This window comes from Puribacter membranae (assembly GCF_055380425.1).
The window spans coordinates 229,214-459,899 of sequence record NZ_AP040167.1; the positions used below are offsets into that span (position 1 = coordinate 229,214).

At 51.9% G+C, this 230,686-nt stretch carries 215 protein-coding genes, 2 tRNA genes and 2 pseudogenes (2 of these 219 cut by a window edge); 123 read left to right on the top strand and 96 right to left on the bottom strand.

All coding sequences use genetic code 11. The annotated features are described in order from the left end of the window. The 4 genes from dnaG to ACZ41M_RS01075 form a co-directional block, all read right to left on the bottom strand. Positions 1-985, bottom strand: the 5' portion of a protein-coding gene (gene dnaG, locus ACZ41M_RS01060; protein ID WP_464730699.1) for a DNA primase. 770 nt of this gene lie to the left of the window's left edge; only the first 985 of its 1,755 coding nucleotides appear in the window; its start codon is at positions 983-985; its stop codon lies beyond the left edge, outside the window. Positions 986-1,003: 18 nt separating this feature from the next. After that, on the bottom strand, positions 1,004-1,447 hold the full coding sequence (locus ACZ41M_RS01065) for a GatB/YqeY domain-containing protein (protein WP_464730698.1): 444 nt from the start codon (positions 1,445-1,447) through the stop codon (positions 1,004-1,006). 240 nt (positions 1,448-1,687) lie between these two features. Continuing rightward, positions 1,688-1,900, bottom strand: coding sequence for a 30S ribosomal protein S21 (gene rpsU, locus ACZ41M_RS01070; RefSeq protein WP_464730697.1), 213 nt, complete (start codon positions 1,898-1,900; stop codon positions 1,688-1,690). A gap of 54 nt (positions 1,901-1,954) precedes the next feature. Further along, a tRNA-Arg gene (locus ACZ41M_RS01075) sits at positions 1,955-2,031 on the bottom strand. Between the two features lie 317 nt (positions 2,032-2,348). On the opposite strand from ACZ41M_RS01075, the gene dapA reads away from it, so the two are divergent. The 3 genes from dapA (at position 2,349) to ACZ41M_RS01090 (ending at position 5,207) form a co-directional block, all read left to right on the top strand. Continuing rightward, entirely contained in the window at positions 2,349-3,224 is an 876-nt protein-coding gene (dapA, locus tag ACZ41M_RS01080; RefSeq protein WP_464730696.1) for a 4-hydroxy-tetrahydrodipicolinate synthase, read from the top strand. 113 nt (positions 3,225-3,337) lie between these two features. Further along, positions 3,338-4,399, top strand: coding sequence for an outer membrane protein assembly factor BamC (gene bamC / locus ACZ41M_RS01085; RefSeq protein ID WP_464730695.1), 1,062 nt, complete (start codon positions 3,338-3,340; stop codon positions 4,397-4,399). Between the two features lies 1 nt (position 4,400). Beyond that, on the top strand, positions 4,401-5,207 hold the full coding sequence (locus tag ACZ41M_RS01090) for an MBL fold metallo-hydrolase (protein ID WP_464730694.1): 807 nt from the start codon (positions 4,401-4,403) through the stop codon (positions 5,205-5,207). Between the two features lie 176 nt (positions 5,208-5,383). Here the strand turns inward: ACZ41M_RS01090 and ACZ41M_RS01095 are convergent, their stop codons facing one another. The 7 genes from ACZ41M_RS01095 to ACZ41M_RS01125 all read right to left on the bottom strand — a co-directional run bounded on the left by ACZ41M_RS01095 (position 5,384) and on the right by ACZ41M_RS01125 (position 12,968). Next, the gene (locus ACZ41M_RS01095) at positions 5,384-6,901 is read right to left on the bottom strand and encodes a fumarate hydratase (protein WP_464730693.1); all 1,518 of its coding nucleotides are present in this window, start codon (positions 6,899-6,901) and stop codon (positions 5,384-5,386) included. 15 nt (positions 6,902-6,916) lie between these two features. Further along, positions 6,917-7,420: a TIGR00645 family protein gene (locus ACZ41M_RS01100; protein WP_464730692.1), complete on the bottom strand. Its 504-nt coding sequence runs from the start codon at positions 7,418-7,420 to the stop codon at positions 6,917-6,919. 147 nt (positions 7,421-7,567) lie between these two features. Continuing rightward, on the bottom strand, positions 7,568-9,307 hold the full coding sequence (locus ACZ41M_RS01105; protein ID WP_464730691.1) for an ArnT family glycosyltransferase: 1,740 nt from the start codon (positions 9,305-9,307) through the stop codon (positions 7,568-7,570). Between the two features lie 267 nt (positions 9,308-9,574). Next, on the bottom strand, positions 9,575-9,838 hold the full coding sequence (locus ACZ41M_RS01110; RefSeq protein WP_464730690.1) for a type B 50S ribosomal protein L31: 264 nt from the start codon (positions 9,836-9,838) through the stop codon (positions 9,575-9,577). A gap of 225 nt (positions 9,839-10,063) precedes the next feature. Then, positions 10,064-10,312, bottom strand: coding sequence for a GlsB/YeaQ/YmgE family stress response membrane protein (locus ACZ41M_RS01115; protein WP_464730689.1), 249 nt, complete (start codon positions 10,310-10,312; stop codon positions 10,064-10,066). Positions 10,313-10,425: 113 nt separating this feature from the next. Then, on the bottom strand, positions 10,426-11,883 hold the full coding sequence (locus tag ACZ41M_RS01120; RefSeq protein WP_464730688.1) for a catalase: 1,458 nt from the start codon (positions 11,881-11,883) through the stop codon (positions 10,426-10,428). 203 nt (positions 11,884-12,086) lie between these two features. Then, positions 12,087-12,968 (bottom strand): ion transporter, encoded by an 882-nt coding sequence (locus ACZ41M_RS01125; protein WP_464730687.1) that lies wholly within the window; start codon positions 12,966-12,968, stop codon positions 12,087-12,089. Positions 12,969-13,129: 161 nt separating this feature from the next. Between ACZ41M_RS01125 and queA the strand changes: the two genes are divergently transcribed. From queA to ACZ41M_RS01165, 8 genes are all read left to right on the top strand, one after another. Then, positions 13,130-14,230, top strand: coding sequence for a tRNA preQ1(34) S-adenosylmethionine ribosyltransferase-isomerase QueA (gene queA / locus ACZ41M_RS01130; RefSeq protein ID WP_464730686.1), 1,101 nt, complete (start codon positions 13,130-13,132; stop codon positions 14,228-14,230). A 5-nt stretch (positions 14,231-14,235) separates the two neighbouring features. Next, on the top strand, positions 14,236-15,351 hold the full coding sequence (gene tgt / locus ACZ41M_RS01135) for a tRNA guanosine(34) transglycosylase Tgt (protein WP_464730685.1): 1,116 nt from the start codon (positions 14,236-14,238) through the stop codon (positions 15,349-15,351). A gap of 109 nt (positions 15,352-15,460) precedes the next feature. Then, entirely contained in the window at positions 15,461-15,799 is a 339-nt protein-coding gene (yajC, locus tag ACZ41M_RS01140) for a preprotein translocase subunit YajC (RefSeq protein ID WP_464730684.1), read from the top strand. A gap of 160 nt (positions 15,800-15,959) precedes the next feature. Next, complete coding sequence (gene secD, locus ACZ41M_RS01145; RefSeq protein ID WP_464730683.1) at positions 15,960-17,840, top strand: protein translocase subunit SecD; 1,881 nt, start codon at positions 15,960-15,962, stop codon at positions 17,838-17,840. A gap of 31 nt (positions 17,841-17,871) precedes the next feature. Beyond that, positions 17,872-18,840, top strand: a complete 969-nt coding sequence (gene secF, locus ACZ41M_RS01150; protein ID WP_464730682.1) for a protein translocase subunit SecF — start codon at positions 17,872-17,874, stop codon at positions 18,838-18,840. 134 nt (positions 18,841-18,974) lie between these two features. Continuing rightward, entirely contained in the window at positions 18,975-19,646 is a 672-nt protein-coding gene (locus ACZ41M_RS01155; protein WP_464730681.1) for a DUF4126 domain-containing protein, read from the top strand. 13 nt (positions 19,647-19,659) lie between these two features. After that, entirely contained in the window at positions 19,660-20,136 is a 477-nt protein-coding gene (locus tag ACZ41M_RS01160; RefSeq protein WP_464730680.1) for an ASCH domain-containing protein, read from the top strand. A gap of 16 nt (positions 20,137-20,152) precedes the next feature. Beyond that, entirely contained in the window at positions 20,153-20,485 is a 333-nt protein-coding gene (locus ACZ41M_RS01165; RefSeq protein ID WP_464730679.1) for a YkvA family protein, read from the top strand. 66 nt (positions 20,486-20,551) lie between these two features. On the opposite strand, the gene serB is transcribed toward ACZ41M_RS01165, so the two are convergent. Together serB and ppsR are read right to left on the bottom strand one after the other, a co-directional pair. Continuing rightward, complete coding sequence (gene serB / locus ACZ41M_RS01170; protein ID WP_464730678.1) at positions 20,552-21,400, bottom strand: phosphoserine phosphatase SerB; 849 nt, start codon at positions 21,398-21,400, stop codon at positions 20,552-20,554. 60 nt (positions 21,401-21,460) lie between these two features. Further along, on the bottom strand, positions 21,461-22,288 hold the full coding sequence (ppsR, locus tag ACZ41M_RS01175; protein ID WP_464730677.1) for a posphoenolpyruvate synthetase regulatory kinase/phosphorylase PpsR: 828 nt from the start codon (positions 22,286-22,288) through the stop codon (positions 21,461-21,463). Positions 22,289-22,603: 315 nt separating this feature from the next. Between ppsR and ppsA the strand changes: the two genes are divergently transcribed. The 4 genes from ppsA (at position 22,604) to ACZ41M_RS01195 (ending at position 27,366) form a co-directional block, all read left to right on the top strand. After that, positions 22,604-24,982: a phosphoenolpyruvate synthase gene (gene ppsA / locus ACZ41M_RS01180; protein WP_464730676.1), complete on the top strand. Its 2,379-nt coding sequence runs from the start codon at positions 22,604-22,606 to the stop codon at positions 24,980-24,982. A gap of 285 nt (positions 24,983-25,267) precedes the next feature. Then, positions 25,268-26,092: a peptide chain release factor N(5)-glutamine methyltransferase gene (prmC, locus tag ACZ41M_RS01185; protein WP_464730675.1), complete on the top strand. Its 825-nt coding sequence runs from the start codon at positions 25,268-25,270 to the stop codon at positions 26,090-26,092. 2 nt (positions 26,093-26,094) lie between these two features. After that, complete coding sequence (locus tag ACZ41M_RS01190) at positions 26,095-26,757, top strand: transposase (RefSeq protein WP_464730674.1); 663 nt, start codon at positions 26,095-26,097, stop codon at positions 26,755-26,757. A gap of 195 nt (positions 26,758-26,952) precedes the next feature. After that, positions 26,953-27,366, top strand: coding sequence for a DUF2513 domain-containing protein (locus tag ACZ41M_RS01195; RefSeq protein WP_464730673.1), 414 nt, complete (start codon positions 26,953-26,955; stop codon positions 27,364-27,366). Between the two features lie 183 nt (positions 27,367-27,549). Here ACZ41M_RS01195 and ACZ41M_RS01200 read toward each other — a convergent pair whose 3' ends face one another. The 7 genes from ACZ41M_RS01200 to ACZ41M_RS01230 all read right to left on the bottom strand — a co-directional run bounded on the left by ACZ41M_RS01200 (position 27,550) and on the right by ACZ41M_RS01230 (position 35,757). Continuing rightward, the gene (locus tag ACZ41M_RS01200; RefSeq protein WP_464730672.1) at positions 27,550-28,506 is read right to left on the bottom strand and encodes a nucleoside hydrolase; all 957 of its coding nucleotides are present in this window, start codon (positions 28,504-28,506) and stop codon (positions 27,550-27,552) included. Positions 28,507-28,597: 91 nt separating this feature from the next. Next, the gene (locus ACZ41M_RS01205; protein ID WP_464730671.1) at positions 28,598-29,473 is read right to left on the bottom strand and encodes a ribokinase; all 876 of its coding nucleotides are present in this window, start codon (positions 29,471-29,473) and stop codon (positions 28,598-28,600) included. A 25-nt stretch (positions 29,474-29,498) separates the two neighbouring features. Beyond that, positions 29,499-30,488 carry an ABC transporter permease gene (locus ACZ41M_RS01210; protein WP_464730670.1) on the bottom strand — a complete coding sequence of 330 codons (990 nt, stop codon included), beginning with the start codon at positions 30,486-30,488 and terminating at the stop codon, positions 29,499-29,501. Between the two features lie 5 nt (positions 30,489-30,493). After that, positions 30,494-31,636, bottom strand: a complete 1,143-nt coding sequence (locus ACZ41M_RS01215) for an ABC transporter permease (RefSeq protein WP_464730669.1) — start codon at positions 31,634-31,636, stop codon at positions 30,494-30,496. Between the two features lies 1 nt (position 31,637). Continuing rightward, positions 31,638-33,260, bottom strand: a complete 1,623-nt coding sequence (locus ACZ41M_RS01220; RefSeq protein ID WP_464730668.1) for an ABC transporter ATP-binding protein — start codon at positions 33,258-33,260, stop codon at positions 31,638-31,640. A gap of 153 nt (positions 33,261-33,413) precedes the next feature. Then, positions 33,414-34,442: a BMP family lipoprotein gene (locus tag ACZ41M_RS01225; protein WP_464730667.1), complete on the bottom strand. Its 1,029-nt coding sequence runs from the start codon at positions 34,440-34,442 to the stop codon at positions 33,414-33,416. 169 nt (positions 34,443-34,611) lie between these two features. Beyond that, entirely contained in the window at positions 34,612-35,757 is a 1,146-nt protein-coding gene (locus ACZ41M_RS01230) for a CaiB/BaiF CoA transferase family protein (protein ID WP_464730666.1), read from the bottom strand. Positions 35,758-35,873: 116 nt separating this feature from the next. Here ACZ41M_RS01230 and ACZ41M_RS01235 point away from each other — a divergent pair. From ACZ41M_RS01235 to msrB, 5 genes and pseudogenes are all read left to right on the top strand, one after another. Continuing rightward, positions 35,874-36,278, top strand: a pseudogene (locus tag ACZ41M_RS01235) (group II truncated hemoglobin); the annotation flags it as partial. A gap of 122 nt (positions 36,279-36,400) precedes the next feature. Continuing rightward, on the top strand, positions 36,401-37,882 hold the full coding sequence (locus ACZ41M_RS01240) for a DNA recombination protein RmuC (RefSeq protein ID WP_464732137.1): 1,482 nt from the start codon (positions 36,401-36,403) through the stop codon (positions 37,880-37,882). Positions 37,883-38,079: 197 nt separating this feature from the next. After that, positions 38,080-39,252: an aminotransferase-like domain-containing protein gene (locus tag ACZ41M_RS01245; RefSeq protein WP_464730665.1), complete on the top strand. Its 1,173-nt coding sequence runs from the start codon at positions 38,080-38,082 to the stop codon at positions 39,250-39,252. An 856-nt stretch (positions 39,253-40,108) separates the two neighbouring features. After that, entirely contained in the window at positions 40,109-40,759 is a 651-nt protein-coding gene (gene pdxH, locus ACZ41M_RS01250; RefSeq protein ID WP_464730664.1) for a pyridoxamine 5'-phosphate oxidase, read from the top strand. Positions 40,760-40,773: 14 nt separating this feature from the next. Next, entirely contained in the window at positions 40,774-41,160 is a 387-nt protein-coding gene (gene msrB / locus ACZ41M_RS01255; RefSeq protein ID WP_464730663.1) for a peptide-methionine (R)-S-oxide reductase MsrB, read from the top strand. Between the two features lie 379 nt (positions 41,161-41,539). On the opposite strand, the gene ACZ41M_RS01260 is transcribed toward msrB, so the two are convergent. The 6 genes from ACZ41M_RS01260 to ACZ41M_RS01285 all read right to left on the bottom strand — a co-directional run bounded on the left by ACZ41M_RS01260 (position 41,540) and on the right by ACZ41M_RS01285 (position 45,585). After that, the gene (locus ACZ41M_RS01260; protein WP_464730662.1) at positions 41,540-42,556 is read right to left on the bottom strand and encodes a quinone-dependent dihydroorotate dehydrogenase; all 1,017 of its coding nucleotides are present in this window, start codon (positions 42,554-42,556) and stop codon (positions 41,540-41,542) included. A 19-nt stretch (positions 42,557-42,575) separates the two neighbouring features. Beyond that, positions 42,576-43,316: an arginyltransferase gene (locus ACZ41M_RS01265; protein WP_464730661.1), complete on the bottom strand. Its 741-nt coding sequence runs from the start codon at positions 43,314-43,316 to the stop codon at positions 42,576-42,578. Continuing rightward, entirely contained in the window at positions 43,313-44,089 is a 777-nt protein-coding gene (aat, locus tag ACZ41M_RS01270; RefSeq protein ID WP_464730660.1) for a leucyl/phenylalanyl-tRNA--protein transferase, read from the bottom strand. Before aat ends, ACZ41M_RS01265 begins: the two co-directional genes overlap by 4 nt. 17 nt (positions 44,090-44,106) lie before the next feature. Continuing rightward, positions 44,107-44,709 (bottom strand): NUDIX hydrolase, encoded by a 603-nt coding sequence (locus ACZ41M_RS01275; protein ID WP_464730659.1) that lies wholly within the window; start codon positions 44,707-44,709, stop codon positions 44,107-44,109. A 129-nt stretch (positions 44,710-44,838) separates the two neighbouring features. Then, on the bottom strand, positions 44,839-45,156 hold the full coding sequence (locus ACZ41M_RS01280) for a c-type cytochrome (RefSeq protein WP_464730658.1): 318 nt from the start codon (positions 45,154-45,156) through the stop codon (positions 44,839-44,841). Between the two features lie 114 nt (positions 45,157-45,270). Continuing rightward, positions 45,271-45,585 carry a c-type cytochrome gene (locus tag ACZ41M_RS01285; protein WP_464730657.1) on the bottom strand — a complete coding sequence of 105 codons (315 nt, stop codon included), beginning with the start codon at positions 45,583-45,585 and terminating at the stop codon, positions 45,271-45,273. A gap of 277 nt (positions 45,586-45,862) precedes the next feature. Between ACZ41M_RS01285 and lgt the strand changes: the two genes are divergently transcribed. The 6 genes from lgt to ACZ41M_RS01315 all read left to right on the top strand — a co-directional run bounded on the left by lgt (position 45,863) and on the right by ACZ41M_RS01315 (position 50,534). Then, entirely contained in the window at positions 45,863-46,747 is an 885-nt protein-coding gene (gene lgt, locus ACZ41M_RS01290; RefSeq protein WP_464730656.1) for a prolipoprotein diacylglyceryl transferase, read from the top strand. A 10-nt stretch (positions 46,748-46,757) separates the two neighbouring features. Then, positions 46,758-47,903, top strand: coding sequence for a DUF1615 family protein (locus ACZ41M_RS01295; protein ID WP_464730655.1), 1,146 nt, complete (start codon positions 46,758-46,760; stop codon positions 47,901-47,903). A 31-nt stretch (positions 47,904-47,934) separates the two neighbouring features. Continuing rightward, positions 47,935-48,723: a peroxide stress protein YaaA gene (gene yaaA, locus ACZ41M_RS01300; protein ID WP_464730654.1), complete on the top strand. Its 789-nt coding sequence runs from the start codon at positions 47,935-47,937 to the stop codon at positions 48,721-48,723. Positions 48,724-48,833: 110 nt separating this feature from the next. Continuing rightward, on the top strand, positions 48,834-49,499 hold the full coding sequence (locus ACZ41M_RS01305) for a CsgG/HfaB family protein (protein WP_464730653.1): 666 nt from the start codon (positions 48,834-48,836) through the stop codon (positions 49,497-49,499). A gap of 5 nt (positions 49,500-49,504) precedes the next feature. Continuing rightward, a complete protein-coding gene (locus ACZ41M_RS01310; protein WP_464730652.1) occupies positions 49,505-49,858 on the top strand; it encodes a DUF4810 domain-containing protein in 354 nt (117 codons plus the stop codon). Between the two features lies 1 nt (position 49,859). Then, positions 49,860-50,534, top strand: coding sequence for a DUF799 domain-containing protein (locus ACZ41M_RS01315; protein ID WP_464730651.1), 675 nt, complete (start codon positions 49,860-49,862; stop codon positions 50,532-50,534). A 97-nt stretch (positions 50,535-50,631) separates the two neighbouring features. Here ACZ41M_RS01315 and ACZ41M_RS01320 read toward each other — a convergent pair whose 3' ends face one another. Next, positions 50,632-52,437, bottom strand: coding sequence for a M61 family metallopeptidase (locus ACZ41M_RS01320; protein ID WP_464730650.1), 1,806 nt, complete (start codon positions 52,435-52,437; stop codon positions 50,632-50,634). 182 nt (positions 52,438-52,619) lie between these two features. Here ACZ41M_RS01320 and ACZ41M_RS01325 point away from each other — a divergent pair, with 182 nt between their 5' ends. Continuing rightward, entirely contained in the window at positions 52,620-53,390 is a 771-nt protein-coding gene (locus tag ACZ41M_RS01325) for an enoyl-CoA hydratase (protein WP_464730649.1), read from the top strand. A 41-nt stretch (positions 53,391-53,431) separates the two neighbouring features. On the opposite strand, the gene ACZ41M_RS01330 is transcribed toward ACZ41M_RS01325, so the two are convergent. After that, a complete protein-coding gene (locus ACZ41M_RS01330; protein ID WP_464730648.1) occupies positions 53,432-53,980 on the bottom strand; it encodes a DUF1003 domain-containing protein in 549 nt (182 codons plus the stop codon). 327 nt (positions 53,981-54,307) lie between these two features. Here ACZ41M_RS01330 and ACZ41M_RS01335 point away from each other — a divergent pair, with 327 nt between their 5' ends. Together ACZ41M_RS01335 and ACZ41M_RS01340 are read left to right on the top strand one after the other, a co-directional pair. Further along, positions 54,308-55,507 (top strand): branched-chain amino acid ABC transporter substrate-binding protein, encoded by a 1,200-nt coding sequence (locus ACZ41M_RS01335; RefSeq protein ID WP_464730647.1) that lies wholly within the window; start codon positions 54,308-54,310, stop codon positions 55,505-55,507. A gap of 126 nt (positions 55,508-55,633) precedes the next feature. Further along, complete coding sequence (locus ACZ41M_RS01340) at positions 55,634-56,830, top strand: branched-chain amino acid ABC transporter substrate-binding protein (RefSeq protein ID WP_464730646.1); 1,197 nt, start codon at positions 55,634-55,636, stop codon at positions 56,828-56,830. Between the two features lie 93 nt (positions 56,831-56,923). Here the strand turns inward: ACZ41M_RS01340 and ACZ41M_RS01345 are convergent, their stop codons facing one another. Beyond that, on the bottom strand, positions 56,924-58,108 hold the full coding sequence (locus tag ACZ41M_RS01345; RefSeq protein ID WP_464730645.1) for a THUMP domain-containing class I SAM-dependent RNA methyltransferase: 1,185 nt from the start codon (positions 58,106-58,108) through the stop codon (positions 56,924-56,926). Positions 58,109-58,197: 89 nt separating this feature from the next. After that, positions 58,198-58,617: a CopD family protein gene (locus tag ACZ41M_RS01350; RefSeq protein WP_464730644.1), complete on the bottom strand. Its 420-nt coding sequence runs from the start codon at positions 58,615-58,617 to the stop codon at positions 58,198-58,200. A gap of 223 nt (positions 58,618-58,840) precedes the next feature. On the opposite strand from ACZ41M_RS01350, the gene ACZ41M_RS01355 reads away from it, so the two are divergent. Further along, positions 58,841-59,086 carry a glycine zipper domain-containing protein gene (locus tag ACZ41M_RS01355; RefSeq protein ID WP_464730643.1) on the top strand — a complete coding sequence of 82 codons (246 nt, stop codon included), beginning with the start codon at positions 58,841-58,843 and terminating at the stop codon, positions 59,084-59,086. 118 nt (positions 59,087-59,204) lie between these two features. After that, on the top strand, positions 59,205-59,927 hold the full coding sequence (locus tag ACZ41M_RS01360; protein WP_464730642.1) for an OmpA family protein: 723 nt from the start codon (positions 59,205-59,207) through the stop codon (positions 59,925-59,927). A 111-nt stretch (positions 59,928-60,038) separates the two neighbouring features. On the opposite strand, the gene ssb is transcribed toward ACZ41M_RS01360, so the two are convergent. The 7 genes from ssb to ACZ41M_RS01395 form a co-directional block, all read right to left on the bottom strand. After that, positions 60,039-60,500 carry a single-stranded DNA-binding protein gene (gene ssb, locus ACZ41M_RS01365; RefSeq protein ID WP_464730641.1) on the bottom strand — a complete coding sequence of 154 codons (462 nt, stop codon included), beginning with the start codon at positions 60,498-60,500 and terminating at the stop codon, positions 60,039-60,041. Positions 60,501-60,721: 221 nt separating this feature from the next. Continuing rightward, positions 60,722-61,549: a copper resistance protein NlpE gene (locus ACZ41M_RS01370; protein WP_464730640.1), complete on the bottom strand. Its 828-nt coding sequence runs from the start codon at positions 61,547-61,549 to the stop codon at positions 60,722-60,724. Between the two features lie 104 nt (positions 61,550-61,653). Further along, positions 61,654-62,571: an SPFH domain-containing protein gene (locus ACZ41M_RS01375; RefSeq protein ID WP_464730639.1), complete on the bottom strand. Its 918-nt coding sequence runs from the start codon at positions 62,569-62,571 to the stop codon at positions 61,654-61,656. A 68-nt stretch (positions 62,572-62,639) separates the two neighbouring features. Further along, on the bottom strand, positions 62,640-63,056 hold the full coding sequence (locus tag ACZ41M_RS01380; protein WP_464730638.1) for an NfeD family protein: 417 nt from the start codon (positions 63,054-63,056) through the stop codon (positions 62,640-62,642). 163 nt (positions 63,057-63,219) lie between these two features. Further along, on the bottom strand, positions 63,220-64,692 hold the full coding sequence (locus ACZ41M_RS01385; protein WP_464730637.1) for an ATP-binding protein: 1,473 nt from the start codon (positions 64,690-64,692) through the stop codon (positions 63,220-63,222). Next, positions 64,685-65,338: a response regulator transcription factor gene (locus ACZ41M_RS01390; RefSeq protein ID WP_464730636.1), complete on the bottom strand. Its 654-nt coding sequence runs from the start codon at positions 65,336-65,338 to the stop codon at positions 64,685-64,687. The genes ACZ41M_RS01385 and ACZ41M_RS01390 overlap by 8 nt, the downstream gene beginning before the upstream one ends. 211 nt (positions 65,339-65,549) lie before the next feature. Then, the gene (locus ACZ41M_RS01395; protein WP_464730635.1) at positions 65,550-66,221 is read right to left on the bottom strand and encodes an IS1595 family transposase; all 672 of its coding nucleotides are present in this window, start codon (positions 66,219-66,221) and stop codon (positions 65,550-65,552) included. A 185-nt stretch (positions 66,222-66,406) separates the two neighbouring features. Here ACZ41M_RS01395 and ACZ41M_RS01400 point away from each other — a divergent pair, with 185 nt between their 5' ends. The 4 genes from ACZ41M_RS01400 to ACZ41M_RS01415 are packed head-to-tail and all read left to right on the top strand — an operon-like array spanning position 66,407 to position 69,326. Further along, positions 66,407-67,000 carry a PepSY domain-containing protein gene (locus tag ACZ41M_RS01400; RefSeq protein WP_464730634.1) on the top strand — a complete coding sequence of 198 codons (594 nt, stop codon included), beginning with the start codon at positions 66,407-66,409 and terminating at the stop codon, positions 66,998-67,000. Beyond that, positions 66,993-67,532 carry a hypothetical protein gene (locus tag ACZ41M_RS01405; RefSeq protein ID WP_464730633.1) on the top strand — a complete coding sequence of 180 codons (540 nt, stop codon included), beginning with the start codon at positions 66,993-66,995 and terminating at the stop codon, positions 67,530-67,532. Before ACZ41M_RS01400 ends, ACZ41M_RS01405 begins: the two co-directional genes overlap by 8 nt. A gap of 28 nt (positions 67,533-67,560) precedes the next feature. Further along, on the top strand, positions 67,561-68,535 hold the full coding sequence (locus ACZ41M_RS01410) for an FAD:protein FMN transferase (RefSeq protein ID WP_464730632.1): 975 nt from the start codon (positions 67,561-67,563) through the stop codon (positions 68,533-68,535). A gap of 53 nt (positions 68,536-68,588) precedes the next feature. After that, entirely contained in the window at positions 68,589-69,326 is a 738-nt protein-coding gene (locus ACZ41M_RS01415; RefSeq protein ID WP_464730631.1) for a hypothetical protein, read from the top strand. Between the two features lie 57 nt (positions 69,327-69,383). Here ACZ41M_RS01415 and metE read toward each other — a convergent pair whose 3' ends face one another. Then, positions 69,384-71,687: a 5-methyltetrahydropteroyltriglutamate--homocysteine S-methyltransferase gene (gene metE, locus ACZ41M_RS01420; protein WP_464730630.1), complete on the bottom strand. Its 2,304-nt coding sequence runs from the start codon at positions 71,685-71,687 to the stop codon at positions 69,384-69,386. 154 nt (positions 71,688-71,841) lie between these two features. Between metE and ACZ41M_RS01425 the strand changes: the two genes are divergently transcribed. The 13 genes from ACZ41M_RS01425 (at position 71,842) to ACZ41M_RS01485 (ending at position 85,085) form a co-directional block, all read left to right on the top strand. Further along, on the top strand, positions 71,842-72,762 hold the full coding sequence (locus ACZ41M_RS01425) for a LysR family transcriptional regulator (RefSeq protein ID WP_464732136.1): 921 nt from the start codon (positions 71,842-71,844) through the stop codon (positions 72,760-72,762). A gap of 119 nt (positions 72,763-72,881) precedes the next feature. Further along, entirely contained in the window at positions 72,882-75,155 is a 2,274-nt protein-coding gene (locus ACZ41M_RS01430) for a RelA/SpoT family protein (protein WP_464730629.1), read from the top strand. Between the two features lie 86 nt (positions 75,156-75,241). Beyond that, positions 75,242-76,402, top strand: a complete 1,161-nt coding sequence (locus ACZ41M_RS01435) for a deoxyguanosinetriphosphate triphosphohydrolase (RefSeq protein ID WP_464730628.1) — start codon at positions 75,242-75,244, stop codon at positions 76,400-76,402. Then, positions 76,399-76,755 (top strand): hypothetical protein, encoded by a 357-nt coding sequence (locus tag ACZ41M_RS01440; RefSeq protein ID WP_464730627.1) that lies wholly within the window; start codon positions 76,399-76,401, stop codon positions 76,753-76,755. The genes ACZ41M_RS01435 and ACZ41M_RS01440 overlap by 4 nt, the downstream gene beginning before the upstream one ends. A 6-nt stretch (positions 76,756-76,761) precedes the next feature. Then, positions 76,762-77,706 (top strand): alpha/beta fold hydrolase, encoded by a 945-nt coding sequence (locus ACZ41M_RS01445; RefSeq protein ID WP_464730626.1) that lies wholly within the window; start codon positions 76,762-76,764, stop codon positions 77,704-77,706. A 35-nt stretch (positions 77,707-77,741) separates the two neighbouring features. After that, entirely contained in the window at positions 77,742-78,158 is a 417-nt protein-coding gene (locus ACZ41M_RS01450) for an acyl-CoA thioesterase (RefSeq protein ID WP_464730625.1), read from the top strand. Positions 78,159-78,258: 100 nt separating this feature from the next. Further along, on the top strand, positions 78,259-80,361 hold the full coding sequence (locus ACZ41M_RS01455; protein ID WP_464730624.1) for a ribonuclease catalytic domain-containing protein: 2,103 nt from the start codon (positions 78,259-78,261) through the stop codon (positions 80,359-80,361). A 41-nt stretch (positions 80,362-80,402) separates the two neighbouring features. Further along, positions 80,403-81,641, top strand: coding sequence for a tetraacyldisaccharide 4'-kinase (lpxK, locus tag ACZ41M_RS01460; RefSeq protein ID WP_464730623.1), 1,239 nt, complete (start codon positions 80,403-80,405; stop codon positions 81,639-81,641). Positions 81,642-81,846: 205 nt separating this feature from the next. Continuing rightward, complete coding sequence (locus tag ACZ41M_RS01465) at positions 81,847-82,026, top strand: Trm112 family protein (RefSeq protein ID WP_464730622.1); 180 nt, start codon at positions 81,847-81,849, stop codon at positions 82,024-82,026. A 10-nt stretch (positions 82,027-82,036) separates the two neighbouring features. Next, a complete protein-coding gene (kdsB, locus tag ACZ41M_RS01470; protein WP_464730621.1) occupies positions 82,037-82,837 on the top strand; it encodes a 3-deoxy-manno-octulosonate cytidylyltransferase in 801 nt (266 codons plus the stop codon). Positions 82,838-82,931: 94 nt separating this feature from the next. After that, positions 82,932-83,585, top strand: coding sequence for an adenylate kinase (adk, locus tag ACZ41M_RS01475; protein ID WP_464730620.1), 654 nt, complete (start codon positions 82,932-82,934; stop codon positions 83,583-83,585). A gap of 104 nt (positions 83,586-83,689) precedes the next feature. Further along, positions 83,690-84,520 (top strand): tRNA (guanosine(46)-N7)-methyltransferase TrmB, encoded by an 831-nt coding sequence (gene trmB, locus ACZ41M_RS01480; RefSeq protein WP_464730619.1) that lies wholly within the window; start codon positions 83,690-83,692, stop codon positions 84,518-84,520. An 82-nt stretch (positions 84,521-84,602) separates the two neighbouring features. Next, complete coding sequence (locus ACZ41M_RS01485; RefSeq protein ID WP_464730618.1) at positions 84,603-85,085, top strand: pilin; 483 nt, start codon at positions 84,603-84,605, stop codon at positions 85,083-85,085. A gap of 110 nt (positions 85,086-85,195) precedes the next feature. Here the strand turns inward: ACZ41M_RS01485 and ACZ41M_RS01490 are convergent, their stop codons facing one another. From ACZ41M_RS01490 to ACZ41M_RS01520, 7 genes are all read right to left on the bottom strand, one after another. Next, entirely contained in the window at positions 85,196-86,062 is an 867-nt protein-coding gene (locus ACZ41M_RS01490) for an endonuclease/exonuclease/phosphatase family protein (RefSeq protein WP_464730617.1), read from the bottom strand. Beyond that, a complete protein-coding gene (locus ACZ41M_RS01495) occupies positions 86,059-87,003 on the bottom strand; it encodes a cobalamin-binding protein (RefSeq protein WP_464737477.1) in 945 nt (314 codons plus the stop codon). Before ACZ41M_RS01495 ends, ACZ41M_RS01490 begins: the two co-directional genes overlap by 4 nt. A 15-nt stretch (positions 87,004-87,018) precedes the next feature. Continuing rightward, entirely contained in the window at positions 87,019-87,435 is a 417-nt protein-coding gene (locus tag ACZ41M_RS01500) for an ExbD/TolR family protein (RefSeq protein ID WP_464730615.1), read from the bottom strand. 22 nt (positions 87,436-87,457) lie between these two features. Further along, complete coding sequence (locus ACZ41M_RS01505) at positions 87,458-88,096, bottom strand: MotA/TolQ/ExbB proton channel family protein (protein ID WP_464730614.1); 639 nt, start codon at positions 88,094-88,096, stop codon at positions 87,458-87,460. Positions 88,097-88,258: 162 nt separating this feature from the next. Beyond that, entirely contained in the window at positions 88,259-88,888 is a 630-nt protein-coding gene (locus tag ACZ41M_RS01510; RefSeq protein WP_464730613.1) for a TonB family protein, read from the bottom strand. Positions 88,889-88,904: 16 nt separating this feature from the next. Continuing rightward, positions 88,905-89,711, bottom strand: a complete 807-nt coding sequence (dapB, locus tag ACZ41M_RS01515; RefSeq protein ID WP_464730612.1) for a 4-hydroxy-tetrahydrodipicolinate reductase — start codon at positions 89,709-89,711, stop codon at positions 88,905-88,907. Between the two features lie 122 nt (positions 89,712-89,833). Further along, positions 89,834-90,172, bottom strand: coding sequence for an outer membrane protein assembly factor BamE (locus tag ACZ41M_RS01520; RefSeq protein WP_464730611.1), 339 nt, complete (start codon positions 90,170-90,172; stop codon positions 89,834-89,836). A 155-nt stretch (positions 90,173-90,327) separates the two neighbouring features. Here ACZ41M_RS01520 and fur point away from each other — a divergent pair, with 155 nt between their 5' ends. From fur to ACZ41M_RS01550, 6 genes are all read left to right on the top strand, one after another. Beyond that, positions 90,328-90,759: a ferric iron uptake transcriptional regulator gene (fur, locus tag ACZ41M_RS01525; protein WP_464730610.1), complete on the top strand. Its 432-nt coding sequence runs from the start codon at positions 90,328-90,330 to the stop codon at positions 90,757-90,759. 60 nt (positions 90,760-90,819) lie between these two features. After that, a complete protein-coding gene (dusA, locus tag ACZ41M_RS01530; protein ID WP_464730609.1) occupies positions 90,820-91,836 on the top strand; it encodes a tRNA dihydrouridine(20/20a) synthase DusA in 1,017 nt (338 codons plus the stop codon). Next, positions 91,833-92,342: a transcription elongation factor GreB gene (gene greB / locus ACZ41M_RS01535; RefSeq protein ID WP_464730608.1), complete on the top strand. Its 510-nt coding sequence runs from the start codon at positions 91,833-91,835 to the stop codon at positions 92,340-92,342. Before dusA ends, greB begins: the two co-directional genes overlap by 4 nt. A 286-nt stretch (positions 92,343-92,628) precedes the next feature. Then, the gene (locus ACZ41M_RS01540; protein ID WP_464730607.1) at positions 92,629-93,963 is read left to right on the top strand and encodes a serine hydrolase; all 1,335 of its coding nucleotides are present in this window, start codon (positions 92,629-92,631) and stop codon (positions 93,961-93,963) included. Positions 93,964-94,032: 69 nt separating this feature from the next. Beyond that, a complete protein-coding gene (gene hrpA, locus ACZ41M_RS01545; protein WP_464730606.1) occupies positions 94,033-98,247 on the top strand; it encodes an ATP-dependent RNA helicase HrpA in 4,215 nt (1,404 codons plus the stop codon). 146 nt (positions 98,248-98,393) lie between these two features. Beyond that, on the top strand, positions 98,394-99,383 hold the full coding sequence (locus ACZ41M_RS01550) for a LacI family DNA-binding transcriptional regulator (RefSeq protein ID WP_464730605.1): 990 nt from the start codon (positions 98,394-98,396) through the stop codon (positions 99,381-99,383). Between the two features lie 67 nt (positions 99,384-99,450). Here the strand turns inward: ACZ41M_RS01550 and pgmB are convergent, their stop codons facing one another. The 3 genes from pgmB to ACZ41M_RS01565 all read right to left on the bottom strand — a co-directional run bounded on the left by pgmB (position 99,451) and on the right by ACZ41M_RS01565 (position 103,911). Continuing rightward, positions 99,451-100,107 carry a beta-phosphoglucomutase gene (gene pgmB, locus ACZ41M_RS01555; protein WP_464730604.1) on the bottom strand — a complete coding sequence of 219 codons (657 nt, stop codon included), beginning with the start codon at positions 100,105-100,107 and terminating at the stop codon, positions 99,451-99,453. Between the two features lie 22 nt (positions 100,108-100,129). Continuing rightward, positions 100,130-102,511 carry a glycoside hydrolase family 65 protein gene (locus ACZ41M_RS01560; protein ID WP_464730603.1) on the bottom strand — a complete coding sequence of 794 codons (2,382 nt, stop codon included), beginning with the start codon at positions 102,509-102,511 and terminating at the stop codon, positions 100,130-100,132. A gap of 374 nt (positions 102,512-102,885) precedes the next feature. Next, positions 102,886-103,911, bottom strand: coding sequence for a porin (locus ACZ41M_RS01565; RefSeq protein WP_464730602.1), 1,026 nt, complete (start codon positions 103,909-103,911; stop codon positions 102,886-102,888). A gap of 408 nt (positions 103,912-104,319) precedes the next feature. On the opposite strand from ACZ41M_RS01565, the gene ACZ41M_RS01570 reads away from it, so the two are divergent. The 7 genes from ACZ41M_RS01570 (at position 104,320) to ACZ41M_RS01600 (ending at position 112,482) form a co-directional block, all read left to right on the top strand. Further along, positions 104,320-105,645: an ABC transporter substrate-binding protein gene (locus ACZ41M_RS01570; protein ID WP_464730601.1), complete on the top strand. Its 1,326-nt coding sequence runs from the start codon at positions 104,320-104,322 to the stop codon at positions 105,643-105,645. 192 nt (positions 105,646-105,837) lie between these two features. Further along, positions 105,838-106,755 carry a carbohydrate ABC transporter permease gene (locus tag ACZ41M_RS01575; RefSeq protein ID WP_464730600.1) on the top strand — a complete coding sequence of 306 codons (918 nt, stop codon included), beginning with the start codon at positions 105,838-105,840 and terminating at the stop codon, positions 106,753-106,755. 68 nt (positions 106,756-106,823) lie between these two features. Continuing rightward, positions 106,824-107,666: a carbohydrate ABC transporter permease gene (locus tag ACZ41M_RS01580; protein ID WP_464730599.1), complete on the top strand. Its 843-nt coding sequence runs from the start codon at positions 106,824-106,826 to the stop codon at positions 107,664-107,666. A gap of 11 nt (positions 107,667-107,677) precedes the next feature. Next, complete coding sequence (locus ACZ41M_RS01585; RefSeq protein WP_464730598.1) at positions 107,678-109,378, top strand: alpha-glucosidase family protein; 1,701 nt, start codon at positions 107,678-107,680, stop codon at positions 109,376-109,378. A 12-nt stretch (positions 109,379-109,390) separates the two neighbouring features. Continuing rightward, positions 109,391-110,584, top strand: a complete 1,194-nt coding sequence (locus ACZ41M_RS01590) for an ABC transporter ATP-binding protein (RefSeq protein ID WP_464730597.1) — start codon at positions 109,391-109,393, stop codon at positions 110,582-110,584. Positions 110,585-110,812: 228 nt separating this feature from the next. Beyond that, the gene (locus tag ACZ41M_RS01595; protein WP_464730596.1) at positions 110,813-111,706 is read left to right on the top strand and encodes an EI24 domain-containing protein; all 894 of its coding nucleotides are present in this window, start codon (positions 110,813-110,815) and stop codon (positions 111,704-111,706) included. After that, positions 111,703-112,482, top strand: a complete 780-nt coding sequence (locus tag ACZ41M_RS01600) for a competence/damage-inducible protein A (RefSeq protein ID WP_464730595.1) — start codon at positions 111,703-111,705, stop codon at positions 112,480-112,482. Before ACZ41M_RS01595 ends, ACZ41M_RS01600 begins: the two co-directional genes overlap by 4 nt. 158 nt (positions 112,483-112,640) lie before the next feature. On the opposite strand, the gene fdxA is transcribed toward ACZ41M_RS01600, so the two are convergent. Further along, entirely contained in the window at positions 112,641-112,967 is a 327-nt protein-coding gene (gene fdxA, locus ACZ41M_RS01605; protein WP_464730594.1) for a ferredoxin FdxA, read from the bottom strand. A 95-nt stretch (positions 112,968-113,062) separates the two neighbouring features. Next, positions 113,063-114,160 carry a 3-deoxy-7-phosphoheptulonate synthase gene (locus ACZ41M_RS01610; RefSeq protein ID WP_464730593.1) on the bottom strand — a complete coding sequence of 366 codons (1,098 nt, stop codon included), beginning with the start codon at positions 114,158-114,160 and terminating at the stop codon, positions 113,063-113,065. Between the two features lie 510 nt (positions 114,161-114,670). Here ACZ41M_RS01610 and ACZ41M_RS01615 point away from each other — a divergent pair. The 7 genes and pseudogenes from ACZ41M_RS01615 to ACZ41M_RS01645 all read left to right on the top strand — a co-directional run bounded on the left by ACZ41M_RS01615 (position 114,671) and on the right by ACZ41M_RS01645 (position 129,227). Then, the gene (locus ACZ41M_RS01615) at positions 114,671-115,009 is read left to right on the top strand and encodes a P-II family nitrogen regulator (protein ID WP_464730592.1); all 339 of its coding nucleotides are present in this window, start codon (positions 114,671-114,673) and stop codon (positions 115,007-115,009) included. 208 nt (positions 115,010-115,217) lie between these two features. Continuing rightward, entirely contained in the window at positions 115,218-116,294 is a 1,077-nt protein-coding gene (locus ACZ41M_RS01620; protein ID WP_464729930.1) for an IS481 family transposase, read from the top strand. A 272-nt stretch (positions 116,295-116,566) separates the two neighbouring features. Further along, the gene (locus tag ACZ41M_RS01625) at positions 116,567-117,874 is read left to right on the top strand and encodes an MFS transporter (protein WP_464730591.1); all 1,308 of its coding nucleotides are present in this window, start codon (positions 116,567-116,569) and stop codon (positions 117,872-117,874) included. A 285-nt stretch (positions 117,875-118,159) separates the two neighbouring features. Further along, positions 118,160-118,831: an IS1595 family transposase gene (locus ACZ41M_RS01630; protein ID WP_464729991.1), complete on the top strand. Its 672-nt coding sequence runs from the start codon at positions 118,160-118,162 to the stop codon at positions 118,829-118,831. A gap of 33 nt (positions 118,832-118,864) precedes the next feature. After that, positions 118,865-121,540 (top strand): annotated as a pseudogene (locus ACZ41M_RS01635) (beta strand repeat-containing protein); the annotation flags it as partial. 39 nt (positions 121,541-121,579) lie between these two features. Next, positions 121,580-128,338: a YadA-like family protein gene (locus ACZ41M_RS01640; protein ID WP_464737498.1), complete on the top strand. Its 6,759-nt coding sequence runs from the start codon at positions 121,580-121,582 to the stop codon at positions 128,336-128,338. Between the two features lie 64 nt (positions 128,339-128,402). Beyond that, positions 128,403-129,227, top strand: coding sequence for an OmpA family protein (locus ACZ41M_RS01645; protein ID WP_464730590.1), 825 nt, complete (start codon positions 128,403-128,405; stop codon positions 129,225-129,227). A 169-nt stretch (positions 129,228-129,396) separates the two neighbouring features. Here ACZ41M_RS01645 and dut read toward each other — a convergent pair whose 3' ends face one another. Continuing rightward, positions 129,397-129,843 (bottom strand): dUTP diphosphatase, encoded by a 447-nt coding sequence (gene dut / locus ACZ41M_RS01650; RefSeq protein WP_464730589.1) that lies wholly within the window; start codon positions 129,841-129,843, stop codon positions 129,397-129,399. A gap of 86 nt (positions 129,844-129,929) precedes the next feature. Here dut and nudB point away from each other — a divergent pair, with 86 nt between their 5' ends. Then, a complete protein-coding gene (gene nudB / locus ACZ41M_RS01655; protein WP_464730588.1) occupies positions 129,930-130,406 on the top strand; it encodes a dihydroneopterin triphosphate diphosphatase in 477 nt (158 codons plus the stop codon). Positions 130,407-130,473: 67 nt separating this feature from the next. Here the strand turns inward: nudB and ACZ41M_RS01660 are convergent, their stop codons facing one another. The 4 genes from ACZ41M_RS01660 to xth are packed head-to-tail and all read right to left on the bottom strand — an operon-like array spanning position 130,474 to position 132,638. Then, on the bottom strand, positions 130,474-130,797 hold the full coding sequence (locus ACZ41M_RS01660) for a DUF4298 domain-containing protein (protein ID WP_464730587.1): 324 nt from the start codon (positions 130,795-130,797) through the stop codon (positions 130,474-130,476). A gap of 13 nt (positions 130,798-130,810) precedes the next feature. Further along, positions 130,811-131,248, bottom strand: coding sequence for a hypothetical protein (locus tag ACZ41M_RS01665; RefSeq protein ID WP_464730586.1), 438 nt, complete (start codon positions 131,246-131,248; stop codon positions 130,811-130,813). Between the two features lie 44 nt (positions 131,249-131,292). Beyond that, complete coding sequence (locus ACZ41M_RS01670; RefSeq protein ID WP_464730585.1) at positions 131,293-131,868, bottom strand: C40 family peptidase; 576 nt, start codon at positions 131,866-131,868, stop codon at positions 131,293-131,295. Further along, on the bottom strand, positions 131,865-132,638 hold the full coding sequence (gene xth, locus ACZ41M_RS01675; RefSeq protein ID WP_464730584.1) for an exodeoxyribonuclease III: 774 nt from the start codon (positions 132,636-132,638) through the stop codon (positions 131,865-131,867). The genes ACZ41M_RS01670 and xth overlap by 4 nt, the downstream gene beginning before the upstream one ends. 217 nt (positions 132,639-132,855) lie before the next feature. Here xth and pstS point away from each other — a divergent pair, with 217 nt between their 5' ends. From pstS to ACZ41M_RS01720, 9 genes are all read left to right on the top strand, one after another. Continuing rightward, positions 132,856-133,923, top strand: coding sequence for a phosphate ABC transporter substrate-binding protein PstS (gene pstS, locus ACZ41M_RS01680; protein WP_464730583.1), 1,068 nt, complete (start codon positions 132,856-132,858; stop codon positions 133,921-133,923). A 174-nt stretch (positions 133,924-134,097) separates the two neighbouring features. Further along, positions 134,098-135,075, top strand: coding sequence for a phosphate ABC transporter permease subunit PstC (pstC, locus tag ACZ41M_RS01685; protein WP_464730582.1), 978 nt, complete (start codon positions 134,098-134,100; stop codon positions 135,073-135,075). Positions 135,076-135,089: 14 nt separating this feature from the next. After that, on the top strand, positions 135,090-135,962 hold the full coding sequence (pstA, locus tag ACZ41M_RS01690) for a phosphate ABC transporter permease PstA (RefSeq protein WP_464730581.1): 873 nt from the start codon (positions 135,090-135,092) through the stop codon (positions 135,960-135,962). A gap of 33 nt (positions 135,963-135,995) precedes the next feature. Further along, the gene (gene pstB / locus ACZ41M_RS01695; protein WP_464730580.1) at positions 135,996-136,784 is read left to right on the top strand and encodes a phosphate ABC transporter ATP-binding protein PstB; all 789 of its coding nucleotides are present in this window, start codon (positions 135,996-135,998) and stop codon (positions 136,782-136,784) included. A 54-nt stretch (positions 136,785-136,838) separates the two neighbouring features. Next, on the top strand, positions 136,839-137,540 hold the full coding sequence (phoU, locus tag ACZ41M_RS01700; protein ID WP_464730579.1) for a phosphate signaling complex protein PhoU: 702 nt from the start codon (positions 136,839-136,841) through the stop codon (positions 137,538-137,540). Positions 137,541-137,608: 68 nt separating this feature from the next. After that, the gene (locus tag ACZ41M_RS01705) at positions 137,609-138,292 is read left to right on the top strand and encodes a response regulator (protein ID WP_464732134.1); all 684 of its coding nucleotides are present in this window, start codon (positions 137,609-137,611) and stop codon (positions 138,290-138,292) included. Positions 138,293-138,402: 110 nt separating this feature from the next. After that, on the top strand, positions 138,403-139,839 hold the full coding sequence (phoR, locus tag ACZ41M_RS01710) for a phosphate regulon sensor histidine kinase PhoR (RefSeq protein ID WP_464730578.1): 1,437 nt from the start codon (positions 138,403-138,405) through the stop codon (positions 139,837-139,839). 109 nt (positions 139,840-139,948) lie between these two features. Further along, a complete protein-coding gene (locus ACZ41M_RS01715; RefSeq protein ID WP_464730577.1) occupies positions 139,949-141,562 on the top strand; it encodes an MFS transporter in 1,614 nt (537 codons plus the stop codon). Between the two features lie 80 nt (positions 141,563-141,642). Beyond that, positions 141,643-142,476, top strand: coding sequence for an undecaprenyl-diphosphate phosphatase (locus tag ACZ41M_RS01720; RefSeq protein WP_464730576.1), 834 nt, complete (start codon positions 141,643-141,645; stop codon positions 142,474-142,476). 108 nt (positions 142,477-142,584) lie between these two features. Here ACZ41M_RS01720 and ACZ41M_RS01725 read toward each other — a convergent pair whose 3' ends face one another. The 8 genes from ACZ41M_RS01725 to ACZ41M_RS01760 all read right to left on the bottom strand — a co-directional run bounded on the left by ACZ41M_RS01725 (position 142,585) and on the right by ACZ41M_RS01760 (position 152,139). Continuing rightward, positions 142,585-144,348: a cation acetate symporter gene (locus ACZ41M_RS01725; RefSeq protein ID WP_464730575.1), complete on the bottom strand. Its 1,764-nt coding sequence runs from the start codon at positions 144,346-144,348 to the stop codon at positions 142,585-142,587. Continuing rightward, positions 144,345-144,656: a DUF485 domain-containing protein gene (locus tag ACZ41M_RS01730; protein WP_464730574.1), complete on the bottom strand. Its 312-nt coding sequence runs from the start codon at positions 144,654-144,656 to the stop codon at positions 144,345-144,347. Before ACZ41M_RS01730 ends, ACZ41M_RS01725 begins: the two co-directional genes overlap by 4 nt. A gap of 331 nt (positions 144,657-144,987) precedes the next feature. Further along, the gene (locus tag ACZ41M_RS01735; RefSeq protein ID WP_464730573.1) at positions 144,988-145,596 is read right to left on the bottom strand and encodes a 3'-5' exonuclease; all 609 of its coding nucleotides are present in this window, start codon (positions 145,594-145,596) and stop codon (positions 144,988-144,990) included. Continuing rightward, a complete protein-coding gene (locus ACZ41M_RS01740; protein ID WP_464730572.1) occupies positions 145,596-147,407 on the bottom strand; it encodes a DUF294 nucleotidyltransferase-like domain-containing protein in 1,812 nt (603 codons plus the stop codon). The genes ACZ41M_RS01735 and ACZ41M_RS01740 overlap by 1 nt, the downstream gene beginning before the upstream one ends. Before the next feature lie 201 nt (positions 147,408-147,608). Further along, entirely contained in the window at positions 147,609-148,514 is a 906-nt protein-coding gene (locus ACZ41M_RS01745; protein ID WP_464730571.1) for a UbiA family prenyltransferase, read from the bottom strand. Positions 148,515-148,544: 30 nt separating this feature from the next. Continuing rightward, positions 148,545-149,882 (bottom strand): sodium:proton antiporter NhaD, encoded by a 1,338-nt coding sequence (gene nhaD / locus ACZ41M_RS01750; RefSeq protein WP_464730570.1) that lies wholly within the window; start codon positions 149,880-149,882, stop codon positions 148,545-148,547. A 70-nt stretch (positions 149,883-149,952) separates the two neighbouring features. Next, entirely contained in the window at positions 149,953-150,621 is a 669-nt protein-coding gene (gene can, locus ACZ41M_RS01755; RefSeq protein ID WP_464730569.1) for a carbonate dehydratase, read from the bottom strand. A gap of 21 nt (positions 150,622-150,642) precedes the next feature. Beyond that, positions 150,643-152,139 (bottom strand): helicase HerA-like domain-containing protein, encoded by a 1,497-nt coding sequence (locus tag ACZ41M_RS01760; protein WP_464730568.1) that lies wholly within the window; start codon positions 152,137-152,139, stop codon positions 150,643-150,645. A gap of 225 nt (positions 152,140-152,364) precedes the next feature. Between ACZ41M_RS01760 and ACZ41M_RS01765 the strand changes: the two genes are divergently transcribed. The 4 genes from ACZ41M_RS01765 (at position 152,365) to ACZ41M_RS01780 (ending at position 155,618) form a co-directional block, all read left to right on the top strand. Continuing rightward, complete coding sequence (locus ACZ41M_RS01765) at positions 152,365-153,093, top strand: YebC/PmpR family DNA-binding transcriptional regulator (RefSeq protein ID WP_464730567.1); 729 nt, start codon at positions 152,365-152,367, stop codon at positions 153,091-153,093. Positions 153,094-153,259: 166 nt separating this feature from the next. After that, entirely contained in the window at positions 153,260-153,931 is a 672-nt protein-coding gene (locus ACZ41M_RS01770; RefSeq protein ID WP_464729991.1) for an IS1595 family transposase, read from the top strand. A gap of 51 nt (positions 153,932-153,982) precedes the next feature. After that, on the top strand, positions 153,983-154,276 hold the full coding sequence (locus ACZ41M_RS01775; protein WP_464737478.1) for an ElaB/YgaM/YqjD family protein: 294 nt from the start codon (positions 153,983-153,985) through the stop codon (positions 154,274-154,276). Between the two features lie 196 nt (positions 154,277-154,472). Then, a complete protein-coding gene (locus tag ACZ41M_RS01780) occupies positions 154,473-155,618 on the top strand; it encodes an alpha-hydroxy acid oxidase (protein ID WP_464730565.1) in 1,146 nt (381 codons plus the stop codon). A 9-nt stretch (positions 155,619-155,627) separates the two neighbouring features. Here ACZ41M_RS01780 and pyrF read toward each other — a convergent pair whose 3' ends face one another. Genes pyrF through ACZ41M_RS01795 form a run of 3 tightly spaced genes read right to left on the bottom strand, consistent with a single transcriptional unit; the run spans position 155,628 to position 159,699 of the window. Next, positions 155,628-156,482: an orotidine-5'-phosphate decarboxylase gene (gene pyrF / locus ACZ41M_RS01785; RefSeq protein ID WP_464730564.1), complete on the bottom strand. Its 855-nt coding sequence runs from the start codon at positions 156,480-156,482 to the stop codon at positions 155,628-155,630. Positions 156,483-156,487: 5 nt separating this feature from the next. Beyond that, entirely contained in the window at positions 156,488-158,869 is a 2,382-nt protein-coding gene (locus ACZ41M_RS01790; protein WP_464730563.1) for a patatin-like phospholipase family protein, read from the bottom strand. Between the two features lie 14 nt (positions 158,870-158,883). Next, complete coding sequence (locus tag ACZ41M_RS01795) at positions 158,884-159,699, bottom strand: sulfite exporter TauE/SafE family protein (protein ID WP_464730562.1); 816 nt, start codon at positions 159,697-159,699, stop codon at positions 158,884-158,886. A 573-nt stretch (positions 159,700-160,272) separates the two neighbouring features. Between ACZ41M_RS01795 and ACZ41M_RS01800 the strand changes: the two genes are divergently transcribed. From ACZ41M_RS01800 to ACZ41M_RS01810, 3 genes are all read left to right on the top strand, one after another. Next, a complete protein-coding gene (locus tag ACZ41M_RS01800) occupies positions 160,273-161,928 on the top strand; it encodes a phosphoethanolamine transferase (protein WP_464730561.1) in 1,656 nt (551 codons plus the stop codon). Between the two features lie 163 nt (positions 161,929-162,091). Further along, positions 162,092-162,973: a protease HtpX gene (gene htpX / locus ACZ41M_RS01805; RefSeq protein ID WP_464730560.1), complete on the top strand. Its 882-nt coding sequence runs from the start codon at positions 162,092-162,094 to the stop codon at positions 162,971-162,973. A 198-nt stretch (positions 162,974-163,171) separates the two neighbouring features. Beyond that, on the top strand, positions 163,172-164,740 hold the full coding sequence (locus ACZ41M_RS01810) for a subtype B tannase (protein ID WP_464730559.1): 1,569 nt from the start codon (positions 163,172-163,174) through the stop codon (positions 164,738-164,740). Positions 164,741-164,835: 95 nt separating this feature from the next. Here ACZ41M_RS01810 and ACZ41M_RS01815 read toward each other — a convergent pair whose 3' ends face one another. From ACZ41M_RS01815 to ACZ41M_RS01860, 10 genes are all read right to left on the bottom strand, one after another. Continuing rightward, entirely contained in the window at positions 164,836-165,396 is a 561-nt protein-coding gene (locus ACZ41M_RS01815; protein ID WP_464730558.1) for a hypothetical protein, read from the bottom strand. A 76-nt stretch (positions 165,397-165,472) separates the two neighbouring features. Beyond that, the gene (locus tag ACZ41M_RS01820) at positions 165,473-165,811 is read right to left on the bottom strand and encodes a rhodanese-like domain-containing protein (RefSeq protein ID WP_464730557.1); all 339 of its coding nucleotides are present in this window, start codon (positions 165,809-165,811) and stop codon (positions 165,473-165,475) included. 2 nt (positions 165,812-165,813) lie between these two features. After that, the gene (aspS, locus tag ACZ41M_RS01825) at positions 165,814-167,613 is read right to left on the bottom strand and encodes an aspartate--tRNA ligase (protein ID WP_464730556.1); all 1,800 of its coding nucleotides are present in this window, start codon (positions 167,611-167,613) and stop codon (positions 165,814-165,816) included. Positions 167,614-167,686: 73 nt separating this feature from the next. Beyond that, the gene (locus ACZ41M_RS01830) at positions 167,687-168,466 is read right to left on the bottom strand and encodes a DUF502 domain-containing protein (RefSeq protein ID WP_464730555.1); all 780 of its coding nucleotides are present in this window, start codon (positions 168,464-168,466) and stop codon (positions 167,687-167,689) included. Between the two features lie 47 nt (positions 168,467-168,513). Beyond that, entirely contained in the window at positions 168,514-168,771 is a 258-nt protein-coding gene (locus ACZ41M_RS01835; protein WP_464730554.1) for an FmdB family zinc ribbon protein, read from the bottom strand. A 189-nt stretch (positions 168,772-168,960) separates the two neighbouring features. Then, complete coding sequence (locus ACZ41M_RS01840) at positions 168,961-169,341, bottom strand: bactofilin family protein (protein ID WP_464730553.1); 381 nt, start codon at positions 169,339-169,341, stop codon at positions 168,961-168,963. A gap of 43 nt (positions 169,342-169,384) precedes the next feature. Further along, positions 169,385-170,248 (bottom strand): M23 family metallopeptidase, encoded by an 864-nt coding sequence (locus tag ACZ41M_RS01845; RefSeq protein ID WP_464730552.1) that lies wholly within the window; start codon positions 170,246-170,248, stop codon positions 169,385-169,387. A gap of 252 nt (positions 170,249-170,500) precedes the next feature. Continuing rightward, positions 170,501-171,766, bottom strand: a complete 1,266-nt coding sequence (gene rho / locus ACZ41M_RS01850) for a transcription termination factor Rho (protein WP_464730551.1) — start codon at positions 171,764-171,766, stop codon at positions 170,501-170,503. A gap of 304 nt (positions 171,767-172,070) precedes the next feature. Then, positions 172,071-172,394: a thioredoxin TrxA gene (trxA, locus tag ACZ41M_RS01855; RefSeq protein ID WP_464730550.1), complete on the bottom strand. Its 324-nt coding sequence runs from the start codon at positions 172,392-172,394 to the stop codon at positions 172,071-172,073. A gap of 180 nt (positions 172,395-172,574) precedes the next feature. Continuing rightward, positions 172,575-173,549 carry an OmpA family protein gene (locus ACZ41M_RS01860; RefSeq protein ID WP_464730549.1) on the bottom strand — a complete coding sequence of 325 codons (975 nt, stop codon included), beginning with the start codon at positions 173,547-173,549 and terminating at the stop codon, positions 172,575-172,577. A 434-nt stretch (positions 173,550-173,983) separates the two neighbouring features. On the opposite strand from ACZ41M_RS01860, the gene acnB reads away from it, so the two are divergent. The 8 genes from acnB to ACZ41M_RS01900 all read left to right on the top strand — a co-directional run bounded on the left by acnB (position 173,984) and on the right by ACZ41M_RS01900 (position 184,434). After that, on the top strand, positions 173,984-176,575 hold the full coding sequence (gene acnB, locus ACZ41M_RS01865) for a bifunctional aconitate hydratase 2/2-methylisocitrate dehydratase (RefSeq protein ID WP_464730548.1): 2,592 nt from the start codon (positions 173,984-173,986) through the stop codon (positions 176,573-176,575). Positions 176,576-176,803: 228 nt separating this feature from the next. Then, positions 176,804-177,259 carry an NAD(P)H-dependent oxidoreductase subunit E gene (locus tag ACZ41M_RS01870; protein ID WP_464730547.1) on the top strand — a complete coding sequence of 152 codons (456 nt, stop codon included), beginning with the start codon at positions 176,804-176,806 and terminating at the stop codon, positions 177,257-177,259. Next, a complete protein-coding gene (locus ACZ41M_RS01875) occupies positions 177,256-178,821 on the top strand; it encodes a formate dehydrogenase beta subunit (protein WP_464730546.1) in 1,566 nt (521 codons plus the stop codon). The genes ACZ41M_RS01870 and ACZ41M_RS01875 overlap by 4 nt, the downstream gene beginning before the upstream one ends. Continuing rightward, positions 178,818-181,706 carry a formate dehydrogenase subunit alpha gene (gene fdhF / locus ACZ41M_RS01880; protein ID WP_464730545.1) on the top strand — a complete coding sequence of 963 codons (2,889 nt, stop codon included), beginning with the start codon at positions 178,818-178,820 and terminating at the stop codon, positions 181,704-181,706. Before ACZ41M_RS01875 ends, fdhF begins: the two co-directional genes overlap by 4 nt. A gap of 29 nt (positions 181,707-181,735) precedes the next feature. After that, positions 181,736-182,641: a formate dehydrogenase accessory sulfurtransferase FdhD gene (gene fdhD, locus ACZ41M_RS01885; RefSeq protein ID WP_464730544.1), complete on the top strand. Its 906-nt coding sequence runs from the start codon at positions 181,736-181,738 to the stop codon at positions 182,639-182,641. Between the two features lie 2 nt (positions 182,642-182,643). Further along, positions 182,644-182,928: a formate dehydrogenase subunit delta gene (locus tag ACZ41M_RS01890; RefSeq protein WP_464730543.1), complete on the top strand. Its 285-nt coding sequence runs from the start codon at positions 182,644-182,646 to the stop codon at positions 182,926-182,928. A 175-nt stretch (positions 182,929-183,103) separates the two neighbouring features. Then, positions 183,104-183,841 carry an acid phosphatase AphA gene (aphA, locus tag ACZ41M_RS01895; protein WP_464730542.1) on the top strand — a complete coding sequence of 246 codons (738 nt, stop codon included), beginning with the start codon at positions 183,104-183,106 and terminating at the stop codon, positions 183,839-183,841. Between the two features lie 143 nt (positions 183,842-183,984). Next, positions 183,985-184,434: a YaiI/YqxD family protein gene (locus ACZ41M_RS01900; RefSeq protein WP_464730541.1), complete on the top strand. Its 450-nt coding sequence runs from the start codon at positions 183,985-183,987 to the stop codon at positions 184,432-184,434. A gap of 62 nt (positions 184,435-184,496) precedes the next feature. Here the strand turns inward: ACZ41M_RS01900 and ACZ41M_RS01905 are convergent, their stop codons facing one another. Genes ACZ41M_RS01905 through ACZ41M_RS01915 form a run of 3 tightly spaced genes read right to left on the bottom strand, consistent with a single transcriptional unit; the run spans position 184,497 to position 186,831 of the window. Beyond that, positions 184,497-185,240, bottom strand: a complete 744-nt coding sequence (locus tag ACZ41M_RS01905) for a glycosyltransferase family 2 protein (RefSeq protein ID WP_464730540.1) — start codon at positions 185,238-185,240, stop codon at positions 184,497-184,499. 11 nt (positions 185,241-185,251) lie between these two features. Next, entirely contained in the window at positions 185,252-186,082 is an 831-nt protein-coding gene (locus ACZ41M_RS01910) for a squalene/phytoene synthase family protein (protein WP_464730539.1), read from the bottom strand. A gap of 32 nt (positions 186,083-186,114) precedes the next feature. Next, positions 186,115-186,831 carry a pseudouridine synthase gene (locus ACZ41M_RS01915; RefSeq protein WP_464730538.1) on the bottom strand — a complete coding sequence of 239 codons (717 nt, stop codon included), beginning with the start codon at positions 186,829-186,831 and terminating at the stop codon, positions 186,115-186,117. Between the two features lie 252 nt (positions 186,832-187,083). On the opposite strand from ACZ41M_RS01915, the gene icd reads away from it, so the two are divergent. The 6 genes from icd (at position 187,084) to ACZ41M_RS01945 (ending at position 191,605) form a co-directional block, all read left to right on the top strand. Then, positions 187,084-188,331 carry an NADP-dependent isocitrate dehydrogenase gene (gene icd, locus ACZ41M_RS01920; RefSeq protein ID WP_464730537.1) on the top strand — a complete coding sequence of 416 codons (1,248 nt, stop codon included), beginning with the start codon at positions 187,084-187,086 and terminating at the stop codon, positions 188,329-188,331. A 330-nt stretch (positions 188,332-188,661) separates the two neighbouring features. Continuing rightward, positions 188,662-189,882, top strand: coding sequence for an ion channel (locus ACZ41M_RS01925; protein WP_464730536.1), 1,221 nt, complete (start codon positions 188,662-188,664; stop codon positions 189,880-189,882). Between the two features lie 59 nt (positions 189,883-189,941). Continuing rightward, positions 189,942-190,442: a ribonuclease E activity regulator RraA gene (gene rraA, locus ACZ41M_RS01930; protein ID WP_464730535.1), complete on the top strand. Its 501-nt coding sequence runs from the start codon at positions 189,942-189,944 to the stop codon at positions 190,440-190,442. Between the two features lie 173 nt (positions 190,443-190,615). Then, on the top strand, positions 190,616-190,837 hold the full coding sequence (locus tag ACZ41M_RS01935; RefSeq protein ID WP_464730534.1) for a YdcH family protein: 222 nt from the start codon (positions 190,616-190,618) through the stop codon (positions 190,835-190,837). Between the two features lie 142 nt (positions 190,838-190,979). Next, positions 190,980-191,411 (top strand): CoA-binding protein, encoded by a 432-nt coding sequence (locus ACZ41M_RS01940; RefSeq protein ID WP_464730533.1) that lies wholly within the window; start codon positions 190,980-190,982, stop codon positions 191,409-191,411. A gap of 23 nt (positions 191,412-191,434) precedes the next feature. Next, positions 191,435-191,605, top strand: coding sequence for a hypothetical protein (locus tag ACZ41M_RS01945; protein ID WP_464730532.1), 171 nt, complete (start codon positions 191,435-191,437; stop codon positions 191,603-191,605). 157 nt (positions 191,606-191,762) lie between these two features. Here the strand turns inward: ACZ41M_RS01945 and panD are convergent, their stop codons facing one another. Together panD and purM are read right to left on the bottom strand one after the other, a co-directional pair. Beyond that, entirely contained in the window at positions 191,763-192,146 is a 384-nt protein-coding gene (panD, locus tag ACZ41M_RS01950) for an aspartate 1-decarboxylase (RefSeq protein ID WP_464732133.1), read from the bottom strand. Between the two features lie 5 nt (positions 192,147-192,151). Beyond that, positions 192,152-193,222, bottom strand: a complete 1,071-nt coding sequence (purM, locus tag ACZ41M_RS01955; RefSeq protein WP_464730531.1) for a phosphoribosylformylglycinamidine cyclo-ligase — start codon at positions 193,220-193,222, stop codon at positions 192,152-192,154. Between the two features lie 85 nt (positions 193,223-193,307). Between purM and ACZ41M_RS01960 the strand changes: the two genes are divergently transcribed. The 9 genes from ACZ41M_RS01960 (at position 193,308) to ACZ41M_RS02000 (ending at position 200,544) form a co-directional block, all read left to right on the top strand. Further along, positions 193,308-194,492 carry an AI-2E family transporter gene (locus tag ACZ41M_RS01960; RefSeq protein ID WP_464730530.1) on the top strand — a complete coding sequence of 395 codons (1,185 nt, stop codon included), beginning with the start codon at positions 193,308-193,310 and terminating at the stop codon, positions 194,490-194,492. A gap of 4 nt (positions 194,493-194,496) precedes the next feature. Then, positions 194,497-195,228 (top strand): HdaA/DnaA family protein, encoded by a 732-nt coding sequence (locus ACZ41M_RS01965; RefSeq protein ID WP_464730529.1) that lies wholly within the window; start codon positions 194,497-194,499, stop codon positions 195,226-195,228. A gap of 18 nt (positions 195,229-195,246) precedes the next feature. After that, positions 195,247-195,921: a histidinol-phosphatase gene (locus ACZ41M_RS01970; RefSeq protein WP_464730528.1), complete on the top strand. Its 675-nt coding sequence runs from the start codon at positions 195,247-195,249 to the stop codon at positions 195,919-195,921. Between the two features lie 18 nt (positions 195,922-195,939). Further along, the gene (gene pcnB / locus ACZ41M_RS01975; RefSeq protein ID WP_464730527.1) at positions 195,940-197,481 is read left to right on the top strand and encodes a polynucleotide adenylyltransferase PcnB; all 1,542 of its coding nucleotides are present in this window, start codon (positions 195,940-195,942) and stop codon (positions 197,479-197,481) included. Beyond that, positions 197,478-197,993: a 2-amino-4-hydroxy-6-hydroxymethyldihydropteridine diphosphokinase gene (gene folK / locus ACZ41M_RS01980; RefSeq protein ID WP_464730526.1), complete on the top strand. Its 516-nt coding sequence runs from the start codon at positions 197,478-197,480 to the stop codon at positions 197,991-197,993. Before pcnB ends, folK begins: the two co-directional genes overlap by 4 nt. Before the next feature lie 93 nt (positions 197,994-198,086). Further along, positions 198,087-198,896, top strand: coding sequence for a 3-methyl-2-oxobutanoate hydroxymethyltransferase (gene panB / locus ACZ41M_RS01985; RefSeq protein ID WP_464732132.1), 810 nt, complete (start codon positions 198,087-198,089; stop codon positions 198,894-198,896). Continuing rightward, entirely contained in the window at positions 198,896-199,177 is a 282-nt protein-coding gene (locus ACZ41M_RS01990) for a Kazal-type serine protease inhibitor family protein (RefSeq protein ID WP_464730525.1), read from the top strand. Before panB ends, ACZ41M_RS01990 begins: the two co-directional genes overlap by 1 nt. Positions 199,178-199,214: 37 nt before the next feature. Next, a complete protein-coding gene (panC, locus tag ACZ41M_RS01995; RefSeq protein ID WP_464730524.1) occupies positions 199,215-200,066 on the top strand; it encodes a pantoate--beta-alanine ligase in 852 nt (283 codons plus the stop codon). 61 nt (positions 200,067-200,127) lie between these two features. Then, entirely contained in the window at positions 200,128-200,544 is a 417-nt protein-coding gene (locus ACZ41M_RS02000; RefSeq protein ID WP_464732131.1) for a RidA family protein, read from the top strand. A gap of 194 nt (positions 200,545-200,738) precedes the next feature. Here ACZ41M_RS02000 and ACZ41M_RS02005 read toward each other — a convergent pair whose 3' ends face one another. Then, on the bottom strand, positions 200,739-201,317 hold the full coding sequence (locus ACZ41M_RS02005; protein ID WP_464730523.1) for an MOSC domain-containing protein: 579 nt from the start codon (positions 201,315-201,317) through the stop codon (positions 200,739-200,741). Positions 201,318-201,454: 137 nt separating this feature from the next. On the opposite strand from ACZ41M_RS02005, the gene ung reads away from it, so the two are divergent. The 4 genes from ung to ACZ41M_RS02025 all read left to right on the top strand — a co-directional run bounded on the left by ung (position 201,455) and on the right by ACZ41M_RS02025 (position 205,137). Next, positions 201,455-202,126, top strand: a complete 672-nt coding sequence (gene ung / locus ACZ41M_RS02010) for a uracil-DNA glycosylase (RefSeq protein ID WP_464730522.1) — start codon at positions 201,455-201,457, stop codon at positions 202,124-202,126. Positions 202,127-202,255: 129 nt separating this feature from the next. After that, on the top strand, positions 202,256-203,698 hold the full coding sequence (gene thrC / locus ACZ41M_RS02015) for a threonine synthase (protein ID WP_464730521.1): 1,443 nt from the start codon (positions 202,256-202,258) through the stop codon (positions 203,696-203,698). A gap of 71 nt (positions 203,699-203,769) precedes the next feature. Further along, complete coding sequence (gene grpE / locus ACZ41M_RS02020; RefSeq protein WP_464730520.1) at positions 203,770-204,336, top strand: nucleotide exchange factor GrpE; 567 nt, start codon at positions 203,770-203,772, stop codon at positions 204,334-204,336. Between the two features lie 126 nt (positions 204,337-204,462). Then, positions 204,463-205,137, top strand: coding sequence for an esterase/lipase family protein (locus ACZ41M_RS02025; protein ID WP_464730519.1), 675 nt, complete (start codon positions 204,463-204,465; stop codon positions 205,135-205,137). A 54-nt stretch (positions 205,138-205,191) separates the two neighbouring features. Here ACZ41M_RS02025 and ACZ41M_RS02030 read toward each other — a convergent pair whose 3' ends face one another. The 5 genes from ACZ41M_RS02030 to cysT all read right to left on the bottom strand — a co-directional run bounded on the left by ACZ41M_RS02030 (position 205,192) and on the right by cysT (position 210,276). Next, positions 205,192-206,250, bottom strand: a complete 1,059-nt coding sequence (locus tag ACZ41M_RS02030) for a sulfate ABC transporter substrate-binding protein (RefSeq protein WP_464730518.1) — start codon at positions 206,248-206,250, stop codon at positions 205,192-205,194. A gap of 182 nt (positions 206,251-206,432) precedes the next feature. After that, on the bottom strand, positions 206,433-207,359 hold the full coding sequence (locus ACZ41M_RS02035; protein WP_464730517.1) for a CysB family HTH-type transcriptional regulator: 927 nt from the start codon (positions 207,357-207,359) through the stop codon (positions 206,433-206,435). 8 nt (positions 207,360-207,367) lie between these two features. Further along, the gene (locus tag ACZ41M_RS02040; RefSeq protein ID WP_464730516.1) at positions 207,368-208,471 is read right to left on the bottom strand and encodes a sulfate/molybdate ABC transporter ATP-binding protein; all 1,104 of its coding nucleotides are present in this window, start codon (positions 208,469-208,471) and stop codon (positions 207,368-207,370) included. An 18-nt stretch (positions 208,472-208,489) separates the two neighbouring features. Continuing rightward, the gene (cysW, locus tag ACZ41M_RS02045) at positions 208,490-209,398 is read right to left on the bottom strand and encodes a sulfate ABC transporter permease subunit CysW (RefSeq protein WP_464730515.1); all 909 of its coding nucleotides are present in this window, start codon (positions 209,396-209,398) and stop codon (positions 208,490-208,492) included. Further along, positions 209,398-210,276 (bottom strand): sulfate ABC transporter permease subunit CysT, encoded by an 879-nt coding sequence (gene cysT / locus ACZ41M_RS02050; protein WP_464730514.1) that lies wholly within the window; start codon positions 210,274-210,276, stop codon positions 209,398-209,400. Before cysT ends, cysW begins: the two co-directional genes overlap by 1 nt. A gap of 303 nt (positions 210,277-210,579) precedes the next feature. Here cysT and ilvD point away from each other — a divergent pair, with 303 nt between their 5' ends. After that, positions 210,580-212,430 carry a dihydroxy-acid dehydratase gene (ilvD, locus tag ACZ41M_RS02055; RefSeq protein ID WP_464730513.1) on the top strand — a complete coding sequence of 617 codons (1,851 nt, stop codon included), beginning with the start codon at positions 210,580-210,582 and terminating at the stop codon, positions 212,428-212,430. A 72-nt stretch (positions 212,431-212,502) separates the two neighbouring features. After that, the gene (locus ACZ41M_RS02060) at positions 212,503-213,399 is read left to right on the top strand and encodes a hypothetical protein (protein ID WP_464730512.1); all 897 of its coding nucleotides are present in this window, start codon (positions 212,503-212,505) and stop codon (positions 213,397-213,399) included. A 69-nt stretch (positions 213,400-213,468) separates the two neighbouring features. On the opposite strand, the gene ACZ41M_RS02065 is transcribed toward ACZ41M_RS02060, so the two are convergent. The 4 genes from ACZ41M_RS02065 to ACZ41M_RS02080 all read right to left on the bottom strand — a co-directional run bounded on the left by ACZ41M_RS02065 (position 213,469) and on the right by ACZ41M_RS02080 (position 216,701). Next, entirely contained in the window at positions 213,469-213,747 is a 279-nt protein-coding gene (locus ACZ41M_RS02065; protein ID WP_464730511.1) for a hypothetical protein, read from the bottom strand. A 106-nt stretch (positions 213,748-213,853) separates the two neighbouring features. Beyond that, positions 213,854-214,597, bottom strand: coding sequence for a type 1 glutamine amidotransferase (locus tag ACZ41M_RS02070; protein ID WP_464730510.1), 744 nt, complete (start codon positions 214,595-214,597; stop codon positions 213,854-213,856). Between the two features lie 170 nt (positions 214,598-214,767). After that, entirely contained in the window at positions 214,768-216,159 is a 1,392-nt protein-coding gene (locus ACZ41M_RS02075) for an aspartate aminotransferase family protein (RefSeq protein ID WP_464730509.1), read from the bottom strand. A 104-nt stretch (positions 216,160-216,263) separates the two neighbouring features. Beyond that, positions 216,264-216,701, bottom strand: coding sequence for an META domain-containing protein (locus ACZ41M_RS02080; protein WP_464730508.1), 438 nt, complete (start codon positions 216,699-216,701; stop codon positions 216,264-216,266). Positions 216,702-216,822: 121 nt separating this feature from the next. Here ACZ41M_RS02080 and speB point away from each other — a divergent pair, with 121 nt between their 5' ends. From speB to ACZ41M_RS02095, 3 genes are read left to right on the top strand one after another with little or no spacing between them, the layout of a single operon-like run. Then, positions 216,823-217,746, top strand: coding sequence for an agmatinase (gene speB, locus ACZ41M_RS02085; protein WP_464730507.1), 924 nt, complete (start codon positions 216,823-216,825; stop codon positions 217,744-217,746). Between the two features lie 3 nt (positions 217,747-217,749). Then, complete coding sequence (recR, locus tag ACZ41M_RS02090; protein ID WP_464730506.1) at positions 217,750-218,343, top strand: recombination mediator RecR; 594 nt, start codon at positions 217,750-217,752, stop codon at positions 218,341-218,343. Positions 218,344-218,345: 2 nt separating this feature from the next. Further along, positions 218,346-218,837, top strand: coding sequence for a hypothetical protein (locus ACZ41M_RS02095; RefSeq protein WP_464730505.1), 492 nt, complete (start codon positions 218,346-218,348; stop codon positions 218,835-218,837). 101 nt (positions 218,838-218,938) lie between these two features. Here the strand turns inward: ACZ41M_RS02095 and ACZ41M_RS02100 are convergent, their stop codons facing one another. Continuing rightward, on the bottom strand, positions 218,939-219,496 hold the full coding sequence (locus ACZ41M_RS02100) for a TetR/AcrR family transcriptional regulator (RefSeq protein WP_464730504.1): 558 nt from the start codon (positions 219,494-219,496) through the stop codon (positions 218,939-218,941). Between the two features lie 143 nt (positions 219,497-219,639). Between ACZ41M_RS02100 and ACZ41M_RS02105 the strand changes: the two genes are divergently transcribed. Together ACZ41M_RS02105 and ACZ41M_RS02110 are read left to right on the top strand one after the other, a co-directional pair. After that, complete coding sequence (locus ACZ41M_RS02105) at positions 219,640-221,274, top strand: oleate hydratase (RefSeq protein WP_464730503.1); 1,635 nt, start codon at positions 219,640-219,642, stop codon at positions 221,272-221,274. Between the two features lie 29 nt (positions 221,275-221,303). After that, on the top strand, positions 221,304-222,077 hold the full coding sequence (locus ACZ41M_RS02110; RefSeq protein ID WP_464730502.1) for an SDR family oxidoreductase: 774 nt from the start codon (positions 221,304-221,306) through the stop codon (positions 222,075-222,077). Between the two features lie 57 nt (positions 222,078-222,134). Here ACZ41M_RS02110 and ACZ41M_RS02115 read toward each other — a convergent pair. The 4 genes from ACZ41M_RS02115 to ygfZ form a co-directional block, all read right to left on the bottom strand. Next, positions 222,135-222,210 (bottom strand) — tRNA-Arg (locus ACZ41M_RS02115). A 42-nt stretch (positions 222,211-222,252) separates the two neighbouring features. Further along, positions 222,253-223,224 carry a hypothetical protein gene (locus ACZ41M_RS02120; RefSeq protein WP_464730501.1) on the bottom strand — a complete coding sequence of 324 codons (972 nt, stop codon included), beginning with the start codon at positions 223,222-223,224 and terminating at the stop codon, positions 222,253-222,255. Between the two features lie 189 nt (positions 223,225-223,413). Beyond that, positions 223,414-224,841: a tRNA (N6-isopentenyl adenosine(37)-C2)-methylthiotransferase MiaB gene (gene miaB / locus ACZ41M_RS02125; protein WP_464730500.1), complete on the bottom strand. Its 1,428-nt coding sequence runs from the start codon at positions 224,839-224,841 to the stop codon at positions 223,414-223,416. A gap of 158 nt (positions 224,842-224,999) precedes the next feature. After that, a complete protein-coding gene (ygfZ, locus tag ACZ41M_RS02130; protein WP_464730499.1) occupies positions 225,000-225,995 on the bottom strand; it encodes a CAF17-like 4Fe-4S cluster assembly/insertion protein YgfZ in 996 nt (331 codons plus the stop codon). Positions 225,996-226,129: 134 nt separating this feature from the next. Here ygfZ and ACZ41M_RS02135 point away from each other — a divergent pair, with 134 nt between their 5' ends. The 4 genes from ACZ41M_RS02135 to ACZ41M_RS02150 all read left to right on the top strand — a co-directional run. After that, positions 226,130-227,458 carry a replication-associated recombination protein A gene (locus ACZ41M_RS02135; RefSeq protein ID WP_464730498.1) on the top strand — a complete coding sequence of 443 codons (1,329 nt, stop codon included), beginning with the start codon at positions 226,130-226,132 and terminating at the stop codon, positions 227,456-227,458. Then, positions 227,455-228,270, top strand: coding sequence for a nucleotidyltransferase domain-containing protein (locus tag ACZ41M_RS02140; protein ID WP_464730497.1), 816 nt, complete (start codon positions 227,455-227,457; stop codon positions 228,268-228,270). The genes ACZ41M_RS02135 and ACZ41M_RS02140 overlap by 4 nt, the downstream gene beginning before the upstream one ends. 305 nt (positions 228,271-228,575) lie before the next feature. Then, on the top strand, positions 228,576-229,919 hold the full coding sequence (gene gdhA, locus ACZ41M_RS02145) for an NADP-specific glutamate dehydrogenase (RefSeq protein ID WP_464730496.1): 1,344 nt from the start codon (positions 228,576-228,578) through the stop codon (positions 229,917-229,919). Positions 229,920-230,098: 179 nt separating this feature from the next. Further along, on the top strand, positions 230,099-230,686 hold the 5' portion of the coding sequence (locus ACZ41M_RS02150) for a DMT family transporter (RefSeq protein ID WP_464730495.1). It continues 384 nt past the right edge of the window; 588 of the gene's 972 nt are visible here — the first part of the coding sequence; the start codon lies at positions 230,099-230,101; the stop codon falls past the right edge of the window.

Consider the following 230,686-nt stretch of genomic DNA (forward strand, 5'->3'; position numbering starts at 1 on the left):
TCGCATAGGGCAGGGCGTTGGTCATGGCGCGCCACGCGGCTTTTCGACCGGCGGAGTCGCCGTCAAAACTAAATACGATGCGGTCGGTGAAGCGAAATAGTTTTTGGATGTGCAGCGCGCTGGTGGCTGTGCCGAGTGTGGCAACGGCGTTGCCGATGCCGGATTGTGCCAGCGCAACCACGTCCATATAGCCCTCAACCACCAAGGCAAAACGGCTGTGCGAGATGCTGCTGCGCGCCTCAAATAGACCGTATAGCTCCTGATTTTTCTGAAAAACCGGTGTTTCTGGCGAGTTGAGGTATTTTGGCTCGCCTTTGTCCATAATGCGCCCGCCAAAGCCGATGATTTGGCCTTTAACATTGCGAATCGGGAACATCACGCGGTCACGAAAAAAATCATAACGGCGCGCATTATCCTCTTTTTGTTTGACCAAGCCGGCATCAATTAAGCTGCTGGACTGATGGTAATCGGCAAAAACACTGCTTAAATTCGGACGATCCGGCGCAAAACCCAGTCCGAAGCGTTGCGCGATTTCGCCGGTCAGGCCGCGTCGTTTCAGATAGCCAACTGCGTCGGGATGTTTGGGCAATTGCTCGCGATAAAATTTTGCCGCTTCTTCCAAAGCTTGGCTGATGTTTTGCGTGCGGATTTTTCGTTCGGTTTGTTCGGCGATTTGCTGGCGTGATAAGGGTTTGTCTTCGGGCACTTTCATGCCCGCGCGTGAGGCCAAATCGTGTACGGCCTCGACAAAAGTCAGGCCGTTGTGTTCCATCAAAAAGCCCAGTGCCGTGCCGTGCGCACCGCAGCCAAAGCAGTGATAAAACTGCTTGGTCGGGCTGACGGTGAACGAGGGAGTTTTCTCGTTATGAAACGGGCATAAACCTTGCCGATTATTGCCTGCCTGCTTGAGTTGAACGTACTGTCCCACCACGTCGACAATGTCAACGCGCGCGAGCAGATCGTTGATAAACTCAGCAGGAATCATGGGCGACGGTGATATGAATTAGGATAATTGTGCTTTAATCAGGGCGGAAACTTTGCCCATGTCGGCTTTACCGGCCAATTGGCCTTTGAGCACACCCATTACTTTACCCATGTCCTGCATGCCTTTGGCTTCGGTTTGTGCAATCGCAGCGGAAACAGCGGAGGCGATCTCTTCATCAGACATTTGTGCCGGCAGGTATGCGCTGATGATGTCCAGCTCAAATTGTTCGGTTTGTACCAAATCAGGACGATTGGCTTGCTGGTATTGGCTGATGGATTCGCGGCGCTGTTTGCATGCTTTTTCAATCACGGCGATTACGGCAGCGTCATCCAGCGTGCTTTGCGTGTCCACTTCGCGTTGTTTGATGGCGGCAGAGAGCAGGCGCAGTGTGCCCAGTTTGTCCATTTCGCGCGCTTTCATGGCCGCGATTACGTCCGCTTGGATGGTTTCTTTTAAAGTCATATTAACCTCTGGGAAGATGATGGTTGTATACAGGAATCATGCGTGTTGATGATTCACTGTGTGGAGAAAAATATTTTGATGATGAATTATAACGCATCCAATGCCAGCATCCGATGAATGTGCTTTATGTGTTGTGGCGCGTCATACATGTTTTGCGCGCAAAGCAAAAAACCCGCTCGGTGGAGCGGGGTTTGTATTTTGCGTACTGTAAACGAGAGGGCTTTTCAACCCACAGGTTAATTAGTACATTTTCTTTGGCAACATTTGGCTGCGGATGCGCTTGTAATGACGTTTACATGCGGCAGCGTGTTTGCGTTTGCGCTCGGTAGTTGGCTTTTCGTAAAATTCACGTGCACGCAATTCGGTCAATAAACCGGTTTTTTCGATCGCACGTTTGAAGCGACGCATCGCAACTTCAAATGGTTCGTTCTCTTTTACACGAATTAAAGGCATAATCACTCTTTTTCAAAAAATGTTTTGTTCCGTAAAAACAAAATCATAAAATAATGGCGCGGCCGGCAGGAATCGAACCCACGACCCCTTGGTTCGTAGCCAAGTACTCTATCCAGCTGAGCTACGGCCGCTGAGAACCGAAACTATAGCAAACTTTTTATTCACTTGGCAAGTATTTTTTTAAATTTTCTTAATTATTTGATTATTTTTTGCGGGTTTTTTGAAAAAATCGGTGTGCTTGAGTGGCTTTATTGCTGCAATGCAGTTAAAATGCGTCCATGTTTTTACGCTGTTTGCTCGCGTTCTTGCGTTGTTTGGGCTGTGTTACGAGGAATGTTTCATTGACACAATGGCGCAATATGACGCAGCGATGTTTTTAGTTCATTTGGATAAAAATAAGTGCGGTTTGCTTGAACCGCTGTTCATGATGTTTTAGGTAGGATCAAAAATGATCACAGGAAGCTTGGTGGCGCTGGTCACCCCGATGTTGGAAGATGGTTCAATTGATTTTGACGCGTATCGTGCCTTGATTGACTGGCATGTTGAGCAGGGAACGGATGCGATTGTCGCCGTCGGTACCAGTGGCGAATCGCCAACGGTGTCTGTTGACGAGCATTGCGAATTGATGAAGGTGGCGGTCGAGCACGCGGCGGGGCGTATTCCGGTGATTGCCGGTGCGGGCGGTAACTCAACCCATGAGGCAATTAAATTAACGCGTTATGCGCACTCGGTGGGTGCGAATGCTACTTTGCAAGTGGTTCCTTATTACAATAAGCCGACGCAAGAGGGCTTGTATCAGCACTTTAAAGCGATTGCCGAGTCATCCGATTGTCCGGTCGTGCTTTATAATGTTCCGGGACGTACAGTTGCTGATTTGGCCAATGAGACGATTGTGCGTTTGGCACAAGTGGATAACATTATCGGCGTGAAAGACGCGACCGGTGACATTGGGCGCGGCATTCAATTGCTCAAACAGGTGCCGAAGGATTTTGCGGTGTACAGTGGCGATGACTCGACTGCGGCGGCATTGATTTTGATGGGTGCGCACGGCAATATTTCAGTTACAGCCAATATTGCGCCGAAAATGATGCATGATTTGTGTGTCGCTGCGCTCAATCATGATGTGGCCGAAGTGCGTCGTTTGAATGCGGTGCTGTGCGATTTGAATAAATTGCTGTTTGTCGAGGCCAATCCGATTCCTGTGAAATGGGCGTTGGCGGAAATGGGTAAGATCGGTTTGGGCATTCGTTCGCCATTGACTGTTTTATCTGAGGGCAATCAGGCGGTGATTCGTGCGGCTTTAAAATCTGCACAATTAATTTAAGTTTTTCACCTATAGTCTCGGGTGTTTGTAAACGGGCGACAGATTTATGCGTCGCTTAAAAAGTGTTAACCAGAGTATTTTCGATATACGCGTGTTATAACAGAGGATCTTACATGACGATTCAAAAATTCACCAAGACAGTGAAGGGGGCCATGACATTGGCGGCGTTGGGCGTGGCTTTATCAGCCTGTACCACCACCAGTCAGGAAAAAATCGATTATCGCAGCACGGTCAAAGGCTCGCCTTTGGAAGTGCCGCCGGGCTTGACCGATTATTCAAAAAATTCGCAGTATGATCTGAGTGGCGTGGTCAGCTACAAAACGGTGGCCTCGGGTCAAAATGTACCCGTCGCCGGTGTGCCGGTTTTGCTTGAGAGCAAAGACATGAGCATTGAGCGTGCGGGCGATACCCGTTGGTTGGTGATCAAGCGCCCAGCGGAGCAAGTCTGGCCGGCATTGCAAACGTTCTGGGAAGACAACGGCTTTACCTTGAAAACCAACCAGCCAAGCACCGGTATCATGGAAACCGACTGGGCTGAAAACCGCGCCAATCTGCCACAGACCGGTTTGCGCAAATTGATTGGTAAAGCCTTGGATTCCGTATACGACACCGGCATGCGCGATATGTTCCGCACCCGCGTGGAAAAAACCAGTAATGGCACTGAGGTTTACATCAGTCATCGCGGTATGGAAGAGGTCTACACTTCTACCAATAAAGATTCCACCACGTGGCAGCCACGTCCAGCCGATCCTGAGTTGGAAGCCGAAATGTTGCGCCGTTTGATGGTGTCATTGGGTACGGATAAAAAAGCTGCCGATGCCGCTATGCAAAATGCCGCCAACAAACTCAAAGGTGCCGAAATTCGTGGCGAACAATTGGTGGTCAATGACTCGATGGAAAACACTTGGCGTCGCGTGGGTTTGAGCTTGGATCGTGCTGGTTTGTCGATTACGGATCGCAACTTATCGCAGCGTGTGTACTATGTCACGCCGAATCCGGATGATCGTGGTCTGTTCAAAAAATCGTTTGGCAAACTGAAAGAAACCTACCAAGTGCGTTTCACATCGATTTCGGCCAATCAAACGCAAGTGAGCTTTGCTGATAAAAACGGTCAACCGTACAGCGATCAAGGTTTGGCTCGCGTATTGAAAAATTTGAAAAATAGCTTGCAGTAATATGTCGGATTCCTACCTACGCTACGCCAGTCTGGGTAGCGGCAGCTCGGGAAATGCCACAGTCATCGAGGCGCGTTGTGAAGGTCAGACAACGCGCCTTTTGTTGGACTGTGGATTCTCGGTGCGAGATGCAGAAAAACGCTTGGCACGCCTGAATCTCAGCGGCGCAGATATTGATGCGCTGCTCATTACCCACGAACACGAAGATCACATCGGTGGTGCGGCGCGTTTTGTGCGTCGATACGGCTGCGATTTGTACATGTCGCGCGGTACTTACATCAGTGTGCTTAATCACAACACGCGTTCCTGCGCGCAATTGCCGGTGCAATTCTGTGCGCATCAACGGGCGCTGACGATTGGCTCGATAAACATTCTGCCGTATACCGTACCGCACGATGCGCGCGAACCACTGCAATTCGTGTTCTCAGCGCATGGACGACGGCTGGGTATATTGACCGATGTCGGTCATGTATCGCCGATGTTGACCGATGTGTTGCAAGGCTGCCATGCGCTGGTGCTCGAATTTAACTACGACGCGCAGAAAATGGCGGCTTCGACCAAATACCCGCCGTCACTCAAACAGCGCATCGTCGGCGCGTATGGGCACCTTGATAATCGCGATGCATATCAACTGTTATCACAACTGATACATTCGGAACTGCGCTCGGTGCACGCCGCGCACCTCTCGCGCGAGACCAATTCGCCCGACTTGGTCGCGCAAATGTTGGATGAGCTACTTCGCCCGCATGGAGTTCACTATACTGTCGCTTGCCAAGATGAAGGGTTTGATTGGTTTGATGTATTGTGATGGGGTGCTGAAATACTGATTTAACCTTGCATCAAGTCTGCAGAATTGAAAAGGAATCGATGCGAATTCCAGTGCGTTGGTTGTGATGCATTGTATTTATAGTGGTAGATTTTTCATAAAAAATCGCGCAGAGTAAACATGCTCTGCGCGATGGTCATTGAAACGATGGCTGATAATTAAGCTTGTTTATTCATCTCTTCAATTTTCACTTTCCACTCTTTCGGTCCGGTTTCGTGCACCGAAACGCCGTTCGAGTCTACCGCTACCGTGACCGGCATATCGACCACATCAAATTCGTAGATCGCTTCCATGCCGAGGTCTTCAAAGGCCAGGACTTTCGCGGCTTTGATTGCTTTCGAGACGAGGTAGGCGGCGCCGCCGACGGCCATCAGATAGGCGGCTTTGTGCTTTTTGATCGCTTCGATGGCAGCAGGGCCGCGCTCAGATTTACCAATCATGGTGATCAGGCCAGTTTGTGACAGCATCATGTCGGTGAATTTGTCCATGCGGGTGGCGGTGGTTGGACCGGCTGGGCCGACGACTTCGTCACGCACCGGATCAACCGGGCCGACGTAGTAAATGGCGCGGTTGGTGAAATCGACCGGCAGTTTTTCGCCTTTGGCGAGCATGTCGGCGATGCGTTTGTGCGCAGCGTCGCGACCGGTGAGCATTTTGCCATTGAGCAGCAGGGTTTGACCCGGTTTCCATGCGGCGACTTGTTCCGGTGTGAGGGTGTTTAGATCAACCCGTTGGCTTTTCTCGGTGTCTGCCGTCCAACTTACTTGCGGCCAGACATCCATGGATGGTGGGGTGAGGATGGCAGGGCCGTCGCCATGCAGGTGGAAATGCACGTGACGGGTGGCGGCGCAGTTCGGTACCATACCGACTGGCAGTGAAGCGGCGTGGGTTGGGTAGTCCATGATTTTAACGTCAAGGACGGTCGTCAGACCGCCGAGACCTTGTGCGCCAATGCCGAGTGCGTTGACCTTTTCGTACAGCTCGATACGCAATTCTTCAATGCGGTTGGATGGGCCGCGTTCAATCAATTCGTGCATGTCTACCGGTGCCATGATGGATTCTTTGGCGAGCAACATGGCTTTTTCCGGTGTGCCGCCGATACCAATGCCGAGAATGCCCGGCGGGCACCAGCCTGCGCCCATGGTCGGTACGGTTTTGAGTACCCAGTCAACGATGGAGTCGGATGGGTTGAGCATCGCCATTTTGGATTTGTTTTCGGAGCCGCCGCCTTTGGCTGCGACAATGACTTCTACCGCGTCACCGGCCACCATTTCGATGTGCACCACGGCAGGGGTGTTGTCTTTGGTGTTTTGGCGTTTGCCCGCAGGGTCGCGTAAAACGGAGGCGCGCAACAGGTTGTCCGGATTGGTGTAGGCGCGACGCACGCCTTCGTTGACCATTTCCTGAATGGTGATGTCGGTGTCCCATTTCACGCCCATACCGATTTTCAGGAAAACCACGCCGATGCCGGTGTCTTGGCAAATCGGGCGATGACCCTCGGCACTCATGCGGCTATTGGTCAAGATTTGTGCAATGGCGTCTTTTGCCGCTGGATTGGCTTCACGCTCGTAGGCTTTGCTCAGCGCGCGGATGTAGTCTTCGGGATGGTAGTAGGAAATGTATTGGAATGCGTCGGCAATCGAACTGATGAAATCTTCTTTACGTATGGTGGTCATATTGCTCTCCAAGGGTTAATGATGAGGGTGATATGTTTGTGCGCTGAGTTTATCAACCCAGGCCATAATTAAAGCAGAGATTAGAAATACAACGTGAAGGCTGGCTTGTGCAATTAAGTCTCGATCGCTGATTTTGCCCATGTCCATGAACGAGGTGAGCAGGTGAATCGAGGAAATGCTGATGATGGCCATGGATAATTTGACTTTCAATACGCCTGCGTTGACGTGGTTGAGCCATTCCGGTTGGTCGGGGTGGTTGTCCACGTTGATGCGTGAGACGAAAATATCGTAGCCGCCGATGATGATCATGATGAGTAAATTGGCAATCATGACAATATCTACCAAGCCGAGTACCATCAGCATGATGTCGGTTTCATCCAGCAGGCCGAAGGCAGTGCCGTGGACTAAATGAAAGAGTTCTTTTAAAAATTTATAAACGTAGACGAATTGAGCAACGATCAAGCCCAAATATAGGGGGAGTTGTATCCAGCGGGAGAAAAAGATGAAATGACTGAGCATAGATGATATCAATAGTTGAGCAAATAAAACCACGCAAAGCAGCGTAAAGCAAAGCTTATTCTACACCATGTGTGCCTGTTAGACGAGGCTTTCATCCGGGGCGGGAGGCATGGTTTTATGTCTCTATTGAATCTATTTATTCGGGCATCAATCTTGGCGAAGTAGAACCAATGTGCTGTTGCGCTCGCTCACGCGCTCACCTGTCCAAGCGGCGCGCCAACGGCGTTCTTTAAATTCGATGGACGTATCCTCCACGACCTGATTGACCGGCAGATTCAACGCTTCGTTGGTGGTCAAAATATAGGGACATTGTACCTGTGAAAACGCCGATTGTTCAGGCAAAAACGGCACCTTGGCGTAGTAATACATCGCGCCGCGCGCTGCATTGCTCAATTGATAGGCGTGAACACAAGTGGTTTGGGTGGGCAGTTTTTGCGCCAGACTTCTGCCCACACGTTCGTAACTGCGGGTGTAATCCAGCCACGGCATGGCAAGGGTTGCGAGTAATACCCAGACCATGACCAAGCCGCCCGAGGATAAAGCCACCGATTTCCACAACGCGCGCGGCTCAAAGCGAATGCGCCAGCTCAACAAGAATGCCCAGGCAAAGCTGACCAAGCAGGCGAAAATGAATGGTAACCATCGGAATATCGGCTCAAATCCGGGGGCCAGCTTATTGATGTTGTGATAAATACTCTTTGGATAACCAAGCCAAGAGGCTTCCCATGCCATCCAAATGGCTGCGGCCAAAACGGTAAATGTTGCCAAAGAGAACCAGTCAATGATGTTCGCGCGTCCACGATTGAGGGTGGCCAAACCAAATGGCGCCAAAATCAAAAAGCCCGGCGTGAACATCAATAGGCTGGTGATGAAACGTTGTCCGGTGATTAGAATGTGCGCCGTTGGCGCGAGCAGCAGCAAAATGCCCAAAATCATCATCGGTGTGTCCCACTGCGCACGCCAGCGCCATAGACAAACCAAAGCTAATGGCCACAGAGGCCAAGCAAATACCAAAATATTGCGGGCGAAAAAGCGGGTGTTTTCTTTGGAAATAGGGGCGAAATGCTGGCCGTCGAGCCAACCTTGGAAAAAATCGGCGTTGTGCTGAATATTCATCAGCCAGATCAGCGGCAGCGCAATGCCGATCAACAGTACAATCGGCGCGGTGTGCAGGCTATGGTCGCGCCAATGCGTAAAAAACAGCACACTTAAGGTAATTAAAATGAAAGAGACAAACAAGGCAAACGGTACACTCAAGCCCAAACCGGCCAAACCCAAAGCCCACAGCCAGCGTCCCAACTGTGGTCGTTCCAAGGTCAAACTCGCACCGAACAACCACAACATACTGACCATCAATTGCGTCGCACCGTTGCTCGTATCATGGGTATGTGCGGCAATACCGTAGGTCGCAATGAACAGCAATACCGCGGAGTCCGCCAGCATACGGCCATATTCGTGGGCCAACGGCTGCCCACCAAAGGTCAACGGCTGCGGTTGCACCTCATCGCGTTTGCCCAAACGATAAACTGCTTGCCATAAAAAATACATGGCCAGCGCATCTTGGCAGGCGATGGCCAGTTGTGCCGCGCTGAACGGTTGCAACAACGGGCTGAATAATTTGATGAACAATGCACCGATCCAATACGGCAAAGGACCATTGTCCGGCACATAGGCGCCAATCACGTTCGGAAACAGCCAATCGCTCATGGCGCCTTGCGCCATGGTCAGCATGATGCCGAAGCTCTCCGCCTCTTGACGCCACAATCCCCGCCAAATGAGGCCGGGCAATATATAGGCAATGGCCAACAGAACCAAATACCGATGCGGCAGGCGTGTGGTGTCTTGTCGGTTGAGGCGAAGCGGATTGGAAGGGGAAGCTGACTTCATGTGTGGTTGTGCCGTTTGGGTGTCGTGTTGGGCGGAAATGAGTTGTTATCGATTGTTGTGATCATTATCTGGCACAAACCATCGGTCAGTCGAAAAACTAATAGAATTTTAACGAACTACGCCCCGTTGCATCAAGTTTATTGTAAATTTTGAGCGTGTGCTTAGAAAGCAAGTATACAGGGATGCAAGGAGGGCAAAACAACATCATCAGCGGTTGATGTAAAAAAGGCGGCTTGCGCCACCTTTTTGTACGGGTCAATCGCTTGATTACGCACCGGTTTTACCCGTGCTGCGCGAACCGTATTTGTTACGGAATTTCTCAACGCGGCCTGCGGTATCGACGATTTTCTGAGTACCGGTGTAGAACGGGTGAGACTCAGAAGAAACCTCCAATTTGATCAAAGGATATTCTTTGCCTTCGAATTCAATGGTTTCACGTGCGTGTGCAGTGGTGCGAGAGATGAATTTAAAATCGCAAGAGATGTCGTGGAAGACCACTTCGCGGTATTCTGGATGGATATTCGGTTTCATGGGGTTTTCCTTTAAGTTCAATGACAGCCAATTAAACGGTCGTTTAACGATAATGAATGCTATTTCGTAAAACAACAATGGATTTAATCACACGTCGATTTAAAAAAGCCCTTAATTATCCGTGAATTTTCGGATAAATGCAAGCGAATCTGTGGAGTTGGCCACAGGGCGGATAAAGAGAACACAGAGCCTCGAATGAGACTCTGTGCTTTTTTGAGCCAAGTATTACGCTTTGCTACGTACTTTACCGTAGATCCACAGCAACAGAAATGCCACGACCACGGAGGCGAGGAAGCCCGCGCCTTGTCCCGGGCGGTACCAGCCCAGTGATTGACCAAGCGCGCCGGCAAGCACGGAGCCGCCGATGCCCAATAGGGTGGTCATGATGAAGCCCAGATTGTCTTTGCCCGGGTGCAAAAATTTTGCCAATACGCCGACCAAAAAGCCAATCAAAATTGTCCAGATCCAACCCATAATGTGCTCCTTTTTCAGTTTGTCGCAAAGTGTTGTAAAAACGGCTTGAATCGATGAATCATTCAAGCCGTTTGCTTATTGAGTATAGAGACTCACTCGATGATTGGTGGCTATTATAGCCCCAAAGCTTTTTTCACGCCGGCACCATAGGCAGGATCACATTTGGTGCAGTTGTCGATGTGGCGTTGTTTGATGAAGTCCGGCGCATCGCCCATGGCGCGGGCGGTGTTGTCGAACAGCACTTGTTGTTGTTCGGGCGTCATCAAGCGGAACAAAGCACGCGGTTGGCTGAAATAGTCGTTATCGTCTTCGCGGTAATTCCAGAAATCCGCATCGCCGGTGATTTTCAACGGTGGTTCTTTGAACTCGGGCTGCTCTTGCCATTGGCCAAAGCTGTTGGGCTCGTAGTGCAATGTGCTGCCGTAGTTCGCATCCACGCGGCCTTGCCCGTCGCGATGATTGCTGTGCACCGGGCAACGCGCTTTGTTGACCGGAATCTGCTGATAGTTCACGCCCAAACGGTAGCGTTGCGCATCGGCGTAGTTGAACAGGCGCGCTTGCAACATGCGGTCGGGCGAGACGCTGATGCCGGGTACCAAATTGCTTGGCGCAAAGGCGGATTGTTCGACGTCGAGGAAGAAGTTTTCCGGATTGCGGTTCAGCTCGAATTCGCCCACTTCAATCAGCGGATAATCACCTTTCGGCCAGACTTTGGTCAGGTCGAACGGGTGGTACGGTACTTTTTCCGCATCGGCTTCGGGCATGATTTGCACATACATGGTCCATTTCGGGAAATCGCCGCGCTCAATCGCATCGTACAAATCGCGCTGATTGCTTTCACGGTCTTTGCCGACCACGGCTTCGGCTTCGGCATCGCTCAGGTTTTCAATGCCTTGTTGGGTACGGAAATGGAATTTCACCCAGAAACGCTCATTGGCCGCATTGATGAAGCTGTACGTATGCGAGCCAAAACCGTGCATGTGGCGATAGCTTTTCGGAATGCCACGGTCGGACATCACAATCGTCACTTGGTGCAAGGCTTCAGGCAACAATGTCCAGAAATCCCAGTTGTATTTGGCGCTGCGTAAATTGGTGCGTGGGTCGCGTTTGACGGCTTTGTTCAAATCCGGAAACTTGCGCGGGTCGCGCAAAAAGAACACCGGTGTGTTGTTGCCGACCATGTCCCAGTTGCCTTCTTCGGTGTAGAACTTCAAGGCAAAGCCGCGGATGTCGCGCTCGGCATCGGCCGCACCGCGTTCACCGGCCACGGTGGTGAAACGGGCAAACATCTCGGTTTTCTTGCCAATTTGGCTAAAGATTTTCGCACGGGTGTATTGGGTGATGTCGTGGGTGACGGTGAAGGTACCGAACGCGCCGGAACCTTTGGCGTGCATGCGCCGCTCAGGAATAACTTCGCGCACAAAGTTGGCGAGCTTTTCGTTGAGCCACACATCTTGCGCCAGCAAGGGGCCGCGTGGGCCGGCTGTCATGCTGTTTTGATTGTCCACGACGGGGGCGCCGAAATCAGTGGTCAGGTGTGTGACAGGGCATTTCTTTTGATCTTGACTCATACAGGTTCTCCTTGGGATGGTTAGCGAATTAGCCTCTCGTGCAAGAGAAACTATGACTCGAGTTTATGCCGCTTGTTGTGTATAGTAAAATTGTATTTGTTGATTATCCTTATAGCAAATAACTATCAGCGCTGTGGTTAAGCGATACGGAAATGGTACAAAGTAAATTTGTACAGAGAATGAATCAAATGCGTCCGTTTTAATTATGAACCATTTTTTGCGAGCGCTTCACCGCAGTGCATACAATAATTCGCGTCGGGTAGATGGCCTTCAGTCATACAGTTTGCGCAAGTGCGGGTGGTGATTTCGAGCTTTTTGCCGCGCGCATTACTCATCTCGACGGTAACGATGCCGGTAGGTACAGCCAATGTTCCCCAACCCATCAACATCATCAGGGTCGCAATCAGTCGTCCGAGTCCGGTTGAGGGTGTGACATCGCCATAGCCCACGGTGGTCATGGTCGTGATCGCCCAGTAAATAGCGGTGGGAATGTTGGGATATTTATCATTATGCGGGCTTTCGACCAAATACATGACCGTACCCATAATCACCGCCACAATGAGTACGAATGAGATAAAAATAGTGATTTTGCGCGCGCTGGCACGAATGGCATAAATGAGGGAATAATACTCATGCGAGTACGCGCTCAGCCCCAAGATTCGGAATATCCGCAGCAGGCGCAACAAACGTACATCAATCAATGAATGCAGCTCAGGGAAGATCAGTGCCAAATAAGTCGGTAAGATGGATAAGAAATCAACGATGCCAAAAAAGCTGGTGGCGTAACGCAGCGGGTGGCGCACGCACAGCAGGCGAATAATGTATTCAACCGTAAAAATCAGCGTGAAGGCCCACTCCAACAGCTTGAACTGATTGCCATATTGGTCACGCAATTCTTGAACACTATCGGCAAAAACCACTGCGACGCTCAGTAAAATCAGTACCAATAAGGCCAAATCAAAGCGTCGGCCAGCCGGTGTTTCAGCCTCAAAAATAATGTTGTACAGTTTTAAGCGCCAGCCATTTAATGGTTTGTCAGTAGATTGTGCTTGTTGCTGGGAAGAGGTATCTTTAGAGAGGGTCATAGGATGATTGCTGTGTGATGGGTTTGGGATAAAAGCTTAATTCATTTTAAATACATAAATAAGTATTCTACTGAAGTTTGATGGTATATGAAACGGATTTACCAAATAGCGTGCGGATAAAATACGGTAAAATGCGCGTTTATCTTTAGTGCATTTTTTCTATGAACGATTTTTTCAGCACGCCTTTACCGGAATCCATTCACTGCGCAGATGATTTAAATTTAATGCATTTTGACTACGCATTGCCGCCGGAGTTGATCGCGCAGATGCCTGCGAGTGAACGCACCGCCAGCCGTTTGCTGCTTGTCGGCGAACATCTGCGCGATGCATATTTTGCCGATGTGTTGGCGCAGTTCCAGTCCGGTGATATTTTGGTATTGAATAACACCAAAGTGATCAAAGCGCGGTTATTCGGGCAAAAAGCCACCGGCGGTAAGGTCGAAGTGATGATTGAGCGTGTCAGCGGCACGCACGAATGCGTCGCGCAGATTCGCGCCTCCAAAGCACCACCTGCCGCAACGACGATTCGCATCTCCGACGATTTTGAACTCACGGTGTTGTCCAAAGAGGGGCGTTTTTACCATTTGCGCAGCGACCAGCCAATTTTGCCGATGCTCGAGCAATACGGGCATTTACCGCTGCCGCCATATATTGATCACGCGGCGGACGACTTTGATGCGCAGCGCTATCAAACCGTATTTGCGCAGCGCGATGGCGCGGTGGCCGCGCCGACCGCGGGGCTGCACTTTGACGAGGCGCTGTTGGCTGCGGTACAGGCAAAAGGCGTGCAATTGGCTTATGTCACGCTGCATGTCGGCGCAGGCACGTTTTTGCCGGTGTCAACGCAAAACCTGAGCGAACACGTCATGCACGAAGAATGGTACGAGATTCCACAGGCGACTGCGGATGCGATCAATCAGGCGCGTGCGCAAGGGCGACGCGTGATTTCGGTCGGTACCACCAGTTTGCGTGCGTTGGAATCGGCGTATGCGCAGCAAAATTCCGCACATCAAGCGGATTGGCAAATGCAGGCGGCGACGGGACAAACGCGGCTGTTCATTCGCCCGCCATATCGCTTTGGCGTGGTGGACGTATTGATTACCAATTTTCACCTGCCACAATCGACCCTGCTGATGCTGGTGTCGGCTTTTGCAGGTGTACAAACCATGCGGGATGTGTACAATCACGCGATTGCGCAGAAATACCGCTTTTTCAGCTACGGCGATGCGATGTGGCTCGATAGAACAACCCATAACGATTAACGAATATGCTTGAATTTAAATTACACAAAACTTCTGGAAAAGCGCGTCGCGGGACGATGACGCTCAATCACGGCGTGGTGCAAACGCCGATTTTTATGCCGGTTGGCACTTATGGCGCGGTCAAGGGCATGACACCCGATATGCTGCGCGAAATCAATGCACAGATTATTTTGGGCAATACTTTTCACCTGTGGTTGCGTCCGGGCATGGATGTGATGAAGGTGCACGGTGGTTTGCATCAGTTTATGAATTGGGATAAGCCGATTTTGACCGATTCGGGCGGTTTTCAGGTGTTCAGCTTGGGCGATTTGCGCAAAATCACCGAGGAGGGCGTGACGTTCAGCTCGCCGGTGAATGGCGACAAGTTGTTTTTGACGCCCGAAGGCTCGATGCAGATTCAAACCGTACTCAATTCGGACATCGTGATGCAGTTTGACGAATGCACGCCGTATCCGGCGGATGTAAAAACCGCGCGCGAATCGATGGAGTTGTCTCTGCGCTGGGCAAAACGTTCGCTGGATGAGTTTACCCGTCTGGAGAATCCGAATGCGCTGTTTGGCATTGTTCAAGGTGGTATGCACGAGCATCTGCGTACGGAATCGTTGGCGAATTTGGCGGAAATGCCGTTTCACGGCATGGCGATCGGCGGGCTGTCGGTCGGTGAGCCGAAAGAGGAGTTTTACCGCGTGCTGGAATTCATCGGGCATCAATTACCGACGGAGAAACCGCGTTATCTGATGGGTGTGGGTACGCCGGAGGATTTGGTATTCGGCGTGTCACAGGGCATTGATATGTTTGACTGTGTGATGCCGACGCGTAATGCGCGCAATGGCTGGCTGTTTACACGCTTTGGCGACATTAAGATCAAAAATGCACGTTATAAAAACGATCTGAAACCGCTGGATGAGAGTTGCGATTGCTACACCTGTCGCAATTTCTCACGTTCGTATTTGCACCATCTGCACAAAATGGGCGAAATGCTCGGCGCACAGCTCAATACCATCCACAATCTGCATTATTACTTGCAATTGATGCAGGAGTTGCGTGATGGCTTGGACAATGAGCAATTCGACGAGGTGGTGCACCAGTTTCATGCAAACCGTGCGCGCGGCGTTGACTAAGGTGGTTAATGACGCCATTCGTGCGTAACTATGCGCTAAAACCGGCAGAACTGGTATAATGCTCCGGCTTTTTTAGCGCAACCAATTAAGTGATATAGAGGAGAGTTCCATGTTTTTGATTTCAGATGCACACGCACAAGCAGCCGGCGCAGCAGATCCGACCGGTGGTTTGATGTCTTTCTTGCCGTTAATCATTATTTTTGCCATTTTCTACTTTATGATGATTCGTCCGCAAATGAAGCGTCAAAAAGAATTGCGTGCCATGCTCGCTGCCTTGAAAAAAGGTGATGAAGTGACCACAGGCGGTGGCGTTGTAGGCAAAATCGTCAGCTTGGATGATAATTTTGTGACTTTGGAAGTATCGCGTGTGAATGGCCAATCGGTTGAAGTGGTGTTTCAGCGCAATGCAGTTCACTCAATTTTACCGACCGGTACATTGAAACTGTAATCAAAGCCGCATTATTGAATATTCCCATAGCCAATCACGCACTTCATTTGATGTGCGTGATTTCGCTTTGTTTGGCGGTAAATGTGTCCTCCGTCTGAACCAAGCACGCAAGGACTTTGGCGCAGTCATTGATTTTTAATAAAAATAGAATGGTGGTGGTATGAACCGTTATCCCTTGTGGAAAAACATAATCATCGTGTTGGCGTTGGTACTGGGCTTGCTCTATACCATACCGACCTTCTTCGGTACCACGCAGGCGGTACAAGTCTCCGGCGCGAAGGCGACCGTTAAAGTAGAAGCCGACGTCAAAGACAAAGTGGAGCAGGTGCTCAAAGCACAAAATATTCCGTACACCGGCTTGTATTTTGAAAAAACCGCCCAGGGTTTGGGTACGGTCAAGGTGCGTGTGAACGGTCAGGAAACACAGGCAAAGGCGAAAGAAGCGATCAACGCTGCGCTGAACACCGATCCGAATTCACCCTCGTACACACTGGCGTACAGCACCGTTTCCGCAGCACCGGACTGGATGACGGCGATTGGTGCGAAACCGGTATCGCTCGGTTTGGACTTGCGCGGCGGTGTACATTTCTTACTCGAAGTGAAAATGTCCGACGCGGTGCAGAAAAAACTGGACGCGATGCAAAACGGTTTTAACAACTTGCTCAAAGACAAAAAGATTGCGCTGCAAAGTGCCGAGAAAAACGGCGAACAACTGGTCATGAACTTTGACAGCCCCGCAGCGGTAGAGCAAGCGCGCGCGGCGATTTTGAGCGAACAGAACGCGACCGATTACGTGATTGCCGCCAATGGTAACAGCTTGTCAGTGGGTCTGACCGAGCAGGCCGTTAATCAGGTGAAAAATCAGGCGATCAAACAAAATATTGAAATTCTGCACAACCGCGTGAACGCGATGGGTGCGTCCGAGCCGGTGGTGCAACAGCAAGGCTTTGATCGTATCGTGGTCGAGTTGCCGGGTGAAAGTGATCCGGCGCGTGCGAAAAGTCTGATTGGCCGTACCGCGACGTTGGAAGTGCGTATGGAAGAAACCACCAACCCGCTCAATGGCGTTGAATTTGATATGGCCAGCAGCGAAGGACAGCCGGGTCAAAAAGCCTTGTTGAAAAAGCAAGTGGTGATTACCGGTGACGCGTTTACGCAAGCGCGCGGGCAGTTGGACGGTCAAAATGGTGGCGTTCACGTCAGTGTCAATCTGAATGCCGAAAGCGGCAAAATCATGCGTCAAACCACCCATGACAACGTGGGTAAACGCATGGGCATTGTGATGTATGAGCAACAACCCGATGGCAAAACCAAAGGTGAAGTGATTTCACTGGCGACCATCCAAAGTGAGTTTGGCGATGCCTTCCAAATCACCGGCGCACGCACTTTGCAAGAGGCAGAAGATTTGGCCTTGCTGTTGCGCTCGGGCGCATTGGCCGCGCCGATGACCATCACGCAGGAAAGCACGGTGGGGCCGTCTTTGGGTGAGGAAAACATTCAAAAAGGTTTGAAATCATTGGCTTACGGTTTCGCTGCCGTGTCCATCTTCATGCTGATTTACTACCACGTATTCGGGATATTTTCGGTGTTGGCTTTGGGTGTGAACCTGCTGTTGCTGGTTGGCATTTTAGCGACCATTGGCGTCACCATGACCTTGCCGGGGATTGCGGCGGTCGCGCTCACGCTCGGTATGGCGATTGACTCGAACGTGTTGATTAACGAGCGGATTCGTGAAGAGCTGCGCAAAGGCCAGCCACCCGCGATGGCGATGCATCTGGGTTATGAGCGTGCGTTCGCGACGATTTTGGACTCGAATGTCACGACATTAATTGCCGGTGTCGCTTTGTTGATTTTCGGTACCGGTCCGATTCGCGGCTTTGCGATTGTGCACTGTTTGGGGATTGCGACCTCGATGTTCTCGGCGGTGTTTTTCGCGCGCGGTTTGTCGAATCTGTGGTATGGCCGACATCAGCGCCTCCAGTCGCTTTCGATTGGTCAGATTTGGCGTCCGAATTCCGACGCAGCCAAGACTGGCAAATAATTTATTGAAAATCAGGTTTTGAAAGACAGTTATGGAATTTTTTAGATTTAAAAAAGACGTCAATTTCATGAAATACGCCTTGGTTTTCAATGCGGTTTCAATATTGACTTTTATTTTGGCGGTGTTTTTCTTATTCACCAGAGGTTTGCATTTTTCCATCGAGTTTACCGGTGGGACGTCAGTGGAAACCCGATACAGCCAACCCGCAGACTTGGACAGTATTCGCAACAGTTTGGGTAGTATTGGCTACAAAGACGCACAGGTGCAGAATTTTGGCGCGCCGGAAAAAGTGATGATTCGCGTGCCGCTGAAAAAGGATGTGACCAGCGAAGAGCAGACCAAGCAGGTTATGGGCGCATTGCAGGCAGCGTCACCGGACGTGAAGTTGGAGCGCAATGAGTTCGTCGGGCCGCAAATTGGTCAGGAGTTGGCGACCAGCGGCTTGATGGCGCTGCTATTCGTCTGTGTGGGCATTGTGATTTATCTGTCATTCCGCTTTGAGTGGAAATTTGCGGTTGCAGGGATTTTGGCGAACTTGCATGACGTGGTGATTATCCTCGGCTTTTTCGCGTTTTTCCAATGGGAGTTCTCGCTCTCGGTGCTTGCAGCAGTGTTGGCGATTCTCGGCTATTCGGTGAATGAATCGGTGGTGATTTTTGACCGAATTCGCGAGGTGTTCCGCGATAACCGCACGCGAGGGATGAGCGTGGCGCAGGTGATGAACCATGCCATTACCTCGACCATGAGCCGTACCGTTATTACCCACGGCTCGACCGAGATGATGGTGTTATCCATGCTGATTTTCGGTGGTCCGACGCTGCATTATTTTGCATTGGCGCTGACCATCGGTATTGTGTTTGGCGTTTATTCCTCCGTGTTTGTAGCGGCGGCTTTGGCGATGTGGTTCGGTGTGTCGCGCAAAGACCTCGAGTTGTCGGCAGAGGATTTGGCTTTGCGCAATGCCGATCGACGCGATCCGAATTTTGGGGCGCAGATTTAAGAGTGCGCGGTGATGCAGTGAAAAAACGGGAAGCTGAGGCTTCTCGTTTTTTTATGCTTGTGCATCAAGGAAAACATGCTTTGTGGCACAATGCGACAACACTCAATACGTTGTCCCTTTTTCACTTATTTTGCATGATGAATATTGACCTCAATTCTTTACAAACCTCTTTAGAACCCTTGCTCAACTGGGGCAATGTGCCGTTGAATATGCCTTCGCTCATGGCGCTGGCTGCGGGTTTGGGTTGGGCGAGTGGATTTCGCCTGTATGCCTTGATTTTCACGCTTGGCGCGCTGGATCGTTTTGCGGGCGTGACTTTACCGGGTGATTTGAATGTGTTGAGTAACAATTGGGTACTCGGCATTTCGGGCGTGTTGTTACTGACCGAGTTTTTGGCGGACAAAATTCCGTGGCTCGACTCGGTGTGGGACAGCATTCATACCTTCATTCGAATTCCGGCGGGTGCGGCGCTGGCAGCAGGGGTAATGGGCGATCAAGGTGCGGCCATGCAGATCGCTACCGCGCTGCTCGGCGGGACGCTGGCGGCGGGTACGCATTTGGCCAAGGCGGGTACGCGCGCGGCCATCAATACCTCGCCCGAGCCGTTTAGCAATGTTGCCGCCTCGGTGGGCGAGGATGCCATGTTCGCGGGTGGTATGTGGGCGTTGTTGATGCATCCGACGGTTTTTCTGATCGGCTTGGCGATTTTTATCGTATTGGCCTCGATACTTATTTACTTTTTGTGGCGCTTTATCAAGGTGCTGTTTCAAGGCGTTCGACGCAAAAGCGCCGGCTCAAATCCATAAAGAGAGAAATAAAATGGTGCCTTTACCCGATGTTGAAACCGTATTGGCGCAACTAACACGCATGGGAATAACCGTTCCTGCTCCCACAGCGGGTCGGGTAGCGGTGGATGTTTATGGTGATAGCCCTGAACTGTCCGAATCATTACTCGCACAAATTCGCTCAGGGAAAAAACGCGCCGGCACCAGCCTGTTGTGGACGATAGAGGCGGAAAATGACACCGTGCCGCAGGTGGGTGATATTGCTTTGGTCGTCAATCATCTGAATCAACCGGCCTTGATTTGCCGCAATACGCAGGTCGAAATCGTACCGTACAACCAAGTGACGGCACAATACGCCGCAATCGAGGGCGAAGGCGATGGCTCGCTGACCTATTGGTGCGAGGCGCACTGGAATTTTTTCACGCGCGAGTGTCAACGCATCGGACGAGAACCCGTTGAAACCATGCCGGTGGTATGTACGGTATTTGAGCTACTGACCGTGGTGGCATGATTGTGAAAGGCAAGGGATGCAACACTCTGAATACAGTGACAGCGGTTTTTGGGACAAGGTGAAAAAATTCGCGCGCACCGCAGGTAAAGAGGTGATCGAAAAAGCCCTATGGCTGTACTACGCGGCGCAACGTCCCGAGACGCCGAAATGGGCAAAAACCGCGATCTATGGTGCGCTGGCGTATTTCATTTCACCGATTGACGCGATTCCCGATGTCACGCCGCTGGTCGGGTTTACCGATGACTTGGGCGCGCTCGCCGCCGCCATCGCCATGACTTCGGCGTATATCAACGAGGATGTGAAGCGTAAAACGAGTGAGAAACTATTGAGTTGGTTTGGCTCAAACTAATTGGATGACTTTGATAAACAGGGAGCTTCCTGCGCCCTGTTTCTTGGTGTGAGTCCACGTACTATTTTACGCGCTCAATACCACGGCCAATCCATCCAGTCCGACAAAATTCAGGGTCATCATGGCTTGTTCTTGTACCTTGGGTTTGGCGCGGTAGGCGACGGACAGGCCGCTGATGGACATCATCGGCAGATCGTTGGCGCCATCGCCCATGGCGATGGCTTGGTCGCACGGCGCATTCAGGCGATCGCAGTGCTCGCGCACGAGGCGGGCTTTGACCTCGCCGTTGACGATTTCGCCGAGGACGTCGCCGGTGAGCAGGCCGTCTTTGATTGCTAAGGTGTTGGCGTGAATGTGCTTCAGTCCGAGTTGCGTTTGCACTTGTTCGGCAAAGTAGGTGAAGCCGCCGGAGACGAGTACGGTTTGCACGCCGTGGGTGTGCGCGGCTTGAATCAGTTCGTGTGCGCCGGGATTGGTGCGCAGACGGTCTCGTAGCACGTCGTCGAGCAGGCGCGCGGGTGTGCCGGCGAAAAAGGCCATGCGGCGGCGCAGGCTTTCGTTGAAATCGGTGATTTCGCCGCGCATGGAGGCTTCGGTGATGGCGGCGACTTCGGCTTTTTTGCCCGCCAGATCAGCGATTTCGTCGATGCACTCGATGTTGATGAGGGTGGAGTCCATGTCCATCGCGAGGACTTTGAAATCGGCCCAAGTGATGTCGCGTTCGAGGCAGGCAACGTCAATCTGCTGTGCGTGGGCATGTTCGATCAGTTCACGCTTTTGCGCTGCGGTGAACAGGGTGTGACGCACGACCCATGCGCGCTCGTTCAGGCGTTCGGCGATTCCGGGGAATGGGCTGAGTAAGGCGTGCGCGGTGGCGTCATTGATGTCCGAGAGGTGTTGAATAACGATTTTCATGAATGCGAGTGCGGTCAATTGTGCGTTGGGTTTGATGCGTTGGACAATATATTCAATTCATTAATATTTGTCTTCGAGTTCGAGTTCTTGTAATACCGTCGTGGCGATTTCTTCGATCGATTTGTGTGTGGTGGAGAGCCATTTGACGCTATGGCGGCGCAGCAGGCGTTCGGCTTCGCTGACTTCGTAACGGCAATTTTCGATCGAGGCGTATTTGCTGCCTGCGCGGCGTTCGTTGCGAATTTCGGATAGGCGTTGTGGCTCGATGGTCAAGCCAAACATCTTTTTGTGGTAGCCATCCAAGCCACTCGGCAAGCGATCGCGCTCAAAATCGTCGGGAATCAGCGGATAGTTGGCCGCTTTGATGCCGTGCTGCATCGCCAGATACAGACTGGTCGGGGTTTTGCCGCAGCGTGAAACGCCGACCAAAATGACATCGGCTTCTCCCAAATTGTGATTGGTTTGCCCGTCATCGTGCATCAGGGTGTAGTTGATGGCTTCGATGCGCTCGCGGTAGCGGTCGGAGTCAGCATTGTGGTGGGTGTTGTTGATGGTATGGTTGGATTTGATACGCAGTTCGGCTTCCAGCGGGCCGATGAAGGTGTCAAACAGGTCAATCAAAAAGCCTTTGGCGTTGGTTTTGACAAATTCGCTCAGCTCCTGATCGACCAATGTGGTGAAGATTAACGGCGGTTGACTGCGGCGTTTGGACAAATCACTGATTTTTTGTAGCGCGGTATAGGCTTTGTCCATATTGTCCACGAACGGGATACGATGCGTTTTGGTTGTGATGTCAAACTGTGCCAAGAGCGACTGCGCAAAAGTCTCGGCGGTAATCCCCGTGCCATCCGAAACGACAATCAGGTCGCGATCGTAGTTATTGTCCATGTTCAATTATCCTTAATCATCCTTGTCAAGTGCCGCAATGTAACGCCATCGGTACAAACAATAATTGTACCTATAAACGCATGCTCGCTGGGTATTTTACGATACTGATTCAGTATCAAAACAGTCGCGTAAAGATTGCCAAAAGAGTTTATCATTAGGTTACAATGCGCCCGATCCTGTGCGCTGTGGGTGCGTGTTTGCTCGCGATTTTTCCATTTGGATTCGCGATGGGGGTGTGTTTTTGAGAGAAGTTAAATGAAGTCATCGCTATGAAGTCGGATACTTGATTTAACTTTTTTCTTTTGGAGACTTACCATGCAAACTATCAACGTTCAACCGTTTGAACAACTACGCAACACCGATGTCGAATCGGTCGGCGGTAAAAACGCCTCACTTGGCGAGATGATTTCTCAGCTTGCCGGTGCGGGTGTGCGTGTACCGACCGGCTTTGCCACCACGGCACAGGCGTTTCGCGACTTTTTGCAACATAACAATTTGACCCAACGCATCGCCGATCGTCTGAACGGCCTGAATGTCGAGGATGTCAAAGCCCTCGCGCAGGCGGGCGACGAAATTCGCTCATGGGTGGTCAATGCGCCGTTTCAGCCACAGTTGGAAGCCGACATTCGCACGCAGTTTGCCGAATTGACCAAAAACGATGCGGCCGGTCTGTCATTCGCCGTGCGTTCATCTGCGACCGCAGAAGATTTGCCAGACGCATCATTCGCCGGTCAACAAGAAAGCTACCTGAATGTATCGGGCATTGACGACGTGCTGGACAAAATCAAGCACGTATTTGCCTCGCTGTACAACGATCGCGCCATCGCCTATCGCGTACATAAAGGCTTTACCCACGCCGAAGTCGCTTTATCTGCGGGCGTACAGCGCATGGTGCGTTCTGATTTGGCCTCATCTGGCGTCATGTTCACCATGGACACCGAATCTGGTTTTGACCAAGTCGTATTCATCACCGCCAGCTACGGTTTGGGTGAAACGGTGGTGCAGGGCGCGGTCAATCCCGACGAATTCTACGTGTTCAAACCCACCTTGGCGCAAGGCAAACCCGCGGTGATCCGTCGCTCCATGGGCTCCAAACTCATCAAAATGGAGTTCACTCAGCCGGGCGAAGAAGGCCGCGTGAAAACCGTCGATGTGCCGCTCGAAGCGCGCAATCGCTACTCCATTTCTGACGAAGACGTCACCGAGTTGGCCAAATATGCCGTGATTATCGAACAGCACTACGGCCGCCCAATGGACATCGAATGGGGTAAAGACGGTGGCGATGGCAAAATCTACATCCTGCAAGCGCGCCCGGAAACCGTGAAAAGCCAAGCCAAAGGTAAAGCCGAACAACGCTATGCTCTGAAAACCAATACCGATAACGTCACCGTGCTGACTACCGGTCGTGCCATCGGTCAAAAAATTGGTACGGGCGCGGTGCGCGTTATCATGGATCCGTCCGAAATGGAACGCGTACAGCCTGGCGATATCTTGGTCGCTGACATGACCGACCCGAACTGGGAGCCGGTGATGAAGCGCGCATCCGCCATTGTTACCAACCGTGGTGGCCGTACCTGTCACGCCGCGATCATTGCGCGCGAGCTGGGCGTACCGGCGGTGGTGGGCTGTGGTAATGCGACCCAAGTGCTCAAAGACGGTGCGCTCGTCACCGTATCGTGCGCCGAAGGCGACGAAGGCAAAATCTACGACGGCATTTTGGAAACCGAAGTATCCGAAGTTTTGCGTGGCGAATTGCCAGCCATTGGCACGAAGATCATGATGAACGTCGGTAACCCGCATTTGGCATTCGACTTCTGTCAGTTGCCGAATGCCGGTGTCGGCTTGGCACGTCTCGAATTCGTGATTAACAACAACATCGGCGTGCATCCGACTGCGATTTTGGAGTATCCAAACGTTGCACCGGATCTGAAAAAAGCAGTTGAGTCTGTGGCGCGTGGCTACGCCAGCCCGCGTGCGTTCTACGTGGACAAAGTGGTGGAAGGCGTGGCGACCATCGCTGCGGCGTTTTATCCGAAACCGGTCATCGTTCGTTTGTCCGACTTTAAATCCAATGAGTACAAAAAACTCATCGGCGGCTCACGCTACGAACCGGATGAGGAAAATCCAATGCTCGGTTTTCGCGGTGCGGCGCGCTACATCTCCGAAGGATTTCAAGAAGCCTTCGCGATGGAATGCGAAGCGATCAAGCGCGTGCGTGACGAAATGGGCTTGACCAACGTGGAAATCATGGTGCCGTTTGTGCGTACCGTACCGCAAGCCGAAGCCGTGATCCAATTGCTGTCGAATAAAGGCTTGAAACAAGGTGAAAACGGACTGCGCGTGATCATGATGTGTGAAGTGCCATCAAATGCGATTCTCGCCGAAGAGTTCCTCAATATTTTTGACGGCTTCTCGATTGGCTCGAACGACTTGACGCAATTGACGCTGGGGCTGGATCGTGATTCGGGCATGGAGCTGCTCGCCAAAGACTTCGACGAGCGCGATCCTGCGGTTAAATTCATGCTCCACCGCGCGATCAGCACGGCCAAGCGCATGGGTAAATACGTGGGTATCTGCGGTCAAGGGCCGTCCGATCACCTCGACTTCGCGCAGTGGTTGATGGATGAAGGGATTTCCTCGATCTCTCTGAATCCGGACACCGTGATTGATACATGGCAAGCGCTGGCGAAATAATTCGCACCGTTTAAAAATAAAAAGGACGCGTAAGCGTCCTTTTTATCGTCACAGTCACTTCGCACCACAGAATCAAAATATTAGGGATGTTATTCCCGCGCAAGCGGGAATCCATAATCGTTTGAAAAATCTTCGATTGATGAATGGACTCTTGCTGCGCGGGAATGATTGAGTTTGGGTTTACGCAAGATTTCGAACCAACCCTATTTTAGGTTTTTATTCATGTTTTCCTTAGTGTCCCTGATTTTTTTGAGATAATCTCAGTAAATTATCTAAGCCGATATCATGACTCAAATTGCCCAAGCCTTGCGTTTATCCCCGTTACCCATTTTAGAGTCGCGTATGCTGATGCAGCGCGTCACCGGTTTGTCACGCGTGCAGTTACTCACGCGTGATACGGATGCGCTCACGGCAGGGCAATTGGATCACTGGAATACATTGCTGGATCGGCGCATGAGCGGCGAGCCGATGGCGTATATTTTGGGCGAGCGTGAATTTTATGGGCGCATGTTTGCGGTTAATTCAGATGTGTTGATTCCGCGTCCCGATACCGAAATTTTGATTGATGCGGTGTTGGATGCGCACGCGGCAGACGAGACGCATACAGTATTGGATTTGGGAACCGGATCGGGTGCGATTGCGGTGACCTTGGCGGCGGAGCGACCGAATTGGCGCGTCACGGCGGTTGATCTGTCGCTGGCGGCGCTGGCTGTGGCTCAGACCAATGCCGATGCGCACGCGCCGACGCTGCGCTTGCGGCACAGCGACTGGTTTTCTGCTTTTACGGCGGGCGAGCGCTTTGATTTGATTGTCTCTAATCCACCGTATATTGCGGTGAATGACGTGCATTTGGTGCAGGGTGATTTGCGCTTTGAGCCGCGGGGTGCCTTGAGTGACGAGGCAGACGGACTGCAACACTACCGCGCGATCATTGCGCAAGCACCACGGTTTTTGAACCCGAACGGCTGCATTTACCTCGAACACGGCTTTGATCAAGGCGTTGCGGTGCGCGAACTGTTGTATCAGGCCGATTTTACCGATATTTGCACCCTCCGCGATTTGGCGGGGCATGAGCGCGTCAGCTGGGCGCGCATGGATTCAAAGGAATAATCATGGCACGCATGGCTCGACTGTATATTCCCCATACCGCGCAACTGGTACAGGTGCGCGGCAATAACGGCTCGGCAGTGTTTTTCAATGAAGCCGACTACGCGCAGTGGCAAGCGATCGTACGCACCATCGTACCCGTATACGAGCTGGATATTCATGCCTACGCCTTGGTTGAAAACGCCGTGTACCTGCTCGTGAGTGCGCGCAATGACAAAGCGCTCGGGCAGTTCATGCAGGATTTGGGGCGGCGCTACGTGCGCTATGTCAACAGCCAGTACCAACGCACCGGCACGCTGTGGGAAGGGCGTTACCGCACAGGCTATATCCAAGACGTACCGTATGTGCTGCACGCCTATGTTTGGCTCGATGGTATGAGCGAACACAGCAGCCGCGCGCAACATCTGGGGCACTACGCGCACAGCTTTTTGCGCGAACACGCGCAGTACTGGCAACTGGGCAATACCCCGTTTGAACGCCAAACGCGCTACGCGCAACTACTCGAACAAGGCATTACGCAAAACACCCGCAAAGCATTAGAACACGCGGTACAAACCGGCTGGATGCTGGGGGATGATGCACTACTGGCACAGGTCGAAGAGCAAACTGGACGACGCGTGCGGCCTGCGGCGAGGGGGAGGCCGAGGAAGCCGAATGCTCCAGATTGAGTAATTTGGGGTATGATTCTTCTGAAACTGATAGAGAAAGTGTTTTCACTTTTGGTTTTATAGCTATTAGAATCGAACGCGTTAATAGCGATAAACAGGCGTTTCATACGTCAATGCAAAAGAATGTTATTTGACAAAATGATACAAACCAAGTTGAGCATAACGTGTTCATCTTAACTATAGTGAGTTCGTAGAATGAAAAGAGATTGGGATCTGATACGCAAACAGCTTACAGACGTTGAAGAAGAGAACGATCTGTTTTCTGAAATTCCACCTGAACCTAAATGGCAGGATCAGGACTGGAACTTATATGAAAAACAGTTTAAGGAGTATCAAGCCATCGAAGGGCGAATTTTTGGACATCTAGAGCTGCTAATTGATGCGGGGTACATTGATGGTGTGCAAATTGTTAGGTCGACGGATGGAAGATTTGGCTATGGCATTCACAGCCCACGCCTAACAATGGAAGGTCACGATCTTCTCGACACTATGAGATCAACTACTATCTGGGAGAAGATCAAGACAACAGCGAAGAGCAAGGGTATAGAATTGACCTTTGACGCAATTAAGGCACTTGGGGCGCTTGCATTAAAGAGCACATTCGAATGATCACAGTGATGCTCAATCCTTAGTCAACCGGCCTTGCGCACATTTATCAGTTTAATTGATGGGATGTTATTAAAAGTCTTGTGTCGAATACAAGTATCCGACCTACACGGTGGGCAAAATTAGAGTCAAAAAACGCGGGATGTTGTCCCGCGTTTTTTTATGGATGATAAGGATAAGAAAGTCTTATTTGCCTTTGGACAAATACTCTTCCATGAGTTTGAGCACGCCATCCGCATCCACTTCGACGCACAGATGGACGTTGTCGCGCTCGGACCAGCACGGTTCGGCGTAGGTGCGGCCTTTCGGTGCGAAGAAGGTTTTGCCATAGCCCGCTGCATCGACCACGACGTCAATTTGGCCTTGTTGGGTTTTGAATACTTCCGGATTGGTGACGTACATGAGCGTCGCTGGGTCGTGCAATGAGAAGCCAGAGAAGCCAGCCGTATTTTGGTAAAAATCAGCGTAGTGCGCGCAGATGTCGTACAGGAAGCTACCGGTTTTCGGCGCGGCGGCTTTGACGCGCGCCATGTCGTCCATGGTCATGAGCGTTTGGTAGGTCACGTCCAGACCGACCATGACGATTTCCCACGGTGCGGAGAATACGATTTGACCGGCGTGTGCGTCGTTCCAGATGTTGGCTTCTGCAGCAGGGGATACGTTGCCTTCTACGTGTGCGGCACCGCCCATGATGACGACTTGTTTGACTTTGTGCGCGATGCTCGGGTCTTTTTGCAAGGCCAAGGCGATGTTGGTCAACGGGCCGATCGGCACGAGGATGATTTCCCCCGGATTTTGGTTGATTTGCTCGATGATGAAATCGGCCGCGCTCAGGTGATGCGGTTTGAAGTCGGCAGGGTATTCAACCGCGATGTCGCCAAAGCCGTTTTTACCATGAACGAAATCAGGGAAGCTGTGCGGCGTTTGCTTGAGCGGTACGCTTGCGCCTTTGGCGACGGGGACGTGTTTGTACTCGAGCAAATCGAGCAAGTAGCCTGCATTGGCGGTGGATTGATCCACCGACACATTGCCAAAAATGGTGGTCAGGCCGACGAGTTCGATTTCGGGGTGGTTGACCGCGTAGGCAATGGCCAGTGCGTCATCTACGCCCGGATCGGTGTCGATAATCATTTTATACGTCATATTTTTCCTCTTTGTGTCATCTCAAAACAGCTCATACCTCATCAATTTGGGCTTTGTTTTGAGTTGGGCTTTTGCTTGTTGTATCAATTACTTAGTTCGTTAATTCATGGGCAAATGGAATCGCGCTGACCGCACCCAGTCGGGTGACGGTGATCGCGGCGGCGGCGTTGGCTCGCTCTAATGCGGACTGAACGTCCATGCCTTGCGCCACGCTGGCCAGATAGTAGCCGATGAAGGTGTCGCCTGCGGCGGTGGTGTCCACCACCTCGACTTTTTTCGCAGCCACGGTCAATGCGCCTGATTCGCCGATGTAGCGCACGCCGTCACCGCCCAAGGTCAGAATGATATTCGGGCACAGCGTCGATAGTTTGTCCAAAGCTTGCTCGAGATCGTTCAGGCCGCTCAATTGCTGTGCTTCGATTTCGTTGACGATCAGCGTGTGCAGTTTGTGCAGCGGCAGTTGCGCCAGTTCGGGGCGGCACGGCGCGGGATTGAACACCACTTTTTTGCCCGCTGCGTGTGCGCGTTCGATGATGCGTTCAATCGCATTGGTTTCGTTTTGCAGCAACACCCATTCGGCTGTCGCGTGGCTCAATTCGGCGTCGATTTGCGCGTCGCTCAAGCTGTGATTGGCACCTGCGTAGAGCAAAATGCAGTTCTCGCCCTCATCGTTCACCTGAATCAGCGCGTGACCAGTGGCGGTATCAACGCTTTGAATGCCCGATAAATCCAGTTGCAATTGGCTTAGTTGCGTGTGTAACCAAGCGCCCGCACTCGCGTCGTCGGCGCCGATACAGCCGACGTGGCGTACCGGCGCGCCCGCGCGAAACAGAGCGATGGATTGGTTGAATCCTTTACCGCCCAGGCCTTTGCTGTACGCGGTCGAGCTGAGTGTTTCGCCCGGCGCGACGAAGTGCGGCACGCGATAGACGTGGTCAATATTGATCGAGCCGAAGTTGATAATCATGCTGTCCTCCTGATGTTGCGCTGGATTAGCGTTCTTTAATATACGGACGACCGACGGCTTTCGGCGCGATGGATTTGCCGACAAACCCCGCTAACAGAATCACGGTGAGGATGTACGGCAGGGCGTTGAAGAACTGCGATGGGATGTGCACACCGGCGATGGCGCGACCCGACAGCGCGTCGGACAATGCGGTGGACAGACCAAACAAGAAACACGCCAGCAAAGTCGGCCACGGTTTCCATTTGCCAAAAATCACAGCGGCCAAAGCCATATAGCCCATACCCGCGCTCATTTCACGCACGAAGCCGCCATTTTGCGCCATGGACAGCGTGATGCCGGACAGACCGCACATAAAGCCCGTCCACAGCAGGGCGGTGTAGCGCAAACGATTCACTGACAGACCGGCGGTATCGACTGCATTCGGCTCCTCACCCACGGCGCGAATGTGCAGCCCCAAACGTGTGCGGAACAGAATATACGAGGTCGCTGCCACGGCCAGAACGGCGACGTAGGCGAGCAAATGATGCCCCGAAATCACTTGGCTATAAAAAGGCCCGATGAACGGAATATCCTTCATAGCCTCTGCGCCCGGCAGAACAATGCGGGTAAAGCGCAAATTGTCGTGGAGCAAAGGCGTTTGACCACCTTGTTTGAAAATCGCGTGACCCAAAAACATGGTCAAACCCGATGCCAGAATATTGATGGCCAAGCCGGAAATCACATGGTCACTTTTTTGGCTGATGGTGGCAAAACCATGCAACAGCGCGAAAAAGGTACTGGCGGCAATCGCGGCCAAAACCGACAAAGTCATGACCAGCAGCGGTGCCATCGAGCCGTCGGCACTGAGCAAAGCGGCCACGGTCGCGGCGGTGAATGCTGAAATCAGCATTTTACCTTCCAGACCAATGTCCACCGTACCCGAGCGCTCGGACATCAGACCGCCCATAGCGGCCAACACCAACGGTACGGCATAGCGGATGCCGCTACCCAAGATAGGGGTAATAGAAATATCCATGACGCTCATTTTGCACCTCGCATTTTTTCATACCAACGTTCAATCGGCTTACGAACCAATCCATCCAAAGCGGCGACGAAGAAAATCACCAGACCTTGAATCACCACGTTAAACTCACGGCTCACCTGCGGCATTTCAAACTGCATTTCCGAGCCGCCTTGCGTCAATGCGCCGAACAAAATCGCAGCCAACACCACGCCGACCGGGTGATTGCGCCCCATCAACGCCACGGCGATCCCCATAAAGCCGACACCGGCGGTGTAACCCAAACTCAGACGGCCTTGTGCGCCGTAAACTGCGTTCAACGCCATCAAACCGGCGAGCGCACCAGAAATCATCATCGTCACAATGATGATTTTGGACACCGAAATACCGGCGTATTGCGCGGCCTGCTGGTTTTGACCGACCACACGAATTTCATAACCCAGACGCGAGCGCCAAATCAGCCACCACGTCCACGCGGCGACCAGCAGGGCGACGATGAAAGCGAAATTGAGCGGCGAGTCAATCATAAAGTCAGGGAAAATTTGTGAGAAACGAGGCAAAACCGCGTCAGCGTTAAAGTTACGCGTTTCCACCGAGCCGTCGTTCGAGCGCAACCAGCGTACCATCACATAGCTGATCAGCGCAGCGACAATGTAGTTGAGCATGATCGTGGTCACCACGACGTGCGCACCGCGTTTGGCCTGCAAAAAGCCCGCGATATACGCCCACGCCGCACCAAATATCATGGCCGCGATCATAGCGACGAGGAACATGACCGGAGCGGGTAAGAACGAATCCATGCTCAAACAGACGATGGCGACGCCCATACCGGCAAAGTAGGCCTGACCTTCGCCACCAATATTAAACAAGCCCGCATGGAATGCGATCATCACCGCCAAGCCGGTGAAAATCAGCGAGGTGGCGTAATACAGGGTGAAGGCGAAACCGCCTGGGGTGATAAAGGCACCTTGGAATAAAACCTTTAAGGTTTGCAGAGGGTCTTCACCAATCAGCAATACCAGCAAGCTGGCGAGCACAAAGGCCAATATCAATTGAACCAGCGGAATGAAGCCGCCCGTGAGCCAAACCGGCAGGCTTTTTTCTTTTAGCACTGCGGTTTCTTCGGCGGGTGTTGTTGTGGGGGTTGTTGTTGTGGTTTTCATATCAACCTTTCTGTACCGAGGTCTTTGCCGAGGCATTGCTCTGCATGGCCGTATTGCTGGCCATCAGCATACCGATCGTGCGCGGATCCGCCTCTTTGGCAGTCAATTCGCCGGTGATGCGGCCTTGATTCATGACCAAAATTCGATCCGAGAGCGTGAGAATTTCGTCCAATTCGACCGAAACGACCAAGATGGCTGTACCGGCGTCACGCGCTTTCATGATTTCTTTGTAAATCAATTCGATGGCGCCGACGTCCACGCCTCGCGTCGGTTGACCGATCAGCAGGATTTTCGGACGATGCTCCATCTCGCGTGCGATGATGAGCTTTTGCTGATTACCGCCGGACATATTGGCCGAGCGGATTTCCGGTAGATTCGGACGCACGTCAAAGGCGCGAATCAGTTCCAAGGTGAGCGCTTTGACTTTTTTGGGAATCAAGGAAAAGCGCGTACCCAAACGCGGCTCGCGGTCGTAGCCCAAGATGGCGGACTCTTGCATGGTGAAGTTTTTCAGCAAACCTTGTCCCAAGCGGTCTTCAGGCACATGGCCAACGCCTTTGAGGCGCAGTTGCGCCGGATCAGGGTAGTTTTTGTGGCTGTATTCCACGGTGCTGCCTTCGGTATCGCCGCATAGGGTGATGCTGCCGCCACCATTGGCGCGTATTTCACCGGAGAGGATTTTGAGTAATTCGGTTTGGCCGTTGCCCGAGACACCGGCGATACCGACGATTTCACCGGCTTTGAGTTCGAGTGATACGTTGTCTAATCGCGTGATGCCTTTGCTGTCTTTGTAGCTCAAGTCGCGTGCAGACAGACGCGTTGGCCCGACATTGGCCGGTTGGCGCGCCACTTCTTTGGCCACCGGACGACCGACCATCAGCTCGGCCAGCTCTTCGGCGCTGGTCTCTGAGGTTTTGCGGTGCGCGACCATCGCGCCTTGGCGCATGATCGAGACGTTGTCGGTGATGTGCATGATTTCACGCAGTTTGTGCGTGATGATCAGGATGGTGACGCCTTGGCTTTTCAGGTCGCGCAGCACGTCAAACAGTTGATCGGCTTCTTGCGGTGTGAGTACGCCGGTTGGCTCGTCCAGAATCAGGATGTTGGCCTGACGATACAGGGCTTTGAGAATCTCGACGCGCTGTTGCACGCCGACGGGTAACTCGCCGACCGGTTCGTCCAAGGGTACGCTCAGGCCAAAGCGTTCGGAAATGGCTTGTAATTTTTCGCGTGCTTTGCTTTTGGATACGTCCAATGACCATGAGTCTTCGGCACCGAGTAGGATGTTTTCGAGCGCAGACAGCGGTTCTACCAGCATGAAGTGCTGATGCACCATGCCGACGCCCAGAGCGATGGCTTGGGTGCTGTTGGCGATTTTGACTTCTTTGCCGTCAATGGCGATGGTGCCGTCGTCGGCTTGGTAAAAGCCGTAGAGCACCGACATGAGCGTGGATTTGCCCGCGCCGTTTTCGCCGATGATGCCGTGGATGCTGGCTTTGTCAACCGTGAGATCAATGTCGCGGTTGGCCCAGACCGGACCGAAGTGCTTTTGTATGCCACGCATGACGATCGCAGGTGGAGCGCTGGTCGATGGGGCTGTGTTGGGTGATGCTTGTGCGGACATAGTGGCTCCAAACAATCAGGGGTAAAGTTGCTGTGTAACTGTATTTATTTGAAAAAACGATGGCTCTGAACACCATCGTTTTTTCGTTTTTACGGCGCATTGCCCGCGTTAATTTTGGTCATTGGACAATGCGCTTTGGGTTAAAGCGTGGTGTTATTTTTTACAAGTAGCTTCAACTTTGATTTTGCCGGCGATGATGTCTTTCTTGATTTGATCGACTTTGGTGCGCATATCGGCAGTAATCAGGTCTTTGTTGTGCTCGTCATCAGCCCAACCTACACCGTCTTCGGCCAAACCGATGGATTGTGCACCGGCTTTGAATTTACCTTGGCTGGCTTCGAGGAAGGCGTTTTTCACTGCTACGTCCACACGTTTAACCATAGAGGTCAACATGGTGCCCGGGAACAGGTAGTTTTGGTTGCTGTCTACACCGATGGCGTATTTTTTCGAGTCTTTGGCTGCTTGGTACACGCCGTTACCGGTCGCGCCCGCTGCTGCGAAGATCACGTCTACGCCACGGTCAAACTGTGAACGCGCCAATTCGCCGCCTTTGGTCGGGTTGTTCCACGCTTCGCCGGTGGTGCCGACGATGTTTTCGATGAATTTAACGTTTGGATTAACGTATTTGGCGCCTTGTTGGTAGCCGCATGAGAAGCGACGGATCACTGGGATGTCCATGCCGCCGACAAAGCCGACTGAGCCGGATTGGGATTTCATGGCGGCCAATGCGCCGACGAGGAAGGAGCCTTCTTCTTCACGGAATGTGATGGATTTAACGTTTGGCCCTTCAATGACGTCGTCCACGATCACGAAATGGCTGTTGGGCAATTCAGGTGCGACTTTTTTAACAGAAGGGGAACCGGAGAAACCGACGGTCACGATCGGGTCGGCGTTGCGTTGCGCCAATTTGCGCAATACGGCTTCGCGTTCGGCTTCGTCGTTCAACTGAATGTCGATGTAGTTTTTACCGGTTTCTTTTTTGAATGCTTCTGCGCCGTTATAGGCCGATTCATTGAATGATTTGTCGAATTTACCGCCTTTGTCAAATACGATGGCCGGGCTTGCGCCGCCTGCCGCCGCTTTGTCTGCACCACCTTCAGGTTTGGCGCTGCTTCCTTTGCCACACGCAGTCAAAGTCAATACGGTGATGGCTGCTAATGCCCAGACGTGCTTCTTGTTCATGCTAACACTCCTATGAGTTATGGTTTTTTGTGTATTTTGATGCGGTTTTATGACCCAAAAATGTATGAAAAAGGCCATAGAAAGGCGTGACTATCTTAGCACAAAGAGTGAGCAAACCGCCATAAAATGATTTGTTGTATTTTTAACATTTTCAGAATTTTTTGTTAAATTAGTTACTTTTTTGAAGTTTGGCTGGACTTTGGTATTCGGTGATCGGCGTGGCGGAAAAACGAATCGGATTGGCGACCAAATCGTAACCTTCGCTGGTACGCACGACCATATCGCGCGCGCGAATTTGCGGATCGGCAAACACGCGGTCAATGCTGTTGATCGGCCCGCACGGAAAACCATTTTGCTCACCCAGCGCCACCCACTCGTCGATGGTCTTTTGCAGCATCGCCAGTTCTAACGCCGATTCTAAATCTTTGCGGTTGCGTGTGCGCTGCGCGTTGGTGGCAAATCGCTCATCCTGTGCCAGTTCGGGTAAACCGGCGGCGTGACAGAGTTGGGCAAACTGGCCGTCGTTGCCCACGGCGAGCATGACAAAGCCGTCCTGCACGCGCATGGGCTGATACGGCGCGATGGACGGGTGTGCGCTGCCTTGGCGCGTAGGAATTTGGCCGCTGAGCAGATAGGTGGCCGCTTGGTTGGCGAGCATGGCCGCTTGCACGTCAAACAGCGCGAGGTCGATGTGCTGGCCTTGCCCCGTGACATGGCGGTGATTGACCGCAGCCAAAATGGCGGTGGTGGCGTACATCGCGGTCATCAGGTCAACGACGGCGACGCCGACTTTTTGCGGGGCTTGCTCGGCCTCGCCAGTGATGCTCATCAGTCCGCCCATCGCTTGAATCAGCGCATCGTAGCCCGGACGGTCTTTGTACGGGCCATTTTGCCCAAAACCGGTGATGGAGCAGTAAATGATGCGTGGGTTGAGCAGGCGAATCGAGGCGTAATCCAAACCATACTTCGCCAGTCCGCCGACTTTGTAGTTTTCAATCACAATGTCTGCGGTTTTAATCAGCTCAATTAAACGCTCGCGATCCGCTGCTTGAGTAAAGTCCAGTGACAGATTGGTTTTATTGCGATTGGCACAGAAATAATACGCCGCATCCTTCGAGCCATCGTCGCGCTCGACGAACGGCGGCCCCCAGCGACGCGTGTCGTCACCATTCGGATGCTCGATTTTGATCACTTTGGCCCCCATGTCCGCCAAATTTTGCGCGGCAAAGGGCCCTGCGAGGATGCGCGACAGATCAATCACGGTGAGATTGGCAAGGGCGGCGGTTTGGCTGGTAATTGGAGCGGCGGTAGACATAAATAATGACTTTCAAAGGATGGACAATGCGCGCAAAGACAGTGCAAAGCGTTATAATCGCACGAGTATCCTTAAATGAAAACCCCCATATTCGGGGCAAACAATAGAGCCTATCCATGACCGAAGCTGTAAATCCAAAAAATGCGCCCGCTACGCCGTATGAACTGCTCGGCGGCGAGTCGCGCGTGCGCGAGCTGGTGGAGCGTTTTTACGACCTGATGGAAATTGAGCCGAAATACGCTGATCTGCGCGCCACGCACCATGGCAGTCTGGCGCTGACGCGCGAGAAATTATTCCTATTTTTGAGCGGCTGGCTCGGCGGACCACAACTGTATGTCGAACAATACGGCCATCCACGTCTGCGCGCGCGCCACATGCCGTTCAAAGTCGGCGCGATCGAGCGCGATCAATGGGTCGCGTGCATGGCGCAGGCGATGCGTGAGATCAACGTAGCCGAAGCGCTGTTCCAAAAACTCATCAACTCGTTTTATAACACCGCCGAATGGATGCGCAATCAGCCCGACGCAGTGGAGGGCGAACCGCAAATGCCGATGATGGGCGTCAAGCCACCTGATTTGAGCGCGAAATTCGCCCAACTATCCGCGCAGTATGGCGTAGCAATCACACCGAAGGCGCAATCGTGATGGACGTGAATTTACTCGGTACCTTATTGATCGTCAGCATTGTATTGCTTGCTTTGGTGCTGCTGTTATTACTGTTCGTATTCACCCGAACGGGGCAGCAGCGTGCGCAACAGTTGGAACAAAAACTGCTGCAACAGCACGCGCAGCAACAATTGAGCCAACTGGCACAAGACCTCGACGAAGGTTTTGACAAAGCGCACGAACACGGCGCCCAACAAACCGCCGCCATGCGCGAACACGCCAGTGTGCTGGCGCGCGAGCAGCGCGAGGAACTGGGGCAAAACCTGTTTCGCGTGCAAAGTCTGATGGGCGACGAACTCAAAGCCGTGCGCGAAAACCAAAGCACCGAGGCGCAAAACGCGCGCGAAACCCTGCTCAAACAACTCACGCAGACCACCACGCAATTGGTGCAACAACTGCAACAGCTCAACGACACCACCGAGCGGCGCATGAACCACATGCGTGAAAACATCGAACAGCGTCTGACCAGCATCGAGCAAAACAACGCCAAAAAACTCGAAGAAATGCGCATGACCGTGGACGAAAAATTGCACGCCACGCTGGAGCAGCGCTTGGGCGAATCGTTCAAACAAGTGTCCGATCGACTGGAGCAGGTGCATCGCGGCTTGGGCGAAATGCAAAACCTCGCCGTCGGCGTGGGTGACCTCAAACGTGTGCTGACCAACGTCAAATCGCGCGGCACTTGGGGCGAGATGCAGTTGGCCAATTTACTGGAGAACGTCTTTACGCCGGATCGCTACGCAGCGAACGTCAAAACCGTGCCGAACAGCAACGAAATGGTTGAGTTCGCCATCAAACTGCCGGGGCGCGGCGACAGTTTGGACGACGTGGTGTGGCTGCCGATTGACGCCAAATTCCCGAAAGAACAATACGAGCGCATGCAGGAGGCGCAGGACACGGCGGATGCCGACGCGCTGGATAAGGCGCGTAACGACCTGTTCCGCCAAATCAAACTGGAAGCCAAAACCATCAACGAAAAATACGTCGCGCCGCCGTACACCACTGATTTTGCCGTGATGTTCCTGCCGACCGAAGGGCTGTACGCCGAGGTCGCGCGCGAAGCCGGACTGCTCGACCAACTACAACGCGAATACCGTATCGTGGTCGCTGGGCCGACGACGCTGACCGCATTGCTCAACAGCCTGCACATGGGGTTCCGCACGCTGGCGATGGAAAAACGCGCCTCCGAAGTTTGGCAAGTGCTCGGCGCGGTTAAAACCGAGTTTGGTAAATTTGGCGACGTACTGGCCAAAACCAAAGACCGCCTCGAAAAAGCCGCCAAAGAGATCGACAGTGCGCAGGTACGCACGCGGCAGATGAACCGCGCCCTGAGCAAAGTGGAGCAAATCGAGCACGACAGCGCGGCGAAACTGCTTGGTTTGGTGGATGACGATGCGTCTGACGCCACCACCGATGATGAAGTCGGCGCGGCCAACGGAGACGGACGCAAACTGTTTTAAGGTATTTTGACGGCCCTCTGATAGTCGCCTCTAAATAGGATAGACGAAAGACAGCCAATAGCCGCGATAGCCGTACCGTCGCGTAAAACAATACAGTTTGCGCTGTGTTTTTTAAATTGTATCGGTACTGTACCGTTTTTATGCATTAAAGTAATACCACTATCATAAACTCAACCTCAGCAAGCAAAGGTCACATCATGTCATTTCAAAACCTCTTTTCAACCCGCGCCACCGCCATCAAAAGCTCCGTGATCCGTGAAATTCTCAAAGTCACAGCGCGTCCCGAAGTCATCTCATTCGCCGGTGGCTTACCCTCGGATGCCAGCTTTCCCGTGGCGCAATTGAAAAAAGCGTTTGAAAAAGTACTGGCTGAAACACCGCAAGCCGCCTTGCAATACTCCACCACCGACGGCTACGCGCCCCTGCGTGAATGGGTCGCGGCGGAAAAATCCAAAAGTGGCGCAACCATCAAACCCGAACAAGTCATTATCGTGTCCGGCTCACAGCAGGCGCTGGATTTGATTGGCAAAGTATTCATCAACGAAGGCGACAAAGTACTGGTCGAAGCACCCACCTACCTTGGCGCATTGCAAGCGTTTGATCTATTTTTCCCGAAATACGTTTCCCTGCCATCGGATGAAGACGGTTTGGATGCCGAGCAAATCACCGCCGAGCACGCACAGTGCGCGAAATTCCTGTACGCTTTGCCCAATTTCCAAAATCCGACCGGCCGTCTGATGACCGAAGCGCGTCGCCAAGCGCTCGTTGCCAAAGCGCGCGAACTCAATCTACTGGTGATCGAAGATGACCCGTATGGCGAATTGTGGTACACCAGCGCGCCGCCGCCGTCACTGCTCTCACGCATGCCTGAACGCGTGATCCAGATGGGCTCGTTCTCCAAAATCCTCGCGCCGGGGCTGCGTCTGGGCTACATCGTTGCACCCGAAGAAATCGCGCGCAAATTTGAACAGGTCAAACAAGCGACTGACCTGCATACCGCCACATTGACCCAACGCGCCGTGTACGAAGTGGTCAAAGACGGTTTCCTCAACGAACATATCCCGACCATTCGCAGCATGTACCACACGCAGGCGCAAGCCATGCTCAGCGCGCTGGACGAACATATGCCGACGGGTGTGAAATGGAATCAACCGGCGGGTGGGATGTTCCTCTGGCTCGAATTGCCGGAAGGTATGGACTCTGAAGAGATGCTGAAAAAAGCATTGGCGCGCAATGTCGCCTACGTGCCGGGTACGCCGTTCTATGCCAACGAACCGGTGCGCAATACCCTGCGACTCGCGTTCGTCACTGTGCCGGAAGAAAAAATTCGTGCGGGGGTGAAGGTGCTTGGGGAAGTGTTTGATGGGTAAAACGTTGAAAGGGATTGCCTGTTAAAAAATGGGAACTATGAGTAAGTTGGAACTTTATTCTTTGGTTTTACGATTTAGAAATACTCTCATAAACACAGATATCAATGCACGTCCCGTTGGGTTGCAGGATTTTCCTTCTGGTGCGTGTTACGACTCATCAATGCTTTTGGGAACTTATCTGAGGGATCAAGGATTATTGGGTTTTTTATGTTGTTCAGGTGAACGTGGATGCCGATCTAATAACTCATGGGTTTCGCATACTTGGCTTCAGAAGGCAGAGTTGATTATTGATATAACGGCAAGTCAGTTTTCTGATTGTGCTCAGGAGATAATTGTGTCAGATTCGTCCATATGGCACAAAAGCTTTTCAGTAAATTCGCAAAGATGTTCTGATTTTCGCCAATCAAGTGATATTGCTGACAGAAATCTTTGTTCGATATATTTGGAGATTCTTCGCTGTTTAGCTATTTAGTAGTTTGCTCTGATACTAAGTACCGGATTTTATGAATGTTTATTCAGTATTTCGCTCTCCGCCGGGGGGGCGGTTACTTTTGCCTTGATGCAAAAGTAACCAAAAAATCAAGTTCGCGGTAACGCAAAGCAATGAACGCTTAATGGTTGGGTCGGTTTGAAACTCGCGTTTGCAGGCAAACGCTCAGACAGCAAACCGACCGATGAAACGACAGCGTTCATTGGCGTTACAGCGACGGATGAGCGAACTTCGTATTAAACGTTATGCTGGGTTAGAGTAGGTCGGATGCTTGTATCCGACACGGCATGAGTAGGGTGGGCAACTTATTTGCCCACCATTTTTTTACCGGCGGTAGAATACGTGCATGAATAATTGAGGGTGGTTATGAGTAAAGATATTTCCCAAATCCGTAAAAGTTATGAGCGCGCTGAGTTGTCGGAGGATGCGTCGCACGCCGATCCGATGGCGCAGTTTGAGCAGTGGTTTAACGAGGCTTTGCACAGCGAGGTTCTGGAGCCAAATGCGATGACGGTGGCGACGGTGGGTGCGGATGGTCGTCCGAGTTCGCGCATTGTGCTGATCAAGGATTTTGATGCGCGCGGCATCGTGTGGTATACGAATTATCTGAGCCGCAAAGGGCAGGAGCTGGCCGAGCATCCATTCGCGGCTTTGCAATTTCATTGGGTGGAGTTGGAGCGCGTGGTGCGCATTGAGGGGCGAGTGGAGAAAGTCTCGGATGCGGAGAGTGATGCGTATTTCAACAGCCGTCCGCTGGACAGCCGCATCGGTGCGTGGGCAAGCCCGCAAAGCCAGCCGATTTCGGGGCGTGCGTGGTTGGTCGCGGAGGCGGCGAAGTTCGGTGCGAAGTTTATGCTCAATCCACCGCGTCCGCCGCATTGGGGTGGCTATCGCTTGATTCCCGATCGTTGGGAGTTTTGGCAGGGGCGTAAAAGCCGTCTGCATGATCGTTTGAGTTATCGTTTGCAGGATGAGTTGTCTAATGGGGCGTGGGTGCGTGAGCGTTTGGCGCCTTGAGCGGAGGAAATAGGATGGATGATTTGAAACAACGTTTGTCGCCTTTGGCGTATCAGGTGACGCAGGAGAAGGGTACGGAGCGGCCATTTACCAGTGAATTTGCCGAGAGTTGGCACGATGGCGCGTATCATTGCGTGGTGTGTGATGCGCGTTTGTTTGAGTCTGAGCGTCAGTTCAATGCGGGTTGCGGTTGGCCGAGCTTTGATGCGCCGGTGGCGGAATCGGCGGTGGCGGAGCATCGCGATACGTCGCATGGCATGATTCGTACCGAGGTGGTGTGTCACAATTGCGGCGCGCATTTGGGGCATGTGTTTCCCGATGGGCCGCCACAGACTACGGGCTTGCGTTATTGTATCAACGGTGTTGCGTTGAAATTCGAGCCGAATGCTGATGAGTCGTAAAACAAAAGCCGCATCAATGATGCGGCTGTTTTATTAGGTGCGGTTTTTGACCGCTGTGGTTGTAATCAGGTGTTAAGCCGCCGCTTTTTGTTGCGCTTGCTGTTTTTGCAGCATGTGCATGATGCGAATGCGGTTTTGTGCCTGAGCTTGTAGGTTTCGTTGAACGAATCTGCGTTGCATTTTGTCCTCCTTTTTATGGTGTTGCAATATAGTTTTGTCGGATTTTTGTTATCTGACGCGCACAGATTAAGGCAATGATATGACATCATTGTGAATTATTAAGGGATGAGGACGTTTTTGGTTGACATTGTGTCAATTAGAGTCAAAAAAAGCGGCTGAATATGCGTTTCAGCCGCTTTTTTATGGAGAGGGTGCTACTTTAGCGCAGCGCCTGAACGCACTCGCGTACCAGTTCTGGTCCTCGATACACGAGGCCGCTGTAGAGCTGAACCAATTGCGCGCCGGCGTTGATTTTTTCTTGCGCATCTTGGCCGTTCAAAATGCCACCGACGCCGATAATCGGTACTTCGTTGTTGAGCAGTCCATGCAGTGCGCGAATCACGGCGGTGGATTTTTCACGCACCGGTGCGCCGGACAGACCGCCGGTTTCGTTGCCATTCGGTAAATGTTCGGTGCTGCTTTTGTCCAATGTGGTGTTGGTGGCAATCACGGCGTCAAAGCGGTGCAGTTTGAGCAAATCGGCAATCGCGTGAATTTGCGTTGCATCCAAATCAGGGGCGATTTTGAGGGTCATCGGGACGTAGCGCCCATGTGCGTCGGCCAATTCCGTTTGGCGCGCTTTGAGTGCGCGCAGCAGTTGGTCGAGTGCGTCTTCTTGCTGCAAATCGCGCAGATTTTTGGTATTCGGCGAGGAGATGTTGACGGTGACGTAGCTGGCGTGCGGGTAGACGCTATTCAGTGCCGAGCGGTAGTCGTCGGTGGCGTTTTCGATCGGCGTGGTGGCATTTTTGCCAATATTGATGCCAAGAATACCGCCGTTTTGGACAAATTGGCTGCGTGCGACGTTGGCGAGCAGGGTGTCTACGCCTTGGTTATTAAATCCCATGCGGTTGATGATTGCTTGCTTTTCGGGAATGCGAAACAGCCGCGGTTTGGGGTTTCCTTCCTGCGGACGCGGGGTGATGGTGCCGATTTCGATAAAGCCAAAGCCCATGGTGGCGAGTACATCGATGTGCTCGCCATTTTTGTCCAATCCGGCAGCCAGACCGACGCGGTTGGGGAAGGTCAAGCCCATCAATGAATGCGGTTGGCTGTTGGCCTGAATTTTGGGTAAAAGCCCGAATCGGTGCGCCGTGTGCGCGAGTTTGAATGAGAGGTGATGCGCGCGTTCGGCATCCATTTGGAACAAGATAGAGCGAAGGAGTGGATAGGACATGATGAGTTCGTGGTGGTTTTTAATTCGTTTCGTTGCTGGCTTTGAAAGGCTGCCAAACGCCGTTGAGCAAAATTTCGGCAGGGCCAAATTGTTGTTTGTAGCGCATTTTGGGACTACCGGCAATCCAAAAGCCGAGGTAGACAAATTTTAAACCAAATTGGCGGGCGATTTGCACCTGCCAGAGTATGCCGTAGGTACCGAGGCCGGCAAATTCGGGCGCGGGGTCGTAAAACGTGTACATCGCCGACAGGCCGATGGCGGTTTGATCAATCACGCTGATCATGCGCAAAACGCCGTGCGCGTCGCGGAATTCAACCAAAAAACTGGTGATCGCGCTGCGCAGGAAAAATTGTTGGTACTGCTCTTCGGTATCGTTCGCCATGGCACCATCGGCGTGGCGCGACTCGATGTAGCGGCGGTAGAGGGCGAAATGCTCTTCGGAAAAGTGCAAATCGACCATGCGCACATGCAGATGCGACCATTTTTTCCAACAGCGGCGTTGGCTGCGATTGGGCGCGAAGGCGTTGACCACGATGCGGTAGGATTGGCAGGCGCGGCAGTTGGGACATTGCGGACGATAGACATACAGACCGCTGCGGCGAAAGCCCAGATCAATCAGTTGACCGTAGTTGCTGTCATTGATGCGGTCAATCGGCGCGACCATCTGCGAGGACGCCAGACGCTCGGGCAGGTAGCTGCACGGATACTCGTCGGTGCGGTACAGTTGGAGCTGGGTCAATTGCTGATGTTCGGTTCTCATGCGTGTGTACTCAAAGGCGGACCGAAGTAGTTTAACAGATTATCGTGTGCGCACAGCGACGACCAGTTGATCGGCTCTGCGTGCATCCATTCGGCACTGCGCTGGAAAAACACCTCGCGCGCGAGGGGGCGCGCACCCAAACGGGTCAGATGTGCGGTGACTTGCTGGCAGTCAATCCACTGTCCGCCGTGTTCGCGCAAACACTGAACCCAGCAGGCAAGTGCGACTTTGGAGCCATCGCTCACCTGCGTGAACATGGACTCGCCAAAAAACATTTTGCCCAGCAGGACACCGTATAAACCGGCGACGAGCCGATCATGCTGCCACAGTTCAACGCTGACGGCGCGTTGGCGTCGGTGCAGCTCAATGTAGGCATTTCTTAGCGCGTTGTGTATCCAAGTGCCGTCTTGCCCCGCGCGCGGCGTTTCCGAACACGCGCTGATGACACGATCAAAACAGCGATTCAGCGTGACACGGTAGCCCAGCGCGGGTTGCCGCGCCCATTGCTTGAGGCGTTTATGCAGCGACTGGCTGATTTTGAATTCATCCAAAGCCAACACCATGCGCGGCTCAGGGCTGTGCCACAGAACCGGTTCTCCCTCGTTGTACCACGGAAACAGCCCGCGCTGATACGCCGTCTCGACCCAATCGGCGTCAATCGCGAAGCCAACCGCATACACGCTGTCCAGATGCGGCGCGCCGAGGCTGATCTGCTCATGAGTAGGCAAATCGGCGGGTTGATGCACGAGGGTGAACGGATGTTCGCTATTCATAGATATGAGGGAAATGATTAGCGACGGTGGTCGTCGGGTCTGGGTTGGATCAGACTGTGGCGCGTGCTGAAAATACCGCGCGCGCGGTCGTCCATCCACGCACGCAGTGTGGCGCGCGTGCTTTCAAACACAATATCCGCCCACGGCAATTCATCTGCGGCGAACAATCGTGTCTCCAGCGTTTCTTCACCCGCACCGAACTCCGCTTTTGCCAGCTCGGCGCGGAAAAAGAAATGCGTCTGCCCGATGAAGGGAATATCGACGATGTGGTACACCGGCTCGATCAACTGCACTTGTGCGCAGGCCTCTTCCAATGTTTCGCGCAACGCACCTTGCGCAAGGCTCTCGCCGCATTCCATAAAGCCCGCCGGCAGCGTCCAAAGGCCATAGCCCGGCTCAATCGCGCGACGGCACAGCAATACTTTGCCCTCAAATATCGGAATCGTGCCGACGACCATTTTCGGATTGTCGTAATGCACGAAATCACAGTTCGGACACACCGCGCGCACGCGCGAATCGTCATCGGGGATGCGGTATTCGACGGCGCTGCCGCATTGCGCACAAAATCGGGTGGAGGGCGTGAGAGAGGCGGTAGAGGGAGAGGAATCGTGGGAACTCATGGTCGTCGCGGTCCTATTTTTTAAGTTCGTATTGTGCCATAGACCGCGTAAGGATATTTTGCTAAAAGTCAAAAACGCACGGTCAAAACCGTGCGTTCTTTCGTATGTGCCAACGATGCGGAAATGGATTTATCGATCCAACATCCATTTGATGACCGCTTCAATGTCCTTTTGCGGCATATCGGGATGAGCCTGCATCGGTGTGGTGCCCCACGCGCCGACCGAGCCGTTGCGCACGCGATCGGTCAAACGGCTCATGGCGCCCGGGTCGCCTTTGTATTTTTGGGCGATGTCCCGAATCGACGGGCCGATGACTTTTTTGTCCAGCACATGGCATTCCAAACATTTATATTGTTTGGCAATTTGCGGGCTGGCCACGGCGAGATGCGCCGAGCCGATGCCCAAAGTGAGCAATGCAGTCATCAGAGCGGGTTTGAGCAGTTTCATGGTGTGTAATCCTTTATGGATGCGGGTTCATACCTCGGGTCAGTATTGCCATAATACGTGAGCGTTAAAAACGTTGACGCTGAGGTAATGATGGATCCTTGCTTTACGCTGGTTTTATTGACTCAAAATCCAACGGGTGAGTTCTTGCAGATCGGCGTCGCTCATATTGGGGTGCGCAGGCATTTTTTTCCAAAAACCGTAAAACGTAATACCGTTGCGAATCGGGTTTTGGATTCGACCGGCGGCGTCACTTCGACCTTTATACGCGTTGCTGATGTATTGAAAGGACGGGCCTTTTTTCTCTTGGCTGATGTCGTGGCATTTGAAACAGTCGTTGGCTTTGGCAATTTGATAGCCATCGGCGTGGCTGGATGGCGCAAATGCAATCAGGCCGAGACTCAAAATGGTGCCGGTTAAAATTCGCTTCATAATAAATCCTTAAAAATTCGGTAAAACGTGCGTTCATCGGCCGCCCGCATCGGTTTTCAGGCGCCGCATGAAAGCGCGCTAAATGCCTGAAAAAAGCAGGCGACATCGGTACAATGTAGGACGGTATTCTACCGTAAGGGAATGAATGGCGCATGATGTATGCAAAAATAATCGCTTGCTGTTTGGCTTTTATCAATCAGCACGGTTGTGTAGCAAAGAGTATGCGTGCTTCATCCATCTTTGAGTAGATGTAGACGAATAATCAATAAGGATATTTATGGCTCTGATTCACCCACAGTTTGATCCGGTGGCTTTTTCAATTGGCGGCGAAGGCGGTTGGCCGGTGCATTGGTACGGCCTGACCTATTTGGCGGCGTTTTTGATGTTTTTGTTCGTGGGTAAATACCGCGCGAAAAAAATGCCTTTGCTCGGGTTCAAGCCGATCGAGTTGGACGATATCTTGTTTTATGGCGTACTGGGCGTGATTCTCGGCGGGCGTTTGGGCTATGTGTTGTTTTATAAACCGGCGGAATTTTTGACCAATCCGGGCGATATTTTCAAGGTTTGGCAGGGCGGTATGTCGTTCCACGGCGGATTTTTGGGCGTATTGGTCGCGATGATTTGGTACGCGCGCAAAACCCGTCGTAATTTTTGGGAAGTGACGGATTTTATCGCTCCGCTGGTGCCACTTGGCTTGGCGGCGGGGCGCTTGGGCAATTTTATCAATGGCGAATTGTGGGGACGTGTCTCCGGCGCGAATTATCCGTGGTTGATGCTGTTTCCACAGGCGAATGAGGCGGATGTGCTGTATGTCACTGCACATCCGCAAAGCGCGACGCTGTTGCAGCAGGTGGGGGACTATCTGATGCTGCCGCGCCATCCGTCGCAGATTTACCAGTTTTTGGGTGAAGGCTTGTTGCTGTTCGTGATTTTATGGCTGTATGCGCGCAAAATCCGCCCGATGATGGCGGTCTCGGCGGTATTTTTGATTGGCTACGGCGTGTTGCGCTTTATCGCTGAATTTGCGCGCGAGCCGGACGACTTTCTGGGCCTGTTTGCCGGATTTTCGATGGGTCAATTGTTATCGTTGCCGATGATTGTGGCCGGAGCCGTGTTGCTGTGGTGGGCGTATAAACGCCAAAATGCACCGGCAAAAACCTGAGGCTGCACTGATGATTGGGCGATTTCGTGGTTCTGTGGGTCTTGCATGTGTATTAGCCATGCTTGGCTTGGCGGCGTGCGATCAAGTGCATCAAACGAATGACCAACCGCGCTTGATCGCGCCGGATGCGGTGTTTACAAAGATGATTCAGCATTCGCATCGTCTGAATGAGGCTGACGCGCAGGCGTGGGTGAGCGATGTACTGAGTAGTTTGGACACCGTCGGTATGGTGCGCACCAATGAGTCGGCCTGCGCGGTGATGGCGGTGATTGAGCAGGAGAGCGGTTATAAAGTCGATCCTGCGGTTCCCGGACTGAGCAAGCTGCTGGCCAACAAAATCAAGAAGATGGAAGAGAATATCGCGGTCAGACTGGCTTTGGGCATGCGCTTGGATCAGCCGATGGCCAATGGCAAGACCTTTCGCGAAGGCATTGCGTTGGTGAAAACCGAACGCGATATGGCCAACTGGTACGCCGAGTTCACTGCTTCTAAATTCACCGGCCCGATTTTGAGCCAATTTGGCAAGGGTGTGGACGATGTGGTCGGCACGGTCGGCTCGATGCAGGTGTCGATTGATTACGCCCGCCGCGTCGCCGCGCAATTGGGACAGTCGAGCCTGAATATGCGCGAGACGCTGTACACGCGTAAAGGCGGCGTGTTGTTTGGTACCGCGCATTTGTTCTACTACCCAACGCATTATGAGCAGATGCTGTATCGTTTTGCCGATTACAACGCAGGGCATTACGCCAGCCGCAATGCGGGATTTCAGGCGATGGTGGCGAAATTGGCGGCGAAGCCTTTGGCTGCGGATGGTGATCTGATTAACCACCGCGCTGAGGGCGATCCAAACAAAAGCACATCGCAAACGGAAGCGGCGCTGCAACAGTTGTTTGCCAAAAAAATGCCGAATATCAGCGCACAGACCATCGCTCAGGATTTGGCTTTGGAAAAAAGCTTGGACTTTGAGCAAAGCACCACCTACCGAACGGTGGCGCAACTGTACCAGCAAAAATACGGCGCGCCGATTGCCCAGCAAATTCCGAAAATCAGCCTGAAAAGCGAAAAAATCACCCGTAATTTAACCACCGAGTGGTACGCGAACTCGGTCAATCGCCGTTATCAGCAATGCTTGACAACGGCGCAGAAATCCACCTAATTGAGACACTTGTTTTTATCGGAGCACCGCTATGTTGACCGTTCTTTCACCCGCAAAAAGCCTTGATTTTGAAAGCGCGACGCCCGCAAATATTGCCCAATTGGCCACCCAACCACAATTCGTCGTACAAGCCAAACAGCTCAATCAACTGCTGCGCAAACTCGATGTACCGCAATTGGCGCAGCTCATGTCGATTTCCGATAAATTGGCGACGCTGAATGTGGCGCGCAATGCCGAATGGTCGGAAACATTCACCTTGGACAACGCCAAACCGGCGATTCTGGCCTTTAACGGCGATGTTTATGACGGATTGGATGCCAAAAACATGACCGTGGCGGAGTTAAAGCAGGCGCAGGCGCGGGTTCGGATTTTGTCCGGTTTGTACGGCATTTTGCGTCCGCTGGATTTGCTGCAAGCCTATCGTCTGGAAATGGGGACGGCGCTCAATAATCCGAAAGGCAAGGATTTATATGCGTTTTGGGGCGAGCAGTTGGTCAAGCAGCTCAATGCCGAATTGGCGACGCACAAACACAAAGTGCTGATTAACCTCGCGTCGGAGGAATATTTCAAAGCGATTCCACTCAAAGCTTTGCATGTGCCGGTGGTCGCGCCCGTGTTCAAAGACCAAAAAAGCGGCAGCTACAAAATCATCAGCTTTTTTGCCAAACGCGCACGCGGCACGATGGCACGCTTTGTCGTGCAAAATCAAATTGATACAGCGGATGGTTTAAAAACATTCAGTGAAGACGGCTACTACTTCGTTGATGAACAGACCGCGAAAAATGGCGTGCATCAGCTGATTTTCCACCGCGACGCGTGATTTTTTCGGGAATTTGTGGTTTTTATGTATAATGAACCGTCTCCATAATTCCTCAAAAATAAATCAATTTGAGGGTTTGGAGCGGTCAATCGTAATTATTTGGAGGTTTTATGAGTATTAAGTTGCTTTTTGCATCTTTGGGGTTCTTGATTTTGGCTGGATGTGCAACGGAGACATCTCAAGTGTTGGAAGTACCGAAAGTTAATACATACCAACAATCGTACAGTGGTCTAAAAACTCAATTGGTTGTGGGTAAATTTGATAATCGTAGTATGAGTGGCGGGATTTTTGCCTCTGGTTCTGATCGCTTGGGTAATCAAGCAAAAACAATTTTAATGTCTCATCTACAGCAAACAGGACGTTTTGTTGTTTTAGATAGAACGAACATGGATGAATTAAAAGCAGAAGCAGATTTTAAAAAGACAGCACAACAGATTAAGGGTGCTCGTTACGTTGTTACCGGTGATATTACTGAATTTGGCCGTAAAGAAGTAGGAGATCAGCAGTTGTTTGGCATTTTGGGACAGGGTAAGACTCAAGTTGCGTATGCCAAAGTTACTTTTAACATTGTTGATGTCAAAACCTCAGAAATTGTTTACTCAAGTCAAGGTGCGGGAGAATTCAAGCTGTCTAATCGTGAAGTTTTGGGCACCGGTGGTACGGCCAGCTACGATGCAACCTTAAATGGAAAAGTTTTGGACTTGGCTATTCGTGAAGCGGTAAATAATCTGGTTGCTGCGCTTGAGCAAGGCCAGTGGAATCCACAAGGGAATTAATGATTATGAAAAATTTCTTATTCGTACTTACGGCAAGTGTGTTATTAACTGCCTGTGCCACAGGCAGCAAAGTTACCCCTCTGTATTACTGGGGTGGCTTTGAAAGTTTACAGTATCAATCGCTTGATGATGCTAAGTCTGTGTCGGATCAAGTGACAAAAATGGAACAATATTTTACTGAAGCACAGGCTAAAGGTTTGAAACCTGCTCCAGGAAGTTACGCGCACTTGGGCATGTTGTATGCGAAGGTTGGTCAAGCTGATGCGGCTAAAAAATATTTGGAGTTAGAAAAAAACTCATACCCTGAGTCTGCTAACTACATTGATTTTGTGATAAAAAATATGAAAGTGGGGCAATAAAATGTGGAAATTGAAAACATTACTCCTCCCTATTGCTGTTTCCGTTTTTATTTCTGCTTGTCAAACCACTCCGACTCAACCATATGATTACTCTGCTTTTCAAAAAAGTGACCCGAAATCAATTTTAGTGGTGCTGCCGAGTAACCAATCGGTGAATATTAAAGCTCCTTTTGGGGTCTTGGCTCAGACGACTAAGCCGTTGGCAGAATCTGGTTATTATGTATTCCCAGTTGCTCTGGTCAATGAAACATTTAAGTCAAATGGTTTAACGATCGGTAATGAAATTCAAAATGTAAGCTTAAAGAAACTGGGGGATATTTATAATCCTGATGCCGTTTTGTATCTTGATGTCATAGAATATGGAACAAAATATCAAGTGATTGAAAGCGTTACTTTGGTCAGTACAAAGGCTCGCTTGGTTGATGTTCGTACAGGTATTGAGCTGTGGAGTGGGTCTGCTTCAGCGCGAGTTGGCTCAAATGACGGCAACAATAATGGTTTATTTGGTGCACTGATTGGTGCAGTGGTTAACCAAATTAGCAGCAATGTGCGGGATCACTCATATTCTGTCGCAGGAGTGGTCAATCAGCAGTTATTGTCCGCGGGGAGAGATAAATCAATTTTACCTGGGCCTTATCATCCAAATTATAAAAAACCATCTTCTGTCGCGCAGTAACTTGGTTATATAGTATAGCAAGTCAGTAGTAAACTACTCCCTATTCAATTCTTAGCAGTTGGATAGGGAGTTCTTATTTTAATAATGTTTGTTTGACTTAGATGATAGCTAAAGATTTCGGCCAAGTCGTCAGCTTGAATGCGCGCGGTGAGGTTTCGATTTTAAAGTGCCCCAATTGCGTGGGAAAGATGCGGTTGAGCAGGGTGGTGTTGTGCAGCACGCCGTCGCGCCAAAAGGACAGGGGTATCGTCGCATTGCGTGAATGATTGGCCAATAGCTCGTCCGGTTTTTGATTCAATTTAAATCGATTCAGAGCAATCAAAACATCCTGCGGTGCAATGCCTGCGCGCTCGGCCATGCTGTCCGAGGCAACGCGCTCAACCAGCCAGCCCTCGGCGGTTTTTTTCAACGCAGCGCCCAATTCGGGTGATAGGGGCGGGCTGTATTTCAGGTGCAAGCCTTGCGTGAGCAGGAGCAAATTCAGCGGCAATACCTGCGTAGTGTACAGCGCGACATACAATAAATCTTGTACCGAGCCGCCGGCAAAACGCTCAATCGCAGCCTGAATATCGGCCAAAGTCACACCGCGCGGCGCGTCGGTGTGGTAAAAATTGCGGCCAAACTCTTGCCACAATTGGCGCATCACATCGTCCAAACTGAAATGGTCGCGGCTGTTGTGGCGAATGAACAGGTCGATACACAGCGCGATCAAACAGCCTTTGACATAGTAATTCACATTGGCATTGGGTGTATTTTCTGTCGGCTGATAGTATTTCGTCCACGCGTAAAAACCTGCATCGGTGACGGTTTGACGCAGTTGTGCACGCTGGCGAAACACGCTGTCTACATTGCGATTGAGTAAATCGAAATACTGCGCTTCGTTCAAAATACCGGCGCGGTGCAAAATCAAATCGTCGTAGTAGCTCGTGACGCCTTCAAAAAACCACAGCAACGAGGTATCGGTCGGCTGGCTTAAATCGTAGTCCACGAAGTGGGCCGGTTTGATGCGTTTGACGTTCCAACTGTGGAAGTATTCATGGCTGACCAAACCCAAAAATTCGATATACGCCGGGCGGCGCGTGTTTTCGGTGTCCGCGATGCTCGGTAGACTCTCGCGCGAACACAGCAAAGCGGTGCTGTCGCGGTGCTCCAGTCCACCGTAGCCCGATGCGCGGACATCCACCATGAATAGATAAGAGGCGAACGGCGCTTGGCCGGTGTGCTGGATATTCGGTTCAAATAGGCGCAGTTGCTCGGCACAGATGGCTTGGATGTCTTTGCCCAAACGCTGCGTATTTAAATGATCAAATTCACCTGACAGCGCCACGGTATGCGATACGCCGTAGATGGTAAATTGGAGCATATTGAGCCGCCCCATGCGCACGGGGCGATCAGCCAGCTCGTCGTAGTTGGCTGCAAAATAGTCGCCAAAGCCGTATTCGGGGGTGGCGTCGGCGCGCGACAGTTGTGTGGCGATCTGCCATTCTTGCGTATGCTCCGGCGCGCGCACAGTGAGTGCGTGCGGCTGTTTGGCGTATTCGGCAATGCTCAGGCACAGTGAAGTGGCGTTGAAAAAGCCGGTTTCGGTATCCAAATAGGCGGTGCGTACCGATGGGTCGTGCGCAAAGACCTCGTATTCCACATATAACGCCGTGGAAAATCCGGCGCTCTGCCAGCTAAATTGGTTCACAGATGTGAGGGCAATGCTTTGTCCATCATTGTTATAGGCGCGAATCGAAACAATATGCCGCGCAAAATCGCGAATCATGTAGCTGCCTGCAATCCAGTTGGGTAAGGCCAAAGTCACACCAGACGGGTGGTTTCCCATGATACACAATCGCACATGAAAGCTGTGTTGGTGTGGGTGGGGTGTGATGGTGTAATGCAAAACAGCAGTATTCATGGGTTGAGCCAATACAGTCGAATAATAGATTCCATCATTTTGGCATAAAGCGTGCGAGGATGCAGCGCGATCCAACGTTCGGAAAACAAATCTCATCTTATGCGCATCATCGGTTAAAATGAAGACGATGATCCAAGAAGATCTCTGTTTTTAATGACTGTTGACTGCATAAAGGATAGCAAATGGACTTTCAAAATATCACGGTGGAGCACCTGGATACCGTTGGGCGGATTACATTGAACCGCCCGCAGCAGCTCAATGCACTCAATGATGCGCTGATGGATGAATTGGCGCAGGCATTGCTGGCTTTTGAAGCCGACGCACGCATTGGCGCGATCATCATTACCGGCAGTGAAAAGGCGTTTGCCGCCGGCGCGGATATCAAGGCAATGGCCGCTTTGGATTTCGAGACTGCTTATGCGGGCAATTTCATCTCGCGCAATTGGGATGAGGTCGCGCGTATGCGTAAACCGATTATTGCTGCGGTTGCGGGCTTTGCACTGGGTGGCGGCTGTGAATTGGCGATGAGTTGCGACACGATTATTGCCGCTGATACCGCGCAATTTGGCCAGCCGGAAATCAAGCTCGGTGTGATTCCGGGTGCGGGCGGTACGCAGCGCCTGACTCGTGCGGTGGGTAAAGCCAAAGCCATGGATATGGTGTTGACCGGTCGCATGATGGGTGCGGATGAGGCCGAGCGCTCGGGACTGGTCGCGCGCGTCGTTGCGGCCGATCAGTTGCAAAGTGAAGCCTTGAAAATGGCGCAAACCATTGCCGGCTATGGCAAAATTTCGGTCATGATGGCGAAGGAGGCGGTGAATCAGGCGTTTGAAAGCACGTTGGCGCAAGGTTTGTTGTTTGAGCGCCGAGGTTTCCACAGCCTGTTTGGCACGGCGGATCAAAAAGAGGGCATGGCGGCGTTTATCGAGAAACGCAAGCCTGAGTTTAAATAATTCATTTGACTGATTGACTGGTTGTTAAAAAGCACACTTCATTAGCGGTGTGCTTTTTTGTCATTCGATATTGATTCGGCAGGCTCATTTGACAACGCCAATTGCCCTGTTATTGCGTCCAATTTGTCTTCAATGCGGTGAATTTGTTTGTTCAGATGGTACAGCGTGAGCTCCGAGCGCACATTGACCTCGTGGTCAATCTCGGCGTCCAGTCGGTCGCGTTTGCTCTGGCGGTTTTGTGACATCATGATGATCGGCGCTTGGATGGCGGCGAGCATGGACAGCAGCAGATTGAGAAAAATATAGGGGTAGGGATCAAACGCGTTTTTGAGTAAAACCACGGTGTTGATCAGCGCCCATGACAGTAAAAAACAGGCGAATAGCATGATAAAAGTCCATGAGCCGCCAAATTCTGCGACTTTATCGGCCACTCGTTCGCCAAAGGTACGCTGATCGGTCAGCTCTTTATTCAGATCGCGTGGCTGAACCGTTTTATCCAAAACCTGTTCCAAAAATTCACGCTCATTCATGCTCAGGTGGTACCAGTTGTCGCGCAAGATGCGTTTGGCTTGAGCGCGGGTGTATTTCATACGAACCTCCGCAGATAGATAAAAAATTCATGACGGTGCGTATTATAAGCCGCCCATATCCAGACAGACCTTGGAGAATCTTATCGTTTTGTAACAGTGTTTGAAGGACTGGGCGACATTGCGGCATAGCCTGAAATAGCAACAGATGTGTGGGATTTTTGAATGATTCGGTGGTTTTAGCGCGTGAATCGGGTTTAAGTTTGGATTACTGCTTTAAATCAGTGATTATTTGGGGGATAATCATAGCCTTATCACTAAAATCATATGGTTTGAACTGTTGATAAAGGTTTTTTTAAAAGATTTTATTTAAATAGCTGAGGAAGTGTTATGTCTAAAATTCATAAATTTTTACCCGTGGTGTCTGTTCTGGCGCTGGCTTTGAGTGCGTGTGGCGGTGGTCAATCGGCTGATGGTGCCGGCAGTGCGTGCGGTAAATTGGCGGCAGACGAGATTTGCGTCAAAATCGGTAGCGGCGAGCCGAAATCCGGCGGGATTGCGCATATTGGTAAAGACAATGAAAACGGCGCTCAGTTGGCTATCAACGAAATCAACGCCAAAGGTGATCTGGTCATCGGCGGTAAAAAAGTAAAATTGGCCTTGATCGGCGAAGACGATGGCGCTGATCCGAAACAAGGCACTACCGTGGCGCAAAAGTTAGTGGATGCGAAAGTTGCGGCGGTAGTGGGTCATGCGACCTCCGGCGTGAGCATTCCGGCGAACGCGGTGTACAGCGCGGCGGGCTTGGTGCAGGTATCGCCTTCATCCACCGACCCGACCTACACCTTGAAATCCAACAAAACCCCGAAAGGCTCGGTCAGCTCCTACCGTGTGGTCGCCACCGATGCGCAGCAAGGTCCGGCGATGGCCAAATACATGCTGAACAAAGGCGTGAAAACCATTGCGATCATTGACGACTCAACCCAATACGGCAAAGGCTTGGCCGATCAGGTGGAACAAAGCATGAAAGCCGCCGGCACCACGGTGGTAGCGCGCGAAGCGACCACGGACAAAACTTCGGATTTCAAAGCCTTGTTGACCAAAATCAAAGGCATGAACCCGGATTATATTTTCTGGGGCGGTATGGACGATACCGGCGCGACTTTGGTGAAACAGTTGAAAGAGCTGGGCTTGACCAGCCAATTCGCCGGTGCCGACGGTATTTGTACCAGCAAATTCATGGAGCTGTCCGGCGCAGCGGGTAAAGGCGCGATTTGTTCGCAAGCCGGTATGCCGTTGGAAAAAATGCCGAAAGGCGCAGAGTTCAGCGCCAATTACGAAAAAGCCTTCCCGGGTCAAAAAGTTCAGGTGTACGCACCGTTCGCCTACGACGCGGTGTACGCGATTGTAGCGGCGATGAAGCAAGCCAATTCGGTTGAGCCGGAAGCCATCGCTGCGGCCATGCCAAAAGTGGCGATCGAAGGTCTGATCGGTCCGATCGCATTTGACGAAAAAGGCGACATCAAAAACGGCGCGATCTCGATTTTTGAAGTCAAGGACAAACTCGAAGTGATTGACATCATCAAATAATCGAATGATTCGGCTTCGCAGTCGGATTCATATTCGGATGAACGGATGATGCAACACGCTTATCGCGCCTTCGGGCGCGATAATTACTTTGAATTTGAACAACAAGGCATAGAAAAGAGAATAATTATGATGGTTAAACAAACACTACCGTTGATGTTGGGACTGCTGCTGGTCGGCTGCAGCGGCGCGAATAAAGCAAGCGAAGGCGGCGGTAAATCGGCCTGCGGCATGTTGGCCGCAGATGAAATCTGCGTCAAAATTGGCAGCGGCGAGCCGAAAACCGGTGGCATCGCGCATATTGGCAAAGACAATGAAAACGGCGTGCAGTTGGCGATCAACGACATCAATGCCAAAGGCGACTTGGTGATCGGTGGCAAAAAGGTCAAGTTGGTGATGATTGGCGAAGACGACGCCAGCGACCCGAAACAGGGCACGATTGTGGCGCAAAAATTAGTTGATGCGAAAGTTGCCGCCGTGGTCGGGCATGATAACTCCGGCGTATCCATCCCCGCCAACGCAATTTACAGCGCCGCCGGATTGGTACAGGTTTCGCCGGCATCCACCGACCCCGATTACACCTTGAAAAGCAAACGCACGCCTCAAGGCTCGGTCAGTGCCTACCGCGTAGTGGCGACCGATACCGAGCAAGCGCCAGCGCTGGCCAAATATTTGTCCAAGCAAGGCGTGAAAAGCATCGCCGTGATTGATGACGCGACGCAGTACGGTAAAGGATTGGCCGATCAGTTTGAAAAAGCCATGAAAGACGCAGGCGTGAACGTGTTGGCGCGTGAAGCGGTGAACGACAAAACCGCAGATTTCAAAGCGCTGTTGACCAAAGTTAAAGGTTTAAACCCCGATTATATTTTCTGGGGCGGGATGGACGACACCGCAGCAACCTTGGTCAAACAGATGAAGGAATTGGGGATGCACAGCCAATTGGCTTCAGCCGATGGCGTGTGTACGGACAAATTCATTGAGCTGTCCGGCGCGGCGGGCAAAGGAGTGATTTGCTCGCAAGCGGGTATGCCGTTGTCCAAAATGCCCAAAGGCGCTGAGTTCAACGCGAATTACGAAAAAACCTTTCCAGGACAAAAGGTGCAGATTTATTCACCTTTTGCCTATGATGCGACCTACGCGATTGTCGAAGCCATGAAGATCGCCAACTCGGTTGAACCGGAAGCCATCGCCGCGGCCATGCCCAAGGTCAATTTCGTCGGCTTGATCGGGCCAATTGCGTTTGATCAAAAAGGCGATATCAAAAACGGAGCAATTTCGATTTTTGAGGTGAAGGATAAATTGGAATTGTTGGAAATTATTCAGTAAGCCGTTGAGTTATAGAGTTCTTGTTGTGCCCATAAAAAAACCTCGGTCTCGAATGAGCCGAGGTTTTTTATGGGATTGTCAATGAGTGAAGATTTATTGCGCCTCATCAACCGGCGCATGGGCTTTGGGCTTGCGCGCGCTGCCGGCGACCATCTTGAATTCAAACAGGCGACAATCCAGCGCACCGTTGAACAGCGGTGTTTTTTTGCTGGCCGACAGACGCATGTATTTCGGCGTATCGCGGTCGCTGGTCAAAATATAAGCATTCCAGCCGGCGTAATGTGCTTTCAAATGATCCGCCCACTGTTTGAAAAATACCGCGGTTTCGTCCGCCGTGGTGACGTCGATGCGCTCGCCATACGGCGGGTTGCAGACCATGACACCGCTCGCCGCAGGTGGCATGACGGACAGCGCGTTGTTCTGCTCAAAAGCGACGGGGAACGGCAATCCGGCGCGTTGTAGATTGTTGGCCATATCGTTGACCGCGTGTGCGCTGATGTCCGAGGCGTAGAGCGCGCGCGGGGTTTTATCGATTTTGACGTCGTTTTTGATCTTTTGCCACAGGCTTTTATCCAGACCGCGATAGCGCTCAAACGCAAATGAGCGGTTCATGCCCGGCGGGATGTTGGCCGCCATCAGACCCGCTTCGATGATGATGGTGCCGCTGCCGCACATCGGGTCCAGCAGGGTTTGGTTGGGTTGCCAATCGGATAACATGACCAAACCGGCAGCGAGATTCTCGCGCAAGGGCGCACGGCCTTTGTCCATGCGCCAGCCGCGTTTGAACAGCGCTTCACCCGAGGTGTCCAGATACAGCGTCGCGTCGAATTCAGTCAAAAAGGCGTAAATGCGCACATCGGGCGTGGCGGTGTCCACGCTCGGTCGTTTGTCCATCAGGTCGCGGAAATAGTCACACACCGCGTCTTTGATGCGTAGAGTGATGAATTCCAGACTTTTGAGTGGTGATTTAATCGCGGTCACTTCGACTTTGATGGTTTGTTCGGGGCTGAAATAGCTGCTCCACGGCATGCGTGAGGCGAGGTTGTAGATGTCGTCTTCCGAGCGATAGCCTGCCGCACCCAGACGCAGCAAAATGCGCGAGGCAATGCGCGAATGCAGATTCGCACGGTACAGCACGGCCAGATCGCCTGCGAACGATACGCCGCCGTGGGTTGGCTTGATGTGTTTTGCGTTGATCGCGGTCAGTTCATTGACCAGCAGGGCTTCCAGCCCACGGGGGCACGGTGCGAAAAAGGAGAGTGAGGAAGGTGTGCTCATGTGGCGTGTCTTTTTGAGTAAAAAAGCAACCGCAGATGGCGTATGCGCCGGCGGTTGCTACAAATGATGGGTTAATAGCTATGAGGCAATCAGAAGGGTTTGATGACGGCCAATGCGACGATTGCCAGCATCAAAATCACCGGCGCTTCGTTGAACCAGCGATACCAAACGTGCGAGTGTGTGTTTTGTCCGGCTTCAAAGCGTTTGAGCAACACATAACAATACCAATGGTACGCGCAGACCACGGCCACAAGGGTCAGTTTGGCATGAATCCATGCGCCCGAACCCCAGAAGAACGAGAACCACAGCCAAAAGCCGAATACCAAAGCCGGAATCGCGATGAGGGTCATGAATCGGAATAGACGCTGCGACATACCGAGCAAGCGGGCATAGGCGGTTTTATCGGTTTCCGCCGCCAAGTTCACATAAATGCGCGGCAGGTAAAACAAACCGGCAAACCAAGAGGCGATGAAAACAATGTGTAAAATTTTTAACCAGTTATAAAGCATAGCGGGACTCAATAGACTCAATAGATATGAAAAGATGGTTATAAAACAGTATTGTACGGTAGTTTGGATCACTACGGGGCAATCAATTGTGCGCAAAAGCGCCATCCAGTGCGTGTCAACCAAAATACGCTTGAACGCATTACGCCCATACATCCGTCAAAAATGATGGGCGTATTCGATAATGTATTTCATAACGTATTTGATAATTTAACGGAGGATGAATATGAAACGCACTTTAGGTTCTGTCGCTATGGTGACACTGATGGGGTTGTCTTTGACCGGCTGCGCGAACAGCGGCATGTCACGCCAACAAACCAATACCGCCATTGGCGCGGGCACAGGCGCTGCCATCGGTGGTGTTTTGGGTAATGCCATCGGCGGCTCAACCGGTAGCACCGTTGGTGGTGCAGTGGTTGGCGGCGCAGTCGGCGCAGCAGTTGGCAGCGACTGGGATAAACGTAAATATTGATCCTTGCACCACTTCAATCGTTGTAAATCATCGCAATAGCGATGAATGCGGTTAATTGATCTCATGGCAGCACGAGATCAATTGATCGCTTTTCTATATAAAACTCCTTGGAATGAACATGACACAACAGACAATCAATCACCGCAAATCGATGCATTGGATGCGTCTCACCGCAGCCGCTGCGCTCAGCCTCAGCTTGGTGGCTTGTAGCACCACGCCCACGCGACAAGATCAAACGGCCATCGGGGTCGGTACGGGTGCGGTGATTGGCGGTGCATTGGGCAATGTCATCGGTAAAAACACCGACGGCACGGTAATCGGTGCAGCCATTGGCGGTCTGATTGGTGGTATTGTCGGACACAACTACGAGGATAAAAAAGCCGAAATCATGCGCGATTCTGCCGAGCCGAATTCGCAAGTCATTCGCGATGCGGTCACTACCGACGGTTTGGATATGGTTAAAATGGCCGACGGCTCCATGCGGGTGAATGTATCCGGTGATGCCGGATTTAATACCGGCAGTGCTGTGATTCGGGATAACTACTTGAGTACATTGGAAAAACTATCCCGAGTAATCCGCTCATCCGGTTCAGGCAATAGCCGCGTGGTCATTATCGGACACACGGATAACGTTGGCTCGGAAATGGCCAATCAAGCGCTCTCGTTGGCGCGAGCAACGAGCGTGCGCAACTATTTGGAAAGCACAGGCGTTGCCGCAAGCCAAATGCAGGTGTACGGTCGCGGAGCCAGCCAGCCTGTCGTGAGTAATGAAACGGCACAAGGGCGTGCGACCAATCGCCGCGTGGAGGTGTTCATTTATCCGACCAGCGTTCGTTATTAAGTCAAATAATGGATCGGTGGTGGCTTGGCGTCGCTTGGCCATCATTCAGTCAATAAAAATCCCCAAGGCATTGCTTGGGGATTTTTTATGGTGTGCTGATAAAGCGTTTGATTAGAACGGAATATCGTCTTCCAAATCATCCACAGGTTTTTTCGCAGCAGGTGCGCGCGCCGGAGCGGGTGCGGCAGCCGGTGCACCGTAGCCGTCGTCATAGGCCACGCCACCGCCGCTGCCGCCACTGCGGCTGCCGAGCATTTGCATTTGATCGGCGATGATTTCGGTGGTGTATTTATCCACGCCCGATTGGTCGGTCCATTTGCGCGTGCGCAGACGGCCTTCGATGTAGACTTGCGAGCCTTTTTTCAGGTATTCACCGGCGATTTCGGCCAAGCGGTTGAAAAAGACGACACGATGCCATTCGGTGATTTCTTTTTGCTCGCCGGTGTGTTTGTCTTTGTAGCGGTCGGTGGTAGCGACGGAAATGTTGGTGATGGCGTTGTTGTCCGGTGTGTAACGTACTTCGGGGTCGCGTCCCAGATTGCCAACGAGAATGACTTTATTGATTGATGCCATGATGTATCCTTTTTCAAGTGATGTACCTAATATGAGCAAGCCGACATAGCGGATGTCATAGCAGTGATTGATAAAAATAGGGGGTCGCAATGTGTGGCTTTGCGACGCTGGCATTGTAGCCGTTTTGCTGCCGATTTTGCGGATTTTTCAGTATTTTTTATGACAAACGGGAAGTCGATGGACTTCCCGTCATGTTTATAAAATGGGTATAAGATGATGATTTATCGGCAATATTGCTCTGCCGCTTGACGCAAAACGCCGTCATTTTTGGTCGGTAGCCAGTTGCCGCCATTGCGATTGCTTTGGTATATCAATGCACCGGTGGCAAAGGGCTGCGCATAGTATTTGACCGTTGGCATGTCGTATTGCTTCTTCGCGCAGTTAATGACATAGTTTGCGGTTAATGAGCGATGGCCGCCTTGTTCGACTTTTTTGCTGTTCAGCAGGGCGGGAAAGCGCACAAAGTTGACGCCGTTTTTGCGTTCGACTCGTATATGGCGCGGGTCAACCAGCAGTTGCCAGTTCTGAGCCGTGAAGTTATCTTGTTTGTGCAGGATGTAGTTGGATTGACCTGTGGCGCGGTTTTGTCCTTGGGGCAGGAACTCAGCAAAATTTTCGCCAATGAACAAGGCGCGGTTTTCGTCTTTACCTTTTAGGTCAATCACGGAGCCGTTGGCACGCCAAACGGCATTGCCTGAGCTGTTAAAGGCGCGGCCTTTTTTACCCAGATAGTTTTCGACCAAGCTGTAGCGGGTGTTTTTGCCTGCTTCGGTTAAATTCAGCCAGACTTGAATGCCTTCGCAGCTTGCGCACGGGATTGTTCCGGTATAGTAGCCCGGCCAATCAACGCTGTCGCGCGTGGTATGTGCATCCGGTATTGTTGGAGAGGGAGTCGGTACCGGTACGGGAATGATGACAATGCCGAGCGCTTTGCCCGGTGTGCCTGTCGTGCCTGCCGTTGGTGTGGTGGTACAGGCGCTCAGCGTGCCTAATGCGGCCAAAGCGGCGATGGTCAAACCGAATCGCAGGTGTTTGGATGGTGCTGTCATGATTGTTCTCCTAAAAAATAAAGGGCTGGTATGACACCAGCCCATACGACTTCTTCAAGAATGCTCGTAATCGTATAAAAACAGTATTGGAGCCATGAGGTGCATTATTTCTTTTGGCTTTCGATGATTTTCATCGCGCCGGTGACGAGCGTGGACAAATCACCCATATTGGCCGGTACGACGAGGGTATTGCTGTTTTTTGCCATGTTTTGGAATGCGGCGACGTATTGCTCCGCGACTTTCAGGTTCACGGCATTCATACCGCCTTCGGCTTGGGTCGCTTCGCCAATCTGACGTACAGCGGTGGCGTTCGCTTCGGCGATTGATAAAATCGCGGCGGCTTCACCTTGCGCGCGGTTGATGGCGGCTTGTTTTTCACCTTCGGAGCGGGCGATGGAGGCCTCGCGTTCACCAGTGGCGATGTTGATTTGCTCTTGCTTACGACCCTCGGAGGCGGCGATCAGCGCGCGTTTTTCACGCTCGGCGGTGATTTGCGCTTGCATCGCGCGCAGAATTTCTGCCGGTGGAACGAGGTCTTTGATCTCATAGCGCAAGACTTTCACGCCCCAGTTGGCGGCCGCTTCGTCCAATGCGCTGACCACTTGCGTATTGATCATTTCACGCTCTTCAAAGGTGCGATCCAGTTCGAGTTTACCGATCACGCTACGCAGGCTGGTTTGTGCCAGCTGGGTGATGGCGAATACGAAGTTGGACGAGCCGTATGAGGCTTTCATCGGGTCGGTGACTTGGAAATAGATCACGCCGTCTACTTGCAATTGCGTGTTGTCGCGGGTGATACAGACTTGGCTCGGCACATCCATCGGGATTTCTTTGAGCGAGTGACGATAGGCCACGCGGTCAACAAATGGCACAATGATGTTCAGGCCGGGCAAAAGGGTGCGGTTGTATTTACCAAAGCGTTCGAGCACCCACGCGCTTTGTTGCGGAACCACTTTAACGGCTTGCGTGACAAAGACGATGGCGAGAACCAAAATGATAAGCGGTAAAGAAAATAATTCCATGTGAGTCCTTTGTGTAAAAGTAAGTGAAGGGCTTAAAACAAGATTGCAAGATTGAAACAGGCTGAGCGTTATAGACGTTCAACCCGAATACGCGTACCGTCCAAACGAACGATTCGGAATGAGCCATCGGTCAGCGGTGCTTGATCGTCGGTTTCCAGTTGTACCGCCCAATTCGTGCCACGATAATAGGTGCGTCCGATGCCGTTATCCCAATCGCGAACGGTGATGATTTCACCGGCATCCAGATTTTCGGCAAGGTTGGGGCGGTTACGGGCATTGATGCGGTAGCGATAGCGGCGCGTGAGTACCGTCAAAATCGCTGCGCCAATAAGGAAGACGATGGTTTGCGTCAAAAAGTCCACGCCCAACATCATGGCGACCCATGCGCCTAAAGCGGCGACGGCCAACATCAATAGATAAAAGGTACCGGAGAGCAATTCGGCGATCAGTAATAAACCGGCGAGAATCAGCCAAGTATGTGCCATGGGGTCTCCTTGTTTGAGTCAGTCAAATCGTTAATACACCCAGTATACCCGAGTACCACTGGGCTGTGGCTTTCCCTAATTTGTTCTGATTTATGGAGATAGTGTATTCGTTTTTTGCGGATACTTTATGAAGTGCGCGTCCTAATGTGGTGAGGTGTCAATGTCACTCATCCAATACGATGCGCACCTCTAAACCGCTGTGTCCGTCGGTGCGATTGGCAATGCTTAAGCGCGCTTGGTGCAATTGGCAAATGCGCTGCACAATGGACAATCCGATGCCGAAGCCATCGTGCCTTTGTTCGGCGCGGTAAAAACGCTCGGTGATGCGTTGCAATTGTTCGGGTGCAATGCCGTTGCCCGAGTCTGTGACGCGGATTTGCGGAGTTGGCGTTTGCTCGATGTGGACGTGAATACTGCCGATCGCGCCATCAGGTGTCCGTTCAGGTGTGTGTGTGATGGCGTTTTCAATGATGTTTTTGAGCAAAATATACATCAGCTCCTGTGTGCTTTGCACCGTGGTGTTCGCATCACCATGCAGTTGAATTTCCACGTTTTTGCGGCGGATGTTGAACAGATCGGCGATCACCGTCTGCGCACAGGTGTAGAGGTTGACGGTCTGTACTTGGCTCAAGCCAGCGTTTGCATCCAAACGCGCCAAGGTGAGCAATTGCTCAATCTGCCGTCGCGCATGATCGGTCGCGCTTTTGATTTTCGGCAACAAGCTGAGGTCTTGCGTTTTGATCGCGGTTTGCGTCAGCGTGTCAATGACCGAGAGCGGCGTGCGCAATTCGTGCGCGGCATTACCGGTGAAATGCCGTTCCTTATTCAGCGACTCTTCCAGTGACTGCATCAAGGTGTTGATCGAATGCACCACCGGCGCGATTTCCTTGGGCGCGTGCGGCAGCTCAATCGGGCGCAAATCAATCGGTGAACGCGATGCGACCGCCTGATTCAGTGCCTCCAGCGGACGCAGACTGCGGCGAATCAGAGCATAAAACAGCCCGAGCAGCAGTATAAAGCCCAAGGCGATTGGGGAAATCAGGCGCGTGACGATTTCCTGAATCAAGTGGTTGGTCAGCAGTTGTTCCTGCGCTACCATGATGACACGCCGCTGCTCGCGGTCTACGTGGACATAGGTGCGCCATTGTCGATCGCCAACGGTCTGGTCGGAAAAACCTTGCGCAAACGTGGTCAGCGGTGATTCGGGGGCGCTCGCCGAGCGAATGATCAGTTGCGCGGTGGGCATGTCCCAGATTTGAAAGGCGACAGCGTAGCCGCTGTAAAACTCGGAGGAGACTTTGGGTTTTGCTGTGGGTTTGATGGCGCTGAGATTGTTGTGCGACTCATCTTTTTTATCCTCATCGTCATCGTCATGGTCGCCATCATCGTGCTTATCTAAATTTAACGGCTCGGAGACATGGCCATAGCCCTGTACTTGCTGCTCCAGCATGTATAGGCTGGAGGCGTATTGCATCAGATTGGCATCAATCAGCTCGCGCATTTCTTTGCGCACGCCGATGGCCAACTGCGTCGCTGCCAAAATACCCGCCAGCACCAAGACGGAAAAACTCCAGATCAGCAAGCGGGTGCTGATGGCGTGGGTTTTCGATGAGGATTGGGGGCGAGGACTATTCAATGCAGTACCCAATACCGACTAAGGTTTTGATGCGTTCTTTACCGAGCTTTTTGCGCAGGTTGGAGATGTGTACCTGAATGCTGTTGCTGGCGATTTCCTCATCCCACGAGTACAGCTTGGATTCGAGTGTGCTGTTGGTGACGACGCGGCCATTGGCCTCCAACAAAATTTGCAAAACGTTGAACTCCTTGCGCGACAGGTTCACCAGTTCGCCATTGCAATGCACGGCGTGTCCCTCAATATCCATACTTAAATCGCCGCGCGACAATACATTCACCTCGCTGCCCGACAAACGGCGAATCACCGCACGCAGTCGCGCGTCCAGCTCGTCCAAATCAAATGGTTTGACCAAATAATCGTCCGCCCCCATGTCCAGACCGGCGATTTTGTCGGCGGTGGTGTCACGCGCGGTCAGCATGATAACGGCGGTGTGTTGCCCCTGCGAACGGATTTTTTGCAGCAATTGCAGGCCGCTCATATTCGGCAAATTGATGTCGAGCAAGACTGCGTCGAAGGATTCGCTTTGAATCGACAGCAAACCATGCTCGGCGCTGTGCACCGCATCGATGGTATGCCCCAAGCCTTTCATCCCCAGACAGATGGCTTCGGCCAGCGCCTGATTGTCTTCTACCAATAGTAAACGCATAAATACTCCGTATTGAACGCTTTATCATAGCATGAAGGTATTAAGACAAAGTTAAGGAAGTACGGAATAACCCAAACCAGTCTGCGTTCTGGAGGTTTTTTGCCAGAACCCTTCGCGCCAATCAGCCGGCGCAGACAGATTTGGGTTATTCCGTACTTCCTTCAGCGCTTTCATCGCAAAATAATTTTAAAGGGTCTTAGGAAGCAGAATGCTACAAAGGTTGATCACGAAGTAACTTAAGAATGACTTTATATAAATCAGTCTTACGGTGATTAAACCTAAATTCAGTTTCCTTCAAGTGTAGTAAAAAAGTGTTTTTCGGAACGCCGTTAAACTGCATCAAACGACGTTTGGCATAACTCCAGAATGATTCTATCCCATTTACATGATTAGAACCATTCACAAACTCATCTGCACCGTGATTGACCCGAAAGTGTTTATCAAAGCCGATGTCCACCAAGCCATCATAACCACGCCAGCCATCGGTGTGAATGATACTATTAATATCTGCTTTTCCGCGGATAATGGCTTGCAGACTGGCTTTTGAAGCATTCGGCACAATCTCAGTGTAGATGTTTCCATCGCGTTTGAGTAAGCCAAACACGATGGTTTTACCTGAAGCTCCTCGTCCGCGTTTACCACGTACTCGATGCGGACCAAAGTAAGATTCGTCGGCTTCTAATTCGCCTTTAAGCGGTGAGGCTTGCTGGCAAACAATCGCCAAGCGACGACGAATCTTGAGGTATATGCTGTTGATTGAACGGACGGATATACCGCTTAATGCGGCACATTCGGTTGCTGTTAAATCTAGAGCAAAATACCTTAAAATCTGACGAAACTTTGCTTCGCTAATTTTTGAATGGTTGAAGTGCTTGTTTTTCATTTGGTCTCAAGAGCTTAGCGCTTATTTTAATGCGTTTGCTTCCTAAGACCCTTTTTAAAAATGTGCGCAACTTTACAAAACTTGACACAGCGTTAATCCTCTCTTAAGTCCGCTTGGCTACCATGACGCCGTAGTGTATTTCAATGCCTTCATTGGGAAGTTAGAAAAGATTAGAAAGGAAAGTCATGAACAAACGTTTACTCATCATCGCAGGCGCTTTGTCCGCTTTTGCCTTGGTATTTTTGGGTAGTGTATTTGCCAAAATGCAAGAGCGCACCGTTGCCGAAAATAATCCGGCTCCTCAATTACCAGCACCGCAGTTGGGTGCGCCGTTAGTTGCGCCGTCGGAGAATGGTGCGCTGGTCGCCTCAGCGTCATCTGCACTGCCGCCAGCCCAAACTATCAATACAACAGCTACCCCGAATCCGTCTGACGCACCATCCACGCGTTTGAGCAGTGCACAAGCACAGCAAATCGCGCAGCAGGCGCAACCGTCTGCACGCATACAAGGCGCGCCGGAACTGGTGCGCTACGGCGGTCGCTTGGCTTACGAAGTACCGTTTGCGCAAGGCAAAATTTATGTGAACGCCGACAGCGGAACCATTTTGGGCAACAGCATGGCGCAAGCGACTCCAGCCGTACAGCCGAATCATTCATATGGCGAACGCGATGACGATGAACATGAATACCGCGAACACCGCAAAAAACGGGGTGAACACAAAAAACACGATCAAGACGACGATGATGATGACGACTATGAGGAGCGCGAAAATGTCTGAATCCAAACACACAACAGCAGCGTCCAATCCACCATCCAATGGCACGGCCAAAGTAAACTCAGCGGCAACGGCGACAGCAGCCGCACGAAGGCTTAATCCCAACCAAAGCCATCTGGGGCTGAAAGCGTTCATCATCAGTGCATCTGTATTGGGTACGGTGGCCGGTTGGGGCGTGTTGGCGAGCAATCAAGTGGGTGCGTTTACGAAGTCAAGTTCGTTGACTCAGTCGAATGAGCCGGCCTTACCGGTGCAGAGCGACGCATCGCGCTGGGTTTTGCCCGATGCTTTACCTAATGTTTTGGCGCAAAACGATGCGTCTGATTTATCCAATTCATCCAATTCCTTCGACAGGACACCGCGCCCATTACCGCCGTCAAAGGCCGCCACGGATGTGAACCGCGCCCGACCATCTGCGACCCAAGGCAATACCACCCTCAGTGCTCAACCGAAGATACGCGAGGTGAATGTGTTGCCTGCACCCGTTCAGCAACGCCAACCGCGAGCCGTGGCGCGCTCGCGTTCTTCACAATGAGGGTGGATGAGGGCGAAGTGACGCAACGATGATGGAACACGCTTTACCTCTGAGACAGTTTCGCGCCATGGGCTGCGATATGAGTGCCGCATTGTCCATGCCATCGGGTGTGCAGGCGGACGCATTGTTGGCACAAGTTCCCACGTGGTTCGCACACTGGGAGCGGATATTCAGCCGCTTTTGTGCGGACAGCGAGCTATCGCGTGTCAATGCGCAGGCGGGGCAGGCGGTCACCGTCAGTGCCGAATTTTTGACCGTGGTGCAAAAGGCCGTGAATGTGGCCGAGCGAACGCAGGGATTGCTCACACCTTTGATCGGGCAAGCGGTGCTGGATATGGGTTATGACCGAGATTTTGCTCAACTGCATTCCTTCGAGCTTACGCAGTCAAGCAAGCATCCGGCAACGTATCAGGGAGCGCCTGTTCATGCCGTGGCGGATTTTCGCCACATCCACTGCGATCATGCGTGTTTGCAGATACGCATTCCAGCGGGTAGTCGTTTGGATTTGGGCGGTTTTGTCAAAGGTTGGTGCGCCGATGAAACCGTGTACCGTTTGGGCAAATTTGCCCCGGCGCTGATGGATGCAGGCGGTGATATTGCGGTAAGCGCTGCGATGACCGATGCGCTCAACAATACGCAGGCATGGCCCATCGCGATTGCGCGTCCTTGGCCGGAAACCGAAGATTTGGCTCTGATTGGCGTGACGCGCGGCGGTGTGGCGACATCGGGGCGGGATTACCGTCGCTGGATACGGGATGGACAGGTGCAGCACCACATCGTTGACCCGCGCACGGCGCAGGCAGCGCAAACGGATATTGTCAGTGTGTCGGTGTCCGCTGCCAGTGCTTTTGAGGCCGAAGTCGTGGCGAAGCACCTGTTGATTTTGGGCAGCGAGTTGGCGCAGGCGTGGGCGCAGCGTCAAGCGGATGTGGGCGTGTGCATGGTGTTGGAACACGGGCAAATACGGATGAATGCGGTGTTTGAGCAGCAAATGATGCGTTAAAAATATCATGTGATTGAGTGTCATAGAGATCAAAAACAAAGAGAGGAATTCGTATGTGGGGAATCTATCGTGCGCGTGAGCCTAAACTAAGCTCAGGCAGCGTGGCGGGTCAAAAAAGTGATTCGGTGAATGAATATTCGTGGCGCTGGTGGTTGACCTTTGTGCTGTCCGTCGGCTTGGGCGTATTCGCGGCGTGGTGGGCGGTGCCGCCGTTCGCCCATCTGCTGGCGCAGAGTTTGGTCGGTCAGGAAGCCAAAGGTTTTTGGTTTGTTTCACGCGCGTCCGGAGTGACCGCGTATGTACTGCTGTGGCTGTCGGTGGTGTTGGGTTTGCTGATGTCCACACGCTTGAGCCGCAGCCCGCGTATGGCGAATTGGACGCCTGTGCTGATGGCGATTCATGAGTTTGTCAGTATCGTGTCGTGGCTGTTTGTCGCACTGCATGCGCTGGTTTTGCTCGGCGACACGTATGTGCAGGCGAGCTGGTTCAATTTATTGGTTCCGTTTGCATTTGATGCGAAAAGCGTGGTGTGGATTGGTTTGGGGCAAATCAGTTTATATCTGATGGCGGTGGTGCTGGTGAGCTACTATGTACGCACGCGCATTGGCTTTCAGGCTTGGCGCTGGCTGCATTTTGCGACGTTTGCGCTGTATGCGCTGGTGACGGTGCATGGTTTGCTCGCCGGCAGCGATACCGCGACGCTTTGGCCGCTGTATGCGACGAGCAATGGCGTGGTGCTGTTTTTGACCGTGTATCGGCTGTTGCTGATGAGGCAGTTGGCGACGAGTTGAGATTTTTTATAAAAATGCTCCATAAAAAACGGTCGGTTTTCACCGACCGTTTATTTTTTATTGCGCTGACCGAGTGGCAGCTGACGCATGCTGCGCACGCAGGGTTTGCGTCGCGGCCATCAGATTGCTCAATGCGGGTAGGGTTTCGGCCCATGAGCGGGTTTTCAGGCCGCAGTCGGGATTGACCCACAGTTGTTGCACGGGGATCACTTGTGTGGCTTTGTGCAGCAGTTCGACCATTTCGTCGGTTGAGGGAATGCGCGGGCTGTGGATGTCGTACACGCCCGGGCCGATTTGGTTCGGGTAGGCGAATGTACCAAAATCATCGAGCAGCTCCATGCGCGAGCGCGAGGTTTCGATCGAAATGACGTCGGCATCCATTTTGGCGATTTCGGGCAGGATGTCGCCGAATTCGGAGTAGCACATGTGCGTGTGAATCTGGGTGTGGTCGCGCACGGCGTTTCCGGCGATGCCAAAGGCGAACACGGCGTTGTCCAGATAGCGCTGCCAATCGCTGCGCTTGAGCGGCAGACCTTCGCGCAGAGCGGGTTCGTCAATCTGGATGATGCCGATGCCGGCAGCTTCGAGGTCGAGCACCTCGCTGCGCAGGGCGAGGGCGATTTGCAGCATGACTTCGTGACGCGGCAAGTCTTCGCGCACGAACGACCATTGCAGCATGGTCACGGGGCCGGTCAACATGCCTTTGACCGGTCGCTGGGTCAGGCTTTGTGCGAAGCTGCTCCATGCCACGGTCATGGCCTGCGGGCGTGCCACGTCGCCGTAAATGATTGGCGGTTTGACGCAGCGCGAGCCGTAGCTTTGCACCCAGCCGTTTTGCGTGAAGGCGTAACCGTCCAATTGTTCACCGAAGTATTCAACCATGTCGTTGCGCTCGGCTTCGCCGTGTACCAAAACGTCCAAGCCCAAACGCTCTTGCTCGTGAATCACGCGGGTGATTTCGGCTCTCATTGCCACTTCGTATTGATGTTGATTGACCGCGCCTTTTTTGAATGCGGCGCGGATGCGGCGGATTTCGCCGGTTTGTGGGAACGAGCCAATCGTGGTGGTTGGCAGCAGCGGCAATTGGAAACGCTCATTTTGCGCTTGAATACGCTGTGCGAACGGCGTGTTACGCAGCGCGTCGTCCGGCTGAATTTGTGCGACGGCAGCGCGCACATCGGCGCGATTGACCTCGCTCCATGCGCGGTAGGTTTGCCAATTCGCGGCGTTTTGCGCGATGACTTGCTGCGTGCTGTCATCAGCCAAAGTCACGGCTTTTTTCAAAGTCACGATTTCATCGAGTTTTTGGCGGGCGAATGCCAGCACGCCTTTGAGTTCGGGTGCGAGTGCCGTTTCGCTCGTCAAGTCGAACGGACTGTGCAGCAGCGAGCAACTGGAGCCGACCCACAGATTTTCACCGCGCTGCGTGCGCGCTGCCTGTATCACCGCCACCGATTCACTCAAATCGTTCGCCCAAATATTGCGGCCGTTGACCACGCCCAATGAGAGTACCTGATGCGCCGGCAAGTCGCGGACAAACGTGGCGACTTGCTCCGGTGCGCGCACGGCGTCGATGTGTACGCCTGCGACGGGGCTGCTGGCCAAGGCGGGCAGGTGCTGCTCGATGTTTTCAAAATAGGTCGCGAGCAAGATTTTCAGCGGTGTGCTTGATAGGTTGGCGAGTACTTTGGGCAGCGCATCGCGCCATTCGGTCGGTAAATCCAGTGCCAAAATCGGTTCGTCGATTTGCACCCACGACACGCCTTTGGTCTCGATGGCGTGCAAAATCTCCACGTACACGGGCAGCAGCCGATCGAGCAAAGCCAATTTGCTTGCGCTGGGGTCGTCCACTTGGGTATCGAGTTTGGATAAGTATAAAAAGCTCAACGGCCCCAGCAATACGGGTTTGGCTTTGCAACCCCAGAGCAATGCTTCATCCAAATGCACCAATATTTGCTCAGGGTGCGCGCTAAACTGCTGCTCGGGCGAGAGTTCGGGAACCAAATAATGATAATTGGTGTCGAACCATTTGGTCATTTCCAATGCGGGTTGTGCGGCGTTGCCTCGCGCCAGCGCAAAATACTGCTCGGCCTCGATTTGCGTGGTGTCAAATCCGAAACGCGCCGGAATCGCGCCCAACAGCACCGCGTGATCCAGCACCTGATCGTACAGGCTAAAGTCGCCGACGCTGACGTAATCCAGTCCGGCGGATTTTTGCGCCAGCCAATGTTGGCCGCGCAGTTGTTTCGCAACCTGTTGCAGTTCGGCGAGTGTTAAGTCGCCTTTCCAAAATTGCTCCGATGCGAATTTCAGTTCGCGTTGTGCGCCAATGCGCGGATAGCCCAAAATATGTGCTTTCATGAAAAAGCCCTCCCTATGTGTTGCAGGCGTATGTTGTTGTGAATGAGTCCGCGTATGCGCATGGATGCATGGCGCGGACTTCGATTTGACACGATACAGGGGATACAGGTATTATTCAAACGAAAGAATTTCACAAAAATCATGAATAGGATTCATAATGAGCAGTATTTTGGAGTTGCGTCACCTGCGAACTTTTTTGGCCTTGCGTCAGAGTGATTCGCTCAGCCAAGCGGCCAATCAACTGTGTTTGACGCAATCGGCGCTGTCGCATCAGCTTAAATTGCTGGAGGAATACTACGGCGTGAGTCTGCTGGAACGGCGGCTCTCGCCCATGCGTTTGACCCCGGCAGGTGAATGTTTGGCCGATTTGGCGGCGCAAACCTTGGGTGAAGTCGCCGAGGCCGAGCGTAAACTGGCGGTTTTGGCGCAGGGACACGCAGGGCCGTTGCGCATCGCGATTGAGTGCAACACCTGTTTTGAATGGCTGATACCGGTGATGGATGCGTTTCGCGCCGATTGGCCGCAGGTGGATTTGGATATCGTTTCGGGTTTTCACACCGACCCGGCGGCGCTGGTTTTGTCGGGGCGGGCGGATTTGGCGCTGACCGGCGAGGTGGAGAACGAGCCGCAGTTGGTGTATACGCCGATGTTTCGCTATGAAATGCTCGGTGTGATGGGCAATCAACACCCGCTTACCGCGAAGAAACATTTGGCGGCGGAGGATTTTGCGCAGCACACCTTGATTACCTATCCGATTGACGATGCGTATTTGGATATCATGAAGCTGCTCAAACCGGCGGGCGTGGTGCCGAGCAAACGCACCAGCGAGCTAACCATCGTGATTTTGCAGTTGGTCGCCAGCGGTCACGGCATCGCGGTTTTGCCCGAATGGAGCGTGCAATCGCACCGCGCCAGTGGTTATATCCAGACCCGCCGAATTGCCGATGGGCTGATGAGCAATTTGTATGCGGTCAATACGCAAGCGCTGAGTACGCAGCCGTATATGTTGGCCTTTTTGGAGCTGCTCAAACAGTCATGTTTTCAGCGTTTGTCGGGTATTCAGAATATTGTTTAAAGCACAAAGCGCTGCTTTTTGGTGCGATATTGCTGATAAACCTCCATGATCTCATCCTGTTTGCAGGGTGCGCTTATGATACGATACGGCCTGAGTATTTTTTGAAGATAAACCCGATCATGACGCAAAGCAGTACCCACGCCGATACCCCTCCCAAATTTCACACGCTGGAAGAAGCCCGCCAGTGGGCGGATGCCCATTATGTCGGGCAAATATTGCGCACGGGTGAGCCGATGCGCGACCACGCCGAGGGCATTCACGAAATTTTAAACCGCTTGGATGTGACGGACGAACTGCACATCGCGGCGTATCTATTTGGCTATTTTTTGATTCATCCGGATGATGTGGGCAATCGTGCGGCCTTGACCGCCGACTGGGGCGCGGATCAGGCGGCGCGCGTGCAAAATCTGCATAAAATCATGGAGATGGGTGCGAAAACTTGGCACAATGCCAAGGAGCGCAAAGAGCAAAAAGAACGCACTGGCGACATCAGTAAATCGGAACGGATGCTCGCCGAGCAGAGCGTTTCCGAGCAGATTGAACGCTCGCGCAAAATGCTGCTGGCGATGGCGCATGACATTCGTGTGGTGATTTTGCGCTTGGCTTCGCGCCTGCAAACCCTGCGCTATTACGCCGCGAGCAAAACCCCGTGCCCGAAACCGGTGGCGGATGAGTCGCTGTTGCTGTACGCGCCGCTGGCCAATCGTTTGGGGATTTGGCAAATCAAGTGGGAACTGGAAGATTTGGGTTTTCGCTTTGCCGAGCCGGATATTTACCGCCAAATTGCCAAATGGCTGGACGAGAAACGCACCGAGCGCGAGGGCTTTGTCGCCCAATCCATCGAACGGCTGCAAACCGAACTCAAAGCCTTGCACATCAAGGCCAATATTTCCGGCCGCCCCAAACATATTTACAGTATTTACAACAAGATGAAGGGTAAATCGCTGCAATTTGCCGATTTATACGACATTCGCGCGTTCCGCATCATCGTGGAGGATTTGAAAGACTGCTACAGCGTGCTCGGCGTGATGCACCACCTATGGCAACCGATTCCGAAAGAATTCGACGATTACATCGCGCGCCCGAAACCGAATGGTTATCAATCGCTGCACACCGTTGTGGTGGGTGACGACGGGCGACCGATGGAGGTGCAAATCCGCACCCAACAGATGCACCAGTTTGCCGAATACGGCGTCGCGGCGCATTGGCGCTATAAAGAGGGCGGCTTTAACAAAGGCGGTAAAAACGAGCAGAGCGACTATGATGCACAAATTGCCTGGGTGCGCCAGCTCATCAGTTGGCAGTCCGATCTGACGCACAATCTCTCGGCGCAGGCCAAAGCGCGCGCGAGTAAACAGTTGGGCGAAGCGACCTCGGTCAAGCTCAAGGACCCAAGTATTTACGTACTCACGCCGGATGCCAAAGTGATTGAGCTGCCGCAGGGCGCAACGCCAATTGACTTTGCCTACTACGTTCATACCAATATCGGCCACCGCTGTCGCGGCGCGAAGGTCAACGGCCAGATTGTGCCGCTCAATACCCCTTTGCAAACCGGTCAAACCGTGCAAATTACGGTGGCGAAACAGGACAATCCGTCACGCGACTGGCTGCGGGACGAATTCACCATTAGCCAACGTACCAAAGGCAAAATCCGCGCGTGGTTTAACGCGCAGGACACGCAGGTCAATATCAGCACGGGGCGCACAGCGTTTGAAAAAGAATTGCAACGCTTGGGCAAAACGGCGGTCAAGCATGATGAAATCGCGCATGCGCTCGGCTTTGAAAAAACCGACGATTTGTACATCGCATTTGCGCGAGAAACCCTCGGCGGACGCGATTTGGACAATCATTTTAGCGGCACCAACGACGCACAAAGTGCGGCAGTGGTGGACGAGCAAAGCTTCGTGCGCAGCTCCAGCAACAAAGAGCCGACCGGTAAAGGCGGCGTGCTGGTGGTTGGCCTGGACGACTTGATGACCCAATTGGCGCAATGCTGCAAACCCGCGCCGCCGGATGAAATCGCAGGATTCGTTACGCGCGGCAAAGGCATTTCAATTCACCGCACTGCGTGTGAAAATTTCATTCACATGAAAACCCAGCATCCCGAGCGGGTGCTGGCCTGTGCGTGGTCGTCGGCAGAAGGGCTGCGCTACGAAGTCGATATGGTGATTTCGGCGCAGGAGTCGGTGGACATCATGCGTCTGATTACCGATGCGCTCGCGCGTGAAAAGGTGTATGTCACGGGGCTGCGCAAGCAGAAAAAAATGCAGGCAGCGCAGGAGCCGGTATGCGACTATGTGTTCAATCTCGAAGTGGTGAGTACCGCGCAATTGGAGAAAGCACGCGCGGCGCTGATGCAGATTAAGGGTGTGATGCAGGTCAATCGTCTGTAACTCAAATCCCTCTCCCGTAAACGGGTGAGGGGTGCAACCCTGTTGATTCATGAGCGTCATTATTGGCTGAAGATCAAAGGAACTGTATGAAAGCATGGCAAAGTTTTGAAACTCAGTTGGCACCGTTTGCGGTCAAAAGCTCGATCAGCAAAGGGCGGCGTCATGCCGAACCGGAGGATCCGAACCGCAGTCCGTTTGCGCGTGACCGTGATCGCATCGTACATGCGACCTCATTTCGCCGACTGGAGTACAAAACGCAGGTGTTCGTCAATCACGAAGGCGATTTGTTTCGCACGCGCCTCACGCACAGCATGGAAGTGGCGCAAATCGCCCGCACGCTGGCGCGCAATTTGCGGCTGAATGAGGATTTGATCGAGGCCATTGCGCTCTCGCACGACTTGGGACACACGCCGTTCGGTCACGCGGGGCAGGATGCGCTGAACGAATGCATGCGCCCGTTCGGCGGTTTTGAGCACAATTTGCAAAGCCTGCGCATTGTCGATGAATTGGAGGAGCGCTACGGCGCGTTCAACGGTCTGAACCTGACGTATGAAACCCGCGAAGGGATTTTGAAACACTGTTCAGCGGCCAACGCGCAAAAGTTGGGCGAACTCGGTGAGCGTTTTATTCGCGGCGAGCAGCCTTCACTCGAAGCGCAACTGACCAATATCGCCGATGCGATTGCGTACAGCAACCACGATATTGACGATGGTTTGCGCTCGAAAATTCTGACCATCGAGGGCATGCGCGAAGTGCCGATTTTCGCGCGTTCGCACGATGAGGTGCGCGCACAGTATCCGAGTTTGAGCGGGCATCGGGAGGTGCTCGAAACCGTGCGCCGCATGATCAGCGTGATGGTCACGGATTTGACTCGGATGACGCAGCATCGAATTCAGGTGCTGGGCATCAAGCACGTCGCCGATGTGCGCCTCGCGCCGCCGTTGGCCGGATTTTCCGATGAGGTTAAGGAGCAGATGAAGGCGCTTAAAAGTTATCTGTTTGCCAATCTATATCGGCAATATCAGGTGCTGCGCATGTCGCGCAAGGCGCAGAACATCATTCAGGATTTGTTTGAGGTATTCATGCAGGATCCGCGCCTGATGCCGCCGGACTATCAGGTGGATAAGGACGATGCACAGGCCGAATGGCTGCAAGCGCGCCGCGTGGCCGACTATATCGCGGGCATGACCGACCGCTACGCGATGAAAGAGCATCGGCGGATTTTTGCATTGGGAGTGATGGAGTGAATTTTTTATCACAGGAGGAGCGCGATTTTGCCGAAGATCAGGCGGAGTTGTCGCGCTCGGGTAAACGCCGAGAGCCGCCCAATTCGCGCATTGAGTTTTGGGCGCTGGCTGTGGGCTATGCTGTGATTGGTTTGTCTTTGGGTTTTGCCGCAGCGGTGTTGCTGCAAATGGCGGTTCAGGGCGAGATTCAAAGTTTTCATCTGGTTGATGCGCTGAGTTCGCTGCAACGTGGCGTTGTTGGATTTTTTGGTGTGATATTGGTGCTGTCGTCGCTTTGGTCGTTTCGCCGAGCTTATCGATTTGCCACGGCCAAGCCGAATCCGCCGTCGGATAATACGATTCGTGACGAGTGAAAAAGTATGATTTCTAATAATTCCAATAATAGCTCCGGCATGATGCACATACGCTCACTCGCGGTGCATGAGCACACGGCAACCGTGGCGGTTTGGGAGCATCCGAATAGCACGGTTTTGCCGATTCATTTTGCGCAGGGCAATGGTTTTGTTGCGGGTGTTTATCGGCAGATGATCGAGCCTTTGGCGCAACAGCATACTGTTTATGCGACGCATCATCGTGCCAGTTGGGCGAGTGTGCATCCGCATCAGCCACCGAGCCGGTTCAGTTGGGCCAGTGCGGCGGATGATCTGATCGCGAGCTTGGATGCGCTGAATCGGGAGCGTGCTACGCACAGCGCAGACACGGCCTCGACGCAAAAATTCATTGGCGTGGGGCATTCGCTGGGCGGTGTGATGACACTGATCGCGGCGCATCGTCGGCCGGATTTGTTTGAGAAAATCGTACTGATTGAGCCGGTGATGTTTCCCAATCGCGCGATTTGGACGCTGAATGCGATTCCGATGGCCTTGCGTTATCGGCTGTTGCCAATGGCCAAACGCACGCTCAATCGTCGTGACGTATGGGGATCGCATCAGGAGTTCATGGATTATCATGCGCGTAAATCGGCGTTTCATGGAATTCCGCCATCGGTGATGCAGGATTATGCGCACTATGGTTTGAGAGCGCGTGAGCGGCAAGATGGGTTAGAATTGAGCTTTCCGAAGACTTGGGAAGCGCATATTTTTCGCACGATTTCGAATGGCTGGCAGGCGCTAAAAGAGCTGAAAGTGCCGTGTGTGGCGATACGCGGTGCGGATAGCCAGTGGATTCCGCAGCGCTCGTGGGACAAATGGCAGCGCATGCGTCCGGATGTACCGGTGCTGGTGATGCCGGAAGTGGGGCATATGGCGCCGTTACAGCAACCGCAGGAGATGGCGCAATGGGTTTTGCGCTGTATTGAGCGTTAATTGAGTTTTGAATAGATTGAGGACGATGGTTTTTTATGGATAAAAAGCACTTTGAATGGCCGATTCGCTTGTATTTTGCCGATACCGATTTGATGGGGATTGTGTACCACGCCAATTATTTGGACTATTTTGAGCGTGCGCGTACCGAGTGGTTTCGTGCGGCGGAGATCAATCCGATGGATTTGGCGCGCGATACCCACACCGGTTTTGTGATTCGCCATGCCGAGATTGATTGGCTCAAGCCGTTGACGCTGGATCACGATGCGGTGGCGACCGTGTGCGTGCGCAAAATCGGCAATGCGTCGGCGGTGTTGGAACAAACCGTTGAATCGAACGGACATGTCGCAGCCAAAGGCATATTGACGATGGTGTGTGTGGATACGCAAACCAACAAGCCCAAAGCGATTCCTGATGCTTTACGCGAGTTGTTCTCGCAGGTACTGGTCGAATGACTTTTTGAAGTGGGCAGACCAATGGGCATAGCAAATCAGGCTGTGCGGACTAAGCGGCATGATAAAATGCCGCTTTATTTTTAAGTTGAACGGATTTTGAATGGGCAACATCGTTTTTTACGAAGCGCAGGGCAAATTGAACGTCGGGCAGGTGATGGAGCAAAAAGACAGTCACATGCAGGTCAAAGCGCAAGGCTCGTCCCTGCAAAAGGTGAAAACCAAAGACGTGTTGCTGCAAGCGAATCTCAATGGTGTGAGCGCGGCGCAGGCGAGTGAGCTGGCGGGTGATATTGCGGCGCAGGTGGATTTGGATTTGCTGTGGGAATGTGCGCCCGAGGCGGCCTTTGATTTTGTGCAGGTTGCGCGCGAGTATTTTGGCGAGCAGGCCAGCGTGATCGAGCAGGCGGCGATGTGGCAGGCTTTGCAATCGGCGCCGATTTATTTTGGTAAAAAGGGCAAGGGACAATTTACCCGACAGCCATATGAGCAGATTCAGATTGCCTTGGCGGCGGTGGCGAAAAAGGAAGAACGTTTGCGCCAGCAAGCCGCTTGGGTCGAGCAAATGATTGCGGGCAGTGCACCGAGCGAGATTTTGCAAGCACGCGACGCGATCATGCAAAAGAAAAATGCGAATGACATGACGTATAAGGCGGCGATTCAGGCGGCGGCGGATTTGAAACTGACCTTGCCGGAATTGATGCTGCATATCGGTGCGTTTCGCAATGCGTTTGAACTGCACCGCATGACGTTTTTGAGCGAATACTATCCGCGCGGTATTGAGCAGGATGAGCATACTTTGCCCCAGCCGAATCTGCACCTCTGGACGGAGATGCTGGCTGAAGGTACTGCGAGCGACACGGTAGTGGACGATGTGGCCATATTCTCGATTGACGATTCGGCCACGACCGAGATTGACGATGCGTTTTCGGTACGGCAGATTGAGGACCATGTGTACCGCATCGGTATTCATATTGCCGCGCCCGCGCTCTCGGTCACCCGCGATGATGTGGCCGATCAGCACGCGGTCAGTCGAATGTCCACGCTGTATATGCCGGGTGAAAAAGTCACGATGCTGCCCGATCACTGGGTTGAGGCGTTCAGCTTGGACGAAGGGACGATTCATCCGGTGGTGTCGATTTACACCACGTTTCACACCGAACGCGCGCCGAGCGAGGCTTTTAGCGATGTAGAAACTCGTGTTGAACGCATTCGCATCACAGAAAATTTACGTCATGACACACCGCAAATGCAATTGAATGCTGCTGATTTGGAAGGCGAACGCGCGGATTATCCGCAGGCGCAGCATTTGAAAGTGTTGTGGCAGGGCGTGCAAAAACTCAGCGCGATCCGCGATGCGGTACGTGGCAAGCCGGAAAACAACAATCGCGCGGATTTCTCCTACGCGCTGGACAATCCGGTCGGAACCGTGCCCACCGGCGATGAGTGCATCACCATCAGCCAGCGTATGCGCGGCTCGCCGATCGACAAAATCGTATCCGAATGGATGATTTTTGCCAATGTGCAGTGGGCGTGCTGGTTGCGTGATCTGCGTATTCCTGCGCTGTTTCGCACGCAAAGTTACATCGGTGTACGCACCAGTACGCATGCGCAGGCGCATTTGGCGATGGGCGTACCGGCGTATATGTGGGCAACCTCGCCGTTGCGCCGCTACGCCGATTGGCTCAATCAAATGCAGTTGCTCGCGGCGATACGCTATGGCGTGACCGCGCCGATGAAAGCGCCGTTTCAGCCCAAAGAGGCTGATCTGCTTTCGCGCATGAGCCAGTTTGACGAAAAATACCGCGCTTACGCAGGGCAACAAAACACGATGGAGCGCTATTGGTGTCTACGCTGGGTAGCGCAACGCATGAATGAGGGTGTTTTTGACACGCAGGCCATCGTGATTCGTGAGAATGTGTTGCGTCTGGCGGATATTCCTCTGTATCTGAACAGCATGGTGCCTGCGGATATGCCGTTGCAGTCGCGTGTGCGTGTGCAGTTGCAAGACATTGACTGGGTGAAACTGGAGGTCGGTGTGCGGGTGCTGGGGCGGATTGAGGGCGAACCTATATTGGATGAGGTATTTGAAGACTTACCAGAGGATGAGGTAATCGGTGCGGAAGCGGTGGGTCAGATGGCTACCGAAGTTGATGCAGAATTGCCGGCTCAAGTCTCCGTAGAAACGACCATCGAAAAACCATAAACACAGTAAAATTGCTTCAAAATCAACGGAATAAAAACGCTATGGGCGAATTGAATCAGCAGTCGGAGCATACGCTACAACGACAGGCGAGACAGGCGCAGCGCGAAGCCAAATGGCTCGCACGCTGGCAGACTCGCGGCTGGGCGACGCGCGTTTTATGGCCTGCGTCGTGGCTGTTTCAAAAAATCGCTGCCGTGCGCAAATGGGCGTTTACGCACGGTTGGCGTGCGCAGTATCGCATGCCTGTACCTGTGGTGGTGGTCGGTGGCATTATGATTGGCGGCGTGGGCAAAACCCCGATTGTTGCGCAATTGGTGCGGCAATTACAACAAGCCGGTTTTCAGCCCGGCATCATCACACGAGGTTACGGATCTCAGGCTGATCGGGAACGGCGTGAAATTGAAGTCACGGCGTACAGCAGTGCGCAACAGGTGGGCGATGAGCCGCTGTTGTTGCACCGCGCCACCGGCGTACCGATCTGGGTCGGGGCAAATCGGGTCAATGTCGCGCGTGCCTTGTGCGCCGCGCATCCCGAATGCGACGTAATTGTCTGCGACGACGGCCTGCAACATTATCGTTTGTATCGCGATTTGGAAATCGCTGTGGTGGATGGTCGCGGTGTGGGCAACGGTTGGTGCTTACCGGCTGGGCCTTTGCGTGAGTCGCCCGCGCGTTTGAATACGGTGTCGGCGTTGGTCTATCATCAGCGGCGTTCTGCATTGGAGCGGGATGGACAGGATGGCAGCGAACCTGACGCGCACTGCCAGACGCTCAGTGATCTGCCGTGGATGCCTCGGCCACTCACTACGCCACAGTTTGGTGTGTGTAGCGGACTGAATCGCGCCTATGCTTTGACCGAGGTTCAGCGTACAATAGCGTTGAATGATTTGGTGCAGCAATACGGCGTGCATAAGAACAAAAAAGTTCTGATGCTGGCCGGAATCGCCCAGCCTCAGGTGTTTTTCGACATGCTGGCGGATTTGGGCTTTGCGGGTGAAAGCTTGGCTTTGCCCGATCACGCGCCATTTGATGCGGCACTGGCTGAGCGCTTGATACAATTGCAGCATGAAAAAGCGTGCGCCGTTGTGCTCATGACGGAAAAAGATGCGGTCAAATGTTTACCGTGGATTGAGGCGTTTCCTGCGTTGGCTGAAAGCATCTGGGTACTGCCTCTGAGTGTGAGGCAGGATGAGGGTTGGCAAGGGTTTGCACAACACATCATCAGTCGATTGAAGGGCTTGGCTCAGAATTTTGGCTCGCAAGAAGCATCAGATGTTTAGCGGATGGCCAAAATGATTGGCAAAGTGAGAAAGTTAAATAAAACCCTGTCATTTCTGCTTTGCAGAAACTGCATTTTGCTTTCTCGCGGGAATGACCGTATATTTTTTAGATGTTTTAGCGATTTTTCATGTTGGGCAATGAGTTGATGGATGCATGCATGGTATTGGCGGCATGAATAAATGAAACAATAGCAAAAGGATGATTATGGACGAGAAATTACTGCACGCTTTGCGTTGCCCAAAAACTGGTGGCGAATTGGTACACCGCGCCGCAATGGCAGATCAACCCGAGGGTTTGTATTCGGCGCAAGCGCAGGTGCTGTACCCGATTCGCGATGGCATTCCGATTTTATTGATTGAGCAGGCAATCGCGGTCAACGCATAAAGGGGCGAATATGACCCAATTCAAAGTGGTGATTCCCGCGCGCATGGGCAGTTCGCGCTTTCATGGCAAACCGCTCGTACCGATTTTAGGACGAGCGATGATTCTGCGGGTGGCCGATCGGTCATTGCAAACCTCTGCCAATGAAGTGGTTGTGGCGACCGATCATGCGGATATTGCCGCCATGGTGACCGATGCTGGTTATCACGCGCACATGACGTTGGCGGAGCATCCGTCGGGTACGGATCGCATCGCGCAAGTGGCCATGGAGCGCGGCTGGTCGGATGACACCATCGTGGTTAATGTGCAGGGTGACGAGCCGGCAATTGCGCCGCAGTTGATTGAGTCGGTGGCGCAGGCATTGAATGACGATACTTCGTGCGTGATGGCGACGGCGGCACATCCGCTGCACGCGATGGCTGATTTTCTCAATCCGAATATGGTGAAAGTCGTGTTGGATGAACAGCAGCGTGCTTTGTATTTCTCGCGTGCGCCGATTCCGTATCCGCGTGATTGGATGAAGGCGCAGGGTGAAGTCAATCCAGCGGCGACACAAAGCTTACCGGACGATTTGCCAGTTTTGCGCCACATGGGCATTTATGCCTATCGCGTCGGCTTTCTCAAACGCTATGGTCAATTGCCGATGAGCCGACTGGAACAGATCGAAAGTCTGGAGCAATTGCGCGTTTTGGCCAATGGTGAACATATTTCCGTGTTCATCAGTGATGTCGCTGCGGCACCGGGCGTGGATACGCCTGAAGATGTGGCCGTTGTGGAGCAGTATTTGCGTGAGTTGGATGATTTGAACGTTTGAGTCGGCTCTCATGTATTTGATTTAAACTTGACCGGAGTCCGTTGCCTGAGGTAAGGTTATGGATTGAACTTTTTACTCTTTTGGAAAGACACACATGCGTATCATTTTATTAGGCCCGCCGGGCGCAGGTAAAGGAACCCAAGCCAATTTCATTAAAGAGCATTACAGCATTCCGCAAATTTCTACCGGCGATATGCTGCGTGCGGCGGTGAAAGCCGGTACGCCTTTGGGCATCGAAGCGAAAAAAGTCATGGATGCGGGACAGTTGGTTTCCGACGGTTTGATCATTAATCTGGTCAAAGAACGCTTGACCGAAAACGACTGTGCCAACGGTTATCTGTTCGACGGCTTTCCCCGCACCATTCCACAGGCAGACGCACTCAAAGACGCGCAAGTGCCGGTGGATTTCGTTTTGGAAATTGACGTGCCTGCTGAAGAAATCATCAAGCGCATCAGTGGTCGCCGTGTACACGAAGCGTCCGGACGCGTGTACCACATTGAATACAATCCACCGAAAGTCGCTGGTAAAGACGATGTAACGGGCGAAGATTTGGTTCAGCGTGATGATGATAAAGAAGATACCGTGCGCAAACGTTTGGACGTTTATCAAGCACAAACCCGTCCGCTGGTAGACTACTACAGCAACTGGGCTGCAACCGGTGACGCGGCAGCACCGAAATACCGCAAGATTTCCGGCGTTGGCTCGGTCGATGAAATCCGTGGTCGTATTTTGGAAGCATTGAAATAAATACCAGCAAACCCATGGCCTCAAATTAAAAAATGCCCCGAGCAATACGCGGGGCGTTTTTTGTGGGCAAACGAAAACCCATCACAATCACAGATTCACACATCATGAGTACACCTAAGCAAAGTTCCCATATTGAACCAACCCCTCATCCCGAAAGCACGGAAGCTGCGCAGACAGTAGAAAAGGCAGAAACGGTAGCGGCGAATGAGCAGAGCAACGCCCACGATTATGGCCACATCAAAAGTTTTGTACACCGTAAAGGTCATTTTTCAGAAGCGCAACGTCGCGCTTACGAAAGCCTCATGCCTGTGTTCGGCATTCCCTACGACAAACAATTGAAAAGCGCGCAAGACTGGGCGCAGATTTTTGGCAACAATCACCCCATCGTTTTGGAGATCGGCTGTGGTATGGGTGAGACAACGGCGAAAATCGCTGCGCAGAACCCCAATGTCAACTACATTGGGGTTGAAGTGTTTACAACAGGGGTGGGTGCGTTGCTCAAACGGGTGCAGGAATATGGTCTGAGCAATCTGCGTATTATCCAGCACGATGCGGTTGAAATCGTGCGCGATATGATTCCGCAGGGCATGTTGGCCGGAGTGCATATTTTCTTCCCAGACCCGTGGCACAAGGCGCGGCACCACAAACGCCGCTTGATTCAAACGCCTTTTGTGCATGAATTGGCATTGCGTTTAAAAAGTGGTGGATATATACATTGTGCTACGGATTGGGAAAACTATGCGGAGCAAATGCTGGCGGTTTTGAGCGGCGAAGAACTACTCATAAATACCAATCCAGCCCAAAGTTTTATACCTCGACCCGAAACTCGCCCGCTGACCAAGTATGAAAATCGCGGAAATCGTTTGGGGCATGGGGTTTGGGATGTACTTTTTGAAAAAAATCCGTATAATCCGAAAGGTATAAAATTAGGGTAATTGATTATCAATAACCTTAGGGAAAACGGTTCTCCGTTTGGTATTTATTTTTTAAACCTGATCGTTAAGAGTTAAATTTATCATGAATCAATCTAAGTATATAAAAGACCAAAGCAAACAAGCAGGTTTCACTTTGTTGGAATTGTTGATGGTTATTGCCGTCATCGGTATTTTGGCTACCATTGCAGTGCCGCGTTTGCAGAATTATTCACAAAAGGCGAAGTTTACCGAGGTGATCAATGCGACTGGGCCTTATAAATTGGCGGTTGAAAAATGTATTGTGGAAACAGGTGGTGTTGATAAATGTGATGCCAATAACAATGGCATTCCGGCAGGCATCGCTAATGGGGCAGGCAAAGTGGCGAGTTTAACCGTGGACAATGGGAAAGTTACCGCCACTGGTAACGTGGATGATTTTAATGGGGCGACGTATGTTATCACGCCGAATCCGACTGACTCGACAATTGCTTGGACAATCGGCGGTACTTGCGCAACGGATACCCCAACGTTGTGTGATGCGCCAAAGTCAGTACAAACTACCGGCGTAGCAGGACAAAATCAGTAAACGGGTGTGTTTGTATTATTGACTCGGTATTTGATTTAGTTGAAATTACAATTGAAAAACCACTTCTTCGTGAAGTGGTTTTTTCATGGGTATCGGCTATGGAATAGCGCTTATGGTTTCATTGACGGCGGCAGAATCAAAGCAGGTTTGAGTGTTGCTTGAATCGGTGCGTGGTCGGAACGATTGCGCCATTCCGCGCCCATTTTGACATGCGCTTCAGCGATTTCAAAGCCGCGCACATACAGTCGATCCAGTTTGAACCACGGAATCATGCTGGGGAAGGTTCTGCCCACGGTTTTAGGCGTACCAAACGGTGTGGGCGCAAGCGCGGTATTGGTCAGGTTTTTGACCAAGCGTCGCAAGCGGTTTGATTCGCTGTTCACATGTGGCTTCAGCCCTCGCTGAATGGTTTCAATCGCATCTTGGAGCAGTAGTTCGCGGGTGAGGATGTGGTGTACGTACAGATTCCAGTCGTTGAAATCGCCCGCGACAATGAGTGGTGCATGTGGTGGGACAAAGCACCGCACATAGCGAATCAAGGCGTATGCTTGGCGTATGCGGCTGACTTTAAACAGACCAAAGTGCGAGTTAATGACGTGTACTTCGCCTAAAACGGGATGGTCGAGTGTAGCGTGCAGAACGCCGCGCTGCTCCAGTCTATGGTCGGAAACGTCAATATTGCGCCATTGTTCAATGGGGTATTTGGACAAAATTGCATTGCCGTGATGCCCGTGCTCGTAAATGGCGTTGGCGCCATAGGCAATGTGTGGGTATAGATTGGCTTGCAGTGCAGCGACTTGTGAATGACCGTGCTCGATCAGTATCGGGCTTTTGCGCTTGGTGTTGATGTCCTGCACTTCTTGCAGACAGATGAGGTCTGCGTCCATTTCTTTCAGGCCGCTTTTGAGTTCGTTCAGATGACAGCCGCGCGTCATCGAGTGGGCTTTGTGAATGTTGTAGGTGGCTACGGTAATCATTTGTTTGTCACTAATGTGGTACGCACTTGGGCAATTTGCCGACATAGCCGCTCGCTGGCGGCGAGCGTGCGCAGGGTCGATCGGTTCATGGCATCGCCTTCGGTGTAAATCAAGCCGTTGTGTGCAATAGCAGGAATATGGGGCCAAGTGCGCCAAAAATCAAGACTGTCATCGGCTTGCCCGCGCGGCGTGGCGCTGAGAATCAGATCGGGCTGACGCGTGAGCACGTCCTCTACGTTGACCGTCGGCGCCGTGACAGGCAAATCGGCAAATAGATTGCGAGCACCGCAGCGGGCCAAAGCGTCTGAAATCCAACTGTTGCCGTTGATGGTCATGAGTGGCCGTGGCCAGACTTGGTAAAACGCATTCAGACTCGGCTGCGGGGCTTGTGCCAGCAAGGGAATCTGAGCGTAGGCGCGCGCGATCAATGGCGCGGCTTCGCGCTGATTGCCGATCATTTGCGATAGGCGCATCAATGACAGGGGAATGTCGGCCAAGGTGTGGATGTGTTGGTAAAAAATCGGGATGTTCAATTGTTTGAGGGCGTTTAATTGTGCCGGTGACTGTCCGCCTTGCCACGCAACCACCACATCCGGTTTGAGTTTAACTATCGCTTCCAAATCGATGTTTTGGTAATCGCTGATGATCGGCAGGTTTTTGGCTTCTTGCGGATAGTCGGAATAGCTGCTGACACCGACCACGCGGCTGCCTGCGCCGATGGCGAATAGATTTTCGGTGATTGAGGGCGATAGGGCAATGATGCGTTGCGGCGCTTGGTTAAAGTGCAGCTCTTGCCCTGTGTCGTCTGTCACCATCACGTCTGTCACCGACCATGCGTCGGATGCGGCTTGTGCCGCGCTCAGGGTGCTATGAAGCGGCGCGAGAGTCAGAGCCAGTGCGCACAACAGACGGCAAAAGGATGTTCGGTTTGACACGAGCATGCGGCGGCGCATGGCTTATTGCCCCGTGGCCTGCGTATCGATGCTGACTTTTTCCAAGCCTGCACCTTGGCTGGCCAATAACAATTGGGCGACTTTGGCGTACGGGATGTTTTTGTCCGCACGAATCAGGATGGTGGTTTGCGCGTCTTTTTCGGCCAATGCTTTGAGCGTTGGCAACAAGTCGGCTTCTTTCACCAGCGTTGTACCGACGTAATATTGTCCCTGCGCATTCACGGCCAGAACGACCGGCGGCGTTTTCGCTTGGCTGGAGGCGGCTTTGGAGTTGGCGGTTTTGACTTTGACCGATTGCGTCATCAGCGGTGCGGCCATGATGAAAATAACCAGTAACACCAGCATCACGTCCACCATTGGGGTGATGTTGATGTCCGATAGCACGGCATTTTTACGCGAACCTGAGGTTTTAAAAGCCATAATCGGCTCCTTTCAATGGGACTTATGCGCGCGCGTCGTTGTCTGAAAACTCGGCGACCAAATCGTGCGCAAAGGCATCGATTTCGGCGGATTGCACTTGATTTTTGCGGCTGAAAAAGTTGTAGGCGAACAAGGCTGGCAGCGCCACCGCCAGACCAAACGCGGTCATGATCAGCGCCTCACCGACCGGGCCGACAATGGCGTTGATGTCCATTTGACCGTCGGCTGCGACCGTGGTCAGGGTGCGGTAAATACCCCAAACCGTGCCCAGCAGGCCGACAAACGGTGCGCTGGAGGCGACGGTGGCGAGCAGGGTCAGCCCTTGATCGAGTGTTTGTTCGGACTGGCGCACGGCGGCTGAGAGTTTGCGTTCCAAAGCCGAACGGCTGTTGGCACTGTCCATGGCCTGCGCCAGTGGTGTGACCAAATTTTCATGATCCAGTTGTTTGACCGCAGCCAGGCGTGTAGCGGACTCAGCGCGGATGTTGTTCCAAAACGCTTCAATGGCGTGGCTCAGCTTGCGCATACGCATGATCATCAGTGTGCGTAGGGCGATCACGCCCCAGCTCAAAATCGACATGACGAGTAAAACGATGGCGACGAAGTGGGCGAATGCGTCGCCTTGTTGCCAGAAGTGTTGCAGATTAAAAGTGGTGTTCATAGTTAAAAGTAGAGTGTGGGACAAGCGGATTCGTTTGTTTGGAGCCGTTCAGTAAGGCGCGTATTTTAGCAGTTTTGCGCAGAGTATCCTGTAAAACTAAGGCTTATTGATGGAGTGCGGTGGATGCGGCTTAGGTTTCGCGGCAATCCTTTACGATATTATTTAACGACAGTCATACGGCCAGTTAAAATGAATTTGATCGGGTGCGGGTTGATGGTGTTCATCCATGGCCGGCTTGAACTGTGCTTGGTTAAAGCTTTTCAGGATCAATTGGTTGACCTGTGCATTGGGTGACGGTTCGATGATCGTGGCTTTACCCACCGTGCCTTGTGCGGTGATGTCGGCGACGATGAACACGCTGCCGTTCAGTTTCGCCGCGCGTGCGCTTTTCGGACAGCGGATTTGGTAAACGCGGTTTTTCGGCTCGGCGCGCGTGAGCAGCGCGGGTGGCAGCTCGGCGATGCGTCGTTGTGCGGCCAATTGTTCGGCCTGCACTTGGCGACGGTATTCTTCAGGATGCAGCCAATGGCGATCGATATAGGTCTTGGCGTCTTGCCAAGCATTCACGAAGTCCGCGCGCGAGGGTAGATGCAGCGGTTGTGGAAACCACAATGCCGCGATCATGATGCCGTGTACCAACGCGACATTCACCCACAACCAGAAGTGTTTGCGTGCAGCACCGACGGGAGCGGCAGTTGGCTCAGCGGCTGGCGCAGTGAGCGAAGCAGGCTGCGTGTGCGCCTGCTGGGTGGGTTGAGTGGGATCATTGAGCGGAGGTTTTGCGCTGGGCATGGCAATCCGTATTGAATCAGAGGTTTTTTAGCCCCAAAACGTCCTGCATATCGTACAAACCGGCGCTTCGGCGTTGTGCCAAAAACAGCGCCGCACGCATCGCGCCGGTGGCGTAGGTCATACGCGAAGAGGATTTGTGTGTGATTTCGATGCGCTCACCCGCACCGGCAAACAGCACGGTGTGATCGCCGATGATGTCTCCACCGCGAATGGTGGAAAAACCGATGGTTTGCTCATCGCGCACACCCGTCACGCCTTCGCGGCCATAAATCGCGCACTGCGCCAAGTCGCGCCCCAATTCGTGTGCTACGATTTCGCCCATTTTCAGCGCTGTGCCAGAGGGGGCATCGACTTTATTGCGGTGGTGTGCTTCGATGATCTCGATGTCGTAGCCTTGATTGAGAATTTTTGCCGCCAATTCAAGAATTTTGAAGGTGGCGTTCACACCAATGCCCATATTGGGCGAGAACACCACGCCAATGCGTTGAGCGGCGTCGGCAATTTGTGCCTTGCCTGTGGCATCAAAGCCGGTCGTGCCGATGACTAAATTAACGTTTTGGGCTACGCATTGCGGCAGATAGTCTAATGTCGCTTCGGGACGGGTGAAGTCAATCACGCAGTCGGCGCCGACAATCGCTTGGGCAAAATCGGAAGTGATGGACACGCCAGTGGTTTGGCCGAGAAATTCGCCTGCATCCTTGCCTAAAAAAGTACTCTGAGCCGAGTCGACTGCGCCGTGCAGGGTGATGTTGGGGTTGGCGAGTGCGGTTTCGATCAGCATGCGCCCCATGCGGCCGGAGGCGCCGGTAATGACTAATTTCATAGGAATTCCATAAAGGTTGAGGTGGTTTTGTGTGGTGTTTGCATCACTGTAAAAGTGCTGTATTCATGCAAAAGCGCGGTGTATATTGCTACACGCCGCGCTTGGGTGAACTTGTCGAATCGTTACTTGTCGGCCAGATCGGTGTGTTCTACTTTGACCACCGAGCCGTTGCTAAACCAGATGGTGACGCGTTTTTGTTGAATCGGTTTGTTGCGTTGATCGAGGCGGTAAATGTAATCCCAACGGTCTTGGTGAAATAGATTGTACATAATCGGTGAGCCGACGATGTTCACCACCTGCTCTTTGCTCAAGCCGGGGACAATCGCTTGCGCGCGATCGGCTTCAATCACATTACCTTGTTGAACCGGTGCGCGGTAGGGGATGTTCACACAGGCAGTGACGCTTAAGGTCAGTGCGGCGAGTACGGCGATTTGTTGAACACTACGGCGAAAATTGGTCATCGTATGATCCTTTTGGTTTTTCTATACAGACCATACGGCCTGCATGGTTTACAATGTCGATAGCATCGATTTGGTGTAAGATTACCATAATTTTCCATGGTACTGAGCACCGACCGAAACAAAATAAAAGTTTAATCTTTGAATGTGAATCAACTATGAGCCAATCCCAAGAATTAAAAAGCAGTGGTTTGAAAGTCACTTTGCCTCGTTTGAAAATTTTGGAATTGTTCCAAAATCGCAAACCGGGGCAGCGTCATTTGAGCGCTGAGGATGTATATCGTTTGCTGTTGTCCGAGGATATGGACATTGGTTTGGCAACGATTTACCGCGTGCTGACGCAATTTGAGCAGGCTGGCTTGTTGGTGCGCCGCAATTTTGAATCCGGCAAAGCGCTGTATGAGTTGAACGAAGGCGAGCCGCACGATCATTTGCTGTGTTTGAGTTGTGGCAAGGTGGTGGAATTCAACGATACCCAAATTTATCAGCGTCAGGATGAAATTGCCACCGAGTATGGCTTTGTGATTCAAGAACGCTCGATGACCTTATACGGAACATGTTCGGACTGCCAAAACAAGCCCAAGCGTTAAACCCATTCAACGTTTCCAAAACCCTATTTTTGGAGCAGTGAGAACTGCTCTTTTTATTTGATGAATCAAACCCTTACTCATACTCCTTTGGCGATAGCGCGGCGCTTATCCATTGCTCCGATGTTGGATTGGACGGATCGGCATTGTCGTTATTTTCACCGCCTATTGTCAAAAAATGTGCTGCTGTACACAGAGATGGTTAATGTCAATGCGATCATCCACGGTGATGCGCACCGACATTTGGATTTTGATGCCAGCGAGCATCCGCTGGTGTTGCAATTGGGCGGTTCGGAGCCGGATTTATTGGCGCGTTGTAGCAAAATAGCGCACGAATGGGGCTATGATGAGGTCAATCTAAATTGCGGTTGCCCGTCAGAGCGGGTGCAAAGCGGCTCATTCGGCGCCTGTTTGATGCACGATGCTGCTTTGGTCGCCGACTGTGTCAAAGCGATGCGCGATGCCGCACCGATTGAGGTTTCGGTCAAGCACCGCATTGGCCTGGACAAAAACGAGGATTACGGCTTTGTGCGTGATTTTGTGGGCACGGTAGCGCAGTCCGGCGTCAACGTGTTCATTGTGCACGCACGCAACGCATGGCTCAAAGGCCTCAGCCCCAAGGAAAACCGCGAGATTCCGCCGCTGCGCTATGAGATTGTTCATCAACTCAAACGCGATTTTCCCGAGTTGCACATAAGTCTGAATGGCGGCGTGCAGGATTTCGCAACGATTGATGAGCAATTACAGCAGGTTGACGGCGTGATGGTCGGGCGCTGGTTTTATCATGAACCATACGCTTTGGCACAAGCCGATCAACGGGTTTTTGGTGCCGCTGCCGCGCCCCTCATTGAACGTGATGCAGTGATCGAACAATTGGTTCGCTATGCCGAAGCGCAGATCAAGCAGGGCGTACCTTTGCGCGCCATGACGCGACATTGGCTCAATCTATATCATGGCGTGCCGGGTGCGCGCCGCTGGCGCCATCAGTTGTCCGATGCCAAATGGCTCAATCAAAATGATGCGCGCTTACTGCTGGATAATCTGCCGCGCGCCATGCCGGATATCAACGAGGCTGTATGATGGAAAATACCCCACCACCGGTTGTGAAAAATTACATGACGCCTGCCGGCTATGCGCGGCTGAAGGCTGAATTGCTGCATTTACTCGATGTGGAGCGCCCCGAGGTGGTGAGCGCCGTGTCGTGGGCGGCGAAAAATGGTGATCGTTCGGAGAATGGCGATTATTTATACGGCAAACGCCGCTTGCGCGAGATTGATCGACGTACCCGTTTTCTCAGTAAAGCATTGGAAAACGCGGTTGTGGTGGATCCAGCTGCGCAAACTCATGTGGATCAAGTATTTTTTGGTGCGACCGTGACTTATTGGCGCGAAGCGACGCAAGCCGAAGAAACCATCAGTATCGTTGGGCGCGATGAGATTGACACGCAAAAAGGCTATGTGAGCTGGATGAGTCCGATAGCCAAAGCCCTACTCAAAAAACATGTCGGTGACGAAGTTCGATTGCATACCCCAGCGGGTGTGGATGTGATCGAAATCATTGAAGTGGTCTACAAAAATTTGGATTAAAAGCTTTTTTGTCAACCATTTAGGCGTTGATGACTTTATGGGAACACGTGTATCTATGGGAGGATGCGTAGGAGAAATGTGGTGACAGATAGGTGATTTGCACACATCACGATATTTTTCTTTATAAAAACAACAAAACTGTTTGATTTATAAGAAAAATATCGTAAAATCTCACCAACTATTTTCGTCGTTCAAGATGACGGGCATGATCTGAATTATGAGAAAATGTGCCGATCTCTGGGAGGGGATTCCATCTTGCATGACATTTGCTAACAAGAGGTATCGTATGAAAAAATTCGCCAAACTCGGCTTGGTTTCGGTTGTGTCCATGGCTTTCGCTTTGCCCGTAGCAGCAAAAACCACGGCTAAAGCCGCTCCAGTGGCTTCGAAAGCAGCACCAATTGCTGCAAAAACACCGGTCAAATCAACGGCTAAAGCCGCCCCAGTGGCTGCGAAAGCAGCACCAAAAACAGTGGCCAAGGTGGATAAAAATGTCAAACCAGCTACGCCGGTAAGCGCAAAATCAAGCAAAACGACTCAAGCAGCCGTTGCCAAAACTGTGACCAAGGCCGTTATAAAAGCGCCTGTGACCACAGCAAAAGCCACCGCAGCAAAAACCGTTACGCCTGCAAAAGCACCACAAGTCGCTCAATCCAAGGCGAGCAACAGCCAATCCACACGCAATGTGGTGAAAGTCTCTTACAAACCGGCGACCAAGGTGGTGGCTGACCCACAACCTCAGGTAAAAGTAGCACCGCCTGCGCCGCGTGTTTATCGTCCTTCCGGTTCGGTTGCGCGCCAATATGGCCTGAACCAAGCCTTTGATCCGGTCGGTCTGCGCTCGAGCGTGGCTTTGGTCGTGGATCAAAACAATTGGACGACCTTGTACGAAAAAAATGCCTCTACGCCTTTGCCGATCGCATCCATCACCAAATTGATGACGGCCATGGTCGTGCTCGATGCGCGTCAAGATTTGAACGAATACATCACCATTACCGATGAAGACGCGGCGCATTATCGCTCATCACGTTTGACTGCGGGCACGACATTGCCTCGTCGTGATGTGATGTTGCTCTCGCTGATGTCTTCTGAAAACCGCGCGGCGTATGCACTTGGTCGCACCTATCCGGGCGGTATCGGCGCATTTGTACAAGCGATGAACGCTAAAGCCATGATGCTCGGTATGAGCTCTGCCTCTTTCGTTGATCCAAGCGGTCTGTCTTCAGCCAACCGCGCCAGCGCGATGGACTTGGCTAAAATGGTCAATGCGGCAACACAGTACAAAACCATTCGTGAGCTGTCTACCAACGACAGTGCGTATGTTTACACCGCCAATGGCCGTTACAACAAATACGTCAACAGCAACCGCTTGATTTCCCGCAATATGGGCTGGGACATCGGTTTGCAAAAGACCGGTACTTTGAGCGCGGCGGGCAAATGTTTGGTATTGCAAACGCGCATCAATGGCACGCCAAAAATCATGGTATTCCTTGACTCCAGCTCTTCAGACGCTCGCGTGGCCGACGCAGTGAAACTCAAAGGCTGGGTTGAATCGGGTAGCTACACCAACAGCGCGGCGGTACAGCAGCCGTTCGGCGGATTCAGCAACAGTGGTAGCTAATCGCATCCCAACAAGCCAAAAAGCCTTCGCATGCGAAGGCTTTTTTGTCGAAAAACATAGAACAGCAGTATGACCGAACACTCATCCGGCAAAAAGCCTTTGTCTTTACCTTCTTCCGCATCCACACATTCCAAACAATCCTCGCGCAAGACAAAAGACGCGCAGCAGTCGCGTGCGCAAGGGCGACACACTCAAACTCATCGTTCTGCATCACAAGAACGCACTGCCGCACAGAACGCCATTCGAACATCGAATCGGCCTTCTTCTGAGGGTGTGTCTGAGCAAGCAACACAAAAAGCGCGTACTCAACAACGTTCAGCCGATGCCCGCCGTGTGTCTGCGTCTGCATCAGCGCAGATAAAAGCGCCGAGACGGATTCAGCCCACCCCGGAGCAAATCCAAGCGCTTCATCGCACAATTGGTTTTCCTGAGAATTTACCCGTTTCGCAGGAGCGCGAACGCATTTGCGCTTTGATCGAGAAGCATCAAGTGGTGATTGTTTGTGGTGAAACCGGCTCGGGCAAAACCACGCAGTTGCCGAAAATGTGTTTGAGTTTGGGGCGCGGTTTGGGCGCGGGTGGTACGGGTTTGATCGGTCATACGCAACCACGCCGTTTGGCCGCGACCAGCACCGCCAAGCGCATCGCTGAGGAGCTCAATTCAGACTTGGGCGAAGTGGTCGGCTACAAAATTCGTTTTGCTGATCGTTTGCACGAGGGTGCGTCGGTCAAGCTCATGACCGATGGGATTTTGCTGGCGGAGACGCAGACTGATCGACTGCTGCGCCAGTACGATACGATCATTATTGACGAAGCGCACGAGCGTAGTTTGAACATTGATTTTTTGCTCGGCTATTTGCGTGAGATTTTGCCCAAACGTCCCGATCTCAAGCTTATTATCACCTCGGCGACGATTGATGCGGAACGTTTTGCCAAGCATTTCGCGCACAACGGCAAACCCGCGCCGATCATCAATGTCAGCGGACGCACCTATCCGGTTGAGATTCGTTATCGGCCAATTCAGGCGGATGAGAGCCAGCGTGAGCGCGATTTGTACGAGGGCATTGTTGATGCGGTGGACGAATTGGCTCGGGTTGGCGAGGGCGATATTTTGGTGTTTTTGCCCGGCGAACGCGAGATTCGCGAGGCAGCGGAGGCTTTGCGCAAACACCATCCGGCGCATACCGAGATTTTGCCACTGTTTGCGCGGCTGTCGCCTGCTGAGCAGGAGCGGATTTTTAAACGCTCGAATGCACGGCGCATCGTTTTGGCAACGAATGTGGCTGAAACCTCTTTGACCGTGCCCGGTATTCGCTATGTGGTGGACACGGGACTGGCGCGGGTCAAGCGCTACTCATATCGGCAAAAAGTCGAGCAGTTGCAGATTGAGCCGATCGCCAAAGCGGCGGCCAATCAGCGCGCGGGGCGTTGTGGTCGTGTGGCAGCGGGCGTGTGTATTCGTTTATACGATGAGGCGGATTTTCAAAGTCGCCCCGATTTTACCGATCCCGAGATTTTGCGCTCGTCCTTGGCAAATGTCATTTTGCGCATGAAATCGCTCGGATTGACGCAGATTGAAACTTTTCCTTTTGTGCAGGCGCCGCCGAATCGCGCCATTGGCGACGGCTATCATTTGTTACAGGAATTGGGCGCGCTCAACGATAAAAATGAGCTGAGTGGCATTGGCCGTGCTTTGGCCAAATTACCGATTGACCCGCGTGTGGGGCGAATGATCTTGGCGGCGCGTGAATTCAATGCACTTAAAGAGACGCTCATCATCGCGGCGGCCTTGTCGGTGCAGGATGTGCGCGATCGCCCGCAAGAGGTGCGTCAGCAGGCGGATGCGGCGCATGTGAAGTTCGCTGATCCGCAGTCGGAATTTTTGAGTTACCTGAAAATTTGGCAGTGGTTTGAGGACGCGGTGGCGCACAAAAAGTCCAATCGTCAGTTACAGGAACTTTGTCGCACGAATTTTCTCAATCATTTGCGCCTGCGCGAATGGCGTGACGTCCACAGCCAACTGCGTACTCTGGTGAAAGAGCAGGGGTGGCACGAGAATGAGACCGAGCCGACGTATGAGCAATTGCACTGCGCGCTGCTCACGGGTTTACTCGGCAATGTGGGCTTTAAAAATGAACCGAAGCCCAATCCGAATGCAACCGCGCAGCAGCAGGCATCGCAGGTGAAAATGGGGCAGCGGGCGCAATACTACCTCGGTGCGCGCGGCATACAGTTCTACCTCTGGCCGGGCAGCAGCGTGAGCAAGAAAAATGCGCAGTGGGTTGTGGCGGCGGAGTTGGTCGAAACCTCGCGGCTATTTGCGCGCACGATTGCGAAAATCGAGCCGAAATGGTTGGAGCGCATCGCGCCGCATTTGCTCAGCAAATCGTATTCCGAACCGCGCTGGCGCAAAAAATCCGGTCAGGCGCAGGCCGATGAGCGCGCGACCTTGTACGGCCTCGTGGTGTACAGCGGGCGAGCCGTCAGCTACGCGCGCATCAACCCAACCGAGGCGCGTGAGATTTTTATCCGCGACGGCGTGGCGCAGCATGAGTTGGAAGGGCGTTTCCCATTCATCACACACAACACGCAACTGATCGCACAGATCGAAAAACTCGAGCACAAATCACGGCGGCAGGATGTTTTGGTCGATGATGAGTTGATCGTTGCGTTTTACGATGCGGTGATTCCGAAGGAGATTTGCGATGCTCGTGCCTTGCAAAAATGGCATGACGAGATTATCAAAACCGAGCCGAAACGTCTGTATCTGACGCGCGATGAACTGATGCGTCATGAGGCGGCGGGCGTGACCACCGATGTGTTCCCGAAAAGCATGAACGTCGGTGGCGTGGATTGTGCGCTGACCTACCATTTTGAGCCGGGTTCGCACCGAGACGGTGTGACGCTGGCGGTGCCGATGACGGTGTTGAATTTTGTCTCGCCGACGCAGAGCGAATGGCTGGTTGCAGGCATGATTAAGGAAAAAGTACAGGCCTTGCTCAAATCCTTGCCACAAAAAATCCGTCGTCATTGCGTGCCGTTGCCTGATTTCACACAAAACTTCGTGGATTGGGCGAATGCACAGGGTAAAGCAGGGCAAGTGTCTTTGCTGGAGGCCTTGATCGAATATGTGCGTCTGCAAACCATGCAGCAGCTCAAAACCAGTGATTTCAAATTAGAAACACTTTCGCCGCATTCGTTCATGAATTTCAAACTGCTGGACGAATACGGTCGGCAGGTCGAGATGAGCCGCAATTTGGCCTTGCTGCGGCAGCATTTTGGCACGCAGGCGCGCGCGAGTTTCCAAAATGTCGCGGGACAGGCGGTGGCGCAGTCGACGACAGCGACATCTGTGGCCAACAGTGCGGTATCCAATCTGGAGTCCGCTGCCGATGGTGCGCGCGCGATTGTGACGTGGGATTTCGAGCCTTTGCCAGAATTGATGAGTTTGCAAAAAGGCAAACAGACTTTGTTTGGTTATCCGGCTTTGCAGGATATGGGCGAGCATTGCGAATTGACCGTGTGGGACGACGAATTGCAGGCGCGTGCGGTGCATACGCGTGGGCTGCTGCGCTTGGCGCGGATTGCGCTCAAGGATAATTTGAAACATCTGGAGCGCAATATTCCCGACACGACGCAACTCGGGATGCTGTTCGTTGGCTTGACCGGCGGCACGCTGGAGCAGGTTAAGGCGGATATTTTAACGGTGAGTTTACGCCGCGCTTGTCAATTGGATGATGCGCAACACGAGCCAAGCGATGCGGCAAGCTTTAATCAAATGATTGAGCAGGCGAAAACCCGTTTGGGCTTGATCGTGCAGGAGGTCGCGCGCGTGGTGATGAGTGTGCTGAGCGAGTGGCAAAACGCGCAGAAAAAATGGGCGGGGATCAAGACACATGCCGCGCAGTATAAAGACATCGGCGAACAGATCGCACGCCTGACGCAAAAAGGCTTTATCGAGCATACGCCGTATGCGCAACTGGTGCATTATCCCCGCTATTTCAAAGCGATTGCGCTGCGCTGCGACAAGCTCAAAGGCGGTTTGGAGCGCGATAGTCAACTCATGCGCGATATGGCGCCGCTGGTGCAGAATTGGCAACGCGAGTTTGGCGCGCAGATCAGTCAAAGTGGTGCGAACCATGAAGCTGCGCTGGATCAGCGTTTGCTCGAATTTCGTTGGTTATTGGAGGAATTGCGCATCGGTCTGTTTGCACAAGAGTTGCGTACGCCGATGCCGGTGTCGATCAAACGTTTATATAAAGTGTGGGAGAGTATCGCACGATAAAAATCGCGTGAAAGTTCAGCAAGAACAGAGCAATTGATAGCATAATAGCGTCTGACAGTGCGTCATTTTCTATCACTGAAAGCAGTTACAATCCATTCGCAATAATCAATTCTTAACGGCAGACTTTAAAAGTATTAGAGAACACTATGGGACATAATGTCAGATCCATCGCACAGGCCGCCGGCGTTTCGGTGGCTACGGTTTCTCGGGTATTGAACAACTCACCTTCGGTTTCCGAGGCGCTACGCGAGCGTGTTTTGACCGTCATCGAGCAAAAAAATTATCTGCCCAATGCGGGCGCGCGCAGTCTCAGTACCCGCCGCCAAGAGGTAGTCGGTGTGATCTTCCCACAGGAAATGTACAGTGAATTTTTCCCCGAGCTGACCAAAGGCTTGGAAAAAGGCGCGCGTCAGTACGGATTGAATATTTTGCTGGCCGGTACGGATGGCAAGCAAAAAACGGTGCAGCAAATTGCCCGCTCGCTGTATGGCAAAGTGGATGGCTTGGTTTTTGCCGTGCCTGAGATTGAGGACAGTGTGTTGGATCGCGTGACCAGCCGCGTACCCAATGTCTGGGTCAACCATGTCAAGGAGGACGGCTCGGGTGTTGCGATCGTCACGGACAATATTCAGGCCACGCGCGTGATGATCGATCATTTGTATGAACAAGGTGCACGCAAAATCGCGTTCATCAATGGCCCGCTGGATCACTATGAAGCGCGTGAACGTCAGCGTGGTGTGATTGAGGCTTTGAAAGATCATGGTTTGGAGCCGGCCATGTTGCTGCCCGGGGATTTCACCGAGCAGGGCGGCTATTTGGCGGGGCAGGAATTATTAAAAAGCGGTTGCAAAGTCGATGCGATTTTCGCTGCGAATGATGTGACTGCGATCGGTTGTATGTACGCCATGAATCAGGCGGGGTTGTATGCGCCGAAAGACTTTTTGCTGGCAGGGTTTGACTGCATTCCCTTGTCCGGCTATATCACGCCACGCCTGACCTCGATGCGGGTCAATGTGCGTCAGATGGGCGAGCGCGCGATTCATTTGCTGATGCAAAAAATTTCGGGTGAATTGCAGGGCGATGTCTGTGAATCGCGTCATCCCGAATTGGTGGTGCGCGAATCCACGCAAAAATAATGTTTGAATGCAGAAGAAAAAGCCAGCGCGTATGTGCTGGCTTTTTGCTTGAGTCCGATCAATAGGATCAGCCTTGTGCCGCAGCAATGAGCTGCGCGCAGTCAAATGGGCGCAGATCGGGCAGCACGATGTCCGCTTGCTGCAAAATCGCTGCGTTACCAATGCCAACGGCAAACATGCCGGCGCGCTTAATCGCTTCGATACCGGAAATCGCATCCTCGACGCCAATACAGGCTTGCGCCGGCAGGTTCAATTGCTCGGCGGCTTTGAGGAAAATTTCCGGATCGGGCTTGCCGTTTTTGAGCAAAGCCGGATCAACGACGGTGTCGAATAAGTCGGCCACGCCGGTGCGCGCCAAAATCATCGGGCCGTTTTTACTGGCCGAGGCCAGCGCAATTTTCAGCCCAGCAGCGCGCACGGCGAGCAGCGCTTCGCGCGCGCCGGGCAACAAATCCGCTGGGGTCATGTGCGAAATCAGCTCAACGTATTCACGGTTTTTTTGCTCGGCTTCGCGCTGTTTTTGCTCCTCCGACATTTGGATATTGCCATGCGCCAACACGCGATTGAGCGAGTCCATGCGTCCCACGCCTTTGAGGGTTTCGTTAAATTCGTGGTCGATGTCAAAGCCCAAGCGGTTGGCCAGCTCGCGCCAGGCTTGGTAGTGAAATACGGCGGTGTCGGCAATGACACCGTCCAGATCGAAAATAAATGCTTGGATTTGCATATCGGTATCCTTATGGGCTGTTTTACTGGGTTTGCACAATGGACAGACTGACTGGTTCGCGAGTGACGTCAATTGCCTTGCCATAGTGTGTGATGCTCAATGTTGCCTGCGCGTCCTCGGTATCCAGCAATTGATACGTCACTTGATTCAGCTCAACCCGCACTTGCAACAAATATCCGTGCAAACGCACGACGAACTGATAATGCGTCCATTGGCGTGGTAAAAACGGCGTGAATTGCGGTGTTTGGGCATTGCTGCGCATACCGGCAAAGCCATACACCAAGGCCATCCACGAGCCTGCTAATGCGGCGCAATGCAGGCCGTGTTGGGTGTTGTGATGCAGATTGTCCAAATCCAGTCGCGCCGTTTGCATGAAGTAGTCGTAGGCCTTTTCACCGTAGCCGATTTCGGATGCCATGATCGAGAAAATACAGCTTGAGAGCGAGGAGTCGTGCGTGGTGATCGCCTCGTAGTAATCGTAATTGCAACGTTTTTCCTCGGTGGTGAATTCGTCACCGAGCAGCAACAAGGCCAACACCACGTCCGGCTGCTTGCACACCTGATGGCGGTAAATCACCAGCGGGTGGTAATGCAGCAACAGTGGGTAGTTGGCTTTCGGTGTGTTGGCAAAATCCCAAAGCGGCTTGTCAAAAAACGCATCGTCCTGCGCGTGTAGGCCGCGTTCGGCATCAAACGGTACTTTCATTTGTGCTGCCATGCGCTGCCACAGCGCTAACTCTTCATCGGATAGCCCAATGTGCGCGCGCAGCTCGGCATAGCGTTCGGGATGATGGCTGTGTAAATATTCGGCAACCTCTAAAGCAAAGCGCAGGTGGTGACGCGCCATCAGATTGGTGAATAAATTGTTGTTCACAATCGCGGTGTATTCATCAGGGCCAGTAACGGTGTAGAGGCCGAATTCGCCGTTGTCTGAAAAATGACCTAAATCCGGCCAAATACGAGCAGTTTCAAAAATCATTTCTGCGCCAGACTCAACAATGAATGACCAATCACCAGTCACGCGCGTGTACAGCGCGGTGGCGTAGGCAATGTCGGCGTTGATGTGGTATTGCGCGGTTCCGGCAGGGAAGTAGGAGGAGCATTCGGGGCCGGTGATGGTGCGCCACGGATAGAGTGCACCGCGCGGATGCGCCATTTCACGCGCACGTTCGCGAGCGGCTGGCAGAATATGGGCGCGGTATTGCAGCAATTGCCGTGCAATATCGGGTTGTGTGTGCAGGAAAAACGGCAGGACGTAAATTTCGGTGTCCCAAAAATAATGGCCATCGTAGCCCGCGCCAGTGACGCCTTTGGCTGCAATATTGGTTTTGCCATCGCGCCCGACTGATTGCAACAGGTGAAATGCGCTGAAGCGCATCCCTTGCTGCAAAGCGTCATCGCCGCCGATCTCGACGTGGCTGCTGCGCCAAAAATCCGCCAAATAGTCGCGCTGCTCGGTCAGTAGGGCGTTAAAACCTAAGGTTTGGGCGGTGCCCAATTCGGCACAAGCGCGTTCAAGCAGCGTGCTGCCGTTCGCCTCGTTTGCAGTGCAGTAGGCGCTGTATTTGTTCAATGTGACGGTTTGCCCGGCGGCACACTCGATGGTGTAGGTATGCGCTGATACGTATTCGTCGTGCTGAGTTGTGTGCGAAATTCGCTGCGAGGCAGTGTTGTCAATCTGATGGACCGTTGCCGTCGCCACCGATAGCCCACTGTGGTGCGTGTGGTGGATAAAGGCCGAGCCTTGCGCTAATTCGAGGTGCTGGGCAAATTGCAGTTGGCCGGAAAGTGATGCGCCCACGCGCGGATCGTCAATCGCTGCCTCATCTGAGGTTTTTTGTGGCGCTTGGTTACTGATGGCTGAACGGATTTCAATCACACTGGAGCCATTGAGCGCATTGAGCAACGTGACGCTGTATCGCTGTGCCATGAGGTGGGTGTGCGTGAGACTGACCAAGCGCTCACTTTGCACGCGGACGTGCTGGCCCTTGGGACTGACCCACTCAAACGAACGGGTGAGTACGCCGGTCTGAAGGTCCAAATGACGTCGGTACGCCTGAATTTGCCCTAATTTTGGATCAAATGTTTCGCCATCAATGTTGAAAGTGATCGGTGTTGCGTTGGGTACGCGCACCATGAATTGATTGGTCTTGGCAAAACCGTAAGCAGATTCGGGATAGACAATCGGTTCGGATTCGTAAAAACCATTGATGAATACATCGTTTTGAAAGGTTCCCGACCAAACTGCACCTTCTTCATGTGCGCCGCGAACGCCGATGCGACCATTGCCCAGAGTGAGCAAACTCTCGTGTAGGGGAGCTTGATCGGGCAGGTATGACAACTCGGAAAGCCCCCACGGCTCAATCGATAAGGTGTGTAGCGGTAAGTGATCGGCGTGATTCATAATATATCCTTTGCTCTGTGGTATCGCGTGGATGCACACTTATTGGGGTAGAGGTATTAATGGTATAGCCATTCTTAAAAACAACCCTGTCCAAACGATTTGAACTGGGATGGAAAGATTGATTTTGAGCGTGGCTAACGCTTAGTCAAAATTTGCCGAACATCGCGGATAAAAAAATCCCGACATTTTGGATCAACACAGTGATTAGCATATGCCGATCCCGTTTGTCGGGAAAAAATATAAGAGAATAAAGACAAATAAAAACTCAAATTTTTTGGTGCCCAATATTCAAGCTTGTGCGGTGTCGGCGGGCTTTATGGATGAACCCGCTGAACGCTCGAAAACTCAACACTCAAAAAATTTGAGGTACATCATTAGAACGTGTGTTTTACGCCAACGTCCCAGTCGGTGTAGCTGGTATCAGCGATGCTGTCTTTAACACGTGCTACACCTGCAAATACGCTGGTGCGTTTGCTTAAAGAGTGAACATAGCCCAAACCGTATTTATTGGTTTTTTCTTTATTGGCGCCATCTGTTTTAGTGTTGTAGCGAGCATAGTTAGCAAACAACTGGTCGTTAGGGGTCAGATTACCACCAATATGAGCTTGGATGATACGGCGATGGTCAAAAGAGCTATTACTAGAGCCGTAACCCTTAGCATCTGCATAAGAAGCGCCTAAAAATACTGGGTTAAATTTATAACCTGCAACTGCCAGCCATTCATTTTTCACGCCTGAACCGGTATAAAGACCAGAGCTGTCTACGGCATGGCTTTTATCATTGTCCGCTTGCCAGCCAGCGCCAAAATACCAGTTTGCAGCATCATAACGAGCAGAAATACCGTAAGATGATTTAGTATCTTTACCGCCCTCTGTTACGTTAGCGGTGTTAGGCGAATAGGCTCCACCCTTAGTTGTCACAGCAGCGGCTACAGCCAAACCATTGGCGTTGTAGTCGTAGAATGCACCGTTGCGCCAGCCACCCATAGATGTTTTAACGCCAAAATCATTGGCCAAGTGACCGATGTTGTTGCCGATGCGGTCGATTGGAGATGCAGATTTACCAAAGTACACTTTGTGCGCGCCATTGGCAAAGCTCAAACCAACGACTGCTTTTTCATCAAAAAAGCCTGTGCCAGCAGCAGTACCCGTGTTGGCACCGGTATCCAAGTCATAGCGAGATTCCAATTGGAAGAAAGCGGCGGTGCCGTTACCCAAATCTTCTTGACCTTTAACGCCCAAGCGAGATTCGCCGGCTGCATCTTGACGCAAGCTGAGGTTGTCACCTGTTTGATCGCGGTAAGCGATTTCTGCTGTACCGTACAAAGTCACGCTGGTTGCGGCCATAGTCATACCGCTGAACAAGCTCAAAACCGCCAAAGATAGATATTTGTGTTTCATGATGCTCCTCTTGTAGTAAAAGTCTTATTGTGTTTTAGAAACCTGTTCCAACTCAATGAAAATAAAAAATTTTTATTTTTTCGTCAGTTTCTAAAACCCCTCACAGGCCAAAATGGTGCTTGACATGTGTGACTGATTATGAACCAATTTTCATAAAGTGTCTATATTTTGTGTTGACTTTTGGAAATTGAGGGTGTAGAGTTGTTGTAACTTGTGTACGTTTTGTGTAAGAAAGCTATTATTATTTTTACATTTTTTGCAAACGATTACACGAGGGAAGTGAGATGTGCCGTATTAGTTCCAAGGGTTTTGCGCGATTTTAGATGGTTGATGCAAGCAGTTAGGAGATTTTAAGAGCATGCTTCGATGTATCCGGTTGTGCAAAAGTCTTATTCAAGGAGATTGATAATGATTTTTGATATGAAAAAAATGGCTTTGGCAGTGGGTGCAACATTGGTTCTGGCTGCGTGCGGTGGCGGCAGCAAAGAAGCACCGAAGGCAGCAGCTGCTCCAGCAGACGGTGGTAAAGCAGGTCCGGTTGAATTGACCATTTCCTGTGGTTCGGTGGGTCAAGATTTTGAGATGTGTAAAAAATTGACCGATGCTTGGTCACAAAAAACCGGTAATAAAGTCAAGCTATTCACAGCACCGAATTCGAGTACCGATATTTTGGCGTTGTTCCGTCAACAGTTTGGCGCAGGCTCGTCTGATCTGGATGTGGTGATGGTAGACGTGGTTTGGCCGGGCGTGCTGAAAAATCATTTGTTGGATTTGAAACCGTACACCAATGGCGCGGAAGCCAAACACTTCCCTGCAATCGTTGCGAATAACACCATCGATGGTAAATTATTGGCAATGCCTTGGTTCACCGATGCCGGTGTCTTGTACTATCGTAAAGACTTGTTGGAAAAATATAAGCTGACAGCGCCGAAAACTTGGGATGAAATGGCCGCTGCAGCACAAAAAGTTCAGGATGGCGAACGCGCAGCGGGTAATAAGGAAATGCAAGGTTTCGTATTCCAAGGTAAAGCATACGAAGGTCTGACCTGTGATGCGTTGGAATGGTCGGCGAGCTTTGGCGGTGGTTCATTCGTTGAACCGGATGGTAAAATCAGCGCGAATAACCCGAAAACAGCGGCAGCATTTGATGCGGCGGCTAAATGGGTAGGTGTCATTTCTCCGAAAAGCGTATTGAACGGTGCTGAAGAAGAAGCGCGCGGTATTTTCCAAAACGGTAATGCTGTATTTATGCGTAACTGGCCGTATGCTTGGGCGTTGATGCAAAAAGATGACAGCAAAGTTAAAGGTAAAGTCGCTGTTTCTGCATTGCCAGCAGGTCCGGACGGTAAATCGGCTGCTACTTTGGGTGGCTGGCAGTTGGCTGTACCGAAGTACTCCAAACATCCGAAAGAAGCGGCTGATTTGGTGATGTTCTTGACCAGCCCTGAAATCCAAAAACAACGCGCGATTGAAGGTTCTTACAATCCAACGATCCCTGAGTTGTATAAAGACGCTGATGTATTGAAAGCGGCTCCATTCTTCGGTGACTTGTATGAAGTGCTTACCAATGCAGTGGCTCGTCCTGCGACTGTGACCGGTGATAAATACAATGAAGTATCTGCTGCAATCTGGAACTCTGCTTCTTCTGTATTGAACGGCAAAGCCTCTGGTGCTGATGCGGTCAAAAAATTGGAAGAAGATTTGACCAAAATCCGCCGCGGAGACAAGTGGTAATTTAAGTGCATATGCCAAATCCTTTCACAGGGGTTTGGCATTTTTTTACCCAATTTTTACCCAATGCATTGGTTTGATTATTTGATTGGGTGAGTGCAGCGGTTAATTCATGTCGTACCGCTTGAAGATTAAAGGACAACACTTTGATCGGATGCTTACGACAGATGATGTACCCCATTTGGGAGACACTACATGGCAAATACACAACAAACAGAATTAAATAAGCAACGCGTGCGCAGTGCTTGGATTTTTTTGGCACCCATGCTCGTTGTATTGCTGATGGTCGCCGTTTGGCCGTTGGCACGGACGATTTGGCTCAGCTTGACCGATGCCAAAATCGATATGATGACCGGTCCCGATGTTAAATTCGTTGGCTTGGACAATTACATTGGTGAATATGGTTTATTTTTTACCGGTTCCGAAATCATCAGCTCCGCTTGGTGGGGCGCGATTAAAAATACTTTCTTTTTTGCGATCGTTTCAGTGACATTGGAGACTATCTTTGGCTTGGCGGTGGCATTGGTGCTTAATGCCGAGTTTAAAGGTCGCGGCTTGGTGCGTACTGCGGTTTTGGTACCGTGGGCGATTCCGACCATCGTGTCGGCCAAAATGTGGGACTGGATGTTGCAACAGCAATTCGGGATCATCAATCTGTTCCTCGTATGGTTGGGCTTTGAGCGCATTGCGTTCACCACCGATTATCCGATGCTCTCGGTTTTGATCGCCGACGTATGGAAAACGACACCGTTCATGGCTTTGCTGATTTTGGCGGCTTTGCAAATGTTGCCTAAGGATTGCTATGAGGCGGCTAAGGTGGATGGCGTTCATCCGGTCAAAGTGTTTTTCAAAGTGACCTTGCCGTTGATCAAACCGGCATTGCTGGTGGCGGTGATTTTCCGCTTGCTCGATGCTCTGCGCGTGTTCGACGTGATCTACATTATGACCGGTACCAATGAGCAGACCATCAGTATGTCCGGCTTTGTCCGTGAAAAACTGATTGCCAATGGTTATGCGGGCGAAGGGTCTGCGGCTTCGACGGTGCTGTTTTTAATCATCGCGGCTTGTACCTTGATTTATATGAAACTCACACGAACCAATGCCAATAATTAAATGGCTTTTGATGTAGTTCAAATGGTTTTTGTTGTGATGTGAAATAAACATTTTGTAAGGAGGCTCTGATGCCTAAGTCGATTTTTTGGCGCGTATTATTTTGGCTGTTGGTGGTGGTGATTGTGGTGTTTGCGCTGTTCCCATTCGGCTACGCGATTTTATCTTCCATGTTAACCGGCAATGCTTTGTACGATGTGACCGATGTGGTCAACACAGGTTTGAGTATGGCCAACTACAAGGCTATTTTTGCCAACAGCGATCAGCCGTTTTGGCTCAATATCATCAATTCATTGATGGTGTCCGTCTCTGTGGTCGCGGCATCGTTGTTTTTAGGCGTGACGGCGGCGTATGCTTTGGGGCGTGTGCAGTTCAAAGGCCGTGGCATGTTGCTCATCGCTATTTTGGCGGTGTCGATGTTCCCGCAGGTGGCGGTTTTGGCCGGTATGTTTGAAATGATGCGTACCTTTGGCTTGTATAACAAGAGTATGGGTTTGGTGTTGCCTTACCTGATTTTTACCTTGCCGTTTACCGTGTGGGTGTTGACTACGTTTATCCGCGATTTGCCGAAGGAGATTGAAGAAGCTGCGATCATGGACGGTTGTACGCCGTGGCGCATCATCAAGGATGTGTTTATGCCGTTGATGTGGCCGGCGCTGGTGTCTACGGGTTTGTTGGCATTCGTGGCGGCGTGGAATGAGTTCTTGTTCGCCTTAACTTTCGTGAATGATGATGCGCAGCGTACCGTACCGGTGGCGATTTCACTGATCGGTGGCGGGGCAAGCTCTCAGGAATTGCCGTGGGGTAAATTGATGGCCGCTTCGGTGATCGTGACCTTGCCGCTGGTGCTGATGGTGTTGCTGTTGCAACGTAAGATTGTATCCGGCTTAACCAGTGGTGCGGTGAAAGGTTAACAGGAGCGAATATGCCAAAACAATTTTTGCAACATCCTGATAACGTCAAAAATCCTGAATGGTGGCGCGGTGCGAGTATTTACCAGATTTATCCGCGCTCGTATCAGGACAGCAATGGCGATGGTATCGGTGATCTGAAAGGGATTATCGAACGATTGCCGTATGTGGCGGAATTGGGTGTGGATGCGGTTTGGTTGTCGCCGTTTTTCACCTCGCCGATGAAGGATTTCGGTTACGACGTTTCGGACTATTGCGACGTTGATCCGATGTTCGGCACTCTGGATGATTTTAAACAGTTGGTGGCGCGGGCGCATGAGTTGGGCTTACGCGTGATTATCGATCAGGTGTTGAGTCACACATCGGATCAACACGCGTGGTTCAAAGAGTCGCGTCAAAGTCGTGACAATCCAAAAGCCGACTGGTATGTGTGGGCGGATGCGAAATCCGATGGTTCCGTGCCCAACAACTGGCTGTCGATTTTCATTGGCAGCGCATGGCAGTGGGACTCCAAACGTGAACAGTATTATTTCCACAATTTTTTAACCAGTCAGCCGGATTTGAATTTGCATCATCCGCAAGTGCGCCAAGCCTTGTTCGATGTCGCACGGTTTTGGCTGGATATCGGTGTGGATGGGTTCAGATTGGATACAGTGAACTTCTATATCCACGATGCGCAACTGCGTGACAATCCCGGTCGCGGCCGTCCGATATGCAATGACAGCGGAGTTGTGCCAAACAATCCGTATAGCTGGCAGACGCATTTGTACGATAAATCACAGCCTGAAAACCTTCAATTTCTGCGCGAATTTCGCGCAGTGCTGAATGAGTATCCGGGTATTACCACGATCGGTGAAATTGGTGACGAGCATCCTTTGGTATTGCAAGCGCAGTACACGGGCGGCGGCGACAAGCTGCATACCGCGTATTCATTCAGTCTGTTGGCCGAGCAAAACTCAGCGGATCATTTTTACCGCACGTTTACCGAGTTTGAACAAGCGGTGAGCGATGGTTGGGCCTGTTGGTCGTTTGCCAACCACGACGTGAAGCGTGTGGCCAGCCGTTGGAGCGACGATCCGCGTGCTTTGCGCTTGTATGCGTCGCTGTTGATGACTTTGCGCGGCAGCCCATGCTTTTATCAAGGTGAAGAGTTGGGTTTGACCGAGGCCAAATTAACGTTTGAGCAGTTGCAAGACCCGTACGGCATCAGTATGTGGCCGGAAGAAGGCGGGCGCGATGGCTGTCGCACACCGATGGTTTGGGATGCACGCAGTCCGAACGCCGGATTTTCGCAAGGCAAACCGTGGCTGCCCATTGCACCGGAGCATATGAGTCGTGCAGTAAGTGAACAGGATCAAGACCCGAATAGCTTGCTCAATTTTTACCGTCGTTGGTTCGAGATTCGTCGCGTCATGCCTATTTTGTGGTCGGGAGCGATTGAGTTTTTGCCGCCGGATGAGCGAGTGTTTGCCTTTATCCGCAGCGACGGAACGCAGCGTTTGCTATGTGCGTTCAATTTATCCGATCAAGCATGTCAATATGTTTTACCGCAGCATTGTGTCATTCAATCAATGGCACAGGTGCCGCAGCAAGTCACACCAAGTACTCAGGCGGAGCAAAGCGACGCGCTGAAAACCGTATCCACTCAGGATTTACAACTGTCGCCGTGGCAAACCCTGTTCGCATGGGTGGATGTCGCCGAGGCGAAACAATAAAAGGAGATCAAAATGGCAGAAATTCTCTTAAAAAACGTGAATAAAAAATATGGCAATAACCCGAACACGATTCAGGATGTTAATCTGCAAATCGGTCAGGGCGAATTTTGCGTGTTTGTCGGCCCGTCCGGCTGTGGTAAATCCACCTTGTTGCGCATGATCGCCGGTTTGGAAGACATTACCAGCGGTGATTTGTACATCGGCGGCAAACGTATGAACGAAAAAGCGCCGTCCGAGCGTGGCGTATCCATGGTGTTCCAAAGCTATGCCTTGTATCCGCACATGACGGTGCGCGAAAATATGGCTTTTGGTTTGAAAATTGCCAAGACGGATAAGAGTACCATTGAGCAAAAAGTGAACGAAGCCGCGCGGATCTTGCAGTTGGACAAGCTGTTGGATCGTTTGCCGAAAGAACTCTCGGGTGGTCAACGTCAGCGTGTGGCAATTGGTCGTGCGATTGTGCGCAATCCCGACGTATTTTTGTTTGACGAGCCGTTGTCGAACTTGGATGCGGCGCTGCGTGTGCAAACCCGTATCGAAATCGCACGTCTGCACGAAAGCTTGAACGCCAGCATGATTTATGTGACGCACGATCAGGTTGAGGCGATGACCTTGGCCGATAAAATCGTATTGCTCAACGCGGGCGATGCGGTGCGCAAAGACGGCTCAGTGGCACAGTTTGGCGCGCCATTGGAGTTGTACCATTTCCCTGTGAATAAATTTGTGGCCGGTTTCATCGGCTCACCCAAAATGAATTTCATTCCGGCCAAGTTGATTCACGCAGAGCCGAACGAAGCGACTGTTGATGTGGCCGGTAAATCCTTCCAAGTGCGCGTGAATGCGGTTGGCTTGCCAAAAGGCGCACCGCTTGAGTTGGGTATCCGTCCGGAACACGTCATCATCGCGACCGATGAGACTGAAAACGTGATTCACGGCAAAGTGGAATATTTGGAAAAACTGGGTGAAGCGTCCTACCTGTACGTGCGCGTAACCGAAGATGCGGAAACCGTGACCGTGCGTCAATCGGGCGACAGCCACTATAAAATGGGTGATGAAATCGCGCTGTATCTGAAACCACGTCGTATTCATGCGTTTAAAGAAGATGGCCGTGCGTGCGCACGCACCATCAAAACCGATACGGTTCAGGACAAATTGTTTGTCGCCGGTGTTGTTGGCAGCACGCCGATGAAAACGCAAACCGATTGAGTCTATTGATATAAATTTTGATCTCCAAGTTCTCCAGTCATGCTCTGCGAATGGAGAATTGGCAACCGTGCGAAATGCCGATTTCGCACGGTTTTTTTATGTCCGCCTGCGCATTGTCCGCTCATCCCTCTCAGAGGGCTTTGTGTGATAATCTATTGATATTGTTAATGGTCACCTTGAAAACTGGAACTGAGGTGACGGGTGAGCTGATATAAAAAGGAGGGCTGTATGGCTCGTGTAATACAGGCGCTAACGCGTGCGTTGACTTTAATGCTTTCGCCGCGCGTTTGGTTATTGATTTGGAAACCGGCATTGGTCTCTGCGCTGTTTTGGTTGCTGGTTATGCTGGTTGTGGGTTTGGTTTGGGGCGATGATATTCGTGCCGCCATGATGCGGGTGCAAAGCTGGATTGATGGTCAATGGGTCGGTAACAATTGGTGGGAAATGGCGCTCAATGGCGTGATGGGTTTTTTTGCTTTCATGCTCACGGCCGTGTTCTTTGTGGTGCTGACCGTGATTTGGGCGATGGTGCTGATCAGCGTGTTTGGCATGAGCCATATCAATCGGCTGGTGGCCAGCCGGTACTTCCCGAATTTGCACCGTGAGGGCAAATTATCCACGTGGCAATCCGTTTGGCACACGATGAAATGGACTTTTTGGTTCGCCTTCTTTTGGATTATTTCTGTTCCCGCGTATGTACTCGCGGGCGCGGGTGCGCTGATTCACGGTGGGATTATCGCGCGCTACAATCAGAAGGTGTTTACGCTGGATGCCTTGGCCGATCATGCGACGCATGAGGAGTTCGAAAGCATTGCCAAGCAGCATAATCTGAATTTGTTTTTGCTGGGTGTCGCGGTGACTTTATTGGGGGCGTTGCCCACGTTTGTATGGGTTGGTTCGGTGCTGGGCTTGGCCTTATTGCCTTTGACGGCGATTTTATCGGTGCTGACCTTTACTGCATTATTCACCTATTGCGGCTTGGCGTATAGTTTGTATTGTTTGCAGGCGTTGCAGGATTTACGGGAGGATCGGGCAAAAACCGCGAACGCACAACCTTTACCCGATGCCTCGGCGCGAACGGAGCCGATGATTGAGCAAGCGGATAAAGGAGCGGCTGTATGAAATTCGGTCTGATGATTATTGGCGATGAGATTGTGCAGGGTACGCGTGCGGATGCGCATTTCCCGGCGATTAAACAATTGCTGGCCGAGCGAGGCTTGCGTTTGGCGTGGGTCGAATATGTGTGCGATGATCGGGTGGATTTGGTCAAACGGCTCCAACGCAGCTTCGCTGAATCGATTCCCGTCTTGGTCACCGGCGGTATAGGCGCAACGCCGGACGATCACACGCGCCAAGCGGTAGCCGAGGCTTTGGGTTTGCCGATGGCACTCAATCCCGAAGCAGTCGCCTTGATTGATGCGGCGGCGCAAAAGCGCGGTGAGACAGACTTGAACGGTGCGACGCATCAGCAGCGTCGGCAGATGGGCAATTTTGTGGTTGGGGCGCAGTTGATTCCGAATCGGTTCAACGGCATTGCGGGTTTTAGCATTCGACAGCATTATTTCATGCCGGGTTTTCCGGTGATGGCGCATCCGATGGTGATGTGGATTTTGGACACCTATTACCGCGACTGGTTTTTCAAGGATGGCTTTGCGCAACGCTCGTGCATGGTGTATGACCTGCAAGAGTCGCAAATCGCGCCGTTGATGGAGGCGATTGAACGCGAATACGTTGGCGTGCAAACCTACAGCTTGCCAACGCTGGGGCATTATGGCGAAATCAAACGCTACAGCATTGAGTTGGGCGTGAAAGCAGAGGGCGAGGCCGCTGCTGCGCTGGATACGGCGTGGACGCATTTACTCGAACAGGTGCAAGCGATTGGTGGACAGTTGACGTAGTGACAGGGCGCGAGGGGCTTATAGCACTGAGCGCGAATGATGAATGCAATTGATGTGCTTCGGTTACAGACAGGCATTTATTTCTGAGTTTAGTCAAAAATAAAAGGTTCAGTGCACTGCACTGAACCTTTTTTGATTGATGTCGATCAACTGGTCGCTTATTCTTTGATCAAATATTGCAATTTATCCGTGCGTTTGGCCCACTCATCCGCGTCGGGCAATGCGCCTTCCATACGTGAAATCGTTGGCCACTTTTTCGATAGCTCGGCATTCAGTGCGATCATGTGCTGCTGATTGGCTGGAACGTCTTCTTCCGGCACAATGGCCTCTACCGGACACTCGGGAATACACACCGCACAGTCAATGCATTCGTCCGGGTCAATCGTTAAAAAATTCGGCCCTTTTTTGAAGCAATCCACGGGACACACGTCCACACAGTCGGTGTAACGGCATTGGATGCAGGCTTCGAGTACTACGTGGGTCATGATTCAATCCTTATCGGGTGATTGTGTTATAGAGGTTTAACAGAGCCTAACTCTGATGAAGGCCGCTATTATAGAATGTTTTTCAATCGTTTGTATTAGGCCTTCGAGCGAGACTCATGGCGATGGAGCAGCGGCGTTTTGAGCAGCTCGCGCATTTCGGTCAATATGCGTTCGGTGGTTGGCCAATTGATGCACGCATCCGTTACCGAACAGCCGTACAGCATCTGGCTGCGGTCTTCCGGAATTACTTGATTGCCTGCCTCGATAAAGCTCTCGATCATCACGCCGATGATGGAGGTATTGCCTTCGCGGATTTGGTGCGCCACGTCTTTGAGAACCAGCGGCTGAAAATCATGGTTTTTCCACGAATTGGCGTGCGAGCAGTCGATCATGATATTGGCAGGCAGTTGGGCTTTATTCAGTGCTTTTTCTGCCAACGATACGGATACGGTGTCGTAGTTCGGGCGACCACCGCCACCGCGCAATACGGTGTGTGCGTAGGCATTGCCACGCGTGCGGATGATGGCGGTTTCGCCTCTTTCGTTGATGCCCAAGAAACTGTGCGGCGCAGACGCGGACAAAATACCGTTTACCGCTGCGTCGAGTGAACCATCCGTGGCGTTTTTAAAGCCAACCGGTGTGGATAAGCCGGACGCCATCTCGCGGTGGGTTTGTGACTCGGCTGTGCGCGCGCCAATCGCGGTCCAAGCGATCAAATCGCCATAATACTGTGGTGCGATCGGATCGAGCGCCTCGGTTGCGGCGGGCAAGCCCAGTTCGTTAACATCCAATAAAAATTGACGCGCCTTTTGCATGCCCTGATCGATATCAAACGAGTCATCCATATTGGGATCGTTGATAAAACCTTTCCAACCCGTGGAAGTACGCGGCTTTTCAAAATACACCCGCATTACGATGTACAGCGTGTCACTCAATTCTTCCGCCAGAATTTTCAAACGGCGCGCGTAGTCCAGACCAGCCTCGGGGTCGTGAATGGAGCAGGGGCCGACCACCACCATCAAACGATGATCTTTACCGTCCAGAATGTTTTGTAAAACTTTGCGGCCGCTCTCCACGGTACGTGCTGCTGATTCGGACAAAGGAATACGCTGCTTAACTTCAGCGGGAGAGGGCATGTGGCCAACGCTGGAGACGTTGAGGTTTTCGGTACGGGAAGTGGGTATGGTGGACATGGGTGAAATTATCAGCAAAAATATAAGCAAAAAGAGGGCAATGAGAAAGAATTCGTTATTGTACGTGTAGCCGGAGCATGTGACAATTAAAGCTCGGCGCTATTTGGGTGAGGGTAGTTTTTTTGACGGTTTTTTGGGGCAAATGCTACAATCACAGGCATATCGTCATAGAGGTTGATTGCCGCAGTCGTTATGGCCTGTGGACTCAACAGGCAGTGTGCAGACAAGGTGAGAGCAATCGCACACAGAGTTGCCATTCAAATCGCTTGAAAATAATGCGACTTTCACCAAAATGGTGCAATACAGGCGGATTTCAAGCCACTGTGCGTCGATGAATTATGGCAAAATCCTTGTCATACGTATGGTTTAGAATGTAAGAAACACGGGGTGATCCCTACTGTCCGCGCTGGCTCATTGGCGAGATTGCTCACACAGGGATTTAATAGGATACAGTGAACTCAAGTCGTTGAATTCATTATTTTTTGTCACGGAAAAAGAAAAGGACTGACCATGAAAGAAATTACAGCAATCATCAAGCCGTTTAAGCTGGACGAAGTTCGTGAGGCGCTGGCAGAGGTTGGTGTTACGGGCTTAACTGTGACCGAAGTAAAAGGTTTTGGTCGCCAAAAAGGTCACACGGAGTTGTACCGCGGCGCCGAATATGTGGTGGATTTTTTGCCCAAAGTCAAAGTGGAATTGGTGATCGACGACGGTTTGGTGGACACGGCCGTAGACGCCATCATCAAAGCCGCACATACCGGCAAAATCGGCGACGGTAAAATTTTCGTGCGCACCATTGACGAAGTGATCCGTATCCGTACCGGTGAAACCGGCTCGGATGCGGTGTGATTCACAGCGCATAAAGCGTCCACAAATATAGAGCGCAGCATGGCGTAGGTGGCGAACATTGCGTCATTCAGCGCGACACGCTCGGCCAAACACTTCATACAGGGTGTTTGGCCGATTGTATTTGAGCGGTTTGATTCCATGTTTATGTGTATTAGTTAAGACTTAATCTGACGTTTTGTTTATCATATAGGAAACAAAGGAGTCAGAAATGAACACTCAATCAAGTCACAAGATTATCAAAAATAAATTAGGTTTGCTCAATTTAGCCCAAACTTTGGGCAGTGTCTCAAAAGCCTGCAAGACGATGGGATTTAGTCGAGACAGTTACTATCGGTTTAGAGATTTGTATGAGCGCGGAGGTGAGGCGGCGTTACAAGAAATCAGTCGCCGTAAACCGATACTCAAGAACCGTATCGACCCGTCAATAGAAGAAGCGGTGGTCAACTTCGCCATAGACAAACCCGCGTATGGACAGCACCGAGTGAGCAATGAATTACGCAAAGTTGGCGTATTTGTTTCAGGTGGTGGCGTTCGTTCCATTTGGTTACGCCATGACTTAGAAACCTTCCAGAAGCGACTCAAAGCATTATCAGCCAAAATCGCACAAGACGGCATCATACTCACAGAAGACCAACTGTTTGCACTCGAACGTGCTCGCGAAGAGAAACAAGCGCATGGTGAAATCGAAACCGAACATCCAGGCTATTTGGGTTCGCAAGACACCTATTACGTCGGCACGATTAAAGGCGTGGGGCGGATTTATCAACAAACCTACATCGACACTTACTGCAAGCTGGCGATTGTCAAACTGTATCAACAAAAACACGCCATTACTTCGGCTGATTTGCTTAATGACCGTGTGATACCGTTCTATGAGGCGCACGACATACCGCTGTTACGCATCCTTACAGACCGAGGCAGTGAATACTGTGGCAACCGAGAAACGCATGAGTATCAGTTATATTTGGACTTAGAGGACATTGAGCACACGCGTACCAAGGTCAAGCATCCGCAAACCAATGGCATTTGTGAACGTTTCCACAAAACCATACAAAACGAATTCTACGCCACCGCATTTCGGCGTAAAATATACAACAGTTTGGAAGAGTTACAAGTCGACTTGGACGCATGGGTGCTGGATTACAACGAGCAACGAACCCACTCAGGGAAGCATTGCTTTGGTAAAACACCCATGCAAACTTTTTTAGATAGCAAACATATCGCTATCGAGAAACAACTGAATCGGACATTTCAGACAACCGAGTCAGTTTTAGCGACAGCCTAATAACTGTCTGTCAGGTCAAGTCGTGGCTACTACAGTTTATGGCTCATCCGGATTGATCGCGGAGAAACTATGCACGATTATGCGCGGATTTGAATAGTTTCCTTGTGTTTGCGCGTTCGGTTATAATCATTTCCTATCCATTATTCATACCTCCATTGATTTATACGCTGTGCCGACCCTCAGGATTCTGTTGACTGGTTTGAACAACAATTTGCTATCCCATGAACCTTGATTCACATACACCTTCCGCCAAACAAACACAGAATGAGCCCGTGGCCAATCAGACCTCGGCTGACTATTCTGCTGGCGTGGCACTCTCTGGCGTAGCACCATCATTAGCACCATCAGCATCTTCTGACGTCAGCCAAGCGTCTCGCCCTTACAGAGCATTCATTCTCGCGGCCTGCCTGATCGTGTTGGTTTCCATGGGGATGCGCCAGTCTTTGGGCTTGTTCGTTCAGCCGATCGTATTGAACACCGGTTTGTCAATTGCCTTGGTCAGCCTTGCTATGGCGGTCGGGCAAGTGATGTGGGGTTTTACGCAGCCCATCGCCGGATTGTTGGCCGAACGCTACGGCGTGCGTCATGTCGCTTTGCTCGGGTTTCTATTCTTGGTTGGCAGTTTGCTGATGATGCCGTTCATGCAAAATGCGACCGGCGTCTTTTTGGTATTCGGCATTTTATCGGCCATTGGCGCGGGATTGACCAGCATTTCGCTGTTCATTGGCGCGGCGGTGCAAATGGTGCCGGCGCATCGCACCAGCTTTGTCTCCGGCTTAATCAATGCGAGCAGCTCGCTCGGGCAGTTCATTTTCGCACCCTTGGTACAGTTTTTCCTCAGCATGTGGTCTTGGGCAATCGCGACCGCCAGCTTGGGCTTGGTTGCCTTGGCCAGTATGCCTTTGCTGTACTGGATCACAGGGAAAACCACCGCTACTGCGGTATCGAAATCGACAGAGGCGGCATCCGCCTGCTGTGGTGTCGCTGTTCCCAATGAAAAAGTCGGGTTTCGCCATGCGTGGAGCTCGCGCAACTATCGGCTGCTGCACATTGGGTTTTTTACCTGCGGTTTTCATGTCGCATTTTTGGTCACGCATTTACCGGGTGCCGTTTCAATGTGCGGTCTGCCGTCAACGGTGGCCAGCACCGCTTTGGCGGTGATTGGCATCGCCAACGTATTTGGCAGTTTGGCAGTAGGGCAGCTCTGCCAAAAATATTCCATGTCCAAAGTGCTCGGTAGTCTATATCTGATACGCGTGCTGGCGGTGGTGTGCTATATGTTCGCCCCAAAAACAGAGGTGACGTGGTACATTTTCGCCGCTGTATTGGGCACGACCTGGCTGGCGACCGTCCCACCCACCGCCGGACTGGTTGGCGGGCTGTTTGGTTTGCGCAATATCAGCACGCTGTTTGGTCTGACCATGCTCTCACATCAAGTGGGTGCGTTTTTGGGCGCCTATCTTGGCGGCCTCGCCGTTCAATATACCCACAGTTTTGACTGGATGTGGTGGGCGGACGCTGCATTGGCATTGGTCGCGGCCATTGCCAGTTTTGCGGTGAAAGTGCCGCTGAAGAGTTAAATAATAAATTAGTACATACACAAATAAATAAAAGAAATTTAAAAATTAAAAGTATATATTTAAATATAAATGAATATTCCCTGTTTCTTTTTTGCAAAAACCTCTATTATTTATATTAGGGTCTTAGGAAGCAAACGCATTAAAATAAGCGCTAAGCTCTTGAGACCAAATGAAAAACAAGTACTTCAACCATTCAAAAATTAGCGAAGCAAAGTTTCGTCAGATTTTAAGGTAGGGTCTTAGGAAGCAAACGCATTAAAATAAGCGCTAAGCTCTTGAGACCAAATGAAAAACAAGTACTTCAACCATTCAAAAATTAGCGAAGCAAAGTTTCGTCAGATTTTAAGGTATTTTGCTCTAGATTTAACAGCAACCGAATGTGCCGCATTAAGCGGTATATCCGTCCGTTCAATCAACAGCATATACCTCAAGATTCGTCGTCGCTTGGCGATTGTTTGCCAGCAAGCCTCACCGCTTAAAGGCGAATTAGAAGCCGACGAATCTTACTTTGGTCCGCATCGAGTACGTGGTAAACGCGGACGAGGAGCTTCAGGTAAAACCATCGTGTTTGGCTTACTCAAACGCGATGGAAACATCTACACTGAGATTGTGCCGAATGCTTCAAAAGCCAGTCTGCAAGCCATTATCCGCGGAAAAGCAGATATTAATAGTATCATTCACACCGATGGCTGGCGTGGTTATGATGGCTTGGTGGACATCGGCTTTGATAAACACTTTCGGGTCAATCACGGTGCAGATGAGTTTGTGAATGGTTCTAATCATGTAAATGGGATAGAATCATTCTGGAGTTATGCCAAACGTCGTTTGATGCAGTTTAACGGCGTTCCGAAAAACACTTTTTTACTACACTTGAAGGAAACTGAATTTAGGTTTAATCACCGTAAGACTGATTTATATAAAGTCATTCTTAAGTTACTTCGTGATCAACCTTTGTAGCATTCTGCTTCCTAAGACCCAACGTATAAAAGTTGCTTTAACCACCATACACAAACTTGGGTGGCTACCAGCGAAAATACTGCCGCATGCGGTAAACGCAGTGGTAGCAAATTGGCGGCAAGTGCATTGCTCGCCGTAGGTACTTTTTTAGGTGTGGTCTCTGGCGGAGTGGAGGCAGCTACGCTGACATGTACCACTTCAGCAGCCGATAATACAGGCAACATTGTCTGTGGGAGCGGAGCTACAGCAAATACGGGGCAATCTGTTGCGATTGGTGGTAGCTCGAATGCCATCGGTGACCAATCCGTTGCGGTCGGTGCGAATACCAACGCATCCGCGGATGGCACCGTCGCTTTAGGGCAAGCCGCTCAAGCCACAAGCAGCAGTGCCATTGCCGTTGGTAATGGCAGCATTGCCAACAACACCAGTGGCATTGCTATTGGTAAGGGCGCGCAAGCCACTGCTGCGCAAGCGATCAGCATTGGTACAGGTAATGTCGTCAGCGGAGCCAATGCGGGTGCGATTGGCGATCCATCCTATGTGAGCGGCGCAGGTACGTATACGATTGGTAACAATAATGGCACAGCCGCCGCATCGGTTGCAGCGACGGAATCAGGAGCGTTTGGTAATAACAATGCCTTACCGACTGCATCCACTACTGGCATTCGCGTGGTGGGTAACAGCAATACAGTTAACTCATCCAATGTGATGGTGATGGGCAATAGTGTCACAGTGGGAGCTGGCTTGGATGGTGCTGTTGTACTGGGTAATGCATCAACGGTATCCAAAGCGGTTGATACCGCTAGTTCAACTATTGGTGGCATTACCTTCACGTATGCAACGGCTGGTGCAGCGCCAGCAGATGGTGACGTGGTTAGTGTCGGCACAGCCACCGCACCGCGCCAAATTCAAAATGTGGCCAATGGCCAGGTGACTGCAACCAGCTTGGATGCGATCAATGGCAGTCAGTTGTATGCTGTAGCTAATACTTTAGCAGGCAAATTAACGCACTTTTATAGTGTGAACTCAACCGATACCACAGCGGGCAACTACAACAACGACGGCGCAAAATCTACGAACTCTTTAGCGGCAGGTGTTAATGCGGTGGCGGGTATTTCAGGTGTAGCAACCAATGCGACAGCAATGGGTTATGGTGCACAAGCATTGGCGAGTGATTCCGTGGCTATTGGTACCAATGCCAAAGTGACTGCGACAGGTGCGGTGAATGACAATACTGGCGTTGCCGGCATTCGCGGTATCGCCATTGGCTCAAATGCCACCTCAACGATGGGGCAATCGATCGCCATTGGCTGGAATGCGCTTGCTCAGAATACGGCCAATGCAAGCAGTTCCCCAACTAGCGCGATCGCTATTGGTTGGAATGCACAGGCATTAGGCTCGCAAACTACAGCTATTGGCGAATCGGCAGGTGTTGGATCGACAGGATACAATAATTTGGCCTTAGGCACCAACGCAGGTAAAAACGTAGGTGGTTCTACCAATGTGGCAATTGGTTCTGCGGCAGGTAATAACTTGGGTTCAACTGTAACCGAAAGTATCTCCATCGGTTATGGTGCTGGGTTAAATGTTAACGCTGCTGCTACTCCGTTTGCGGACTATCAATTTGGGCAAGGGCATTTCACTTACATTGGTAGTGGCTCTGGTCGAGGTTCTGTCGGTGATGTCAATGTAGCCATTGGACAACTAGCGGGTCAGAGTGTTACCGGCAGCGCTAACGTCGGTATGGGGCTATGGACCGGATGGAGGATCACTGGCGATCGTAACACCGCTTTAGGCATGGCGGCAGGTCAATCCTTCACTGGTGATAATAACGTGGCTTTGGGACGTTGGGCAGGTTCTGAGCTGACTACAGCTGGTGGAACGGCAAAAATTGAGCGCTCAGTGAGCATTGGTGACGCTTCACGTGGCTATGGTAATGATTCTGTTGCGATAGGTACATCAGCGGTTGCTGGCGTCAAAGATCAAGCAGGTACTATTGATAATGCTATTGCTATTGGCAATGGTGCGCAGGCTACTGCCGCCAAATCTATTTCAATTGGTACGGGCAATGTCGTCAGCGGAGCCAATGCAGGTGCGATTGGCGATCCATCCTATGTGAGCGGTGCAGGTACCTATACGATTGGCAACAATAATGGTACTGCCGCCGCCCCGGTAGCGGCGACGGAATCGGGTGCATTTGGCAACAACAATGCCTTGCCAACGGCCTCTACAACAGGCATTCGCGTAGTGGGTAACAGTAATACCGTCAACTCATCCAATGTGATGGTGATGGGCAATAGCGTTACCGTCGGAACCGGTTTGGATGGTGCGGTTGTACTGGGTAATGCATCAACGGTATCCAAAGCGGTTGATACCGCCAGCTCAACGATTGCAGGTACAACCTTCACCTACGCAACGGCTGGTGCAGCGCCAGCAGATGGTGACGTGGTTAGTGTCGGCACAGCCACTGCACCGCGTCAAATTCAAAATGTAGCCAATGGTCAGGTAACTGCCACCAGCTTGGATGCAATTAATGGTAGTCAGTTGTACGCAGTAGCTAATACTTTAGCGGGCAAGTTAACGCATTTCTACAGCGTTAAATCGACTGATACTACTGCGGGTAACTATAATAACGACGGTGCAACCGGCACCAATGCTTTGGCTGCAGGTGTCAATACGGTAGCCGCTGGCAACCAAGCCACCGCTGTTGGCTACAATGCCAATGCCGTACAAACCGAATCAGTTGCCATGGGTTCAGCGGTTACTGCAGCGGGTCAGGGCAGTGTTGCCATCGGTTCAAATGGCACTATTGCAGGTACAGCGACCAATAATTATGCGGTTGCCATTGGCCGAAATAACCAAGCAACGGGCAATCAATCTACCGTGGTAGGTAGCAATTCATTTGCAACGGCAAACAACGCAATTGCACTTGGTACTGCGGCCAACGCCACCAATGATGCCACCATCGCTGTTGGTCAGTTAGCCAACGCATCTGCTATTACCTCGACGGCAATTGGCTTCAAATCCGCAGCTTCTCAAGAGGACGCGTTAGCAGTTGGTACTTTCGCCAATGCAAGCGGAATCAGTGCTACGGCATTGGGTGTTAATACCGTAGCAAACCGAGCCGGTACAGTTGCTGTAGGTAATGGTGCTCAGGCAACAGCAGATGGCTCAACATCCATGGGTAATTTTGCCAATGCCAGTGGCGGCTCCAGCGTCGCCTTAGGCAGTAGAGCATTAGCCTCCCAAGCCAACGGTGTTGCGCTCGGCTATAGTGCGCAATCTACGGCGATTAGTGGTATCGCTTTGGGTCAAGCCTCCAAGGCTACAGCCAATTTCGCAACGGCTGTGGGTGTTGGCGCTCAGGCAACCATAGCGAATTCCGTTGCTTTAGGTACCAATAGTGTAACTACTGTTAATGCAGGTGCTGTAGGCTATGATCCATTAACTGCAACCACTTCTACATCTACGGATTCGACTTGGAAAGCAACTACAGCAGCCGTATCGGTGGGTAACGGCACGACTCTAACGCGTCAGATTACCAGTGTTGCAGCAGGTACCAACGATACTGACGCAGTTAACGTGGCACAGTTGAAAAAAGCCTCCATCAAACCCGAAGTCGTAGCCGGCACCAACGTCACCAGCGTGGCTAAAACCACTGGCGCCAACGGCCAAGACATCTACACCGTCAACGCCAACGGCACCACGGCTTCAGCAGGTTCAACTGCCGTGACTGTGACCGCGGGCGCCAAAGACGGCAACAATGTCACCGACTACGCGGTTGATTTGTCACAAGCGAGCAAAGACAGCTTGGCCAAAGCCGACACCGCGTTGCAAGAAGTAGTGACCCAAATTGACGGCACAGCGGTTAAAACCCTGAACAAAACAGACAACACAGCAAACTTTGTGACGGGCGACAACATGGTGTTGAGCGACGATGGTAGTGGTGGTATTAAGATTGCCACAGCCAAAGATGTCACCTTCGATAGCGTTAAAGCAGGTCCTGTAACCATCAACAGCAGCGGCATTAACGCGGGCAATACCCAGATCACCAATGTGAGCAGCGGTGGCACTACCCTGACCAACGCAGCCAACATTGGTGACGTACAAAACGCAGCGGCGGCGGCCAAGACCGAAGTCGCAGCCGGCACCAACGTCACCAGCGTGGCTAAAACCACTGGCGCCAACGGCCAAGACATCTACACCGTCAACGCCAACGGCACCAAGGCTTCAGCGGGCTCAACGGCCGTGACCGTGGCCGGCACCACAGATGCCAACACCAACGTCACCGACTACGCGGTTGATCTGTCACAAGCGAGCAAAGACAGCCTGGCCAAAGCCGACACGGCGTTGCAAAACATCACCAGCATCGACCCCAACCTGACCGTGGGCGCCAAAGACGCCGACGGCAACATCACGCTCGACTTTGCTGATGCACCGACCTTCGCCGGTAAAGTGACCGCCCCGACCTTCGTGGCCAGCGGCGCGAACCCGGTCACCATCAATGGCGCCACGGGCACCATTGGCGGCCTGACCAACACCACCTGGAGTGGCACACCGGTCAGCGGCCAAGCGGCGACGGAAGACCAATTGGCATCGGCCACGGCATCGGCCAAGACCGAAGTGAAAGCCGGCACCAACATTGCCAGCGTGACCAAGGCCGCTGGCGCCAACGGCCAAGACATCTACACCGTCAACGCCAACGGCACCAAGGCTTCAGCGGGCTCAACGGCCGTGACCGTGGCCGGCACCACAGATGCCAACACCAACGTCACCGACTACGCGGTTGATCTGTCACAAGCGAGCAAAGACAGCCTGGCCAAAGCCGACACGGCGTTGCAAAACATCACCAGCATCGACCCCAACCTGACCGTGGGCGCCAAAGACGCCGACGGCAACATCACGCTCGACTTTGCTGATGCACCGACCTTCGCCGGTAAAGTGACCGCCCCGACCTTCGTGGCCAGCGGCGCGAATCCGGTCACCATCAATGGCGCCACGGGCACCATTGGCGGCCTGACCAACACCACCTGGAGTGGCACACCGGTCAGCGGCCAAGCGGCGACGGAAGACCAATTGGCATCGGCCACGGCATCGGCCAAGACCGAAGTGAAAGCCGGCACCAACATTGCCAGCGTGACCAAGGCCGCTGGCGCCAACGGCCAAGACATCTACACCGTCAACGCCAACGGCACCAAGGCTTCAGCGGGCTCAACGGCCGTGACCGTGGCCGGCACCACAGATGCCAACACCAACGTCACCGACTACGTGGTTGATCTGTCACAAGCGAGCAAAGACAGCCTGGCCAAAGCCGACACGGCGTTGCAAAACATCACCAGCATCGACCCCAACCTGACCGTGGGCGCCAAAGACGCCGACGGCAACATCACGCTCGACTTTGCTGATGCACCGACCTTCGCCGGTAAAGTGACCGCCCCGACCTTCGTGGCCAGCGGCGCGAACCCGGTCACCATCAATGGCGCCACGGGCACCATTGGCGGCCTGACCAACACCACCTGGAGTGGCACACCGGTCAGCGGCCAAGCGGCGACGGAAGACCAATTGGCATCGGCCACGGCATCGGCCAAGACCGAAGTGAAAGCCGGCACCAACATTGCCAGCGTGACCAAGGCCGCTGGCGCCAACGGCCAAGACATCTACACCGTCAACGCCAACGGCACCAAGGCTTCAGCGGGCTCAACGGCCGTGACCGTGGCCGGCACCACAGATGCCAACACCAACGTCACCGACTACGCGGTTGATCTGTCACAAGCGAGCAAAGACAGCCTGGCCAAAGCCGACACGGCGTTGCAAAACATCACCAGCATCGACCCCAACCTGACCGTGGGCGCCAAAGACGCCGACGGCAACATCACGCTCGACTTTGCTGATGCACCGACCTTCGCCGGTAAAGTGACCGCCCCGACCTTCGTGGCCAGCGGCGCGAATCCGGTCACCATCAATGGCGCCACGGGCACCATTGGCGGCCTGACCAACACCACCTGGAGTGGCACACCGGTCAGCGGCCAAGCGGCGACGGAAGACCAATTGGCATCGGCCACGGCATCGGCCAAGACCGAAGTGAAAGCCGGCACCAACATTGCCAGCGTGACCAAGGCCGCTGGCGCCAACGGCCAAGACATCTACACCGTCAACGCCAACGGCACCAAGGCTTCAGCGGGCTCAACGGCCGTGACCGTGGCCGGCACCACAGATGCCAACACCAACGTCACCGACTACGCGGTTGATCTGTCACAAGCGAGCAAAGACAGCCTGGCCAAAGCCGACACGGCGTTGCAAAACATCACCAGCATCGACCCCAACCTGACCGTGGGCGCCAAAGACGCCGACGGCAACATCACGCTCGACTTTGCTGATGCACCGACCTTCGCCGGTAAAGTGACCGCCCCGACCTTCGTGGCCAGCGGCGCGAACCCGGTCACCATCAATGGCGCCACGGGCACCATTGGCGGCCTGACCAACACCACCTGGAGTGGCACACCGGTCAGCGGCCAAGCGGCGACGGAAGACCAATTGGCATCGGCCACGGCATCGGCCAAGACCGAAGTGAAAGCCGGCACCAACATTGCCAGCGTGACCAAGGCCGCTGGCGCCAACGGCCAAGACATCTACACCGTCAACGCCAACGGCACCAAGGCTTCAGCGGGCTCAACGGCCGTGACCGTGGCCGGCACCACAGATGCCAACACCAACGTCACCGACTACGCGGTTGATCTGTCACAAGCGAGCAAAGACAGCCTGGCCAAAGCCGACACGGCGTTGCAAAACATCACCAGCATCGACCCCAACCTGACCGTGGGCGCCAAAGACGCCGACGGCAACATCACGCTCGACTTTGCTGATGCACCGACCTTCGCCGGTAAAGTGACCGCCCCGACCTTCGTGGCCAGCGGCGCGAATCCGGTCACCATCAATGGCGCCACGGGCACCATTGGCGGCCTGACCAACACCACCTGGAGTGGCACACCGGTCAGCGGCCAAGCGGCGACGGAAGACCAATTGGCATCGGCCACGGCATCGGCCAAGACCGAAGTGAAAGCCGGCACCAACGTCACCAGCGTGGCTAAAACCACTGGCGCCAACGGCCAAGACATCTACACCGTCAACGCCAACGGCACCACGGCTTCAGCAGGTTCAACTGCCGTGACTGTGACCGCGGGCGCCAAAGACGGCAACAACGTCACCGACTACGCGGTTGATTTGTCACAAGCGAGCAAAGACAGCTTGGCCAAAGCCGACACCGCGTTGCAAGAAGTAGTGACCCAAATTGACGGCACAGCGGTTAAAACCCTGAACAAAACAGACAACACAGCAAACTTTGTGACGGGCGACAACATGGTGTTGAGCGACGATGGTAGTGGTGGTATTAAGATTGCCACAGCCAAAGATGTCACCTTCGATAGCGTTAAAGCAGGTCCTGTAACCATCAACAGCAGCGGCATTAACGCGGGCAATACCCAGATCACCAATGTGAGCAGCGGTGGCACTACCCTGACCAACGCAGCCAACATTGGTGACGTACAAAACGCAGCGGCGGCGGCCAAGACCGAAGTCGTAGCCGGCACCAACGTCACCAGCGTGGCTAAAACCACTGGCGCCAACGGCCAAGACATCTACACCGTCAACGCCAACGGCACCACGGCTTCAGCGGGTTCAACTGCCGTGACCGTGACCGCGGGCACCAAAGACGCGAACAACGTCACCGACTACGCGGTTGACCTGTCACAAGCGAGCAAAGACAGCTTGGCCAAAGCCGACACGGCTTTGCAAAACATCACCAGCAGCGATCCTAACCTGACTGTGGGTACCAAAGACGCCAACGGCAACATCACGCTCGACTTTGCCGATGCACCGACCTTCGCCGGTACGGTGACTGCACCGACCTTCGTGGCCAGCGGCGCGAATCCGATTACGATGGATGGTGGAACTGGAAAAATCACAGGTTTGACGGCGGGTACTTTGGCTTCGGACAGTAAAGACGCAGTCAATGGTAGTCAGTTGTATACTGTGGGCAGCAGCACCGCCAGCTCTTTGGGTGGCACTTCGGCGTTTGATCCGGTAACTGGTAAAGTGACCGCAGGTCTGACCGTGGGCACATCTAATTACAACACTGTTCAAGATGCTTTGAGCGCATTAAACACGGCTGCTAATAAGCACAATACCACGACTGCTGGTACTAATATTGAGGTGGTGGAAACGGCCAATGCTGATGGTAGCAAGAACTATGAAGTCAAAACCAAAGATGACGTGACCTTTACTAAGGTAACGGTTGGTGGTATCACGATGGATGCAGGCACCAATAAGATTAGCGGTTTGGCCAAAGGCACTGTGAGTGCTGATAGCTCTGATGCGATCAATGGCAGCCAGTTGTATGGTGTCTCAAGTTCTATTAAGAATATCTTGGGAGGTAATTCAACCGTGAATCCTGATGGATCACTCACTATGAGCAATGTGGGTGGTACGGGTGAAAACAACATTGATGATGCGATCAAGTCGATTAATACCACGGCCAATAAGGGCTGGAACTTGACAGCCAATGGTGCGAACAGTAGTAATGTCGCTCCGGGTGCAACGGTTGATCTGAACAATACCGATGGCAACATTAAGATCACTAAGACAGGTAATAATGTGAGCTTTGATTTGGCTAAGGACTTGAAAGCGGATAGTTTGACCGTAGGTGATACGAAAGTGGATACCAATGGTTTGACTATTGCTGGCGGTCCGAGTGTCACCAAAGCGGGCATTGATGCGGCAGGCACGAAGATTACCAATGTGGCCAATGGCGCAGTAACAGCTGATAGCAAAGACGCGGTGAATGGTTCTCAACTGTATGAGGTGAAGAATACACTCACTGAAACAGTCAAAAATGCGACGTTCGGTGTTACAGCTCAGGATGGCAACAGTGTGATCAATAATCTGAACAAGACTGTTTCGATTGTCGGTGGTGCAGACAGCGCAGCAGCGGCTTCGGGATCTAACATTAAGACCGTAGTCAAAGATGGCAAAGTCGAGGTTCAAATGGTTGATGCACCGACCTTTACCGGTGAGGTGAAAGCCAATGGCGGTTTGACCGTCGGGGATCATCTGACCGTTAAAGAGGGTACTAAAGTGGATATGGGCGGTAACAAAATTACCAACGTTGCCGCAGGTACTGCTGATACCGATGCTGTGAATGTTGGTCAAGTGAATGCTGCCTTGAATACTGTGAACCAAAATATTACCAATTTGGGTAACAAGCTCAGCGAAGTGGGTAACGAGTCGAAAGCAGGTTCTGCTTCAGCCATTGCCACAGCAAACTTGCCGCAATCTACAATTCCGGGTATGGCCATGACCACAGTTGGTTTGGGTACTTATGACGGACAATCGGCGATTGCAGTTGGTCTGTCGAAGATGTCTGATAACGGTAAGTGGGTCATCAAGGCCAGTGCAACCACGAATACTCAAGGTAAAGTGGGTGCCGGTGTGGGTGTTGGCTTCCATTGGTAATCATTGTCACAGGCCTCCGTGGGCAGAAATGCCCACGGTTGATTGAATAAAATAGGATATTTTTATGAAAAAAATCAATGTGTTGTTGGGAACTTTGGCGGTATCTGTGGGTTTGTTACAAGGTTGCTCCTCTTATGTGAGTTGGGGGCTCAGTGATGATGGCAAGCAAGCCGAGCAAATTATTTTCCCTGACTTGGATAAGGCGTGGCGTAACGATGGCGGTCCGGAAGGTACCTTCCCTGATTTGGCCGATCTGCGCAAAGTGGCTCCTGGTGTGACGAAAGAGCAGTTGTATGGAATGTTCGGAGTACCTCAGTTTGCCGAAGGAATGTGGGGTGTGCGTGAATGGGATTATATTTTCCAATTGCAAGGTCCGAAAGATACCAAACCAACCCTGTGCCAGTACAAAATCATCTTCGATACTGAGTACAAAGGTCAAAGTTTCTATTGGAAGCCTGAGTCCTGTGCAGCGTTGGTTGGCGGCGCATCATCAAATGCGGGTCGTTATACATTGAACAATGAAATCTTGTTCCCGCATAACCGTTCGAGCGTGGCTGATATTCGGAGTGAAGGGCGTGAAGCAGTACGTAACTTGGCGACGAAAATCCAGAATGATTATCAGTCGGTAGATAAAATTGCGGTTGTTGGTTACACAGATCGTTTGGGTTCTGATGCGCACAATTTGGCGCTGTCTCAAGCGCGAGCTAACGCCATTCGCAGTTTGCTGGTGAATGAAGGTTTGGACGCCTCAAAAATGACTGCGGTCGGAGCGGGTGAGTCCAATCCGTTATCTCAAGGCTGCGTGGGTAATACATATACGCCGGCTTTATCGGCTTGCTTGCAAGCGGATCGCCGAGTGGAAATTAATGTCACTGGCCAACGGAAATAAAGCATTCTTTGAAGACGTATGAGCTTGAGTTAATTAAAAAGCTCTGAAGCATTGAAGTTTGAAAGAAAAAACGCCTGATGAAATCCATCAGGCGTTTTTTAGTACGCTTATTCGAATACTTTGAATGAAATTTAAGAAGTTTTAAGTGATGCCGTCATTTGTTTTGAAATTACTTCGTACCGGTACTGCCAAATCCGCCTGTGCCGCGATCGGATGCGTCGAAGTCCTCAACCAGATTGAATTTCGCTTGCACGACAGGGACAATGACCATTTGTGCGATGCGCTCGAATGGCTCGATGGTGAATGTCGTATTACCGCGATTCCAAGTGGAGACCATGAGCTCGCCTTGATAGTCGGAATCAATCAGGCCGACGAGGTTGCCCAGTACCACGCCGTGTTTGTGTCCCAAGCCACTGCGTGGCAGAATCATGGCGGCGTAGTTGGCGTCGGCCAGATGAATGGCCAGACCGGTGGGGATGAGCACGGTTTGACCGGGTTCGAGGGTGATTTTTTCGCTGATGCAGGCGCGAAGATCAAGGCCGGCGCTGCCTGCTGTGGCATAATGCGGCAGTTGGTCTTTGATCAGCGGATTGATGATTTTAATGTCGATGTGCATGGTACAGCCTTTATTTGAATGATATTGAAACCGTGCTATTTTAAACGAAGCGCGTGGTGCGTTCTCTGCTTTTTGGATGATTTTTGATGACGGTTTTTAAGATTCCGCGGTCGGTTTTGGTATTGATTCATACGCCGGATTTGCAGTTTTTAATGCTCAAGCGTGCGCCTAAAGCTGAGTTTGATCAGGATTTTTGGCAGTCGGTGACGGGCAGTTTGGATGCTGTGGATGAGCCGCCGCTGTTGGCGGCCAAGCGCGAATTGTTTGAGGAAACGGGGCTGAATGCGGATGCGTTTGAATTGCGTGATTTGCAGCATGAGGTCACGTATGAGATTTTCGAGCAATGGCGTTATCGTTACGCACCCGGCGTGACAGAGAATGTGGAGCATCAGTTTGCGCTGTGCGTGCCGGATACGAGTGTCGCAATTCGCCTCGCGCCGCGTGAGCATGTGGCGTTTCAGTGGTTGCCGTTTGATCAGGCGGCGGATTTGTGTTTTTCTTGGAACAATGCGGGTGCGATTCGGCGTTTGGCTGCGGAGCTGTCTAATGGCTCGTGCGATTGATGAGGTATAAGGTAAAAATAAGGCGGTCTCGAATGTGAGCCGCCTTTTATTTTGAGCGTTGTGTTTCTTATTGCAGCAAATCAACCAAATGTTTGATCATTTCTTTGCTCTCCCGTTGTGTATCGTCCAACAAATTCCAAATGGTGTCTTGCCCCAGCACCGAGTAGTGGCCTTCGGTGACGGTTTCATCTATGCGTCGTGCCAGATCGGGCTGTTGCTCAATCTTTTCGACATCCAGCATCCAGTCGTTTTGATAATAACTCAGCAGTTCGCTCATACGCTGACGGATGTCGGGCAGGCGTTGGTTGAGTTCTTGCAACGCTTGAATATCGCTGTGTAGTTGTTCGTAGCGTTGCTGAATGTCGTTCAGTTTTTTCTCTAAATCGTTCATGAGTGCCTATGTGTTAGCGTGGCAGGGTGCAACTGCTGTTGATACGGATGCGTGGGTAGGTGGCGTCGTTGGTACGTTGCCACAGGGTTACGCAGTCATTGACATTGAATTCATCACCGGTTTGCACGATGAAGGTTTCGTTCGGGTTGGTTTGCACTGTATAGCGGTACATGACTTCGGGCGAGCTGATTTGACCGAGATTGAAAATTTGTCCCAAGCCGACGTTCACGCCCCAGCCGACATGGCCGCCACCGCCCACACCGACGCTGACATCGACTGGGCTGCTGCGTCGTTGGGAATATTGTTGAATGGTTTGCTTTTGCGTAATTTTGCCGAGGCTGGCGCGCGCATCCGCAGCAGGGGATTTGGAATTACTGTCCGTTGCTGCGCAGGCTACGAGCGTCAGGCTGATGAGGCCGATGCTGAAAATCTGTGTGAGGCGTGTGTTCATGTGGTGCTCCAATGGGCTGAGTGTGGTGTATCGGTTCGATGTGTTTAGCGAATTCGGCGGGCGCCGCTAAAGCGCTTTTGCCAGTAGTCCAAGGTATAGTCTTCGACCCGTACCGCGCCGCCACTGCTCGGTGCATGGACGAAGTAGGTCTGCCCGAGATAGATACCGACGTGTGAGTTGGCTTGGCCGGAAATATTGAAAAACAGTAAGTCGCCTGCTTTGAGATTACCAAAGGAAATCGGCGTGCCGTAGCTGGCTTGTTCAGAGGTGCGGCGTGGTAAATTCAGGTTGAGGGATTTTTTGCTGGCGTATTGAACCAAGCCGGAGCAGTCAAAGCCTTCAGAAGGCGAACTGCCGCCGTAGCGGTAGGGTGTACCGAGAAACTGCATGGCGTATACGGCGACGTCGCGATTGGGTCCGGCGGCGACGCTGACATTTTGCGGGGTTTTGCCTTTGTATTTACCTTGGCGCGAGGGCGCGGTGGTGGAGCAGGCGCTGATGAGCGACACCAAAGCCAGTGACAGCAGTCCGCGGCTTAACCCACTCAAACGGGCGGACGTTTGACTGCTGGTATTCTGTGTTGTGCGACGAGTGGGAATATTGGGGATGGCGATATTCATGTGGCGATGTCCAATTTTGCCCAAACCGGTGTGTGGTCGGAGGGTTGTTCATGGCGACGGGGTTCTTTGTCAATGACACATTCAACGCATGATTGCGCGAGCGGTTGACTCAGGAGAATGTGGTCAATGCGTAGGCCGGCGTTTCGCCGAAAAGCCATCTGGCGGTAGTCCCACCACGAGAAGGATTTTTCGGGCTGCTCAAACAGTCGGAAGGCGTCGGTCAGCCCTAAATCCAAGAGTTTTTGAAAGGCTTCGCGCTCCTGCGGTGAAACCAAATTACAGCCGAGCCATTTGTCCGGGTTGTGTACGTCGATGTCGGCGGGTGCGATGTTGAAATCGCCCAGCAGAGCCAGTTTCGGGTATTTTTTTAATTCTGCCGCGAGAAATTCGATCAACGCGGCCAACCAATTGAGTTTGTACACGAATTTATCACTGTCCAGTGACTGACCGTTGACGATATAGGCATTGACGATGCGTACGTCATTGATGGTGGCGCAGATGACGCGCTTTTGCTCATCTTCGAAATTCGGTAGGTTCTTTTGCACCTCGGTCTGTGCCGTGCGGCTGACGATGGCGACGCCGTTGTACGTTTTTTGCCCGACGAAGCTGACGTGCAAACCCGCATCGGTAAAGGCTTGCTCCGGAAAAACCTCATCGGTCATTTTGGTTTCTTGCAGACACAGCACGTCGGTATCGGTGGTATTCATATAGTCCAGCACTTGCGGCAGGCGGACTTTGAGTGAATTGACATTCCAAGTGGCGATTTTCATATTTTTATCCTTAAACATACAGCCGTCATTATGCCTAAAAACCACAGTCTTAACATGAATGACATTGTTATGTCATTGTCACGAAATTGTCATATTGAGGAAATATAGTGTCGGCAGTTGCATGAATTGGCGAGCTGATGGATGTGTCAGATGTCACGGACGGCGGCTTTTAAAGTATCAAATCATTGATTCAATAGCGTTTTTTTAGGAGAAAACGATGCGAGTAAAGTATTTATTGTCTGGTGTGGCTGCGGTTTTGCTGTCTGCTTCATTGATCGGCTGCGGTGGTCAATCCAGCGGTCAAGCGGGTGGCGATCAAAAAGTAGCCGGCTTGAATGGTTCGGGTGCGACGTTCCCAGCGCCAGTGTATACCAAATGGGCGTCTGACTATAAAGGCGCAACCGGCATGGCGATTAATTACCAAGGCACGGGTTCGAGCGCAGGGATTGATGCGATCAAAAAGAAAACCGTGGATTTTGGTGCAACCGATGAGCCGCAAAAGGGCGATATGTTAGAGAGCAACGGCTTGTTGCAATTCCCTGCCGTGATCGGTGGCGTTGTGCCGGTGTATCACATCGAAGGCGTGGGTGCTTTGACTTTGGATGGTGCCGTTTTGGGTGATATTTACTTGATGAAAATCAAGAAATGGAATGATCCGGCGATTGCCAAATTGAATCCGGGCGCGAAATTGCCTGATTTGGAAATTAAAGTGGTGCGTCGTTCAGATGGTTCGGGCACAACCCATATGTTTACGGAATACTTGTCTCAAGTGAACGAGGGCTGGAAAGCCATCGGCGCGAGCAAAGATCCGAAATGGGAAGCCGGTACGGTCGGCGGTAAAGGTAACGATGGTGTTGCTGCCAGCGTGAAGCAATTGCCGGGTGCGATTGGCTACGTAGAGTACGCTTATGCGAAGAAAAACGGCATGCCAGCGGCCTCATTGGTCAACAAGGATGGCAAAGTGGTTGCGCCGACTGCTGAGTCGTTTGCAGCGGCTGCGGCCAACGCGGACTGGAGCGCTAAGCCAGGCATGGGCATTTCTTTGAATAACCAAGCGGGTGAAAAAACTTGGCCGATTACCGGTGCGACCTTCATTTTGATGCACAAAAAAGTGGATAATGCGAGCAAATCGGCTGAAGTATTGAAGTTCTTTGACTGGGCATTGACCAAAGGTCAACCTCAAGCGTCAGCTCTGGAATACATTCCGTTGCCGGATGCAGTCGTAGCGAAAATCAAGGAAAGCTGGAAGCAAATCACGGATGCTTCGGGCAAACCGGTGATCTAAACGTCGATCAGCCTTTTTCATAGAGGATGAGCGATATGGAAAAAGGCTGGATGGCTTGTCCATTCCGGCCTTTTTTCTCAGTTGGCTTGATTTATTAGCGGCAATGAAGTCATTAAATAATAAGTAACAATGCAGCACAATTTCGATTGAATTACGATTGAACTAAAGGGTGATATGGTGAATAGCACACAGAGCGGCGCAAAAAACGACACATCGGTCGTGGTGTCGAAAATTCATCCGAATCCGTGGGTGGACAAAGGATTTAAATGGCTGACCGAGGCGAATGCTTGGTTGGTCTTGATTTTATTGGTGGGCATTATCGTCTCGCTGATTTTCGGCTCTTTGCCGACTTGGGAAAAAGAGGGCATACGCTTTTTGACCCGCGAGGAGTGGGATACGGCTGCGGGCAGTTTTGGTGCGCTCGGACCAGTGGCGGGAACGCTGATTACCTCGGGTATTGCGATTTTTTTGGCTTTGCCGGTGAGTATTGGCATTGCCATGTTCTTGACCGAATTGGCGCCAGCGTGGCTGCGTCGCCCATTGGGCACGGCAATTGAATTGCTCGCAGCGATTCCGTCGATTATTTACGGTATGTGGGGCTTGTTCGTGATTGCACCGCTATTTATTAAATACATCCAGCCGTTTTTGGCGGGTACCTTGGGCAAATTGCCGGTGATTGGCACGCTGTTTTCAGGCACGGCGCTGGGTGTCGGTGTGTTGACCGCCGGTGTGGTGTTGGCGATTATGATTGTGCCGTTCATTACAGCGGTGTTGCGCGATGTATTTAGCCTCGTGCCGCCGATGCTCAAGGAGTCGGCGTATGGTTTGGGTGCGACGACGTGGGAAGTGGTGCGTAATATCGTGATTCCGCATACGAAAATCGGTATGGTCGGCGGCGTGATGCTCGGTCTGGGGCGCGCGCTGGGCGAAACGATGGCGGTGACGTTTGTGATTGGTAATGCACATGGTTTGAACTGGTCGTTGTTTGCGCCGGGTAACAGTATTGCTTCAACATTGGCCAATGAGTTTAACGAAGCCAGTTCGGATGAACACCGCTCGGCTTTGTTGGCCTTGGCCTTGGTGTTGTTCCTGATTACGACGATTGTGCTGGCGTTTGCGAAATGGTTGATTTCGCGCAACCAGCAGCATTGATGGCGGAGAATAAGATGAATATTGAACAATTGATGAGTAACCCGCTGTACCGCCGTCGCAAATGGACGAATATCATGATGTTGTTTTTTGCCGGTGTGGCGATCGTGGTTGGTCTGTTTTGGTTGGCGTGGATCATGTGGACGCTGTTTTCCAAAGGTTTGGTGGCTTTGAGTCCGGCGCTGTTTACCCAAATTACGCCGCCTGCGGGTGAGACCGGCGGTGGTTTGGCCAATGCGATTGTCGGCAGTGTGTTGATGGTGCTGGTGGCGACCTTGGTGACGACGCCGATTGGGGTTTTGGCCGGTACGTATTTGGCTGAATATGGTCGCAACAATCGCTTGACCCGCACGGTGCGCTTTATCAACGACATTTTGTTGTCCGCACCATCGATCGTGGTCGGTATGTTTGTGTTCTTGGTCGCGTATTACGGTTTGGGTTTGCGTCAAAATGCGTATTCAGGCTGGGCGGGTGCATTTGCGTTGGCAATCATCATGCTGCCAGTGGTGGTGCGCACGACGGACGATATGCTCAAACTGGTGCCGAACACTTTGCGTGAGGCCGCAGTGGCGCTGGGTACGCCGTATTGGAAAATGATTTTTAAAATCGGTTATCGCGCGGCGCGCACAGGGATGTTGACCGGTCTGTTGCTTGGTGTGGCACGCATTTTCGGCGAAACCGCACCTTTGTTGTTCACCGCATTTGGTAATAATTTCTGGAATACCAATATGAATGACCGTATGGCGAGCTTGCCACAGGTGATTAACCAATTTGGTCTGTCGCCGGATGAAAACTGGAACAATCTGGCTTGGGGCGGTGCGATTTTGATTACCTTGCTGGTGCTGTTGATCAACATTGCTACGCGCTGGTATTCGTCTCGCTCTGAATAATTGACATTGAAGATTTAAACAAGAAGGATAACTATGACCACCACGACTACTGTGAATCTGGCCAATGAAACGCCGAAAATCGAGATTAAAAATCTGGATTTTTACTACGGTAAATACAAAGCACTGAAGAACATCAATCTGACCATTCCTGAAAAAAAGGTCACGGCCTTCATCGGCCCGTCGGGTTGCGGTAAATCGACGTTGTTACGCACGCTCAATCGGATGTTTGAGCTGTATCCCGAGCAGCGTGCTGAGGGCGAAATCAATTTTGAGGGCGAGAACATCCTCAAATCGAAGCTGGATATCGCCATTTTGCGTGCGAAAATCGGCATGGTGTTTCAAAAACCAACGCCGTTCCCGATGAGCATTTATGAAAACATTGCCTTTGGCGTGCGTTTGTTTGAAAAAATGTCCAAAGGTGAAATGGATGAGCGCGTTGAATGGGCTTTGCAAAAAGCCGCGCTGTGGACTGAGGTCAAGGATAAATTACACCAAAGCGGTAACGGCTTGTCCGGCGGTCAGCAGCAGCGTTTGTGTATCGCGCGTGCGATTGCGGTCAAACCGGAAGTGATTTTGTTGGACGAGCCGTGCTCGGCGTTAGACCCGATTTCTACGGCAAAGGTGGAAGAGCTCATCATCGAGTTGAAAGAGGATTACACGGTGGTGATCGTGACGCATAATATGCAGCAGGCAGCCCGTGTATCGGACTACACAACTTATATGTATTTGGGTGAGATGATTGAGTTTGGCGAGACACGCCAGATGTTCATGAAACCGGCGCGCAAAGAAACCGAAGACTATATTACCGGTCGTTTTGGTTAATCAGATCCGCTGGGTTCGCTGTACAGATAAAAATTGATAGAAAAGGAAGACACAATGGGCGTACATACTTCAAAAAATTACGAGGTGGAATTAGAAAATCTACGCACACGCGTGATGACGATGGGCGGACGCGTGGAAAGCCAAGTGCGTTTGGCGATCCTGTCCTATAGTGAAGAAGATATTCAGTTGGCGCAACAGGTTTTGCTCACTGAGCGCGAAATCAATCAGGAGCAATTGGCGACCGATCAAATGTGTTCCGAGGTCATTGCCTTGCGCCAACCGGCGGCGAAAGACTTGCGCCTGTTGCTCGGCGTGATTCGCACGATTTCGGATTTGGAGCGCATTGCCGATCAAGCCGCGAAAATTGCCAAATTGGTTATTCGCAATGAAAATCGTGGCTCTTTGCCGCGCATTCACGGGATTTTTCAGGCAGCGGAAATGGCTATGACCATGTTGCGCAAGGCCTTGGACGCATTCACCCGCGAAGACGGTCCGGCAGCGCGCGAAGTCATGGGCAGTGATTCGGCTTTGGATCAACAGTACATCGCCAGCATGCGCCAACTCATCACTTACATGATGGAAGACCCACGCACGATTAGCGCGGCGCTGGATGACCTGTGGGTGGCCAAGGCCGTTGAACGCATGGGCGATCATGCCGAGAATATCGCGGAAGTGGCGATCTACATTGCAGAGGGCGAGGACGTGCGTTATAGCCAGGAGCATCCGGATCAGGTCAATCAGATCGATCAGGATTAATCCGGCTTATGTGTTTTCACATGTTTGAACAGCTTTAATTGTTTAAAAAATAAGGACGAGCGGTGAATATTCAGCCTTTGGCTCTGGTGGTGGAAGACGAAGACGATATTGCGACTTTGCTGGAATTTAGCTTGAGCAAAGCGGGCTTTAGCGTGGAATGGGCGAAAAATTTGCAGGAAGCCCAAACCTGCGTGAAAAAAATCCTGCCCGATGTGGTCGTGTTGGACTGGATGCTGCCCGACGGCGACGGCGTGACGTGGCTGAACCAGTTGCGTGCGAATGAGCGCACCCGATATTTGCCGGTGCTGATGCTCACCGCGCGCGCGCAGGAGGCGGACAAGCTCAAAGGGCTGGAAGGCGGGGCGGATGATTACATCACCAAGCCATTCAGTCCGAAGGAGCTGCTCGCGCGCATCAATACCGTGCTGCGTCGCGCCGCGCCGCAGCATGTGGAGCAAGTGATTGAGTTTAACGGCTGCCTGCTCAAGGATGACGACCACACCCTGTCCAAAGGTGATGTCGTTGAAAACATAGGCAATACCGAATACAAATTGCTTAAGTTTTTTGTGACGCATCGCAATAAAACTTACAGCCGTGCGCAATTGCTCGATATGGTTTGGGGCGACCATGTGTTCATCGAAGAGCGCACCGTCGATGTGCATATTTTGCGGCTGCGCAAGATTTTGCAACGCTTTGGCGTAGAAGAAAGCCTTGAAACCGTGCGTGGAATCGGGTATCGTTGGCAAGAATAAGGCGGGGCTTGTCTGTTTGACTGAGCCTGCGTCAACAAAACTGCACAAACTGCAAAATCCACGAACCGATTGGTAAAGCGAGCGTTGCTTTGCCTCCTAAATGACTTGTGATGTCGAATAATAAAAAGCTTTTTCCCGATATAAATCTGAATGATTCTGCCGAAGAATCTTACGCGCATACCTATCAGCCCGTTTCCTTTTTGCGTTCAGCGCTCGTTCCGGCGATCATTTTGAGTGTGATCGTGGCCGTGATGTCGATTTTTCTGCCATTTTGGGCGGGATTGTTGTTGGTCATTGCTTTTTTACTGTGGAGTTTGGCCGCGCATTACCGCGAATTAAAGCGGTTTGCGTTATGGTTGTCGTATCCAAAAAGCCAAAACGTACCCTCGGGGCATGGCGTGTGGACTGATATTTTTGCCAAACTTTATGCGCTGCGGCGCATGGATGAAAAGCACGAAGCGCAATTGGCCGAATGGTTGGCGCGCTTTCAAAGCACCATGAGCCATTTGCCGGATGGTGTGGTGCTGATGGATAAACTAACCAATTTGGAGTGGACCAATCCGGTGGCTGAAGAGCATTTCCAACTGGATTTGCAGCGCGATTTGGGCACACGACTGGTGCATTTGGTACGCGATCCCGAGCTGGTCAAAGTTATTCAATCTCAAAAATACAATCAACCGTTCAAACTCAGGTATATGGGGCTGTCTTTGGAGTTGCAACTGATTGATTTTGAATCGGATCGCATTATCTTGGTGAGCCGCGACATTACCGAAACCGAGCGAGTCGATGCGATGCGGCGTGACTTTATTGCCAACGCTTCTCATGAGTTGCGTACACCGCTCACCGTAATCAGCGGCTTTTTAGAGCATGCACAGGAGGCGCCGGATATGCCTTTGACACAGCGCATGCAACAGCTTGGTTTGATGCGTCAACAAGCCGATCGCATGACGGTGTTGATTCAGGACATGCTGATGCTGTCGCGCTTGGAGTCGGATGTGCATGTGGATGCGCAGATGATTGACATGCCGGCATTGATTAAGCAGCAGCTTCAAAGTGCCGAAATTTTATCGGCTGGACGACACGTCATCCACAGTCAAATCGAGAACCTTGATTTGCAAGGCAGTGAGCAGGAAATCGCCAGTGTGGTGGGTAATTTGCTGTCCAATGCGGTGCGCTATACGCCGGAAGGTGGCGAAATACGGCTGGCGTGGGGACGTAATGCGCAGCAGCAACCGACCTTGGTGGTGAGTGATACGGGGGTTGGTATCGCTCCCGAATATCTACCACGGCTGACTGAACGCTTTTATCGTGTCAATACTGCGCAGTCACGCGCGACCAAAGGCACGGGCTTGGGGTTGGCGATCGTGAAGCATATTTTGATTCGCCACCATGCACAATTGCGCATCGAATCGGCGGTGGCGCCGTCGCCTCATCAAGGCACCACGTTTGTCGCCACATTCCCGATCAAATTTCCGGTCTCAACGGTGGTCAACAGTGCGAATTCTGTTGTCACAGCCGTAAGGAATACCGTTCGATCAACCGTTTGATTACGGCATATTTGGATTTCAATCCTTGCTTGGACTCATCAATTGAATTTGGTTCGATTCTGATGTGTTAATATGCTTTTTCTGCCGTTTATTCTCAGCTCATTGAACCATGTCGATCCCTCGCTATCATAAAAAAGTCATTTTTGCGTCCTCTCTGGGTACGGCCTTTGAGTGGTATGACTTCTATTTGTACGGCACGCTGGCAGGCATTTTGGGGCAGCACTTTTTATCGGGCTACAATCCGACCGCTGATTTCATCGTGACGCTGATGCTGTTTGCCGTCGGCTTTGTGGTGCGACCATTCGGCGCGCTGTTCTTTGGTCGCTTGGGTGATATGGTGGGGCGCAAGCACACATTTTTGGTCACCATTTTGATCATGGGTTTGTCCACGTTCATCATTGGTTTGTTGCCGACTTATGACGCGATTGGCGTTGCCGCGCCGATTTTGCTGATTGCCCTGCGTATGCTTCAGGGGCTGGCGTTGGGCGGTGAATATGGGGGTGCGGTCACATATGTGGCTGAACATGCGCCGCCCGATCAGCGTGGTCGCTATACCGGCTGGATTCAGGTGACGGCGAGTTTGGGTTTGTTGTTGTCGTTACTGGTGACCAATGGCATACGTTGGTTGATTGGTGAGGAAGCATTTTTTGCGTGGGGCTGGCGCATTCCGTTTTTGGCCTCGATGTTATTGCTTGGTTTTTCTATCTGGTTGCGCTTGCAATTGGATGAATCGCCATTGTTCGTTCAACTGAAAGCCGATGGCTTGGTGACTTCGCAGCCGCTGAGGGACTCGTTCGCCGATGGGGCGAATCTGAAAAAGGTGTTGTCGGTGATGTTCGGTCTGTGTGCGGGGCAGGGTGTGATTTGGTACACCAGTCATTTTTATGCCTTGTTCTTTTTAACGCAGAGTTTGAAATTGCCCGCATCTCAGGCGCAGATGATGATGATTGTGGCGCTGTTTTTGGCTTTGCCCAGCTTTGTTTATTTTGCCGGTCTATCGGATCGGATTGGCCGTCGGCCGATCATGATCGCGGGATGTTTTTTGGCCGCGTTGTTGTACTTTCCGATGTTTAAGGCTTTGGCGTTTGTGGTCAATCCGGCTTTGGATCAGGCGCAAAAACATGCGCCGGTGGTGGTTTTGGCCGATCCGGCGCGCTGCTCGTTTCAATTGAATGTGCTCAATACCAATGCGCGCAATGTGTATTCGTGCGATATTGCCAAGACTTTTTTAACGCAATCCGGCATTGCGTACAGCAATCAAGCCGCGCCGGCAGGCATGGTGGCGCAGGTGATTATCGGCAGTGAGGTGGTCGAGGCGTACGAAGGCGGTCAGCTCAATTCACGACAAAACAGTGTGTTGTTTAAGCAGAATATTCAGTCTGCCTTAAGTCGCGCCGGCTATCCTTTGCAAGCGGATCATACGGCGGTCAGTGAATTTTGGGTCATATTGATTTTGTGGGCGATGATTATCCCCGTGGCGATGGTTTACGGACCCATGGTGGCATTGCTGGTAGAGATTTTTCCGACGCGGATTCGTTATACCTCGATGTCTTTGCCGTACCACATTGGTAATGGTTGGTTTGGTGGGATTTTGCCTACCGTGGCATTTGCAATGGTGGCGGCGACGGGCAATGTGTTTTTTGGCCTGTGGTATCCGATTGCGGTTGCGATTTTTGCGGGGCTTCTGGGATTTTGGGTTCGCTTGCCGAAGGCGAGTGAGTGAAGGAATGTCTTATAATGACGTTTTTTGATTGGTTTGGATTGATGCTTTTGCCCAGTTTGGGCTTTTTTAATGGATGATGTATGGATTTGATTTCGATGTTGCAGGCGGCGATCATGGGGATTGTCGAGGGCTTGACTGAGTTTTTGCCGGTATCGAGTACGGGACATTTGATTTTGACCGGTTCTTTATTGGGCTTGAAGGGTGAATTCTGGCGTTCGTTTGACATGGCGATTCAGTTTGGTGCGATTATGGCGGTTATTTGGGAGTTTCGTGAGCGCATTACTCGGGTTGTCTCCGGTTTGTTGCGGCAAAATCCGGCGGATTGGCGCTTTGCGATCAATGTAGTCATCGCCTGTATTCCGGCAAGTTTTTTGGCTTTGCTGTTTGAAAAGCAAATTAAGGGGTATTTGTTCAATCCGGTGACGGTGGCGGTGGCCTTGATTGTCGGCGGTTTTGTTATTCTGTGGGCGGAGCGCCGCCAAACACCTGAATCAGTGCGGGTGCAGAGCATGGATGAGATGACGATGCTGGACGCTTTTAAAGTAGGCATTGCGCAGATTGCGGCGCTAATTCCGGGGACGTCGCGCTCAGGTTCAACGATTATCGGCGGTATGCTGTTTGGTCTGAGCCGTCAGACGGCGACCCAATTTTCGTTCTTTTTGGCGATCCCTATTTTATTCGCGGCTTCGGTCAAAGAGTTGTTCGGTATACGCGATATGCTCAATGCGCATTATTTGACTTTGTTTGCTATTGGGTTTGTGTTCTCTTTTATCAGCGCTTTTTTGTGTGTGCGTTGGTTGTTGCGCTTTGTCAGTCAGCATAATTTTAATGGTTTTGCTTGGTATCGCATTGTATTTGGTCTGGTGATTTTGGCGACTTGGGCTTTGGGCTGGGTTGATTGGGCGCAAAAATGATGTGTTTATGAGTTTGTTTGCACCATAAAAACCCCCGATAATAATCGGGGGTTTTATATTTGCATGGGTGAGAACAAGAATGAAATCTAACCCATGGCTTGTGTAGGCTTAGTGACCAGATACACCTGATGCACCGATACCTGTTTCTGAACGAACTTTCTGGGCAGGATAGCCAGCGCGGTCAATGGCCGCACGAGCACTCTTGTCAGTGATCGAGAAGAACCAGATTGCGACGAACGCCAAAGTCATGGAGAACAACGCAGGTGAGGTGTACGGGAAGATTTCTTTTGCGTTGTGGAACACGTCTACCCAAACGGATTTAGACAGAACGGTCAACACCACAGCCGTAATCAAACCGATATAACCACCAATCGTCGCGCCGCGAGTGGTACAGTCTTTCCACAATACGGACATGAACAGGACTGGGAAGTTGGCAGAAGCAGCAATCGCGAACGCCAGTGATACCATGAACGCGATGTTTTGTTTCTCAAACGCAATACCCAATACCACGGCAACCACACCCAAAACCAAGGTGGTGATGCGCGATACTTTCAACTCGGTTGCGCTGTCGGCTTTACCTTTTTTGATCACAGTTGAATACAAGTCATGTGACACAGCCGATGCACCGGACAGAGTCAAACCTGCTACTACTGCCAAGATGGTTGCGAACGCTACGGCAGAGATGAAGCCCAAGAAGATGTTGCCACCAACGGCGTTGGCCAAGTGAATCGCAGCCATGTTACCACCGCCTTTGAGCGCGCCTTTTGCATCGAGGAATTCAGGATTGGTCAATACGAAGGTGATCGCACCGAAACCGATGATGAATGTCAGGATGTAGAAGTAGCCGATCCAAGTGGTTGCCCAGAATACAGATTTACGTGCTTCTTTCGCATTAGGTACGGTGAAGAAACGCATCATGATGTGTGGCAGACCCGCAGTACCGAACATCAAAGCCATACCGAAAGAGATCGCAGAGATCGGATCTTTGACGAAGCCACCTGGCCCCATGATGGAGAAGCCTTTGGCAGCAGCGGCAGCAGCAGTTGAGGTAGCCAAAGCAGCAGGGTCTGCGCTTGGGTTAGCCTTCAATGCTTCAGCAATCATAGCTTTTTGAGCCAGAACGGTTTTGATTTCAATCGCTTTGGCAAACATGGCACCTGGATGGAAGCCGAATTCGAGCAATACCATAAATGCCATGAATGATGCACCGGAGAGCAACAAACAGGCTTTAATGATTTGTACCCAAGTCGTGGCCGACATACCGCCGAACAATACATAGATCATCATCAATGCGCCAACGATCACAACCGCAAAGATGTATTCCATGCCGAACAGCAATTTGATCAACTGACCGGCACCGACCATCTGAGCAATCAGATAGAACGCTACAACGACCAATGTAGAAATGGCGGCAAAAGTACGAATCGGTTTTTGCTCATAGCGATACGCGGCCACGTCAGCAAATGTAAACTGACCCAAGTTACGCAGACGCTCTGCCATCAAGAAGGTAATCACTGGCCAACCGACCAAGAAGCCGATGGAGTAGATCAAACCGTCAAAACCGGTATTCATCACCGCAGCGGAAATACCGAGGAACGATGCCGCAGACATATAGTCACCGGCAATTGCCAAACCGTTTTGGAAGCCGGTGATACCGCCACCGCCGGTGTAGAAGTCTGCTGCTGATTTGGTACGACCCGCCGCCCATTTGGTAATGAACATGGTCAGAATCACGAACGCAATGAACATGAAAATGGCTGTCCAGTTGGTCGCTTGTTTATCTGCCTGACCCAAGTCGCCGCCAGCAGCCAAAGCCACAGAGCCGACCGAAGCCAATAGCAAGCCGATCAATAAATGATTGGTTTTTTTCATTGTTGCACCTCTTTACGCAATGCCTCAGTCAAGTCATCAAACTCAGTGTTTGCGCGACGAACATAAATACCGGTGATCACGATTGTGAACAGCAGTACAAATAGGCCAATCGGTAACGCGTAGGTCATCACGCTGTCGCCGATACGTTGTGACATGAATCCCTTGCCAAACGCAACCAGTAGGGTGAAGCCATAATAAACGATCATCATCAATGCGGTTAAAAACCAACCGTAAGATGAGCGTGTTTTGACCAATTTTTGATACGTTGGCGACGCATTGACTCGTGCGACCAAATCGTCATCTTTCATTTGTCTACTCCTATTTTAATCATATGATGGAATTCGTCTAAGTCGTGCTTACGAACTCAGGCAAACTTTGTGGATTGAATGTGTAGCTAGATGCATGAACTACCCGACAATCTATGCGTAGAATACTGACAGTGCCTTACGCTTTACTTACTGGATAAATTGTGTATTTTTCTGTTTTTACTGAAAATATCGTCAGATAGCGGAATTAGTCAGCGATTTGTTGAACGTTATGGTCAATCAGCCGAACGGATGTTCGGCTGATGGGTTGTAATTGACTGTTTTGATGCTTGTTTATATCGGTATTGATTGCTGAGACACGATTTATGCCGCTTTAATTACCACCTTGTGCTTGCAGCGCCAAATACATCAAAGCCACATTGATCGAGTCATTCAATGCGTCATGGCGAGGAAGGTCAGGAAAGTTGAGCTTTTTAATGATGGAGGCCATGCGCAGATCGACATAGCCATCCTGTACCCGTTTGACCTCCTGATCGTAGTACAGCGCGGAGACTTCGATCTGCTTTTGCGGCAGGGTGATGCCCAAGAGCGGTTTGAGAAACTTATTCACCATCGCTACGTCGTATTCCAAATAGTAGCCGACCAGCGGGCGACCGCCGATGAAATCGAGTAACTGCAAAATGGCGTCTTGCACCGGAATGCCGTTGGAGACATCTTTGGGACGCAGGCCATGAATGGTGACGTTGGCCGCTTGCATCACGCCTTCGGGTTTGACCAAAACGTAAAATGAATCGCTGGTTAGAACCTTATTGCCACGGATTTTGACTGCGCCGATGGAGATGATTTCGGCTTCCTTGACATTCAGGCTGGTGGTTTCGCAGTCAAAGCTGACCAACTCGTCGGGATGCTCCTCAAACAAGTGGGCGTATTTCGGGTCGGTTAGCTTGCGTTGGCTCCAGGAGCGACGAATGGACTCAAACATTATGCGTTCCCCAGATGAAAGTGTTGGCGAATTTTGGCTTTGAAGCGTTTGACCACTTGCAATGCATCTTTGAGTAGGTCGCGCTCCAGCGTACTCATGTTGTTGGTATCCAACTCGTTCAGATCCTTGTCGCTCGCGCCGAGGCTGAGGGCTTCCAAGCCGGATTTGAGACGAATGTCCATCATATAGGTGAGCGCTTCGCCGACGTCTTTGGCCAGTGCTTCGTCCAAAATGCCTTTGTTGGACAATTGGTGCAGGCGGTCAAAGGTGTTGGTTTCCTCCAAATGTGCTTCGAGGCTCAATGCGCGTGCGCCATGTACCACAGGGAAAATCCCCATTTTTTTGATGTTCATCTGGGTTGAAGTGTCACGATTGAGTAGCTGCGAGAAAAAGCCGCTGCTGTGGTGGTCGAACATTTCTACCGCACGGGCAAAGCCCATGAGCATAGCCGCATCGTTGGTCATTAAGCGGTTGAGGTATGTCTGTGCCTCGGTCAGTAATGAGTCGTCGCCCGCAACCGGTTTGGCGTCAATGAAAATCGCCAGATTCATCAGCGCATCAGGATTGGGTTTGGTGCACCATTGGAAAATCATTTCTTTGAATCGTGCCAGCGGTTTGCGCCATTCAGGGTTATTCACCATGATTTTGCCTTTGCACGGCGGGTAGCCCAGACGGGTGAGGGTGGCGGAGAACTCGTCGGCGGCGATGCGTGCGGCTTCAGGATCGGCGCCTTCGCCGAGAATTAGCGCGTTGTCCTGATCGGTTTTGAGGATTTGCTCGCCGCGTCCTTCGGAACCCATAACAATCAGACAGGAGTTTTCGTACAGTTCGGTTGGGGCGATCAGACGCCATGCTTTTTCAAATAAGCTGGTGTTGAGCACCTGCATCAATTGTGCCAATTGCGGTGCGCGTACACCGCTGCTGTGCAAAATTTGGATCGAATGCGTCATCTGGTCGGCAATATCGACCAAGTCATCGACATTACTGGCTTTGTCCAAACGCTGCGCCACCAAATGCGAGTGGTTGGAGAAGTAGGCCAATACGTCAATCTGCTCCAATGCGCCGATCGGCTTGCCTTTTTCGGTCACGACCACGCGCTGAATTTTGAACTGGGTCATGCGCAGCAGGGCATTGAACACATAGTCGTCAATATCAATCGAAATCAGCGCAAACTGTGTCCATTTGTGCAGCTCCTCGCTGGTGGGGGCGCCTGCAATCACGATGTCGCGAAAGGCGGATTCGGTGAACAAGCCGATTTGCTCGCCATGCTGAATCAAAATCGATTTGGTTTTGTTATCCTTCATGGCTTGCGCTGCTTGCAAAATCGTATCGGTACCTTGCAGCCACGTCGCATTGTGGCGGTAGGCATCGCGCACGCGGGCGGTAATCAGACTTTCCATTTCCTGCGTGTTCTTATTGCGCGCCATACTGGAGAGTTTATCGGCTACGCTGGCATAAAAATACGCACCGAAGCGCGGATTGGATTCCATCAGCTCGGTGATGGTCGCTTTTGGAATGGTGTAGACCAGCGCTTGCTCCTGCACAATGAAACGGTGTGCGCTGTGTCCTTCCACCAAGGCGCGCGCTTCAAACGTATCCTGCGCGTGGTACAGGCCAACCACTTCGTCGCCGATGCTCACCTCGCGTACCAGACCTTTGATAATCACATACAAAAATTCAACCGGCTGATCGGCCTCGATGATCACATCCTCATCGTTGAAAAACGCGATGTCAACGGCCGACTGCAATTTGGCGCGCTCGGCACCGTTTAAAAATTCATAAGGCGGGAAATTAAAATCAAAGCGTTCCATAAGGTCTCCGAGGTTGTGTAATGCACGAGCGTTCAAGCGGTTGTGGTGCAGATTGTCATGACTGAGGCTCGCTGTGTGTCAAATGATGGATCACAAATTAAATTATTCTCGCATAATCCCACACAAAATATAAGGGGATTGTGGATGCGCACGCACATATCTATCTTTTGGGCATCATGTGCATCATGCTTTGGATGTTATTTAACGTGCGCCGTTGTGAGAAACCAGTAAAACTAAACTCAAAATTACACCATGCAAGAGTGCCGCGAGAATGGTCAAGCGAATCGCTTTTGATAGTTGCGCCGGTTGGTGTGCATTGCGCCACAGCTCGGTAAAGGCCAATAAACTGAAGGCCATCGGCATGAGCGCCAGCAAAGCCGACAGTGGCAAATGCTGCCCAAGCACCATCAGCGCGAGCCAGCCGTAGCCTGCCAACAACAATGCCAAATAGCCCCAACGTGCGCGCAGCAATCCCAAACGCACGATTACCGTGTATTTATGTGCGACGCGGTCGGCACGAATGTCAGGGAATTGATTGATGTACAAAATATTCGCGACCAAAAAAGCCAAGCTCAGTCCGACCACCAGCGGCGTGATTGAAAACGCATGGCGTTGCACAAAATCCGTGCCGATCACCACCATCAGCCAGCCGCTGATGATGCCCAACTCGCCCAAACCACGGCTTTGCAGTTTTAAGGGCGGTGCAGAATACGCCCATGCGCACAGCAGACCGACCAAACCGATCAGCAGCAAACCTGAGCCACTTTGATGCGTCAACCACAAACCCACCGGAACCACGCTGGCGAGCAGAGCATAACCAAACACACCGATGGTCTTTTGACTCAAAATACCGTTCTGAATCATGCGCGAACCACCGGTGAAAGGCGTGATGCGGTCAGATTCGGCAGCGTCGCAGCCATTGAGCGCATCGTAATAATCGTTCACCACATTGCCTCCGGCGTGTGCCACCAAGGCAAACAGCAAGGTCAGGATGGCATTGCCCGTATGGATCGGCACACCATCCCAGACGGCGCCAGCCAAACCCAACAAAACCGCGACCAGTGTCACGCTCAAAAATGGCAGACGCGTTGCGATCAATAAACGCATGAAACTACTCTCAGGTAAAGCAGACATCTTTTAATACCACCCCAAATAAATGAATTGAAAATACCATACGATGAGCGACACGATATAGCCCGCCAGCACCGTCCAGCCCAGCTTCATGTGTGAGCTAAAGGTATAGACGCCTTGCATCTTGCCCATGACACCGACACCGGCGGCGCTACCAAAGCTGATGAGAGAACCGCCAATGCCCGCTGTGAGCGTCACCAACATCCATTGGGCGTGGTCGATGGTTGGGTTGGCCTTTAACACCGCCGACATCACCGGTACATTATCGACAAAAGCGGATAAAAAGCCAACGCCGATATTGACCCACGTTGGGTTGATTTGCTCGTAAAAATGCGCCGCATAGGTGAGAAAACCGACAAAATGCAGGGCGCCGACCGCCGCCAGAATGCCGAAAAAGAACAGCAGTGTGTTGTTCTCAATCTTACTCATCATTTGAAAAATATTCACATCCTGTGCGTGGCGGCGTTTGAGCACATAAAAATACAACTGCAACAACGCCAGCCCGAAAAGCATGCCCCACATAGGCGGCAGGTGCAGTACCTGCTTGCCCAATACGGCGAACGCCAAAGTCAGCGCGCCAAATAGAATAATCATCTTGCCGCCTTTGAGCACCTGCGTTCTTTCGGCCAACTCCGGGTCGCCGTCACCGAGCGGATCAATGTCGGGCACGAAACGGCTGAGCAAAAACGCCGTGGTCAACCAGCCCAAAAATGCCGATGGAAACAGCGCGAGAAAATCGACGAATTCACCTTTGCCTGCCGTCCACACCATCAGCGTGGTGATGTCGCCGAACGGACTCCATGCGCCGCCGGCATTGGCCGCGACCACCACATTGATGCCGCTGGGCACGAGAAAGGCCTTGTTTTTGCTGTCGATGGTCAGCAAAACCGTGGACAAAATCAAAGCCGTGGTCAGATTATCCGCGACTGGTGAGATGAAAAACGCCAGCAGACCGGTAATCCAAAACAACTGCGGATAGCTGTATCCACGCGCGATCAGTTTGGTTCGCAGGGCGCGAAACACACCGCGCTCGATCAGTGCCTCGATATAGGTCATCGCCACATAGAGGAAAAAGAAAATCTGCGCGATTTCCAAAATTATTTCGTTGACTGCGTGCTCAAACGGCGTCAAGTCCAAACCGTGCCAGACATAATAAAGACCGATCAGGATGAACATAAAGGTACCGATGAATAGGGCGGATTTGGCCTTATCGATGTGGTAGCGGTCTTCCGTGGCGATGAAATAATAGCCTGCGACGAAGATGAATAATAAAAACCAGCCAAACGGCTGGTTAACCAAACTAACGGCAGTGTGTGTGGTGTTTTCTACGGTAGAAGCGTTCATTATTGTTTTAGGTGTAGCGGATAAAATGTTAAAGGGATGAATCGACCCATTTCAGCGTAGGATTCGGGGTTTACGATTGAGCCATGCGCTGAAATACCGTTTGGGATTGCTGCTGCAAATGATCCAAGCTGGAAACCTCTAAGCCCAGTGAGTGCAGCAAACCATCGTGCAGGTCGTACACCCAGCCATGAATAGTGACGCTTTGTCCACGCTGCCAAGCATCTTGGATAATCGTGGTTTGTGCGGCACTGAACACTTGGTCGATGACATTGAGCTCGCATAAGCGATCCAAGTTGGCTTTTTCATCCGTGGTGCTGAGCAGGGCGTGGTACTTGGCCTTGGTATCGTGAATATGGCGCAACCAGTTGTCCACCAGTCCGACGCGGCGATTATGAAATGCGGCGGCAACCCCGCCACAGCCGTAATGGCCGCAGATAATGACGTGTTTGACTTTGAGTACGTCCACGGCGTATTGCAATACGGACAGACAATTCAAATCGCTGGGAACGATGATGTTGGCAATATTGCGGTGGACAAAGACTTCGCCCGGTTGCAAGCCAATCAGCTCGTTTGCCGGTACGCGTGAATCGGCACAGCCGATCCATAGGTACTCGGGGCTTTGCTGCTCGGCCAATTTGCTGAAAAAGGATGGCTCGTTCTGAGTGGTCTTCTGCGCCCATTGACGATTATTCGTAAATAAATGGGACAGGCTGTTATCAACTTGTAATGGTTTACTCATGGTGACCTCTTTGCTGGGTTATTAACGACGTTTGGAGCCGAACAGGCTGCCTAAAATACCGCGTGTGATTTCACGGCCAATATTGGAGCTGGCGGCACGAATCATGCTTTTTGCGGCGGATTCGAGCAGTGAGTCATTGCGCGAAGAGGATTTTTTCTTCTTGTCGTCATCGCTGCCAAAAATACTGCCGAAAAAGCCGCCTTCGTCCTCTTTTTGCGCTTCTTCAGCGGCTTTGGCGGTTTCTGTGGCGCGTGCTTGCAGTTTTTCGTAGGCCGATTCGGCGTCAACGGTTTGCTCGTACACACCGGCGACGACCGATTGGCGGATCAATTGTTTTTGTTCGTCCTCTGAGGCAGGCCCTAAACGTGACGGCGGCGGAATCATGAACACGCGCTGCGTGATGTTCGGACGGCCTTTTTCATCCAGCGTCGAGACGAGGGCTTCGCCGACGCCCAACTCGGTGATGACGGTTTCGATATTCAACTCAGGATTTTCGCGCATGGTGGTCGCGGCGACTTTGACCGCTTTTTGATCGCGCGGCGTGAAGGCGCGCAGGGCGTGTTGAACGCGATTGCCCAATTGACCCAAAACGGTGTCGGGAATGTCGATTGGGTTTTGTGTGACGAAGTACACGCCGACGCCTTTGGAGCGGATCAGGCGCACGACTTGCTCGATTTTCTCCAGCAATACTTTCGGCGCGTCGTTGAACAATAAATGCGCTTCGTCAAAGAAAAACGCGAATTTGGGCTTGTCCACGTCGCCCACTTCGGGCAGACGCTCGAATAGCTCGGACAGCATCCACAGCAAAAAGGCGCCGTACAGTCGCGGCGACTGCATCAATTTGTCCGCCGCCATGATGTTGATTACGCCTTTGCCGGACACGGTTTGCATCATGTCGTCGATATTGAGCATCGGCTCGCCGAAGAACTGATCGCCGCCTTGGCTTTCCAAGGTCAGCAAACCGCGCTGAATTGCACCGATGGAGGCGGCGGAGACGTTGCCATAGTCGGTGGTGAATTGCTTGGCGTTGTCACCGACGAATTGCAGCATGCTGCGCAGGTCTTTCAAATCCAGCAGCAGCAATTGATTGTCATCGGCGATTTTAAACACCATGGTCAACACGCCCGCTTGTGTGTCGTTCAAATCCAGCATGCGTGAGAGCAGTAGCGGCCCCATGTCGGAAATGGTCGCGCGCACCGGATGGCCTTTTTCACCGAATACATCCCACAGCGTGGTCGGTGCGCCTGCCCAGTTCAGCTCAGGCAGCCCCAAGTCCTGTAAACGGCTTTTCACTTTGTCATTGTCACCGCCGGCTTGCGAAATCCCGGTCAGATCGCCTTTTACATCCGCCATGAATACCGGCGTGCCGAGGTCGGAGAAGTGCTGCGCCAAAGCTTGCAAACTTACGGTTTTCCCCGTGCCGGTTGCGCCCGTGATCAGGCCGTGGCGGTTACCCATTTGGGGCAGGAAAAAGACCTCTTGCGTGGATGATTTCGCGATAAGGATCGGTTCGGACATGCTGTGCTCCTGTGTCTGGAATGTGGTGGGAACCTGAAAGGTCATAACGCGACATATACCGTTCATTGGGTTTTACGGCGCGTCTGTGATAAAATTCCACCGATTATAAACCAAGGCAGGGCTTCGCGGAATACGAAACCGCAAGCAAGCGTATGGCATCCATGCTATCCATTGCGCTTTTGCTTTAACTGATTGAAATTAAAAGAAAACTTAAAAAGGACTATCATGGCAGGACACAGTAAATGGGCCAATATCAAACATAAAAAAGCACGAGCCGACGCCACCCGTGGCAAGGTTTGGACGCGCGTGATCAAAGAGTTGCAAGTCGCGGCGAAAAATGGTGGTGGCGATGTAAGCGCGAATCCGCGTCTGCGTCTGGCGATCGACAAAGCCAAAGCGGCGAATATGCCGAACGACAACATCAAACGCGCGATTGACCGCGGCGTGGGTGGCGGCGACGGCGCCGACTACGAAGAAATCCGCTACGAAGGCTACGGCATTGGCGGTGCGGCGGTGATTATCGATACCATGACCGACAACCGCACGCGCACCGTGGCCGAGGTGCGTCACGCGCTGTCTAAAAACGGCGGTAATCTCGGCACGGACGGCTCGGTCGCCTTCATGTTCGATCATGTCGGGCAATTCATGTTCGCCCCCGGTATTTCCGAAGACGAGGTGATGAATGTTGCGCTGGAAAACGGCGCGCAAGACGTCATCACGGATGATGAGGGCGGCGTGGAAGTGATTTGCGATCCGGCGGACTACGAAGCCTTGAAAAATGCCTTTGAAGCCGCCAATTTGAGCTTTGAAGAGTCCGACATTACCATGCGTGCGCAAAACGAAATCGAATTGACGGGTGATGACGCGGTGAAAATGCAAAAAATCATCGATATGCTGGAAGATTTGGACGACGTTCAAGAGGTATATACCAACGCAGTGATGGATGTGGAATAAATTTAGCTAAATAGTTAAATACTTGTCATCCTGAAGGGCGAATCAGTTGTTAATGCCCGCGTCCGCATGAGCGGGGTTTTGCTAAAAGGAGCAAATGATGAGTGCATTTAAAGATGGGTCTTAGGAAGCAAACGCATTAAAATAAGCGCTAAGCTCTTGAGACCAAATGAAAAACAAGTACTTCAACCATTCAAAAATTAGCGAAGCAAAGTTTCGTCAGATTTTAAGGTATTTTGCTCTAGATTTAACAGCAACCGAATGTGCCGCATTAAGCGGTATATCCGTCCGTTCAATCAACAGCATATACCTCAAGATTCGTCGTCGCTTGGCGATTGTTTGCCAGCAAGCCTCACCGCTTAAAGGCGAATTAGAAGCCGACGAATCTTACTTTGGTCCGCATCGAGTACGTGGTAAACGCGGACGAGGAGCTTCAGGTAAAACCATCGTGTTTGGCTTACTCAAACGCGATGGAAACATCTACACTGAGATTGTGCCGAATGCTTCAAAAGCCAGTCTGCAAGCCATTATCCGCGGAAAAGCAGATATTAATAGTATCATTCACACCGATGGCTGGCGTGGTTATGATGGCTTGGTGGACATCGGCTTTGATAAACACTTTCGGGTCAATCACGGTGCAGATGAGTTTGTGAATGGTTCTAATCATGTAAATGGGATAGAATCATTCTGGAGTTATGCCAAACGTCGTTTGATGCAGTTTAACGGCGTTCCGAAAAACACTTTTTTACTACACTTGAAGGAAACTGAATTTAGGTTTAATCACCGTAAGACTGATTTATATAAAGTCATTCTTAAGTTACTTCGTGATCAACCTTTGTAGCATTCTGCTTCCTAAGACCCTAAAGATTTATTACAGCAGGCAGAAGCGTTGTTGCGTCAGGCGACCAATGGTTCGCAAAGCCAAGCGAGCGAATTGCGTCAAAACGCTGAGGAATTACTGGAAAAAGTGCGTACCAGTGGTCAGACCTTGCAGGAAGAGGCGGTTGATAAAGCCAAACAGGTCGGCGACGTGGCACAAACGTATGTTAAGGAAAACCCGTGGAAAGCCGTCGGCATTGCCGCCAGCTTGGGCTTGATGATCGGTGCGCTGATGCGCAAAGATGGTGAAGCCAAACCGGAGGGTGACAATCAGGTGATTGATGCACAGCCGCCGAAACTGAAGTAAATCAGCTTGATTGGGGTTCGGCTTCACGACGGTCGATTGTGATGCGACCTGTGATCTGATGAATGGTGCGAATGGTGAAAATCATTCGCACCGTTTTTTATACGGCTCGTCTGAGTCTTGCATCAGTGTGATGAAGACTTTATGATGACCTTCATTATCGAAACACAACTATTATTTAAAAGGTCGGAGGCTGTCCATGACGGTTATTACTCAAGTTGAAGATTTACGTCGTTTGGCGCAAAAGCGCGTTCCACGCATGTTTTACGACTATGCCGATTCAGGCAGTTGGACGGAATCGACCTACCGCGCCAATGAGGCGGATTTTGCCCGCATCAAACTGCGTCAGCGCGTCGCGGTGGATATGCGCAATCGCTCGAGCGCAACCACGATGATCGGGCAAAAAGTGGCGATGCCGGTGGCGCTGGCGCCCACCGGACTGACGGGGATGCAGCACGCCGACGGTGAAATTCTTGCGGCGCGGGCGGCGATGGCCTTTGGCGTGCCGTTCACGCTCTCAACCATGAGTATTTGCTCGATCGAGGATGTGGCCGAGCATGCGGGGCGCGGCTTTTGGTTTCAGTTATACATGATGAAAGACCGCGAATTTATGTCGCGTCTGATTGGGCGGGCCAAAGCGGCGGGTTGTAGCGCCTTGGTGCTGACCTTGGATTTGCAGATTTTGGGGCAGCGGCACAAAGATTTGATCAACGGATTGTCCGCGCCGCCAAAATTGACTCTGAAAAATATCGTGAACATGGCGACCAAGCCGCGCTGGGCTTGGGGGATGTTGCGCACCTCCCGACGTGGGTTTGGCAATATTGTCGGTCATGTCAGTGGCGTGGACGATATGAGCTCGCTCTCGACATGGACGGCGCAGCAGTTCGATCCTGCGCTGGACTGGGATGTGGTGCAGTGGGTCAAACAGCAGTGGGGCGGGCCATTGATTATCAAAGGTATTTTGGATGTGGCGGATGCGCGCTTGGCGGCTCAATCGGGCGCGGATGCGCTGGTGGTCAGCAATCACGGCGGGCGGCAATTGGACGGTGCGCCGTCTAGTATTCGGGTGCTACCGGAGATTGTCGATGCGGTGGGTTCGCAGATTGAAGTGCATTTGGATGGTGGTGTGCGCAGTGGTCAGGATGTGTTGCGTGCGCGGGCATTGGGTGCGCAGGCGGTGTACATCGGTCGGCCATTCTTATACGGTTTGGGTGCGATGGGGCAGGCGGGCGTGACCAAGGCGCTGCAATTGATTCATCATGAGTTGGATGTCACGATGGCTTTATGCGGCCATCGTGATATTGAGCAGGTGAATCGGGAGATTATTTACAGCATCGATTCGTAGTTTGTATGGTTATTGCGGGTGACGTAGCGCGTTGATGGCCTCTTGGGTCTCACGCGCTATTTTTTGTGCGGCTTGGGTGTAGTCTTCGTCGGCGCTGGCGTAGATGATGGCGCGCGAGGAGTTGATGATGACGCCGCTGCCGTTCGCGGTTTGTCCGGCCTGCATGGTGGCGGCGAGGTCGCCGCCTTGCGCTCCGATGCCGGGGATCAGCAGCGGCATGTCGCCGACGATGGCGCGTACTTGCGCGATTTCATTCGGGAAGGTGGCGCCGACGACGAGGGCGCATTGACCATGGGTATTCCATTCGTTGGCGACTTTGTGCGCGACGATTTGGTACAGCGGTTGGCCGTCGACTTTGAGAAATTGTAAATCGCTGCCGCCCGGATTGGAGGTGCGGCACAGGATGATGACGCCTTTGTCGGCGTAGGCTAAGTAGGGTTGTACCGAGTCAAAGCCCATGTAGGGATTGACGGTGACGGCATCGGCTTGGTAGCGCTCGAACGCTTCGATGGCGTACTGCTCGGCGGTGGAGCCAATGTCACCGCGCTTGGCATCGAGAATCACGGGAATCTGCGGATGTTTGTCTTTGGCGTGGCGGATGATGTCTTCGAGTACGCTTTCCGCGCGATGTGCGGCGAAGTAGGCGATTTGCGGTTTGATGGCACACACATACGGCGCAGTGGCGTCGATAATTCCCACGCAAAATTCGTAAAACGCTTGCTCAATGGGTTTGTCACGCAGATGTGTCGGTAGTTTTTCAGGGCTGGGGTCAAGGCCAACGCACAGCAACGAGTGATTGGTTTGCCAAGCCTGTTGCAATTGTGGGATAAAGCTTTTGGTGGTGCGGTGGGTGGATGGTTTCATGATCTTTACCAGTCGGAGAAGGTTCTGCCCAGATAGAAATAGAGGTTGGCATTGCCGCTGCGGGTAATGCCCAAGCCCAGTTGTGCCGGGCCGATGGGCGTATTGATGGCGCCGAACAGGCTGGCGGACATTTTCAGTCCTTTGCTGCTGATGTCGTCGGTTTTTTCCCAAGTGTTGCCAATTTCCAAGGAGGTACCGAGAATCAGCGGTTTATTCAACATTTTCCACGGGCTGATGTAGCGGTAGGATACGCCGGTCAGTGCGAGGTAGTTGCCGACGAATTGGTTTTGTTCGTAGCCGGATAGGCGATGGTAGCCGCCCAAATGGTAGGGCGACAGGTAAACGCTGCCCGGATTGTTTTGACCGGCGGCTTCCAAACCGAATGCGACTGAATGGCGTGGGTTCAGACGTTTGGCCCAGAGTGCTTTGATGCCGGCTTGAATAAAGCGTTTGTCATCGTCGTCGGATTTTTTCGGTGCGATGCGGCCATAGGCGCGTAAGAAGTAGCCATCGGTCGGGATGTATAAATCGTCCAGTTGATCCAAGGTGATTTCGGCGTCTACGGTGAAGTGTCGTTGTGTTTCTCCGTGGATGAGTAAGTTCGGGTTGGTCAGATTGCTCGCGAGATGCGCACGCTGCCAACGGGCACTGATGCCCCATTCGCCTTTGTCCCCCAGCGTTTGTCCGAGCATGAGGCTGGCATTTTGGCGATTGACGTCGTATTCGCTGGCCGCATCGTTTTGGTCGGGCAGGTAGGCTTGGTTGTTGCTAAAGCCAAAATTGAGTTGCGGTCGGATGAACCAATTTTGACCGTAGTTGAGCGGTTGGTTGAACAGGGTGGTGATGTCGGTGTTTTTGCCCAAAGTCACGTAGCTGCGCCATTCCGCGCCCCAACGGTTGAGCCAGACATTGCGGTGGGACAGATGCAGTGCTACGTTTTGTTTGGTCAGATTGCTGGTTGCCAGCTCCAAACCGGCGCTCACGGCCTTGCTGGCAGTGTCTTTTTCTTGGACGTAATACACCAGTTCGTACGCATTGCCGACCGGCTGAATGTCGTAACGCACCGATTCGATGCGATCCACGTTCATCAGTTGGCGAATGTCTTCGTCCACCAAGTTCATATTCAATGGTTTGCCTGCTTGATGAGTGACTTTGCGGCGCAACGCTTCGGGGTTGGCGATGCCATTGGTCTGTACGCGCACGAAGCTGATGAGTTTGCCCGGCTCCGGTTGTACTTCGTGCTTGGCCATCAGGCTGTTGTACTGCTGAGTCGGTACGGACAATGTGGCAACCTGACGCGATATTTTCGGTTCGTGCATGGTTTTGACGCCGTAGTCTATCGCTTCGTTGATCCGATTAAATTGCAGATTGCCGATGTCGCCGACATCCACCGGAATGTAGACGTCTTGTTTGCCCAAGGTTTTAACTTCATCGGTGACATTGCGCTGTACCAAGATGCTCAGTAATTGTTCAGAGACATTCACCACATTTTTGATCTTTTCTTTGGGCAACAGGCCGGTGCCGACATTGACGGCAATGATGCGGTCTGCGCCCATCTGGCGCACAACGTCAATCGGTAGATTGCTCGCGACCATGCCGTCAACCAGTAAGCGGCCATCCATTTCAACCGGTGCAAACACAGCGGGGATGGACATGCTGGCGCGCAGTGCTTCGGCCAGTTTGCCTTTGCTCAAGACGACTTTTTCGCCGGTGGCCAAATCGGTGGTGACGGCGCGAAATGGAATTGGCAGGCGGTCAAAATCGATGTTGTACGGATAGTCTTTGAGAATTTCGCGCAGGGCTTGCTCGACTTTGCCGTCTTGCATGACCGATTGCGGCAGGGCGACCACGCCTTCGCGCGTGATGCTCATGTCCACCATGCCGTTGCCATAGTACTCATTGGCGCGGGCGAATTGGGTTTGGCTGCGGCGACTTTGGCGTTCATAGAGGATTTTGTCAAAGTCCATGTCCTTGACGCGCTGTTCGATTTCGTCCAAGCTCATACCGCTGGCGTACATTCCACCGATGAGCGCACCGGCGCTGGTTCCGGCGATGTAGTCAATCGGTACATGCTGCTGCTCCAAAGCGCGCAGTACGCCGATATGTGCCAAACCGCGTGAACCGCCACCTGAGAGTGCCACGCCGATTTTCGGGCGTTGGGTCTGTGCTTCTTGATGGTTTGGTCCTGGCTCGGATGAGGAGGGGGAAACGGCTGCAATGGGTGCAATAGGCATCGCATGGGACGGCTGGACATCCGTCGGCCGGTCTGTAGACAACGCATCCGCGCTGTCCTGCGCCCATGCATTTGCCGAGAGCGCACCTGCGCTGATGATGAGCGTCAGTAAAATCCGGTGGCGCAGAGCGGTTTTGGGTAGAGTTGACTTCATCGTTCAGGCTCCGATCATTGCTTCGTAATCGTATACAACATGTGCAAACCCAATGCCAGCAGCAGTGTGGCGAATACCTTTTTGATGGTGGCAACCGGCCATTTTTGTGCCGCGCGCGCGCCCAAGGGTGCAAACAATGCGCTGGTCAGCACCACGCCGAGTACCGCAGGCCAGTAAATATAGGCGATGGTGTGTTCGGGCAGTCCGGGGACATTGTAAAAACTGATGAGATACCAAAGTACCCCGCTCAAGGCAATTGGAAAACCGAGTGTCGCCGATGTGCCGATGGCGCGGCGCACGGGCGTATTGCATGCGATGAGAAAAGGTACGGTGATAAAGCCGCCGCCGGCGGAAATCAGTGTGGAAATACTGCCGATCGCGGTACCCACCCCGAATAACCAGCCGGAGCCGGGCAAGGTGCGTGCGGGTTTTGGTTGTCCACCAAACGACATGCTGTATGCGGTATAAAAGGTAAAGGCGATGAAGATGATCCGCAGAGGCGTGGTTGGGATCAGATGCACCAGATACGTTCCCAGCAAGGTACCCAAAATAATGCCCGGCAGAATTCCTTTCACCGCAGACCATTCAACGTTTTGGTGTGCGACGTGCGAACGCATGCTGGAGAATGAAGTGAATAAAATCGTGGTGGTCGAGGTAGCGAGGGCGATTTTGTGCAAATCGGGGTGCTGCATACCGCTGGCAGCCAAAATGATGGTGATGAACGGTACGGAAATCAGGCCGCCGCCGACGCCCAAAAGTCCCGCCATGAATCCGGCCAAGCAGCCGAGCAGGGGGTAACACAACCACAACCAATTAAAATCGTCCACCATGACCTCGAATGATTAAGAAGAATGATTCAGATTAATGCAATGCAAATGTTTGGAAAATACAGAGAATACTGAATATTAGGGTATTTTTGTTCTGGAGATGTTGTTTACGCGGGTATTTCGTGGCAAACAGACAAAAAAATTCCCGCACCATTCGTTGAGCCTAACCCTTGAACCTTGCGGTTCAGGGTGCTGTAATCAATTAAGCTTCGGGTTCATCTGACTAAGAGACGCTCACACCAGCTTAATGCTGTTTCACAGCTAAAGTACATTATTGGTTCAAAGAGCTACGGCGAATAATCGCGAATGGCGCAGGAACGCCTGTATTATAGCAGAATTCGATGGCTGGCCGATGCCTTATTCGGATGTGTCGCTCGGTTTTGTGCGGGGCAGTCGTCCATTTTATCTTCAGACTTTCTTCAGGCATTTCGGGTATTATGCGAGGCTTGAAAACGGGTCGACATACATTGGGGAAATAGGGGACATATCCCTGTTGATAATGATTATTTTGCTATGCGACTTGTGGAGACCTTATTTCATCGGTCACGGCGATGAAAATAACAATAACGTTTCAGGATGCACGCTTTGAATTTCACCATCATCAAACAATTTTTTTTCGGACGAAACACGTGGCGAACCCAGCAGTTGGTTGGCTTGATCGCTTTATTTCTGACCGCACTGACGAATTCGGCTTTTTTGGCGCATGTCAAACAGGTGTATTACCCGCAGAACGTTGGCTTTGTGGTGGCGCTCATGGTGATTTTGTTTGCGCTCAATTATGTGCTGTTGTCTTTGGTGAGTATTCGTCACACGGTGAAAATCGTCGGTGCGCTGATTTTGGTGCTGTCCGCCGTGGTGGCCTATCACATGGACACGTTTGACGTGGTGATTGATAAGGTGATGCTGCAAAACGTGGCGGAAACCCAAACCCGCGAGGTACGCGACTTACTAACGCTGAAATTCGCGTTGTACACAGTGTTTTTGGGTATTTTGCCCGCGTGGTGGTTGCTGCGCCAAAAGGTCGAGCGCACCAGTGTGCTGCGTGGCTTTGGGTCAAAACTCAAAGGTATGATTGTGGCCTTGATTGTGATGGCGGCGGCGATTGGTATGTTCAATAAAGACATGGCGTCCTTTGTACGCGAGCATAAAGCCGTGCGTTTTTACACCAATCCGCTGACCTATCTGTATTCTGCGGGACAATTCGTTGCCAGTCGCTTTGCTGACCACAGTGTGCATGTTGAGCCGATTGGCATGGATGCTAAAATCGTGAAACAGAGTGGTCACCGCACTTTAAGCATTCTGATCGTCGGCGAAACTGCGCGTGCCGATCATTGGTCGCTCAACGGTTATTCGAAATTGACCAATCCGCTGTTGTCCAAAGAGCCGAATTTGGTGAGTTTCTCCAATATGTCCTCGTGCGGAACCAGCACCGCGGTGTCTGTGCCGTGTATGTTCACCAATTTTGGCCGTGAGGGTTATAGCCAGAAAAAATTCAATAGCACCGAAAACGCGCTGGACGTGCTTAAACGTGCCGGAGTCGAGGTTTTGTGGCGCGACAATAATTCCAGCTCCAAAGGCGTAGCCGACCGCGTGACCTATGAAGACTACCAAACGTCGAAAACCAACACCGTTTGCGAAGGGGGTAAGGATGGCGAATGTCGCGATGAGGGTATGTTGGTCGGTTTGCAAGACTATATCAACAGTCGTCCCGACAAAGATATTTTGATTGTGTTGCACACCATGGGCAGTCATGGCCCCGCCTATTACAAGCGTTATCCAAAACAGTTTGAGCATTTCACGCCGACTTGCCAAGACAATCAGCTTGAAAAATGCAGTCAAGAGTCTATCAGCAATGCGTTTGACAATACCATCGTCTATTCGGATTATGTGATTGCCAAAACCATTGAGTTACTCAAAGCGAATCAAGACAAATACGATACCAGCATGATCTATATGTCTGATCATGGTGAATCCTTGGGTGAAAACGGCGTGTATCTGCACGGTATGCCGTATGCCATCGCGCCAAAAGCGCAGAAAAATCCGGCGGCGGCGATTTGGGTCGGGCCGAAAGGCTTTCATGGCGTAGCGGTGGATAAGCTCAAACCTTTTGCCGACAAACCTCTGTCACACGACAATTTGTTCCATACTTTGTTGGGTAGTTTTGAGGTGCAATCGGAGGTATATAAACCCGAACTGGATATTTTTTACATGGCTGGAGCGCGTGGTTATTAAATTTTGAGTCTGACTGCTTTTGACTATTGAAAAATCGTTTCTCATCCCTATTTCCTGCACAGTGATCGGTTTTAATTCATAATCTGATTGTTGTGAGCGATTTTAAGTGACGCGACAGATACAAACCTTTCCATTTCACCGACTTTTTTCGAGAGGATATGCCGTGAAACGAATTTTCTTATTTTTAATGACCAACATTGCCGTAATGGTCGTCATCAGCTTGGTTTTGAACCTGCTGAACCTTAATGGCGCTTTATCCATGCGCAATGGCGATATTATGGGACTTTTGGCCGCTTCTGCGGTGATCGGTTTTACCGGCTCTATCATTTCTCTGTTACTGTCCAAGCGTATGGCCAAGATGTCGGTCGGCGCGCACGTGATTGAACAGCCGAGTAATGAGGTGGAACAGTGGTTGGTTGAAACTGTGCGCCGTCAAGCGACACAGGCCAATATCGGTATGCCCGAAGTGGCGATTTATGATTCACCTGATGTCAATGCTTTTGCAACCGGCGCGAATAAAAACAACGCATTGGTTGCCGTCTCCACCGGTTTGCTGCGCAGCATGTCGCGTACCGAAGCCGAAGCCGTATTGGCGCACGAAGTATCACACGTGGCCAATGGCGACATGGTGACTTTGACTCTGATTCAGGGCGTGGTCAATACCTTCGTGTTCTTCTTCTCGCGCATCATCGGTAATTTGATTGACCGTGTGGTGTTTAAAAACGAAGACGACGCGCCGGGACCTGCCTTCTTTATCACCAGCTTGATTGCACAGATTTTCTTGGGCTTTTTGGCCACGATGATCGTCATGTGGTTCTCGCGTCAGCGTGAGTTCCGCGCAGATGCAGGCGGTGCGCATTTGTCCGGTCGCCAAAACATGATTAATGCCTTGAAACGCATTCAAGCCGCACACGAGCCGGAGCATACGCCGGAAAAAGTGGCTGCTTTTGGGATTTCGGGCAAGCGTGGCGGTATCATGCGTTTATTCATGACCCACCCGCCGTTGGAAGAGCGTATTGAGCGCTTGCAACAAGCCACACACTAATCCATAGGCAAAAAAGTCGAATGTTTCATTAAGCCGCTGTTTTTACAGCGGTTTTTTATTGCTCAAATCACAACTTTACAATTATTTACAAACTTGCGAAAAACGCTGCTGTAAAATCGATTTCAGAGTGGGCGTGCGGCGTATTTTTCGATGCGCTTGAGTAGCGTTTTGGACGTAGACAGAGAGAAAGGGTGTGGTATGAACTATCTAAAACCGATTTTTGCTTTAACTTCGATGATGGCTTTGGGTGTGGCGTATGCTGCCGATTCACCTACGGGCGCGTCGCCTGCGGGTGCTCCTCCGGGTGGCGCAGGCGCTGCGCCGCCGATGATGGGCTCGCAGCTACCCGTGCCGAAACCGGGAGTGTATGGTTTGAATTTTGATGCGAAAAACTATACGGTGAAAAGCATTGAAGTGGGTGGCAAAACCGTTCAATACCGCGCGTTTGAAAACATTGTGTATGTCACGCATCCGGTCGATACCAAGTACCAACGCATGAATGTGTATGTGCCAGAAAGCTACTACGAAGACAAAACCGTTGGCCGCTTTAGCGCGCAAACTGCGCCGATTTTCTTCCCGAATTCTGTCGGCGGCTATATGCCGGGTGATCCGGGTAGCCCGGGGTTGGATCGAGAGGGTAAAGATGCAAATGCGATTGCCGTGGCCTTGTCCAAAGGTTATGTCGTTGCGGCGCCCGGTGCGCGTGGACGCACAACAAAAAATGATGCGGGACAATACACTGGCAAAGCCCCTGCGGCAATCGTCGATCTGAAAGCAGCGGTACGCTATCTGCGTCACAACGACAGCATCATGCCGGGGGATGCTGAAAAAATCATTTCCAACGGCACCAGCGCGGGCGGTGCCTTATCCGCCTTGCTGGGGGCGAGCGGTGACAATACCGATTATGAACCGTATCTGAAAGCCATTGGCGCGGCCAAGGCGCGTGACCATATCTTTGCGGTGTCCGCGTATTGTCCGATCGCTAATCTGGAGCATGCCGATGCGGCGTATGAGTGGCAGTTCAATGGCGTGAACGATTACAAAAAAATGGTCATGTCGCAAATGATTGACTGGCGCATGGAACGCAAAGAGGTACAGGGTACATTGACCGCCGAGCAAATCAAGGTGTCGGATGAGTTAAAAGCCTTGTTTCCGAACTACGTCAACAGCCTCGGGCTGAAACGCGCGGATGGCACGGTTTTGACCCTGAATCAGCAGGGCGATGGCAGCTTTAAGGAATACGTTAAATCCTATGTATTGGCTTCTGCACAAAAGGCATTGGATAGTGGCACTGATTTATCCGGCTTGAATTGGTTGACGATTAAGGATGGCAAAGTCACCGATTTGGATTTCAAACAGTATGTGCAATACACCATGCGCATGAAAACGCCACCTGCATTTGATGCGCTGGATTTGAGCAGTGGGGAGAACGATTTATTTGGTACGGCGACGGTTGCGGCCAAACATTTCACCGCGTATGGCATGAACAATGGCTCGGCAAAGGGTACGATGGCCGATGCGCAAGCCATCAAAATGATGAATCCGATGAGCTATATTGGCGCGAAGGATGCGAACAATGCGCAACACTGGCGCATCCGTCATGGTACGATTGACCGCGATACCTCGCTGGCCATTCCGGTGATTTTGGCCACCAAATTGCAGCAAAGCGGCAAGCACGTCGATTTGGCATTGCCGTGGAATCGCCCACACAGTGGCGATTATGATTTGGATGAGTTGTTTACATGGGTTGAGCAGATAACGCGCTAATTAAATAACACGAAAAAACCGCTGCGATTTGCAGCGGTTTTTGATTGATAAGCTGAGCGTTGATGCTTCGCCGAGCTTATTAAGCACAACCCTTATTAAGCACAACCCTCGACATACTTGACTGAAGGCAAGAGTCCCGAACGAATTTCAGTAATGCGCCCTTTACTTTCCTCCAGCACAAACGCCGAGCGTCGATCAGGTGCGGAGAGGGTTAGATAATGACCTGCTTCGTCATATTTGTGTTTGGTCACAACCGCATTCGGATGGCGCTTGAGTATTTCTGCGCTGCTCATGTTGAATGTGACATTCAGGCTGTTCGGCAGGTTTTGGCGTAGGTCGGCGCGAGTAATCACGTCGTTTTCCACCATAAAAAGAATATTTGGATAGCGAGTAAACGCCACATACGCGCATCCGCGCTCTTCGGGGGCGATGGGTTGTTTCATTGAGTCGCGCAAGGCTTGAGGCAACTGGCTCAGTTTTTCACCAAACTGAATGTCACCATAACCCTGCATGGACAAAGTTGGTGCAGCAGGAATGGGCTGTGTTTGAGCGCTTGGGTATTGGGAGCCGGTCGTACATGCCGTAAGGCCGATGATTGAGCATACGGCCGCAATCATCGGGCGCATGAGGGTGTTGGTATGTTGTTTGGGTTGCATGGCAAACCTCCTTAAATGAAAACACCATCTATAGCAGATGGTGTGGTTTCATTATAGGCTTTTGTGCGCGGTGATGTCAGCGAACGAGTGATTTTCCTATCAATTGCGCGGTTTCGTGCGCCGTGCCGCCATTGATCACATGGCTGTAACCCAATTGCATCAAGGCAGTGCGTGCATAGGCCGAGCGCATACCCGAGGCGCAATACAGCACCAGCGTATGCGACTTATCGTTTAAAGCATCCAAAGCGGTCAAATTTTGCGGCGCAATCGCTTCCACCGGAATATTCAACGCGCCTTCAACATGCCCCATAGCAAACTCGGCAGGCGAACGCACATCAATCACCAGCGTGTTGTCCGGTAACGGTTCGCTCGGCGTTCCGCGCATTTGCGCTTTGAGCTGATCAAACACACTCATGCTCAGTCCTTTTTGACCTCAATATTGGCTTGAACATTGCGCAGGCGAATGTGCAGTTCGCGCAATTGTTTTTCGTCCACCGGCGATGGTGCTTGCGTGAGCAAACATTGCGCGCGCTGGGTTTTCGGGAAGGCAATCACGTCGCGGATGGATTCTGCCCCCGCCATCATAGTGACGATGCGATCCAAACCGAAGGCAATACCGCCGTGCGGTGGCGCGCCGTATTGCAATGCGTCGAGCAGGAAGCCGAATTTGGCTTGTGCTTCTTCCGCGTCGATGTTCAATGCACGGAATACCTTGCTTTGTACTTCCTCGCGGTGAATACGCACCGAGCCGCCGCCGATTTCCCAACCGTTCAATACCATGTCGTAGGCTTTGGCGATGCACAGCCCCGGATTGGTCGAGAGGTAGTCTTCGTGGCCGTCTTTCGGTGCGGTGAACGGGTGGTGGCAAGCAACCCAGCGCTTGGCTTCGTCGTCGTATTCAAACATCGGGAAGTCAACCACCCACAGTGGTTTCCAGTCGCCAGAGGCCAAGCCTTTTTCGTGGCCGATTTTGATGCGCAATGCGCCAATCGCGTCGTTCACCACTTTGGCGCGGTCTGCACCAAAGAAGATGATATCGCCGTTTTGCGCGCCGGTGCGCTCCAAAATCGCTTTCAAAGCCTCATCACCGATGTTTTTCACGATCGGCGATTGCAGGCCGTCACGACCGGCGGCGACGTCATTGACCTTGATGTAGGCCAGACCTTTCGCGCCATAGATACCAACGAACTGGGTGTAGGCGTCGATTTCCGAGCGTGAGATTTCCGCGCCATTCGGTACGCGCAGTGCCACCACGCGGCCGTCTTCGAGGTTTGCAGCCGAATTGAATACTTTGAACTCAACGGTTTTCATCACGTCGGTCAACTCAGTGAATTGCAACGGTACGCGCAAATCCGGTTTGTCCGAGCCGTACAAATGCATTGCATCGGCGTAGGTCATGGTCGGAAACGGATTGGCCAACTCAACGTTCAATACCTCTTTGAACACGCCGCGAATCATGTTCTCAAACAACCCGCGGATGTCTTGTTCGCTCATGAATGAGGTTTCAATATCCACTTGGGTGAATTCGGGTTGGCGATCCGCACGTAAATCTTCGTCACGGAAACATTTGACGATTTGGTAGTAACGATCGTAACCCGCGATCATCAGCATCTGTTTGAACAATTGCGGTGATTGTGGCAGGGCGAAAAACTGACCGTCGTGTACGCGTGAGGGCACAAGGTAGTCGCGCGCGCCTTCGGGCGTGGATTTGGTCAGCATCGGTGTTTCGATGTCGATGAAGTCGTTCGCGTCCAAGAATTTGCGAATTGCCATCGCGGTGCGATAGCGCAGTTTCATATTGTGCTGCATTTGCGGACGACGCAGATCAAGCACGCGGTGCGTCAGGCGGGTGGTTTCCGACAGGTTTTCTTCGTCCAATTGGAACGGTGGCGTCACCGATGGGTTGAGGATTTCCAGTGCGTCGCAGACGACTTCGATTTCGCCTGTTGGCAGTTTTGCGTTCACCAAAGCAGCATCGCGTGCCACCACATGGCCGGTGATTTTGACGCAAAATTCGTTGCGCAAAGACGAAGCCAATTCAAACATCGCGGCATCATCCGGATTGCACACGACCTGCACCAAGCCTTCTTTGTCACGGACGTCGAGGAAAATCACGCCACCGTGGTCGCGACGACGGTTAATCCAGCCGCCTAAAGTAACGGTTTGTCCAACGTTTTCACGGGTCAATTGACCACAAAAATGACTGCGCATGCTCATACTGAATGTCTTTCTATACGTTCAAAAATAAAGGGTTGCTGGGTGTTTGGGTGTTGCATCAAATCATTCGCCATCAATGATCGGTTTTACTTTGTTCAGAGGTTGAGGTATTCGGTGCTCGACTTTCATTTGTTTCGTCCAGTTGTGCCAAATCCTTGAGTTGTTCTTGAATCATCTCGGCATTTTTAGCGTTGGCTTTTTTGCCGGGCGATTTTTCATTCGGATCAACCACGCCCATCGAGATGATGTATTTGAGGGCTTCGTCCACGCTCATGCTCAATTCGATTACTTCCGAACGCTTCATGATGAGGAAAAAACCGGATGTTGGGTTCGGTGTCGTCGGTACATAGACGCTCACGCATTCTTCCGGTAGATGGCTGCCGACTTCGCCCGACGGTGTGCCGGTTTGAAAGGCCACCGTCCAAACGCCTGCGCGTGGATATTGTACCAAAAGTGCTTTGCGAAACGCTTGTCCGCTGCTGGAGAATAGGGTGTCGGAGACTTGCTTGACGCTGCCGTAGACGCTTTTGATGATGGGAATGCGAGACAGCCCCGAATCCATGACGCGCAAAAACCATTGTCCGAGGAAGTTAGCCGCCATCATACCGGTGAAAAACAGCAGCAGAACGACCAAAATCACGCCAAGGCCGGGAATGTCTTTAACTTTGGAAAACTCATCGGCCAATGCGGTGGGTAAAAATGCGGCAATCGCATCAATCACGCTGGCGAAAATGCCTTGCAAAATGCCCATCCCCCATGCGATGACGGCAATGGTGATGATGACCGGAACCCAGACCAGAACGCCTGTGACCAGATATTTGCGGATTTTTGCACTGCTTAAGTCAAATTTCATTATGTGTTCAATCGGGGTTGATGATGCTTTTTATTGCGGCTCTTATTTTAGTGAGCGGTACAGCTGCTGGCACACGCCGGTGGCGGTGTGTCGTTGGCTTTGGCTTCATTCACCGCCGGACAAGTGCCCGCGAAATCGGTGGTGTACCAGCCGGAGCCTTTGAGCTGAAAGCCTGCGGCGGTGATTTGTTTGCTAAACGTTTCTTGTGAACAGGCAGGGCAGGTCGTCAAAATCGGATCGCTCAGTTTTTGCAAAACGTCTTGTTGATGACCGCATTGCTGGCATCGATAGGCGTAAATCGGCATGTCCTGTATTCCTCATGATTCAAAAACAAACACCACATCGGTTCTCAGACATGATCTCCCAAGCAAAAGCCCATGAAATTCGCGTCTATACGGATGTGGTAAAGCATTCGGCATTATACGGTGAAAGTCGCTTTTTGACAACGCGCTCATGCGGTTGTGGCGAGGTAGTGGCTTGAATGAACTCAGGTTTTATGCGGATTTCGCGTTGGCCGATGGCGTTTGCATGGCGACTGTGCCTTGATAGACCGCACCGGGCTCCACTTGCAGGATGTGCGCTTCGATATTGCCATAAATCTGCGCGGTTTGCTTTAACTGCAATTGGTGCGCATGAATGTTGCCATCCAAACGACCAAACACAATCAAGTCGGTGCAGTGTATATCGCCTTTGACATGACTTTTTTCGCCAATGATGACGCTGCCTTCGATGTTCAAATTGCCTTGAATTTCACCGTCAATTTTGATGGAGTCTTTTGCACTGATGTTGCCTTCAATGCGACAACCCTCGCCGATAAGGGTGCTGATGTTGGCATTGCTGATATTCAAGTCTGCTGTTTTTTTATTGTTGAACATGATGTTTGGATGATGCGTGATCGCTACGTGATTGTTACGTAATTTATTGCGTTGCAAGGGTTAAGAATTGTTCCGGATCAATCGGCATACCGTTTTTACGAACTTCATAGTGCAAATGTGGGCCGGTGGAGCGGCCGGTTGAACCGAGTTTACCGATGATGTCGCCAGAATTAACCGTTTGGCCATTTTTCACATCAATTTCAGATAAGTGTGCAAAGAGAATTTCGTAACCGCTTTTCAAACTGATGCGCACGACCTTGCCATAGCCGTTTTGTACACCGGCAAAGTTCACCACGCCGCTGGCGGTTGCGGCAACCGGATCGCCAGTTTGACCGCGAAAGTCTAAGCCAGAGTGTGCTTCTGCTCCGGCTCCGGAGAATGGATTCGCACGCGAGCCAAAGGTGGAGCTGATTTCCGTAGGCACTGGTGCGCCGAGTGGGGTGGCTTTGAGTGCCGCCAATAAATTTTGTGTGTCTTGCGCATAGCTGCCCATGAATGGCACCGGTGCAGAGACTTTCAATACGACAGGACCACCCGCCGCATCATTCGGCTTTCCCAGCTCTTCTCCTTTTTTCGCAGGGACGGTGTATGCGCCGCGCTCTTGCAAATAATTTTGCAGTTCTAAAACGGCTTTTTCCGATTTTTTCAGTTCGGTCAATTTGGCATTGACCTCGGCTGAGGTGAAGTTTTGTAAATCGGTGACTTGCTGTTGCAGTTGTGCGTTTTGTTGTGTGGTGTTGTGGTGCTTGTACAGCAGGGTGGCAAAACCGGCGCCGAGCGCCAGTGTGGTGATACTCAAACCAATAATGGTGGGTTTGATGTAGCGCAGCAATTTGGCGTTCACTCGCACCATTTTGGTTTGGTTTTGCTCAATAATCAGCACCGTTGAACGGTCTTGTTTGGTCATAATGAAATGCCTCAACAATGTAATCTAATCGCTTGTTATTGCACCGATTAGTGTGTTGAATTCTATAAAAAACACTGCCGTTAACGGGAACGGGCAGACGGAAAATGGCGCGATTGTAAAACAAATATGACCGAACGTTTGTGAATATTTGTAAAGTTAAACGTTCGGTTTTACTTTGAAATAGTCTAAATCTAATTAAAAACAATCAATTAGACTGACTATTTAAAGTATTTTATTTAGAAATTTGCTTGCTTACTTGCCACTGCGCATCATCATATCGAAAAATTCTGCATTATTTTTGGTCTGGCGCATTTTATCCAAAATAAACTCCATCGCGGCGATGTCGTCCATCTCGTACAGGAATTTGCGCAGGATCCAGACTTTTTGCAGCACGTCCGGTTTGAGCAACAATTCTTCGCGGCGTGTGCCGGAGCGGTTCAGAGAAATGGTCGGGTAAACGCGTTTTTCGGACATCTTACGATCGAGCAGCAATTCCATATTGCCCGTACCTTTGAATTCCTCAAAAATTACGTCGTCCATGCGTGAGCCGGTGTCAATCAATGCGGTGGCGATGATGGTCAAGGAGCCACCTTCTTCGATATTGCGCGCGGCGCCGAAGAATCGTTTTGGACGTTGCAAGGCGTTGGCATCCACACCGCCGGTCAATACTTTGCCGGATGAAGGGATGACGTTGTTATACGCACGTGCCAGTCGGGTGATGGAGTCGAGCAAAATCACCACGTCTCTGCCTGTTTCGGCCAGACGTTTGGCTTTTTCAATTACCATCTCGGCTACTTGTACGTGACGCGTGGCCGGCTCATCAAAGGTGGAGGCGACTACCTCACCTTTGACCGAGCGCTCCATTTCGGTTACTTCTTCCGGGCGCTCGTCAATCAGCAGGACAAATAAGTTGATGTCTGGGCGGTTGGCGGTAATGGCGTGGGCAATATTTTGCAGCATCACGGTTTTACCCGATTTGGGTTGTGCGACGATCAGACCACGCTGTCCCAAGCCAATTGGCGCGATCAGGTCAATAATTCGGCCAGTGATGTTTTCTTCAGCGCGGATGTCGCGCTCCAAGGGCAAGAGTTTGTTCGGGTGAATCGCCGTCAGGTTTTCAAACATGATACGGTGTTTGGTGTGTTCCGGTGGCAAGCCATTCACTTTATCCACTTTGACCAGGGCAAAATAGCGTTCATTGTCCTTCGGTGTGCGCACCTCGCCCTCAATGGTGTCACCGGTGTGCAGATTGAAACGGCGAATCTGCGCCGGGGAGATGTAAATATCGTCGGTGCTGGCTAAATAGGAGGTGTCGGGCGAGCGTAAGAAGCCAAAACCATCCGGTAATACTTCCAACGTACCGTCACCAAACACCGCTTCACCGGATTTCGCGTGGCGTTTGAGGATGGCGAACATGAGCTCTTGCTTGCGCAGGCGGCTGGCATTTTCGATGCCCAGTTCCAGAGCGTTATCAACCAGTGCTTTGATGGGTAATGATTTGAGTTCGTTTAAGTGCATAGTAGTGTTGGGTCTTTGGAGGTAGAAAAGAATGACGCGAATGATTCAGCGAGGCCAAGCATGAGCCGATGCGCAGGGAGTTAAGCGATTCTAATAGTCGGTGTTGTATCGGAATGAGCTGGCGAAAGATTATCGGGACGTGTTTGCTGCAATTGTGTGATCAATTGCGAAGAACCGTGTACTCGATGTGATGTGATCCGTTGCCTGAGAAGTCTTGCTTTATAAATTGAGATCTATAAATCGATGGGGCGGATTATGCCGATTTGAGCCTTGTTTGTCAAATCGGCATCGTGCAGGGTGGAAATTAGATGTGGCTGTCGATGAAGGTGGCCAATTGGGATTTGCTGGCGGCGCCGACTTTGGTACCCATCAATGTGCCGTTTTTAAACAGCAACAAGGTTGGAATGCCGCGAATGCCGAATTTGGCCGGAGATTCTTGGTTTTCATCGACGTTGACTTTAACGATGCTCACTTTGCCTTCGTAGTCTGCAGCCAATTCGTCCAGAATCGGAGCGATCATTTTACAAGGGCCGCACCATGCCGCCCAAAAATCGACCAATACAGGTACGGAAGATTGCAAAACATCGCTTTCAAAAGTAGCGTCGGTAACTTGTTTGAGTGAGCTCATGGTTTCGTCCTTGTGTTCAATTTAAATGAATGCTATTAAATGGCTGTTATGTAGGTGCAATGAAGTCCGCAAAGCGTTTTTCATAATGACAACAGCCATATGAAGCAAAAAATGGTTTTTTCAAGTGCGCACATTTTAAACTGTTTTTTTAAAACGTGTTGGCCTTGCGTGTTTTGAAACTTATTTGCTTAAGCGATATTCGATGCGGCGGTTTTTCAGACGGCCTGTTTCGGTGTCGTTGCTCGCCACCGGTACGGATGAGCCGTAGCCTTTAGCGCTGATCAATTCAGCCGGAACCTCTTGTTTGACCAAGAAATCGCGCACTGCTTTGGCACGCTGTTCGGATAGCTTTAGATTGTTGGCTTCGTTGCCCACATTGTCGGCGTGACCGGAGACCTCAAAAGCGACTTTTTTATCCTTGAGCAAGACTGCGGCTTTTTTCAAGATGGCTTGATTTTCCGCCGGAATTTGGCTCGAACCGCTGGCAAAGTTGATGATCTGCATATTCATGGCGTTCAAAATCGCTTGCGCGTCGGAGTTGGCCGATAGGTTGTCCATCGCGGAGAGCGCGTTGCTGTTGGCGGTTTTGACATTGCTGGCAATATCCAAAGCTTTGACGGTGGTGCCATCACCGACGAATTCGATCAGATTGTTTTTGAGTGAAATGGCGGTACCGGAGAGCGTTAAGGTGTCGCCGTTTGCAGTCAATTCAGCGCCGGGTAATTTGAAAAAGCCAAAAAAGCCTTTGAGATGATCCAGCCATTTGGCTGGTTTGATTTGGTCATTGACGGTGAGGTTGTTGGTGTAGTGACCATCGCCGAATGTGGCGCGCAATTCGTTGTCAATACTCATTTTGATTGCTTCGCTCGGGACGCTGCCGCTGATCGTGAAGTGATTTTGGGCATTGGATGCGGTTAAGTTCATGGCGGCAAGAGCAACGGCGGCTTTGGGCTTTTCAGCCGGTGCGGATGTGGGAGCGGTGGTGGCGGGCTTACCGCTTGGAATCGGTTGATTCAGAGTCGTTCCGCCGCTGAGTAATAGCCAAACCAGCAGGGCGCTAACCGCTGCACCGGTCCATTGAGCGAGGTGTGGCACATCATTGAATAAAGTTTGCGTGCTGGATTTTTTGCTGTTGGTTGGGGTATTTTGATTCATATTTAAACTCTTTGGGTTGCAGATGGGTGAATCGAATCGTTGTGTCGTCCATAAGTGGCAATCAGTACCCACTATACGTATCAACAAGTGCCAACAATCGAATAATCGTGATGACAGTTATCTATTAGTTTAACCGATGTGTACCGATTTGGCGCGACAATCTGGTCAACGGTTTACGACTCATACGATTATTTGGGTATTTTAAGTCATATATAAGACACAAGAGTGAGAAAATCGGATAAACTCTCATTCAATCAAGGCGAACTCAATGAATAATCGGATCGTCGTCTGATTTTTGGTCAGTTTGATGTAGGGTATTTGATGCTAAAATACCATCGGTTCTCAATGATCATCCGCTGAGTGATTATCCCAAGTGCACTCTGTTTCTCTGGTTTTATTGGGCTTTTTTATCGATATTTTCAAAGGAAGATACCATGTTACAAGCATATCGTGAACACGTTGCCGAGCGCGCCGCGTTGGGCATTCCACCTCTCCCGCTCACTGCCAAGCAAACAGCGGATTTGATCGAATTGTTGAAAAACCCACCGGCAGGCGAAGAAGCGTTCTTGGTGGACTTGTTGACCAACCGTGTACCGGCAGGTGTGGACGATGCTGCACGCGTAAAAGCGAGCTATCTGGCTGCGGTGGCACATGGCGATGAAAAGTGTGCTTTGATTTCTGCGGAAAAAGCGACTGAATTGCTCGGTACGATGCTGGGCGGTTACAACGTTGCACCATTGGTTGATTTGTTGGATAACCCAGCGGTTGGCACGATTGCTGCCGACGCATTGAAAAAAACCTTGTTGGTATTTGATCAATTCCACGACGTGAAAGAAAAAGCGGACAAAGGCAATGCGAACGCTAAAGCCGTATTGCAAAGCTGGGCGGATGCCGAATGGTTCACTTCGCGCCCTGAAGTGCCTGAAAGCCTGACCATCACTGTATTTAAAGTTGCGGGCGAAACCAATACCGACGATTTGTCACCGGCGCCAGATGCATGGAGCCGTCCGGACATTCCACTGCATGCCTTGGCGATGCTGAAAAACAAACGCAGCGATGCGGCATTTGAACCGGAAGAAGATGGCAAACGCGGCCCGGTGAAATTCATCGAAGATTTGCGCGCCAAAGGTAATCTGGTTGCCTATGTAGGTGACGTAGTGGGTACAGGCTCTTCTCGTAAATCTGCGACCAACTCTGTTTTGTGGTTCACTGGCGAAGACGTACCATTCGTACCGAACAAACGTTTTGGCGGCGTGTGCTTGGGCAGCAAAATTGCTCCGATTTTCTACAACACGATGGAAGACGCGGGTGCGTTGCCAATCGAGTTGGACGTATCCAATATGAATATGGGTGACGTGGTTGAACTGCGTCCATACGATGGTAAAGCCCTGAAAAACGGTGAAGTCATCGCTGAATTCAAAGTGAAATCCGATGTATTGTTCGATGAAGTGCGCGCCGGTGGCCGTATTCCATTGATCATCGGTCGTGGCTTGACTGCGAAAGCGCGCGAAGCTTTGGGCTTGCCGGCATCGACTTTGTTCCGTTTGCCAACCAATCCGGTGGACAGCGGCAAAGGCTTCTCTTTGGCGCAAAAAATGGTGGGTCGCGCATGTGGCTTGCCTGAAGGCCAAGGTGTTCGTCCGGGCACCTACTGCGAACCAAAAATGACCACGGTCGGCTCACAAGACACCACTGGTCCAATGACCCGTGACGAATTGAAAGACTTGGCGTGCTTGGGTTTCTCAGCGGACATGGTGATGCAATCCTTCTGCCACACAGCGGCCTATCCAAAACCAGTGGATGTGAAAATGCACCACGAATTGCCAGACTTCATCAGCACGCGTGGCGGTGTATCGCTGCGTCCGGGCGACGGTGTGATTCACTCATGGTTGAACCGTTTGTTGCTGCCTGACACAGTCGGTACCGGCGGTGACTCGCACACCCGTTTCCCAATCGGTATTTCATTCCCAGCAGGTTCCGGCTTGGTAGCGTTTGCCGCTGCAACCGGTGTAATGCCGTTGGATATGCCTGAATCGGTATTGGTGCGTTTCAAAGGTACACTCAATCCAGGCGTGACCTTGCGTGACTTGGTCAATGCGATTCCGCTGTACGCGATTAAGCAAGGCTTGTTGACCGTAGAAAAACAAGGCAAGAAAAATATTTTCTCAGGCCGTATTTTGGAAATCGAAGGCTTGCCGGATCTGAAAGTGGAACAAGCGTTTGAATTGTCCGACGCATCGGCAGAGCGCTCTGCGGCTGGTTGTACCGTCCATTTGAACAAAGAACCGATCATCGAGTACATGAATTCCAACATTACCATGATGAAATGGATGATTGCTGAAGGCTACCAAGATGCACGCACTTTGGCACGCCGTATCAAAGCGATGGAAGAATGGCTCAAAAATCCGCAATTGCTCAAAGGGGACGACGATGCGGAATACGCCGCGGTCATCGACATCGACTTGGCGGATATTCATGAGCCAATCGTTGCCTGCCCGAACGATCCGGACGACGTGAAAACTCTGTCTGATGTAGCTGGCGCGAAAATCGACGAAGTATTTATCGGTTCGTGCATGACCAATATCGGTCACTTCCGTGCCGCATCGAAATTGCTCGAAGGCAAACGCGATATCCCTGTGAAGTTGTGGATTGCGCCGCCGACCAAGATGGATGCGAAACAATTGACCGAAGAAGGCCACTATAACGTTCTCGGTACCGCAGGTGCGCGCATGGAAATGCCGGGCTGCTCATTGTGTATGGGTAACCAAGCGCAAGTACGCGAAGGCGCGACGGTGATGTCTACTTCAACCCGCAACTTCCCGAACCGTTTGGGTAAAAATGCGAATGTGTACCTCGGCTCTGCTGAGTTGGCGGCGGTGTGCTCGAAACTGGGCAAAATCCCGACTCGCGAAGAGTATTTGGCTGAAACCGGCGTATTGGTGCCAGCGAGCAAAGATATTTACAAATATCTGAACTTCGACCAAATCAGCGACTACACCGACGTGGCGGATCAAGTCAAAGCGTAATGGGTCAATCGTAATAGCGTGTTAAAGAAAACGGCGAGCAGAAATGCTCGCCGTTTTTGTTTGCATTATCAGTCGTGAATTCTTGCATACGCGGCTGATTTGCGCCAAACTGGACGCATCGATCCTTGTACTTAAAATATACTCTATGATAGTATTTGCTTAAACAAAAATCCGTATCAGCGTACATTGCTACCTTATATGTTTGTACGCCACGCAAAAGGAGACCAAATGGATGCGCATCAACAACAGGTGGTTGGCGCGGCGTTGGCGGCGCATGACGGCGTAGCGGGCGCGCTGCTACCGATTCTGCATCAGGTTCAAGCCCGCTTGGGTTTCATTCCGACCACAGCGGTACCTCAGATCGCGCGCGCGTTGAATCTATCTACGGCGCAGGTACACGGCGTGCTGTCGTTTTACCATTTTTTTCGCACCGAGCCGTTGGCTTCCAAACATCATATTCAACTCTGTGTCGCTGAGGCGTGCCAAGCGCGTGGCGCGCTGAATTTGAAGACGCAATGCGATCATTTGGCCAAGTCCTTGGGTGAGGGAAAGTTAAGCGTCGAACCGATTTACTGCCTCGGCCAATGTGCTACGGGGCCTGCGGCGCTGCTCGATGGGCGGCTCAAGGCACGTTTGACGATCGAGCGGCTACAGGCTTGCTTGGATGTGGAGGCGTCATCATGAAAACCGTTTATATTCCGATGGATTCAGCGGCTTTGGCTTTGGGGGCGGATGAGCTGGTCGCGCCCTTGCAGGCGTGGGCATCCGATCATGGGCAGGAGATTCGCATCGTGCGTAACGGTTCGCGCGGCATGCTCTGGCTGGAGCCGCTGATTGAGGTGGAAACCGAGCGCGGACGCGTGGGTTATGCCGGCGCATCGGTGGATACCTTGGCCCAATGGTTGGCGGCGGGTTTAATCGACGGCGCGCCGTTGGACAGTTCGATTGGTGTGGTGGATGAGCATCCGTATTTGCGTGGGCAGGAGCGTTTGACCTTTGCGCGCATCGGTTTGACTGATCCGCTGAGTTTGGATGATTATGAGGCGCATGGCGGCTGGACGGGTTTGCGACGGGCTTTGGACATGGATTCGGCGGCGATGGTGCAAACGGTGTTGGATTCGGGCTTGCGCGGTCGCGGCGGTGCGGCGTTTCCGGCGGGGATTAAGTGGCAAACGGTGCTGGCGCAGAATGCGGCGCAAAAATATGTGGTGTGCAATGCCGATGAGGGCGACTCGGGCACGTTTTCCGACCGTTTGCTGATGGAGTCTGATCCGTACACCTTGATTGAGGGGATGGTGATTGCGGGTTTGGCGGTGCAGGCGACGCAGGGCTTTATTTATGTGCGCGCCGAATACCCGCATTCGATTGCGGTATTGCAAACGGCGATTGAGCGGGCGCAAGCGGCGGGCTGGTTGGGCGAACGCATACAGGGTTCAGCGCAGACCTTTCATTTGAGCGTGCGCGAGGCGGCGGGTGCGTACATCTGCGGCGAGGAAACCGCCTTGCTGGAAAGCATTGAGGGCAAACGTGGCATCGTGCGCGCGAAACCGCCATTACCCGCGATAGAAGGGCTGTTTGGCCGACCCACGGTGATTAATAATGCGATTACCTTGGCCAGTGTGCCGCTGATTTTTGCGAAGGGCGCTGCGTTTTACCGTGATTACGGTTTGGGGCGCTCGCTTGGAACCTTGCCGTTTCAGTTGGCGGGCAATGTGCGTCAAGGTGGTTTGGTGGAAAAGGCCTTTGGCATTAGCTTGCGCCAATTGGTGATGGATTTTGGCGGCGGTACGGCTTCGGGACGCCCAATCAAGGCGATTCAGGTCGGCGGGCCGTTGGGCAGTTATGTCCCCGAAGCGCACTGGGACGTGCCGATGGACTACGAACAATACGCGCAAATAGGCGCGGTGATCGGGCACGGCGGTATTGTGGTGCATGACGATACCGCGAATATGCGTGATTTGGCGCGCTATGCCATGGAGTTTTGTGCGATCGAATCATGCGGTAAATGCACGCCGTGTCGAATCGGCTCGGTGCGTGGGGTTGAGGTGATTGACCGTTTTGTCAGCGCTCCCGAACAGACCGATGCACACGAGGCATTGCTGCGTGATTTGTGCGACACGATGGTGGGTGCCTCGATGTGCGCGATGGGCAGCATGACGCCGAATCCGGTGCTGTCGGCGTTGAATTACTATCCCAACGATTTTCAAGTGAAACCGCATGAATCGGCGGTGAAAGGCACGGCATGAATATCATTGAAATCGATCGCGGTACGCCTGAGCGCCACAGCGCCGATAGGGTGACGCTGACCATCGACGGGCAAAGCATCAGCGTACCTGCGGGCACATCCATCATGCGTGCGGCTTCGTTGCTTGATAAGCAGATTCCGAAATTGTGCGCGACTGACTCGCTGGAACCGTTTGGCTCGTGTCGCATGTGTTTGGTGGAAATCGCCGGACGGCGCGGTTATCCCGCCTCGTGCACCACGCCGGTGGAAGCGGGCATGCAGGTGAAAACGCAGAGCGAGGCGCTGCACAAACTGCGGCGCAATGTGATGGAACTGTATATTTCCGACCATCCGCTTGACTGTTTGACCTGTGCGGCCAATGGCAATTGCGAATTGCAAACGGTCGCCGGTATCACCGGCCTGCGCGAAGTGCGCTATGGCTTTGCCGGAGACAATCATTTTGATGCGACGCACGCCGCGCCGAAAGACGAATCCAATCCCTATTTCACCTACGATCCGTCCAAATGTATCGTGTGTAACCGCTGCGTGCGCGCGTGCGAGCAAACGCAGGGCACATTTGCCCTGACCATAGACGGGCGCGGTTTTGCCTCACGGGTGACGGCGGGGCAAAAACAGGATTTTCTCGATTCGGATTGTGTCAGTTGCGGCGCGTGTGTGGATGCATGTCCGACGGCTACTTTGACGGAAAAAAGCATTATCCAATGGGGTCAAGCCGAGCGCAGCGTTATCACCACCTGCGCCTACTGCGGCGTGGGCTGTAATTTTAAGGCCGAGATCAAAGGCGAGCAAGTGGTGCGCATGACGCCGTGGAAAGAGGGCAAGGCAAATGAAGGTCATGCCTGCGTCAAAGGGCGTTTTGCCTGGGGCTACGCCACACACCCAGACCGCGTGACCCAGCCGATGATCCGCGCGAGCATTCACGAACCGTGGCAAGAGGTTTCATGGGACACGGCGATTGCCTATGTGGTGGATAAATTCAGCGCGATTCAAGCGCAATACGGTAAAAATGCACTCGGCGGGATTACCTCTTCGCGTTGCACCAATGAGGAAACCTATTTGGTGCAAAAATTCATGCGCGCTGTGCTCGGGACGAACAACGTCGATACCTGCGCGCGCGTGTGCCATTCGCCGACCGGCTACGGCTTGGGTCAGGCGTTTGGCACCTCGGCAGGGACGCAAACCTTCAAATCGGTTGAGTACGCCGACGTCATTGTGGTCATTGGGGCGAATCCGACCGATGCGCATCCCGTGTTTGGCTCGCGCTTGAAAAAGCGTCTGCGCCAAGGCGCACGCCTGATCGTGATTGACCCGCGTGAAATTGATTTGGTTCAATCGCCGCAGATCAAGGCTGAACACCACATTCAACTACGACCGGGGACAAATGTCGCGGTGATCAATGCTTTGGCACACGTCATTGTGACCGAAGGCTTGTACGATCGCGCGTTTGTGGCGCAGCGCTGTGACACCGCATCGTTCGAGTTCTGGAAAAAGTTCATCAGCCACGCGGACAATTCCCCCGAAGCCGTCGCGGACATCACGGGCGTGCCCGCCGAAACCCTGCGCCAAGCTGCACGTTTGTACGCCACCGGTGGTAATGCGGCGATCTACTACGGGCTGGGTGTGACCGAACACGCGCAGGGCTCGACTGCGGTCATGGGCATCGCGAATTTGGCCATGCTCACCGGCAATATTGGGCGCGAGGGCGTGGGCGTGAATCCCTTGCGCGGACAAAACAATGTGCAAGGCTCCTGCGATATGGGTTCGTTCCCACATGAGTTTCCGGGCTATCGCCATGTGTCCAACGACGCGGTGCGCGCGCAGTTTGAGGCCGAGTGGGGCTGCTCACTCGACGCGCAGCCGGGTTTGCGCATTCCAAACATGCTCGATGCCGCGCTGGCGGGGCAGTTCAAAGGCATGTATTGCCAAGGCGAAGACATCGTTCAGTCCGATCCGAATACCCTGCACGTCACCAGTGCCTTGTCGCAGCTTGATTGCTTGGTGGTGCAGGATATTTTCCTCAATGAAACTGCCAAATATGCCCATGTGTTTTTACCGGGCAGCAGCTTTTTGGAAAAAGACGGCACGTTTACCAATGCCGAGCGGCGCATCAACCGCGTGCGCAAGATCATGACGCCGCTGGGCCAATACGCCGACTGGGAAGCGACGCAAAAACTCGCGCAAGCTTTTGGCTACCCGATGAATTACGCGCACCCGAGCGAAATCATGGACGAAATTGCGCGCCTGACGCCGACTTTTGCGGGCGTGAGCTACGCCAAACTCGATGAATACGGCAGTTTGCAATGGCCGTGCAACGACAGCACGCCCGTCACCGGTATGGACATCATGCACACGGAGACCTTCGCGCGCGGCTTGGGGCGGTTCTTGGTCACGCAGTATGTACCGACCGACGAAAAAGTCACGCCGAAGTTCCCGCTGCTGCTCACCACCGGGCGGATTTTGTCGCAATACAACGTCGGCGCACAGACTCGCCGTACCGCCAACAGCGTTTGGCATGAGCAGGATTGGCTGGACATTCACCCCGAGGATGCGAAAGAGCGCGGCATTGCCAATGGCGACTGGGTGCGCGTGCACAGCCGCGCGGGGCAGACGTTGTTGCAGGCGAATGTGTCCGAGCGCGTCCAGCCGGGCGTGGTGTACACCACATTCCACTTCCCCGAGTCAGGTGCGAACGTGGTCACGACCGATAATTCGGATTGGGCGACCAATTGTCCTGAATACAAAGTGACGGCGGTGCAAGTGCAGCGTGAGAACGATACGACCATGTGGCCTGCTGCATGGCCTGCCGCGAGACAGGAGTTCGAGGCGATGCAGCAGCGTTTCTGGCAACAACGCCAATCCTTATCCAAAAAGACGGCAAAATCATAAGAGAATGGCGAAATAGCGAGTGCATCAACATGAGACAACAGAGCGATCATCATGAATACGATGGCAATGAATGCGCTGGCAAGGGATGCACTGATGACGGAGCGCGTCAACTTGCCGACCGCGCCGTGGTCAAAGGCACAGTCAGACCGATTCGCGCGGGACAAGTGCAGGATGAACTGCCCGATGTATTGGCCTGCGAAGTACCCGTCGCGTTGGAAATCAACGGTATTTCGCACGCCGTGATGATGACCACGCCGAGCGATTTGGCCGAGTTTGCTTTGGGTTTTGCCTACACCGAAGGGCTGATTGAGCGACGCGCCGATGTGTATGACATTGAAATTGAACCGCAGGGTCATGGTGCGGCGATCATCGTGCGCATGACCGTGAGCAGTGCTTGCTTTGCGCAGCTAAAAGCGGCGCGGCGTACCTTGCTCGGGCGCACCGGTTGCGGTCTGTGCGGCGTGGATTCGCTGGCGTATTTTGAGCAGCAACCGGCAGCTAATCCAAACCGCGAGGCTTCACGCTTAGACATCGGGCTGCTGGACGCGGTGCTGGCGCGGTTTGAACGGCTGCAAATCATGCGCAATCAGACAGGGACGACCCACGCAGCGGCGTGGGTGAATTGGCAAGGTGAGGTGGTGCTGTTACGTGAAGACGTCGGGCGGCACAATGCCTTGGACAAACTCATCGGGGCGCTGCTCGATAGAGATGCTCATCCGAGCGATGGATTCGTATTGGTCAGTAGCCGTGCGAGCTATGAAATGGTACAAAAAACCTTGCGTTGGGGCGCAGGTTGTTTGGTTTCCGTGTCCGCCGCTACCGCCAAAGCGGTTGAGTGGGCGCACCGGCATCAATTGCAATTGATCGGTTTTGCCCGACCCGGGCGCGCGGTGTGGTACACGGACGTTTTGCATCAAACGATTTTGAAGGAATAGCGATGAATTCTGCGATAAATACTGTAATAAATACTGCGATCAATACCACCACCGAACAGCGTGCAGAGGGCGCACAGTTGATCAAAATGGCCAATCAAATCGGCCAGTTTTTCGAGGCGAACGGCGCACCCGAGGAAATGGGGCAACAGGCGCTGGCGCACATCGAGGCTTTTTGGGCGCCCATGATGCGTGCGCAGATGAAAACGTTATTGCAAGCAGGCCATGTGCAGGGACTGAGTCCCTTCATGCAGGCCGCATTTATGCGGGCGGGTTGGGACAAACCGTAAACCTTAAAATTAGCAAAAATGAGGATAAGTAATCTATTTTGCACAGTCATCAAATACAGATCAAAGTTTTGAATCCGGCGTGTAAAAAGGGAGAAATTGCCTATAACTTTATCTGAAACAGGTATATCCTGCGTATAGCACTATCTTCATTCATCTAATAACAAAGGAGTGTTTTATGCGTCACACATTCATGTTTCGTTCAGCATTGATTGCCGCTTTATTGGCGGTATGTACCGTGGCTTCGGCCAAAGGGCCGAAAGTGCCATACACCCATCCCGGCATGACCGAAAACGACCGTACTCACGAAAATGCGGTGAACTGGGTTTCGGTGGCGGATATTGAAAAAAGCCTGCAAGGTAAACGCAAAATGACCGTGGGCTTTGATATTGACGACACGGCATTGGTCTCCAGCCAATGCTTTTACTACGGTAAAAACAAATACTCGCCGACCAACTACGACTATTTGTACAATCAAGAATTTTGGGACTATGTTGCAGATGGCTGTGATCTGAGCTCGATTCCGAAAGAATCAGCAAAAAAACTCATTGATATGCACGTTAAGCGTGGCGATCAAGTGGTGTTCATCACCGGTCGTACGCCGCACAGCAGCTATGATGGCAAATCGATGGATTCATTGTCTTTGCTGATGCAAAAGACATTTAACATCCCGAATATGAAACCAGTGATTTACACCCGCGATGAAGTGGTGAAACCGTATCAACACGATAAAAGCTACTACATCAAACAGGCCAACGTGAAGCTGTTTTACGGTGACTCGGACGGTGATATTTTGTCCGCACGTGAAGTCGGTGTCCGTGGCATTCGCGTCATTCGCTCTGCGGTCAGCACGAACCGACCTTTGCCGATGAACGGCGGCTATGGTGAGGAAGTCGTGCGTGATTCCTGGTATTGAGTTTGTTTTTGTCCTCGATTAACAGCCATTGGGTAGTCAATGGCTGTTTTCATTGATTGGTACGGGATGACAGTTATAATGCCCAAGTGCGCAGATATTTTTTGCGTCAATATGATTCAGTTAAAACCATTATCAGGCGAAGAATGACACAAATTTGGGTTGATGCCGACGCGTGTCCGCGTGCGGTCAAAGAGGTGATTTATCGCGCGGCACGGCGCACGCAGATTGTGACCACTTTGGTGGCGAATCAAATGTTGTTGACGCCACCATCGCCGTTCATCAAGGCAATTCAAGTGCCTGCGGGCATGGATGTGGCGGACAATGAAATTGTGTTACGTGTATCTCAGCAGGATTTGGTGATTACGGCGGACATTCCGCTGGCGGCACAAATCGTTGAGATGGATGCGCTGGCGCTCAATCCACGCGGCGAATGGTATACCCGCGAAAATGTACGCGCGCTGTTGTCGATGCGTGACTTTATGCAGCATTTGCGCGACTCAGGCACGCAAACCGGCGGTCCGGCGGCATTATCGGCTCGCGATGTACAGGCGTTTGCCAATGCTTTGGATGGTTGGCTGGCGAAACAACGCTGATAAAACAGCACTGATAAAGCGGCGCTGAAGCGCTGTTGCCAAAATAGTGTTTTACGGAGCGATTACTCACGGTAGTTGGGAAAAATGACCGGCATGAGGTGGTTCGGTAAAAAATAGCGCGAGAAACAACGCGAACTCGAACCGCCATGCACCAGATGCAGGCACAGTCCTTGCGTGTCGGGTGTGGTGATGACGGCGCATTGGTCTTTGAGTAGGGCTTTTGCAAAATACTCGTCCTCGCAAAAGCTCACCGGCTCGAATGGATGTTGCACGGCGGCAGCGCGTCGATACACATAAGAAAATCCGTAAAACACGATGAAATCCGCACCGATCTGCATTTTGTCATGAAAGATGACGTGTTCTATTTCTTCGCGGTTCAGCACATAGTGATGACCGGTTTTGGCGGTCAAATCCATGTAGCCGAAAAAATCCTGCTTGGGCGCGTATAGATAAAAAGCCGAGAGTTTGATCAAATCCGCTTGATTTTGTACTAAATGGCCGAGCATCACGCGCAGGTAGTCGGGCGCGTAGTGATCGTCATCGTCAAAATGCGCGATGTAGTCGTATTGCGCCCGCTCAATCATTTGATTGCGCTTTTCTCCGATGCTCAGCGGCACGCTGCTGTGCATATAGGTGATGCGCGGGTCGGTCTGTGCGGCTGCGATCATCCATGCATTGGGTGTGGGTGAGTCGTCAAACACCAGCCACTCCCAGTTGACTTCGCGTTGTCGGCAAATGCAGTCGTACAGCGCGGGCAGATAATGGCTGCGGTTGGCGGTTGGGGTGATGAGGGAAACGTTGCTCATGTCATGTCAATTTAGCTCCGTACCGCACGCCACCATTTACGCAGTGGGGCGATGCTGACCAAGCCTTCGAACAATTCAGCGGGGTCCTGCACAATTACGGCGAGTAAATCGGCGCGCAAATTCATCAGTGTGTGCCAGCTGCGTATGGACGTTTGCTGCGTTTTGCTGAGGGCGCGGTATTGCGTTTGGTAGTTCGCTAATTCAGATTGTGTATGAGCGATGAGTTTTTCAAGCAGAGGTTTGAGCTGCTGCGCACGGTTTTGACTAGGTGATGTCGAGAGCAAAATATGGGCGGGCGTGTCGGTTTCCTTGAGCCACTGCATCGGAATCCAGATGCGTTGATTGCTTAAATTGTGACCGATGTGGCGAATGTGATCGACCCACCACAGTGCACGACCGGCGGATTGAATCAGTTCGTCGGAAACTGGCGTATTGGCCAACATGAACCATAACCGCGCAAACTCACCGCCAATCGCATCTATGGTCGGCTGCAATTGCGCTAAATCTTCTACGCGGTTCAAATGATGCCAGTGCATATGGCCGTGCAGCAGCATTTGCAGAGCTTCGGCGTGCTTGTCCGACCAATCGGCCGCGTACAGGGCGCGCAGAGCCGGGTGCTCAATGGCTTTTGCAGGCTCGGCTTCCAGTTCGTGATGCCACCAATTGAGCGTGGTTACGGCCTGATGGTTGTCGGCGTAATTCGCAGCCTCGCGCCATTTGCGGTGTAGAGCGTACAGCCCGAGCAGCGATTGATACGCCGATTCGGGGGCTTTGTTCAGCGCATAGTACACACTGCTGGCTGAGTAGGGCTGTGGCTCGATGGTAAGAAGGGTTTCGAACATGGCTTCGCTGAAAAACTGTTTATTTGAACTGATTATTTGGATGGTGATGATTTTAACCGTTTCGGGCGCGGGGCGTTGGTCGAATGTTGGGCTGACCGTTGTTTGGGTTGTTGTGTTGTTCGCTGTGTTGGTCGTTGCACTGGACGACGTGGATTTTTGTGTGCTGCGGCGGTCGGTTTGATAGGGGCGGGATTGGGGTCAATCCAAACCCATTGTCCCAAAGTCAATGTTTGGGCCATTTCGGTATGTGACCACAGGCTGTAATCGCCGATGTGGGTGCGTATCAGGCGCAAGGTTGGCAGTCCGACGGCGGCGGTCATGCGACGCACTTGGCGATTGCGCCCCTCGGTCAGGGTGATTTGTAACCAATGCGTCGGGATACTTTTGCGCTCGCGGATGGGTGGATTGCGCACCCATAGCCACTCAGGTTCGCCGATGATCTGTACACCGCACGGCTGCGTCAGACCGTCGTTCAGCTCAACCCCTCGGCGTAATTGTTCGCATGCGGCCTCGGATGGCGCGCCTTCAACCTGCACGCAATATATTTTGGGCTTTTTGTGCATGGGGTGGCTGATTTGGTGCTGCAGGCGACCATCGTCGGTCAGCAATACCAAGCCTTCGGAGTCGGTATCCAAACGCCCGGCGGGATAAACGTTGGGTATGCGTACATGGTCTGCCAAGCTCGCGTGTTGCTCGTGCGGGGAGAATTGGCAGATCACGCCGAAGGGTTTATTGAGGAGTAGCAGCATAAATTACTTAAAATTTCATATTATAGAAAAACATTGTGTATGATGACAAAATAATTGGTATTTTGCTTGCAAATGGGGTGCAATGCAAAGCAAAATGGGGCATAATTCAGATTGATCACTCTTATACAAGACTAATCCCAACGATCGACGGACGAACACGAAATATGCGTGCTCCAAAAGTACCCACAAGGTAATGCGGTCATGTATGTTTTCCGATTCGAGATATATCCATCCAAATATAAAGGAGAGACCATGTATCAACATGTCAAAGTACCCGAAGGCGGCGCAAAAATTACCGTAAACTCAGATTATAGTTTGAATGTTCCCAATAATCCGATCATTCCGTACATCGAGGGTGACGGTACAGGCTTTGACATCACACCGGTCATGCTTAAAGTGGTGGATGCGGCAGTACAAAAAGCCTATAACGGCGAACGCAAAATCCACTGGATGGAAATTTACGCGGGTGAAAAATCGACCAAAATTTATGGTCCGGACGTATGGTTGCCAACCGAAACCATGGAAATTCTGCGTGATTACGTGGTGTCCATCAAAGGCCCTCTGACCACGCCAATCGGCGGCGGCATTCGCTCTTTGAACGTGGCTTTGCGCCAAGAGTTGGACTTGTACGTGTGCTTGCGTCCGGTTCAATACTTCACCGGCGTACCTTCGCCAGTGAAACACCCTGAAAAAATCGACATGGTGATTTTCCGTGAAAATTCCGAAGACATCTACGCCGGTGTTGAATGGGAAGCACAATCTGAAAAAGCGAAAAAGGTCATCAAATTCCTGACCGAAGAGATGGGCGTGACCAAAATCCGCTTCCCTGAAACCTCAGGTATTGGCGTGAAACCTGTTTCGATTGAAGGCACAACCCGTTTGGTGCGCAAGGCGATCCAATACGCGATTGACAACAAACGCTCCAGTGTGACCTTGGTTCACAAAGGCAACATCATGAAGTTCACCGAAGGTCTGTTTGCCAAAACCGGCTATGAAGTGGCGCAAAAAGAATTCGGTGCGGAATACTTGGACGGCGGCCCGTGGATGGTCATCAAAGCACCGCATGGCGAAATCGTGATTAAAGACTCGATTGCCGACGCGTTCTTGCAACAAATCCTGTTGCGTCCTGCCGAATACGACGTAATCGCAACCCTGAACCTGAACGGCGACTACATCTCCGACGCATTGGCGGCGCAAGTGGGCGGTATCGGTATCGCTCCGGGCGCGAACTTGTCGGACTCTGTGGCGATGTTTGAAGCGACTCACGGTACGGCGCCGAAATATGCGGGCAAAGACTACGTGAATCCGGGTTCGGAAATCTTGTCGGCGGAAATGATGTTGCGCCACATGGGTTGGACCGAGGCGGCTGATTTGATTTTGGCGAGCATGGCCAAATCGATTGACGCGAAAAAAGTGACCTATGACTTTGCGCGTTTGATGGAAGGCGCGACCCAAGTGTCTTGCTCACAGTTCGGTCAAGAAATGATCAACAACATGTAATTGGATTGAAAACGGATCCATTGCGAATAGTTAAAAAAGGCAGTCAACGACTGCCTTGAGGCTGTTGACAAAGTCCCTCGCCCCTTGGGGAGAGGGATATAGGGAGAGGGGGTTGTAATTTAATCATTTGAAATCAACTGGTTAAAAATCACTCTCTCCCCTTACCCCTCTCCCGTAAAACGGGCGAGGGGTAAAAACAGAGGTTTGTCAGCAATCTGAAGGCAGTCAACGACTGCCTTTTTTATCCGCTGTCCATTGTTAAACAGGTCAAACTATTCGTAAAATGCCATATGGATTCCGTCATCAACCGTATTTCACCATCCATTTTCTATGACGCAAGCGAATATTGAGCCGGGGCAAACACCCGCAGAGCCATCGGCCAAATCCTTCCCCAGTTCGCCTCGCTTAAATGCGCGGCGTGCGAGTGCTGAGCATGAGTCAATGTCTGCGTCATCGGCACAACCGACGGCGGAGGTGGCTGCGTCACTTACTTCAACCGACCAAACAAGTACAGTGGCGGTAAATGGGCATCCGGCGCACGCCACGCACGCTACAAATGTCTCGCACACGCCGCAGGCCACACCTAAAAAGCCGAAAGAATTTTCGAATTTTTTTCCTAATCATTTGGGCGGTGGGCATGATTATCAATTGAGCAAACTGCGTGTCGCCAATCGCGAAGTATTCGCGCTGACCCGCCGTCAAGCGAAATGGCAGGATTTTTACCACGCGAGCATGACCAGTCCGTGGTGGCAGTTCATAGCGTGGTCGGCGGCTGCGTTTTTATTGGTTAATCTAATTTTTACATTGTTGTATCTGGTGAAAATCGATGGCATTGGCAATGTGCCGCATGGCAAACCGTGGCTGGTGTTTTTTTTCTCCGTGGAGACCTTCGCGACAGTCGGCTATGGCAATATGTATCCGATCAGTCTTTATACGCACACGATTGCGATGATTGAGTCGTATTCGGGTTTGCTGTATTCGGCGGTGATTACCGGTTTGGCGTTTGCGCGCTTTGCCCGACCGCGCGCACGGATTATTTTTGCCAAGCAGGCGGTCATCGGTCGGCATGAAGGCCAAATGATGTGGATGACGCGCGTGGCGAATGAGCGGCACAACCACATCAATGGTGCTGAAGCCAAACTTTGGCTGGTGCGCACGGCAGTGAACGAGGAAGGGCAGACCTTTCGTCGCTACACCGAATTGGCGTTGCGGCATAAATCCAACCCAATGTTTGTTTTGAATTGGACCATCATGCATCCGATCACGCGCAACAGTCCGCTGTACGGTATGAGCGCCGAGGACTGGGCGCAGGAAGATTTTCTTTTTGTGCTGGTACTTGATGGCACCGATGAGACCATAGGCCAAAACATCAATGCGCGCCACACCTATCACCATAAAGATGTGCGTTGGTATGAACAATTCGCTGATATGATTGAGAAAAGCCACGATGGTAAAAACATCATCAATTTTCAACGGATTCACGATACCTACGAGCAGCCGTATGACCCGAAATATGACGCGCCACGAAAGGGCGGCGATGCGATTGGGTAGCCGGATGAGCACAAAGGATAAGCCAAAAATAAGCAATTTTTATTTGATAAGGAGCCAGTATGAGCATTGCAACCACAGATTTATGCGACCAATTTGAAAACGACATTCACGCGGGATTGATTCACGTGCTGCCGCCGGTTTTTCAAAGTTTTGGCCAAGCGCAGGCATTTCATGGCCAAGCCGTGACCTTTAAAGTATTTGAAGACAATACCTTGATTAAAAAGGCTTTGGAGAACGACAACGGGACGGGCAAAGTCATGGTGATCGATGGCGGTGCGAGTGTGCGCTGCGCATTGGTCGGCGGTAATATTGCCAAGGCAGGTACGCAAAACGGTTGGGCGGGCATTGTTGTGGATGGCTGCGTGCGCGACACGGGTGAAATCAACGAGCTGGCGATTGGTGTGCGGGCGTTGGCCGCCATGCCGTTGCGCTCGCTGAAAAAGGGTGCGGGCGAGCGTGATTTGGGCGTGCACATTCAAGGTGTGCGCGTGAATCCGGGTGATTGGGTATATGCGGATGCGGACGGCATTGTGGTCAGTCCGAAAGCACTGCACGAGTAAAATTTGAGTTTGATTGGATGGTTTTTATCCGGCTTTTTTATCGCCAATCCAATCAAAATAGGTTATCATTTAGTCACACCGTTTGAATGATTTTTGGGTGATGGTTTTGCGGTCGTGGTCTTTTCAAACGCGAAACCATAAGTGATAAAAATTATTTTTTAAAGGACAAAAACATGTTTCCAGAATACCGCGATTTGATTAGCCGTCTCAAAACTGAAGACGCTCGTTTTCACAATCTGTTTGAAAAACATCATGAGCTGGATCACAAAATCAAAAACATGGAAACACACGTGATTCACGGCACGCACGAAGAAATCGAAGAACTGAAAAAAGAAAAATTGCATTTGAAAGATCAGTTGTACGCGATTTTACGTAAGGCATCTGCCGAGTCGTAATGAGTTAAAAACGGGTTTGAGATCAAACCCGTTTTTTTATGATTGTTCAATGCTTGCTCTTTGGGCGGGTGAGCAGGCGTTTGTCATATCTGTTATAGTCACCGCAAGTGCTCAATCATGTTCTTATATCAAGGAGCTTGCCATGGAATGTGAATTTCCAACCGTTAATGCCTCTTCGGATGAAATCCGCGCGATTTTTAACGAGGTTAAAACCATTGCCGTGGTGGGCTTGTCGCCTGATTCGAGCAAAGACAGCCATCATGTGGCGGAATATTTGCAGCAAGCGGGTTACAAAATCGTACCGATTTATCCCAAAGAACTCACGATTTTGGGTGAAAAAGCCTATCCCTCACTGGCGGATGTGCCGTTTGCGATTGATATGGTTGATATTTTTCGCAAACCCGAGGCTTTGGATGCGATTGCCGATGCGGTAATCGCACGCGGCGATGTGAAAGTCTTTTGGTCACAGTTGGGTGTGGTCAATAATGCGGCAGCGGAAAAGGCCAAAGCCGCAGGCATGCGTGTGGTACAAAACAAATGCACCTTGGTAGAGCATCGCAAACTCGGTGTGTGATGGGTGGCAGATTTAAGGCCAAAATGACAAAAACTCAAATCGTTACCGTGATTGCATACGTTGCATTTATCGCGTATGAGCTTTATTTGGCGAGTTTGCCCACACAGGCAAATATCCGTATTGACTGGCTGATTTTTATACCGATGCTGGTTGTGCTAACCTTGGTATCGCTGTATCAGTATGTGCGCAAGTAATTCAAGCGTTATGGTTCAATTGCTATCACCGCTCTCAACGCCATAACGTCATTAATCATGGGGAAGTGACTTGTCACACCCATAGCTCAGATTGCTTGTATGGATCATGAGAAACGGACATCGATGAATTCGATGTCCGATTTCTCATTTGGCATACTCACAGAACCGTATGCGCCGGTTCGTAATGAATGATTTCTTTAATGCGGTTGTGCTCACCCATAATCACGACATTCGGGCGATGCTGTGCCAGTTCGTCATTGCTCACCTGCACATAGGACATGATAATCACCACATCGCCGGTCTGCACCATGCGCGCTGCCGCACCGTTCAGGCAAATTACGCCGGAGCCGCGTTGGCCCGCGATGGTGTAGGTTTCAAACCGAGCGCCGTTATTGTTGTTCACGATCTGTACTTTTTCGTGTACGGCAATATTCGCAGCATCCAAGATGTCTTGGTCAATGGTGACGCTGCCGACGTAGTTCAGATCGGCTTCAGTGACCGTGGCGTGATGAATTTTACCGTTGAGCAGGGTGCGCAACATCATGCTTAGATCACCACGGTGGGTGCTTCACCGACCGGCAGGGCGCGAATTTCGCCCAGCGTGAATACGGTTTCGCCTTGCGCGCTCAGAATCTCACGTGCTTTGTCCGCATCGTTGGCAGAGACAATCACCACCATGCCGATGCCGCAGTTGAACACGCGGTGCATTTCGTCGTCCGAGATGTTGCCGGCTTGTTGCAGCCATTGGAACAGCGGTGAGCGCGTCCATGAGTTGCTGTGAATCACGGCTTGCAAACCCTCGGGCAGCACGCGCGGTACGTTTTCGGTCAGACCGCCACCGGTAATGTGCGCCATGCCTTTGATGTTGATTTGCTCCAAGGTGGCCAAAATCGGTTTGACATAAATGCGGGTTGGGGCGCTGATGGCTTGTTGCAATGTGACGCCGCCCATATTCATGTTCAGATCGGCTTTGGATACTTCGAGGACTTTGCGCACCAGTGAGAAGCCGTTGGAGTGTACGCCGTTGGACGCCAAGCCCAAAATCACATCGCCTGCGGTGATGGTGCTGCCGTTGATGATTTTATCTTTTTCCACCGCACCGACTGCGAAACCGGCCAGATCGTATTCACCGTCTGGGTACATGGTGGGCATTTCGGCGGTTTCGCCACCGATCAGGGCGCAGTTGGATTGTTCACAACCTTGCGCGATGCCTTTGATCACATCGGCGGCAGTGTCGATGTCGAGCTTGCCGCAGGCGAAGTAGTCGAGGAAAAACAGCGGCTCGGCGCCTTGTACCAAGATGTCGTTGACGCTCATGGCGACCAAGTCAATGCCGACGGTGTCGTGAAAGCCCCATTCAAACGCGAGTTTGAGTTTGGTGCCGACACCATCCGTGCCGGAGACCAGTACCGGGTTTTGGTATTTTTTGGAAATTTCAAACAGCGCACCGAAACCGCCCAAGCCATTGAGCACGCCTTCGCGCATGGTTTTTTTCGCGTAGGGTTTGATGCGTTCGATCAGTGCATCACCGGCATCGATGTCTACACCGGCATCTTTGTAGGATAATCCGGTGTTTTGTTGATTTTCTGTGTTGGGATGTTGGGGCTGATTCGCCATAATGCCTAAAAGTCCTATAGAATATGGGTTTATTCGGGTTTGCGCCATTTTGCGCGACGTGTTGGTTTGATTTAAGGGAAAACCTATGAATTTGAAAGACAAAAATGCGTGGAAACAGTTGGTTTTTGCCGCGCTCGTATTAGTCGCTATTGTAGCGTTTTTCTGGTTTTTATGGACAATAAAGGGCGTCATTTTGCCGTTAATTTTTGCGGCGTTTTTGGCGTATTTGTTGCATCCTTTGGTTCATAGAATGCAAAAAGCAGGCATTCAACGCGGTATTGGTGCATTGATTGCGCTCAGTGTAGTGTTATTGGCACTGACTTTTATGGTGTTTATTCCGTGGCCGATCATCAGCTCTCAATTAGATATTTTGCAACAAAAGTTGCCGGAGGTGGTGGCCAAGGCGCATCGTCTGCTGGTCAACTCAGGTCTGATTCAGAACTTTTTCCCAGAAATGAACAGCAGCAACTGGTTGCAGCAATTACAAGATTTTATTGCGGACAAGGTTAATTTTTCCAAATTGGGACAGGATGTTTGGCGCTATTTGATGCAAGGCGGCTCGGTGTTGCTCAGTACGTTGTCTTGGGCACTGTTGGTACCGATTTTGACGTATTTTGTGTTGGTAAGCTGGCCGGAACACGTCAAACAATGGCGTCAATTGCTCCCTAAACGTTGGCGTTCGGGCTTTTGGCGCGTTAGTCAGGAAATGGATGAGGTCTTGTCGCAGTATATGCGCGGGCAGGTTTTGCTGATGTTGAGTTTGGCGGTTTATTATGCGGTGGCGCTCAAGCTGATCGGTTTGCAGGTCGGGATTCCGGTGGGGATTTTGACCGGTTTGTTTGTGATTGTTCCGTATCTGGGCTTTGGTTTGGGATTTATTTTGGCGACATTGACCGCGCTGTTGCAGTTCGGTTTGACGGTTCCGTTCTTTTTGGTATTGGCCGTGTACGGTGTGGGGCAGTTGCTGGAAAGTTATGTGCTGACGCCGCGTCTGGTGGGTGAGCGCATTGGTTTGTCGCCGGTGGGTGTGATTTTGGCTTTATTGATTTTCGGTACCTTGTTCGGTTTTGTGGGTATGTTATTTGCCTTGCCGGTGAGTGCTGTGTTGGTAGTAGTCAGCCGTTTGGTTCGCGATGCTTATTTCAACAGTACCTTTTATTTGGCCGAACCAGAGCCAACGGTGACGGTATCGGTTTTGCCGGATGCTGCTGAACAAAACGTGATTGAGCAGGGCGCAATTGAACAAGGAACGAGCGGGGAGCAGGGTTAATTTGATGATGTATCCGCAATTTGCTTTGGAATTGAGTTTGAACGATGAGCCGCGATTGGAGAATCTGATCGTCGGGCGTAATGTCGAGGTGCTTCGACATCTGCATGATCTGATCGCAGACCGTTTTGAGCCGATGGCTTTGTATTTGTGGGGCGCGGGCGGTGCGGGCAAAACGCATATTTTGCGCAGTTTGGCTGTATCCGATCGTGCGCGCTATCTGACGGCGGCTGATTTTGAGCGCGAAGTCGAGCCGGGCGATTACCGCTGGTTTTTGGTGGACGATGTGGATGGGTTTTCTGCGCAGCAGCAGACGCATTTGTTTCATTTGTTCAACGCGGTTCGCTCTGAAAAAACGATGCCTTTGCATGAGAATCGACACATGGTGTTGACCGCGAGTTGCTCGCCGGCGCATTTGCCAATCGATTTTTTACCCGATTTGCGCACGCGGTTGGCGTGGGATTTGGTGTATGAGCTGTATATACTCAGTGATGAGGAAAAAGCGCAGGTGCTGTTTGAACAGGCGGAGCAGCGTGGGTTGACGCTGGGACACGGGGTGATTGATTATATGTTGCGTTATTCCAGTCGCGATTTGTCGAAATTGCATGAATTTTTGGTGCAATTGGATCGCTACGGCTTGCAAAAGAAGCAGGCGATTACCGTGCCGTTACTCAAGGAATGGTTGAACGCTGATGCGCATGAAACGAGCGCCGTTGATCCGTCGGTCGCCAATCAATGACATAGATTTAGGAATGTAATGAAGAAAACAATCGCTTTATTTGATTTGGATAAAACCTTGATTCCGGGCGACTCGGATCACGGCTGGGGGGCTTTTTTGTCCAAAAACGGTTTTGTGGATGCGGTCGGATTTAAGAACAAGCATGATTACTTTTATCAACAATATTGCGCGGGAACGCTGGATATTATTGAATATTCGGAATTTGCCTTTGAAGTGCTGACGCAGCATCCGATGGCGGAATTACAGCAATGGCGCGAGCAGTTTATGGCCGAATTGATCGAGCCGATGATTCAGCCGCAAGCGTTGGATTTGGTGAAAAGGCATCAGGATGCCGGTCACGAATGCGTGCTGGTGAGCGCGACCAATGAGTTTGTGATTGAGCCGATCGGCTGGCGTTTGGGTTTTGAGCATATTATCGGCACGACGCCGGAGCAAAAAGATGGCCAATTTACCGGTAAGGTTTTCGGCACGCCGAGCTTCCAAGCGGGTAAAATCACGCGCGTGCAACAGTGGTTGAACGAGCGCGGCGCGGATTGGGACAGAGTGGTTACTTTTTTTTACTCGGATTCGATGAACGATGTGCCGTTGCTGGAAAAAGCCACGTTTCCGATGGCGTGTAATCCCGACGACACCTTGCGTGGCATTGCGCGGGCGCGTCACTGGCCGATTTTAGAATTATTTGAGATGCAGTAAAAAATACGATAGATAAAAATGATAAAAACTTTTATAAAACAACTGTTTACGCCTAAAAGTCGTCAGGCGAAAAGCGCTACCGCCGATGAGTTGAGTGCAGCAGGCAGTGCGAGCGGAATCGCAGGCACTTCACGCGAAGCGCGCAAAAAACTCAAAGCGCGAGCGAAAAAGCCGGTGCTGCATAAAGCGCACTCGTATCCGGCGAAAAAACACGGCATCAATCCGCGTCACATTCCCGAGTCGGCGCGCGTGGTCAGCGAAACTTTGAGCGAAGCGGGTTTTGAGGCCTATGTCGTTGGCGGCGCGGTGCGCGATTTGATGCTTGGGCACATTCCGAAGGATTTTGACGTGGCGACCAACGCGCGCCCCGAGCAGGTATTGAAACTGTTTCGTCGCTCGCGCATCATTGGGCGACGTTTTCGCATCGTGCATGTGCTGCACAAGCGCGATTTGATTGAGGTTACGACCTTTCGCTCGGATAATTTGGAAGATCAGGAAACCGATGAACACGGACGCGTACTGCGCGATAACGTCTATGGCAATATCGAGTCGGACGCCTCGCGCCGCGACATGACGATCAATGCGCTGTACTACGACGTGAAGCGCCAAGTGGTACTTGATTACCACGGCGGGGTGAGTGATCTGAACGATCAGGTGCTGCGCATCATCGGCGAGCCGGAAACGCGCTTTCGTGAAGATCCCGTGCGCATGTTGCGCGTGTTGCGTTTCATGGCTAAATTCGGTTTTGAGGCCGAGGCGCACACACTGGATGCGATGCAGGCCAATCGTGGCTTGCTCGGGCATATTCCTTCGGCGCGCTTGTTTGACGAAACACTGAAATTTTTTACTACGGGGCATGCGCTCAGAAGTTTTGAAGTGCTGCAAAAATATGGCTTCACGGCCTATTTGATGCCGGTTTTGCACGATGTGGTGCAAAGCGAACGCGGCATGGATTGGGTGCGCTCGGTCTTGGCTCAGACCGACGAGCGCGTGCATGAGGACAAATCCATTTCGCCGGGCTTTTTGTTTGCCGCGTTGATGTGGTTGAAGGTAGAAGAACGCTGGTTGGTGCATCAAGTGCACAATCCGGTGGTGGTTGCGCTGGACTTGGCGATGGGCGAAGTGATCAATCAGGACAAAGATCAAGTCACCATGACCAAACGTTTTGTCAGCGATATGCGCGATATTTGGAGCATGCAGCCGCGCTTGGAGCGCCGTTTGCCGCGCCAGATTCAGCGCGTGTTGGAAAACCCGCGTTTTCGTGCTGGTTACGACTTTTTGCTGCTGCGCGCGCAACGCGGGCATTTGGGCGAAGAGGGCCTGGAGGTCGCGACATGGTGGGGCGATATGTACGCAGCCAATGGGGCTGAACGGCATCGCATGATTGAGGCGCTGCGCCAGCAACCGAAAAAAGTCAGCACCTCCGCTACGGGGGCGGCTCAGGCCGATGGTGCAGACAAACCGAAAAAGCGCCGTCGCCGCCGCAAACCAAAGGCAAAAACCGCAGAGGGCACAGGTGCAGTTGAACAACATTCGCCATCGGCAAACGAGACCTCATGAGTGCGACGAATCATCCTGCGGTAACGGCATTCATCGGCATGGGTGGCAATCTCGGGCAGGCACGAACCACGGTATTGGCGGCGATTGACGCATTGGCGCAGCTACCGCAAACACAATTGATCGCCAGCTCGCCCTTGTACGGCAGTGCGCCGCTGGGTGAAAATGCCGAAGGGCCGAACTATGTCAATGCGGTGGCGCAGTTGCACACCACTTTGTCGGCGGATGCGCTGCTGCGTGAATTGCACCGCATCGAAGGCGCGTTTGGCCGTGCGCGCAGCTACAAAAATGCGCCGCGCACCCTCGATTTGGACATCTTGCTGTACGGCGACACAGTGTGTCATACCGATACGCTGACGCTACCGCATCCGCGTATGCACGAGCGCGCCTTCGTGCTCTATCCACTGTTTGACCTCAAACCCGACATCTCGTGGCATAATGCGCTCGGACAACGGGTGTCGGTGCGTGATCTGAAAGCGCAGATTGCCGATCAAGACATCTCACGATTGGATTAAAGAATTAAGGAGAATACGATGAGCCAAAACGCCGCTTATGGAAACGCCGCGACATCAAACCAAGGTGCTGCGGAGAGTAAACCGCTCAAGCCGATTTCCTTGACCGTATTGCAGGAAATGAAAGCCAAGGGCGAAAAAATCGCCATGTTGACGTGCTATGACGCATCCTTTTCCGCCTTGCTTGACAGCCAGCATGTGGATTGTATTTTGGTGGGTGACTCCTTGGGCAATGTGATTCAAGGCCAACGCACCACCATTCCGGTGCAAATGGCTGACGTGGTGTATCACACTAAGGCAGTGCTGCGCGGGCTGTACACCCGCCCGCAATCGCGCGCATGGGTCGTGGCCGATATGCCGTTCGGCTCGTATGGCACGACCGAAGACGCGCTCCATAACGCCGTCAAGCTGATGCAAGCGGGCGCACACATGGTCAAGGTTGAAGGCGGTGCGTGGCTGGCTGAAACCGTACGTCGGCTGGTGAGTAACGGTATTCCGGTGTGCGCGCATTTGGGTTTGACGCCGCAATCGGTATTCCAGCTCGGCGGCTTTAAAGTTCAGGCGAAAACCAATGCGGCGGCGGATCAGTTGTTACAGGATGCCTTGGCCTTGCAGGAAGCCGGTGCGAGTATGCTGGTGCTTGAGGCTGTGCCGATGCACGTGGGCAAATTCGTCACCGAACACGTCAAGATGGTCACCATCGGTATTGGCGCGGGCAAAGACACCGACGGTCAAGTATTGGTGTTGTACGATATGCTGGATGTTTTTCCGGGCAAAAAAGCCAAATTCGTCAAAAACTTCATGCAGGGCAAATCCAGCATTGCGGAAGCAGTAGCCGAATATGTGGCACAAGTTAAATCCGGCGAATTTCCGCAGCCTGAACATGGCTTTACAGGGGGCGCATAATGTTACGCAAACTGAGTTTATTCGTGGTCAGTGCCGTGTTACTCGCAGCGTGTCAAACCCAGCCACAAAGCCCATCACAAACCAAGCCTGTGGCCAAACCGACGGGGATGCAAATCTGCAAATTCCGTCCAGAGGCCTGTACCATGCAGTACGATCCGGTGTGTGGTTACGATAGCGCAGGGCGTCCGTTACAAACCTATGGCAACGCGTGCAGCGCCTGCGTTAATACCGAAGTACACAGCTTTACGCCGGGCGAATGCAATGGCAGCGCCAGTCAATAATCTTTAAAAATTCACTCATACAGTCTCAGGAATCAGCATGCGAATCATTTCCGATATCAACGAATTACGCTCACAAATGCACGGGCAAAACCGTGTGGCTTTCGTGCCGACAATGGGTAATCTGCACGAAGGACATTTGAGCCTGATGCGCTTGGCGGCGGTGCATGGTGATCCGGTGGTGGCCAGTATTTTTGTCAATCGTTTGCAGTTCGGCCCGAACGAAGACTTTGAGAAATACCCGCGTACCATGCAGTCGGATGTGGACAAGCTGGAAAAGGAGCATGTCTACGTCCTGTTTGCACCGACTGAAAAAGAGCTGTATCCGGAGCCGCAAGAATACCGCGTTTTACCACCGCATGATTTGGGTGATATTCTCGAAGGCGAGTTTCGCCCAGGGTTTTTCCAAGGCGTGTGCACGGTGGTGTTAAAACTATTCTCCTGCGTTCAGCCCAAAGTTGCGGTATTTGGCAAAAAAGACTATCAACAGCTGATGATTATTCGCTCGATGTGCCGTCAGTTGGCCTTGCCGGTGGAGATCATTGCAGCGGAAACCGTGCGCGATACGGATGGTTTGGCCTTGTCCTCGCGCAACCAATATTTGTCCGCTGATGAGCGCGCAGAAGCACCGCGCCTGTACCGTGTGCTGCATCAGGTGCGTGAGCGACTGCTGGCCGATGTGTCCAAGCACGCCGATCAGTTGGCGCAATTGGAGCAGGACGCAGTGAGTGAGTTGAGCGCGAACGGTTGGAAACCCGATTATATCGCGATTCGTCGTCAGCACGATTTGCTCGAACCGAACGTGGAGCAGGTGCTTGCCGGAGAACCGTTGGTGATTTTGGCAGCAGCACGTTTGGGCACGACCCGATTGATTGACAACTTGGAAATTTAAACCGAATTTAATAGCACGTAATAGCACGTAATAGCACTTAATGACACTTAAAGAAATGGAGATTGATATGATTCAACGTATAGACAGCAACAACCGCATGAGCCAAGCCGTCGTTTACAACGGCGTCGTGTATCTCGCCGGACAAGTGGACGAATCGGCCAGCGCCGATGCGCCGGGTACGGTATTGCAACAAACCACCAATATCTTGGCGCAGGTCGATGGCTTGCTGGCTAAAGTGGGCACGGATAAAAGCCGCTTATTGACCGCGACCATCTACTTGACCGATATTGCCACCTTTGATGAGATGAATCAGGCGTGGCAAGCTTGGGTGTCGCCACAAGGTCTGCCCACCCGTGCGACGGTAGCCATCGGTGCGTTGGCAGGGGCTGAATACAAAGTCGAAATCGTCGTGACTGCAGCGGTGGCTGCCGGCGCGTGCTGTTCGGGCGAATCCGAAGGCAAAGGCTGCTGCGCTTAATCATGTGTATCCAGCACAAAAATGCCCGAGTTATTACTCGGGCATTTTTGATGTGTCCATTGTCGCTTGTTTGGGAAGAGAAGCGAGGAACGGGGCGCGGATGCAATTGGGTGCAATCGGGTGCAATGAATTGCGCCCCTACGACGGTTTTATTGTGCTGATGAGTAAGGCATGATTGATCGTGCGCGACAGACTTAATCCGACGCGGTTTTGCGCATCGCTACCTTGAATAACTCACTGATGGCTGTATCGCGTGCGCCGGGTACGAGGGTGAAGGTTTCACCTGCGCTCAGCGTACCGGTGCGAACCACCGCCAGATAAAAGCCGCAGTATCCGGTGTGCGCCATTTTTTTCGCGGCGCGTTTGTCATTCATCACCGCATTGAATTTAAAGCACGGCTGGCGGGGTTCGGTCACGCGCAGCACACAGTCGGCAAAGTGCAATTCGTCGCCGACATAGACATCCTGTTCCAGCAAACCCGAGAGTGTCAAATTTTCACCCATGCTGCCGTAGGGCAGAGGCTTGTCCAGTCCCAATAGACTTTGCTGCTCACGCCAATACGGATAATGCTCCGATGGGTAGGCGTAAACCGCTTTGGATAGGCCGCCATGCACGCTCAAATCGGCTTGTTCGTCGCCATCCAGCCCCAAGGGTTTGACCGTGACCGCGCCGGAAACATTGGTTTTTTCAATTGCGGAAAGGATCGGCTTGCCTTCAATCAGTAATGGCTGGGCGCGTGCGACTTGGATGCTGAGGAGTTTGGGTGTGGTCATGGTGTTTGCTGAAAGAGAAGGTGCATTATTTTAATACGCACAAAAGAATCTATGCGCGTTTTTCAATATGCGTTTGTGTCTATTTCTTGCATCAGGGATAATAAGCAACTGTATTGGAAATCAACGGATGAATGATTATGGATGTCAAAATTGAATCAACGTGGAAACAGGCGCTCGCGCATGAGTTTGCCCAGCCGTATTTCGAGCAAATCAAAGCGGGACTGATGGCGTGTAAAACTGCGGGTAAAACCTTTTATCCTCGGGGCAGTCTGATTTTTAATGCGTTTGATACCACGCCGTTGCCGCAGGTCAAAGTGGTGATACTCGGGCAAGACCCGTATCATCAGCCGAATCAGGCGATGGGGCTGTCGTTTTCCGTGCCGCATGGTGTGGCGATTCCGCCGTCTTTGCGCAATGTGTACAAGGAGTTGGCGCGCACGATCGATGGCTTTGTGATTCCGAATCACGGCGATTTGACGCACTGGGCGCAGCAGGGCGTATTTTTGCTCAATGCGGTGCTGACCGTGGAGCAAAGCCGCGCCGCAAGCCATGCGGGTTTGGGTTGGCAAAACTTCACCGATGCGGTGATACGCACGATTTCCGAGCGCAATGAGGGCGTGGTGTTCATGCTTTGGGGTAACTTTGCTAAGAAAAAAGCCGAGTTGATTGATGCGAGCAAACACCATATTTTGACCGCCGTGCATCCGTCACCTTTGGCCGGTGGCGGTTTTTCCGGTTGCAATCATTTCGCCAAGGCCAATGAATTGCTGATCGCTCAGGGCAAAACCCCGATTGATTGGCAAGTGTAAGCTCAAAAGCGCCCATTCAGTGGAAAAGCCAGTAGAAAAGCGGGGTTCTCCCGCCTAAAATCTGGGCAAGGGCGCGGGCTTCCTTTATAATAAGACATTATTTAACAGCATCCTGAAAATGGTCTTTCTATGAAATACATCTCTACCCGTGGTCACGTCGGCGGTGAACAATTTTGCGATATTTTATTGGGCGGTCTGGCGCCGGATGGCGGTTTGTATCTGCCCGAGGCGTATCCGCAAATCTCCAAGGCGGAATTGGCCTCTTGGCGTCATCTGTCGTATGCGGAACTGGCGTTTGCGATTTTTAGCAAATTTGCGACCGATATTTTGCCGGCCGATTTAGCGCCGCTGGTATCGAAAACCTATTCGCCGCAGGTGTTCATCAATGCGCGTCCGGGGCAATGGATTGAGGACATCACGCCGTTGAAAGTGTTGGGCAAAGAGAAAAAGACCACGCTGTCTTTGCTCGAATTGTCCAATGGCCCGACGCTGGCGTTCAAAGACATGGCGATGCAATTGCTCGGCAATCTATTTGAATACGTTCTGGCGCGTCGCGGGCAGCATTTGAATATTTTGGGTGCGACCTCGGGCGATACCGGCAGCGCGGCGGAATATGCCATGCGTGGCAAGAAAAACGTGAAGGTATTCATGCTCACGCCGAAAGGTAAAATGAGCCGTTTTCAAACCGCGCAGATGTACAGCTTGCAGGACGAAAATATTTTCAATATCGCGATTGAAGGCGTGTTTGACGACGCGCAAGACATCGTCAAAGCAGTGTCGAACGATCATGCGTTCAAAGCCGAATACCAAATCGGTACGGTCAACTCGATCAACTGGGCGCGCGTGATGGCGCAGGTGGTGTACTACTTCAAAGGCTATTTCGCTGCGACGCAAAATGACGATCAACGCGTATCATTCACCGTGCCATCGGGCAATTTTGGCAATATTTGCGCCGGTCATATTGCGCGTCAAATGGGGCTGCCGATTGAAAAATTGGTGCTTGCTACCAACGAAAACAATGTCTTGGACGAGTTTTTCAAAACCGGCGTGTACCGCGTGCGCGGTGCGAAAGACACGCACCACACCAGCAGCCCGTCGATGGATATTTCCAAAGCATCGAATTTCGAGCGTTTCATATTCGATTTGATGGGACGCGATGCGGGCAAACCCCGTGCCTTGTTTGAACAGGTAGAAAAAACAGGCCAGTTTGATTTGTCGGGCACGCCTGAGTTTGCGCAGATTCGTGAGCAATACGGCTTCGTCTCCGGCGCCAGTACGCACAATCAACGACTGCAAGCGATGCGCGAAGTGTACCGCGAATACCGTGAAATCATCGATCCGCATACGGCCGATGGTGTGTTCGTCGCGTATCAATATCTGGATGATGGCGTACCGATGGTGGTATTGGAAACCGCGCAACCGGCTAAATTTGAGGATACCATCAAAGAGGCATTGAGCATTATTGCACCGCGCCCTGACGCGACGCGCGACATTGAGTCATTGCCACAGCGGGTATTTAATTTACCGAACAATGTGGACGCGATCAAACAGTTTATTCGTGAACAGGCTTGAATTAACGCAATCAACGCCCATATTCAAAATAGCGACCGCTTATTTATGAATCAACCAATGGAATAGAGAGCATGAACGAGAATAACCACGCCAATGTAAACGAACAAAATTCGCCTCAAACTGAAGAGCCCATCCAAACGGTGGGCGAGGTAGAGGATGTGAGCTTGGACTTCAATCAGTTGGATGAACAGGCCGCAGACAGTCCCTTGACGTTGCTGGAGGACGAAAATGGTCGGTTGAAAGATCAATTACTGCGCATGGCGGCCGAGATGGAAAACCTGCGCCGTCGTGCGGCGGAGGATGTGAGCAAGGCACACAAATTCGCGATCGACAAATTCGCCGATGCCCTGATGCCGGTACAAGACAGCTTGGAAAAAGCCGTACAAGATCACAGTGGCGACATCAACGTGATGCGTGAAGGCGTGGAATTAACGTTTAAACAACTGATCGGTGCGCTGGAAAAGGGTGGCGTGGTTGCGGTTGATCCGAAGGGTGAAAAATTCGACCCGCATTATCACCAAGCCATTTCCGTGGTGCCATCGGAATTGGAAAGCGGTATGGTGGTGGAAGTCATACAAAAAGGCTTTAAAATTGCCGATCGTGTCCTGCGTCCGGCGCTCGTGATTGTGGCGCAGTAAATAGTGCAGTGAGTGGCACGAGCATATAAATAGCGCAATCGGTGTATCATCAGAATGCGAACAATTGAATGAAAGGTGGGAGATTCCCGCCTTTTGTTCTTTAAAAAACCATTTTCAGCAAAACCTATGGAAAAAGTTTTTTTGGTACACGGCTTATGGATGTCCGGCTATGCCTGTCTGTACTGGCGGCAAGCCATCCGCGATGCTGGTTGGCAACCGGTCATTTACTCCTACCCGACCGTATTCAACCGCATGGATCAAAACGCGGATCGGCTTTGGCGCGCGGTGCAACGCTCTATCAAAGACAAAAATACCGATCGCTTGCATTTTGTCGGTCACAGCATGGGTGGGATGGTGATTTTGCACATGCTGCGTCGTCACGGTCATGAATTCGGGCAAAACGGTTTGCCCAAACTCGGGCGCGTGGTGCTGTGCGGTAGTCCGATCAATGGCTCGCACTCCGCACAAGAGGTGCAACGTTGGCCGGTGGTAGGGCGTGCGCTGGGTAAATCCATTTTAGACTGGCCGGGAATTGCGCGTGAAGAGTTACCGAACGATTTGGACATCGGCGTATTGGCCGGTACGCGCAATTTAGGCTTTGGCCGCGTGGTTAAAACCCTGCCTCAGCCAAGCGACGGTACGGTGAGTTTGATTGAAACCGAGCTGCGCGGCGGCGAGACCGATCGTGTGTGCATGAATATCAGCCATGCGGAAATGCTGTTCGCACCGGCGGTGAATACGCAAATCACACATTTCTTGCGCAATGGGCGGTTTTTGCATCGAGCCCACAGTAACACATAAATAAGCGTTCAATTTAATACGGCGAGCAAAGATGCTCGCCGTTTGAGTTTATTTTTATGGTTTTGGTGCTTGCTCGGGTTTGTTTGGCACGTAGATTTGATCAAAAACGCCGCCATCGGCAAAGTGCGTGGTTTGAGCTTTGTTCCATCCGCCGAAGCGTTCATCTACTGTGAATAAGCTCAATTTGGGCAAACGTGCGACGTCTTGTGGATCGGCCAACTCCGGTTTGATCGGACGGTAGAAGTTCTTCGCGATGATTTTTTGTCCCACAGGTGAGTAGAGGTATTCCAAATATGCCTTGGCCAAATCTTCCGTACCGTGTTTTTTGGCATAGCTATCGACTACAGCGACCGGCGGTTCAGTCAAAATAGAGACCGGCGGGGTGATGATTTCAAATTTATCCGAGCCAAATTCTTTGAGTGTTAAATAAGCTTCGTTTTCCCAAGTAATCAGCACATCGCCAATGTTGTTTTTGGCAAATGTGGTGGTTGAACCGCGAGCGCCGGAATCCAGTACAGGGACGTTTTTATACAGGCTGCCAACGAAGTTTTTCACTTGTGCTTCGTCTTTGTTGAATTTATCTTCGGCGAATCCCCACGCGGCTAAGTAGTTCCAGCGTGCGCCGCCACTGGTTTTGGGGTTCGGCGTGATGACTTGTACCCCAGGTTTGACCAAATCGTCCCAATTTTTAATCGCTTTGGGGTTACCTTTGCGCACCACAAAGACGATGGTGGAGGTGTACGGTGAGCTGTTGTGTGCCAAGCGCGTTTGCCAGTTATTTGCCGTCAATCCTTTTTTGGCGATGCTGTCGATGTCGTAGGCCAATGATTGTGTGGCGACGTCGGCTTCTAATCCATCAATGATGGCTCGGGTCTGTTTACCGCCACCACCGTGTGATTGCTCAATGCTGATGTGTTCGCCTGTTTTCCCTTGCCAATATTTGATGAACTCAGGATTGAATTCTTGGTACAACTCGCGGGTTGGATCGTACGAGACGTTGAGCAGTTTGCGTTCAGCTTTGCCCTTACCGCCGCAGGCGACCAGAGCAGTGCCAATCAAGCCGATGATCAATGCGGATGCGATTTTTTGTTTGATGGTGTTACCCAATATCATGTGAAAACTCCTTAAAAATAAAATGTTTGTCGTTTTTGTATATGACATCGTTATATTAAATAAGATTTAATATAATTAAAAACAATTAAAAATGCTTTGTTTATCGTAAATATGGGAATAAGAGATATGAAAAAGAGTGCAACACCATCTGCACTCTTTTGCATCAAGCATGAATTTTTATGTCATCGCGTTGGATTAATGGCTTCGCGCACGGTGATTTCATCCAAATGCGGATTACACAGTTCAATAAAGCGATAAGCAAAGCCGCGTAGAAAATGTCCTTGACGTACCGCAATTACGGTGGTGTTTGGCTCAAACAAATGTTCTGAGTGCAATAATTGAAGTCCTGAATCTTTGGTTGGATGAAATCCCATCGAGGCAATAATCCCCACGCCCAAGCCTATTTCGGCGTAGGTTTTAATCACATCCGAATCCATTGCCGACATGATGATGTCGGGTTTGAGCCCTGCTTGGGCAAAGGTTTTATCAATAGACGGTCGACCGGTGTAGCCATCGTGGTAAGTGATAATCGGATACTGGCTAATGGCTTCAAGCGTCAGATTGGCCTGCTGTGCCAGTGGGTGATCGGGCGTTACTACGGCGGCGTGGTACCATGTGTAGTAGGGAAATGACACGAGGTCTGGGATATTGGGCAGTGCTTCTGTAGCGATGCCCAAATCGGCACGCCCGTTCAAGAGCATGGTGGCGATTTCCTCGGGACTGCCTTGATGCAGACGTAAATGAACTTTAGGAAAGTTTTCTTTAAATGCTTTGACCACCGATGGCAGGGCATAGCGCGATTGGGTGTGCGTGGTGGCGACTGTGAGTTCACCTTCATCGCGGCTGGTGTATTGATCCGCCAAGTTTTTGATATTTTGCGCATCAATGAGCATCCGTTCAACAATCACCACGAGTTCTTTTCCGGGTGGAGTTAGACCGAGCAAACGTTTGCCTTTGCGCACGAACAGTTCTACGCCCAATTCGTCTTCTAAATCTTTGATGTGCTTGGACACACCCGATTGTGAGGTGAATAGGGCGTTGCCGACTTCGGTCAAGTTGAATTGGCAGCGCACGGTTTCGCGGATAATTCGCAGTTGTTGAAAATTCATGTACGCTCCTATATGCCGCTACCGGCATCTTCAAATACGCTCAGGCGTGATGGAACCAGAATCACCTGCTGACCTTCGAGCAAATTCATCTCCTGCACGCGTTGTCGAGCCAATTCGACCTCGAAGTGCTGACCCGTGGCGCCATTGGTACCGTCCAGTTCGACTTTAGAATTGGCGGAAAATGACAGGATGCGGGTGATTTTTGCATGTATCCCTTCAATCGCTCCTTTGGTCGTGCCATCAATGGCGTTCTCAGGGACGATAATTTCCAGCTCATGTGGGCGGGCAAAGGCGAGTACCTGCGCGCCTTGTGTCAAATCATTGGATTGATTGCGAATGACATCTGTACCGACACGCACCGCGTCACCCTCAACGCGGCCATGAAACAGATTGACCGAACCTAAAAAGCTATACACAAATGGTGTGGCCGGATGACGATAGACTTCCTCGGCTGTGCCGATTTGCTCAACGCGACCGTGATTCATCAACACAATGCGGTCGGCAACTTCAAGAGCTTCTTCTTGGTCATGGGTGACGAAAATCGAAGTGATGTGCAATTCATCATGCAATCGACGTAACCAGCGACGCAACTCTTTGCGTACTTTTGCATCCAATGCACCAAATGGCTCATCGAGCAGCAGCACCCGAGGCTCCACCGCCAAAGCGCGTGCCAAAGCAATGCGCTGGCGCTGTCCGCCGGACAGTTGCGTGGGCAAACGATCTGCCAGCCAGTCCAGTTGAACCAAATTGAGCAATTCATGCACCTTGGCTTTAATTTGAGCTTCGCTGGGGCGTACCGATTTATGCTTCATGCGCATGCCAAAAGCAATATTGTCGAACACAGTCATGTGGCGAAACAGTGCGTAGTGTTGAAAAACGAACCCGACTTGGCGCTCGCGCACATGTGTATTGGATGCGTCTTCACCCTCCAAAATCACCTGTCCTGCATCGGGTGTGTCTAAGCCGGCGATGATGCGTAAAAGCGAGGTTTTGCCGCAACCGGACGGACCGAGTAGGGCGACCAATTCGCCGCTCGGGAAATCCAAAGAAATATTGTCCAGAGCGATAAAATCACCAAATTGCTTATGAATATTTTTAACTTGAATGCTCATGTTTGAGTCCTTATTGCTTCATATTATTTCGGGTGAGGTAGTGGTACGTGGCGCTTCCATCGGTAATTCATCATCACTGTGATGGATGCGTGATTCCACCCAGGTTTTGATGATTAAGGTGATCAATGCCAACACCGCCAATAATGACGCCACCGCGAAGGCAGCTGAAAATTGATATTCGTTGTACAAAATTTCGACGTGCAAGGGCAGGGTATTGGTTTGTCCGCGAATGTGACCCGATACCACCGACACCGCGCCGAATTCGCCCATCGCGCGCGCATTACACAAAATCACACCGTACAACAGGCCCCATTTCACATTCGGCAAGGTCACATGCCAAAATGTTTGCCAGCCATTGGCGCCCAGTACCATGGCGGCTTCCTCCTCCTCTTTACCCTGAGCCTCCATCAATGGGATCAGCTCACGCGCTACAAAAGGAAAAGTAACAAAAATCGTGGCCAGAACAATGCCCGGAACGGCAAAAATAATTCGAATATCGTGTGCGGACAACCACGGACCGAACCAGCCTTGCGCACCGAACAGCAATACATAAATCAAGCCGGCGACCACCGGTGATACGGAAAAAGGCAAATCAATTAAAGTGGTCAATAACTGCTTGCCACGAAACTCGAATTTAGCAATCGCCCATGCGGCCGCAACACCAAAAATCAAATTGAGTGGTACAGCTATTCCAGCAGCGAGCAAAGTCAATTTGAGTGCAGATAAAGTATTGTCATCAAGCAATGCTTCAAAGTATGTCTGCACGCCTTTGCGCAAGCCCTCAGTAAATACCGCAATTAAAGGCAAGAGCAAAAAGAAGGCAAAAAAGCTCAAAGCCAGCGTTAAGATCAAATAGCGTACCCATGGCGATTCTTGAGTGGCCGAGCGTTTCTCAAACTTAGTCAAGCGACTTTGTGTGAAGCCCATTACGAAACCCTCCCGATGCGTTTGGCCGTCCATGCCTGTAATACATTGATCAGCAATAACAGCCCAAACGATATGAGTAACATCACCAAAGCAATTGCGGTGGCGCCGTTGTAATCGTATTGTTCCAGCTTACTGATAATCATCAATGGCGTGATTTCTGATACCATCGGGATATTGCCCGCGATAAAAATTACCGAGCCATACTCGCCAACCGCGCGTGCAAAGGCCAGCGCGAATCCGGTCAACAGCGCCGGCCACAAAACCGGTAAAACCACAAACCGAAAAGCCTGCCAGCGATGAGCGCCGAGACTGGCCGCCGCTTCCTCGAACTCGGTATCCATATCCTCCAAGATAGGTTGTACCGTGCGTACCACAAAGGGCACGCCAATGAATGTCAGTGCAACCAAAATCCCCAAAGGCGTATACGCCACCTGTATCCCCAAAGGCTGTAAAAACTGACCAATCCAGCCGTCTTTGGCATACAAAGTAGCCAAGGTAATTCCCGTCACCGCAGTTGGTAGGGCGAAAGGCAAATCCACCAGTGCATCGACCAATCTCTTGCCAGGAAAAGAATAGCGCACCAAGGTCCAGGCCAGTAGCAAACCAAATACCGCATTGATACAAGCGGCCAATAGAGCAGCGCCAAAAGAAACTTTGTAAGTAGCTACAATGCGTGGATTACTCACTGTTTGCCAAAAAGCTTCCCAGCCCATGGTTGATGTTTTGAAAAAAACCGCAGACAGCGGAATCAATACAATCAGGGACAGATAGAAAACTGTATAGCCCAACGCCAAATTAAAGCCCGGCAGAACATTGCGGGCTTTGGCAGGGCGTAATGAGATTGATCGTGGTGGAAGTAATGGCCTCGTATCGCTCAAATCAAACTCCTTGATAGATGAATTTATTATTTAATAGACAAATTTTAATTCTTATTTTTTATAACAACAAATAAGAATAAATCAAGAAGATATGAAAATTTATGCTATAGACAATGTTTAATGCCATTGATTTGTGGGTTGTGTAGGTACTGATCTTAAATAAAGGACAGATTTGTGGGGGCGATTCTGGCAACGCCAATCTAAGTAGGTCGTAGGAAAGAATGAAATATGGATAAAATTGCGCGAATGTCACTCAGGCGTTAGAATGACACTTTGTGTTTGACACTTTCATCAGGAGTTCCCATGCCCGCATATCGTTCCAAAACCTCTACTTCAGGCCGCAATATGGCAGGCGCGCGTGCGCTGTGGCGCGCCACGGGCATGAAGGACGAGGATTTTAGCAAGCCGATCATTGCCATTGCCAACTCATTCACGCAGTTTGTCCCCGGTCATGTGCATTTAAAGGACATGGGGCAGTTGGTCGCGCGCGAAATCGAAGCGGCAGGCGGCGTTGCCAAAGAGTTCAACACCATTGCGGTCGATGACGGTATTGCAATGGGGCATGGCGGGATGCTGTATTCCTTGCCATCACGCGATTTGATCGCGGACTCGGTCGAGTATATGGTCAATGCGCATTGCGCCGACGCGCTGGTGTGTATTTCCAACTGTGACAAAATCACGCCGGGCATGCTCAACGCGGCTTTGCGTTTGAATATTCCTGTGGTGTTCGTTTCCGGCGGGCCGATGGAGTCGGGTAAAGCGGTGTTGAATGGCAAAATCATCAAACTCGATTTGGTCGATGCAATGGTCTCTGCTGCCGATCCGCGCGAATCCGATGCGGACGTGGCGCAGATCGAACGCTCGGCCTGTCCGACCTGTGGTTCATGCTCGGGCATGTTCACCGCCAATTCGATGAACTGTTTGACCGAGGCCTTGGGCTTGAGCTTGCCGGGCAATGGTTCTTTGCTGGCCACGCACGCCGATCGCAAGGAGTTGTTCCTGCGCGCGGGGCGTCTGGTGGTTGAATTGGCCAAACGCTATTATGAGCAAGACGACGACAGCGTTTTGCCGCGCAATATTGCGAACAAAGCTGCGTTTGAAAACGCCATGTGCTTAGACATCGCGATGGGTGGTTCAACCAACACGGTGTTGCATTTGCTCGCAGCGGCGCAGGAAGCAGGTGTGGACTTCACCGTCAGCGATATTGACCGCCTCAGCCGTAAAGTGCCGAATCTCTCCAAAGTCGCGCCGGCCACGCAGAAATACCATATGGAAGACGTCCACCGCGCCGGTGGTGTGATGGGTATTTTGGGTGAACTCGATCGTGCTGGTTTGATTGACCGTGCGTGCACAACCGTCCACAGCGCGAGCATGGGCGATGCGCTCAATCAATGGGACATCATGCGCACGGATGATGCGGCGGTGCACACCTTCTTCAAAGCCGCACCGGCAAACGTACGGACGCAAACCGCGTTTTCGCAAGACAAACGTTGGGAAACACTGGACAACGACCGCGCCGAGGGCTGTATTCGCAATCTCGAACATGCTTACAGCAAGGACGGCGGTCTGGCCGTATTGTTCGGCAACATTGCGTTGGACGGTTGCGTGGTAAAAACTGCTGGTGTGGACGAATCCATCCTCAAATTCTCAGGTCCGGCGCGGATTTTTGAGTCGCAAGATGCTGCGGTTGAAGGCATTTTGGGTGACAAAATCGCGGCAGGTGATGTGGTCATTATCCGCTACGAAGGCCCGCGCGGCGGTCCGGGTATGCAAGAAATGCTCTATCCGACCAGCTACATCAAATCCAAAGGCTTGGGTAAAGCCTGCGCGCTGATTACCGACGGACGTTTTTCCGGCGGCACATCGGGTTTGTCCATCGGTCACGTTTCACCCGAAGCGGCTGAAGGCGGCGCAATCGGATTGATCGAAGAAGGCGATATGATCGATATTGATATTCCAAACCGCACGATCAATGTACGCATCAGCGATGAGGAGCTGGCTAAACGCCGCGAGGCGATGAATGCCAAAGGCAAAGACGCATGGAAACCGATTGGCCGCAATCGTGTGGTCAGCGCGGCGCTGAAAGCTTATGCGGCGATGACCACTTCGGCATCACGCGGCGCGGTACGCGATGTAACTTTGTTGGATAAATAAACACGGGACATCCAAGCGTTAAGCTATATTGGGGGCGCATTTTGCGCCCCTTCGTTTTTTAGAAAGTGATGTATGCGCTATATTTTGGCAATTATCGGGTCACTGTTGCTGCAATCGGTGGCTTATGGTTACGTTTCGGCGCGCTATCCCTCGGGTAATATGATGCAGTTTGCGTTCATCGCCTGTATTTTGTGTGCGTTGTTTTATGAATTATCACTGCGCATTTGGCCGGTGGAGCCGCATGTATCGGAGGATCGTCGTGCGCTACGGCGCATTGGAATTGTGACCGCATTGTCGTATGTGGCGTTTTTTGCGGCCATGGCGTTTATTCCTGCGTCCGTGGTGAGCTTGACTGAAATCGCGGTGGGGCCGTTGTTTGCGGTGTTTGTCTCGGCGTGGTTCGTCGGTGAACAATTGAACCATGCGCACGCAACTCATCGGCGTGATTTGTGGAGTGCGGCCGGATTTTTCGGGGTGATGTTTGCTGCGACCTTATTGGTTTTGAAAGCGGTAGGTGTGAGTGTTGATCAAATGATCTGGGGTGTTGTCCTATCGTCCTTTGCGGGTTTGGGTGCGGCGATCATTGCCTCGATTGCGCGTTTGCATTTGGCGCATCTGAGTCCGCGCCTGGTACTCGCACGGCGCTTTCATTTGACGTATGTGTGTGCGTTGGCATTGGGCTTGATGTTTGAACAGTGGATTTGGCGCTGGGATTTTTGGCTGCTTTCCATGTGCGTGGCGTTTTTTGGCGTGGTTTTGCCGATGTTTTTATTGCAGTGGGGCGTGCAAAAGGTGCGTCCGATGATTACGATGCTGATGCTGGCGTTCGTGCCTGCAATGATTTATGTGGCTGAGTCGGTGTTTTCAGGACACGCGGATGGCTGGGTGTCGGGATTGATTACGCTGGGGGTGGCTTTCGCCGTGGTTTATACACTGATGGATATGCGACGCGTTCAGTGCTTCCTTTAATACTTTGTCAAAAAACCCGCATGCTTGCGGGTTTTTTATGGTGTAGCTTGCTGCAATGATGCAAGCAACTCAATTTTTTTGCGACCATTTGGAGTAGCCGATTTCTACGGTTCCATAAAGTTCGATTTTATTTTTAGCGCCCAGCTTGAGTCCAGTGGTATTGCTGTCCGCCTCGGTTGGCGCTGTTTGGGCGATCGGTTTTAATTCGTAGCTGTGCGGATGCCATGGTTCCACCGGCAGGGTTTTGCTGCTGTCGCTGCTGGCATGGGTGTCGGCGTATGCGGCGGTTTGCCACAGCGAGCCTGCGAGCAGTAGGGAGAACAGGGCGGTTTTTGAGTGCGTTTTCATCATAAGTCCTTGATGGATGAGTGTTTTTCGCATTATGACAGGTTTTTGTTCAAAATTTGTGTGGGTGCTGCTTTTTTATGAAAAGAAAAAGAGCCAGAAATCTGGCTCAGAGTTTGATTTGTTTGCGGATTTTGTCTTCCATCTGCACGTTGGAGAGCCATTTGAAATACAGTTGTCGTGCAACGGCCATGGCATTTTCGATATGCTGCCAGTTTTCGCGCTGGATGCGTTCGACGCTGTGTACATTGGCATCATTGGCGTCGTTCAGGTCTTCGCGCGCGGTATCGAGCCAGTGATTGATTTTTTCGGGTAGGGCTTCGCAGTGAAATTGCATGCCCAGGTGAATGTCATCGAGTACGAAGGCTTGGTTTTGGCAATACAGGCTGCTGGCTAAATTATGCGCGCGCAGCGGCGGGATGAAAAATTCGTTGTGCCACTCGAACAGGGTCACGGGCGTAATGCCACCGAACCATTGGTAGGCGAGATTGTCATGCTTGGGTGTGACGGTGTGCCAGCCGATTTCTTTGTGCGGTGCTTTTTGTACCGTGCCGCCACTGGCTTTGGCGAGCAGTTGTCCGCCCAAACAGTGACCGATGACGGGAATGCCGAGCGACATGGCTTCGTAAATCAATTCAACAGCTTCGAGCAGATGTGGGTATTCGTCGGTGTCGTGCACGCTCATGCCGCCGCCCATGATGCCAAAACCGCTGTAGTCAACAATGGAAAGCGGTAGGGCGTCACCTGCGGCAATGTTGACCAATTCAAACGGGATTTCCCAGTTAATCAGGCAGTCAGTGAAATAGCCTGGCCAGTCGTAGTGTGCGTGTTGTAATACAAGGATCGGTTTCATAATCATTTTCCGGTTGTTTATCCCAATGCTTTGATTTTAATAATAAAAATAGTTCGGTTGCGTCGGGTTAAGGGTATGCTGCGGGTTTATTTTATGTGAATTTATGCCCAATTGCACCTTAACTGAAGGTTTGTTTTGCTTCGTTTGGGTGCAATTGGCTCGATTTTTTATCATTTATGAGCGGCAGTACACTCGGCCAAGCAGGCCTCGAATACATCCAAGTAGCGTTCGATTTGCGCTTCGGTCGTGGCAGGGCACACCAGAGTCATATTGTGAAATGGTGTGATCATGATGCCGCGATTGAGCAGGTATAAATGTACCGCGCGTTCCAGCTCGTCATCTATTGCGCGTTCGGCTTCCGAGCCGTTTTTCGGGCTGTGGGCGCAGAACTGAAATTCGCTGCGCGCACCGAGTTGGGTCACGCTCCACGGCAGACGATATTGGGCGATCAGGCTTTGCATGCCGGTAGCGAGCTGGGTTTGGCGTGCAATCATGGTGTCAAACGCAGCGGGCGTGGCGACTTGGGTCAAATTGGTCGCTAGCAAAGCCATGGTCAGCATATTACCCGAGAGCGTGGTGCCAATGCCCGAGTGACCGGCGGGTGCGGCTTCTTTCGCTGCGCGTGCACGCTGTGCGACCTCAGCACTCATGCCGTACACCGCGCAGGGAATGCCGCCAGCAATGGCTTTACCGGCAATAATCATGTCGGGCAAAAATCCGTCTTGTTCGCGGCAAATACCGGTATAACCAGCATAACCGGCGCTGATGGTGTGGGTTTCGTCAAAAATCAGCAGGGTGTCGGTGTCGTTACACGCTTGACGCAACTCACGCAGAAAATCAGGCTGAGGCAAGACCATGCCGCAATTGGTCAAGGCCGGTTCGGTCAGCACGCAGGCGAATTCGCCGCTGGCGAGTTTCGTTTTGACTGCCTCAATGTCGTTGAACTCAACCACGTCGGTGAACTGGGTCAAATCGTACACTTGACCGAGCAAACTGGCGCGCATGGTCGGTGGCGCTTCTGGGTTGTTTGCATCCAGATCAACGAATACATCGTCAATCGTGCCGTGATAGCAGCCATTGAACACCAGCAGTTTTTTGCGTCCTGTGATCGCACGCGCCCAACGCAGCGCGAAGCGGTTTGCATCCGTGGCGGTGGTCGCCAGTTGCCAATACGGCAGGCCAAATCGCTCGGCCAATGCAGCCCCCGCTTTGGCTGAGTTGGCCGTTGGCAGCATGGCGGTGTAGCCTTGATCGGCGTAATCGCGCAAGGTCTGCGCAATGTCGGGCGTGCTGTGGCCGAACATCGCGCCGGTGTCACCCAAGCAAAAATCAATGTAGTCGTGTCCGTCCACGCAGGTGAACGCTGCACCGTGCGCACGCGCTACGAATAGCGGTACCGGCGTGCTCCAATCGGCCATCCAGTGCAAAGGCACGCCAAACAGGAAGTTTTGTTGCGTTTGCTGCGCCAATTCGTGTGATTTCGGATGTTGCGCGAGGAAGGTGTCTGATTCGCGCGCTATGAGGCTTCGGATATGTTCGCGTGAGATGCTCGTGGGGGTCATGGTGTCTCCAAATGTCGGTTTTGCTTAATTTATAGTGATTGAGACATTGTGCAAAAAAAGGCTCGTGAAAACACGAGCCATTTCTTGTTTCGCTGACATCCACTTCATTTGCGCTTGGCAATCATCACGCCCGATGCGCCGGCCAAGGTCAGCGTACCGGAGCTGTCGATATTCCACATTTGACTGGCGGCGAGTTGTTTGAGGAAGCGTTGTTCCTGCTCCATTACCGCCGGTTCGCACGCCATGCGCGTGGTTCCCGCTTGTTTGACCACGATGCTCGGACCGGTCAGAATATAGCCGGCAAAGTAGGTGTTGCACGAGGTATGGCCGGTCAATTGAAACGTTTGACCAAAATTCAGGGTTGGTTTGAGCTGTGTATCCACGGTTTTACCGTTAATGCTTTGAACCACCCATTCGCCGCTTTGCAGCTTGGCGATCGGATCATGGGCAGGGCTGGTGCCGCTGGTCATTGGTACACCTGCGCATGCTGCGAGTAAAGTGACCGCGCCCAGTGCCGCTAATTTTGATTTGAATGCGTTCATGATGCTCCTCCTTTAAAAAATGAGCGTTTGGATGATAAACCAACAGACGGATATTTGCTTGAAAAAGACGGAAATATATTGCATGATGACTGCTTTGTGCAAACAGAAGGAATGAACAGCGATGAAACATGGTTTCGCCTATTTGAGTCAAAATCGATTTTTGAGCGTGCCGAATGATGCGTCCAATAAACCCTTTGGCGTCGCGGGGATTCCGTACGATGGTGCGGTGACCAATCGGCCGGGCGCGCGCTTTGCGCCGGCAGCGATTCGCCAAGCGAGCCAGATGCTGTGCGATGGCATTCATCCGTTTTTTAATACCTCGCCGTATGAATTCATTCGCGATTTGGGCGATTTGGCTACGCCGAACACCGATCTGACCGCCATGCGCGCGTCTTTGGCCGAACAGGTTCCCGCGCTCTTGGCACAGTATCATATGTGTTGGCTCGGTGGCGATCATTCGATCACGCTGGGCTTGTTGCGTGCGTATCGTGCATGGGCGGGACAACCATTGGCGGTGCTGCATTTTGATGCACATTGCGATACGTGGGAAGATCATTTCGGCGAGCCGTCAGGGCATGGTACTTGGGTATACGAAGCCATTACGGAAGGCTTGGTTGACCCCGAATCATTCGTGCAAGTGGGTATCCGCTCGGCGGGCGTGCGCGAGGCGCGCGAGTATGTGCGCGATCAAGGCGGTGTGATTTTTACCGCGCGTGATTTGCGCGGTTTGGAATCGGAAGGGCAGTTGTCCGAGGTGATTCAGACGATTCGTCAACGCCTATCCGCCAAAGGTTTGCCGGCGTATTTGACCTTGGACATCGATTGCCTTGATCCGGCGTTTGCACCCGGAACGGGAACGCCCGAAGTGGCCGGACTGAGCACCAATCAAGTGTTTACCCTGCTGGAAGCGACTGCGGATTTGAACTGGGTCGGTATGGATTGCGTCGAGGTCGCGCCGCCCTACGATCATGCCGAGTTGACCAGTAATGCCGCGGCGCAATTGGTCTGGACGTATTTGTCGGGGCAAGTGGCTCAATTAAAGTAATGTATGACTGAGAAAAAAGACCGTATCCAATATTTGATCGACGCATTGCGCGTACTGCCGGGCGTAGGCAATAAATCGGCGCAGCGCTTGGCGTTTACCTTGCTGCAACACGAGCGCGAAGGCGCACAGCAATTGGCTGCCGCCATCACCGACGCTTTGGCGCATTTGCGTCATTGTGAGCAGTGCTACACCCTGTCGGATGATGTGGTGTGCAGCACTTGTGCGAATCCGCGCCGTCAGCGTGAATTATTGTGCGTGGTGCAGTCACCGATGGACCAACTACTGATCGAACAAACCATGACCTATAAAGGTCTGTATTTTGTGCTCGCGGGTCATTTAAATCCACTCGAAGGCGTCGGCCCCAAAGCCATCGCGATGGATCAACTGATTCAGCGGGCGTGCGACGGTGTGGTGCAGGAAGTGATTTTGGCCACGCATTTCACCAATGAAGGCGAACTCACCGCCCATTACATCGCCGAACAACTCATGGCGCGCGGCTTGCGCGTGACCCGATTGGCCAAAGGTGTACCCGTCGGCAGCGAACTCGAACAAGTCGATTTAGGTACGCTCGCGCAGGCGATGACCGCACGGAGGTAACAATGGCGAAGCTGAAAAATCCGATCTTTCGACTGGCGGTTTTGTTTGGGGTTTGGGCGCCGTGGCTCGGTAGCCTGATCTACTTCGGCTACGATTCGCTGTTTGTCCAAGGGGTTTTAACCGCAGGGCAAAAATGGAGCGATTTACTGATTGGCACGATCACATTGTATCCGCTTAGCCTGATTTTTGGTGGTATACCGGCGCTATTGACGGGAGCGGTGTACGCTTATTATCTGCAAAGCCAGACGGTTCACAACCCCAGTTGGGCAAAGCGCTTACTCATGGGAGGCTTTTTAGGCGCATTGTTCAGTTTTGCCTATTTGCTGGCTGTGATCGGGGCGCGTGATGGCTCGATTTGGCTACTGACGGGCGTGGGTGCCTTGAGTGGCGCGATTGGCGCATTATGCGTACTTGATGGCGTGTATTTTTGGCTGTTTCCGAAACGCAATCCTTTGTATGAGCAGTTGCAGCGGCAGAAGGATTTGCGTTTGTAAGGTAATTTATCCTTGTTTGAAATAAATACCAGATTATTTGATTATGAAAAAAGGGATTCCGTACGGAATCCTTTTTTATTGATGACGATGTTTCCGATGAATCAGTTTTTACCTAGTCCATGACTGACAAAGTCTTCCAAAGCCTGTGTTAGTGCTTCCGTGTCTTGAGCATCTTCATGCACTGCCCAGTAAGCCAGACCTTCTATGAGTGCGCCAAGTATCGGGCGCAGGAAGGGGCTTCGTTGCTGTTCTGCGTGAATATCGAGTAGTGCGTTCAGTTTTTTATCAAACTGTGCATGGCGTTTGCGCTGAAATGAGGGGCCACCGCAGCGCAATATGGCGAGGAGGTGTGGTTCATTGAGGATAATACGGAATATTTGTGAAACAGTTTGCGGCGTGGGCATGCCTTTGCTGTTACTGATGATGGGTTCTATTTTTTGCCAATATGAGTTGAGCAAATCGTCAAAAATGGCATCCAAAATAGCATTGGTTGAGGGGAAGTAGATGTAGATAGTTGGTCGGACGATGTTCATTTCCGAGGCGATATCGCCGATGGTGACTTCTTCAAAACCTCGTCGTGCAAATAGATCCAATGCGACATTTAGGATTTGTTGTCGTCGTTCTTCTGGGCGCATGCGGGTACGGGTGCTTGTAGTCATAGTGTGTTCTCATGCATAGATTTTACTACAGAAATATTTAATGACTAACTGTCACTTGACAGAGCTTGCAGATAAGAGCAGAATAAAATTATCTAATTACATTGTGTCATTTATTTTTTGTGGTCTTTTTATGGAGCGAGATCATGGCAAAATGCAATCATCAAATATTGAACCCTAAAAATATTCATGTTCATTTGGTCGGTGCTGGTATTGCAACGATGTCTGCGGCGGTTTTTTTGATTCGTGATGTGGGGGTACTCGGTGAACATATTCATTTTTATGAACAGTTGCCTGTGGAGGGCGGCTCGCTGGATGGTGCGCGTTCGCCCAGTGCGGATGGCTATGTAACTCGCGGTGGTCGAATGTTGGAGGATGAGGCGTATGTGTGTTTGTGGAATTTGTTGGAGAGTATTCCAACGGTGGGCAATCCTGAGTTGACGGTTCGACAGGAAATTGCACAATTTAATCGGGAGGTACCGACGTATGCCCGAGCTCGTATCATTGACCGCAATCATCAGATTTTGGATGCGTCGGATTTGGGGTTGGATGCCTATGATCGTGTTCAATTGACACGTTTGCTTGCTCTTCCTGAAAAACTTATTGGCGCGCGGCGCATCGAGGATTTTTTCTCTGAGCATTTTTTCCAAACGAATTTTTGGACGATGTGGTGCAGTATGTTTGCTTTTCAGCCGTGGCACAGTGCGATTGAGATGAAACGGTATTTGCTGCGTTTTATGCAGGAAGTGCCGCGTATTCATACCTTGGCAGGGGTACGGCGAACCAAGTTGAATCAATATGATTCGATTGTTTTGCCGATACAAAGATGGCTACAAAATCATGGGGTTCAATTTGAATCCGGGGTGACGGTCAAGGATGTGGATTTTGTTGAATCAGCCGATGCGCGTGTGGCAAGTGCCTTGCATATTGAGCGCAATGGGCAGGCTCAGGAGATTAAGTTGGGTGTGCAAGATTATGTGTTTCTGACGCTTGGCTCCATGACGGCGGATGCGGCCTATGGTGGCGATGACACGGTTCCGCCATTGATTCGTGATAAACGCGATGGCGGCTTTGAACTGTGGGAAACCATTGCCTCAAAGGCCGGCGACTTTGGTCGCCCGAATGCTTTTTGCGGCAATGTGGATGAGTCCAAGTGGGAGTCATTTACCTTGACGATGACGGGGCGCGCACTCCTGCAACGCATTATTGATTTTAGTGGCAATCAGCCGGGAACCGGCGCCTTGATGACGTTTAAAGACTCCAATTGGCTCATGTCCATTGTGGTACCGCACGCACCGCATTTCATCGGTCAACCGAATGATGTATATACACTGTGGGGTTATGGCTTATTCATTGATCGAGAGGGCAATTATGTGAATAAAAAAATGTCCGAATGTACCGGACAAGAGATTTTGACCGAACTGCTCGGTCAGCTGGGGTTCAAAGATGCAGACGATGAAATTCGCAAGACAACCCGTGTCACGACCGTTATGATGCCATACATCACATCGCAATTTGAACGGCGAGTGCCGGAGGATCGGCCTTTGGTTGTTCCGAAGGGAGCGAAAAACTTCGCGTTTCTCGGTCAATATGTGGAAATCCCAGAAGACGTCGTGTTCACGGTTGAATACTCCGTACGGGGGGCAATGCATGGTGTATATGAATTAATGGGTGTTGACCTGCCGATACCGGCGATTTACCATGCGCTTGAGCATCCGAGTGTGGCGTTCCAAGCGCTACGTACCATTCGCACAGGTCGAGCCGACTGGGATGCGCGTTAAATTACAATAATCACTTCACAGGAGAATGTATGGAATTAAAGGATAAGGTTGTCGTGGTGACCGGTGCGGCGGGAGGCATTGGTGGTGCTCTGGTGGATCAGTTTCGCTCCGAAGGCGCGACGGTCATTGGCTCTGATTTGAAAGTGCCTGAGCAGACGCAGGCCAATCGCTTTCTGACAAATGATATTTCGACGGAAGACGGCGTTAAATCGCTGATTGACGATGTGTTGGCGCATGAAGGGCGAATTGACCTGTTTTGCTCCAATGCGGGTATTGCGCTACCAATGGATGCGTTTAGCCCCGAAAAATACTGGGACAAAACCCTCGATATCAACCTCAAAAGCCACTACTGGGCAGCGCGCCATGTACTGCCGCACATGATCGAACGCGGCAGCGGCTATCTGCTGAACACGGCTTCTGCTGCGGGTTTACTCAACGAAATCGACAGCTTTGGCTATGGCGTGACCAAACACGCGGCCATTGGCTTGGCCGAATGGCTCGCATTTACTTATCGGGACAAAGGCATTCGGGTTTCGGTCTTATGTCCGGAAGGCGTCAAAACCCAAATGATCGCACATTCCCCCTACTTGCAAGCCAGCGCCATTACCGCTGAAGAGTTGGCTAAAATCACCAGTGAGGCTATTCATGCCGAGCGCTTCATGATCACCACGCACCCGCATACGATCGAAGCTTTTCAGAAAAAAGCCGCGAATTATCAAGGATTTATCGATTTCATGGTTCAACGACGCGCCCAAGCCATCAGCATGCGCGAAGCATTGAAAAAATCAAGCACCGCCTCCTAACTTTACCATTCAAAACAAAAGCCCGAATCGATAGTGATTCGGGCTTTTTAGCCTCATTGGCGCCGCCGACAGGAATCGAACCTGTGACCCTCTCCTTAGGAGGGAGATGCTCTATCCACTGAGCTACGGTGGCGTGTTGACTGAATGGCGATGTGATTTCGTGCGCAATTATACCTCACAACACCACATCATCTTCATCCGTCATTTCATGGGGAATAGCGACATGATGACGTCGCTCCTGCCAGCGCATCCACGCGCGTGAGACCAGCGGCAGGGCGTAAATCGGGAACTGCATGGCGCCGATCAGGGGCAGATATTGCGTTCCGAGGAATGGCGCGGCGATGGTGAAGGTCAGCAATACATTGCGTCCGCCCGAGGCGACGGCGGCGGAAATGCGGTGCTCGGTCGTGCTTTTGCGGTACAGATAAAAATTCAGCCAAAACAGCACAGTGACGATGGACATGGATAAAAACAGCAGTCCGAACGCATGCCAATGGTGTTGATCAAACTCGCGGCGAAAACTGCCAATCAAGCCAAACGGAAAGGTCATGACCAACAGCATGGTGACTTTGGACAATTGCTGGTGGATTTTGAGTAATACCGATTCGGCAATCCAACGATGCACCAGCGCAGAAGCAGCCATCGGTCCGACGATAAAAATCAACAGACGTTTGACGTACAGCACCATATCCAGCTCAACATCCGCCGTTTGAAACAGCCACAAATTGATGTACAGTACGACGGGCATGAGCAGTGTGGTGGCGATGGTCAGCGCCATCGCATACAGTGGTTCAAAACCAATCGAGCGCACGATCGCAGGCGTGGCGAATAGTGAACCCGTTGCCATAATCGCCGCTACCGCCAGCAATAAATCATCGCGCATACCGAGCAGATAGCAGGTACCAATCGCCAAAATCGACATACCAACCGTGTGAATCAGCGCATACAGCCAGACGGACGGCTGCGACAGCGTACGTACCAAGTTATGCTGGTTAATCGCCATCAGTGTAAAAAACATCAGGAAAAACAACACCATCGGTAGGTAGGGCAAAACCACATCGGACAATTCGGGCAGCAAAAAGCCTAAAATAGTCGCCAGAATCATGAATAAGGCGGAGTGATGTGAGATGAAATTTAAAATACGCATAAAGAACGGTTTCTTTTTTGGGGCGGGGATCCAGAAGAATCAATCAAGCCCACAAAATTGAATGATTGAAGAATCCCCGCTCAAAATCATTGCGGGGATGACGGCTTTGTATTGAGATTGCTCCTGAATGATAAACAGCGACTTGGATTTGGGGTGGGGGACAACCCAACCTAACAAGCCAATTTAATTTTACGCCTGTGCAATCGGAATGCTGATGAACCCGCGCGATGCGCTGTACGGCAGCGGTGTGAACGCATCCATCTGCTCGGCACTCATCGCGACTTCGCCACGCAGGGTGTTGGTCATCGCCTGAGTGATGCGCATATCGACCATTTGCCCGATGAGTTTTTGTCGCGCATTGGCCAGACCAACCGGTGGTTTGAAATTCACAATGCGGTTATTCTCCGTGCGTCCGTACAATTCAGACGGATCGCGCGTGGACAGACCTTCGACCAGCACTTTTTCGATATGACCGACCATGCCGTCGCTGACCGATTTGGCGTATTGGGCGATTTCGGCTTGCAAGGTTTGTAGGCGGTGCAGCTTTTCGTTGTACGGAACCAAATCCTCCAACTCCGCCGCCGGCGTGCCCGGACGTGCGCTGTAAATGAAGGAGAAACTCACATCGAATTTCACCGTGTCAATCAGACGCATGGTGTCGAGAAAATCCTCATGCGTTTCGCCCGGGAAACCGACGATAAAGTCCGAGGACATCGCCAGATTCGGCCGAATCGCTTTCAATTTTTCGATGATGCGTAAATATTCCTGCGCCGTATAACCGCGCTTCATCGCGCTCAAAATGCGGTCTGAGCCGGATTGCACCGGCAAATGCAGGTGATTAACCAATTGCGGCACTTTATCAAACGCGTTGATCAGGCGGTCGGTGAAATGATTCGGATGGCTGGTGGTGAAACGAATGCGTTCGATGCCGTCAATATGTGCCATGGTCTCCAGCAGTGTGGCGAAGTCGGCGATCTCTGACGTGCCGCCCATGGTACCCATATAGCCGTTGACGTTTTGCCCCAACAGGTTGATTTCCTTCACGCCCTGATCGGCCAGATCGGCGATTTCGGTCAAGACGTCATCGAACGGGCGCGAGACTTCCTCGCCGCGTGTGTACGGTACGATGCAGTAGCTGCAATATTTCGAGCAGCCTTCCATGATGGAGACGTAGGCCGTGGCTTTTTCTACCTTTGGCGGTGGCAAATGATCGAATTTTTCGATTTCGACGAACGATACGTCCACCTGCGAACGGCCTGTTTTCGCGCGTTTATCGAGCAATTGCGGCAGGCGGTGTAAGGTTTGCGGGCCGAACACCACATCCACATACGGCGCGCGCGCAACGATGTTTTTGCCTTCTTGCGAGGCGACACAGCCGCCCACACCGATCAGCAGATTCGGGTTTTTCTTTTTCAGCTCGCGGATACGACCGAGGTCGGAGAAGACTTTTTCCTGCGCTTTTTCGCGGATGGAGCAGGTGTTCAGCAGGATGACGTCGGCGGCGGCCATGTCGTCGGTTTTTTCGAGACCGCTTTGCTCGCGCAGGACGTCGTGGATTTTGTCGGTGTCGTATTCATTCATCTGACAGCCGAAGGTTTTGACAAATACTTTTTTCATGAGGTGCTCTCGTCGAAACAGTGGTTTATTCTGGGGACGTTAAAAGGTTGCTTTTTTCTAATGGAATCTAATGGATTGATTTATTTGAGAAAATTCCATAAGAAAACGCGTGATTATACACGCGTTTCGATTGCTGCGATAGGGCAATGGTGCCGAGTTTAGCCCGCATCACTCAATGAATACGGTAACGCACGGCGCTGCCATTGACCGCTCGGCTCTTTGAATGAGAGCTGCGCGTCGTTCTCCAGCAGCGGCAGGCTGACCTCGTACAGCACGTCGATCTGCGTGTCGTTCAGCGGGCTGCGCGCGTAGGCGAGCAATTGTCCGGCGGGTTGCGCGGGGTCTGCGCTGCTGTACACATCCATGCCGATGTGCAGCTGGGTGAGTGCTTGATCGCGCTCAACTGCGTTGGCAAAATCAATGGATGCCGCTTGCATGCGGCGTTTGAGTTTACCCAGATAGTGACTGCGCGCGACGATCTCCTGTCCCGGATAGCAGCCTTTTTTGAAATTCACGCCGCCAATGCGTTCCAAATTCATCATTTGCGGCACAAATGCCTCGGAAATATCAGCGGTGACGTGTGCGATGCCCGCACGAATATCGAGCCAGTGCCACAGAGCCAAATCGCTCGCATCCGTCGGCGTTTCAGCCGATTGAGGGGCGATGCGGATTTCTCGCGGCAGGTTATGGGCATTGGATTCATCGAGTACGCTGGGCAAAATACCCAAACGGGTCACGCCATCCGCCGTCTGTTTCACGCCGTTGGCCAAGGCGTTTTGACCGACAAAACCGCTGATATGGTATTGCGCGCTGACATTGTCCAATGTGGCTTTCATGCGCAGCACAAACATCCGCAGGCGTTTGATCACCGTTTCGGCGACCGAATGGTGCATCAGCAAAAACACCTCTTCGCCCTCGGCGTAGGTGTAAAAAATCGCATACAGCCGACCTTTGGCCGAGCAGTAGCCGCCCAGTCGCACGTCGTTGTCGCCCAAATGCGCGATGTCCTGTGTGAACTGCGTGTGTAAAAACGCTTTTGCATCCGCGCCGCTAACGCGAATCAGCGCGTATTCGCCATTCAAATTCAAGTTTAAACCTGTGTCCAGTTGCGCCAGCAGTGGTAGGCTGACTTCGCTATTATTCATCGTGTGCATTGTTTGTTCCACCTGTAAACATTAGAATGGTGAAATTGTACCCGCGATTGGACAAGCATGCCGCAATGCGTTTTCAAAGACGTTTTGAATGCGGCGTGACCCATCAATCAATTGAGTGAAAATAGAGCGAACCCATGAGTGATTTATTTGCCAGCGATCTGCCAAGTCATGGCGCAACGGCACCGGTGGACGAGAGCGCGCCGCTGGCCGAGCGTCTGCGTCCGCAAAACCTGTCCGAAGTCATCGGGCAAAAGCACCTGCTTGGCGAAGGCCAACCGCTGGCGGTCGCGTTCGCCCAGCGGCGCATGCACTCCATGATTTTTTGGGGGCCGCCGGGCGTAGGTAAAACCACGCTGGCGCGGCTGGTGGCGCATTCTTTCGATGCCCAGTTTGTCGCGCTTTCCGCCGTTTTGTCGGGTGTGAAAGAAATCCGAGAAGTGGTCGAGCAAGCACAGATTTGGAAAGCACAAGGGCGGCAAACCATCCTGTTTGTTGATGAGGTACACCGATTCAATAAATCGCAGCAAGACGCCTTTTTACCGCACGTCGAATCCGGTTTGCTCACCTTTATCGGCGCGACCACCGAGAACCCCTCGTTCGAGGTCAATAATGCACTGCTCTCGCGTGCCGCCGTGTATGTACTGCAATCCTTGAGCGAGCAAGATTTAGCCGATTTGGTCGTGCGCGCCAGTGAAGCGACACAATACACCGTCGCGCCCGATGCGCAAACCATACTGATCGAATCCGCCGACGGAGACGCGCGCCGACTGCTCAATCATTTTGAGCAGGCCATGCACGTCGCGCGCTCGCACAAACAAACGCAAATCAGCGCCGAGCATCTCAAAGCCAGTCTCGGCGCGACGCTGCGGCGATTCGATGCGGGCGGCGAAGCGTTTTACGACCAAATTTCCGCCCTGCATAAATCTGTGCGCGGCTCCAACCCCGATGCCGCGCTGTACTGGTTCTGCCGCATGCTCGATGGTGGTACCGACCCGCGCTACCTCGCGCGGCGCATCGTGCGCATGGCGTGGGAAGACATCGGGCTGGCCGATCCGCGCGCCATGCAAATTTGCAACGACGCGGCGCAAACCTACGAACGCCTCGGTTCACCTGAGGGCGAGCTCGCGCTCGCGCAAGCCGTTCTTTACCTCGCCGTTGCCGCCAAATCCAATGCGGGCTATATGGCCTACAACCAAGCACGCGCCTGGGTCAAACAGGACGGCTCGCGCCCCGTGCCGTTGCACCTGCGCAATGCGCCGACCAAGCTGATGAAAGAACTCGACTACGGCAAAAACTACCGCTATGCCCACGACGAAGCGGGCGGCTACGCGGCGGGCGAAAACTACTTCCCCGACGATATGCCGCAAGTGAACTTTTACCAGCCGACCGAGCGTGGGCTGGAACAAAAAATTAAAGAAAAATTGGCGTATCTCAAAGGTTTGGATGACAAGGCGAATGTATGAGTAGTAATCAACGAATGGATGCCGTCACACCCGAAGCACGTGCAGAGATCCTGCAGCGGTTGCAAGAGGCTGAACGTGAACACGATGTCAAAGTTTTAATGGCGGTTGAGTCAGGTAGCCGTGCATGGGGCTTTGCTTCGCCCAATAGTGATTACGATGGTCGGTTCATTTACATTCATCGTCCTGAATGGTATTTGTCCGTGGGTTTGGAGGAGCAGCGCGATGTGATTGAATACCCGATTGTGGATGATATGGATGTGAATGGCTGGGATGTGCGTAAGGCATTACGGTTGTTTTGGAAATCCAATCCGGCATTTGTCGAGTGGCTGTATTCGCCCATCATGTATCGCTGTGATGATTGGTTCGTAGATCAGGTGCGCGGTTTGGTACCGCAGGTGTATTCAATTCAGAGTGGCTTTTATCACTATCGCAGTACGGCTAAGAGTAATTTCAGAGGGTATTTGCAAACGGATTTAGTGCCGCTTAAAAAGTATTTTTATGTGTTGCGTCCTTTGTTGGCAGTGAAGTGGTTGGAGCGTTTTGAACGTGTGGCACCCATTGAATTTGAAAAATTATTGGTCGTGGTTCAAGAGAATGTAGAGCTGATGGCGGCGATTTATCAGTTGCTGGATTTGAAACGTCAATCGCCAGAAATGGGGTTGGCGCCGCAAGTACCCGTGATTCATGCGTTTATTGAGGCTGAGTTGAGTCGATTGGCGCATATCGCTCCGGATCGATTTGAGCGTCCTGCTAATGTAGAGTTTTTATTGTCTCGGCTATTTCGTGAGACTTTAAAACGGGCTTGGGCTTGAGCGGTTGTTTGTTCGGTATGCACATTTAGGGAAATGCGCGTTTCCTTTTTGAATCAATCAGTTTCTTTTATGCTGCATTTCGACTGATATTTTTCAAAATTTACCCAGTGTTAGTATGAGACTTTGGGATGACAATCAGTAGTTGAGAAAGCCGAGTTTTTGCGGCAGCCCGATTCGGCTTTTTGATCAGAAAATTTGTTCCAACGGCGATTTAATTTTTGGTCTTGCTGATGCTTATGCGATAATTTGCACCATTACGGTGCTTTTTTTGCGCCCAAGATTTTTTAATGTGATGAAAGACTATTATGAAGTACGCTCGTTTAGAGGATTTTCTTGATTATGTCGCCCAGCGCGATCCAAACCAGCCCGAATTTTTGCAGGCGGTGAAAGAGGTGATGGGCAGCCTGTGGCCGTTTATCGAAAAAAATCCGCAGTATGCCAAAGACGCAATTTTGGAACGCTTGGTCGAGCCTGAACGCGCGATTCAATTTCGTGTAGCGTGGGTGGACGATACGGGGCAAACGCAAGTCAATCGTGCGTTTCGGATTCAGCACAGCAATGCGCTCGGCCCGTTCAAAGGTGGTATGCGCTTTCACCCGTCGGTGAATTTATCGATTTTGAAGTTTTTGGCGTTTGAACAAACATTTAAAAATGCTTTGACCACGCTGCCGATGGGCGGTGGTAAAGGTGGTTCGGATTTTGACCCGAAAGGCAAATCCGATGGCGAGGTGATGCGTTTTTGCCAAGCCTTGATGGCCGAACTGTATCGTCACATTGGCCCGAATACTGACGTGCCGGCGGGTGATATTGGCGTCGGCGCACGTGAAGTCGGCTATATGACCGGCTATATGAAAAAATTCTCGAACGATACCGGCAGCGTGTTCACCGGAAAAGGTCTGAGTTTCGGTGGTTCGCTTATGCGACCCGAAGCGACGGGTTATGGCACGGTGTATTTCACCCAAGAAATGCTGCTGCACCGAGGCGATAGCCTTGTGGGTAAAACCGTGGCGGTTTCCGGCTCGGGCAATGTCGCGCAGTACGCCTGTGAAAAAGCCATGCAATTGGGTGCGAAGGTGCTCACGCTGTCCGACTCGGGCGGTACGCTGTTTGTGGCGCAGGGCATGACGCCGGAATTATTGGCAGAGCTGATGACATTTAAAAATGTACAGCGCGGGCGTTTGGCTGATTTTGCGCAAGCGCATGGTTTGACGTTTGAGGCGGGTAAACGACCGTGGCACCATGCGGTGGATATTGCCTTGCCGTGTGCGACGCAGAACGAATTGGATGAGCAAGATGCACAAACCCTGATTGCCAACGGCGTGCTGTGCGTGGCCGAAGGGGCGAATATGCCGTCTACCTTAGGCGCGGTCGATGCGTTTATCCATGCGGGGGTTCTATTCGCTCCGGGTAAAGCATCCAATGCGGGCGGCGTCGCCACCTCGGGGCTGGAAATGTCGCAAAACGCCATGCGCCTGTCGTGGACGGCGGCGGAAGTAGATGCGAAACTGCACACGATCATGAAGGACATTCACCAAAACTGTATTCGCTACGGCACACGCGCCGATGGCTCGGTGAACTATGTTGATGGTGCGAATATCGCGGGTTTTGTCAAAGTGGCGCAAGCGATGGCGGAGCAGGGTGTTTATTGATTGGATCTATCGAGCTTGAATGGCGGAGTTGTTTCCGTTATGAGCTGGGTCAACCGCAGGGGCGCATGATTGCGCCTCTATTCATTGAAGATGGAGCATGGCGTGGTTGATGGCTGTGCATTAAAATGCGACGATTTGCGGTAAAATGCGCATCTTTGTCGCTTTTTTCTTAGGTTTTCATGCCCCATTCCGACCCGCATTTTTCCAAATATACCCAGCGTCAGCGTATTGTGGCGTTCGCGGGAGCGGTGTTGGGGGCGGTGCTGTTCTCAAACAAGGCGATTTTGGCGAAACTGATGTATCGCGAGGGTGCGGATGCGCTGGATACGATCACGCTGCGTATGGCGTTTGCCTTTCCGTTGTTTTTTGCGTTGGCGGTGTGGGTGCATTTCACCGATCACGAGCACGCGGATTATCGGCTGACGCGGCGGGATGTGTGGCAGGTTTTGGTGGTCGGCTTTGTCGGCTATTATTTGTCGAGTATGCTCGATTTCACCGGTTTGCAGTTTATTTCAACCGGTTTGGAGCGCTTGTTACTGTTCCTCACGCCGTCCTTGGTACTGATTATTTCGCGCTTGTTTTTGGGCAAGCAGGTGGATGTGAAGCAGTGGTGGGCGATGATTTTGGCTTACCTCGGTATCGTTCTGGTGTTTGTGCATGAGGTGAATTTCGGCGGATCGAATGTGGCGCTGGGCGCGAGTTTGGTGTTTGGCAGTGCGCTGTCGTATGCGATTTATCTGCTGATGACCGGCGAGTTGGTGAAACAT

What these genes read in the sequence shown, in the direction of transcription:
- ACZ41M_RS01065 (WP_464730698.1), bottom strand. Translation starts at nt 1,447, where the DNA reads ATGACTTTAAAAGAAACCATCCAAGCGGACGTAATCGCGGCCATGAAA.
- rpsU (WP_464730697.1), bottom strand. Translation starts at nt 1,900, where the DNA reads ATGCCTTTAATTCGTGTAAAAGAGAACGAACCATTTGAAGTTGCGATG.
- dapA (WP_464730696.1), top strand. Translation starts at nt 2,349, where the DNA reads ATGATCACAGGAAGCTTGGTGGCGCTGGTCACCCCGATGTTGGAAGAT.
- bamC (WP_464730695.1), top strand. Translation starts at nt 3,338, where the DNA reads ATGACGATTCAAAAATTCACCAAGACAGTGAAGGGGGCCATGACATTG.
- ACZ41M_RS01090 (WP_464730694.1), top strand. Translation starts at nt 4,401, where the DNA reads ATGTCGGATTCCTACCTACGCTACGCCAGTCTGGGTAGCGGCAGCTCG.
- ACZ41M_RS01095 (WP_464730693.1), bottom strand. Translation starts at nt 6,901, where the DNA reads ATGACCACCATACGTAAAGAAGATTTCATCAGTTCGATTGCCGACGCA.
- ACZ41M_RS01100 (WP_464730692.1), bottom strand. Translation starts at nt 7,420, where the DNA reads ATGCTCAGTCATTTCATCTTTTTCTCCCGCTGGATACAACTCCCCCTA.
- ACZ41M_RS01105 (WP_464730691.1), bottom strand. Translation starts at nt 9,307, where the DNA reads ATGAAGTCAGCTTCCCCTTCCAATCCGCTTCGCCTCAACCGACAAGAC.
- ACZ41M_RS01110 (WP_464730690.1), bottom strand. Translation starts at nt 9,838, where the DNA reads ATGAAACCGAATATCCATCCAGAATACCGCGAAGTGGTCTTCCACGAC.
- ACZ41M_RS01115 (WP_464730689.1), bottom strand. Translation starts at nt 10,312, where the DNA reads ATGGGTTGGATCTGGACAATTTTGATTGGCTTTTTGGTCGGCGTATTG.
- ACZ41M_RS01120 (WP_464730688.1), bottom strand. Translation starts at nt 11,883, where the DNA reads ATGAGTCAAGATCAAAAGAAATGCCCTGTCACACACCTGACCACTGAT.
- ACZ41M_RS01125 (WP_464730687.1), bottom strand. Translation starts at nt 12,968, where the DNA reads ATGACCCTCTCTAAAGATACCTCTTCCCAGCAACAAGCACAATCTACT.
- queA (WP_464730686.1), top strand. Translation starts at nt 13,130, where the DNA reads ATGAACGATTTTTTCAGCACGCCTTTACCGGAATCCATTCACTGCGCA.
- tgt (WP_464730685.1), top strand. Translation starts at nt 14,236, where the DNA reads ATGCTTGAATTTAAATTACACAAAACTTCTGGAAAAGCGCGTCGCGGG.
- yajC (WP_464730684.1), top strand. Translation starts at nt 15,461, where the DNA reads ATGTTTTTGATTTCAGATGCACACGCACAAGCAGCCGGCGCAGCAGAT.
- secD (WP_464730683.1), top strand. Translation starts at nt 15,960, where the DNA reads ATGAACCGTTATCCCTTGTGGAAAAACATAATCATCGTGTTGGCGTTG.
- secF (WP_464730682.1), top strand. Translation starts at nt 17,872, where the DNA reads ATGGAATTTTTTAGATTTAAAAAAGACGTCAATTTCATGAAATACGCC.
- ACZ41M_RS01155 (WP_464730681.1), top strand. Translation starts at nt 18,975, where the DNA reads ATGATGAATATTGACCTCAATTCTTTACAAACCTCTTTAGAACCCTTG.
- ACZ41M_RS01160 (WP_464730680.1), top strand. Translation starts at nt 19,660, where the DNA reads ATGGTGCCTTTACCCGATGTTGAAACCGTATTGGCGCAACTAACACGC.
- ACZ41M_RS01165 (WP_464730679.1), top strand. Translation starts at nt 20,153, where the DNA reads ATGCAACACTCTGAATACAGTGACAGCGGTTTTTGGGACAAGGTGAAA.
- serB (WP_464730678.1), bottom strand. Translation starts at nt 21,400, where the DNA reads ATGAAAATCGTTATTCAACACCTCTCGGACATCAATGACGCCACCGCG.
- ppsR (WP_464730677.1), bottom strand. Translation starts at nt 22,288, where the DNA reads ATGGACAATAACTACGATCGCGACCTGATTGTCGTTTCGGATGGCACG.
- ppsA (WP_464730676.1), top strand. Translation starts at nt 22,604, where the DNA reads ATGCAAACTATCAACGTTCAACCGTTTGAACAACTACGCAACACCGAT.
- prmC (WP_464730675.1), top strand. Translation starts at nt 25,268, where the DNA reads ATGACTCAAATTGCCCAAGCCTTGCGTTTATCCCCGTTACCCATTTTA.
- ACZ41M_RS01190 (WP_464730674.1), top strand. Translation starts at nt 26,095, where the DNA reads ATGGCACGCATGGCTCGACTGTATATTCCCCATACCGCGCAACTGGTA.
- ACZ41M_RS01195 (WP_464730673.1), top strand. Translation starts at nt 26,953, where the DNA reads ATGAAAAGAGATTGGGATCTGATACGCAAACAGCTTACAGACGTTGAA.
- ACZ41M_RS01200 (WP_464730672.1), bottom strand. Translation starts at nt 28,506, where the DNA reads ATGACGTATAAAATGATTATCGACACCGATCCGGGCGTAGATGACGCA.
- ACZ41M_RS01205 (WP_464730671.1), bottom strand. Translation starts at nt 29,473, where the DNA reads ATGATTATCAACTTCGGCTCGATCAATATTGACCACGTCTATCGCGTG.
- ACZ41M_RS01210 (WP_464730670.1), bottom strand. Translation starts at nt 30,488, where the DNA reads ATGGATATTTCTATTACCCCTATCTTGGGTAGCGGCATCCGCTATGCC.
- ACZ41M_RS01215 (WP_464730669.1), bottom strand. Translation starts at nt 31,636, where the DNA reads ATGAAAACCACAACAACAACCCCCACAACAACACCCGCCGAAGAAACC.
- ACZ41M_RS01220 (WP_464730668.1), bottom strand. Translation starts at nt 33,260, where the DNA reads ATGTCCGCACAAGCATCACCCAACACAGCCCCATCGACCAGCGCTCCA.
- ACZ41M_RS01225 (WP_464730667.1), bottom strand. Translation starts at nt 34,442, where the DNA reads ATGAACAAGAAGCACGTCTGGGCATTAGCAGCCATCACCGTATTGACT.
- ACZ41M_RS01230 (WP_464730666.1), bottom strand. Translation starts at nt 35,757, where the DNA reads ATGTCTACCGCCGCTCCAATTACCAGCCAAACCGCCGCCCTTGCCAAT.
- ACZ41M_RS01240 (WP_464732137.1), top strand. Translation starts at nt 36,401, where the DNA reads ATGGACGTGAATTTACTCGGTACCTTATTGATCGTCAGCATTGTATTG.
- ACZ41M_RS01245 (WP_464730665.1), top strand. Translation starts at nt 38,080, where the DNA reads ATGTCATTTCAAAACCTCTTTTCAACCCGCGCCACCGCCATCAAAAGC.
- pdxH (WP_464730664.1), top strand. Translation starts at nt 40,109, where the DNA reads ATGAGTAAAGATATTTCCCAAATCCGTAAAAGTTATGAGCGCGCTGAG.
- msrB (WP_464730663.1), top strand. Translation starts at nt 40,774, where the DNA reads ATGGATGATTTGAAACAACGTTTGTCGCCTTTGGCGTATCAGGTGACG.
- ACZ41M_RS01260 (WP_464730662.1), bottom strand. Translation starts at nt 42,556, where the DNA reads ATGTCCTATCCACTCCTTCGCTCTATCTTGTTCCAAATGGATGCCGAA.
- ACZ41M_RS01265 (WP_464730661.1), bottom strand. Translation starts at nt 43,316, where the DNA reads ATGAGAACCGAACATCAGCAATTGACCCAGCTCCAACTGTACCGCACC.
- aat (WP_464730660.1), bottom strand. Translation starts at nt 44,089, where the DNA reads ATGAATAGCGAACATCCGTTCACCCTCGTGCATCAACCCGCCGATTTG.
- ACZ41M_RS01275 (WP_464730659.1), bottom strand. Translation starts at nt 44,709, where the DNA reads ATGAGTTCCCACGATTCCTCTCCCTCTACCGCCTCTCTCACGCCCTCC.
- ACZ41M_RS01280 (WP_464730658.1), bottom strand. Translation starts at nt 45,156, where the DNA reads ATGAAACTGCTCAAACCCGCTCTGATGACTGCATTGCTCACTTTGGGC.
- ACZ41M_RS01285 (WP_464730657.1), bottom strand. Translation starts at nt 45,585, where the DNA reads ATGAAGCGAATTTTAACCGGCACCATTTTGAGTCTCGGCCTGATTGCA.
- lgt (WP_464730656.1), top strand. Translation starts at nt 45,863, where the DNA reads ATGGCTCTGATTCACCCACAGTTTGATCCGGTGGCTTTTTCAATTGGC.
- ACZ41M_RS01295 (WP_464730655.1), top strand. Translation starts at nt 46,758, where the DNA reads ATGATTGGGCGATTTCGTGGTTCTGTGGGTCTTGCATGTGTATTAGCC.
- yaaA (WP_464730654.1), top strand. Translation starts at nt 47,935, where the DNA reads ATGTTGACCGTTCTTTCACCCGCAAAAAGCCTTGATTTTGAAAGCGCG.
- ACZ41M_RS01305 (WP_464730653.1), top strand. Translation starts at nt 48,834, where the DNA reads ATGAGTATTAAGTTGCTTTTTGCATCTTTGGGGTTCTTGATTTTGGCT.
- ACZ41M_RS01310 (WP_464730652.1), top strand. Translation starts at nt 49,505, where the DNA reads ATGAAAAATTTCTTATTCGTACTTACGGCAAGTGTGTTATTAACTGCC.
- ACZ41M_RS01315 (WP_464730651.1), top strand. Translation starts at nt 49,860, where the DNA reads ATGTGGAAATTGAAAACATTACTCCTCCCTATTGCTGTTTCCGTTTTT.
- ACZ41M_RS01320 (WP_464730650.1), bottom strand. Translation starts at nt 52,437, where the DNA reads ATGAATACTGCTGTTTTGCATTACACCATCACACCCCACCCACACCAA.
- ACZ41M_RS01325 (WP_464730649.1), top strand. Translation starts at nt 52,620, where the DNA reads ATGGACTTTCAAAATATCACGGTGGAGCACCTGGATACCGTTGGGCGG.
- ACZ41M_RS01330 (WP_464730648.1), bottom strand. Translation starts at nt 53,980, where the DNA reads ATGAAATACACCCGCGCTCAAGCCAAACGCATCTTGCGCGACAACTGG.
- ACZ41M_RS01335 (WP_464730647.1), top strand. Translation starts at nt 54,308, where the DNA reads ATGTCTAAAATTCATAAATTTTTACCCGTGGTGTCTGTTCTGGCGCTG.
- ACZ41M_RS01340 (WP_464730646.1), top strand. Translation starts at nt 55,634, where the DNA reads ATGATGGTTAAACAAACACTACCGTTGATGTTGGGACTGCTGCTGGTC.
- ACZ41M_RS01345 (WP_464730645.1), bottom strand. Translation starts at nt 58,108, where the DNA reads ATGAGCACACCTTCCTCACTCTCCTTTTTCGCACCGTGCCCCCGTGGG.
- ACZ41M_RS01350 (WP_464730644.1), bottom strand. Translation starts at nt 58,617, where the DNA reads ATGCTTTATAACTGGTTAAAAATTTTACACATTGTTTTCATCGCCTCT.
- ACZ41M_RS01355 (WP_464730643.1), top strand. Translation starts at nt 58,841, where the DNA reads ATGAAACGCACTTTAGGTTCTGTCGCTATGGTGACACTGATGGGGTTG.
- ACZ41M_RS01360 (WP_464730642.1), top strand. Translation starts at nt 59,205, where the DNA reads ATGACACAACAGACAATCAATCACCGCAAATCGATGCATTGGATGCGT.
- ssb (WP_464730641.1), bottom strand. Translation starts at nt 60,500, where the DNA reads ATGGCATCAATCAATAAAGTCATTCTCGTTGGCAATCTGGGACGCGAC.
- ACZ41M_RS01370 (WP_464730640.1), bottom strand. Translation starts at nt 61,549, where the DNA reads ATGACAGCACCATCCAAACACCTGCGATTCGGTTTGACCATCGCCGCT.
- ACZ41M_RS01375 (WP_464730639.1), bottom strand. Translation starts at nt 62,571, where the DNA reads ATGGAATTATTTTCTTTACCGCTTATCATTTTGGTTCTCGCCATCGTC.
- ACZ41M_RS01380 (WP_464730638.1), bottom strand. Translation starts at nt 63,056, where the DNA reads ATGGCACATACTTGGCTGATTCTCGCCGGTTTATTACTGATCGCCGAA.
- ACZ41M_RS01390 (WP_464730636.1), bottom strand. Translation starts at nt 65,338, where the DNA reads ATGCGTTTACTATTGGTAGAAGACAATCAGGCGCTGGCCGAAGCCATC.
- ACZ41M_RS01395 (WP_464730635.1), bottom strand. Translation starts at nt 66,221, where the DNA reads ATGAAAAACAAGCACTTCAACCATTCAAAAATTAGCGAAGCAAAGTTT.
- ACZ41M_RS01400 (WP_464730634.1), top strand. Translation starts at nt 66,407, where the DNA reads ATGAACAAACGTTTACTCATCATCGCAGGCGCTTTGTCCGCTTTTGCC.
- ACZ41M_RS01405 (WP_464730633.1), top strand. Translation starts at nt 66,993, where the DNA reads ATGTCTGAATCCAAACACACAACAGCAGCGTCCAATCCACCATCCAAT.
- ACZ41M_RS01410 (WP_464730632.1), top strand. Translation starts at nt 67,561, where the DNA reads ATGATGGAACACGCTTTACCTCTGAGACAGTTTCGCGCCATGGGCTGC.
- ACZ41M_RS01415 (WP_464730631.1), top strand. Translation starts at nt 68,589, where the DNA reads ATGTGGGGAATCTATCGTGCGCGTGAGCCTAAACTAAGCTCAGGCAGC.
- metE (WP_464730630.1), bottom strand. Translation starts at nt 71,687, where the DNA reads ATGAAAGCACATATTTTGGGCTATCCGCGCATTGGCGCACAACGCGAA.
- ACZ41M_RS01430 (WP_464730629.1), top strand. Translation starts at nt 72,882, where the DNA reads ATGACGCAAAGCAGTACCCACGCCGATACCCCTCCCAAATTTCACACG.
- ACZ41M_RS01435 (WP_464730628.1), top strand. Translation starts at nt 75,242, where the DNA reads ATGAAAGCATGGCAAAGTTTTGAAACTCAGTTGGCACCGTTTGCGGTC.
- ACZ41M_RS01445 (WP_464730626.1), top strand. Translation starts at nt 76,762, where the DNA reads ATGATTTCTAATAATTCCAATAATAGCTCCGGCATGATGCACATACGC.
- ACZ41M_RS01450 (WP_464730625.1), top strand. Translation starts at nt 77,742, where the DNA reads ATGGATAAAAAGCACTTTGAATGGCCGATTCGCTTGTATTTTGCCGAT.
- ACZ41M_RS01455 (WP_464730624.1), top strand. Translation starts at nt 78,259, where the DNA reads ATGGGCAACATCGTTTTTTACGAAGCGCAGGGCAAATTGAACGTCGGG.
- lpxK (WP_464730623.1), top strand. Translation starts at nt 80,403, where the DNA reads ATGGGCGAATTGAATCAGCAGTCGGAGCATACGCTACAACGACAGGCG.
- ACZ41M_RS01465 (WP_464730622.1), top strand. Translation starts at nt 81,847, where the DNA reads ATGGACGAGAAATTACTGCACGCTTTGCGTTGCCCAAAAACTGGTGGC.
- kdsB (WP_464730621.1), top strand. Translation starts at nt 82,037, where the DNA reads ATGACCCAATTCAAAGTGGTGATTCCCGCGCGCATGGGCAGTTCGCGC.
- adk (WP_464730620.1), top strand. Translation starts at nt 82,932, where the DNA reads ATGCGTATCATTTTATTAGGCCCGCCGGGCGCAGGTAAAGGAACCCAA.
- trmB (WP_464730619.1), top strand. Translation starts at nt 83,690, where the DNA reads ATGAGTACACCTAAGCAAAGTTCCCATATTGAACCAACCCCTCATCCC.
- ACZ41M_RS01485 (WP_464730618.1), top strand. Translation starts at nt 84,603, where the DNA reads ATGAATCAATCTAAGTATATAAAAGACCAAAGCAAACAAGCAGGTTTC.
- ACZ41M_RS01490 (WP_464730617.1), bottom strand. Translation starts at nt 86,062, where the DNA reads ATGATTACCGTAGCCACCTACAACATTCACAAAGCCCACTCGATGACG.
- ACZ41M_RS01495 (WP_464737477.1), bottom strand. Translation starts at nt 87,003, where the DNA reads ATGCTCGTGTCAAACCGAACATCCTTTTGCCGTCTGTTGTGCGCACTG.
- ACZ41M_RS01500 (WP_464730615.1), bottom strand. Translation starts at nt 87,435, where the DNA reads ATGGCTTTTAAAACCTCAGGTTCGCGTAAAAATGCCGTGCTATCGGAC.
- ACZ41M_RS01505 (WP_464730614.1), bottom strand. Translation starts at nt 88,096, where the DNA reads ATGAACACCACTTTTAATCTGCAACACTTCTGGCAACAAGGCGACGCA.
- ACZ41M_RS01510 (WP_464730613.1), bottom strand. Translation starts at nt 88,888, where the DNA reads ATGCCCAGCGCAAAACCTCCGCTCAATGATCCCACTCAACCCACCCAG.
- dapB (WP_464730612.1), bottom strand. Translation starts at nt 89,711, where the DNA reads ATGAAATTAGTCATTACCGGCGCCTCCGGCCGCATGGGGCGCATGCTG.
- ACZ41M_RS01520 (WP_464730611.1), bottom strand. Translation starts at nt 90,172, where the DNA reads ATGACCAATTTTCGCCGTAGTGTTCAACAAATCGCCGTACTCGCCGCA.
- fur (WP_464730610.1), top strand. Translation starts at nt 90,328, where the DNA reads ATGAGCCAATCCCAAGAATTAAAAAGCAGTGGTTTGAAAGTCACTTTG.
- dusA (WP_464730609.1), top strand. Translation starts at nt 90,820, where the DNA reads ATGAATCAAACCCTTACTCATACTCCTTTGGCGATAGCGCGGCGCTTA.
- greB (WP_464730608.1), top strand. Translation starts at nt 91,833, where the DNA reads ATGATGGAAAATACCCCACCACCGGTTGTGAAAAATTACATGACGCCT.
- ACZ41M_RS01540 (WP_464730607.1), top strand. Translation starts at nt 92,629, where the DNA reads ATGAAAAAATTCGCCAAACTCGGCTTGGTTTCGGTTGTGTCCATGGCT.
- hrpA (WP_464730606.1), top strand. Translation starts at nt 94,033, where the DNA reads ATGACCGAACACTCATCCGGCAAAAAGCCTTTGTCTTTACCTTCTTCC.
- ACZ41M_RS01550 (WP_464730605.1), top strand. Translation starts at nt 98,394, where the DNA reads ATGGGACATAATGTCAGATCCATCGCACAGGCCGCCGGCGTTTCGGTG.
- pgmB (WP_464730604.1), bottom strand. Translation starts at nt 100,107, where the DNA reads ATGCAAATCCAAGCATTTATTTTCGATCTGGACGGTGTCATTGCCGAC.
- ACZ41M_RS01560 (WP_464730603.1), bottom strand. Translation starts at nt 102,511, where the DNA reads ATGAATCACGCCGATCACTTACCGCTACACACCTTATCGATTGAGCCG.
- ACZ41M_RS01565 (WP_464730602.1), bottom strand. Translation starts at nt 103,911, where the DNA reads ATGAAACACAAATATCTATCTTTGGCGGTTTTGAGCTTGTTCAGCGGT.
- ACZ41M_RS01570 (WP_464730601.1), top strand. Translation starts at nt 104,320, where the DNA reads ATGATTTTTGATATGAAAAAAATGGCTTTGGCAGTGGGTGCAACATTG.
- ACZ41M_RS01575 (WP_464730600.1), top strand. Translation starts at nt 105,838, where the DNA reads ATGGCAAATACACAACAAACAGAATTAAATAAGCAACGCGTGCGCAGT.
- ACZ41M_RS01580 (WP_464730599.1), top strand. Translation starts at nt 106,824, where the DNA reads ATGCCTAAGTCGATTTTTTGGCGCGTATTATTTTGGCTGTTGGTGGTG.
- ACZ41M_RS01585 (WP_464730598.1), top strand. Translation starts at nt 107,678, where the DNA reads ATGCCAAAACAATTTTTGCAACATCCTGATAACGTCAAAAATCCTGAA.
- ACZ41M_RS01590 (WP_464730597.1), top strand. Translation starts at nt 109,391, where the DNA reads ATGGCAGAAATTCTCTTAAAAAACGTGAATAAAAAATATGGCAATAAC.
- ACZ41M_RS01595 (WP_464730596.1), top strand. Translation starts at nt 110,813, where the DNA reads ATGGCTCGTGTAATACAGGCGCTAACGCGTGCGTTGACTTTAATGCTT.
- ACZ41M_RS01600 (WP_464730595.1), top strand. Translation starts at nt 111,703, where the DNA reads ATGAAATTCGGTCTGATGATTATTGGCGATGAGATTGTGCAGGGTACG.
- fdxA (WP_464730594.1), bottom strand. Translation starts at nt 112,967, where the DNA reads ATGACCCACGTAGTACTCGAAGCCTGCATCCAATGCCGTTACACCGAC.
- ACZ41M_RS01610 (WP_464730593.1), bottom strand. Translation starts at nt 114,160, where the DNA reads ATGTCCACCATACCCACTTCCCGTACCGAAAACCTCAACGTCTCCAGC.
- ACZ41M_RS01615 (WP_464730592.1), top strand. Translation starts at nt 114,671, where the DNA reads ATGAAAGAAATTACAGCAATCATCAAGCCGTTTAAGCTGGACGAAGTT.
- ACZ41M_RS01620 (WP_464729930.1), top strand. Translation starts at nt 115,218, where the DNA reads ATGAACACTCAATCAAGTCACAAGATTATCAAAAATAAATTAGGTTTG.
- ACZ41M_RS01630 (WP_464729991.1), top strand. Translation starts at nt 118,160, where the DNA reads ATGAAAAACAAGTACTTCAACCATTCAAAAATTAGCGAAGCAAAGTTT.
- ACZ41M_RS01640 (WP_464737498.1), top strand. Translation starts at nt 121,580, where the DNA reads ATGGGTTCAGCGGTTACTGCAGCGGGTCAGGGCAGTGTTGCCATCGGT.
- ACZ41M_RS01645 (WP_464730590.1), top strand. Translation starts at nt 128,403, where the DNA reads ATGAAAAAAATCAATGTGTTGTTGGGAACTTTGGCGGTATCTGTGGGT.
- dut (WP_464730589.1), bottom strand. Translation starts at nt 129,843, where the DNA reads ATGCACATCGACATTAAAATCATCAATCCGCTGATCAAAGACCAACTG.
- nudB (WP_464730588.1), top strand. Translation starts at nt 129,930, where the DNA reads ATGACGGTTTTTAAGATTCCGCGGTCGGTTTTGGTATTGATTCATACG.
- ACZ41M_RS01660 (WP_464730587.1), bottom strand. Translation starts at nt 130,797, where the DNA reads ATGAACGATTTAGAGAAAAAACTGAACGACATTCAGCAACGCTACGAA.
- ACZ41M_RS01665 (WP_464730586.1), bottom strand. Translation starts at nt 131,248, where the DNA reads ATGAACACACGCCTCACACAGATTTTCAGCATCGGCCTCATCAGCCTG.
- ACZ41M_RS01670 (WP_464730585.1), bottom strand. Translation starts at nt 131,868, where the DNA reads ATGAATATCGCCATCCCCAATATTCCCACTCGTCGCACAACACAGAAT.
- xth (WP_464730584.1), bottom strand. Translation starts at nt 132,638, where the DNA reads ATGAAAATCGCCACTTGGAATGTCAATTCACTCAAAGTCCGCCTGCCG.
- pstS (WP_464730583.1), top strand. Translation starts at nt 132,856, where the DNA reads ATGCGAGTAAAGTATTTATTGTCTGGTGTGGCTGCGGTTTTGCTGTCT.
- pstC (WP_464730582.1), top strand. Translation starts at nt 134,098, where the DNA reads ATGGTGAATAGCACACAGAGCGGCGCAAAAAACGACACATCGGTCGTG.
- pstA (WP_464730581.1), top strand. Translation starts at nt 135,090, where the DNA reads ATGAATATTGAACAATTGATGAGTAACCCGCTGTACCGCCGTCGCAAA.
- pstB (WP_464730580.1), top strand. Translation starts at nt 135,996, where the DNA reads ATGACCACCACGACTACTGTGAATCTGGCCAATGAAACGCCGAAAATC.
- phoU (WP_464730579.1), top strand. Translation starts at nt 136,839, where the DNA reads ATGGGCGTACATACTTCAAAAAATTACGAGGTGGAATTAGAAAATCTA.
- phoR (WP_464730578.1), top strand. Translation starts at nt 138,403, where the DNA reads ATGTCGAATAATAAAAAGCTTTTTCCCGATATAAATCTGAATGATTCT.
- ACZ41M_RS01715 (WP_464730577.1), top strand. Translation starts at nt 139,949, where the DNA reads ATGTCGATCCCTCGCTATCATAAAAAAGTCATTTTTGCGTCCTCTCTG.
- ACZ41M_RS01720 (WP_464730576.1), top strand. Translation starts at nt 141,643, where the DNA reads ATGGATTTGATTTCGATGTTGCAGGCGGCGATCATGGGGATTGTCGAG.
- ACZ41M_RS01725 (WP_464730575.1), bottom strand. Translation starts at nt 144,348, where the DNA reads ATGAAAAAAACCAATCATTTATTGATCGGCTTGCTATTGGCTTCGGTC.
- ACZ41M_RS01730 (WP_464730574.1), bottom strand. Translation starts at nt 144,656, where the DNA reads ATGAAAGATGACGATTTGGTCGCACGAGTCAATGCGTCGCCAACGTAT.
- ACZ41M_RS01735 (WP_464730573.1), bottom strand. Translation starts at nt 145,596, where the DNA reads ATGTTTGAGTCCATTCGTCGCTCCTGGAGCCAACGCAAGCTAACCGAC.
- ACZ41M_RS01740 (WP_464730572.1), bottom strand. Translation starts at nt 147,407, where the DNA reads ATGGAACGCTTTGATTTTAATTTCCCGCCTTATGAATTTTTAAACGGT.
- ACZ41M_RS01745 (WP_464730571.1), bottom strand. Translation starts at nt 148,514, where the DNA reads ATGCGTTTATTGATCGCAACGCGTCTGCCATTTTTGAGCGTGACACTG.
- nhaD (WP_464730570.1), bottom strand. Translation starts at nt 149,882, where the DNA reads ATGAACGCTTCTACCGTAGAAAACACCACACACACTGCCGTTAGTTTG.
- can (WP_464730569.1), bottom strand. Translation starts at nt 150,621, where the DNA reads ATGAGTAAACCATTACAAGTTGATAACAGCCTGTCCCATTTATTTACG.
- ACZ41M_RS01760 (WP_464730568.1), bottom strand. Translation starts at nt 152,139, where the DNA reads ATGTCCGAACCGATCCTTATCGCGAAATCATCCACGCAAGAGGTCTTT.
- ACZ41M_RS01765 (WP_464730567.1), top strand. Translation starts at nt 152,365, where the DNA reads ATGGCAGGACACAGTAAATGGGCCAATATCAAACATAAAAAAGCACGA.
- ACZ41M_RS01770 (WP_464729991.1), top strand. Translation starts at nt 153,260, where the DNA reads ATGAAAAACAAGTACTTCAACCATTCAAAAATTAGCGAAGCAAAGTTT.
- ACZ41M_RS01780 (WP_464730565.1), top strand. Translation starts at nt 154,473, where the DNA reads ATGACGGTTATTACTCAAGTTGAAGATTTACGTCGTTTGGCGCAAAAG.
- pyrF (WP_464730564.1), bottom strand. Translation starts at nt 156,482, where the DNA reads ATGAAACCATCCACCCACCGCACCACCAAAAGCTTTATCCCACAATTG.
- ACZ41M_RS01790 (WP_464730563.1), bottom strand. Translation starts at nt 158,869, where the DNA reads ATGAAGTCAACTCTACCCAAAACCGCTCTGCGCCACCGGATTTTACTG.
- ACZ41M_RS01795 (WP_464730562.1), bottom strand. Translation starts at nt 159,699, where the DNA reads ATGGTGGACGATTTTAATTGGTTGTGGTTGTGTTACCCCCTGCTCGGC.
- ACZ41M_RS01800 (WP_464730561.1), top strand. Translation starts at nt 160,273, where the DNA reads ATGCACGCTTTGAATTTCACCATCATCAAACAATTTTTTTTCGGACGA.
- ACZ41M_RS01810 (WP_464730559.1), top strand. Translation starts at nt 163,172, where the DNA reads ATGAACTATCTAAAACCGATTTTTGCTTTAACTTCGATGATGGCTTTG.
- ACZ41M_RS01815 (WP_464730558.1), bottom strand. Translation starts at nt 165,396, where the DNA reads ATGCAACCCAAACAACATACCAACACCCTCATGCGCCCGATGATTGCG.
- ACZ41M_RS01820 (WP_464730557.1), bottom strand. Translation starts at nt 165,811, where the DNA reads ATGAGTGTGTTTGATCAGCTCAAAGCGCAAATGCGCGGAACGCCGAGC.
- aspS (WP_464730556.1), bottom strand. Translation starts at nt 167,613, where the DNA reads ATGAGCATGCGCAGTCATTTTTGTGGTCAATTGACCCGTGAAAACGTT.
- ACZ41M_RS01830 (WP_464730555.1), bottom strand. Translation starts at nt 168,466, where the DNA reads ATGAAATTTGACTTAAGCAGTGCAAAAATCCGCAAATATCTGGTCACA.
- ACZ41M_RS01835 (WP_464730554.1), bottom strand. Translation starts at nt 168,771, where the DNA reads ATGCCGATTTACGCCTATCGATGCCAGCAATGCGGTCATCAACAAGAC.
- ACZ41M_RS01840 (WP_464730553.1), bottom strand. Translation starts at nt 169,341, where the DNA reads ATGTTCAACAATAAAAAAACAGCAGACTTGAATATCAGCAATGCCAAC.
- ACZ41M_RS01845 (WP_464730552.1), bottom strand. Translation starts at nt 170,248, where the DNA reads ATGACCAAACAAGACCGTTCAACGGTGCTGATTATTGAGCAAAACCAA.
- rho (WP_464730551.1), bottom strand. Translation starts at nt 171,766, where the DNA reads ATGCACTTAAACGAACTCAAATCATTACCCATCAAAGCACTGGTTGAT.
- trxA (WP_464730550.1), bottom strand. Translation starts at nt 172,394, where the DNA reads ATGAGCTCACTCAAACAAGTTACCGACGCTACTTTTGAAAGCGATGTT.
- ACZ41M_RS01860 (WP_464730549.1), bottom strand. Translation starts at nt 173,549, where the DNA reads ATGAATCAAAATACCCCAACCAACAGCAAAAAATCCAGCACGCAAACT.
- acnB (WP_464730548.1), top strand. Translation starts at nt 173,984, where the DNA reads ATGTTACAAGCATATCGTGAACACGTTGCCGAGCGCGCCGCGTTGGGC.
- ACZ41M_RS01870 (WP_464730547.1), top strand. Translation starts at nt 176,804, where the DNA reads ATGGATGCGCATCAACAACAGGTGGTTGGCGCGGCGTTGGCGGCGCAT.
- ACZ41M_RS01875 (WP_464730546.1), top strand. Translation starts at nt 177,256, where the DNA reads ATGAAAACCGTTTATATTCCGATGGATTCAGCGGCTTTGGCTTTGGGG.
- fdhF (WP_464730545.1), top strand. Translation starts at nt 178,818, where the DNA reads ATGAATATCATTGAAATCGATCGCGGTACGCCTGAGCGCCACAGCGCC.
- fdhD (WP_464730544.1), top strand. Translation starts at nt 181,736, where the DNA reads ATGAGACAACAGAGCGATCATCATGAATACGATGGCAATGAATGCGCT.
- ACZ41M_RS01890 (WP_464730543.1), top strand. Translation starts at nt 182,644, where the DNA reads ATGAATTCTGCGATAAATACTGTAATAAATACTGCGATCAATACCACC.
- aphA (WP_464730542.1), top strand. Translation starts at nt 183,104, where the DNA reads ATGCGTCACACATTCATGTTTCGTTCAGCATTGATTGCCGCTTTATTG.
- ACZ41M_RS01900 (WP_464730541.1), top strand. Translation starts at nt 183,985, where the DNA reads ATGACACAAATTTGGGTTGATGCCGACGCGTGTCCGCGTGCGGTCAAA.
- ACZ41M_RS01905 (WP_464730540.1), bottom strand. Translation starts at nt 185,240, where the DNA reads ATGAGCAACGTTTCCCTCATCACCCCAACCGCCAACCGCAGCCATTAT.
- ACZ41M_RS01910 (WP_464730539.1), bottom strand. Translation starts at nt 186,082, where the DNA reads ATGTTCGAAACCCTTCTTACCATCGAGCCACAGCCCTACTCAGCCAGC.
- ACZ41M_RS01915 (WP_464730538.1), bottom strand. Translation starts at nt 186,831, where the DNA reads ATGCTGCTACTCCTCAATAAACCCTTCGGCGTGATCTGCCAATTCTCC.
- icd (WP_464730537.1), top strand. Translation starts at nt 187,084, where the DNA reads ATGTATCAACATGTCAAAGTACCCGAAGGCGGCGCAAAAATTACCGTA.
- ACZ41M_RS01925 (WP_464730536.1), top strand. Translation starts at nt 188,662, where the DNA reads ATGACGCAAGCGAATATTGAGCCGGGGCAAACACCCGCAGAGCCATCG.
- rraA (WP_464730535.1), top strand. Translation starts at nt 189,942, where the DNA reads ATGAGCATTGCAACCACAGATTTATGCGACCAATTTGAAAACGACATT.
- ACZ41M_RS01935 (WP_464730534.1), top strand. Translation starts at nt 190,616, where the DNA reads ATGTTTCCAGAATACCGCGATTTGATTAGCCGTCTCAAAACTGAAGAC.
- ACZ41M_RS01940 (WP_464730533.1), top strand. Translation starts at nt 190,980, where the DNA reads ATGGAATGTGAATTTCCAACCGTTAATGCCTCTTCGGATGAAATCCGC.
- ACZ41M_RS01945 (WP_464730532.1), top strand. Translation starts at nt 191,435, where the DNA reads ATGACAAAAACTCAAATCGTTACCGTGATTGCATACGTTGCATTTATC.
- panD (WP_464732133.1), bottom strand. Translation starts at nt 192,146, where the DNA reads ATGTTGCGCACCCTGCTCAACGGTAAAATTCATCACGCCACGGTCACT.
- purM (WP_464730531.1), bottom strand. Translation starts at nt 193,222, where the DNA reads ATGGCGAATCAGCCCCAACATCCCAACACAGAAAATCAACAAAACACC.
- ACZ41M_RS01960 (WP_464730530.1), top strand. Translation starts at nt 193,308, where the DNA reads ATGAATTTGAAAGACAAAAATGCGTGGAAACAGTTGGTTTTTGCCGCG.
- ACZ41M_RS01965 (WP_464730529.1), top strand. Translation starts at nt 194,497, where the DNA reads ATGATGTATCCGCAATTTGCTTTGGAATTGAGTTTGAACGATGAGCCG.
- ACZ41M_RS01970 (WP_464730528.1), top strand. Translation starts at nt 195,247, where the DNA reads ATGAAGAAAACAATCGCTTTATTTGATTTGGATAAAACCTTGATTCCG.
- pcnB (WP_464730527.1), top strand. Translation starts at nt 195,940, where the DNA reads ATGATAAAAACTTTTATAAAACAACTGTTTACGCCTAAAAGTCGTCAG.
- folK (WP_464730526.1), top strand. Translation starts at nt 197,478, where the DNA reads ATGAGTGCGACGAATCATCCTGCGGTAACGGCATTCATCGGCATGGGT.
- ACZ41M_RS01990 (WP_464730525.1), top strand. Translation starts at nt 198,896, where the DNA reads ATGTTACGCAAACTGAGTTTATTCGTGGTCAGTGCCGTGTTACTCGCA.
- panC (WP_464730524.1), top strand. Translation starts at nt 199,215, where the DNA reads ATGCGAATCATTTCCGATATCAACGAATTACGCTCACAAATGCACGGG.
- ACZ41M_RS02005 (WP_464730523.1), bottom strand. Translation starts at nt 201,317, where the DNA reads ATGACCACACCCAAACTCCTCAGCATCCAAGTCGCACGCGCCCAGCCA.
- ung (WP_464730522.1), top strand. Translation starts at nt 201,455, where the DNA reads ATGGATGTCAAAATTGAATCAACGTGGAAACAGGCGCTCGCGCATGAG.
- thrC (WP_464730521.1), top strand. Translation starts at nt 202,256, where the DNA reads ATGAAATACATCTCTACCCGTGGTCACGTCGGCGGTGAACAATTTTGC.
- grpE (WP_464730520.1), top strand. Translation starts at nt 203,770, where the DNA reads ATGAACGAGAATAACCACGCCAATGTAAACGAACAAAATTCGCCTCAA.
- ACZ41M_RS02025 (WP_464730519.1), top strand. Translation starts at nt 204,463, where the DNA reads ATGGAAAAAGTTTTTTTGGTACACGGCTTATGGATGTCCGGCTATGCC.
- ACZ41M_RS02030 (WP_464730518.1), bottom strand. Translation starts at nt 206,250, where the DNA reads ATGATATTGGGTAACACCATCAAACAAAAAATCGCATCCGCATTGATC.
- ACZ41M_RS02035 (WP_464730517.1), bottom strand. Translation starts at nt 207,359, where the DNA reads ATGAATTTTCAACAACTGCGAATTATCCGCGAAACCGTGCGCTGCCAA.
- ACZ41M_RS02040 (WP_464730516.1), bottom strand. Translation starts at nt 208,471, where the DNA reads ATGAGCATTCAAGTTAAAAATATTCATAAGCAATTTGGTGATTTTATC.
- cysW (WP_464730515.1), bottom strand. Translation starts at nt 209,398, where the DNA reads ATGGGCTTCACACAAAGTCGCTTGACTAAGTTTGAGAAACGCTCGGCC.
- ilvD (WP_464730513.1), top strand. Translation starts at nt 210,580, where the DNA reads ATGCCCGCATATCGTTCCAAAACCTCTACTTCAGGCCGCAATATGGCA.
- ACZ41M_RS02060 (WP_464730512.1), top strand. Translation starts at nt 212,503, where the DNA reads ATGCGCTATATTTTGGCAATTATCGGGTCACTGTTGCTGCAATCGGTG.
- ACZ41M_RS02065 (WP_464730511.1), bottom strand. Translation starts at nt 213,747, where the DNA reads ATGAAAACGCACTCAAAAACCGCCCTGTTCTCCCTACTGCTCGCAGGC.
- ACZ41M_RS02070 (WP_464730510.1), bottom strand. Translation starts at nt 214,597, where the DNA reads ATGAAACCGATCCTTGTATTACAACACGCACACTACGACTGGCCAGGC.
- ACZ41M_RS02075 (WP_464730509.1), bottom strand. Translation starts at nt 216,159, where the DNA reads ATGACCCCCACGAGCATCTCACGCGAACATATCCGAAGCCTCATAGCG.
- ACZ41M_RS02080 (WP_464730508.1), bottom strand. Translation starts at nt 216,701, where the DNA reads ATGAACGCATTCAAATCAAAATTAGCGGCACTGGGCGCGGTCACTTTA.
- speB (WP_464730507.1), top strand. Translation starts at nt 216,823, where the DNA reads ATGAAACATGGTTTCGCCTATTTGAGTCAAAATCGATTTTTGAGCGTG.
- recR (WP_464730506.1), top strand. Translation starts at nt 217,750, where the DNA reads ATGACTGAGAAAAAAGACCGTATCCAATATTTGATCGACGCATTGCGC.
- ACZ41M_RS02095 (WP_464730505.1), top strand. Translation starts at nt 218,346, where the DNA reads ATGGCGAAGCTGAAAAATCCGATCTTTCGACTGGCGGTTTTGTTTGGG.
- ACZ41M_RS02100 (WP_464730504.1), bottom strand. Translation starts at nt 219,496, where the DNA reads ATGACTACAAGCACCCGTACCCGCATGCGCCCAGAAGAACGACGACAA.
- ACZ41M_RS02105 (WP_464730503.1), top strand. Translation starts at nt 219,640, where the DNA reads ATGGCAAAATGCAATCATCAAATATTGAACCCTAAAAATATTCATGTT.
- ACZ41M_RS02110 (WP_464730502.1), top strand. Translation starts at nt 221,304, where the DNA reads ATGGAATTAAAGGATAAGGTTGTCGTGGTGACCGGTGCGGCGGGAGGC.
- ACZ41M_RS02120 (WP_464730501.1), bottom strand. Translation starts at nt 223,224, where the DNA reads ATGCGTATTTTAAATTTCATCTCACATCACTCCGCCTTATTCATGATT.
- miaB (WP_464730500.1), bottom strand. Translation starts at nt 224,841, where the DNA reads ATGAAAAAAGTATTTGTCAAAACCTTCGGCTGTCAGATGAATGAATAC.
- ygfZ (WP_464730499.1), bottom strand. Translation starts at nt 225,995, where the DNA reads ATGCACACGATGAATAATAGCGAAGTCAGCCTACCACTGCTGGCGCAA.
- ACZ41M_RS02135 (WP_464730498.1), top strand. Translation starts at nt 226,130, where the DNA reads ATGAGTGATTTATTTGCCAGCGATCTGCCAAGTCATGGCGCAACGGCA.
- ACZ41M_RS02140 (WP_464730497.1), top strand. Translation starts at nt 227,455, where the DNA reads ATGAGTAGTAATCAACGAATGGATGCCGTCACACCCGAAGCACGTGCA.
- gdhA (WP_464730496.1), top strand. Translation starts at nt 228,576, where the DNA reads ATGAAGTACGCTCGTTTAGAGGATTTTCTTGATTATGTCGCCCAGCGC.